Here is a 230,686-nt window from a genome sequence, read left to right on the forward strand (position 1 = left end):
ATAGCCATTGTATGTATAATAGATTAAAGATATAAGAGAAGCACTCGAGAAGATAATAAACACAATAATATATGACCTACACAGTTGTATCATTTTATCATCCAAAAAATTTAGTTTATCCCGAGATTATACCATGCAATATTGTAAAAATTACAGTATTACATCATAATTTGGAAATTGATAAAATAGTATCAATTTAATTGGATTATTTATGATATAATGTCGCAATTTCAGCATACATCGGTCTATGCCTGACTTCGTTTTTGTAGTCAATTTACAACTCAACTAAACTCAAATTATATAACCTAGATCGTAACTCAAGTTTACAACTTTTGATAGGTTCATAACAAAACAAGGTACTTATGTCATTTTCAAACTTAGGTTTATGCACAGAACTTCTTCGTGCAATTAAAGAAGAGGGTTATACAACGCCAACGCCAATTCAAGCAAAATCAATTCCAGTGATTTTATCAAATAAAGATGTTCTAGCAGCTGCTCAAACGGGTACTGGAAAAACGGCTGGATTTACACTTCCACTGTTACAAAGATTAAAAACTGCTTATAATAAAGATAAAAAATCTCATGTTAGAGCTTTGATTTTAACTCCAACAAGAGAACTAGCAGCGCAAGTTGCACAAAGTGTTGAGACTTATGGGAAATATCTTCCTTTTAAATCAGCTGTTGTTTTTGGTGGAGTTGGAATCAACCCTCAAAAAGCACTTTTAAAAAAAGGTGTTGATATTGTAATTGCAACTCCTGGAAGATTACTTGATTTAATTTCTCAAGATTGTTTAGATTTATCAAAAATCGAATTTTTTGTTCTAGATGAAGCAGATAGAATGCTTGATATGGGATTTATAAACGATATTAAAAAAGTTCTAGCAATTATTCCAAAACAAAGACAAAATCTTCTTTTCTCAGCAACTTTCTCAGATGATATTAAAAAACTAGCAGATAGTTTACTAAATTCTCCTGTGTTAATAGAAGCAGCAACTGCAAATAGCACTTCTCACAAAGTTGAACAAACTGTTCATTTAGTTGATAGAGAGAGAAAAAAAGAGCTTTTATTACATTTAGTAAATAAAAACAACTGGAAACAAGTTTTAGTATTTACTAGAACAAAACATGGTGCAAACAAACTTAGTGAAGCACTTGTAAAAGATGGTATTTCTTCATCTGCAATTCATGGAAATAAATCACAAGGTGCAAGAACAAAAGCCTTAGATGATTTTAAAGCTGGAAATGTAAGAGTTCTAGTTGCAACTGATATAGCTGCACGTGGGATTGACATCGACAATCTTCCACATGTAATAAACTTTGAATTACCAAATATTGCAGAAGATTATGTACATAGAATCGGAAGAACTGGACGAGCTGGAAACGAGGGTGAAGCTATATCTTTAGTTTGTGTAGATGAACATGATTATTTGTTTGGAATTGAAAAATTAATCAAACAAAAAATCAGAAAAATCGAAACAATCGGATTTAAAGTTGACCCAAATATCAAAGCTGAGCCAATAGGAAATAGAGGAAACAGAGGTAATAGTTCAAACCAAAATAGAACAGCAAAACCAAAAGAAACAAACTCTAGTTCTAAAAGAAGTTTTGGTAAAAAAAGAGTTGAAGAGAACACATCTTCAAGTGCAAAACCAAGAGGAAATAACAATAAATTTGCTTCTAAAAAAAGTGAAACATCAGCAACTTCAAAAAACAGAAGAACAAACTCAGGTTTTAAAAACAACTAATTAGTTCAAAAAATATTTAAGTAAGGTATTGTTTTATAAAATACCTTACTTGAAATTTAGGAACTACACAATGCACAAAAAAATCAAACTACTTATCACAATAATTTTTCTAACAAACTCTTTTTTGTTTGCTCAGGATTTGGAACTTGAAAATATATTCAAAAACAAACAAGTTGATGGAACTATTGTTATTGAATCTTTAAATACAAAAAAAATCTATATTTATAATGACAAAAGGGCTGAAATGCTTTTTAGTCCTGCTTCAACTTTTAAAATTCCAAATACTTTGATAGCTTTAAATGAAGGTGTTGTAACAAAAGATTCTTTGATTATTTGGGATAAAAAAATCAGAGAATATGAATCTTGGAATAAAGACCAGACTTTACAAAGTGCTTTTAAAAGCTCTTGTGTTTGGTGTTATCAAGAGTTTGCTTCAAAAATAGGGGTTGAAAAATATGAAAAATATTTAAAAGAACTAAACTATGGAAATAAAAATATAGGAAATGATGTAACAAGATTTTGGTTAGATGAGAGTTTGAAAATCACAACATATGAGCAAATCAAATTTCTAAAACGATTATATACAAATGATTTACCTTTTAAAATTGAAGATATGAATACTTTAAAAGAAATAATGATTGATGAAAAAAATGAAGATTTTGTAATCCGAGCAAAAACAGGTTGGGAAGGGAAATATGGCTGGTATGTTGGTTTTGTAGAAACAAAAAATGATGTTTGGTTTTTTGCCACAAACATAGATACAAAATCAAAAGATGATTTAATAAAAAGAAAAGAGATAACTTTAGAGGCTTTAAAAATCAAAGGGATTATCAAATGAAGAAAGAGATGAATTACGAAATAAAAAATGAACATATCAAAGCAAAAATCAAATCTTTTGGAGCTGAATTAAATAGTTTACAAAAATGTGCTGAAGAGTTGGAGTATATTTGGCAAGGTGATTCAAAATACTGGAATCGCCACTCTCCAATACTTTTTCCAATAGTTGGAAGACTAAAAAATGATAGTTATTTTTACCAAAATCAAAAATATAATATGACTCAACATGGATTTGCAAGAGACAAAGAGTTTGAAATTGTAAAAAATGAAGCTGATTTTATAGAGTTTAGATTAAAAAGTGATGAAAAAACTTTGGAAATATATCCTTTTTCTTTTGAGTTATATTTATTTTATAAACTCGAAAAAAATAGTTTGATAGTTTCATATAAAGTGATAAATAAATCAGATGATAAAATGCTTTTTTCTATTGGTGCTCATCCTGCTTTTAACTGGACTTTAAAAGAAGATGAAAAAAAAGAAGATTATTTTTTGGAGTTCGAAAATATAAAAGAGACAAAAAGATATTTTTTAAATGATTTAGGTTTAGTTTATGATAGTGTTGATTTAAAAATAACAGATAATAAAATAGCTTTAAATGAAGAATTATTTAAGAATGATGCTTTGGTTTTTGAAGATTTTAATATAAAAACACTTACTTTAAAAAACTCAAAAAATGAAAACTTTGTAAAACTAAATTTTGAAAACTTTCCATATTTAGGTATTTGGTCTAAACCAAGTGGCGCACCATTTATTTGTATTGAACCTTGGTTTGGAGTTGCTGATGATGAAAACTCAAATCAAAACTTTGAAGATAAAAAAGGAATGATTAATTTGGAAAGAGATGAAATTTTTTCTTGTTTTTATAGTATCGAAATTTAAAATTAGCAATTATTGGATTGTTATAAGTCTTTAATTACCTTATACTTTTATATTCTGTAAATATGGAGTATAAAATGAAAATAGCAAATGTTTTATATGTAAAAGTAGGAGTTGTTACTTCGACTAAACTAGAAAATAGTAAAAGAACTGAATTAATTTCAGGAATTAAAAAATATCCTGTTTCAAAAGCATATCTTACAAAAACAGGTTTTAAAGAAGATTTTCAAGCTGATTTACTTCATCATGGCGGAGTTAATAAAGCTTTATTTCTTTTTTCAAGTTTAACTTATGAAAAAATCAACGCTTTTTATAACAATAATTTCGATATGGAAAATATGGCATTTTTTGGAGAAAATCTGATTTTGTCACAAGTTTGTGAAAAAGATATTTGTATTGGTGATGTTTTAAAAATAGGGCAAACAAAAATCCAAATAACACAACCAAGGCAACCTTGTTGGAAATTAAGTGCAAATACAAATCAAAAAAATATGACAAAATTTATTTTTGATAGTGGTTTAACAGGGTGGTATGCAAAGGTTTTACAAGAGGGAAATATTAGCGTAGATGATGAAGTTATTTTGGAAAAAAGAACTTATCCAAATCTAAATATTGAAAAATTAAATCAGCTAATAATTAATCCAATGCTTGATGAAAAACTTACCTTAGAGGCTTTAAATTGTGCCCAATTAGGAAAAGCATTTATGGAGTCTTTATCTAAAAGATATAAATTAAAAGACAAAGATGAACAATTCTCATTTTATCATGAGTAAAAGGAAAAATATGAAATCAAATAGTTATTTATTGCCTTTATACAATAGATTGGATGTCTCTTTTGTAAAAGGAAAAAAATCAGTTTTATACGATGAAGAAGGAAAAGATTATATAGATTTTTCTTCAGGAGTTGGGGTTAATAGTTTAGGATATTGTAATAAAAAAGTTGTAAAAACAATAGAAAATCAAGCAAATAAAATCTTACATACTTCAAATATTTATCAAATAAAATCACAAGAAGAGTGCGCAAAAAAAATAGTTGAATTAAGCACTTATGATATGCAATGCTTTTTTTGTAATAGTGGAGCAGAAGCAAATGAAAGTGCTATAAAACTTGCAAGAAAATATGGAAATACAGCATTTTCTAAACCTAAATATAAAATCATAACAATAAAAAACTCTTTTCATGGAAGAACAATAGCAACACTAAAAGCAACTGCCCAAGAGGATAAACATAAATATTTTGGACCTTATCCTGATGGATTTGTTTATGCAAATGATATAAAAGAAGCTATCTCTTTGATTGATGATTCAACGGTTGCTGTTATGCTTGAGTTGATTCAAGGTGAGGGTGGAATTTTTATGCAAGACATAAAAGAAGTAAAAGAGTTAAGTGAAATCTTAAAAAGTAAAAAATTACTTCTAATAATAGATGAAGTTCAAACAGGAGTTTATAGAAGTGGAAAGTTTTTGATTTCTCACTACTTTAAAATCGAGCCAAATATCATAACTTTGGCAAAAGGATTAGCCACTGGAATTCCAATTGGTGTAATGATGACAAATTTAAAAGATGTTTTAAAAGCAGGTGATCATGGCTCAACTTTTGGTGGAAATCATTTTTCAACTACGGTTTGTAAAGAAGTTTTGAATGTTTTAGAAGAGTATAAAAATAGTGGAAATTTGAAAAAAAATATAAGATATTTTAACAACTGTTTAAACTATTTTGTTGATACTTACACAAATCTTTTTTCAAAAAAAACTGGTTTTGGTTTTATGCAAGGAATTGTATTAAAAGATGAAAAAAAATTAGAAGAAATCATAAAAATAGCACTTAAAAATAGAATTTTAGTACTTAAATCTGGAAAAAATATAATTAGATTTTTACCTCCTTTAAATATCTCAAAAAAAGAGATGAAACAAGGATTTAAAAGATTTGAGAATGCTTTAATTGAAATAAAAAAATAAGCAATTTTCAGCTTGTTTTATGTTGTGTATTCTTTTATACTAAGTTTACATTTACATCAAAAAAGGCGAAAATATGAGACATAGAACAAAAACACATTTATTAACACAAGAACAAATTGAAGAGTTGTTTTTACGAGCAGAAGTTGGAAGATTAGGAACTTTTTCACAAGATGGTTTTCCTTATGTTTTACCAATGCATTTTGTATATTTTGACAATAAAATATACTTACATGGATTAGCAAAAGGAAAAAAAATTGATAATATCAAGTTTAATTCAAATGTATGTTTTGAAATAGATGAGATGTTGTCTTTATTGTATGAAGGAGTTGAAAATCCTTGTGATGTTAATACAGAATTTAACAGTATTATTTTACAAGGTAAAGCTTTGTTAGTTGATGATTTTGATGAGAAAAAAATAGCATTATCTAAGATTGTAGAAAAATTTGCCCCACATTTATCAAATAAAGAATTACCTGCTAAGATGATAAAAGCAACAGCTGTAATTAGAATTGATATTTTAAACTATGTTGGAAGATATTATAAATAAGATTGAAAAAAGGATAAAGTTTTATAATAAGTAGTTATTCTTTTTATACATAAATTCCCAAGCTTATAGCTTGGGAATTATTATAATTATTTTATTTTGAATTTTCCATTTAAAACAAAATAAGAAATTAACCCTAACACAAGTCCCCAAAATGCTCCACCAATTCCAAATAAATTGATATTTGCAGCTGTTGCTAAAAATGTAATCATTGCAGCTTCACGAGTATTATTATCACTTATTGCATTAGCAAGACTTCCTGCAATTGTACTTAACAATGCAAGACCTGCTAGTGTACTAATAAATGTTGCTGGGAAAGCTGCAAATAAAGCAGCAAGTGTAACTCCAAAAATACCAACTAAAATATAAAATATTCCTGCTGCAACACCAGCAATCCATCGTTTTGATGGATCTTCATGGGATTCTTTTCCTGTACAAATAGCAGCTGTGATTGCTGCTAGATTAAAAGCATGTGAACCAAAAGGCGCCATCAATAATGAACCTAAACCAGTAATTGCTAGAATTGGTTTTGCATTTGTTTTAAATCCATCATTTTTTAATATCAATAAACCTGGCATATATTGCCCAGTTAATGTGATTAAAAATAAAGGTAACGCAACACTTAATAAGGCATTTATTGAAAAAGTAGGTTCAGTAAAAATTGGTGTTGCCAATTTAAGTTCTAAACCAGAAAAATTAATTTGCGATTGTAATAACAACAAGATAAATCCAAAACTTAAAACACATACAATAGCGTATCTTGCAGAAAATCGTTTTGCAATAATATAAATAAAAAACATAAAAATAGCCAAAATTGGGTCAATAGTCATATTTGAAAAAGCAGAAATACCAAATTGTAATAAAATACCTGCTAATAAACCAGAAGCAATACTAACTGGAATTAAACGAATTAATTTTCCAAAATAACCTGTAATTCCTAAAATAATAAATGCTAATGCAGAAATTAAATAAGCACCTATTGCTTCACTATATGGAACCGCTATAAGTGCAGTTATCAAAAATGCTGCTGCTGGTGTAGACCAAGCAGTAATAATTGGCTCTTTCGTGTACCAACTTAATAATATTCCTGTAATTCCAACACCTATAGAAATAGACCAAACCCATGAAGCAGTAAGTTCTGGACTTAATCCAGCCATTTGTGCAGCTTGAAAGATTAAAATAAAAGTACCACCATAATTAACAATAACTGATATTAAACCAGCTATTATTGGTGGCAAAATATTAAAATAAGATTTAACAGTTTTTACCTTTTTAGGATTGACTGTATCCATATCTAAAACTAACTTTTCAATTACTTGATTTTGCGTAATTGTCGATGTTTCTTTATGCATTTTATACTCCAAAGTTAAGATAATAAGAGTATAAAAGAATAAAAAAGTTTTTACAATCCGTTAGTTGCTAATATTTTATTTTGATGTTTTTATTGATAATTTAAATATAAAAAAGATACTTGATATATTATTCGTTTTGATTGTTGTCTTTTACTGATTCATAAGCAATAAGTATTTTTTTTCTTTCAATGCCCCATCTATAACCGCTCATTGCTCCACTTTTTGCGATAACTCTGTGACAAGGAATCAAATAACCAATATGATTTCTTCCAATAGCACTAGCAACTGCTCTAACGGCTTTGGGTTTATCTAAATAATTTGCAATGTCAGAATAAGTGGCAACGATGCCATTTGGTAAGTTTAATAGGGCTTTCCAAACATTTACTTGAAGATTTGTTCCCTTTACAAAAAGGGAATATTTTTTGTTTTTAACGAAGATATTTTCTAAATATTCATTGGCAGCTTTTTCATCGTGATGAAGATTGGCATTTTCCCAAAGTTCATTGAATCTACTAAAAATCTCATTTTTATTATCATCAATAAATCCTAGATAACAAACACCCTTATCTGTAAATCCAATTAAGGCTTCCCCAAAAGGAGTTTGTCCAAATCCATAAGTGATTTGTACATCTTTTCCTTTTTCTTTCCACTCTTTTGGAGTTACTCCAATTAGGTTTACAAAAAGTTCATGAAGACGACTACTGCTAGATAATCCAATATCCAAACTACTATCTAGAATGGATTTGGATTCTTTGATATGCTCTTTTGCATAATTTAAAGTAACGCTGTGTAAAAATTGTTTGGGAGTTACACCTACATATTCTTTAAATACTCTTATAAAATGGTATTTACTCATACCGATATTTTTTGCAACTTCATCAACTGATGGATGTTCTTTGAAATTCTCATCAATATATTTTATTGCTTTTTCAATTTGTTTATAGTTGTTATTTAAAGTAGACATGTTTCTTCTCCAAACGTTTAAAACTCTTTAAAAAGTCGATTTATTGTAAATCACAAAATTACTAGCAAGATTTTCTAATTCTTTATTAATTTTAGCATGAAGAGCTGTATCTTCAATATTATCTAAAACATCACAAATTTTGTTTGCAATTATTTCAAACTCTTTCTCTTTCATTCCTCGTGCTGTTAATGCAGGAGATCCAATTCTAATACCTGAAGTAACAAATGGACTTCTTGTCTCACCTGGAACTGTATTTTTATTTACTGTAATCCCTGCATTCCCTAAAGCTGCATCTGCATCTTTACCTGAAAATGGTTTATTTAAAAAACTTACTAATACTAAGTGATTATCTGTTCCACCTGAAACTAAATCATATCCTCTTTTTATTAATACATCTGCTAATACTTTTATATTTGCTTTTACTTGTTTTGCGTAATCTTTCCATTTTGGATCTAAGATTTCTTTAAATGCAACTGCTTTTGCAGCTATTACATGTACAAGTGGTCCACCTTGGATTCCTGGAAAAATAGCACTATTGATTTTTTTAGCTATCTCTTCATCATTTGTAAGAATCATCCCACCTCTTGGACCTCTTAAAGTCTTATGAGTAGTTGTTGTTACAACATGTGCGTATGGGAATGGACTCATATGTTCACCAGCTGCAACAAGACCTGCAATATGAGCAATATCAGCAAATAAAATTGCTCCAACAGCATCAGCTATTTCTCTGAATTTTTTGAAGTCAATTTCTCTAGCATATGCAGATGCACCACAAACTATAATTTTTGGTTGAGCTGTTTTTGCAATTTCCATAACTTTATCATAATTGATTCTTCCATCAAGTTCAACACCATAATAAAATGCAGAATAGTTTTTACCAGAAAAAGATGGTTTAGATCCATGAGTTAAATGTCCACCATGAGATAAATCCATACCAAGGATTCTATCACCTGCATTTATTAATGCAGCATAAACAGCACCATTAGCTTGCGAACCCGAATGAGGTTGAACATTTGCATAAGAGCAACCAAAGATTTTACAAGCTCTGTCAATTGCAAGTTGCTCAACAGCATCAGCAAATTCACAACCACCATAATATCTTTTATAAGGATACCCCTCAGCATATTTGTTAGTAAAAACAGAACCCATAGCTTCCATAACAGCAGGACTTGTAAAGTTCTCACTTGCAATCATCTCTAAGTGATTAGTTTGTCTTTTTAATTCATTCTCTATTATTTCGAATACTTCTTTATCTGCTTGTTCTAATTTTGCGTTTGTGATATAGTTCATTGTAAAGCCTCCATTTTTTATTTCCAAAACAATAACTTAATTAAAAATATTAAACAATCCAAAAATTGCTATTTTAAACAGATATTTCATTTTTGAGATTTTATTTTTATTTGTAGGTGATTTAAGAGTGATTTTTAGAAAAAGCAGAAGAAAAAATTAATCTTCTAACTCTTCATCTTCTTCGTTATTTTCTTGATTTTTTTCTTTAGGTTTTCTAAATTCTGCTCGAGCTACTAACTCTAAATAGAAACTTTCAAGATTTTTACTTGCAGCTATATCAATAGATTTTGTAATATCTACAAATCTAATTTCAGTAGCTTCTTCTTGTGTTTTACCAAATTTACAATCAAAATTCCAGTAATTACAATTTTCTGGTAATCTTTTTGTTCTTTCTCTTTTGATATATTTTCTTACATCATTTTTGATAGATTCAACTTGTCTATCTTTATTTTTGTTTGCAACTATTAGTTGGAATGTTTTTTTCATATAAATCCTTTGGTGCAATTATAGCAAAAAATCCTAATTTATTTAATGAATAAATTCTATACAATCAATCATAAAATAAACAAACATAATTTGATATAATATTTATACATATAAAAAGAAAGAAGGTCGATGGAAAACATTTTATTTACATTATTTTTGACTATTTCAATAGCAACTATTTTAAATATTATTCTCAAAAAATTTGGAGTTTCACATATTATTGGATATATAATCACTGGAACTTTAATTAGTTATATTTTCAATTTTAATGGGCTTGATATTGGTTCACTAGAACTCATTGCTGAGTTTGGAATAGTATTTTTGATGTTTACAATTGGTCTTGAAATGAGTTTTGATAAAATCAAAAAAATGAAAGAAATACTTTTATTAAATGGTTTTTTACAAGTAAGTATTAGTGCGGTTTTGATTTATTTAGTAGCTTTTTTTGTTTTTAACTTAAGCATAGAAGTTTCACTTATCGTTTCATTGGCTTTTTCTTTATCTTCAACAGCTATTGTTTTAACATATTTAAAACACTCAAAAGATATTCACACTCCTTATGGAGAAAAATCAACTGCTATTTTAATATTTCAAGATTTAGCTGTTATTCCTATTTTATTACTTATTACTTTTTTGACAAATGATACTTTATCTATTGGTGAAGTTTTAACTAAAACTTTTATTTCAGCGATTATTATTGTGTTTTTTATGTTTACAATTGGAAAAAAACTTATCTCTTGGCTTTTAAAATTCGCTTCAAATACTAGAATTGAAGAACTATTTTTAGGTTCTGTTTTATCAATTGTAATAGGAACTTCACTTTTAGCTCATGAAATGGGTTTTACATACTCTTTGGGGGCATTTATAGCAGGTATGATTATTTCTGATACAAATTTTAGTGTAAAAGTTGAATCTGATATTGCAAGTTATAAAGATTTACTTTTAGGAGCATTTTTCTTTTCAGTTGGAACAAAAATTGATGCTTTATATTTTTTAAATAATGTACATATTATCTTAGGTATATTTGTAGCAATCATGCTTATAAAAGCTTTGGTTATTTATGTAATTATTAGAAGAAAAGCCGATAAAAGTACAGCTGTAAAATCAGCACTTGCCCTTTGTCAAGTTGGGGAATTTTCATTTGCAATATTTGCACTTGCTTCAAGTAATAATCTAATTTCCCATGAAACAGCTAGTTTTTTAATATTAATTTCTGTTTTATCTATGATTTTAACACCATTTATAGTTAATAATATCTATAAATTAGCTTCATATTTTGTAGTTGAGTTTTATGAGTCGGATAAAATCACACCTATTGAAGTAAAAAACCATGTGGTTATTTGTGGTTTTTCAATTTTAGGAAGAGTAATTGCAAATGATTTAAAAGAGAGAAAAATTCCTTTTGTAATAATTTCAGATGATTTAAGACACGTTCTTTTAGGAAGAAAGTTAGGTTATATGGCATACTTTGGTCACTTAGATAAACTTCCTGTTTTAGAGTCACTAAAAGTAGATGAAGCTTCAAGTGTTATTATAACTGTTAGTGATACTCATATAAAAAGATTGATTTGTGAGGCGGTTTTAAAATTTCATAGTGAAGCAAATATTTTATTAAAAATTGAATCATTAGATGAAAAGTCTCAATTAAAAGATTTAAATATTAAAAAGTTTGTTCATGCTCATTTTGAAGTAGGGCGATTGTTAGTTCAAGAAGCTTTAGTAAATTTGGAAAACAAGTAGATTTTTAATCGGATATATTAGTTTTATTAAACTACTGATATAGTCTTATAAACTCCATATAATCAGGACTTCTAAGAAAAACAAGATTGTTGTTTTATGTATTTTGTGGTATTGTTTTATATTGTATTGTATATAACTTGTATGACACTTTATGAAATAGTGGAGGAACTAAATGTCTAGAAAAAATGAACTTGAACCAACTAAAAAAACTGGAATATACACAAGTATAAATTCAAAAGGACAAAGAGAGTTTTTTGGAAAAATTAGAGTAAATTATAAACTTAAACAAATTAATTTAACAAAAAAATATAATTGTAAGACTTTAACAGAAAGTGTAAATAAACTTGAAGTTTGGAGAGACCAATTAATAAATGGTTATAGTGAAAATTATAATAGTTTTAATAAAACACTTGACAACTATTTTATGAATAATTTTGAGAAAATTAATAAAAATACAAAACATTCAGAAAATATGTTATCTGTATATAAGAATTATATATCAGGAGAAATTGGACATATGAAAATTGATAAAATTCAAAATCAAGATGTTCAAAAAATTATTAATAAACTTGAAAGATTAGACAATTTATCAAATAGAAGTGTAAGAAGAGTTCAAGAAACTTTACGACCTTGTTTTAATCAAATGATAAAAGAAAGAATTATAAATCATAATCCTTCAACTTTTTTAGTTTATGGTGAAAAACTTAGTAATGAAAGAGAACTTCAATATATAATTAAATCTAACTTATTAGATACTTTAAAATATATACTTGAAGAAGTTGAAAAGATTGAAAATAAACAATATAAACTTATGTTTTATCTAAGTATTTATTGTGTTAGAAGATTAGGGGAAATTTTAAGTTTAGAATGGGATCAAGTTGATTTAAAAGAACAGTCAATTGTTGTTTTTAAAAATAAATCTAAAAATAAAACAAACACTAAATATTATATTGTTGATAAAATTGTAAAACTTATGGAACAAATAAGAGAAGAAAAACCAACAGATATTTATGTATTTCAAACTCCTCTTCAAAGAAAAGATAAAAAAGACCCTTTTTATTCAGATTCAATAATAAGAAATTTACATAAAAAAATAGTAAATAAACTTGAAAAAGAGAGAAAAATTATATTTTATGATGAACATAAATATTCAAATGAAGAAAAGAAAACTTTAAATTTAAGAACACATGATTATAGACATTTCTTTGGAAATATTTTCAGACCAATTAGTAGAGATTTGTTAATGATTAAATCAATTTTATCACATACTGATAAAGAAATTACAACAAGATATAGTCAATACACCTTTGATTTTATAAAAAAAGGTTTAATTGATTATTATAATCTTTTAAATGATATTAAAGTAGATAATAAATAATTATCTACTTTAATAAAGGTATTGACATAAAGTCAATTTATAAAAAATCTTCTTAACTTTTTAATTTTTGTTATCACACCTAAAATAAAACACACTATAAAATCTTTTTAAAATCCTTTCATTAGTTTCAGTTTTTTTCTCTCATTTCACTTTATTAAATTATTTACTGATACTAAAATAAAAATATTTTATTTTATATTTTATTCTAAGTCAAAATTAAATCATTACATTCCACTACAAAAACCCGAAGAAACTAACGAAAGGGGTAAAACCTTAAAAAGATTAAGAGGGTTGTTTTTATTTTCTAAAATTAAAAAAGAAGATAAAAAAATCCCCTCAAAAATCTTCAAAAAAGGTAAAACTATTTTAAGGAAGAGAAAATGACATATTCACAAATTGAGGAAGAGTTTAAAGGTATAGAGGGAGTAAATGAGTTAAAAAGAGTATATAAAAAACTTTGTAAAAAATTACACCCTGATGTTGGAGGAACAGATGAACTTTTTAAAATGTTGAATGAAATATATAACAATTTTTTAGAACACAAAATATATTTTTCAAATGAAAGTAAATTTGATTTAGAACTTGAAAAAATAATTTCAAAAATACTACATTTTGAAAATATTGTTATTGAAGTAATAGGGAGTTGGGTTTGGGTTAGTGGTGATACAAAATCTATAAAAGAGACTTTAAAATCATTAAACTTTAAATATGGGATAAAAAAGAAAATGTGGTATTATGGAGAAATAAAAGGGAGAAATCCTAATCAAAAAAGTATTGAAGAAATAAAAAATAAATATGGTTGTGAAACTGTAAAAACAAAACAAAAAAAGATATCTATGTAAAAATAGATATTTTTCTTTTATTATCTGTTTATATGTTATTTTTTAGTAATATAATATTATCTAAATTAGGAGTTAATTAGATGGGATTAAAACCAAGAAATAAAACTGTTTCAAATGTTTTTGAACAAATTGATTATGATATTGATTTTTATCAAAGAGAACCAAGTGAAATTGGTTTTTTAGGATTGTCATATAGTAAATATGTAAATAGAATTTTAGATAGAACAAATTTATGATAAAAAACGATAATGAATTAGATTTTTTTTCAACTATATGGAGTTATTTTGTATCTGAACCTGAATATTGGTTTAGTAATCTTTCTTCTATATCTTCAATCATAGGATTGGGTATAAGTGTATATTTATTAATTCAAGTTAGAAAAATTAGAAAATCTTTTATTAAAAAAATAAGGTTTCCTGAATTAGAAAGTGAATTAAATACTTATAGAACTAAATTATCAAATAATATTTCTGATTGGAATAGTAGTAAACAAAGTGTTATTGAAGTTTTAAGTGAGATAAAAGGATTATTGAAAAATATCAAAAGAAGAAATGATAACAAAGAAATAAAAGAATGTCTATTAAAAGTTTTAAATGAACTTGAAGGAAAAAAGAATAAGGTTTTCTCAACTAAAAAACTTACAAACCTAAGTCAAGATGAAGTATGGGATATATATAGTGATATAGTTGAATTACAAACAATTTTGAAACAAACAATAAAAGATATGAAATGGGAAGAAAATGAGTAAAGAAAAACAACTTATTAAATTTATAACGGAATTAATTAAAAACACAATAAGTGGAGATATAGTTTGGAGAGAAATTACTCCACCAACTTCACTTATAGAAGGAACAAGTAATAAAGTTCCTATATGTTTTATGACAACTTTTAAAGAGAAGACATTTATCCTATATAAAAAAAGGTATAAACATTTTACTGACTATAATGAATTTGAGTGGGGAGAAACAATAATGATATCAAATATTGATTATTTTACAACTAATACTCCAATTCTATGGGAAAATAAAGAAACAATACCAAATATTAGAGATTTATTTAATCATGTGGAAGAGAAAGTTTCAGGAATGGATAAATTCTTAGAAGATTTAATATAAACTGAAATAATTTGACAAACTAAAAAAGACCATATATCATTCCTTAATTAAATCTTAAATTAAGGAAAGAGTATGAACCTCACAGACATTCAAAAATCAACAATAAAAAGAGTTATAGAGTTTAATAGTAATAAAGAAACAAACTATTTATATTTAAAACATTCACTAATAGATTATATTTTTAAACTTGATATTACTTCAAGTTCAAAACTTTTTTTGATTTATTTAATTAAAAATATTTCATTAGATTTTAGACATTTATTTATTATTACACCCTATGAAAAAGTAGTTAAAGACTTGAAAATCTCAAAACCAACTATTGTAAAATCAATAAAAGAGTTAAATAGTAAAGAAATTATAAAACTACATAGTGGAACAAATAAAGAAGAAAACACAAAAATAAAAGAATTTATTTTTGAAAGAGAACAATTTAAACTTTATACACCCAACCAACACAACATAATTGATTTAACAATTTTTTTTAAAAACTTTTTAAATCAAAGTAAAGAAAATTAACAAAGTATATCTAGTTTTTTTAACCTTGAATGGTAAATATTTTTTACTATACATAGTTAAAAACATTGTCGTAATTTAATATATAACTAATCTATTATTTAAACAATTTAGTAAAGAACTAATATATTAAATATAAACTCATAAAAAGAGAAATTTTAGAAAAAATAAACTCATAAAAAGAGGAAATTAACTTGAAAATTATAGACTTTTTAGAAAAATATTTTAGAAAAGAAGAGACATTTTTTATCTTTTCATTAGATAGAAAAAATAAAAAAGGTTTCCAAAAATCATTTACTTTAAATGATAATGGACTTATTAAATACTTAAATAAAATGGAATGGTTTAATAAAAATGGAAGTGATATTTATTATTCTCTCAATACATTTAAACCTATTGAGGGAAAAGTTAGAAGAAGAGAAGAAAATATTGAAAACATAAAATCATTTTATTTTGACATAGACAAAGACACAGAAATTATTTATCCCAAAATTATTGAATATTTTGGAACACCAACTTTTGATATAAATACTTCACCAAATAAAAAACAATTGATATATCAATTTGAAAAACCTTTTAAAGGTGATACAAAATATTTTTCTCAACTTTTACAAGGTTGTTGTTATCACTTTGAAACTGATAAAACATTTGACACTCCAAGAATATTTAAACTATGTGGGGGAGATTTAATCAACAATAAAAATGGGTATAAAATTAATTTTGAATATAGTGAAAAATATTTCAAGTTTGAAGATTTTGAAAAGTTATCAAAACCTTTTTTATCTTTAACAATAAAAGAAGTTAAAACACCTTCTAAAAACTCTAAAATGGTATCAAATACTAAAAAAGATAAGAGAGTTGATACAAACTTCACAGAGTATGAAAAATATAAAGGAATGTATAAAATCAATAAAAAATATAATGAACTTTTAAAAAGGTTTGACAATGATTATTCAAAAACTGATATCTCATTTGTTAAATGGTTGAGAACTTCAAAACAAATCTCTAATGAAGAGATTTTAATTGAAAAACTTTTTTTAAGTAGAGGGTATGAAAATTTAATGGAAAAACATGGGTATCAAATTGAATATTATTTAGAAAATATTTTAGAAAAAACTTTATAGTTTAAACCCCTTAAATCCCTTTGGGGGTTTAGGTTTTAAAGAAATAGAATTAGAACTTTCACCTTTCTTTTTTTCAAATTGTGAAAATATTTCCAAAATATCTGTTGTATCCATTAAAAATTGTAAAAGTAAAAACATTTTAAAAGTCCAACCCTTGAGATAATTTATATTTATCCATAATATGAATAATATATTTTAGTGAAAATTCTAAAAGTTCTTTTTCTTCTTGGTCTAATAATTTACTTCTATTCAAACAGTTAATTACTAAATCTAATTTTGGTTTATGTTCTTCAAATTTTTCAATTTGTTTTTTTTGTCTATTTGATATTGTGTGAAAAGAGTCCATTTTTTACCTTATTAATCCTGATTTTGTATTAGTATAAGATTTATTTTCAAGTTCTATTTTTATCTTATCAAACATTGACAAGTCAGGTTTTATTTCTTGTTTTGAATAATCTTTTTGAAGTTCTTCTTTTATTTTTTGAAGATTCTTTAAAACTAAATCTCTATTTTTTTCAAATTTATCTTGGTCTTTTTCTAAAATTGAGGTATCCATTCTGTTTAAATAAATATCTACTCTTTTTTGAAGTTTTAAAATATTTTCATTTGTAATATCAAATAAAGATTTCATATTTTTTATTTGATAATTTAAATCCTCTTTTTTCTCTTCAACTTCTTTTAGTTTATTTGTATATAGAGAGTTTAATTTCTTGGTTTCTTTATGTGATTTTATTTCATACTCTAAATAATTTTGATTAAAATAATTTAACATTATGTAATTAAACGATTTTTTTATGAAATATGAGACCCTTCTTTTTCCTAAATCAACCCTCAAAAGTTTATTATTGTTATTGTAATCAATCATAACATTTGGAACTAATATATTCAAATGGTCGTTATTATTTTGAATGTGAACAGAAGAGAGTATATAATTGTTTATATATCTGTCTCTTTGTTCTTTTGAATAATTTAATTTATACTCATTACTTAAAAAAGTAATAAGTTTAATTAAAATTAGGTCTCTGATTCTTTTATAATTCTCTTGACTTAATTTTATTTCAGTAGGAAGAGACAAAAGAATACTTTTACCATAACTTGATTTTCTTCCACAAGATTTTTTACCTTGTAAAAAACTTTTTTCTAAATCTATTTTCATTTGTAGATTTACAAAGTTTTTAGATATTAAAGTATCTCTATCTTCAAAACCTATTACCTTGTGATTATCTTTCAAATTATGGTTAGGGTGTTGATTTTTAATATCATAAATGTAGTGATACAAGTTCAAAAAACCTTTTAGGTTGTCTTTTTTCCCTTGTATTGACTTCATTATGACAGTCCAGTTTTTCAATTTTCTCATATATAACCTTTGTAAATTTACAAAAATTATATAGAACCAAAAATACTTTTGGTTAAATGGAAAAAAGGACTTAAAACCCTCACCCTTTTTAAAATAGGAAATAAAAACTTAAAAGTTTTTTTCCTTATTTTATGAAGAGATTAAAATCCCTTTCAAAACCCTAATAAAGTATTTTTTTTGTAAAATATTTCTATGAATGAAATATCAAAATATAACTACATAAAAATTGAAGAACTAACATTAAATGAGGATATAAAATATATCACATTTAATACTAATTCAAAAGAAATCAAACCATATAAAAATAAACCTGATATAACAAATAATGAAGTAATTTTTATTATATTTGATAGAGAACAATTTTTACAAAATTCTAAAAGTAAAGGTTCAATATTATTATCAATTAAAAATAGTAGTTTTATTTGTAGTCAAAAGATTAAAACAGAACTTAAATCACATATAAGTAATTCATTTATGATAGACTTTTTGGAAAAAGATAAAATATTAAAAAATATAAATCTTTATATGAATAATGAAACTCAATCAAAAAAATTTTATAACAATATTTTAAAAAGATTAAAATATCAAAATTTAGAATTATTTGAAAAAACAAATGAAGAACGAGAAATAAATTTAAAAAATGGTATTAAACAAAGAGATAAAGATATTCTAAATAAGAAAATAAAGAATAAAGAAGATAAAGAAAAAGAAGGAATAGTTCCTAATATTAAAAAATCAAGTAAAATTGACCTTAATTTTTAATTTTTTAATTTATTTTAATATAATTCTTTACCCCATAGATAATTAACAATAAATTTACAAAATAGTAAATACTCCATAATCTTTTATATAAAAAATCATTATATCACTACAAAAAAACAGATAAAAACAGATAAAAATTAAATCAAAATAATTACCTCATAACTATTTAATAATTAACTTAAATCAAAATAATAACCCCATAACTAAAACTCTATAAAAAATCATTAACCCCATAACTATATCCATCAAATTGGACTTGTAGTCATTTTTAATTTTGATATGATTAGAACATGAAACATCAAGTTTCTAAAGTTTAGAAAATGAAAAGGATTAAAATGTATCTACATACAGACAACAAAATTAAATCTTCTTTTGTAATAAGAAGAGAGGAATTATCAAGATTAGGTTTTGAGAAATTATCAAATAATGTATATCAAAAAGACAATTTAACAATCATACTTAAAAGTATGGTTCATACTACTAATATTTATGAAATCAATAGTGTTAGTATCAAAGAAAACATATATCAGAAAATTAAAAATACAAATATTGTATTAGAAGTTTTTGAAAGAAACTGTTATAGAAGTAAAGATTTTCTTGAAATATATGAAATTCCAGTTTTTCAACTAATACCTACAAATACTTATAGAAATAAAAAAACAAAAACTATGAGATATAAAGTTCAAAATCTTTTAGAAGTAGGTTTAGTTCTTGAGTGTATGGTTAGTGTAAATAATATCATTTTAAATGAATTGGTATCTTAATCTAAACAAAAATAGAGACTTCTTTAAGTCTCTAAATTATAAATAAAGGAAAATAAAATGGAATATACATTAATTCAAAAAATTGAAATATTAAGAGATATTTATAATAATATTAAACAAAAAGTGAAAAGTATTAAAAAAACAGATAAGAAAACATATATAAAAGTTAGTAAGAATTTAGAAGATAAACTAGAAAAAAGAAATGAGAGTTTTATAGAAATAAGTGAAATAAACTATGATTATTATTCATTAAGTTATGACTTTTTATACAATTTGTTGGAACAAAATCAATTTGTAGTTAAAGACAGTAAGATTATTGATATTGAGTGTTTGAAAAAAGACAAAAATTTTATGTTATTTTTAAAAAATATTCTAGTATTTACTGATTATTTAGAAAAAAACTCTTTTTTTTATTCAAAAATAGAGTTGTTTGTATATGATACTTTTTTTAGGGATATAAGTAGTTTAGTTTTATCATACTTTATAATCAATGAAAAAAATATCACTTACACAAAAATTATGAATGTATTATCTTTTTTTCTAAAAGGTTCAAATATCATAACAAAACCTTTTTATATTTCAGAAAATATTGATAAAAAAATAAAACAAATTACAACTGGTATTAAATATGAAAAAGAAAAGAAAACAGTAAATAATGATGATTATGAGGGTACGATAGATTATGAGAAATCAAATAAATTTAATCTTTTACAGTATTTATCTACAAGAATTACGATTAAATATTTAACAAACAAAGAAAATATACATTTATTTCATAAAAGACCTATTGAACATATAAGAAGAGGACATTGGAGAAGACTAAAAGATGGTAGTTTTATTTGGATAGAAGACTCCATTATTAATGAAGGTTTAGTAAGTTGACTTTAACAAAAAATTTACCTTTGAAAGGATACAATAGTTGAAAAATTAGGTATAAAATATAGTGAAAAAAGAAATAAAATATATCGATTTATTCTCTGGAATTGGTGGTTTCAGATTAGGATTAGATAAATTAAATTTAAAATGTGTTATGTCATCAGATATAGATAAAAATTGTAGAAAAGTTTACAAAGAGAACTTTAATGATAAACCATATGGAGATATTCATGAAGTTTCTGAATTTATTGTTCCAGACCATAATATTTTAACTGGTGGTTTTCCTTGTCAACCTTTTTCTATATGTGGAAAACAAAAAGGTTTTAAAGATGATAGAGGAAATTTATTTTATGAAATCATTAGAATAGTTAATTTTAAAAGACCAAAAGTAGTTTTTTTGGAAAATGTAAAACATCTAAAAAATCATGATGGAGGTAATACTTTATCTGTTATTATTGATACATTAGAAGGACTTGGATATAAAACAAGTTGGAAAGTATTGAACGGTAAAGATTTTGGTGTTCCTCAAAACAGAGAAAGAATTATTATTGTTTCTTCAATGGAAAAATATTTTGATTTTTCCAAAGTAAAAAATTTAGATACTCTAAAAATAAAAGATATATTAGAAGAAAAAGGTGATTTTGAATATTTAAATAATGAAGAGTATACAATTTTAGATAATGAAATAGTAAAAACACAAAAATCTGGTTTAAGATTTATTGGTTATAGGAATAAAAAAATTAGAGATAAGGGGACAAGACCTAATACTGAACATCTATCAAGAGTTCATAAACAACCCAATAGAATTTATTGTTCTGAAGGAACACATCCCACAATCCCTTCTCAAGAAACTTCTGGTAGATTTTGGATATATCATCAAGAAAAAGTTAGAAAATTAACATTAAAAGAATGTTACAGATTAAATGGTTTTCCTAGTGATTTCAAAAATAGTTCTACAAAAGGAGAACAGTATAAACAAATTGGTAATTCTGTTGTAATTCCAATGATAACTGAAATAGGAAGAGAAATAGTAAATCAGTTTTTTAAAGAATAAAATTTTATGTATTATAAAGTTATAATTAACTAGACAAAGATTAATTAATTGTATATAATCTCTTATTATTTAAATTAGGGATGTGTTAATGAACCATAAAGAAAAATTGTTAGATATTTATAATAGTGTTGACATAACTTTTACACCAACTTTTGAGAAAAGTTTAATTGATGATATAGATATTGTTGGAGAACAGATAAAACATAATCAAAGTAAAGGTGTTTACACTGTTTTAATCACCTTAGTTACTCATAAAATACTATATCCTTCTCAAGATATAAGAAATCATCAGGATAATATGACAAATGGTTTTTCTGGAAGAACTATTGATACTAAATATATTACTCCAACATTAAAAGAATTAGAATTACCATCAATGTCAGAAAGTGGTTGGTTAACTAGGTCTCTTGAACAACCCTATCCTTATAATTCTAATTATGAAGGTAAAATTACTCCTAAATCAACAAAAACTAGTTTTTTAAATATTATTAATTTTATTGAGACAAATACTAGTTTTAATATTCAAGTTTTAAAATACTTATTAAGAAAAGGTATTGAATCCAAAGAACATAATAAGATTGAAGTTACACCTTTAAAAAATAAAGAGAAAATAACTATAAATAATTTGGTTAAAATCTTTAAAGAACATTTTGGTGAAAAATATCATATTAGTGGTGGTTCAAAGTTACCTGTTTTATCTTTTTATTCAATTTATCAAGTGTTAGTTAAAGAAATGGGGAGATTTAATGGTTGTTATGTAGATAAGTTAGGTAATCATACTACTTGTGATACCACTTCTAACTCATCAGGTGATATAGAAATATATAAAGGTGACGAACTATTAGAGACTTTGGAAATTAAATTAGATAAGGAAATTGATAAATTAATTCTTTTAGTTTGTAAAGAAAAGATTATTAAACACAATCCTAAAAGATATTATATATTATCTTGTGTGGGAACAAAAAGGGAAGATTTAGAAGACATTAATAATATTATTGATGATGTAAGAGAAAAACATGGTTGTCAAATTATTGTAAATGGTGTTAATGATAGTTTAAAGTATTATATGAGACTTTTGTCTTCTGTTGAAGATTTTTTTGAAATATATTGTCATTTAGTTTCTATTGATAAAGAACTTAAACCTATTCATAAAGAAAAGTTAAATGAATTAATTGAAAAATATATTAATAGTTAATTGAGATATATATAGAAGATTAAATTTACTTCATTATTAGATTATGTAATTATGATTTTACTTTTTAATTTAAATCCTCTATCATTTAAAATATTTATTATTTCTAGAGGTGAAGAACAAGTTTAATAATTTAAACTTATATCTTTACCTTTTTTTATTTTATCAATTATAGAGATTTTTTCTTCATTTGTTGTTTTTGGATTTTTTTTAATAATTTCTTCAACAATTTCTTTTTCTTCTATTGAAAAATCTTCTTCAATAATTTCACCAAGTTTAATTTTTTCTCTATAATTTTCCAACATATCAGGAACTATAAAAGAATTAAACCATAAATCCCAATCTCTTTTTTTTATTAAAATTTTTCCACCATTCTTTTTTTGTGAATATTTTTGAGAAAATTCATTACTTTTAATATCTTGATAGATTTTTTCTTTACTGATTTTATATATTTCCATAATTTCTTTAACTGTTAGGTATTCATTACTTGAAGAACTTAGAGAGGTTTTATTATTGATATCATTTTCTAAGTCATTTATTCTATCAATGACATTATCAATTTTATTGTTTAATGATTTGTTATCACTACCTATAATATCAATTTTATTGTTTATAATTTGTAATAATTCTAATATTTGACTTTCCAACAGATACCTTTTTTAAAAATATAAAATGATTATATCATTTTAAACTTTGTATTTTGTCGTATTGTTTCGTAGTTTATTGTATATAACTTTGTATGACACTTTATAAACTTAAAGTCTTGTATTGAAAATTATTTTTTACATTTTTATTTTATTTTGAGATAAATTTTAGTAGTTATTGAGAGGTATAAACTCTCAATATATAGGTTTATTTTGTTTAAAAGAATGATATCTATCATTTTATTACAAAACTATAAAAAATTATTTTTGAATAATTTGAGGATATTTATTTTAACTTAAAAAAAGATTTTTAATCTTCTTGTTCAATATTGTGTCCATGTTCATGTTCATCAAGATTTTGTTTGATATAATCATAAATTCTTTGATACTCTGAATCAGGAGTTTTATCCTCTTCAATAACTGCTAAAACATTTTGAAGTTCAACCAAAAATGATTCCATTTCATCTATTGCTTCTTTGTCATCTTGAGTTTGAGAATTTGTTTCTAAAAGTTTATATAAATCTTCTAAATAATCTTCAACTTCTGGAATCATTACAGTTTCAACTAAATCTTTTAGTTTTTCTTTTATATCTGGCATTTGTTTCCTTTTTATTGATGTTTTATTATATTACTTTCTTTGTTTAAATTACAAATGGAATTTCTAAAGATAATTTGTTACAATATAAAATGAAAACATTAATTACAATCCTCATTTTTTCTTTTTATTCTTATGCAATAGAAATAAAATCAATGCCAATAGAATTCACTCAAAATAGGATAGAACTAACTAAACAATATATAAAAAATTCCTATGGCTTAGAAGTTGAAAATATAAATATCATTCCAAAAATAATAGTAATTCACCACACCGCAGTTGATGATTTAAAAGAATCATTTAATAGATTAAATCCAGAAATTTTACTAACAGATAGAAAAGATATAACTAATGCTGGAAATTTAAATGTTTCAACTCAATTTTTAGTGGATTTAGATGGAACTATTTATTCATTAATGCCAGAAACTTATATGGCAAGACACGTAATTGGTTTAAATTTTTCAAGTATAGGCGTTGAAAATGTTGGTGGAAATAAAAAATCTTTAACTACTGAACAGTTAAAAGCAAATATAGAATTGGTTAAATATTTAAAAGAAAAATATAGAACAATTGAGTATTTAATTGGTCATTATGAATATCAAAGTTTTGAAAAACATCCTTTATTTTTAGAAAAAGACTCAAAATATAGAACTATTAAAAATGACCCAAGTAAAGATTTTATGGAAAATCTAAGAGTAAATTTTCCTGATTTAAAATCTAATTAATATGATCTTTTAGATTTATTATTATTTCAAAAGCAATAAGAATGATAATAATCCACTCTAAAAATGATGAATATTTATGTTTTTGTTCATCTCCCAAAACATGTAAAAGTTCTTGAATAATCTCTACTTTTTTATTTAAAACTTCTACTCTTGATTTTATATCTAAATATTTTACAGTTTTTTCATATTGATTTTCGTACTGAGGATATTCCCAAAAAAACTCAGGAGTATCAAGCAAATCATAGTGTAGATTTATTTTAGTTTTTACCAAAAACAGTTCACCAATTTTTTTTGAAATCTCTTTTTTTGTAAGTTTTATTTTTCCTGTTGTTGAAAGTTGTAAAGGAATATGTGAGTTGTTTTCAATAGTTGTTTGTACTTCTTCTTCAAATTGTTGTAATTTTACATTTTGAGCTAAGGCTTGAGAAATGGCTATTTTAGATGCAGTTGAAGAATCACTTAGATAAATAGTATCAAGGTTTATTTTAAACTCATCATCCAAAGTGTAGTTGAACTCTTCAATTATAGGTTTTTTAAAACTATTTATTTGTAAATCTTTTATGAAATCAAGGAAAAATTTTATATTTTCAAACTCAATATCCCAACAAATTAAAACACCATATTTAAATAAAATTATTTGTTGTTCTTCTTTTATATTTATAATTATTGCATCTTTTATGATATTGCATTTATATCGCTCTTCTATAATTTCAAATATATCGTTATTAAATTTTTCACAAGTAAGATAAGATATTAGTTTTTTTGTTTGCATGATTTATCCAGTAGTTTTAAATTAATGAATTATTCTAGCTAAAAATGATTACTTTTTGGTGATAGATTTTGATTGGTTATTTTGAGTAAAACCAAAAGCCTAAATTAAGGCTTTTGATTTTTGATAGAAGATAATTCTAAATATCTCATTATTATTGCAGATAAATAAGGAATACTTTGAATAAATATAGTTGCAGCGAATACATAAATTTCTACAATACCAGTAAAGTTTGTAAAAATTAAAGCAAAGAATGCAATTAATAATAATATTCCTAAAATAGTTTCATATTTTATAGGATTTTCACTTTTTTTAGCTTTTCCACCTTTTTGAGTTCTTTTAAATGGTAAACCATCTTTTACAAACCCATCATAAACAGCTTTGAAAATAATAAGCTGTAAACTCATAGATGCAATAGAACTTAAAATAGTATTTTTAAAACCTGTTCTTACTTTCATTCTATATAAAATGAAAGTATGTAAGATATTTACTAAAAATGCTGTAATAATTGGAATTGTTAAAGGAATTGTAGGAATTGTAACTCCTACAAAAATAATAACAGGAACCCAAATAATATTCATAACAGCCATAACTGGACCCATTGCATCACTTAACCAGAAGAACCATCCTGCGACAAATTTACTTTTTTGTCTAGGGCTTAAAGATTTAGCTGATGGTTTAAACTCTTTCCAGTGTTTTTTAAGAATTTGAATAGCTCCATAAGCCCATCTATGTCTTTGAGTTTTGAATGCTTCAAATGTATCAGGAAGTAATCCATATCCATATCTTCTATTTGTATAGTGAGCAATATATCCAGCTTCAAACAGTCTAAGACCTAATTCACTATCTTCAACAATAGTATCAGTTCCCCAACCACCAACTTCCATCATAGAACTTAATCTTACCATAACCATTGTTCCGTGAACAACGATAGCATTTTCTTCATTTCTATCAATCATACCAATATCAAAGAAACCTGCATATTCTGCATTCATTGCAGCTTTCATTATTGATTCATCACCATCTCTATGATCTTGTGGAGCTTGTACGATTGCTACTTTTGGATCATCAAATAATGGAACTAAATCAACTAACCAAGGTGATTCAACAACATAATCTGCATCAATTACAGCAATAATTTCTGCTTCTTTATTTGTTTTCTCTAGTGCTGCATTTAAAGCTCCTGCTTTAAATCCAGTACAAGTGATATTCATAAATACAAATTTATCTCCAAGCTCTTCACATAACTTTTCAATTGGTTTCCAATAAAATTCTTCAGGTGTATTATTAATAATAACAAGAACTTCATAATTTGGATACCTAAGTTTTGCTAATGCTCTTAATGTTTCTTCTAAAACATGTGGTTGCTCTTTATAAGCCGGAACATGAATAGAAACAAAAGGAATATTATCAGATTTTAAATCAAGTGGAACCAATCTTTCAGGAGGAATTCCAATAGAACATTTAAATAATTCATTTGCTTTTGCAAGGGTAATAACAATAAGTGGAATCATCAAAAATGTTCCCATTCCCCACATAACCCACATACCAAAATTCATATAGTTTATAAAAGGATATGTAATAGCCATTACTATACCAAAAGCCATACCTTGTGCTGCAATACCATAAGCTAAGGCATGATTTAAATTTAATCTTTGATTTTTTAAACCAAATAGGGTAATAATTGCTCCAATAATAATAGCAGCAATCATTTGATATAACCAATATTGATTTAGCTCAATATCTCCATTTAAATAGAATTTTAAAGCTCTATCTGTAGTAAATATTCCCCAATATTGCCCAACGTTACCTTCATCATAACCTTTCCATGGTTGATCAAAAGCTTCAACTATATTGTAAGACCAATTTTTTTCTTTTGCAAGATTTAAAAATCCTCTTATAGCAATAGCTTGATTTTTTAAACCAGGAACTGCACCATTGAAATTATAACCATGACTTGGCCAACCAGTCTCCCCAATAACTATCTTTTTATTTGGATACTGATTTTCAACTAAAGTGTATTTTTCAATTACAAATTCATTAAATCTATCAATTGGAATTTTTTCCCAATAAGGTAAAATATGAACCATAATAAAATCAACATGATTACCTATTTCAGGATATTTAACTAAACTATGCCAAACTTCCGCAGTTGTAATTGGTTTGTTAGTAAATTCTCTCATATAATCTAAGTAAGCACTTAATTCAACTTCATTTAAATCTGTTCTTAGTAAAGTTTCATTTCCAACAATAACATTATTAATATTATTAGGATATTTTTCTAAAAGTTTTGCTGCTCTTTGAATTTCTAAAAAATTCTCTTCATAATCACCACTTAACCAAAGACCTAAGTCAACCATCATATTAGTTTTAGAAGTTACTTCCAAAATTACTTTAGCATCTGCTGTAGAATAAGTTCTAACTCTATCTGTAAAATTTAACAAAATACCAACATCTACCGCTATTTGTTCAGGTGATAATACTTTTTTACCATATCCCTCATATGGAGAATATGAAAGCGATTCAATTCTTTCCGATGCATCTTGCTTTAGTGATACTCTATTGTCTTGTGTAATCCAAAAAAACACTTGAAATAGTCCAGCAAGTATAAGCCCTAAGATAATATATCTCAACACAGTTTCCTTTTTTTATAATTAGTGCGTAATATTACCATTTTTTGCTAATTTTGTTTATAAAATTTATGAAATTAAGGGAGTTATTTTTTACAAGTGTTATAAAATGTTTATTTTTGCTTTGAATTGGTTTGCTTTTGTAACAAAAAAGTATCTTTTTTATAAAAAATATTAATTTTATAAAACTATAATATAATCCAAAAAAATATAATGAGAGAGTAAATGAAAAGAATTACAAATGAAAGTATGTTTGAAATAATTTCATATTTAAAAAATGAATTTAAAAATCAAAATGAAATTTTTATTGAAGTATTAAATCCAGATGTTGATATTGATATTGATATTGATATTTATGCGGGAGAAAAACTAAATATAGAAAATCAAGAGTTTATTTATAGATCTTATAAATCTTGGTGTGATTTAGCTGAATTATTATTTTGTAAGATGATAATAAGTTCCATAAATCCAAATACAGTTGTAATCAAATTTCAAAAACTAAATCAAACAAACTCTTTTCACAAAGATTTAAATGATGAAAAAAAAGAAAAGTATGGTGAAAACTCAACTTTTTTCAGAATTAACAAAAATGAAGAACCAGCTTTTTTATATGCTTATAGTGAAGCTTTAAAAAATGTAAAAATAGAAGAAAAAACAAATGTTTTAAATTTAGGTATAAACAAAGCAGATGAATTTGAAATAATAAAAAAATTAGTAAATGAAGATTGTTTAAAACAGATGAATTTTGTAGGAATTGATTACTCTTTTAGCGCTATTGAATTTGCTAAAAAAAGATTTCCTTTAGAAAATTTTACTTTTTACAATCACGATATAAATAAATTAAATGAACTAAATCTAAAAAGATCTGATTTAATTATCTCTATTGGAACGCTACAAAGTTCAAGTTTAAATTTTAAACTTTTATTTATGGATTTAATTCAAAATTATTTAGAAGATAAAGGTTCTATAATTTTAGGTTTTCCAAATTGTAGATGGATAAATGGTGAGATGATTTATGGAGCGAAAGCGGCGAATTATTCATATAGTGAACAATCAGTTTTATATAAAGATGTTTATTTTTGTAAAAAATATCTTCAACAAAAAAAATATAGAGTTACATTAACTGGAAAAAATTATCTTTTTCTAACAGCAACTTCAATTAAATAAAAATATTTCGTTAAAACTACTATTTTTTTGTTACAATTAACTTATCAAAATAAAAGGAGTATATTATGCCATCAAAACATATTGAAGTAAAAACTTTTAAGTTAGCCCATTCAACAGATGATACTGTAAGAATAGAACATGTTGAAAAACCTTATGGTGAATATAGTAGTCCAGTTGTTAGTATTGCTATTTTTTCTCATGGAAAAACTAAAACTTCTGAGATAGAGATTCCTTATGAAAATATAGAAGAGTTTTTAAAAGCATTAAATGAATCAATTGCTTTATGTGATTCAATACCAAGAAATCCAATTCATGCTGAATTAAATTCAGAAGTTGGCGGAGGAGCTTAATTCTTATGTCTGTTGATTTATCTTCAAGGTCAAACTCTAGAAGTTTGACCTTTGTTTTTTTAGCTTTTTTAGTCTCAGTAATAGCAACTCTTGGAAGTCTTTTTTTCTCAGAAATCATGAATTTTATTCCATGTTCATTATGTTGGTATCAAAGAATATTTATGTATCCATTAGTTTTTATTTTTTTAATAAATCTATTGTTTCCTGATGATGAAGTATTTAAATATGCCTTTACTTTAGGATTCTTTGGCTGGTTGATTTCTGTTTATCATAATTTATTAATGTTTAAAATAATTCCTGAAGATTTATCTCCTTGTGTTCAAGGAGTTCCATGTTCTGTTGATTACCTTAATTGGTTGGGGTTTATTACAATCCCTTTGTTATCTTTTTTTGCTTATACTATCATCCTTATTTTATTAATAATTTTAAAAAAAGGAAAATAAAAAATGCAAAATAAAAAGTTAGTAGGAATATCTTTATTCATTTTAGTTGCCTTATTTGTAGGTTTAGCTTATTTTTATAAAAATAATGAGAATACTAAAGAAGCTTCATTAGTTTCTTCAAGTGCGGCTTCTTTAATACGAGATCATGCAATGTCATTTGGCGATAACAAAAAAAATATTTCGGTAGTTGAATTTTTAGACCCTGAATGTGAATCTTGTGCAATTTTTCATCCAATAATTAGAAAAGTTTATAAAGAACATTATTCTGATATAAAATTGGTTGTTAGATATTTAGCAAATCATAAAAATTCTAAATTTGCTATAAAAATTCTTGAAGCATCAAGAGAACAAAACAAATATGAAGAAGTTTTAAGTGTAATTTTTGAAAAACAGCCTATTTGGGCGGAACATAATAACGAAAAACCCGAATTATTATGGACATTTTTAGAGCAAATTGAAGGTTTAGATATCGATAAATTAAAAGAAGATATGAAAAATCCAAAAATTGATGAAATTATAGAAATAGATAAACAAGATGCAAATGCTTTAAATGTAAAAGGTACACCAACTATTTTTGTAAATGAAAAAAAATTAGAAAGATTATCTCAACAAGATTTGTTTGATTTAATTGAAGCTGAAATTTATAAATAAAAGGAAAAATAGATGGATATTTTTGGAAAAGTAACTGATTTTATAACTTTAGTGCAAAAATCAGATTACGATTTATCTTTGATTTATTCCCAAGATCCAAATACTATTTATGTTATTTTATTGATAGTTTTAGCTTTGTTGTTTGGAATAGTTTTTACTATGAATAATTGGTTTAAAACAACAGAACTTTTAAAGCTTATATCAGAAATAAAAGATACAAAAAATCTTGAAGAGTATGATAGTAAGCTTGATAAAGTAATTTTAGAGTTACCAAAAAGAGGTTCAAAAGCAGCTAATAGTTTAAATTTTGTGAAAGAAGATATTTTTAAAAATCATCTAAAATTACTAAAAGAAAAGAATATAAAAGAAAAAATTGAAAGTTTCAAAAAAATATCAATTTCTTATTCTTTGATTTGCGAAATTTTGAAAAAATATAACCTTGAAGAATTGAGCAAATTTTATAACTTTAAGTCAAAAACTATTTTAGAAAATGATTTATTTACTGAAATAGAATTTTTTTATAAAAATTCTTTTTTCAAAAAAGAAGATGCAATTTTTGTAGATGAAATAATTTCTTATGCAAATACAACAATAAATCCAAACGATATAACTAATCCTTTGTTTATTCAAATAAATAGGTTTAATTTTGGATTTAATCTTGATTTGTATAAATTTATAAAAGCTTTAGATAAAAATAAATCTGAAAAAATCTACTCAGAATGTAATAAAAAAATGAATAATTTATTACATGATGAAAATGCAAAAGTATCGGAAGTTATTTTATCTTATATGTTAGAAAACAATGAAAAAGAAAAGGTTTATAGTTATATTTCTAAGTTGAAAGATTCTTTGCATTTACAAAGTTTATATTATAATTTGTTTGCAAAAAAAGATGATATTAATTTGGATTTAGCTTTTGTGAAAAATGAAACAAAAATTAATGCTAAATATAAAGAGCATTTTGAAAACCAAATTACATTTAATTGGAAAGATTTATCTTACATAAATCATATAATTAAATCACCAAAAGTAATAGATATTCTAGGACATACTGATTGTAGAGTTGTTTTAGAAAGAGTGGAAAAACTAGAAAAAGAAGCTTTAGATAACCAAACAATTGCTCAAGTTTTAGAAGTTGCAAAAAGAGCTGAAGCAATCGCTAAAGAAGCTAAAGCAATAGCAAGAAGTAAATAAAATGGAATATTTATTTGCTCTTGTTTTAAGTGCTTTTTTTACGTTTATTTATATGTATCTTAAAAAAAGTAAAACAGCTTTTATAAAACCAGAAGCTGTAAAAAAAGATGAATTAATCCAAAGTTATAGAGTTGAGCTTTTAGAAATTTTGGAAAAATATGAAGATAATAAAGAGTTACAATTTCAAGAAAAATTAAAATTTCTTAAACGAGTAAATTACGAGTTATCAATGAATATTTTTTTTGAAAAAGAAGAAGCTAGAAATTTAATACAAGAATTATCGAATTTAGGGAAATAATGAAAAAGAGTTTAGTAAGTTTATTAGTTTTAGGTTTTTTGTTTATTGGTTGTGATTCAAAATCACCTATTGATGATAGTGTTATTGCAAAAAAATCGTTACAAGAGAATAAATATGAATTTGTTTCTCAAACATTTAATTTAATTACAACAGATGAAAAGTTTATAAGTTTTAAAAGTACAACTAATGGTTTGGATTTTGATGAATTTAAAGGAAAAAAAGCTGTTTTAATTGATGTTTTTGCAACTTGGTGTCCTCCTTGTATTGAAGAAATTCCAGTACTAAAAGAAGTAAGAGAAAAATATAAAGATAATTTTGAAATAGTTTCTGTTTTATTTGAACAGGATAAAACAAAAGAAGAAATAGTTGAGTTTATATCTAAACATGGAATTACTTATCCAATTACAATGGGTGAAGAGAATTTTAAATTAGCAAAAGAGTTAGGTGATGTTAAAAAAGTTCCTGAAATGTTTTTATTTTCAAAAGATGGAAAATTTGTGAAAAAATTTGTGGGGAAAATTCCTAAAGAAGAGTTGGAACAATATATTAAAATAGCAATTGAAAACTAAGATAATATAGTTTCCAATTCTTTTAAAGTATCTATAAAATAACTTGCTTTTGAAAAATCTTGTGTTATTGTAAATTCATTTTTAACAATAACACACTCAATTCCTGCTTTGTAAGCTGCTGTTAAACCTCTTGTAGAGTCTTCAATTACAATTGCTTCATCTTTGTTTGCACCAAAGATTTCTAAACCTTTTAGATATGGTTGTGGATGTGGTTTTGCAAATTCATAATCTTCTTCACAAAGAACAAAATCCATAAAATCAACTATTCCTAAATCTTTATGGATTATTTCAAAATCAACTCTTCTTGAAGTTGTAACTATTCCCATTTTATATTCTTTTGATAGTTCTTTAAGCACTTCTTTTACACCTTGGATTAAAATATTTTCAGTTTTTAAGAACTCTTGATAATATTCATTTCTTTTATTTCTGGCAATTTCAATTTCATTTTGAGTAAAACCCTTATCTAATGCTTTTTGCCAAACAGTTGTTCCTTCACTCATAATTTTCATATATTCTTCAAATTCTAAAGAGAGATTAAAATATTCTTGTAAGGCTTTAATATTAGCTTTAAAATATAAAGGTTCAGTATGAACTAAAACGCCATCATTATCAAATAAAATATATTTTTTCATTAAAAAATTCCTAAAATTAAATTTTGTAGATTGTATAAAAAAAGGGAAGCGTTATTAGCTTCCCTTATTATTTGTATATTATTAGGAGGAGAAATACAGTTAAATAAATCTTAACATCGCAATTAAGTTATAATCAATCTGTAAAGTAATTATAATCAATGAGCATTAACCCTTATTAAATAAAAAGTTAACAAAATGTAAATACGATAAAAAAACTCCTAAAATTTACCATTTATCTTTTGGGGCTTTATAAGTTGATATTTTTTCTAATATTTCATCAATATCATCCGAAACAATTAACATATCAATATAATCTTTTTTGATAAATCCCTCTTTTTCACAATTTCTTAAAAATTCTATTAATTTATCATAATAACCATTTACATTAAAAAAAGCACATGGTTTTTTATGATAACCAATTTGTGCAGAAGTTATAACATCAAAAATTTCTTCTAATGTTCCATAACCTCCAGGAATTGCTATAAAAGCATCAGCTAATTGGGCCATTTTCTCTTTTCGTTGATTCATTGTATCAACTTTATAGATTTTTGTTATGTTTTTATTTTCTATCTCTTTTGAAACTAAATCATGTGTGATTACACCTGTTACACTATTATTTAGGTTTAATGATTCATTTGAAATAATTCCCATTAATCCTTGTAATGAACCACCATAAACTATTTTAAAATCTTTTTTAGCTAATTTTACTGCTAAAAGTTTTGTTGCTTCTTCGTAGATTTTATTATTTCCAAAAGAAGAACCACAATATATTGCTACATTCATTTCGTAATTTCCTTTAATTTTTCATATGGTTTTAACATTAATAATAATTTTGGTAAAAGTAATAAATCAGCTGCTAATACATTTATCATAATAACACCTGTTAATAATCCAAAATAAATAGTTGGAACTAAATTTGATAACATCAAAATAGAAAAACCAATAACTATTATTATTGTTGTGTAATACATAGCATGACCAATTCCATTATGTGCTCTTCTCATAGCATTTATATAATTTCTATCAAATTTAAATTCATCTTCAAATCTATGAATGAAGTGAATGGTATCATCAACAGCAATACCTATAGCAATAGCTGCAATGGTAATAGTCATAATATCTAAAGGGATATTTAGCCAACCCATAATTCCAAAAAGAAGAAAGATAGGAACTATATTTGAAACTAATGCAATAAAAACAATCTTAGATGATTTAAATAATATAAAAAACATAATAGATAAAATCACAACAGATGTTCCCAATGTCGATATTTGAGAATTAAATAAAGATTGCAACATATTGTTATATAAAACCATAAGATTTGATAGTTGATAAGTTGTTTCTTTATTTTTTATAATTTCTCTTAAATCTGTATTTATTTTTGTTAATAAATCATTTCTTCTTAAATCTGGATTTGAATCTATAATTCTCATAGTAATTCTAGCTTCATTTTTTTCAATATTAATATAAGGAGATAAAATCATATCTTTATATTTAGGTGGTAATTGGTTGTATAATAGGGCTAAAGTTATACCATCTAATTTTTCATTTTTATTTAGAATCTCTCCCACTTTTAATAAAGTAGCTAATGATTGAACTTTACCTATTTCTGGAATAGTTTCTAAATAATCATGAATAGCCATAATTGTATCCATTTTATCTTGACTAAACCAATATTGTTTATCGTTATTTTTTTCATCAAATTCATTTTCAAAATCGTCATATTCATCTTGATTTTTACTTTTTAAAGGAACTGCTTTTTCATCATCTTTGAATTTAACAATAATATCAAGAGGACTCGTTCCTCCAAGATTTTCATCTATTACTTTCATTCCTTTATAGATTTCTGTTGATGGTTTAAAGTAGTTTATAAAACTATTTTCAACAAAAAGTCTTGAACTTCCAGTTATTGAAAATATAACACAAAGAATACTTACTACAATTATAGTTTTTCCATAGTTTTCAACTATATATGAACATCTTTCTACAAAAGAAACCTTTAGCTTTTTTTTCTCAAGTTCATCTTTTTTCCCCATTATCATTAATATAATTGGAAAAATAATAAATGATAAAATTAATGAAATACTAATACCAATACTCATCATAAGACCTAAGTTTATTACAGGTTCTATATTTGATAAAATTAAAGAAGCAAATCCCACAACGGTAGTAATAATAGCAAAAAAACAAGGTACTAATTTTGATAAAACAGTATTAACAACCAATTTATATTGACTTGCATTTTTATATCTAATATTTAATTCTCGGTATCTTTCTATTAAATGAATAACAATTGACATGGTAATTATAAGTTGTAAAGCAATAAAATTTGAAGATATAACTGTAACTTCCCAACCAAATAATCCTAAAATACCACCAGTTGAAATAATAGAAATAAAACAAATTACAAGAGGAATTAATATCCATCTAATATGTCTAAATATATACCATAAAATAAATATGAAAATTAAAACTAAACTAATACCATAAATAAGAAGATCATTTTTTACAAAGCTAATAGCATCACTTGCTATCATATTTACTCCACCTAGGAATATTTTCCCTTCTGGTTTATGATTTTTTATGATACTTCTTATATTTTCTATATTTTTAGCATCTTTTTCTCTTATTAAATCTCGATAATTCTTAAATTCAATAATTACTTTTTCTAATTCACTTTTTTCTTCTTTAGTGATAGTTTTTTCTTTTTCTTTTATTGATAAAGAGTTTCTTTTTTCTAAAAGTTCAAAATATTTTGTATCATTTTTAATATTTAAAATTAATGCAGTTGTTTTAAAATCATCACTTGCTAAAGCATTTTTGTACAAAGGTGATGTTAAAAACTCATTTTTAACAAGTTCTTTGTCAAATTCTTTAGTTTCCATAGAATCAACACCAGCAACTAAATCAGAAATAGGTCTTACAGGAGATTGAAGTAGGGGAACTGTTAAAATAGAATCTACACTTTCAATATTTTCAATAGTTAAAAATTCTTTTGAAAGATTTCTTATAGTATCAAGACTTTGATTTGAAAGTAAGTCTTCATGTGGTGCAAAAGTTACAATTAAAAAATTTAGATTATTGTATCTTTTATTAACTTCCCTAAAAAACTTTAAATCTTTATCATCATCTAAAAGTAAAGTTTCAGCAGAAGCATCAACTTCTACTTTTGTAGAGTAATATCCAAGTATTGAAACAAATATTGATAAAGTCAATAAAACTAGGATTGGATACTTTAAAATAAAAGTATCATATATTTTTTTAATCATTATTTTGTATTTGGGTTTTCAAGTAAAACTAACATTTCATCAAAAGTTTTCTCTTTTAATAAACCTGCAAATTGTTGTCTATATGTTTGAATAATACTTACTCCAACTAAATCAACATCATAAATTAGCCATTGTTCACTATCTTTTGATTTATTGTAAAAATTATAATTTATTTTATAAATACCTTCTTTTCCTAAAAGTTCAGTTTCAAGTTGCAATCTTGCATTTTTATAAGGATTCAAACCTATGATTTTTACTTTTTGGTCGTTATATAATTCTAATTTCTCAATATATGAATTTTTTAACTTTGTTTCAAATATTTTTGTAAACTCTTTTTGTTTTTGTTCACTTAATGTATCCCAAGTCTCTTTCCCAAGGGCAATTCTTGCCATTAATTCGTAATCAAAAACTTCATCAATAATTTTTATTATTTGTTCACCTTTTTTGTTTATAGGTAAATTTTTTTGTTCTAAAATACTTAAAACATTATCAATTTTTTTAGTCATTATAGTTTGAATTTCATCTTGTTTCATTGCATTTGCAGTTGTTACTGCAAATGTAATTAGAAATAAGATTTTAAATAAACTTTTTAATTTCATTAATTATTCCTCAATCTGTTTTTTTCTTGCTTGTGTGTAAATATCTCTTAAAAATGGATATAAATCTAAAGCATCTTTTCTTAATGATTCATATTGTCCTAATGTTAATGAAGTTGAATTTATTACATCAAATGTTTGAATTCCAACTTGTTCTAGCAATGTATTAGGTATTTTGTATTTTAAATCATTATCTCCTGTCACTGTTAAAGGATTTACATAAGAATCAGCTGCAAGTCCAGCAATATCTCTTAAATTTGATGGTCCTAAAAATGGTAAAACAACATGGAATCCTTCACCAACTCCATAAAAACCTAAAGTTTGACCAAAATCTTCTTTATGGGCTTTCATATTAAGCTCTTTTGTGGCTGGATCCATAAATCCTCCAAGTCCCCAAAGAGTATTAACTAAAAATCTTCCTAGTTCTTCACTTGAATTTTTAAATTTTAATTGTAATAAATTATTTGAAAATCTTACTGGAAACATTATATTTTGAAAAAAGTTGTTAATACCTATTCTAACTGTTTCAGGAGTAACATAAGCATAACTTTCTGCAATAGGATTTAAAACATTAATAAAAACTTTATCATTAAAAGTAGTCATTAATCTATTATATCCACTTAATGGGTCAAATATTTCTTCTTTTTTTGTTGAAAATTCTGAATTAAATTCTTCATCAAAATTATCATTATTATTTTCATTTGCTAAACTAAAATTTACTAATAAAAGTATAAGAATAAGATTTTTCAAATTAAGCCTTTTTTTTAATAGCGGATATTATATTAAAAATATATAGAAACATTGTTTAAGTGTTATTTTTTAAGTATTTATTATTTTAATAGTTTGAAAATAAATTTCTCATTAACTATTTATTACAAACCTGATATAATGGCGAAAATTTTGAAAAACAAATTGGAGTTATTATGGGTAGAGCCTTTGAATATAGAAAAGCTGCTAAGATGAAAAGATGGGGAAATATGTCAAGAGTTTTCCCAAAATTAGCAAAAGCAATTGAAATGGCAGCAAAATCAGGAGTTCCAGATCCTGAAATGAATTCAGCATTAAGAACTGCTATTTTAAATGCTAAAGCCGAAAATATGCCAAAAACAAATATTGATGCGGCAATTAAAAGAGCAAGTGGAAAAGATTCAGCAAGTTTTGCTGAAGTAAACTTTGAAGGAAAAGGTCCTCATGGAGTTTTAATTTTTGTAGAAACTGCAACTGATAATAATACAAGAACTGTTGCAAATGTAAAAATGTATTTTAATAAAACAAATGGACAAGTTGTTCCTACTGGTTCTTTGGAATTTTTCTTCGATAGAAAAGCGATTTTTGAGTTTACAAAACCTGCTAATATGGAACTTGAAGAGTTAGAATTAGAACTTATTGATGCTGGTCTTGAAGAGATTGATGAAGAAGAAGGTTTAGTTTTAGCTTATGCAAATTATACAGATTTTGGAAATATGAATCAAAAATTTGAAGAGTTGGGAATCGAACTTACAAAAGCTGAGTTAAAAAGAATTCCAAATAATCCTCAAGAATTTACAGAAGCTCAACAAGAAGATATTGGTAAATTAATAGAAAAACTTGAAGATGACGATGATGTTCAAGCTGTTTATACAAATATCGCTTAACATTTTTAAAATATAGGAAAATTCCTATATTTTATTTTCAAATTCTTTTATATCTAATTTATCTATAAAATCATAAATAAAATCAAATAATTCTTTTGTATCTTTTTGAGTAACAATTACATGATCTGCTGAATCAATAATTTTTAAACTTTTATTGTTTGATTTTATTTTATTAAATATTTCATAAGCAGAAGTTGGATTTACAACAGGATCATCTTTTGCTTGTATTATTAATATTGGTTTTTGAATTTTTGGTAAGCTTTTTCTTATTTTTTTCATCAATAAATTTAGCTGTTCAATAGATTCAATATAATGTTTATCATAGTTAATATCTGCATTTTGAGGGGCATTATCAATGTATTCTTTTTGATATTTTTCTTCATTAAAAGCTTTTACCAAATCATTCCAAAATGAAATTGCAGGCAATAAAGTTTTTATTCTTACATCATTTAAATGCAAAGCTGCATTTATACAAACCAAACCACAAAACTCTTTGTAAGATTTTTTTGTACTTAAAAGTGCTAACAATCCACCAGTTGAAAATCCAATAATAAAAACTTTTTCGTATTTTAAAGTAGCTATTGTGATTGACCTTGAAACACTATTGTACCAATCTTGCCAACTTTTATTTTTTAAATCCTCTGGAATTGTTCCGTGTCCATCAAGTCTTGGAGTAAATACATTTAAATTTTTAGAGTTTAAAAAAAGTGCTAATTTTTCCATCTCTTTTGGAGCTGCTGAAAATCCATGAATTGCTATTATGCAAGTATTTGAATCTGAAGCTTCAAAATATTTAGGAACACCAACATTTTTGGGTTTTATATTTGGATTATTTTCATATCTTTCATAATCTTTTTCAAATTCTTCATTTTCTTGATTTTGAAGTAATAAAAGCAACTCTTCATTGTTTTTTTCTTCTTTTTTTGAAATCAATTTTTTTACTATACTTACACTTTCTTGGCTTATTAAAATTTCATTTAAAATCACTCTTAAAATGTTTTTTAATCTGATTGTATGGTGGCTATATGTGTATAATAAAATTTCTTTGTTTATTAAATAACTATCTCCATCAGGAGTTATAATATGATTATTTATAGCAACACTTAAAGCATTATCAAATTTTTCAAATTTTTCATAAGAAATTAGTTGAATTAGATTTTTATTTATATCTTCATCCAAAGATAAATTTTTATTTTTTATTTCTTGAATACTTAGATAAATCAATCTTTTAAAATAGTTGATTTCTATACTTTTTTTAGGATATAAAAACAGAATCAAAATAAAAATATGATCAAAATTTATAGTCAAAGATTCATAAATCTTATCCATAAAATCATGGGTAATTTCATATCTTAGTTGGTTGATTATTTTTTCTTGGGGAAGATTTTTTTCATATAAATCTTTTAAAATTTCTTTTGTTGAAATTGGTTTTAGGATATTTATTGTTATTTTTGAATTTAAAATAATATTACTCTCAATTTTAAGTTCTTCTTTGAAATTTCCACCCATATCTTCTAAAAGTTTTTTTGCCATATCAACCAAAAAATTATCTTCATTTCTAAGTCGTGAATAGCTTATGTTTATAGGAACAATCATGGTTTCATTTTTATTTATATCTTTACAATCATTTACAAAATATTTTTTGCTAAACTCTTCATAATTTTCAAGTTTTTTATCAAAATATTTTTGTCTAAAAAATTGAGAAGATAGCGCAAATACGGAAGCTCCTGTATAAACTCTTTGACAAGTTCCATCTATTTTTACACAAAAATTTTTATCTATTTTCGAAATATCTTTTGCTTTTACCATAATACCTTCTGGAAAAATCATCCAATCTTTACATGAAGTTATTAAATCTCCAATTATGTGTTCATTTCTATTTATTTCACTTTTTTTCATAGCTCCTAAATTGCTTAAAAAAGTTCCAAAAAAACCTTTAAAAAGTGAATCATCAGCTATTACACCAACTTTTTTATTTGTGATATTGTATAAAGTATATGGAACAAGCATTGCTTCTATTCTTGTAAAATGATTTGCAACAAACATTTTTGGATTTGAAAAAGGGATATTTTCAATCCCTTTTACTTCTATATTTGCATCTAAAATTTTTTCTAAAAGACTTAAAACATAACCATTTATGTTTATTAACAAATCTTTGTGCATTATTTTTGAGCCTTATAAATAGTTGCTTCAAATGAATCTACACTTATTACTTCTTGTTTTAAAGCGTGAGCTTTTTTCATTTTTTCTATTTCATTTGATGATAAAATATTTTTTTCTAAAAGTTGAGTTAGCATATTTTCAAAACTATCTTTTTTAATTGTTTCATTTTTGATTGATTCTTTTAGTTTTTTGAAACTTGCTTCACACTCTTTATTTTGTTTTACAGCTTCTTGAATAACATTTAATCTATCATTTTCATTTGAGCTTATAAATAAAGATGAAGTTAGTTTTTGTAAATAATCTTGATTATTTAAGTTTTTAACTATTTTTGCATTTAATTTATCTTTTGCTTTTATTGAAAATGGATTGATTTTAACTAATGGAAGTAAAAATCCTAAATATCCAATATTTGAAATAATCTCTTCTCGTGCTATTTGAATTTCATTAAAACAATAGTTACAAACATAATCAACCAAAGCTCTATCTTCTTCATTTGGATTATTCTCAAATTCCCTTAAAGTTGCAGTTATCAAATAACAATTTGATAAAATATCTCCAAATCTAGCACTTATATTCTCTCTTTTTTTAAGACTTGGTCCTAAAATTCCTAAGGCTACATTTGTTAAAAAAGTAAATTCGCTACTAACCCAAAGAAGTTTTTGTTTATATCTTTTAAATTCACCTTTTTGGTAACTAAACTTAGCTCTTGTAAAATAGAAAGCCAATGATTTTGCAAATGAGTTAAAACCTAAAGCAATATGAGCAAAAAAAGCTTTATCAAATTTTTCAATATTATTGTTTTTTAATGCAGTTATTTCTGTATAAATATATGGATGAGATTTGATTAATCCTTGTCCAAATTGCATTAAATTTCTTGTTAAGATATTTGCACCCTCAACAGTAATTGAAATAGGAATTGCAAAATAAGCATGGGCTAAAAGGTTGTTTTCACCTCTTATAATCGCACTTCCACCTAAAACATCCATTGCGTCATTTATTACTGTTCTGAATTTTTCAGTTGTATGATATTTCATAATAGAGTTTATAACTCCTGGTTTTACCCCATCATCAATAGCATCTAACGTGTAGTTTCTAGCACTATTTAACATATATGAAAAGGCTGCAATTTTTGCAATTTTTTCTTCAACACCTTCAAAATAGTTGATACTTAATCCAAATTGCTCTCTTAGTTGGCAATATGAAGCTGTAACATTTAAAGCTAGTTTTGTTCCTCCAAGACTAACACTTGGCAACGAAATTCCTCGTCCAATTGATAAAGATTCAACAAGCATTTGCCAACCTTTTCCAATACCATCTTTTTCACCTATGATATTTTCCATATCAATAATTACATCTTTTCCATAAAGTGGAGAGTTTACAAAAGGAATTCCAAGAGGATCGTGTCTTTTTGAATTATCAAGTCCAGGAGTTTTTGCATCAATTACTGCAAAAGTGATTCCTAAGTCTTCATTTTCGCCAAGTAGATGTTCAGGGTCTTTTAAAACAAATGCAAGTCCAACTAAAGTTGCAATATTCCCTAAAGTGATATATCTTTTTTCAAAGTTTAATTTGATTTTTAATTTACCATTTTCATCTTTAAAAACCACACCATTTGAAGTAATAGAAGTTGCATCACTTCCAGCATTTGGCTCAGTTAAACCAAAACAAGGAACTTGAATACCATGTGCTAAATCACTTAAATATCTATCTTTTTGTTTTAAAGTTCCATGTTTTAAAATAAGTTCAGCAGGTCCAAGTGAGTTTGGAACCATTATTGTAATTGCTAAAACTTGTGACCTTGAAACAAGTTTTTCAATAACCCTTGAGTGAGCAGTTGCAGAAAATCCAAGACCTCCATACTCCTTTGGAATAATCATTCCAAAGAATTTTTTATCTTTGATAAATTGCCAAACTTGTGGGCTTAAATCTCTATTTTGGAAAATCTCCCAATCAGTAGTCATCTCACAAAGTTCATTTACTTCATTGTCTAAAAAATCTTGTTCTTCTTTTGTTAATAAGGTAACTTTTTGAGCATTTATCTCTTTGAAATTAACTTGAGCTTTAAAAAAGTCTGCTTCAACCCAGTTTGTTCCAGCTTGTAAAGCAGCTTCTTCTGTTGTTGAGATTTTTGGCAATAAGCCTTTTTTATTTATAAAGTTTACAAGTTTTTTTGTGATTAAATTCATTCTTAAACTTGGAACTAAAAAAACAGCTCCCAAAAGAGTAAATATTGACCAAAAAATAATTCCTGTATCACATAATACAAAAGAGTAAGCACCAACTAGTGCAAAATAACTATAAAGTGGAAATGAATAAAATCCAAATACTAAAATAATAAAGAGTAAAATCAACGCTTCCATAAAACTTCTCCTGTTTCAAAATCTTCATGTTCTTCAACTAATTTGATTAAAAGATTAGATGGTGCAAATCTGCTTCCATAATCTCTTTCAAATTTTCTTAAAGATTCTAAGATATTTTTTAAACCAACTTCATTTGCATAAGTTAATAATCCACCTTTATAAGCTGGAAAACCAGTTCCCGTAATCATCGCAAAATCTATGATAGCTGCGTCACTTACAATATTTTCTTCAAGGCATCTAGCAGCTTCATTTATCATGATATAAAGGCATCTTTGAATTATTTCACTATCATCAATAATCTTACCATTGTTTGATAGCATTGAAATAACATGTTCATTTACATAATCATCTTTTCCATCATATTGATAAAAACCACCCATTTCACCTTTTTTACCAAAATATTTTGCTTCATACATTTTTTCAATTAGTGGAGCAACTGGCATTCTGTATCCATACTCTTCATGTAAAATAGAAGCTACTTTATATCCCACATCAATTCCAACTGTATCAGCAAGATTAAATGGACCCATAGGCATTCCAAAACCTTTTATTAGGTGGTCAATATGCTCTATTTTTGAACCTTCACTTACAATAAAAGCTGCTTCATTTAAATATGGAAGTAAAATTCTATTTACAATAAATCCTGCACAATTGCCTACAACTATTGGAGTTTTACCACAAGAGATTAAAAGCTCAAGAACTCTATTTATAGTCTCTTTTGAAGTATGTTTTGATGGTATTACTTCAACCAATGGCATTAAATTTACAGGGTTAAAAAAGTGAACACCAATAAAATTTTCTTTGTTTTTTAAATCTTTTCCTAATTTATTAATTGAAATAGAAGATGTGTTTGTAGCAATTATTGCATTGTCATTTAACACAGTTTCTAGTTGTTTGTAGGTCTGTTTTTTTATCTCTTCATCTTCAACTATTGCTTCAATTACAAATTCCATATTTTTAAAACCACTAAGTTTATCTGTGTATGAAATGGTATTTAATTTAAAATCCATTTGATTTTTAGTCATTTTTCTTGATTTTACTAAATAGTCATAAATCTTTGAAACATCTTTGATTATTCCATGAGCTTGTGTAATATCTCTTAGTTTAATTCTTACATCTTTTAAATATTTTGAAAATAACCAGATGATTCCTTTTCCCATTACTCCATTTCCAAAAATTGCAACATTTGAAATAGGATTAGCAGTTTTTTCATAATTTTTATTTAATTTTTCAAAAAGGAAAAATAGTTTTATTAGATTTTTTGACTCTTTTGTAACAGCTAGTCGTGAGAACTCTTCAGCTTCTTTTTTTATAGCAACTTCTAATTCTTTATTCATATTTGCTTTGATTACTTCAAGTGCTTTAAAAGGAGCTTGAAAATCAGGATTTATTTTATCTTCAAGATTTTTTAGAGCTCTTTTAAAAATAATCTCATTAAATGGAGGATAATTTAAAAGATAAAAACTTTTTCTACTTCCAAGATTTCCAGTAATTGCATTTTGTACAAAATCACCTAACATAAACTCTTTTTGAGCATCATCAAAAATAGCATCGGCAAGATTTATCTTATAAGCTTTTTTTGCGTCAACTGTTTTTCCAGTTAATATTAAATCAAGGGCTTCTAAAAGTCCTATTAATTTTGGAGTTCTAATTGTTCCTGCAAAGCCTGGGAAAATTCCTAGTTTTATCTCTGGAAATGCTAGTTTTGTTTTTTCATTTGTACTTAAAACTCTATATTTACAAGCAAGGGCAAGTTCAAGTCCACCACCCATACAAGCACCATTTATATAAGCAATTGTTGGAATTGGTAAATTTTCAAGTTTATTAAATATTTTGTGAATATTCATCAAAGCTTCATAAACTTCTTCTGAATCTTTTAGTTGCTCAATCTCTTTTATATCAGCACCAGCAATAAAAATATCTTTTTTTGCACTATCAATTACAAGTGCTTTTATTGTGTGGTCTTCTTGTACCAAAGTTAGTTTTTCATCAAACTCTTTTAATACTTCAAAAGATAATTTATTTATTTTTTCATTTTCTAAATCAAACGTAATCGTTGCTATATTTTGGTTAATTTCAAATTTTATATTGCTCATATTTATATCTCCAATAAGAAAGCAGCACCTTGTCCGCCACCTATACATAATGTTGCTAATGCTCTGTTTTTATCTCTTCTTTTTAACTCTTTTAATGCTGTTAAAACAATTCTTGCTCCACTCATTCCAACTGGATGACCAAGGGCAATTGCTCCACCATTTACATTTAAAATAGATTCATCAATCTCTCCAAGGGCAGGAGAATTAAAAGTTTTTTGGCAAAATTCTTCTGAAGCAAAAGCTTTTAAATTTGCGATAACTTGAGCTGCAAAGGCTTCATTTATCTCTATTAAATCAATATCTTTTAAAGTAATTCCAGTTTTATCAAATAGTTTTTTTGTAGCATAAACAGGACCTAATCCCATTCTATGTGCATCAAGTCCAGCATAAGAATAATCACTTATAAATCCAATAGGTTCAAGATTTAATTCTTTAGCTTTTGATTCAGTACAAACAATCAAACTACAAGCACCATCTGAAACTTGTGATGAATTTCCAGCAGTTACAGTTCCACCATCTTTTATGAAAATTGGATTTAGTTTACTTAAACTCTCGATTGTTTGGTTAAATCTTACTCCATCATCGTCTATCATTGAAGCATTTTTTGTCATAATTGGATGAATTTCATCTTTAAAAACTCCAGTTTCTATCGCTTTTTGAGCTTTTTTGTGAGAATTTAAAGCATATTCATCTTGAGCTGCTCGGCTGATTTTAAACTCATTTGCTAAATTTTCAGCTGTTATTCCCATGATTTTCCCAGAAATCGGGTCAGTTAAACCAGAAATCAAACCAATAGTTGGTTTTAAAAAGTTTAATCGAAAAGTTGTTAGAAGTTTAAATCTTTCACTAATAGATTTTGAATAGGTAAATTTTGTAATAAGATTTCTAAAATTATCACTATAAAGTAATGGAATATTACTCATAGATTCCATTCCACCAACTAGGTATAAATCACCTTGATTTGAGTTTATTTTTTCAATTGCACTTGAAATTGACTGCATTCCAGATGCGCAGTTTCTATGAACCGTATAAGCTGGTGTTGATTGTGGAAATCCAGCTCTTATTGCCATAACTCTTGCGATATTTGCTGCATTTGCAGGTTGGGCAACATTTCCCATAATCACTTCATCAAATTGTTTATAATCTAAATCATTTCGTAAAACTAACTCTTTTGTAATAATTGCACCTAAAGTATCAGCACTTATATCATTTAGTTTTCCATTTGCTTTTGCTATTGGACTTCTTAGTCCGTCTATTATGGCTATTCTTTCTTTCAATTTAAACTCCTAATACATACTATTTATAATATTTGCGTATTTTTCTTCAATTTTACTTCTACTAATTTTCATAGATGGTGTTAATTCACCAGTTTCTATGGAAATATCATTTGTTAAGATTTTGAATTTTACTATTTTTTCCCATTTATTTAAACCAGAATTCACACTATTTATATGGTTTGAAATATTCTTTAGAATATCATCTTTATTATAATATTCTTCTATTGTTAAATTCTTATTTAGTTTTTTAGCATTTTCATATTTTTCTTTATCCACAAAAAGTAGGGCAGTTGTATATTTCCTATTTTGAGAGATTACAACTGCAAACTCAATATATCTATTTTTAGAGAGTTTTTGCTCAATTTCAACTGCATTTACATACTCTCCCGTTGAAGTTTTAAATATATCTTTTAGTCTACTTTTTATAAATAAATATCCATCTTCATCCAAAAAAGCAACATCTCCCGTATGAAGCCAACCTTCACTATCAATAGTATTTTTTGTAAGTTCTTCTTGATTTAAATATCCAAGCATTAAAGAATCACCACGAACGAGAAGTTCATTGTTTTGGGTAATTTTTATTTGCGCACTTGGAATCACTTTTCCACAAGAACCAACTTTATTTGCATTTGGATAATTCGTTGAAACAACTGGCGAAAACTCTGTCATTCCATATCCTTGATAAACGGGAACTCCAATATTTACAAAGAATATTGCTATATCTTTTGATAAAGGCGCTCCACCACTTACGAGTTTATCAACCCTTGAACCAAATATTTCTCTAAATTTTGAATAAACTAATTTGTCATAAATTTTAAATAAAATAGAACTTTTATCCAAATTTTCTTTTAAAGCATAAGAAAAAGCCAAAGAAGCAATGACTCTGCTAAAAAATGGTTTTTCTAAAATTTGAGCTTTTATTTTATTAAATATTTTTTCAAGAAGCCTTGGAACTACTGTCATAATCGTAGGTTTTACAACTTTCATAAGATTTGCAACATTTAAAACATCATCTACAAAATAGATACTAATTCCACGACTCAAATAATAACTCATAACAGTTCTCTCAAAAATATGAGCCAAAGGAAGAAGTGAAAGTGAAACTTCACCTTTTGGTAAATCAATAAGTTTATTTATATCGTGAAGTTGTGAAACTATGTTTTTATGGCTTAACATTACACCTTTGGGGGTTCCTGTGTTTCCACTTGTGTAAATAATAGAAAAAATATCATCGGGATTTGCCTCAAAAGAAGTAAATCCAGTAGAATCACAAATCTGTTTTCCAATAACTAGAATTTCATCAAAGTTATAAAAATTTGGCTCTTTTATACAAAAATTGTGAGTTATAAAAGTAAGATGCGAATTATCTTTTTCTATATCTTTGAGTCTTTCTTGTGAATCTATAAACATATATTTCATAGCTGAATCTTTTATTTCAAAGTTAAGATTAGTTGTTGAGATATTTGCAAAAATAGGAACACTAATAGCTCCAACTTGTAAAATAGCAAAATCAAAAATAAGCCAAAATGGTGAAGAATTAGCAAAAATCCCAACCGTATCACCCTTTTGAATCCCCATATCTTTTAGGGCAAGACTTAAGCAAATAACTTTGTTTTTAAAATCACTTGTTGAGATATTTGTATATTTTCCATTTGATAAATAGTTTAAAAAATATTCATTATCATAGTTGTTTGATATATGTAAAAAAAGTTCACTATAGGTTTTGAAGTTGTAAGTATTCATTTTAGCTCTCCTATCATAATTCAATTATAATAATTATAACTATAAATAATTTTTTATCAAGAGAAGGGCTGAAAAATAGATATTGTTTATATTATAAACAGTAGAAATTACACATATTATATATTTGGATAAAAAATTTACTCTTTATCCAATCTCATATCTTCAAGAACTTCTAAAATATCTAAAGCATCTTCTTCACTTAGATTATTGTTTGTTATATCAAGTTCAACTTCATCAAAATATGCTTTCATCTCTTCAAGATATTTTAGTTCATCTTTATCATCTTTTGAACAATCACCACTATCGATTATGTCCATAATCTCTTCTAAATTTTCATCAAGTTCTGGAATTAATTCCTCTTTTAGAATTTTTGCAAGTTTTTCTATATTTGACATTTGTTTTCCTAAATTTTTTTTAAATGATACCAAAAATTATTAGATTGTTTTGAAATAAACTTCTTCACTTATAATATCTTTTGTTGTTTTAACTCTATCAATAAAAGCAAGTCCAATTAAATGGTCATATTCATGTTGGAAAATTCTAGCTACAAAATCTTTGAAAATTATAGTTTTTTTCTCATCATTTATGGTTTTATATTTTACTTTTATTTTGTTATATCTTGGAACTTTTGCTCTGATTCCAGGAATGCTTAAACATCCTTCCCAATCTTTATTTTTTCCCTTTGAAGTTTTGATTATTTTGGGATTTATTAAAATTAAATCTTGCATATATGGAGCATTTGGGTATCTATCATTTGGTTTTGATGAAATTATCATAATCTGTTTTGAAATAGAAATCTGAGGAGCTGCTAATCCTACTCCATTTGATTTTTTTAAAGTTGCTAGCATATATGATACAATTTTTTGTGTTTCTTCACTTTTTATATTTTTTACTTTTTTAGCTTTTAGTCTTAAAACTTTTTCTCCAAGTTTTGCTATTTTTATATCATTTGCATTAAACATTTTAAACCTTTTAACATATACAGTTATTAATTGCAAAGATTGTACATGAATTTCTATTATGAAAGCATAATCCATTTATTCAGATACAATGTGCTTATATTCGTACAAATTATAAAGGAGCTAAAATGGCAAAAGGTAAAGACTCTCAAAAAGAAGTTAAGAAAAAATCAGAAAAATCTTTAAAAGAAAAAAGAAGTGAGAAAAAAGAAAAAAAATCTACTTTTTTAAGTAAATAGAAGTTTAATAGCTTCTATTTATTTATAATTTTATTACATAATATCCTAAAAAATCTACGCAAGTTTGACCATCTTCAATTATTTTAGATTCTATTTTTATAGAAGCACTTTTTTTAGTTTCTAGTTTTTGTTTTAATAGCTTAATCTCTTCAAATGATGGTTTTTTTGTATAACAAATTATATCTTTTGTTACAGGTTTTCTAAAGCTAGTTTCATTTTTTATGATTACAATATTATTTGAATCAAAGCCTAACTCTTTTGAAATAAGCCAACATAAACTCCATGCAGAAATAATTGTTATTGTAGATAAACTTCCACCAAAAGCTGTACCTTTATCATTTATATTTATTTTAAGAGGAGCTGTTATTATTAGTTCATTTTCATTATAATCTTGAATCTTTATTTTCATCATTTTTGTTAATGGAATCTCATTATAAAGTTTGTTTTGAAGTTCTTTTGTCATTATTTACTCTTAGTTTTTAAATAAAATTAGAAGAATTTTTTTCTTACTATACTTTAGTAATACTACTAAAAAAAAATTGAACAAATAATAAAATATATGTACAATAATTGTACATATATGAGCTAATAAGAAGTAATCTTTTACTTAGAATAAAATTAAATTTACTCTATTATCTACCTTAGTGTAACTTTTATTTACATAAATAAAAACTTGTACTATTCTTTGCAAAAATTGTACATACTAATTTTTTTCTTTGTGATATAATAAATCAAACTTTCTAAAATAAAGAGGAGATAATATATGAGTTTATTAGCAAATTATAAAGCACATTCGCAAGAAAGACTTAATGAAGGTGGTTTACCTGCATTACCTTTAACTGCTGAACAAACTGCTGAATTAGTAGAATTATTAAAAGCTAATCCAGTTGTTGAAGCTGAATACTGTTTAGATTTATTTACAAACAAAATTAACCCAGGTGTTGATGATGCTGCTTATGTAAAAGCTGCATTTTTAAATGATATTGTACAAGGAAAAGTAACTTGTTCTGTAATTTCTAAAGTTCAAGCTATTGAAATTTTAGGAACAATGATGGGTGGATTTAATGTTACTCCATTAGTTGAAGCATTAAAAATTGCTGAAGTTGCTGATGCTGCTGCAAAAGAATTAAAAAATACTATCCTAGTTTATAACTCATTTAATGAAGTTAAAGATTTAATGGATGCTGGAAATGCTAAAGCTAAAGAAGTTATCGAATCATGGGCAAATGCTGAGTGGTTTACAAATAAACCAGCTTTAGAAGAAGAAATGACTTTAACTGTATATAAAATTCCTGGTGAAACAAATACAGATGATTTATCTCCTGCAACTGTTGCATTTACAAGATCTGATATTCCATTACACGCAACTGCAATGTTACAATCAAGAATGGAAAAACCATTAGAAAAAATGGCTGAATTAAAACAAAAAGGTTATCCTTTAGCTTATGTTGGTGATGTTGTTGGAACTGGATCTTCAAGAAAATCAGGAATCAACTCAGTTCAATGGCACATGGGTAGAGATATTCCAGGTGTTCCAAATAAAAGAACTGGTGGGGTTGTATTAGGTTCTATTATTGCTCCAATTTTCTTTAATACTGCAGAAGATTCAGGATGTTTACCAATTGAAGCTAGCGTTGATGCTTTAGAAACTGGTGATGTTATTACAATTAAGCCATACGCTGGTGTAATTGAAAAAGATGGTGCTGTTGTTTCTAAATTTACTTTAGCTCCAAATACTTTAACAGACGAAATGAGAGCTGGTGGAAGAATTCCTTTAATTATTGGAAAAGGTTTAACTGCAAAAGCTAGAGCTGCATTAGGTTTAGGTGCTTCAACTGCATTTATTGCTGCTTCTCAACCAGCTGATAATGGAAAAGGGTTTACTCAAGCTCAAAAAATGGTTGGAAAAGCTTGTGGTGTTGCAGGTGTTAAACCAGGTATGTATGTTGAGCCAATCGCTACAACTGTAGGATCTCAAGATACAACTGGACCAATGACTAGAGATGAAATTAAAGAACTTGCTGCACTTTCTTTTGGTGCTGATATGGTTATGCAATCATTCTGTCACACTGCTGCTTACCCAAAACCAGCTGACATTAAATTAAGACATACTTTACCAGAATTTATTTCTTCAAGAGGTGGAGTTACATTAAGACCAGGTGATGGTGTTATTCACTCATGGTTAAATAGATTATGTTTACCAGATACTGTTGGTACTGGTGGAGATTCTCATACAAGATTCCCAATTGGTATTTCATTCCCAGCAGGATCAGGATTAATCGCATTCGCAGGTGTTACAGGTATGATGCCTTTAACTATGCCAGAATCTGTATTAGTAAGATTCAAAGGTGAAATGCAACCAGGAATTACTTTAAGAGATTTAGTTAATGCTATTCCTTACCAAGCTATTCAAGATGGTTTATTAACTGTTGAGAAAAAAGGTAAGAAAAATGTATTTGCTGGAACAATCGTTGAAATTCAAGGTTTACCAGACTTAAAAGTTGAGCAAGCATTTGAATTATCAGATTCAGCTGCAGAAAGATCAGCAGCTGCTTGTTCTGTTCAATTAAATAAAGAACCAATTATTGAATATCTATCTTCAAACATTGCTTTAATTGAAAAAATGATTGAAGAAGGTTATGAAGATGCTAAAACTCTTCAAAGAAGAGCGGATAAAATGAGAGAATGGATTAAAAACCCAGTATTATTAACTCCTGACGCTGATGCTGAATATAAAGCAATCATTGAAATTGATTTAAATACAATTACTGAGCCAATCTTAGCTTGTCCAAACGATCCAGATGATGTTGATACATTAACAAACATCAACAATGATCCAAAAAGAATTAAAAAAATCGACGAAGTATTCGTAGGTTCTTGTATGACTAATATTGGATTATTCAGAGCTTTAGGTGAAGTGCTTAAAGGTGAGGGTGAAGTTCCTGCTAAACTATGGGTTGCACCACCAACAAAAATGGATAAAGAACAATTAACTGAAGAGGGTTATTATTCAATCTTTGCAGCAGCTGGTGCAAGATTAGAAATTCCTGGATGTTCTTTATGTATGGGTAACCAAGCTCAAGTTTCTGAAGGTTCTGCTGTATTCTCTACGTCTACAAGAAACTTCGATAACAGACTTGGTAAAAACTCTCAAGTTTATTTAGGTTCTGCTGAAGTTGCCGCTGTTGCTGCACTTTTAGGAAGATTACCATCTGTTAAAGAGTATATGGAAATCGTACCTAAGAAAATTACAGAGAAAAACAAAGAGGGTGTTTATAAATACTTAAACTTCCACCAAGTTACTTCTGAGCAATTAACTAACTTAGTTCACTCTTAATAGTTATTTATGAGATTTAAAAACCGAGGTCTTGCACCTCGGTTTTTTTATATATGTACTTTTGGTAATAAAATAAATTTATAGTTAAAAGAAGAAATTATGTTCAAAAAAAATATATGTGTGATTGCCGTTTTAGCTCTATTTACAGGTTGTGTTCAAAAAGATTTTAGTATGAACAGTTATGATTTATCTAATCATTGGTTTAATGTTAAAAGTTTAAATGACAATAAAGTTGTTTTGAATAAAAATTTTACAGAACAATATAATGATGGTTCAAGAACAAGTACTTATACAGATTTTAATCTATATAAAAAAAGCAACATAGATTTGAATCAAGTAGAACAGTATACTTTTTTTGAGGATATAAATAAACAAAATTACAAAACAATGCTTTCTAATAAAAGTGTTGATTTAAAATATAATATTTTTCAAAATGAAATAAAAGAGAAGTTTTATGTAGATGAACAACAAATTTCTTCTTACAAAAGAAATATAAGAATTAAAGATAAAGTTATTGAAGAAAATGATATCGATGGGAATATGTTAATTTGTACATTTTCTAACTATTATGAAAATATGAGTATAAAAGACAAAATTAACGAATTCTTTAAATCAAAATATTCTGTAAAAAATAAAGATTATAAGAATGTTATTGAATTATCATGTCAAGATAGTTATGTAGATGGTGAATATCATATTTATATGGCAAAAGATATAGGAATCGTATTATTTATGAGAAAAGATAAAGATGATGGTAGTTTAGAAGAATCTTTTTCTATACTTGATACACAAACTATTTTAGATTAAAATCTATATGTATTATATATTCTCAAGTACTAACTTGAGAATATATTCAAAACTAAATAAATTCTTTTTAATAATGTTGACAATTATTCTTATTTGTTATACAATTCTTAATATTAGTTTAAAAAGGATTTATTATGATAATAGAAAATTCACAAGTTAGTCTTTACTCTAAAACTCAATTTAGTTTTGTACACTCGCAAAGTACATCTGTAGAATCTCATTATGAAGAAAATAATGTAAATGAAAATAATATTACAGCTATTAGCTTACAAGAATCTTATTCATTCATGACTCAAAATAGTCGTGCTGTTTATGATTATGAAGATAATCTAAGTTTTGAAGATCGTATAAAAAAATTATTGATTGAAATATTACTTGGGCGACTTAATGGAGAAAAAGCAGATACTTCCATATATCCAAATAAGAAGTATAATGTAATCAAAAATGATTTTTCAAACTCAACAAATCCTTATAAAATACAACAATCAAATGAAAAAGAACTTAAAGCAATAGTATTTAATACACAAGAACAATATTACCAAAAACAGGCTATAGAGTTTTCTTCTTCTGTAAAAATCCAAACACCAACTCAATCATTTGAGATGAATATTGACCTTTCTTTTTCTCAGGAATTTTATGAATCACAAAGCACTCAAATAATTGTTGGAGATAAAAGTTTTATTGATCCCTTGGTGATTAATTATGATGAAGATGTTAATCCTTTTGCAAATATAAGTAATTTACATTTCGCATTTGATTTAGATAATGATGGAATTACTGAAATGATTCCTCAACTCAAACTTGGTGCTGGTTTTTTAGCTTTAGATAAAAATGAGAATGAAAAAATTGATAATGGTAGTGAACTTTTTGGACCAACTACAAATAATGGTTTTGCTGAACTTGCTTTATATGATGAGGATAAAAATAATTGGATAGATGAAAAAGATGCTGTTTTTGATAAACTCAAAGTTTACAGTATAGATGAAAATGGAAATCATTCTTTAGTCTCACTTATTGATAGAAATGTAGGTGCAATTTATTTAGGAGATGTACAAAGTGGATTTAAATATCAAAGCGCTATGAACCAAACTGATGCGTTACAAAAAAGCAATGGAATCTTTGTGAAAGAAGATGGTTCAGGACTAGGAGTTGTAAACTCAATTGATGTAGTTGCTTAACTACATCAATATTATTACAATTAGTTTAATTTTTAACTTTTAATAGTTATAATGCAAATAAATTTAACATATTAAGAGGTATTTAATGAATTCCAAATATAAAATTGTTATTCTAATTAGTTTATTACTTATAACACTTTCTATATCAATAACTTTTATTAATTATTTTGTTTCATTAAATAGTACAGAAAAACATTTAAAAACACAGTCATTACCACTTTCTTTAGATAATATTTATACAGAAATTCAAAAACATATTATTGAACCTTATTTAGTATCTTCAATGATGGCAAATGATACTTTTGTACAAGATTGGATATTAAATGATGAAGTTAATAATCATAAAATAAAAGAATATTTAGATGCAGTAAAAAATAAATATGCTATGTTTGCAACATTTTTGGTATCTGAAAAATCAGGTAATTATTATACTCAAGATGGCTTACTTGAAAAAATTGAAAAAGAAAATCCTAATAATTCTTGGTATTTTAAATTTAAACATATTCAAGAAAGCCATGAAATAAATTTAGATTTTAATAAAAATTTATCAAATTCTTTAATTATGTTTATAAATTATAAAATATTTGATAAAAAATATTCTTATATTGGAGCAACAGGTGTTGCTTTAAAAATTTCATATATTAATGATATGTTAAAAACATTTAGACAGAAATATCATTTTAGAGTATATTTCTTGGATGAAAAAGGTGATATTGTTTTATCTGAAAGAGATATTATTCATGAAAAAAATATTGATGAATTACCTAATTTAAGAAAATATAAAAATGAGATTATTTCAAAAGAACCTCTAAATTTAGAGTATGAGAACAATAATAAAAAAATTCTTTTAAATACTAAATATATACCTGAACTAAATTTATATTTATTAGTTGAAGCTAATCTTGATGATTTTATTACTGATGTAAAAGATATATTTTATATCAATCTTTTTGTTTCCTTATTCTTTACATTTTTTGTTACGGTTATTATAATTTATGTGATTAGAAAATATAATAAAAAATTAGAGCACTTAGCTGATAATGATTTATTAACAAATGTAAATAATCGTAGAGTTTTTAATTCAAAATTAGAACACTCTATTTTAATTCATCAACGACATAATCAATCTATGAATTTACTTTTTCTTGATATAGATAATTTTAAAGATATTAATGATAAGTTTGGACATGCAACAGGAGATAAAGCTCTTATTAGAATTGCAAGCATATTGAAAAATAATATACGAAAAAGTGATTTGTTAGCAAGATGGGGAGGAGAAGAATTTGTTATTGCTTATGTAAATAGTTCATTTGAAGATTCTTTAATTGCTACAGAAAAATTGAAAAATTTAATAGAAAATGATTATATATTAAAAGAATTAAATCAATCAATTATAACAGCTAGTTTTGGATTAACAGCATTAAAAAATGACGATAATATGGATGATTTGATAAATAGAGCTGATATGGCGATGTATGAATCTAAAAATAATGGTAAAAATAAAATATCAATAATAAATTAAATTCATAACCAATTAATAATAAATGTATTATCATAAAAAAAATTTTTAAAGGATAAAAGATTTCTACTACTAAAGAAAATAAAAAAAATAATATTATACAAAATGCTTTAAAACTTTTTTCACAAAAAGGTTTCTATAATACTACAATTCCAGATATTGCAAAAGCTATGAGTATGAGTGTTGGAAATATGTACAACTATTTCTCTTCAAAAGAAGAACTTGCAAAATTTGCTATAAAATACTCAACAAATATTTTAGCTGATGAACTAAAACAGATTAATAACATGGATATAACTTCAAAAGAAAAAATATATTTATTTGTATTAAAATATTTAGAAAATGTTCAAAAATCACCAGAAGTTATTGAATATTTTTTAAGAGTTTATTTATCAAATAGAGAGGTTTTCAAACAAGGTTGTGAAGGATTCTTATGTGTGGGAGAGTTTGTAACTGAAGTTATGATTTTATTAGAAGAAGGTGCTAGTAAAAAAGAGTTTAGAGAACAAGAATTCTTTCCTGCTTTTAGTATGATTATGGGATGTTTAGGTGGTTTTGCCTTTTTAAGTGGAGAGAATGTCTTAGACAAAGAGTTACTTTCATATTCAGATGCAGTGGCAGAGAATATATATCGTGCTTTGAAGTATGACAACTAAAAAAAAACCAACTATTGTCTGGTTTTGCGCAATTACATGTAATGGAAATACCCATTCCTTATTAAGTGCCAACTCAAGTAGATTTGAACTTCTTTTAAATAGTTTTGATTTTATATATCATCCAAGTTTGACTATTGATAAATCGCTTGAAGATATATTAAATCAAGAAGAGAAAATAGACTTTTTATTAGTAGAAGGTTCTATTTCTTCAAATAAAGATTTTTTTACAATTAATGAAGATTCAACTTTTAATCACTTAAATAAATTAGCATCAAAAGCAAATTATATAATTTCTGTTGGTTCTTGCGCTTCTTTTGGTGGAGTTCATGCTAAATTTATTCAAAATGATGATATTTGTAGTATTAATAAAGCTATCAACAAAGATATTATCAAAAATCTAAAACACAATATTATAAATCTTACTGGTTGTCCAGTTCATCCAGAATGGATTTTACAAACTTTATTTACATTAAAAACTTATGGAAAAATAGCAATTGATGAAATTGGACGACCAAAAGAATTATATGGAACTTTAGCCCATCATGGATGTACAAGAAATGAATATTTTGAATGGAAAGTTGAAGGAAATTTTGGACAAAAAGAGGGATGTTTATTTTATAGTCAAGGTTGTCGTGGTCCTATGACTCATAGTTCATGTAATAAAATTTTATGGAATGAAGTAAGTTCAAAAACAAGAATTGGAATGCCTTGTATTGGATGTACCGAAGCTGATTTCCCAAGAAATGATATGTTAGAAACTAAAAAAAATATAGGAATTCCCCATGAAGTTCCTCTTGGAATCTCAAAAAGAGCATATTTAAGTATGAGTGGAGTAGCTAAAACTTTTAAAATAGATAGACTTCATAAAAAATTAATGGAGTAATAGTGAAAACAATAGATTTAGTGGAAAGAATCGAAGGTGAAGCAAAACTTCATTGTACTTGGGTAGATGAAAAAGTAAAAGATGCAAGAATTGATTTTTTAAATTTTAGAGGATTTGAATATATATTAGAAGGAAAAACACCTTTAGATGCTTTAATTTATACTCCAAGAATCTGTGGAATTTGCGGACAAGCTCACTTAAAAGCAACAGTTGAAGCTTTAGAAAATGTTTATGAAAATATAAATGAAAAATTACAAATCACACCAAAAGCAAAACTTTTAAGGGAAATAGGATTAAATATCGAGATAATTGATTCCCATTTAAAATGGTTTTATATGTTCATAATGCCTGATATTATAAAACTAGATACTAATGATTTGGGAATTTATGCACCTTTAAAAGGTTCAAGATGGTTAGAAGCTCAAAAAAGTGCTAGTGAAACTATAAAAGCTTTAGCCATAATTGGGGGACAATGGCCACATACTTCATATATGCTTCCTGGTGGAGTCATGAGTGATCCTACAAAACTTGATTTAGTTATGATGCAAAATTATCTTCAAAATACAATTAGTTTTTTTGAAAAATCTATAAGTGGAACAGCTTTAGAAAATTATTTAGCCTTTGATGGCATTGATAATTTAGAAAATTTAGGTGCAGATTTAAAATATTTTAAAGATTTATCATTTAAATATTCCCTTGAAAATTATGGAAAATCTTATAATAGATTTATCACATTAGGAGAATCAAGTTTATTTAAAAGTGGAAAAATAAAACAAAGATTAGTGTATAAATTAGACTTTTCAAAAATAGTTGAAGATACTAGTTACTCTTTTTCTATAAACAAAGAAGAAAATAATTCTTTAAAACATACTTGGTCAAAATCAGTAGCTTATGATGAAAACTTTTTTGAAACAGGTCCTTTATCAAGAGCTATTATTTCAAATAGAAAATTTATAAAAGAGATACACAAAACTTTTGAAGATTCGGTATTTACAAGAGTAATGGCAAGAATGGACGAATTAGCATTTTTACTTTTTGAAACTAATAATCTAATTTCACAAGTTGATATTTCACAGCTTTCTTACATAAAACCAAAAATTTCATTAAAAGATATTGATGAAGCTAAGGGAATAGCAGTTATTGAAGCTTGTAGAGGCTCATTGTTTCATAATATAAGTATAGAAAAAGGTTTGATTAAATCTTATGATGTAATAACTCCTACAGTTTGGAACTTAGGTCCAAAAAGTAAAACTCAAAAAGGAATAGCACAAAAAGCAATTATTGGTTCTCCAAGTATAGAAATTGCAAAAATTGTATTAAGAAGTTTTGATGTTTGTTCAGTTTGTACTACCCATTAATTTATAAAAAAAGTGTATATTTGTAACAATATAAAAAAATATTTAACTTCTTCTATTCTTATGTACTTTTAGAACTAAAATTATAATAAACACCATAAAATCAAACAATAACTCATCCTATTTAATACAAATAGTTATAAAGCTATATTAATGCTATTCTTTAGAATATTTAGTTAAGAAAAGAATAAGTTTTATGCAGATATTTTACAATTAAGTAAATGAATGTTCATTTTAATAAGGGAGTAATGTATGATTGATTCGCAAGATATGGTAAAAAAAGTTTTTACCCAAAAATCAGGAAGAGTTGAAACAAATAAGGGTGAAGAATATTATAACTCTTTATTTGAAAAGGTTAAAAATCGTTTATCAGTATTAAAAGCGCAACCTGCACTTAAAGATATTGATATGATGGATGTAATAGAAAGTGAAGGTGTAAATAGAAGAGATTTCATGAAGTGGGTTAGTGCTACAACTGCAACACTTATGTTACCTCCTATGTTTGCACCACTTGTTGCAGAAGCTACTGAACTTATGAATAGAGTTCCTGTTATTTGGATTGAATTACAAGACTGTGCTGGAAATTCAGAAGCGCTTTTAAGAAGTTCAGCTCCAACTGTTGATGATTTGTTATTTGATGTTTTAAGTTTAGAATATCATGAAACACTTCAAGCATGTGCTGGACATGATGCTGATAAACAACTTGAAGAAGCTGTTGAGCATTTCAAAGGTAAATATTTACTTTTTGTTGAAGGTGCAATTCCAATGGCTATGAATGGTCAATATGGAACTGTTGGTGCAAGTGGAGAGACTTTCCATGATCATCTTGTAAGAATGGCAAAAGATTCAGCAGCAGTTGTAGCTGTGGGAACTTGTGCAACATTCGGAGGAATTCCTGCTGCTGCTCCAAATCCAACAGGTGCTGTTGGAGTTATGGATATAGTAAAAGGTAAACCAATTATCAATATTCCAGCATGTCCTGCAAATCCTGCAAATATGGTTGGTGTTGTATTACATTATGTTTTAACTGGGCAAGTTCCTGAACTTGATTCTTTATTAAGACCAAAATTCGCATTTGGATATAGAATTCACGATAACTGTGAAAGAAGAGCTCACTTTGATGCTGGTGAATTTGTAGAAGAGTGGGGAGATGAAGGTGCTAAAAATAACTTCTGTTTATATAAAGTTGGATGTAAAGGTCCAATGACTTTTAATAACTGTTCAATAATTAGATATAACGAAGGTACAAACTGGCCTATTGGTGTTGGTCGAGGATGTATTGGATGTTCTGAGCCAGATTTCTGGGATAAATATGCTTATGAAAGACCAATGGCAGATGCAAAAATCAAAGCACCAACTGGTGGAGTTGAAAAAACTGTTGATGAGTTTGGTTTAGGATTATTAACAGCGACAGCTATTGGTATTGGAGTTCATGCAGTTGCAAGTGTAGTTGCTGGTAAAAAATCAAATGAAGGGGAAGAAAAATAATGGCAAAAAAACATTTAGTAATAGATCCAATTACAAGAATAGAAGGACATCTTAGAATTGAAGCAATTATAGATGAAAATAATGTTGTAGTAGACGCATACTCTTCTTCAACAATGTTCAGAGGAATTGAAGAAATTTTAAAAGGAAGAGACCCAAGAGATTGTGGTTTATTAGCAATGAGAATTTGTGGAGTTTGTACAGGAACTCATTACCAAAGAAGTATTGAAGCGGTTGAGCATGCATTTAAAATTACAATTCCAAAAAATGCAAGATTAGTAAGAAACCTAATTCAAGGTGCATTATATTTACATGATCATATTGTGCATTTTTATCATTTACATGCGCTTGACTGGGTTGATATTACAGAAGCTTTAAAAGCTGACCCTAAAAAAACAGTAGCTGAGGCTCAAAAATGGGCAAAAGTTTCAGGTCAAAGACCATGGAATGCTAGCGAAGATGTATATTCAGCTGTTCAAGAAAGAGTTACAAGATATGTAAAACAAGGAAGACTTGGAATCTTTGGAAACGCATATTGGGGTTCAAAAGGATTTAAACTAACTCCTGAGCAAAACTTAATCGGACTTTCTCATTATTTAGATGCTTTAGAATTACAAAGAGATTTAGCAAAAATGATGGCTATTTTTGGTGGTAAAAATCCACATCCACAATCTTTTGTTGTAGGTGGAGTAACTTGTGTTCAAGATATTAAGAACCCAGCAAGAATCGCAGAATTTAAACAAATTCTAAAAAGAGGTCAAAAGTTTACTAAAGAAGCATATTTACCAGATGTTTATATGGCAGGAACTATGTATGCTGGAGAAGCTTTAGAAGGAATTGGTGGTGGTTTAGGAAACTATATGTGTTATGGAGACTTTAGACTTGATGATACACCATTCTATGAAGCAGCAAAACTATTCCCATCAGGAATTGTAAAAAATAAAGATTTAACAAAAGTTTTTGAAATAGACCAAACAAAAATTACAGAAGATGTAACTCATGCTTGGTATGAAGGAACTACAAATCTTCATCCATTTGAAGGTGTTACAAAACCAAACTATACAGGATTTGGTAAAAAAGAAGATAATATCGCTTATCTTGACACAACTAAAAAATACTCTTGGATTAAATCTCCATTATACGATGATGAAAGAATGGAAGTTGGACCACTTGCAAGGATGATTATAGGTGTTGCTAAAGGTGATGCTAGAATTACAAAATATGTAACAACATTCTTAAAAAATGGAAATTTACCAACAACTGTATTATTTTCAACAGTTGGTAGAACTGCAGCTCGTGCAATTGAGACTGAACTTATGGCTGATGTTATGTTAGAATGGGTTGATGAATTAGCTTTAAATGTAGCTCATGGAGATTTATCAACATGGACTGAATTTAACTTTGATAATGTTTCAAAAGATGCTCAAGGTTATGGAATGGCTGAAGCTCCAAGAGGTGGTTTAGGTCATTGGATTAAAATCAAAGATGGAAAAGTTGCAAACTATCAAGCGGTAGTTCCATCAACTTGGAATGCAGCTCCAAGAGATTACAAAGGAAGAATGGGTGCTTATGAATCAGCATTAATTGGTACAAAAGTAGCAAATGTAGATCAACCACTAGAGATTTTAAGAACAATTCATAGTTTTGACCCTTGTATTGCTTGTGCTGTACATATTGTTGATACAAAAGGAAAAGAATTAGGTGTTTATAAAGTAGATCCAATTGGAGGAACAAGCCGTGCCTAACATTAAAGAGGTTAAAAGAATGACTGGAACTATGCGAATCATTCACTGGTTGAATGCAATTTGCATGGTGGTAGCAGTTATAACCGGTTTATATATAGGTCACCCTTATTATCAATCATTTATTGCAGATCCAGCAGTGGATAAGTATGTAATGGCTTGGAATAGATGGGGGCATTTTATTGTTGCAATTATCTTTGATGTAACTGCTGTATTAATAGGTTATTTATATTTCTTTTCAAGATTTGAAAAACCTTATAAAAAACTAATACCAACTGTAAAAAATATAGTTGAATTTTGTGAAGTATTTTTAAATCTAATTACTTTTAATAGAAGAAAGAAATTTGATTCATCACATAGTGATAGTTATAATATTGTATTTTTTACAATTTTTCATATACTATTAGTATTTATGTTATTTAGCGGACTTCAACTTTATGTTCATGGATTAGCATCAGGTGAGAGTTCAATTGGAGCTTGGTGGCCTTGGATGCTTCACTTTACAACTGATTGGACTTTAAGTGTATTTGGTGGAAATATGGGAGTTAGAATTGCTCATCATACATCAATGTATTTAATTTTAGTTTGGGTAATGTGTCATATTTATTACCAAATCTGGAGAACAATATTCTGGAAAGAGGGTGACATTGCAATTGTCATTGGCGGAAGTAAATTTGTAAGAGAAGAAGAAAAATAGGTAAAAGAAGGGGCGAAAGCCCCGTTTTAATTTAAGGGTGTAATTATGAAAAAGAAAAATATTGTAATTGGTGTTGGAAATATGCTTTTTAAGGATGAAGGTATTGGTATTTATGCTTCTGAGTATATTAAACAAAATTATGAATTTGATGATAAAGAGTTAGAAATTATTGATGGTGGGACATTAGGATTTAAACTAATGGCATATTTTCAAGAGTATGACAATGTTATTATTTTAGATACTGTGTCTATAGAAGATATAGTTGGAGGAATTTATAGACTTCCATCTGATGTTCTTTTGGGACTGGGAACATATAGAAAAACAGCACATGAGGTTGAAATTGTAGAGATGCTAGAAATAGTTTCAGTTTTAGATTCTCACGCAAATGTTACAATTATTGGAATAATTCCAAAAGATATTGAAAGTGTTCAAATTGGACTTACAATTGAGATGGAAGATAAATTTGAAGAGTTTATTTTAAATGGAATTAAAGAGATAGAAAGCCTTGGAATAAAAGCTACAAAAGTAAATGATGTAAAAGTAAGTGATGTTGTAAAAAGTATGATAGGAAGTTACAACGGCGAACATTTAACAAGAATTCCAAATGAAGAAGATTTTACACATGCAATTAATCTATAAAATAGAATTTAATACAACAAATTTATATTTCAAACATATAATAGAAAATTTAATACAAGAAGCTAAAATAAATGGTATTTGTAAACAATATAATGGTTTTATACTTATTCTTTTAGAAGCAAAAGGAAATGAAATTGAAGATTTTTTTGCTTTATTAGAAAAGAAATTACCACTTAGTATATTTATAGGAAAATCATATGTTGTCGAAACTTATGATGAAACTTTAAAAGAAATAGAAGATTTTGATATAAAACAAAATTTAACACTTCTTACAAATGATGCAATAAAAAAAATAATTGAAGAAAATAATATAGACTTTTTAAACGATATTGTAAAAATTACAAAAGGTGGAATTTCAAGATTTGAAACACACAATGGATTAAAAGACTATTTTTTACCAAATAAAAGAATTAGAGAAGATTTCGAAAACAAAGGTTTCGAAGTTAAACTTTTGATTACTGATATTACAAAAGTAGAGGATATTTTTGATATAAATATGAAAGATTATCAACTTTTATGTTCAATTGAAAGACCATTAGTAAAACTAAAATTTAAAATATTAAAAAATGCAAATAAAGAGTTTTCTTCTTCAAACTTTATATATGCAAAAATTCCCGATGATAAAGAAGTGATTTTATTTGCAAAAGCTTTAAAAGAAAATGGAATAAATCATGTTTTATATGTAAATGATGAAGTTTATCAAGATGGATTAAAAATCACATATTTTAAAGAACAAAGCCTAATTATTCATGGAGATAAAGGTCTTTTTCCAAAGTATGATTTTACTGCAAATAAAAAATTTAACTCTTCAAAAGATTATTTTGATGAAAATGGTGGAGTTTATAAAGCAATTCTTGCTCAAAATGCAAAAAGATTGGTACCAAGTATTGGAGTATATTTTTCTCAAAATAGTCACAAAAGCTCAATTTCAGTAAATGTTCCAACAAAAGGAATAAAAGATATTATATTTATTCCAAATATTCATAATAGTATAAAAAACTGTTTTGAAGAAATTTCAGATATTGATGAACATTGTGCAAGACTTATTATTAATTATTCAAAAAAATTTCCAAATGTTTTAGAGGGTGAAGTTCCATTAAATACAAATGGTTTTGAATCAATTATAAATATGTGTGCAAAAGTTTTAGGAATAAATAGTGCTAAAGATTTTGAAGATATAGCTTTAAACACAAATTTATCAAGTGGAATTCAAATAGATATGAAACTTGTAAGTTTAGATGGAATAAATTATTTAGACTATAGAAGAACAGTTCAATCAATTATGGCTTATAAAATGGCTGACGTTGATAATATTACTCTGATTTATTCTTTTTATGAGAGTTTAAGTGAATTTATCTGTAATTATGTAAATGAAATTGCAAAAGATGTAGAAACAAAAGATGTAGTTTTATGTGGAAATATGTTTTCAAACTCAATACTTCTTTCAAAAACAAATAAAACTCTTAGTAAAAGTTATAATATTATCTTGCCAAAAGAGTATCCACTAGATTATTAAATTTTATTCCCTAATAAATTTTATTAGGGAATTATTCTATTTTCAAACTATTTGTAGTAATATCTATCATAAGGTCAAATTATACAAAAGGAAACTCTTATGAATACTCCATTCGATAAAGAAAATCTAAAAAAAGCTTTAAAACAACAACAAAATGAGATAAATGACTATACGATTTACAAAGCTTTATCACTTTCTCAAACTGATGAAAATAACAAAAAAATCTTTGAAAAAATCTCAAAAGAAGAAAAATACCATTATGATTTTTGGGTAAAAATAACAAATACACAAATAGAACCACAAAAGTTGGTAGTTTGGTGGTTTGTTCTTCTTGTAAAAATTTTTGGAACTTCTTTTGCTTTAAAATCTTTAGAAAAAAGAGAAGCAGGAGCAGAAGAGTTTTATAAAGAACTTTTTGAAATATATCCAGAATCAAAAAAGATTTATGAACAAGAAACACAACATGAATTAGAACTTATTGATATGTTAAATGATAAAAAACTTTTATATGCAGGTGCAATTGTACTTGGTATGAATGATGCTTTAGTTGAATTAACAGGAACTTTAAGTGGTTTGGCTTTTGCCTTTGATAAGAGTTTGACAGTTGGTTTAACTGGTCTTATTATGGGAATAGCTGCTTCCTTATCAATGGCTGGTTCTGCATATTTTGAAGCAAAAGAAAATCCGAGTGAAGAGATAAATCCTTTGGTATATTCTTTATATACAGGAGTTTCATATATTTTAACAACTGCAATTTTAGTTGTTCCATTTTTTATATTTGATTTGATTATTGAATCATTAATTATGATGTTTATCTGTGCCTTTTTAGCCATCATCTCATATAACTTTTATATAAGTGTTGCAAAAGATTTGAGTTTCTCAAAAAGAGTTATTCAAATGTCTGCAATTACTTTTGGAGTTGCTCTTATTTCTTTTGCAATTGGTTATGTTGTGAAGTTTTATTTTGGAATAGAAATTTAAAATACAATTTTAATTCTTTTAAATCAAAAGATATGTAAAGTTTGTTACATATCTTTTGAAATATTTATTTAAATTATTTTTCTAACTTTATCTTAGTTTTTAAGCCTATAAAATTATTACTTTCATTATTTATAATAAAAAATGAATAATCATTCATTTAATCAAGAAATATTAACCTTAAAAACTATAGAATGGCACGAAATAAAAATATGAATAATCATTCATAAAAAAGGATAAATTTTGCAAAGCCAAAAACTCTATGAAAAGTTATCTAATAGATTAATAGATTTAGAAAAATTACCAAAATTAAAACAAAATAAATCAATCTCATCTCATTTAGAAGAAAAAGGTATTTCAAGAAGAGATTTTATGAAATGGGCAGGAACAATAACAGCAATGTTAGCATTACCTGCATCTTTTACTCCATTAGTTGCAAAAGCTGCAAAATTATCGGATAGATTACCAATTATCTGGCTTCATATGGCTGAATGTACAGGTTGTAGTGAAGCATTATTAAGAACAGATTCTCCAACTATTGATTCTTTGATTTTTGATTATATTTCACTTGAATACCATGAAACTTTAATGGCAGCTGCTGGTTGGCAAGCTGAACATAATCTGGAACATGCAATTCAAACTTACAAAGGTCAATATATTTTGATGGTTGAAGGTGGAATTCCAAAAGGTGAAAATGCTTCTTATTTAACTGTTGGTGGTCATGGAAAAACAGGTGAACAAATTGCCCTTGAAGCTTCAAATAATGCAATGGCAATTTTTGCTATTGGAACTTGTTCTTCTTATGGTGGAGTTCAAGCAGCAATTCCAAATCCAACAGGAGCAGTTGCTTTATCAAAAATCACAGATAAACCAGTTATTAATGTTCCTGGTTGTCCTCCAAGTGAAAAAAATATTGTTGGAACTTTACTTCATTATATTCTTTATGGAACATTGCCAGCACTTGATGCTTATAATAGACCAAAATGGGCTTATGGACAAAGAATTCATGATTTATGTGAAAGAAGAGGTCATTTTGATGCTGGCGAATTTGTAGAAGAATTCGGAGATGAAGGAGCTAAAAAAGGATATTGTTTATATAAAGTAGGGTGTAAAGGTCCATATACTTTTAATAACTGTTCTAAAAATAAATTTAATTCTCATACTTCATGGCCTATTCAAGCTGGGCATGGTTGTATTGGATGTAGTGAACCTGATTTTTGGGATACGATGGGACCATTTGAAGAACCAGTTGCCAATAGATTATATAACACTGTTTTTAAAGGTTTAGGTGCTGATGCAACAGCTGATAAAATAGGTGTTGGATTATTAACAGTAACAGGTATTGGGATTGCAGTTCATGCAGCTATTTCAAAATTCAAAAACCCAAAAGATACGCAGGAGTAGAAATGTCAAATCAAAGAGTAATAGTAGATCCAATAACAAGAATTGAAGGACATTTAAGAATTGAAGTTGAAATTGATGAAAATAATGTAATTCAAAAAGCATATTCAAGTTCAACTTTATGGAGAGGTTTAGAAACAATAGTAAAAAATAGAGACCCAAGAGATGCTGGTTTTTTAATGCAAAGAATTTGTGGAGTTTGTACTTTTTCACATTATAGAGCTGGAATTGAAGCGGTGGAAAATGCTTTGGGAATAGTTCCACCTTTAAATGCAAAATTAACAAGAAGTTTAATGAATATTTCTTTATTTATGCATGACCATGTTGTTCATTTTTATCATTTACATGGATTAGATTGGGTTGATGTAGTTTCTGCTTTAGATGCAGATGAAGCAAAAGCTTCAAAAGAAGCATTTAAATACTCAGAATTTCCAATAGCAACGGGAGAAAATGATTTAAAAAAAGTAAAAACAAGAGTTAAAGAGTTTGTTGATAGGGGACAACTTGGACCCTTTGCAAATGCTTATTGGGGACATAAAACATATAGATTAAGTCCTGAACAAAATTTGATACTTTTAAGTCATTATTTAAAAGCTTTAGAAGTTCAAAGGGATTTAGCAAAACTTATGGCTATGTTTGGTGGAAAACAGCCTCATCCTCAAAGTCTTACTGTTGGTGGAGTTACTTGTGTTATGGATTTAATGGATCCTTCAAGAATGGGAGAATATTTAACTTTATTTGAAAAAGGTGCAGAATTTATAGAACAAGCTTACCAAGCTGATGTTATTATGGTTGCAGCTACTTATAAAGATGAACCTTCTGTAATGGCACCAGCTGGAGTTATGAATTTTATGGCTCATCAAGAAATGCAATTAAATAGAAGTGAATTTTTATTTGATACAGGAATCATTATGAATCAAGATTTATCAAAAGTTTATGAGATAAATGAAGATTTAATAACAGAAGAAGCAACACACTCTTGGTATGAAAATAATGAACCTTTACATCCATACGAAGGAAAAACAAATCCTAAATATACAGGATTTAAAGATATGGAAACAATAGGTGCTAATAAAGAAAAAGTTCATTCAAAAGTAATAGATGAAAAAGGAAAATATTCTTGGATTAAATCTCCAAGATATGACGGTAAAGCTATGGAAGTTGGACCATTAGCTTGTATTTTAATCTCTTATGCAAAAGGAAATAAAAAAATAGTTCCTTTAGTAGATGATTTCTTAACAAAAACAAAATTAGACAAATCAGCTTTATTTACAACACTTGGAAGAACAGCTGCTAGAATGATTCAAGCAAGAGCAATTGCAAAACATGGATTAGAAGCTTTTTATGCGTTAATAGAGAATCTAAAAGTAGATCAAGATACTTATACTTCTTATAAAATTGATAAAAACAAAGAGTATAAAGGAAGATTCATAGGTGATGTTCCAAGGGGAATGTTATCTCATTGGATTAGAATTAAAAATGGAGTAGTTGAAAATTATCAAGCTGTTGTTCCATCAACTTGGAATGCAGGACCAATTGATGCAAAAGGTCAAGTTGGACCTTATGAAGCAAGTTTGATTGGTTTAAAAGTAGCAGATATTTCTCAACCTTTGGAAATTATTAGAGTAATTCACAGTTTTGATCCTTGTATTGCTTGTGCTGTACATGTTATGGATAAAAAAGGTAATGATTTAGGAACATACAAAGTTGATCCTATATATGGTTTATCTTGTCGTTAAAGGAAAAATTATGATAAAAAAACAATATGAATTTTCTTTATGGCTTAGACTCACCCATTGGGTTAGAGTTATTGCTATTATAATTTTAACTTTCACAGGATTTTATATTGCATTTCCTTTTATATCTCCTGCTTTAAATCAAGCAGAACCAAATAATTATTTATATGCTTTGATGAGAAGTTGGCATATTATTTTTGGATTTGTTTTAATTTGTGTAACGATTGGAAAATTTTATTTATTTATTTTTGATAAACAAAGTAAAGTTGAAAGGGATTCTTTTTGGGATTTTATAAGTGTAAAGATGTGGTTTAAACAAATAAAATATTATATGTTAATTGGTTCTCATGGTCATTTAAAAGGTGCTTATAATCCTTTACAATTTATGGCATATACGGGAGTTTATGGAGCTTTGATTTTTATTTGTATAACTGGATTGATTTTACATATTCATGTTTATCATGAAGGCTTAGGTGGAGTTTTATACGATATTTTAAGACCTTTAGAAATTATGATGGGTGGTTTAGCGTTTGTTCGAGAACTTCATCATATTTGTATGTGGATTTTTATTATATTTTTACCTATTCATATTTATTTGGCTATTTTTAATTCTGTATATGGAAAAAGCGGAGCTATGGATTCTATTATTTCAGGATATAAATGGGAAGACGATAAAAAATGAATATTTTAATTTTAGGAATAGGAAATATCCTATTCCAAGACGAAGGAATTGGTGCTCATTTTATCCATTATTTAGATGAAAAGTATGATTTTATATCACAAAAAAATAGTGTAAGTTTAGTAGATGGTGGAACTTTAGCTCAAAGATTGATACCTGAAATAGTAAAATATGATGAGGTTGTTGTCGTTGATTGTATAGATGCAAATAATTCAAAAGCTGGAGATGTTTATTTTTTTGATTATAAAAAAACTCCTTCACATATAAACTGGCAAGGAAGCGCCCACGAAGTTGAGATGCTTCAAACACTAAATATGATTGATATGAATAAAGATTTACCAAATACAAATGTTTTAGGAGTTATTCCAAAACGAATTGGTGATGATACGACTTTTGAATTAAGTAATGAAATAATAACAGCTGTAAAAACCATGGAAGAAGTTATTATTAAATATCTTTTAAATTTAGATATAAAAATGGAAATAAAAAATGAGGATGCAACAATAGAAAATATCTCTTTGATTTCATTTAAAAGGGATATTATAAATGGTCCTAAAATTTAGATTTACCTATAAATCAAACGACAAAACTTTAGCAAAGTTTTTAGATTATGCTTCAAAACAGTTTGAATGTAGTTATAAAATATTACAAGAAAATGATTTTGTAGATTTATATATAAACTCAAGTGAAGAGGTTTTAAATCAATTTTCACAAGCTTTATCTTTGTATATTCCAATGTCTATATATTATTATGATGTTCAAATTGAAGTAGTAAATGAACTCCCATTGGCTAACACTATTTCTTTAACTCAAGATAAACTAATATCTTTTTGTCCTTCTTGTTTGGCTAAAGTTGAAAACAAAGAAGATGAAGATTATTACAATGGTTTTAAATCTTGTGATATTTGTAATAATTGGGAAGAAGCTGTTTTTATTTTTGAAAATGAAGAATTAAAATCTAATGTAGAACTATTTGAAAAATTAGCTTTTTTGATAAATGATAATAAAAAAATAAAAATAAAAACTCTAAGTGGAACATTTGTTTTTTCAAAATTTGAGAATATAGAAAATAGTTTTAGATTATTAGTTACAAATTTAAAAAATATTTCTTCTTTAGTTGTAGAAAATAAAACAGAAATAGTTGCCCTTGCAAGTATAGAAAAACCTTCAATTGATTTTAAAATAAATGAAGTTTATAAACAAAAATATGGTCTAAAAAAAGAGAAAATAAACATCAGATTTGCAAATGACTTAACTCTTTTATTATTGAGTAATCAACTACAAAAATATGAAATTGATTTTTTAAATATTGAAGAAAATGTTCCTTTTGACTACTTTTTAGATGTAAAAAGTAAAAATGATATTTTTTTAGATATTCCTAAAATCAAATGTTTTGAAAATAAAAAGTTGATTTTAGAATCAACTTCATATCCTAAAAAATTAGATTCAATAATGACAAAATTCAAAGAATTAGATAAAGGTCAGTTTATGACTGTTTTATGGGAAAACAATCTTTTTAAAGAGTCAATTCTAAATTTTTATTTAAGTAGTAAAAATGATGATGGAATATCTTATTATTCTGAAAAAATCGATGGTTTAGTAAATCTAATAGAACCTTTACATATGCCTTTTTCAAGTAAAGAAGTATTTGATGAAATACAAAAGGACAATAAAGGAAAACAGCTTATTTTAAACTATAAAGGTAAGTTTGCACAAGACTATAAAAAAGCTTTAAATAGTCAAATTTTCTCTTTTGAAACAAAATCTTTTTGTAGTTATTGGGAGATTGTAAAAGTCATATTAAACTTTGAAAATAGTGTTTTAGAAAATGCGAATAACTGTTTTTTAGAAAAAGGTCCTAGAATTGACTATAAATTATTTGATTCAAAAAAGATTTTTCATCGAAAATTTGATTACATAGGTATGATTAAAACAGCAATAAGTTTCAAATTAGCAGGAGTTGATGAACAAACTATTTCTTTAGGATTAGTAGAAAGTCTAGCAAATTTTATAGGAAATGAGATAGATAATATAAATAGTTCTTATGAAGTAACGGGAGTTAGTTTATGTGGAGATTTATTTGCTAATGAAAGATTTAATTTATTAGTTGAGAAAAATATACTTAAGAATTTTAAAATATATTACAATAAAGAGTTTGTCATTCAAAAATAGGTATAGTTCTAAAACTGCACAAAAAGAAGAGAGATGATAAACAAAAAGATTAAAATTACAGGTATTGTTCAAGGGGTTGGATTTCGTCCTTTTGTTTATAATTTAGCTTTAAAATATGATATAAAAGGTTGGGTTAACAACGATGAAAAAGGAGTAAATATTCTTCTTTCTTCAAGTGAAGAAAATATCCAAAATTTTATAAATGAACTAAAATCAAATCCTCCAATCTTAGCAAGAATTGATTCTATAAATATAGAAGAAATAACTGAAATAAAAGAGTATAAAACCTTTGAAATAATACAAAGTGAAAGCTCAAAAAACAAATCTACTATTATCTCTCCTGATATTGCTATTTGTGATGATTGTATTGAAGATATAAATGATATGTCTAACTTTAGATACAATTATAGTTTAACAAATTGTACAAATTGTGGTCCAAGATATTCAATAATCAAAACAGTTCCTTATGATAGAATAAATACTTCAATGTTTTCTTTTGAATTATGTGAAAAATGCAAAAATGAATATGAAAATCCAATAAACAGAAGATACCATGCTCAACCAATTGCTTGTGAAAACTGTGGTCCAAATGTAGTTTTGTATAATAATAAAAATGAAGTTTTATCTTCAGACATTAATGCTATAAAAGAAATAGCTCAAAAGATTAATAAAGGTAGTATTGTAGCTATTAAAGGAATGGGAGGTTTTCATCTAATTTGTGATGCAAACAATGATAAAGTTGTGGAAAAATTAAGAATAAGAAAAAGCCGATTAAATAAACCTTTTGCTATAATGTTTAAAGATATAAATAGTATTAAAAATTATACAGATTTAACACAAAAAGAAGAAGAACTTTTAAACTCAAAAGAAAAACCAATAGTTCTAGTAAAAAAGAAAAAAAAGTTTAATTTATCACAACTATTAGCTCCAAATATTAATCATCTGGGATGCTTTATAGCTTATACAGCTTTGCATCATTTACTTTTTAGATATTTAGATAATCCAATTGTTGCTACAAGTGCAAATTTAAAAGGTGAACCAATTATCACTTCAAAAGATGAAATTATAGAAAAATTATCAAATGTGGTAGATTTTGTCCTTGATTTTAATAGGGATATTTTAAATGCAAGTGATGATTCAGTTATACAAATTGTAGATAATAATATAACAAAAATTAGAAATGCTAGAGGTTATGCTCCAACAGCATTTAGTTTTGAAAATAAAAGCAAAAAGAAAATACTTTCACTTGGGGCAAATCAAAAATCAACAATTAGTCTATATTTTGAAAATAACTTAATTTTATCACCATATATTGGTGATTTAAACTCTTTAAAATCAATGGAATATTTTGAAAGAACAATAAAGACTTTTAAAAGATTTTATGACTTTGAACCAGAAGTTATAGTTTGCGATAAACATCCAAATTATGAGTCTACAAAATTTGCTTTAAAACTAAAACAAACCAATCCAAATTTAGAGTTGGTTCAAATCCAACATCACTATGCTCACGTATTATCTGTGATGGCTGAATATAAATTAAATAAAGATGTATTAGCATTTATTTTTGATGGAACTGGATATGGTGATGATGGAAATATTTGGGGTGGAGAAGTTTTCGTGGCTTCAAAAACTGAATATAAAAGGGTGAATCATTTTAAATATTTTAAACTTTTAGGTGGTGAAAAAGCTGTTCTTGAGCCCAAAAGACTGGCTCTAAGTCTACTTTTTGATAGTTTTTCTTTGGAAGAAGTGTTAAATCTTGAAATACCATGTGTAAAAGTCTTTAAAGAATCAGAAATAAAAATGTTTCATACAATGTGGCAAAAAGGTTTAAATTCACCGCTTACAAGCTCTGTAGGGCGTTTATTTGATGCTGTTGCATCATTTGCCAATATTCTTCATATTCAAAGCTATGAGGGAGAAACGGGCTTGCAAATAGAACAATATTACGACAAAACAATCACACAAAGTTATGCTTACGAAATAATTGAAGATAAAATTGAACTATCTTTTATGATTAAACAAATGATTTTAGAAAAAGATAAAAAACAAATTTGCTCAAAATTTATAAATACAATAGGGCAGATTATCCTAGATATTTCAAATCTTCATAAAGATTTACCAATAGTTTTAGGTGGAGGAGTTTTTCAAAATAGAACGCTTTTAGAACTTTTGATAAATATGTTTAAAGATCAAAATAGAGAGTTTTATTACAATAAAAATATTCCATTAAATGATGGTGGAATAAGCGTAGGGCAAATTTACCATATAATCTAAGTTTCTAGAAATATTTATATTATATATTTTGTATCTATTAATATATAATTAAAATTATCCAAAATGTAATAAATATATTCTAAAAACCTTTTATATAGTATTATATAGAAAAAATAACTTTTTGAAAATATCCTATAAAAATATAGCTTTAAAAATAGGATATTTTGTTTATTAAATTATACATTATATAAATATTTAATAATATTTATATTTATACAAATAAAATTCAAATTAGCTGATTATAAATAATAGTATGATAGAATCAAATAAAAATTAGGAACTTTTTATGATAAGAACTACTGCTTTAATATCAGATGAAGATGGATATAAAAAATATAATCTATTTGAAATACATGAAAATTTAGAACCAATAATAGCAGATGATTATCTTGATTTTTCTTCTAAGAATTTCAAAAAAGCTGCTTATTGTGAATTGATGTACAAGAAAAACTTTTACGATAAATATGATGAAACAACATACAAAGAAGTTTATGAAAGATATATCAATAATGAGAAGTTTAAAGAAAAAGCAAAATTTATTTATAGTGTTATTGATTATGATAAATATGTAAAATTTGTAGAAGAAAATCAAATCATAGAAAATCCAAATGAACTTATAATTTCATATAGTGTTGTAGATAGTGAAGGTGTAAAAGTACAGATTTATAATATTGGTATTAGTGATATTTCTTTTGTATTTTAGAAAAATATAAAAGGAGATTTTTAATAAAAATCTCCTTTTAGTTTTTTTATTTTTGTAAAGAAAAAAATATCTTATTTTTTATTCTCAATTTTTCCACTTTCTTCTTTTCCAAAAGTTTTTTCTAAGCCAATTATTAATTCTTGAGTTTGTATTTCACTTAATTTAGCTTCTGGATGTGTTGGTAAATAAAACCATGGTGGCATATCACCATTTTTTAACTCTTTGGCTGATTCATCACCTTTATTTTTTTTCTGTACACCCCAAGTAGATACATTAAAATGTTCTCTTCCTTCTTCAACATCAAAAGCTACAAGCCATGAAATAGGAGCTATTTTACTATACCAAGGATAAATAGTTTGATTTGAATGACAATTTGCACAGGCATTGTTAAAAAGTTCTTTTGTTTGTGGTGAATCCCATGTTGGTTCACTTACAATTGGTGGATTAGAGTAAGTTTTCCCATAAGGAATAAACTGGATTACTACGGCTGTGATAATACCACCAATAATTAATTTTCCTACCATTTTTATCTCCTAAATTTTTTATATATACATTATATATGATATATGTCAAGATTGTATTGACAATTAAAATTTTAATAGTCTCATAAAATATATTTTGTTTAAATTCTCATCTATTATTAATAAAAAATCATAAAATAAATAGTTATAATTATTGAAAAAAGGACAAATATGGACAAATATTGTAACAACTCAGTAGCATTTGAATCAACATGTATTCCAAAAACTGTAAATGCATCAATTAGCGTTTTAACACCAAAAGAAGATAAAGATTTTATTGTAAGAAAAGTAACTTTAGCAAAAGATGGTTCTATGCCAAATCATATAAATGAAATTCAACACCAACAATATGTGTTAAAAGGTGAAGCAAAAGTTATGGTTGGAGATGAAGAGTATCATGCAAAAGCTGGAGATTTTATCTATATTCCTGCTGGTGTTGCCCACAAATATGAAGCATGTTATAACAGTGGTTATGAATTTTTATGTATGATAACTACTAAAGAAGACAAAATCACTATGCTTTAGAAAAATATAAATTAAAATAGTGGAGAAGTCTAATTATGCAGGAATCTAATATCAATTCTGTTTGTACTTATTGTGGTACTGGTTGTGATATTACAGCACAAGTTGAAAATAATAAGATTGTTAAAATTTATGCTCAAAATGATGGTTATGTATCTCAAGGTAAGCTTTGTATAAAAGGCGCTCAAGGATATGGATTTGTTGATTCAAATGAAAGAATACGAAATTCAAGGGTAAAAAAATCTTTTATAGAAAAAAATATAGAAGAACTTCCACAAGAGCTAAAAGCTAGAGCTAAAACTCTAAAAGAATTCAATGAACTTTATTTTGAAGCTCCTTATGAGTTTGCTACTTCATTAGCTGCTTGGAAACTAATGGACATAAAAGAAAAATATGGAAGACATGCGTTTTGTGGAATGGGCGGAGCTAGAACTTCATGTGAGAGTTCTTATATGTTCCAAAAATTTGTAAGAGAGGCTATGGATTCTCCACATGTTGATAACTGTGCTAGGGTTTGTCACTCTCCGTCATTAAAGGGAATGAGAACAACTATTGGTGAGGGGGCAGCTACAAATCCTTTTGATGATATTTTTAAAACTGAAAATATAGTTGTAATGGGTTCAAACACAACAGAAGCTCATCCAATAGTTGCAAATAGAATGATAAAAGCAGCACGAGATAAAACAGCAACTTTGTCTGTAATTGATGTAAGACAAACTCAACTTTCAAAATTTGGTGAGCAATTAATCATTCCTTATGAAGCAAATCTTTTGGTTTTAAATATGATGGCTTATGTAATTTTGAGTGAAAAACTTTATAATACAGAATTTATAGATTCAAGATGTACTGGATTTGAAGCATATAAAGAGTCTATTTTAAATGATCCTTATGCAAATCCTGAATTTATGGCACAAGTAAAAGGATATGAGTATTTAGTTGAACAAATTCCTCAGGTTGCAAGACTATATGCTACTAAAAAATCTATGTTTTTTTGGGGATTAGGAATTACTGAACATCTTGATGGAAGTTATGCTGTAATGGCAATTACACATTTAGCAATGATGACTGGAAATATTGGAAAAACTGGAACTGGACTTATGCCACTTCGAGGTCAAAATAATGTTCAAGGTGCATGTGACACTGGATGTTTACCATATTATGGACCTGATTATACAGTTCCTGAAGAAATAGGTTTAATGACTCCTCAATTAATAGATGAAATGATTGCTGGACGTATAAAAGCTATGTATGTAATGGGTGAAGATATTGCTCATATTCATCCAAATCAAAATAAAGTTCATAAAGGTTTAGCTAATTTAGAGTTAATTATTTCAAATGAATTATTTATGAATGAAATTACTAAAATGGCAGATATTATTTTTGGTGTTAAATCAGCTTATGAAAAAACAGGTGTTTATGTAAATGCCATGAGAAGATTACATCTTTCTCAACCTTTAGTAAAAACAGATTTACCTGATGACTGGGAAGTTTTAAGGGATATTGAAAATAAAATCAATGGAGAATTTGAATTCAAAAATAGTGAAGATGTATGGAATGAAGCAAAAGAAGCTGTTGGAAGTAGATTTTCTGGGGCAACTTATCACAAACTTTCAAATAATAGAAATAGAGGAATGCTTTGGCCTATAAAAAAAGAGGATACACCAATTCTTCATGTTGAAGATTTTAGAACAGAAGATGGAAAAGGTACTTTTGCTTATCATCAATATCAATTAAGAGAACAAGTGAAAAAACTTGTAAATAAAGAAGAGTTCGCAAAAAATGAATTTTATTTAACAACTGGAAGAACTATTGTTCAATACAATAATGCAGCTCAAACGCAAAGAAGTGAAGCTTTAAACTCAAAATATGACAAAGATGTAGTTTTAGCTTCAATTGAAGATAAAGACAGAATCGGAAGTGATAATATTATCATGAGAACACAATATGGAGAAACAGCAGTTTTACCTGTTAAGTTTGTAAAAACAATCAAACAAGGAACACTTTTTACAACATTCCATCACGCTGCTTCAAAAGTAAATTATATTTTTGGTGATGAAGCTGATGAGTTAATTATGACAGCAAAGTTTAAGTCTATAAGAGTTGAAGTTGAGTCAATTAAAGATTAAATTTTAAATCAAAATAAACTCGTTAATACGAGTTTATTTTCTTCTATAACTAAATAAATTCATTTACTAGATTTGATAATCTAAGTGGATCTAACGCTCCACTTACTCTTTTTACTTCAACACCATTTTTGAAAACAACCAAAGTCGGAATCGACATAATATGATATTTACTACCTAAAGTTTGTTCAAGCTCCGTATCAACTTTTGCAAAAACTGCTTTTAATGGATATTTCTTTGATGTTTCATTAAATATTGGAGCAAACATTTTACAAGGTCCACACCAAGGCGCCCAAAAATCTACAATTACTGGAATTTCACTATTTACAACAACTTCATCAAAGTTTGCATTTGTTAGATTTATAGGTTTGTTGTCTAAAAGTGACTCTTTACATTTTCCACAATTTGCTTTTAAATAAGAATCTTTTTTTGGAACATTGTTTATGCTTAAACAACTAGGACAAATTACTCTCATATAATTACTCCTTTAAATTTTTTCAATTATATCATTCTATTTTAAAGATTACAAAGTGCTGTAAGATATGCTTGTTCTTGATATTTTTTTAACTCTTTTGGAAATTCTATTTGATTTTTCTTTTCAAAAGTGCTGATACTTTGAGCTGAGATTAAATCAACACTACAAAAAGGATTTAGTTGAATTAATCCTTCAAGTTTAAATGTAACTGCTCCTCCAGAAAAAGTACCTTTTTTTGCTCGTTTTTTTATAAAGACTTTTTCGATTTCATTTTTTTGTAAAAAATCTAAAAATTCATTACAAAATTTTCTAATATCCTCTTGTTTTTCATCATCTTCAAGAACTATTTTTTTTATTTTAATATCTATATAGTCACTATTTTTTAATACAACTAAAATCACATTATTAGCTTTTAATTCAATTCCACAAATATTCATTTTATTCCTTATTTTTTGATAGATAAATGAATTATAGTAAAGAATTTTCTTTTGAATTAATTGTATTGCATTATGTAATAAAATGAAAAATTTAGTAAATTTTTTAGCTCTTTATAACTTTTGGTTAACCATTTTAGCTTAGAATCTAAGTAATAAAATAATTAAATTTCAAGAAATAATAATTATTAAATTTAAAAAAAGGGAGTACATAATGAGTAAAAATAAAATATTAGTTTTAAGTGACCTTAGAGAGTTTACGGAAATCGTAGCTCAAAAAGCTATATATTTAGCAAATAAATATGAAAAAGAGATTGATGTACTTCATGTTGAAGATGAGTCATTTTTAAAATTTTTTAAAGAAAAAACAGAGTGTTCTTTGGATAAAAGCAAAGCTATTTTAAAATCGATTTATAAAGATAAAGCAAACATCTTTTGTAAATGTGGAAATTTTATTGAAATAGTAAAAGAACATATAGAAAAAAATAATATATCAACTGTAATTGTAGGATTTAAAAGAGAAAGAACTTTTTTAGAGGATATTTTTAATGGTTCAAATTTAAGTAACATCATAAGAAAATTAGATATTCCTGTAATTGTAATTAAAACAGAAGATGAACCTAATTATAAAAATATTTTAGTTCCAACAGATTTATCAAAAGCTTCAAAAATAAATATAGAATATTTAGTATCAATATTTCCAGAAGCAAATTTTCATATTGAACATTATTATAAAGCATTTTTTGAAGATAGGGTAAAACTATATGGATTTGATGATGATGAAGCTCATGATTTTGTTGATTTTTATGCAGATGAAGCTCAAAAAGATTTGGATAATTTTATTAAGAGTTTAGAAATCCCAAGTGAAATAAAGATATTTAAAAAAGCTAAAAAATATGTAAATATAAAATCAATGGTTGATGAATCAATTGAATATAAAACAATAGATTTATTAGGTCTTTCAGTGGGCTCAAGTCTTAGTATTTTTTCTTTTGATTTACTTGAAGATTCTAAAAAAGATGTAATTATTTATAAAGTAAAAGGAGATTGATTTATGCCACCTACAACTATACAAATTATTGCAGCAGTAATATTTGCTTTATCAATTATTCATATTTTTTCAACAAAATATTTTGAAAGACTTGCCCACAAAAGCACAAAACATTCAGGACTTTTTCATTTATTAGGAGAAGTTGAAGTTGTATTTGGCGCTTGGGCATTAATTTTAGTTTTAATAATGTTTTCTTTATCTGGGAAAATAGAAACAATTAAATATATAAACGAAAGAAGTTACATTGAAACAATGTTTGTTTTCGTTATTATGGTTATTGCAGCTACTCGTCCAATTTTACAAACAGTTATGCTTTTAGTTAAAAAACTATCTGATATTATTCCTTTCAAAGGTGCAGTTGGATTTTATATAGTTGTTATGGCTTTTGTTCCTATTTTGGGTTCATTTATAACAGAACCAGCTGCTATGACTTTAGCTGCTTTGATTTTATCTGATAAATTATTTTCACAAGAAATATCTAAAAAATTAAAATATATGACATTGGGTGTTCTATTTGTAAATATTTCAATAGGTGGAACTTTAACAAGTTTTGCTGCACCTCCAATTTTGATGGTAGCTGCAACTTGGGATTGGGATAGTTATTTTATGTTTTCACAATTTGGATGGAAAGCAGTAATTGCAATTTTTATTAATACTAGTTTGATGATTACTTTTTTTTACAAAGAGTTAGCATCTTTAAAAATAAAAACTACCGTTTCAGATAGGGAAGAAATACCTTTTGGTATTGTATTTACCCATTTTACTTTTTTGATATTAGTAGTTGTATTTGCACATTATCCTGCAATATTTATGAGTATTTTTTTATTCTTTTTAGGAATAACACATGCTTATCAACAATATCAAGATAGATTAATGTTAAGAGAAGGACTATTAGTAGCTTTTTTCTTAGGTGGATTAGTTGTTTTAGGTGGACAACAACAATGGTGGCTTCAAGATTTAATTGTAAATATGAGTAGTGGTCAAGTCTTCTTTGGTGCGATTGGAGTAGGGGCTTTTACTGATAATGCTGCAATTACTTATTTGGTTTCTTTAGTTGAGGGCTTATCTGATGAATTTAAATATACCTTAGTTGCTGGTGCAGTTACGGGTGGAGGATTAACTATTATTGCCAATGCTCCAAATCCAGCAGGTGCAGCAATTTTAAAAAATCATTTTGAAGATAGTTCGATAGATCCAATATATTTATTTTTAGGAGCAATTCTACCAACAATTATTGCAGGTAGTTGTTTTCTCTTATTATAAAAAAGTTAAAAGGAAAAGTTATAGATGGCATCATATTTATCTAAGTATGCACGAACAAGAAAAAGTTTTATTATTTTTTCAAATTGTATTAATCATTTGGATGCATTTAATCATTTTTACAAAAATAAAATTGAAACTAAAGAGTTTGGTTATATAAGAGTAATAAATGAAAATGATGAGATTAAATTGGATTTGATTCCTGAGGGTGCATATTGTGATTTGGAACAAAAAAAAGATAGAGAAATAGAATATTTTCCATTAGAATCTTCTTTCCAAAATGTTAGATATATTTTGACATCTTCAAGGTTTATTATATTCTCAAATAAAATTAGTTATAAAAAAGTTGCAAATAGATTATTTATGGGATTTATTATCCAAGGGGCAGGGGAAGTTAGTTTTAAAAGTGAAAATGGAAAAGCAACACTTATTTGTTTTGGAGAAGCTAAAGATTTAAATATTAAATCTCGTCCTCAAGATGCAGCTATTTTAAAAGAAGCTCTTGAGATAGAATTTTAGTTCATTTTTTTAATTAAAATATTTATTTTTGAATGTTCAACTAAATAAAAAGCAAAAAAACTAAAAAAACCAGTAGTATGAACTGCTATTAAATCAGGTTCAATATTTTTTGAATCTTTAATAAGATTTTCAACACTTAATTCTGATTCTTTTAGAATAAATTTACTTTTATTTTTAATCTCTAAAGAGTTGTAAAAATCATGTGCTGTTTTTAATAAAGTTTGTTTTGCTTCGTTTTGTGATTCATTTATCTTTTCTTCAAAACTATAAAAATTTAATTTTTTTTCATAAGGTATAGAATAAGCGTAATAAATCTTTATTTTTGCATCAGGAAATAACTTTGATACTTCATTTATGTAATTCTTAGATTCTAAAGATAAATCAGTTGGAATTAAAATATTATCAAAACTAATAGATTTTTTTGACTTGATTATTAAACTAGGAGTATTTAAATTTCTTACAATATCTTTTGTATTAGAACTTTCAAAAAATCTACTAATAAAATCATCCTTTTTACTATATCCAAGTATAACAAGTGAAACCATCAATTTATCAGTATGATATGCAATTTGATCTTCTATATTTCCATTTATACAAAAAAAGTTTTCTTCTATTAAAGTTGGAAAATATTTTTTTAATATTTTAAAACCTTTCTTTTTTGTAAGTTCTTTATCGAGTTTTTCTTCAAGTAATTGATTTTTTATTACATGAATTATATAAAGTTCATTCTCTTTATTTTGAATATATTTCAAAATATTTTCAATAATTTTAAAACTTTTTTGTGAAAAATCCGTTGCAAATAATATTTTATTTTTTCTCATATTATCTCCCTTATTTAAATATAATTTATTTTAGCATAAGATTTTATATATTGATACTGTTTCTTATTATTAAAGCAGTTTAAGATTTTTTCGATATAATCGCCATAATTTACGAAACTTATTAAAAAAGGAAGCCAATGGAATCTATTGAATTATATTTATTAATAGCTGGATTTTTAATATTGCTTAGTGTAATAACAAGCAAATTATCAAGTAGATTTGGCATACCTTCGTTATTTATTTTTTTGGCACTTGGAATGCTAGCTGGTTCTGATGGGATTTTAGGAATACATTTTGACAATGTTGAAATCGCACAAAATATTGGAACTTTAGCTCTTATTTTTATTTTATTTGGAGGAGGTTTAGACACTGCTTGGAAAGCTGTAAGACCTGTATTAAAAGATGGTTTAATACTTGCTACTTTAGGAGTTTTATTAACAGCTTTTATTGTTGCTTTATGTGTATATTATATATTAGATTTTACTTTTTTAGAATCTTTATTATTAAGTGCAATTATATCTTCAACAGATGCAGCAGCAGTTTTTGCAATATTAAGATCAAAAGGTATTTTACTTAAGAAAAAACTTACTCCTTTATTAGAATTAGAATCAGGAAGTAATGATCCAATGGCGATTTTCCTAACAATTGCTATTTTACAAATTTTATTGTTGCCTGAAAGTCCTTCTATGGTAGAGTGGATTTTTAAATTTTTCTTACAATTTCTTATAGGTGGAGCCTTAGGTTTTACTTTTGGATTTTTATTACCAATAATACTAAATAGATTGCATTTAAATTATTATGGACTTTATCCAGTATTTACAATTGGCTGGATTTTATTTCTTTTTGCAGCTTCATCAATGCTTGGAGGAAATGGATTTTTAGCTGTTTATTTAGCAGGAATTGTTGCAAATACAAAAGAATTTGTTCATAAAAAGAATTTAATTGGTTTTCATGATGGTTTATCATGGATTATGCAAATTGCAGTTTTCTTAGCTTTAGGACTTCTTGTTTTCCCTTCACAACTTCCAGATGTTGCTATAAAAGGATTAATTATTTCTTTATGGCTGATGTTTGTAGCAAGACCAATTGGAGTTTTTTTATGTACGATGTTTGGTTCCCATACAATAAAAGATAGATTATTTATCTCTTGGGTTGGATTAAGAGGTGCTGTACCAATTATATTAGCTACTTATCCATATTCATCAAATTTTGAACATTCAAATTTAATTTTTAATATAGTATTTTTTATTGTTTTATTTTCGATATTAATTCAAGGAACAACTTTGCCTTTAATGGCAAAATGGTTAAAGGTTGAACTAAAAACAAGAGAATCAAAAGATGATAATGAAGATGTTGTTGCTTCTCCATTGTTTTATCATACTTTGAAACAATTTTATATTGAAGCTAACTCTCCTGTTATTGGAAAAAGTATAGTAGAATTAAATCTTCCCCAAACTTTTTTAATTCTTTTAATAAAAAGAGATAAAGATTATCTAAAACCAACAGGTTCAACAATTCTTTTGGAAAATGATATGTTATTAATTCAATGTACCAGTGAAAGTAGATATAAAAAGGTTTTAAAAAGATTTAATTCTTTTTAAAACTCCTCTTCTTCATCCTCAACATCACAACAGTAAATACATTTTTCATCAAAAAATGAGTATTCATCATAACAATAAAATTTATGACAACTTTCGCATTTAAAACAATCATGCTCTTTTGATAGAATTTGTTCTAATTTTTCTTCAGTAATATTGTGAGTTTTAGCATACTCTTCAAAAAGTGCGATTACATGTTCATTCTCGTCGTTTTTTAACTCTTTTGATAAATCTTCTAAAGTTTCAATATCCATGTTTTTTCCTTTTTTATAAATTCAAATTTTGTACTATTTTTTTTCTCATATTTGTTATATCAATAATTAATCTATCTTTTACTTCAATAGAAAATGAGTTGTTTTCTTTGAACACTTGAATTAAAACTTTTTCAAATTCTGTTTCATTTAGTTCTTTTGTCTCTTCAATTAATTTAAAAAATAGTAGTTTTATTTTTTCGTATTGATTCTCTTGCATAAATTAAGCCTTTGGTAAAAATGAGTGCGTATTATGTCAAAAAAAAATATAGAAAAAACTAAAAAAAAGGCTGTTATGTTATAATATATAATAATTAAACAAATAAGGCTTTTAAATAATGATTAATCAAGAGATCAAAACACAAAAATTTATAATTAAATATTTCACAGAAATAATGATAAAAGGCTCAACTGCAAAAAGACAGATGATTTCACAAGTGTATAATAATCTAGTAAATCTTTTATCAAAAATTTCAAAAGATATAACTATAAAAAAGTTTTTTGATAAGATAGAAGTAGTATGTCCAATTGAAGTAGTTGATATTGTAAGAATGAAACTTCTTGATACACCAGGAATCCAACAAATACTTGAAGCAATGCAATTTGATAATATGAATACTTTAGATGACATCAAAGTAAAAGTAAATGAAATGATGGCACATGAAATACAAGGTAAATCTTTTGTAGTTAGATGTAAAAGAACAGGAACTCAAGAGTTCAAATCAACTCAAGTTGAACAAACTGTTGGTGGATATATGTTAGCAATGAATGACACAAAAGGTGTTGCTTTAAAAAATGCAGAAGTTACAATAAATATTGAACTTGTATTTGCACAATTAAATATAATTACTTATAAACACATGGGAATGGGTGGATTTCCAATAGGAAGTCAAGGAAGTATTTTATCTCTTATGTCTGGTGGATTTGACTCAACAGTGGCCTCATATTTAACTATGAAAAGAGGAATAAAAACTCACTTTATTTTCTTTAATCTTGGCGGAATTGCACATGAAATTGGTGTAAAACAAGTAGCTTATTATCTATGGAATAAATTTGGAAGTTCTCATCGAGTTCAGTTTATTTCTGTTCCTTTTGATGATGTTGTAACTGAAATATTCAAAAGTGTAAGTGAACCATATATGGGAGTTATGTTAAAAAGACTTATGTTAATAGCTTCTGAAAAAATAGCTGATACTATGAAAATTGATGCTCTTGTAACAGGTGAAAGTGTTGCCCAAGTTTCAAGTCAAACTTTAAGAAACCTAGCTTTAATTGACCAAGCTACAAATAAACTTGTATTAAGACCACTTGCAATGATGAGTAAACCTGATATTATCGAAATTGCAAATAATATTGGAACAAGTAGATTTGCAGAATCAATGCCTGAGTATTGTGGAGTTATTTCAAAAAATCCAGTAACCCATGGAAATTATGACAGAATTGCTAGTGAAGCTAGAAGATTTGATTATACGGTTTTAGATGAAGCTGTAAGAACATCTGTTTTTGTAAATGTAGATGAAATTGCTGAAGATATTGGTGAAATAGGGCAAATGGATGTAGTTAGTGATTTAAATGGTGCAGATTATACAGTTATTGATATTAGACAAAGTGCTGATTGTATAGAAACTTCTGTTGAAACACTAAAAATTCCATTTTACAAATTAAAAAGTGAGTTTAAAAAACTTCCACAAGATAAAACTTATCTGTTTTATTGTGACAAAGGAATTTTAAGTCAACTTCATGCTCAATTTTTAAGAGATAGTGAAAATTATACAAATATTAAAGTTTATAGACCATTATAACAATAATGATAATAACTATTAATTTATAATAAAGAAACTATGTTTTATAATCCTTTTTTAAAAAAGGAGCAGTATGCGTAACACAATAAAACTTATTAGATTGTCTCTAGGAATTATCTTTATATGGTATGGAATGTTAAAGTTCTTTCCTAGTTTAAGTCCAGCAGAAGATTTAGCAATAAAAACTATTGATATTATGTTTTTTGGTTTAATCAGCCCAACATTATCAATAAAACTTTTAGCACTTTTAGAAGTAGGAATTGGAATAGGGTTTCTTTTTGGTTTTTATACAAGAATAGTGACTTTAATTTTTTTAGGACATATGTTGTGTACTTTTGCACCACTATTTTTATTACCTGAGTTGTCATTTACTCATGCACCTTATGCTTTTACCTTGGTTGGTCAATATATAGTTAAAAATATAGTTTTTATTTTAGCTGGAGTATTGATTTATCAAAATGAAGTAGGATCTAAATTTAGATAAATTAAAAGTTCACTATTAAGTTACTTTAATCTTCAAATAATATAATAGAAGCAAGAATTAGAAATATTTATATTTTTAATCATTCAAAATAATTAGGGAAATAAATGAATAAATTTTTATTTATGCTATTTACTTGCTTCTGTTTAAGCACTACTATTATCTATGCAAATCCTTTAATAGATAAAGCCTATCATAGTAAACAAAGCGATGTTCAAGTACAAGGATCAGCAAAAGTTATAAAACTTTTAAGTGATGACAATAATGGAAGTCGTCATCAAAGATTTGTTCTTAAATTATCTTCAAATCTAACAATATTGGTTGCCCATAACATTGATTTATCAAATCGTATAGAAAATCTTAAAGTTGGTGATACTGTTGAATTTTATGGTGAATATGAATGGAATAAAAAAGGTGGAGTTCTTCATTGGACACATCATGATCCAAAAAAGAAGCATAAAGATGGTTGGTTAAAACATAATGGTATAGTATATAATTAAATATAAAAATCTAGAAAATAGGAAAAAAAATGAAGAAAAAAATTCTGATTATTGTTGTATTATTGGCAATTATTGCTGTGGTGCTTTTTGCTTATCAAAGTAAGATAAACAATGAAATTAATAGTAAGATTGATGAGTTAAACAACAATGGATTTATTGTAAAACATCAACAATCAACAAATTATATAAATACAAGTGCAAAAGGTGAAATTGAAGTAGCTTATCCAGATAAAGTGGCTTTTTGGATTTTTAATGGTGTAAAAGATGAAGAATTAAAAAAAGCTATTGAAGAGCAATACAATTCTCTTGCACCAAATGATAAAGAACTATTATTCTCAGGTATAAAGTTTGATTATGATTTTGTATTAGAAAATCTTACAAGTAAAGTTAATACAAATATATATTTAACGCAATTATCAAAAATAGCTATGAATAATCTTGCACAAGAAACAGATAATCAAAGTAGTAAATGGCTTTTAGATTTCTTAAAAGATAAAAAATTACAAGTAAGTGTAAATGAGAAAAAAGAGTATAAAGTAGCTGATATTGATACAATTATTCCAGATGAAAATATAATTATTACAATTAGAGGTTTTCAAGGAAATGAAAAAAATTTAACAATTAATTCATTTAAAATTTCTGATATGAATATGGATAACAGAGGTTTACTTTTAATAAATGAAATTGCAATTAATTATGAAAAAGAAGCAAATAAAGAGAGCTCAAAAACATTAATTAAAAATATTGAATTCCAAGAAAAGAATAATATTTTTAATATTAAAAATTTAGTAATTAATTCAAATTATGAAAAAGATGAAATAAATATAAATACAAAAAGTGAGTTAGGTTTTGAAGAATTAACGACAAAAAGCTTTGATCAAGAAGCTGTAAATCTTAAAAATACATCATTGTCTTTTAATATTAATAATTTACCAATTAAAAAATTAGATGAAATTACTTTATATTTAAAAGATCAAAAATATGAAGAGTATCTTAAATCTTTGGCTCAAAGTGGAATGGTAATAGAATCAAGCGGAAATGCTTCAAATTACGTAATTAATCAACAAAAGATTTTAGATACTTTGAAATTTAATTTAAGTTTTAAATTAAATAAAAATATGGTAGAGAATGAACCAAAAGATCTTACAGATATATTTGAAGATGCAAAATTAACAGTTGATTTAGATGCTTTAACTGCACAAAATGCAAAAGCTTTATTAGATTTAAAACAAAACTCAAATATTAGTTTTTTAGATGTTGATAATAATCTAAAAAGATTTGAAGCAGTTCTGAAAAATGATGGTTTATATATAAATAATCAAAGAATTTTAGAAAAAAATGAGTTGGCAATCCCCTCAAAAGATAATACTTTTCAAGAAGAAGTAATTACTGAAAATACAACTGATGATTTAACAACAAAAAAAATATCACAAAAGAGTTTAACTTACAATTACAAGTTATTAAATGACAATCTTTTGGAGCTTAATATAAAATATACTCCTGATATGAAAGTTGTTTCAAGTGGTGGAATTTCTGTTTCATTCCCTCAATTTACAGATGCAAAAAGAATTATTAAAAACACAACAACAAGCTTTGAAATAATAAATTTTTATGATGCTGGAAGTCAAATTTGGAATGGTGGTTTAGAACAAAATATTGTTTCTTCATATTTATTAGCCGAAGGTTGGGATAATAATTGGATGGATGGAAAAGATAAAGAACTTACTTTAATAATTGATGTAAAAGATTTAGAAACTTTAGAGATATATTTAAGAGCAGGTGCTTTAAATGAAAAAGATGCCTTAGAAAAACCATCTGAAATAGTTCCTCAAACAGGAGAATTTGATCAACAGAATTATCCAGTAGAAATTTTAGAAATACCTATATTTAGAGTGAGATAATGAAAGAAAAAATATATCTAATTCCAGGGCTTATGACTGATAATAGGCTTTGGAGTAGATTCATTCCTTTATTACAAGATGCGTATGAGCTTGTTCATGTTCCAATTCCCCATAGTGAAGATTTTGATGAAATAATTGATATTTTATTCAACTTTTTTACTGAAGAAAAAATAAACCTTCTAGGATTCTCTCTAGGAGGTTATATCGCCTCATATTTTGCAATCACTTACCCAAACAGAGTTAATAGACTTTTTACTGTCGCAGCAACTCCTGGAAACTCAACAGAAGCAGAAATTGAAAGAAGAAAAGAAAAATTTGTTGTTATTGAAAAAGAGGGTTTTGCTGGATTAACTTATGAAAAAGCAAAATCACTGCTTGAAGAAAAAAATCAAAACGACGATGAATTAATCAAAATAATTCAAGATATGTTTATGGATTTGGGAAAAGAAACTTTTATTTCTCAACTTACAAGCACTTTTTATAGAAAAGATTTATTTGAAGATTTAATAAATTTAGATATTCCAATTTGGTTTTTTTATAGTATTAATGACAGACTTTTAAACAAAGAAGCAATCAAAAAACTGCTTTTAGATACTCATAATATGAATGTTATCTCAAGAGTTGGAACAAGTCATAATATTCCTTTAGAAGAGCCACAACTTTTGAGTATTCATATTAGAGATTGGATGAAAGCCTAAAATAAAAATTTAAAGGGAGTATATATAAAATGAAACTAAAAATATATCAAATTGATGCTTTTACAGACACAGTATTCAAAGGAAATTACGCAGCAGTTATAATTCTTAAAGAGTGGTTATCCACTGAGTTAATGCAACAAATAGCAACAGAAAATAATCTATCAGAAACAGCTTTTGTATTTAAAAATACTCAAAATATTTATGAAATAAGATGGTTTTCTCCAATAACTGAAATTGATTTTTGTGGACATGCAACACTTGCCGCTGCTTTTGTAATATTTAAAGAAAATGTAGTTTTAGAAAAAATAATTTTTACAGCAAAAGCTGTTGGAGATTTGAGTGTTGAAAAATTAGATTCTGATTATATTCAAATGAGTTTTCCAAACAGAAAACCAAAAGTTGTAGATTCTATTCCACAAGAGTTATTAAATGGTTTATCAATAACTCCCAAAGAAGTTTTACTTAACCAACAAGCATATTTTGCTATTTTTTCTAAAGAAGAAGATGTTTATTCTGTAAAAACAAATTTAAATGAGTTGAAAAAACTTGCACCTTATGATGTAGTTGTTACTTCAAAATCAACTGAATATGATTTTATTTCTCGATATTTTTGGCCAGCAAATGGAGGTGAAGAAGATCCAGTTACTGGTTCTATTCATACCGGACTTGCACCATATTGGGCGGAGAAATTAAATAAAAATGAATTAATAGCTCACCAAGCCTCAAAAAGAGGTGGTTTATTAAAATGTAAAGTTTTAGAGGATAAAGTAATTATTTTAGGTCAAGCAGTTTTATATCTTGAAGGATATATTACTATTTAAAACACAAATAAAAATAGATAAATAAAAATTCCCATAATTGAACTAATAGTTAAAGCTATAAAAATAGCTTTTCCTATTTTTTTATGTTTTTTTGCATCAAGTAGATTGTTTTTATAATTTTTATATGAAGAAATAAACAAAAATAACCAACCACCAACAGCTGCAATTGCTATTAAAATATGAATAGTTAAGAAAATAAGCATAAAATCAAAAGAGATATTACTATATTTTGAATACTCTAAAAAACCACCTGAAATTCTAATTCCAATTTCAAAAATAACTACGATTGTAAGCGTTGTTCCTAAAATAATAGCTTGAGAAATAAAGTGTTTTTTGTACTCTTTTTTAACTGCAAAATAGATACTAAAAGCTAATAAAAAAGGCAAAATTGCAAAATAAACAGTTGCTAAGTCTAAATAAAAAGGTGCAGATGTTCCTAAAAAACCTGTTGAAAATATCATTTAGTTTAGCTTTTTAGGAGGATTTTTCATAATGATTTTTTCAATCAAAATAAATCCAAAAGGGATTAATGAATAAACAAAAAGTTGAAAAGTTAAATATTTCCATTTATATTTATTTGAAACCATAATCAACGCAATAAAAAATAGTATAAATAAAATTCCATGAATCATTCCAGCAAATTTTACAGCTATAGCAAAACCAGCAAGATATTTAAGTGGCATCGCAATAAATACTAATATTAGATATGAAACTCCTTCAATAAATGAGATAAGTCTAAATCTTGTAAAAGTGTCATTTAACATAAATCTTCCTTTAAAATAAAGGTTTTAGTATATAGAAGTTTTGTTTATGAAAAGTTAATATAAAACTATCTTTATGTCAAAGCACATATTTTGAACTATTTAAACTTAATAGTATGATTCTTTAATAACATTCCCGTACAAACCGTTCCTTCAATTACTTTGCCATTTTTTTTAGCAGTAAATCCTGTACTTAGACTATCGTCTTTTGAACATTCAAAAAAATTATAACCAGTCATCGTTATATCAGTATAACCTTCTTTTTTTAAAAATTTTTCGGCATTTTCTTTATCTGTACAAGCAGAAAATAAGATTATTGATAATGCAATCAACACTAATTTAGTTTTCATTTTTACACCTTTATATAATTTAAAATAACCAAGAAAAACACCTATATACTCAATAGTATATCATAACCGTATTGTATGCTTAAATTTAAAAAAATACAAGACAAAAAGATGATAATTGGTCAATAATTTAATTAAATAATTTTTTTTAAGCCATTTTATAAGAATTTCGGAGTCAAAATAGATGAATTATAAAAATATATAAGGTTATTTAAGAAAATATATTTAATAAAGATTTTTGTGTTACAATCCGCGAATGAAAAACATAATATTAACTACACTAAACGCTAGATATTCTCACACTTCATTGGGTTTGAGATATTTAATAGCAAATTTAAAAGAATTAAAAGAACAAACAGAAATTTTGGAGTTTGTAATAAACTCTTCAATCCAAACAATAGCAGAACAAATACTTGAAAAAAAACCAAAAATCATAGGAATTGCTACATATATTTGGAATGCTTTTGATGTTGGAGAACTTGTAAAAACAATCAAAAAAGTATCACCTGAAACTATCGTTGTTTTAGGTGGTCCTGAGGTTAGTTATACACCTTTAAGAGTAAATTTTGATATGGCAGATTATATCATTTGTGGAGAAGGGGAAGTTAGTTTTTATAACCTTTGTAAAGAATTACTTGATGGAACTTGCACACAGCCACGAACTATAACTTCACCAAAAGTTGATTTAGAAAATATCGTTTTACCATACGATGATTACACAGATTTTGATATAAAAAATAGACATATTTATGTGGAAAATGCTCGTGGTTGTCCCTTTGAATGTGAGTTTTGTCTTTCATCAATTGAGACAAAAATGAGATATTTAGATATTGATGTTTTTTTAGCTGAAATTGAGAAATTGTGGGTTAGAGGTGCTAGAAGTTTTAAATTTATAGATAGAACTTTTAATATCAAAATCTCTTATGCAAAAGCTATTTTGAATTACTTTTTAGCAAAAGAAGAAGAATATTTTTTACACTTTGAAGTTATTCCTGATAATTTCCCTGAAGAGTTAAGGGATTTAATAAAACAGTTTAAAAAAGGTTGTTTACAACTTGAAGTTGGTATTCAAACTTTAAATTTAGATGTGGCAAAAGAGATTCATAGAAATCTAAAAATAGATAAAATCAAAGATAATCTAAGCTTTTTATCTCAAGAAACGCACGCTCATATGCATATAGATTTAATTATTGGGCTTCCAAGTGAAACAATAGAGAGTTTTGGAAAAAATCTAAACCAACTTTATACTCTTTCAACTGGTGAAATTCAAGTTGGAATTTTGAAAAAACTATCAGGAACAACACTTGCTCGACATGACAAAATTTATGGAATGGTTTACAATGATTCACCACCTTATGATATTTTGAAAAATGATTTGATTAGTTTTTCACTTATGCAAGAGATGAAAAGATTTGCTAGATTTTGGGATATTGTTTACAATAGTGGAAATTTTCAAAAAACTACAACTTTACTTTTTGAAGATGGAAAAGTTTTTGAAAACTTCTTTGATTTAAGTAAGTGGTTATATAAAAGAAGTGAATCAACTTATAAGATTTCTCTTGATAGAATGGCGGAATTTTTATTTGAATATATGAGCACAAAATATGAAAAAGAGTTATTAGCAAATACTATTTTAGAAGATGTTATGAAAGTAGGAGGGCGAAAAATACCACCATTCTTGAAAAAAATAATTCCTTCAAATTATGATTTTGCTCAAAAAGAAGTATCAAAAGCAAATAAAAGACAATTAGTAAGACAGGATTAAAATGAATAAAATAATTGTAAGTAAAATTTTTTCTATATTAACAATTTTTTCAACGGCATCATTTGCTTTAGATGTTGATAAACATTTAGAGTTATCTTATGTACAAACAAGTGGAAATACAAATACAACTACTTTTTCTTCAAAACTTGAAGGTACAGCAGGACTTAGTGATACACAAAGTGTAAGAGCAAAGGGAAGTATTTTATATAATGAAAATGATAATAGTACTTCTGCAAATAAATATAATTTAGAATTAGACTACAATCATATGATAAATAAAAAATTATATGCCAATATGGGTATAAATTATTTAAAAGATGAATTGTCAGATTATGATTATAGGTTAAATATAGGTCCTGGACTTGGATATAAAATACTTGAAGATGAAATTCAAACTATTGATATTCAAGGCGGTTTGGATTACGCTTATGATAAATATAATGATGGTTTAAAAGATAACTATTTAGCTGGTAGAGGTGAGTTAAATTATAAATATAGATTTTCTGAAAATGTTGAATTTAAACAAATGATAAGTTATTTATCTTCTTTTGAAGATGGTAAAAAATATTTTGCAGTAAGTGATTCTGCAATTGGAGTAAAAATGACACATAATCTTTCTTTAGGTGTTAGTTATAATATGGATTATACCAATAAGACTGAAAAAGAGAAACTTGATACAAAGTTTTTAACTTCTTTGATTGTGGATTTTTAAATCTTTTTAGCTAAGATAATCCTATGAATTTTAATAAGATTATCTTTTCCTTACTTATGCTTTATATTCTAGCTGATATGATTAAGACTTACTTTTTTAAATAGTTTTGAAAAAATGGGAACTATTTTAACTGTTATAAATCCTACAAGTATTCCAATAATTATTTCACTTAAAAATCCGCCCATTGGAACAGTTTTTATTGTTTCATCAAAAGATTTTAACATGTGAGTTTCATGTACTATTATTCCACCACCAACAGCTAACATAGCGATAGTCCCCACTAAACCAATGGTTTTTATAATATAAGGCATTGATTTTACAAATCCATTTCCAATTGTTTGTAAAACTAAACTTCTTTTTTCTTGTAAATAAAAACCTATATCATCAAGTTTGATGATTAAAGCCACAATTCCATACACAAAAACTGTTGTTAAAATTCCAACTAAAACTAAAACAGAAATTTTTGTTATAAAATCTGTATTTGCAATTAAACTAAGAGTTATTACAATAATTTCAAAAGATAAAATGAAATCTGTTTTAATTGCGCCTTTAACTTTTTCATTTTCTAATTTTTCGGTTGAAAGCTCTTTTATAGTCTCTTTTTCATCAGCAATTTCGTGGTGAGCTCCAAGTTTTTCTAAAACACTTTCCACACCTTCATAAGCTAAATAAATTCCTCCTAAAATTAATACTGGAGAAATTAACCAAGGAACTAAATAACTCATTAATAAAACAACTGGAATAATAATAAATTTATTTTTGAAACTTCCCTTTGCAATTTTATAAACTATTGGAAGTTCTCTTAATGCAGCATTTCTTTTTGCTTCTAAAATGGCTGTTTGTCTAATTCTTTCTAATTCATCTAAAATCTCTTTTTGAGATTTTTCATCTAATAATTCAACATTTTGTTTAAATTCATCAACAGTTTTTGCTTTATTTAATTCATTTTTTAAAATATCAGATGTTGTTTCATTTGTAAAATTTGCAATTGCAGCTAAATCATCAACAACAAGACCCGAAGATTTAACACTAGCAAGTTTTGTATAAGTTGCAATATCATCAAAAAGTAATCCAACGTCATCAAGTGAAGTAGCCATTGTTTTTGTGGCAGCAGCCATAGTTTTCCCAGCTAATGAACTAACATCATCTGCTAAAACTGATAAATATCCTAAAATTCCTGCCATTAATTATTCCTAAATAAATTTTTTTTGTTATTTTATCATAAATAAAACTTTGGGCTTATTTACTTAAGTTTATAATCTGATAATCTAACAAATCTAAAACCTTTTTGTTTTAGCTCTTTTATTGCTGTTATTGTTCCATCAGCCGTTTGTGATTCAGGGTGATTCATGTGAATGATTACAATTTCGCCGTTTTTAGCCTTTAGAAAAGCACTTTCTACTTTTTCTTTACTAAAAGTAGCTCCCGCATCTCCTAAAATAGAAAATCCAATTACTTGATGATTTAGTTTATTTGCAATTTTTACTGCAACTTCATCATAATATGCTGTTCCTGATCTAAAATAAACGGGTCTTTTATGTGTGATTTGTTCAATTTTTCTAGCATTTAATTCTATTTCATCCACAAACTCTTCTATATTTTTTGAACCATCTAAACCATAAATAGATTTTCCATTAACTGATGCTGGTTTATGTTCAAGTCCATGATTTGCTATTTCAAACAAAGGATTTGAAGCTAAAGTTTTAAATGTATTTAGATTTTTATCTATCCATCTAGCATTTATAAATAGAGTTGCTGGAACTTTTTCTTGTTTTAAAAAATTGATTAACTCTTCATCATAACCCATTCCTAGAGGACTTCCACAAGCATCCATAGTAAGAGCAATTACCTTTTCATTTGTATCAAGTTTTGTTTTTACGCCAGTTACGTTTTCTCCCCATTGTTTTGGGGTTTGATTTTCAAAAGCCTTTGCTATATTTTTTCTAAATGATTCATACTCTTTTTTGGAACTACTTTGTTGTTCACCAAAATAGTTATCACTTGCAGTTTTTGCACAAGCTGTAAAAGTAAGAGTAAAAAGTAAAGACAAGATAATTGATTGCTTCATGGATTTTCCTAATAACAAAATAGATATAATAAATAATACTATATAGAAATTTTTAAAAGAAGTTGTTTAATGGAAGAAAAAAATAGAGTTTTTGATGTAATTGTAATTGGTGGTGGAGCTGCTGGAATAATGGCAAGTATTAGTGCAGCAAAAGAGAATAAAAGTGTTTTATTACTAGAAAAATTACCAAAAATTGCAGCAAAACTAAAAGCCACAGGTGGAGGAAAATGTAATCTAACAAATACTTTATCAAGTGATGAATTTATGGCAAAATTTGGTAAAAATGGCAGATTTCTAAGTTATGCAATAGAGGCTTTTAATGCCAAAGATTTAAGAGATTTTTTTGCTAACATTGGAGTTGAAACAATTGCCCGAGATGGTTTTAGAGTATTTCCCCTTGAGCATAGTTCAAGCATTATTTTAAAAGCTTTAGATGATGAGTTGGAAAAACAAGGTGTAATCGTAGAGTGTAATGTAAATATAAATGAGATTAAAAAAGATGAAATATTCACAATTTCTAGTGAAGAAAAAACTTATCAAGCAAAAAATATCATCATAGCAACGGGAGGTTTAGGTTATCCAACACTTGGTGCAACTGGAGATGGATATGATTTTGCTAAAAGTTTTGGACATGAAATAACTTCTTTACATCCAGCGATGATGCCATTATTTACAAAAGAAAAAAACTTCGCTTCTTGTAAAGCTGATACTATTGCAAAAGCTATTTTAAAAGTTGATATTCCAAAATACAAAAATCTGAAATTAATAGGAGATTTAATTTTCACAAAAGAGGGGATTAGAGGACCAGTTGTTTTAGATTTTGCTCGAGAATTAACTCCAATTTTAGCAAAATACAATGAAGTTCCTTTGTTGATTAGTTTCCTAAAAGGAAAAAATGAAGAACAAATTTATACTCACATAAAAAATGAAATAACAAAAAATCCAACAAATACAGTTTTACAAAATTTAGAAACTTTATTAGCTTCAAGTGTAGCTCAAGAGATTTGCAATATTTGCCAAATAAATCCCGAAGAAAAGTTCAAAAATATAGATGGAATAAAAAGAGAAAAACTAATAAAAACTTTAGCATGGACACCACTAACTGTTATTGGACATGAAGGATTTAAAAATGCCATGATAACAAGAGGTGGAGTTGAACTCAAAGAGATTGATTCAAAAACTATGCAAAGTAAATTAATAGATGGTTTATATTTTTGTGGAGAAGTTGTAAATATAGATGGACCTTGTGGTGGATATAATCTTCAATGGTCTTTTTCTAGTGGATATTTGGCTGGAAAAACAGCTAGTTTATAAAATATTTTAGAAATTATGAATACTTATTCATACAATGGTTATAATTATAAAAAGCTATCAAAAGAGAGGTTTTATTTTGAATGATATTAAAATTAAAAATTATCAAATCTTTTTGTTTATTTTTCTCTTCTTTTCGAGTTCAAATCTTTTTGCTTTAGATAAATTAGAGTCTATTCCTTTTGTTTTAACTCAAGATGAAAAAAAATGGATTGAAAGCCATCCTATAATAAAAGTAGGTGTTGATAAAGATTATGCTCCTTATGAATGGCTTGAAAATGATGAATATAAGGGTGTAGCTATTGATTATATGAAACGAATTGAAAAAATTGTTGGGATAGAATTTCAGATAGTTAAAAATAAATCTTGGAATGAAATCATAGAAATGGCGAAGAATGGCGAAATTGATATGATTACAAGTATTGTACAAACTTCTGAGAGATCAAAATATCTTGATTTTACCGAATTCTATAGAAAGAGTCCAGTAATTATAATTGATAGGGGAAATAATGGTTTTATTGGTGGATTAAAATATCTAAATAATAAAAAAGTTTCTGTTGAAAGAAATTATTTTATGGAAGAGATTTTAAGACAAAATTATCCAAATATAAAATTACAAATAGTTGATAGTACAAAAAAAGCTTTAGAATTAGCAAACTCAGGGCAAGTTGATGCTTATGTTGGAGATTTAGGACTTTCTGATTATGCAATCAAAAAAAACAATTTTTCTAATTTACGTTTTTCAGGTCAAACTGAATATTTTAGTAATCAAGGTTTTGCAGTTACAAAAAACAATCAAGAACTTCTAAGTATTTTAAATAAAGCTGTAAAATCTTTACCAGCAGATGAAATAGAAAATATGTTTAATTATTGGCTAAATGTGGAAAGAGGAGTAAATATAAAAACAATAGTAATTTATGCTATTGGAGTAATATTTATTTTATTGATTATAATTTATTGGGTTTATAGACTAAGAAGTGAAATTACACAACGCAAAATTATAGAAAATAAACTAAAAGAGAGTGAATCACATTATCGACAATTAACTGAAGATGTAAATGATGTAATTTGGAAAGTAGATACTAATTTTATAATTACTTATATAAGTCCATCAGATGAACGATTTAGAGGATACAAAGCAAGTGAAGTAATAGGAAATAGTGTTTTTGAATTATTTACAGATGAAAGTGTTCTTCTTCTTAAAGAAAAAATAAAAGAAAGATTAGAATTGTCGTCAAAAGGCAATAAATTGCCTCTTTTGACAATAGAACTTCAACATAAATGTAAAGATGGAACTATAATTTGGGGAGAGATATTGTCAAAACAAGAACTTGATGCCAAAGGAAATATTATTGGTTATCACGGAATTACAAGGGAAATCACAAAACGTAGGGAACTGCAAGAAAAAATAGAGCAATTAGCATATTGTGATACCCTTACAAAATTGCCAAATCGTCGTTCTTTAGATGATAAAATGAGTTATATCATGTCCCAAAGTGATCGAAGTAAAAAATATTGTGCATTAGTTTTTCTTGATTTGGATAATTTTAAACCATTAAATGATACTTATGGACATAATGTTGGTGATTTATTACTGATTGAAGTTGCCAATAGACTGAAAAATAGTATTAGAAAACTTGATGCAGTTGCAAGAATTGGTGGCGATGAGTTTGTAATAATTCTTGATGAATTTGATGAGGATAAAGAATTATCAAAAGAAAATATTTTTAAAGTAGTTGAAAAAATAAGGATTTATTTAGCCCAACCATATAAGTTCAATATTATAAATGAACAGAAAGAAAATATAGATATTGAGCATTATTGTACCGCTAGTATTGGTATTTGTATGTTAAAGGAGAACAAGAGAGTTCTATAAATATTTTTAAATGTGCAGATTCAGCTATGTATGAAGCTAAAGAGTTAGGAAGAAATAGAATTAAATTTTATGAATAATATGGTAAATATTATAGGCAAGTTTTAAAAACTTGCCCATTCGTCATCATCTTTACTATTTGAAGAGATTACTTTAGTATCACTTTTTGTATTTGAAATTGGGTTTTTAGCAGAAGTTTGAGTTTTACCTAAAGCTTTAGTTGGAGCTGATTTATTTTCTAAAATTTTTGCTGTAACTTCATTTTTTCCTATAAACTCTTTTGCATTTGCATTTGAAACAACTAATTTTGCAATAGTATCTGTTTGAACTGCAACTTCATAAGTTTGTGAAGCGATTATTGCATTTTGTTGAGTTTGTTGATCAAGTGCGCTAATTGCGTCATTTATTTGCTCAATTCCAGCTAATTGTTCTTTACTTGAACCTTCAATATTTTTTATAAGTTCAATAGTTTGTGAAATATTTTCATTTAACATTTTGTAACCACTAATCATATCTTCTGATATTTTTTTACCTTGGTCAGCTTTTTTTGTAGCAGTTTCAACTAGCATTTTTATCTCTTTAGCTGCTTCTGCACTTCGTGATGCTAGATTTCTTACTTCTGCTGCAACAACGGCAAAACCACGACCAGCTTCACCAGCAGTTGCTGCTTCTACTGCTGCGTTTAAAGAAAGAATATTTGTTTGGAATGCTATTTGATCAATTACTGTAATTGCATCATTTATTGCATTTACTTCTTTATCTATTTCATTCATTGCATCTGTTGTTTGATTTGCTAATTTTTCACCTTTTGATGCTGAATCAGTTACACTTGAAGCTAACTGAGACATTTTAACGATGTTATTTGTATTGTTTGAAATATTACTTGAAATCTCTTCAACAGCTGCTGCTGTTTCTTCTAATGCTGCTGCTGCTTCATTTGAATTTCTATTTAAAGTATCAACATTTTTAAGTAAAATTGCACTACTTGCATCAAGAGTTAATCCATTTGATTTATTTTCTACAAGCATTTCATTGATAATATCTGCTAGATTATTTAATCCTACTGTTACACCGCTGTTACAGCCTTTTACTCTATGTGTAAAATCAAGACTTGCAAATCTTTCAAGGGCAAAACTTATATCATTAATGTTTGTACAAACTCTTAATTGAAGACTTAATAACATATCATTGATATGATGTCTTAACTCTTCTAAACTCTGAGTTTCAGTTTTATTATCCAGTCTTTTACTTAAATATCCCTCTTTAACTGTTAAAACAATTCCATTTATTTCTTCTAAAAATCTATTATCAGAATCTATTGAACTTTTTGTTTTAATGATATTTTGATTTACTACTTTTGCCATACTACCAAATTCATCTTGATTAGCATCATCTAACATTTCTACTGTTGTTGATTCTTTGTTTATATAACCAAAGAAGCTCAATAAACCTTTTTGGAAATGATTTATTGCTGTTGTTAATTGATTTGATAAAATAAATGAGAAAGCAACAAAAAAGATAATTGCAAGAATTGCTATAGTAATTAAAACTGTGTTCATAGTACTTGTAGCATTTTCTCTCATTGTAATAGTATTTTCATTTATATGAGTTAATTGTTTTTCAAGTTCTAATCCAATTGCAGTCATTTGTTTTATTAAAGCTAATATTTCAGGAGTCTCTTTTTCTATTCCACTTTTATAATCATTTATTCTTTTTGATGAAAATTCATCAAAACTTTTTATATAGTTTTTTGATTGTTTTACGATTTCATCGGATAAACTAATATTTTCTTGAGAGGTAAATTTAGATTTTAATTCCAAAACATACTTATTAAGGTTATCAAAATCATCCCTAACAGTTTTTGCTTTTGCCTCATCGGGGCTTCTTAAAAATTGATAAACAGAAATTCTTCCTTTTAAAACTTGTTGAATGAATAAATCAGTCTGCACAGCAGCACTTGTTTGCTCTTTTGCAACATTATTGAAGTAAGTAAATATCAATGCGGATACTATTATAATACAGATAAAAGCTAAAGGTAAAAGTAAGAGTTTTATTTTAGTAGAGGTATTTTTGAGCAAATTTAATCCTTTTTTAAGAAATGATAATGAATATTACTAACTATAAACAAAACTTTAGCTTAAATTAAATAACTTTATACTTGAGTTCTAAGTTTGTAAATAACATTTTCTGTTCTAAAAATATATAAGAAATATGATAATTTATATAGTCATAATTGCTTAATCATTATAATCAATAAAAATTTTAGGAGAAAAAATGAAAAAAATTATGTTTTTGCTTTTTGCTACGCTTTATGCTAATGCCCATTTTCTGACATTTATGTCAAATACAGACAATGTATCAAATCCAAAACAAACAAAAGTTGATTTAGATATATCTTTTATTCATCCTTTCGAACAAACTGGAATGATTATGGAAAAACCAGAAGTTTTTGTAAATTCTAAAAATAACAAATTAAATCTAACCCAAACTACAAAATTAGACCACAAAGCTTGGAGTAGTTCTTATGATATAAAAGCTCCTGGGGTTTATAAGTTTTTTGTACAGCCTCAACCATATTTTGAACCAGCAGAAGAAAAATTTATCTCTCATGTTCCAAAATTGATTGTTAGCTCTTTTGGGCTTGAAGATGGTTGGGATGAACCTTTAGGTTTAAAATATGAGATTATTCCTATGACTAAACCTTTTGCTTTATATTCTGGAAATCTATTTCAAGGAAAAGTTTTGCACGATGGAAAACCAGCAGCTAATACAGAAGTTGAAGTAGAACTTTATAATGAATTTGGGCTAAAAGCTCCAAGTGATGCTCATATAACTCAAGTTGTAAAAACAGATGAAAATGGTGTTTTTTCATTTGTTATGAACCACAAAGGTTGGTGGGGATTTGCAGCTTTAATCGAAGAGGGTGAATTAAAACATAGTGATGGAAAAATGTATCCAATTGAAAATGGTGCTTTAATTTGGGTAAAGGCTTACTAATATGCATATAGCTGATGGTGTTTTAACTCCTGAAATTACAGCTGTTATAACAGCTGTTTCAGCTATTGCTTTTTATAAAGCAATTAAAACAATAAAAGAGGATGAAATACCATTAACTGCCGTTGCTAGTGCTATGTTTTTTATAGCTTCATTTATTCATGTTCCTTTTGGAGTTACTCAAATACATCTTATACTTTTGGGTGTAATTGGGATATTTCTAGGTTTTAGCAGTTTCATAGCTATTTTAATTGCTTTGATTTTACAAGCTTTACTTTTAGGATATGGTGGTGTTGTTTCTATTGGGGTTAATCTTTTTATTATGGCAGCACCAGCTGTGATTGTTTATTATATAAATAAAACAGAAATATTTCTAAAAATAAATGAGAAAATCAGATTTTTTTTAATAGGATTTTTAGGAGCATTTTTTGCAACTTTGTTTTTAGTAGCTATTTTATATTTCTCAAAAGCGCAGTATGAATGGGCGGCTTATAGTATATTTGGAGTTAATATATTTACTATGGTAATTGAAGGCTTTGTAAGTATGTTTTTACTTATGTTTATCAAAAAGACCTATCCTAAGATTTTAAAAGGGTTGATTTGAAAAAGGTATTTTTATTTTTACTAATAGCTACTTCTTTATTTGCTCACAAAATAAATTTATTTGTAACAAATGAAGAAAATGGCGTAAATATTTACTCATATTTTGCAAGTGGAAATCCATGTATAAACTGTAAATTGATTATTAAAAATGGTGAAAATGTAGTTTTAGAAGATAAGCTAGACGTTAATGGAAAATATCTTTATAGTTCAAAATATAAGGATATTCAAGTTACAATAGACGCATCAGGTGGACATATTGCAAAACAAGATATTGTAGTTGAAAATATAAAAAATGAATCACTACAAACTCACCTAAAAGAAGAAAAAGAAAATGAACATATAAAAATCTTAATTTCATTGGTTTTAATAGGATTGATTTTTTATGTGTTAAAAATAGTAAAAAGGAAAAAACAATAATATATGAATAACGAAGCTATAAAACTTATTGTTTCTTTACTTTTCTCTCTTTTTATAGCTTTTAGTTCTTTGGAGTATTTTTATATATTGCCTATATTATTGGTTTTATTTTATGAGCAAAAAAACTTAATAAAGATATTTAAAAAACTATTTTTATTAAATTTTTTTATTTTAACTTTGGTTTTATTTGTAGCTTTTCAAGACCACAAAATGGCAATTGAGCTGTTTTTTAGGACAAATCTAATCTTACTTTTTAATATCACCATTTTTTACAAATCAAAGGGGTATGATATTGTAAGGGGATTTAATACTTTAAAAGTTTCGCCTAAATTTATCTCTATTTTTTATTTTACGATTTGTTTGATTGAGTATTTACTAAAAGAGTTTAAAAATATTAAAACAAGTTTAAAATCACGAGGTTTCAAAGCCCAAACTTCTATGTTTGTTTATCAAACCTTTGGTAATATTTTTGCTATGATGTTTATAAAAGCCATAAAAAAATCAGAAGATATGAGGCTTAGTATGATTGCAAGAGGTTTTAATTCACAAATATTTTTACTTGAAACAAACAAGGTTTCCATAAAAGATATTTTAGTTCTATTTTGTGTGGGAATTATTATTTTAATAAAGGTTTATATATGAGTTGTTCACTAAATCTAAGAGCCATTTCATACAAAAATGAAGATAAAGATATTTTCAACGACATATCTTTGAATTTAGGACATGAAGAAAAAATAGCAATCGTAGGTTCAAATGGAAGCGGTAAAAGCACACTTCTAAAAATCATCGCAGGATTAATAAATCCAAGTTCTGGTTATATAGAAGTTTTTCACGAAAAAATGAATAACTTAAAAGATTTTTCAAAATATAGAAGTGATATAGGATATTTACCCCAAGATGTAACAAATCACTTTTTATGCCCAACAGTTATAGAAGATGTGATTTTTTCACTAAGAGCAAAAGGAGTTTCAAAAAATGAAGCTTTAATACAAGGTGAAGAGATTTTAAAAGAACTCAAAATAACTCACCTAAAAGATAGAGTGATTTTTGATTTAAGTGGAGGTGAACAAAAAATTGTAGCTCTCGCAGGACTTCTAATCCTAAAACCAAAAATTCTACTTTTAGATGAACCCACAAATGCCCTAGATGAAGAGAGTGAAAAACGAATAGTAGAAATCCTAAACTCAATCAAAAAATCAATGATTATAGTATCTCACCATAAAAGTTTTATAAATAATTTAACAAATAAAATTTATAAATTGGATTCAAAAGGTTTAGAATTATCAATTTAATTTTTTTTATTGTGATAAAATCAATAAAAAATAAAATTAGGAAAAAAATGAAAATAATAGAAATTAAACATTATATTTTTATGGTTTTAGGTTCATTATCTTTATCTTTTGGAACAGTTACCTTTCTTTCTCCAAATCAAATAATAACTGGTGGAGGAGTTGGTATTTCTTTATTGTTACATAGTTTATTTCCTTCTATTACTTTAGGTATTTTTATGGCAATAGTTAGCGTACCTTTTTTGATTTTATCTTATATCTATTTTGGAAAATATTATCTATTCAAAACTTTTTTAGTAGTTATTCTTTTATCAACTTTTACAGATCTTTTTAAAGAAATTTTGCATTTAAAAGCTATTACAAACGATATTTTATTAGCTGCAATTTTTGGTGGAATTTTTATAGGTTTAGGTGTTGGATTGATAATCAAAGGAAGAGCTTCGACTGGAAGTACTTCAGTCGTAGGCGAAATAGTTGCTAAAAAAACAAAATTCAAAGCAGCAGAAGTTTTATTAGCTATTGATGCTGTTATTATGTTTATGTCTGTTTTTGTTTATAATGATATTAATAAATCACTTTATAGTATGCTTAGTGTATATGTTGGAATAAGGGTTATAGATATAATATTAACAGGAAGACCATCTAAAAAAATTGTAAATATTGTTTCAAATAATGTAGAAGTTTTAAAACAACAAATTAGAGAAAGAATAGAAGAACATGGAACAATTTTAACTGGTGTTGGACTTCATCAAAATCAAAATAAAACTATAATTTATGTTACAGTTGATGCAAGTAAGATTGAACTTTTAAAAGATTTAATAAGAAAATATGATCCAGATGCATTTATGATTATAACTGAAGCTTCTGAATTTTTAGGAAGAGGGAATTAAAAAATATTTATATTTTTTTAATCCATAGTAATTTAATTAACAAAAAGTTGTATAATAACCCAACTAATTATATTGGCTATATATTAGTTAAAAAATGGAGTTATCAAAATGAAAAATATTTTTCTAGTTTTGTTATTTATGTTTGGTAGTTTATTTGCAACTACTGAAAATAAAGTTCCCACAGTTGTTCCTGTTTCTTGGATAAAAGAAAATCTTAACAATCCAAATTTAGTTATTGTTGATTTAAGAGAAAAAAGCGAATATGACAAAGGTCATATAAAAGGTGCTGTAAATATGCCAGGATTAGAAAGTCTTTTTGAAAAAGATACTTGGATGATACCAAAGCTTGATTTTTTAAAAGAGCTATTTAGTAATGCTGGAATTAATCAAGATAGTTTAGTTGTAGCTTATGATAATGGGGATTTTTTCTGGGCTGCTCGATTGTATTGGATACTTGAAGTTTTTGGACATAATAATGTAGGTTTATCTAAATATGCCTATGGAAAATATATTCAAGATAATCTTCCTACAACAACAGAACAAACAAAAGTAACAAAAAAAGAGTTTATTCCAAGGGTTGATAATAATCAAATAGAGACAAAACTAAGCACTTTATTGGCAATTGGTAAAAAAAATATAATAGACGGAAGAGAAAAATCTCATTATGAAGGAAAAGACTCAATAGCAAAAAGATTTGGTCATATTCCAACTGCTCAAAATTATGCCTGTACAAATAATTTTCAAGTTTCAAAAGATGGAAACTATATGAAAGAGTTTGATGAACTTGAAAAAGTATATAAAGATTTAGATAAAAATAAAGAAATAGTTCTTTATTGCCAAGGTGGAGCAGAATCTGCATTAAACTATATAGTATTAAAAAAGTTAGGGTTTAAAGCTTCTGTTTATGATGGCTCTTGGAAAGAATGGGGAAATGACAACAATGTACCTGTGGAAAATCCATCAAAAACTCATTAATTGGAGTTTTCTTGAAGTATAAAGGTTCCATAAAAAGAAGATTAATAATCATCATAATGTCTGTAACTTTAATTACAAGTTTTACAGGATATGCAACATTTTTATATTGGTATATGAATAATCAGCAAAATAAAACTGTTGAATTAGCCCAAACTGTAGGGCTAGTTTTGGGTCAAGATATTGTAAAATTAGTTTTATTAAATGATGTTTCCTTTGCTTCTGATATTACTTCAAAACTCAAATCATTTTCTACTTTAGAATCAATGGTTTTATATAAACTTGATGAAAAACCAGTTTTTCAATACAGTAAAGATAATAAGAGTTTTATTGTAGAAAAACTTCCTTCAAATAAAGAGATTAAATATATTTTAAATTCAAATCTTTTGAAACTATATATAAATGCAAATTATCAAGATACACATTTGGGTTTTATTGAATTAAACTTCAAAATAGATACCATAATAAATGTAATAAAAAAAGATATTAAAGCCTTAATTATAATCTTGTTTTTTATGTTTATTGTTTCATATATTTTGGCTCATCTTTGTGCAAAAGATTTTACAAATCCTATTTTGAATTTGGTGAAATTTTTGGAAAAAATCGATTTAGTTGATTTTATAGATAAAAGAGTTATATCAAATCAAAAAAATGAATTTGGAAAGTTATATGATGAAGTTAATTTGATGCTTGATAGGATGGAGAGTTCTTATGAAGCCCAAAAAATAGCAGCAGTTGCCTTTGAAACTCAAAGTGGAATGACGATTACTGATAAAAACCAAAGAATTCTAAAAGTTAATAAAGCTTTTGAAAAAATTACAGGATATACACAAGAAGAAGTTATTGGTAAAACACCAGCTTTATTAAAATCTGGATTACATGATAGGGAGTTTTATTTTAATCTATATAAAACTTTGCAAAAAGATGGTATTTGGATAGGAGAAATCAAAAATAAACATAAAAATGGCAATATTTATAACGAACATTTGATAATTCAATCTGTACTTGATTCTAATAATGAACCAATATATTATGTAGCTTCCTTTTTAGATATAACAAAACAAAAGCTCACAGAAGAAAAATTGACTCAAAGGGAAAAACTTCTTATTCAACAGTCAAAAATGGCTCAAATGGGAGAAATGCTTGAAAATATTGCCCATCAATGGAGACAGCCACTTTCTGTGATTACCACATCTGCAACAGGACTTAAAGTACAACAAGAATTTAGTGTTTTAACAAATGAAGAATTAATAGAGTCTTTAGATTCTATTGTGAAAGCAGCTGTTCATCTATCCGTTACAATCGATGATTTTAGGAATTTTTATAAAAATGATAAAGAAAAAAAATCTTTTAATCTAAGAGTTGCAGTTGAAAAATCACTTACACTTCTTAGTTCTAAATTCAAAAATCAAGAAATAGAAATAAAAATTGAAGTAGAAGATATTGAAATATATGGTTTTGAAAATGAACTTATTCAAGTTTTTATAAATATTTTAAATAATGCAAAAGATGAATTAGTAAAACAAGATAATCAAAATAGATTGATATATATCTTTGCTAAAAAAGAAAAAGAAAATATTAGTATTTCATTTCAAGATAATGCAGGTGGTATAAAAAAAGAGTTGTTAGCGCATATTTTTGAAAATCATTTTACAACAAAAGAGCAAGAAGATGGCACAGGAATTGGATTATATATGTCAAAATTAATTATTGATAAAATAAATGGAGAAATAAAAGCTTCAAACGAAATGATAATTTACAATAATAAAACTTATGAAGGAGCAAAGTTTAATATAACTATTCCTTTGGATTAAGTCATAAAATAGAGATTTTTTAAAATCTTTGTTTGTTCATCTTTTGAGTAATTAAATCTAAATTCCGATTCTTTTAAGTAGTAAAAAAAGTTATCTTCTTCAACACCTTTGTATTTTTTGAGATTATCTTCTAAAAACTTCCAAAATTTATTTAAATTTGTTTGATGAGAGTTTAAAGAGTGGATTTTATTCCAATTTAGATATTGAATAAAACCATCTTCAATATCAAAAGCTCGTTTTCCGATTTTTGGCATCAAAAGTGTATATACTTTTTCATTTGAATAAAATCCCATGATATTTATAGCTTCACTTAGAGATTTTTTCTTTTTCTTTTTTTCTCGCTCTTTTATGTAATAAAACTCTTCATACTCGTTGTAATCATGAATTGAATTATTGTATTCATTTTCTAAAAAAAGAGCTATTTTTTTTCTAAATACATCAAATCTATCTTTTATTGTTTTATAGTTTACTTCCAATTCTTTTGAAACTTCAAGGGCATTTTTATTTTCGCAAAATTGAATGATGATTAAATCATCTTTTTGAAGTTTTTTTAAAGAATATTTTTTTGCACAAGTTTTACATTTGATGTAATCATTAGCTAAAGTATAAAAAGTAGTGTTGTTGCAGTTTTGACAAATCATGGGGTATTTTATCATCTTATAAGTTAAAGGAGTAATAATTGCATATAAAGATGATTAAGAGAGTATACTCTACAATAAACTAATAAAAGGCATATAATGAAAATTGCAATTCCAGTAAAAGACGAAAATTTAACATTCTTTAGTAATGCAGGACATACTCCAAAATTCGCAATTTATGATTTAACAGGTTCAGGAATGTTCAGATCATTTAAATTAGATTCAGTAATAACAAATCCAAGAACTGATATAGACCACGACCATGCAGAAGAAGACCATGCTTGTGAGCACGGACACGATGATGAAGAACATATTGCAGAACACAATAAAATGGGTATGGCTTTAAGTGAATGCAGTTATATCGTTGTTAAAAAAGCTTGTAAAAATACAGCAAACTCATTTACTTCACAAGGTATAAAACTTGTTAAATACAATGGTGAAGCACTAGATGTAAATACAATTTTAAAAGAGACTTCTGCTTCGTTTAAATAAATTTTGTTCCAAAAATATATAACTGCAAATTAAAATTATAGGACATTTAGACTTTTTGAGTTAAACTATTTAAAATGAATAATTATTCACAAAAATAGTTTAAAACAAAAAGGAAATAATATGTGTAAAGATTGCGGTTGTGTAATAGCAGGACAAGAAAATCACCATCATCACCACGATGAACATGAGCATGGAATTGTTCATGAACATGACCATCCACATGATAATACAACTTGGAGTACAACACACCAAGCAGCTCACGAAACACTTCATCATAACCCACAATTAAACGATGCAAAAACAATTTCTGTAATCAAAAAAATACTTGATAAAAATGACCATGAAGCATCTCACAATAGAGCTCATTTTGACCAACACAAAGTTTTAGGAATAAATCTTATGTCAAGCCCAGGAAGTGGGAAAACTACACTTTTAGAAAATCTAGTTGATATGGTAGATTTTAAATTTGCAGTTGTAGAAGGTGATTTAGAAACTTCAAGGGATGCCGATAGATTAAAAGCCAAAGGAATAAATGCAGTTCAAATACAAACAGGAAGTGCATGTCACTTAGATGCATTTATGGTTCACAAAGGTTTACATGATATTAAGTTAGCTGATATTGATGTTTGTTTTATTGAAAATGTAGGAAATCTAGTATGTCCAGCTTCTTATGATGTGGGAACTCACTTAAATATTGTTCTTGTTTCAGTTCCTGAAGGGGAAGATAAGATTGCAAAATATCCAGTTATGTTTAGATGTGCTGATTTAATCCTTATTACTAAAACAGATTTACTTCCATACTTTGAATATGATATTGAAAAAGAGAAGATGGAAGCTAGAAAACTAAAACCAAATGTGGATATTTTAGAAGTAAATATCAAAGATAAACAATCACTTCAAAATGTAATTGATTGGATTAATTTCAAAAGAAAGATGAGATAGAAAATATGTGTTTATCAATACCTTCAAAAATAAAAAGCATAGACACTGAAATGAATACTTGTGTTGTTGACACAATGGGAGTTGAAAGAAGTGCTAGTTTAGATTTAATAGACCAAGATGTAGTGATTGGAGATTATGTTTTAATTCATATTGGTTTTGCTATGAATAAGATTGACGAAGTTGATGCTTTGGAGTCTCTAAAAGTCTATGCTGAGATAATAGAAAAGATGGAAGAACAAGATAGATTAGAAGCAATTGAGCAATCTGATAATTGCCCAAATAGATAACACATGGAAAAAGAATTACAACTAAAAGATTTATATGATGGTTTTAGAGATGCAAAAACTATAAAAGCATTTAAACAAATCATTGATGAAGACCTAAAAGATTATGATGGAATCATAAATATTATGGAAGTGTGTGGAGGACATACACACACTATTATGAAGTATGGAATACCACAATTAATAAATAAAAAAATAAACTTCATACATGGACCAGGTTGTCCTGTTTGTGTAATGCCAAAAGAGAGAATTGATAGTGCTTATGCTTTAAGCTTACAAGAGAATGTAATACTTGTAACTCTAGGAGATATGATAAAAGTTCCAGGAAGTAATGGAAGTTTACAAAATGCAAGAAGCCAAGGTGCAGATGTAAGATTTGTTTATTCTCCAATGGAGTGTATAAAAATAGCAAATGAAAATCCAAATAAAACAGTAGTCTTTTTTGCAATAGGATTTGAAACTACAACTCCAATGACTTGTGCATTACTTGAACAAGTAATAAAACACAATATTACAAATATACTTTTTCATATAAACCACATTACAGTTCCAGAAGTTATGCAAGTATTAGTGCAAAGTAGTGATTGTAAAATAGATGCTTTTTTAGGCCCATCACATGTTAGTATCATAAGTGGAAGTAAAATTTACGAAGAATTCCCAAGAGATTATAACAAACCAGTAGTTGTGGCAGGTTTTGAACCAGTTGATGTGATGCAATCAATCTCTATGATAGTAAAACAGTTCAAAGAAAAAAGAAGTGACCTAGAAGTAGAGTACAAACGACTTGTTTCATATGAGGGAAATTTAAAAGCCCAAGACTTAATAAATAAATACTTCAAAAAAGTTCCTTTTAAATTTAGAGGAATTGGAACAGTTGAAAATAGTGGATATGAACTAAAAGACGAGTATGACAAATACAATGCAAAAATAGTATATAAAGAAATCTTACCTACAAAAGAAGTAAAAGATAACAAAGCTTGTAGATGTCCAGATATTCTAAAAGGAATAGCAAAACCACACGACTGTAAAATCTTTGGAACTGTATGTACTCCAACAAATCCTATTGGTTCTTGTATGGTGAGCTCAGAGGGTGCATGTAGTGCTTATTATAAATATGGTAATCTTTTATAAAACGTAAGGCTTAAATTATGAAAAAGATTGCATTTATTGGCGTTGGAGTTATGGGTAAATCAATGGTTTTAAATCTAATGAAAAAAGGGTTTGAAGTAAGTGTTTATGCAAGGAATAAACAAAAGATTGAGGATATATTAAAATCTGGTGCAATTTTTTGTGACACTATAGAATCTTGTGTACAAAACAAAGATGCAGTTATTACAATAGTTGCTTATCCAAAAGATGTTGAAGAAGTATACTTATCTCAAAAAGGTATTTTAAATAGTGCTAATAAAAATACTTATTTAATAGATATGACAACAACAAGTCCAAACTTAATAATTGATATATATAACAAAGCAAAAGAAAAAGGATTAAAGTTTTTAGATGCTCCCGTTTCAGGTGGAGATATTGGAGCAAAAAATGCAATTTTATCTATAATGGTTGGTGGTAAAGAAGAAGATTTTAATGCTTGTAAAGATATTTTTGAAGCCTTAGGTACAACAGTTATCTATGAGGGAAAATCAGGAAGCGGACAACACACAAAAATGGCAAACCAAATAGCAATCGCTGGAATCATGGCAGGAATTAGTGAAGCTATTACTTATGGAAAAGAAGTTGGATTAGACATTGAAACTATGTTGAAAAGTATTAGTAATGGTTCTGCATCAAGTTTTCATATGACAAATACAGCTCCAAAAATGAATCAAAGAGATTTTGAAGCAGGTTTTTATATAAAACACATGGTAAAAGATTTAAAAATAGCAAATGAAGAAGTCCCAACTCTAAAAGTTTTAAAAGATGTATTAGAAATGTATGAAACCTTAGAAAAAAATAGCGATGGAGACTTGGGAACACAAGCTATTTGTAAATATTACGAGTAAAAAATAAAAGAAAGAATAAGTGTAATCTATAATGTCAAATATAATATATGAATATGAAGAGATAAGTGAAAAAGAATATGAAAAATTAAGAAAACATATTATAGATAATTCATCTCTTCATAAATATTTTAAACTTGATTGGAAAACATTAAAAGCTAGACAATATTGTGGAATCTTAAATTTTGATAATCAAGATTTTTATATCTTGCCAAAAATTGCAAATCATAATGATAAACAAAATCTAAATATATTTATCTATATGTTAATGTATGCTTATAATATAAATTTATCAAATGAACAAATAGCCTCTTGCCAAAATCAAGAGCACTCTATATTAGAAGTTTTTGTTCAAATGTTTGCATCAAATCTTTTAAATGAATTAAAAAAAGGTATATACAAAGAGTATATTACTATGCAAGATAATCTTCCAGTTTTAAAAGGAAAATATCTAATAAATGAAAATTTAAAATACAACTTCACAAAAAATAAAATCTATTGTGAATATGATGAATTTAGTCCAAATAATAGTCTAAATCAATTTTTTCTATATGCAATAAAATATCTTCAAAAATTTGTAAAAGATAAAAAGCTTTTAAAACAGTGCGAACTAATATTTGATGAGGTTGAATATAAGTCAGTAGATATAAATAAATTAGATAGGATTCATTTTAGTAGATTAAATCAAAGATTCAAAACTAGCTTTGAAATAGCTATTTTACTTTTGAAACAATCAATTCCACTGTTTAGTCAAGATAAAAAATCATTCGCTTTTTTGTTTGATATGAATATATTGTTTGAGAAGTTTATAGCTAGACTTGTAAAAGAGTTAGATGATAATGCAAAAATACAAAATCAAGATAATTTCAATGATTTGACATTAAAGCCAGATATAATACTAAAAAAACAAATAATAGATACAAAATATAAAAAAATCAAATCAATAGAAGATATAAAACAAAGTGATAAACTCCAAGCTTTTGCTTATGGTGTAAATTATGGAGTTGATAATGTAATGCTTTTGTATCCTAGACATTTGGATGATATAAAATATGATTTAGTTTTAGGAAGATATGATAAAAAAGTTGAGTTAAAAATAAGAAGTATTGATTTGAATTTTATGGGAAATGATTATAAAGAGTATATTGATGAAATTAGAAAAAGAGTGGAGATTTTAAATGGATAGAAAAGAATTATTTAGAGAATGGTTAAAAAATAATGGAATGTCAGCAAGTGTTCAAAGTAATTATCCTTTATATATTGATGAATATATTCCAGCTATTTTAAAAGGCATAAATTTAGAGGTTAATAGTTTATTTGAAATAACAGATTTGAAAAAATTAGAAGATATTTTAAATAAAATACAGATAGATTTAAAAGAAATTAATCTAGAAAAAAGTAGTTTTCCATCAGCTTCATTAAAAAAATATATAGAATATATTAAATCATCATATAAAATTAGTAAAGACGAAAAATACAATATGAAAACAAAAAATATAATGCTTTATGGTGCACCTGGGGTTGGGAAAACTCATAATTATAAAAGATTAATTACTATGATAGAAGATGGTAATGATGAAAAAACTATTTTTGATACTATCTCTAAAAATGAGATTACAAATGATTTTGATAATTCTATTTTTGAAGATATAAAAAAAGAAAAAAGAATAGAGTTTGTAACTTTTCATCAAAGTTATTCTTATGAAGATTTTATTGAAGGTTTTAGACCAAATGAAGAGGGAAAATTAGAATTAGAAGATGGTATTTTAAAAAAAACATCTCAAGATGCAGAAGTAAATTTAAAAAAAAGTGAAATTGATATAGAAAAAGAGAATATAAATCTAGATGAATTAATATTAAAGTTTACTAATTATGTTCAAGATAGTTTAGATAATGATAAAGAGTTTTCATTAGAAAAAAAAGTTACTGTTGAAGGTATAAATAACAAAAATGCTTTTTTACTAGGTGGTTCAATTAAATCAGCTCAAAGATTGACACCCGATATTATAAAAAGAGATTATGAAGATTTTAAAGATGGATATATAGCAAAATATGAAGATGTAAAACCAACAAGAGAATCAAAAAGTACATATCATGGAAATGCAAGATACTATTTTATGTTATATAAAAAGATTTATGAATTTGAGAAAAGTTTGAATATTAATGAAATAAAACAAGAAAAAGAAAATTTAAAAAACTTCTATATAGTAATAGACGAAATAAACAGAGGAAATATCTCTAAAATCTTTGGGGAACTTATCACGCTTATAGAAGAAGATAAAAGAGGAAAAAAAGAGTATGAGGTAACATTACCATATTCTAAAAAGCCTTTTTTAATTCCTGAAAATCTTTATATCATTGCTACTATGAACTCAACTGATAAATCTATTGCAACTATTGATATAGCTTTGAGAAGAAGATTTACATTTTTAAAAATGAAGCCAAATTTAGATTTAGTTCCAGAAATTGCAAAAGTATTATTTGAAAAGATAAATGAACATATTTCAAAAACTATAAATGAAGATTATAAACTAGGGCATAGTTACTTTATGAATATAGTAGATGATAAAGATTTAGAGTTTGTGAAAAAATACAAAATCCAACCATTACTTGAAGAGTATTTTTATGGTGATGAAGAAAACTATAAAAAAGCAATAGCAATCTTAAATATAAAAGAAGATAACCAATGAATATAGAACAAATAGAACAACGAATCCAAAAATTCTCAGACGATAGAAACTGGGAAAGTTTTCATAATCCAAAAAATCTAGTTATGGCATTAACAGGTGAAGTAGGAGAACTAAATGAAATATTTCAATGGCTAAATTTTGAAGAGTCTTTAAATCTACCTGATGATGTATTAGAGCATACAAAAGAAGAAGTTGCAGACGTGGCTATTTATCTTCTTAGACTTTGTATGAAACTTGACATTAACCTTGAAGATGCCATTATGAATAAAATGACTAAGAACGAAAAGAAATATCCAGTTGAAACATCTCAAGGTGGAAGTAAAAAATATTCTAAGAGTAGGGAAGATAAATAAATGACAAAAACAATAACACTAGCCCATGGAAATGGTGGAGCTGAAAACAATGAGCTTATAAACAAAGTATTTTATAATGCTTTTAAAAATGAGATATTAGAGAAAAGTGAAGATGCAGCTGTTATTCAAAATGGAACATTAGCTTTTAGTACGGATTCATTTACAGTTAGTCCTTTGTTTTTTAGTGGAGCAGATATTGGAAAATTAGCCATTTGTGGAACTTGCAATGACTTAGCCATGATGGGAGCGAAACCAAAATATCTTACTTGCTCAGTTATCATTGAAGAGGGATTTGAAGTAGAACAACTTGAAAGAATTGTAGCTTCTATGAAAAAAGAGCTTGAAGTAAATGGAGCTATTGTTGTAAGTGGAGATACAAAGGTAGTTCCCAAAGGTGCTGTTGATAAAATCTTCATAAACACTACAGGAATTGGAGAAATCTTATACAAAGACATTAGCTCAAACAATATAACTACAGAAGATGTAATTCTAGTAAATAGAGACATTGGAGCTCACGGAGCTACTATTTTTGCTGCACGTGAGGGAATGGATATGAATTCAGAGCTTAAAAGTGATTGTAACTCTTTATATCCACAAGTGAAAGCTTTGATTGATGCAGGTATTAAAATAACAGCTTTAAGAGATGCCACAAGAGGTGGAGTTAGTGCTGTTTTAAATGAATGGGCAAAACAATCAAATGTTTGTATAGAAGTAGAAGAAGAAAAAATTCCAGTATGTGATGAGGTAAAAGGAATTTGTGAAATGTTAGGTTTTGAAGCAACAAATCTTGCAAATGAGGGAACTTTTGTTCTTGCAATTCCACAAGAATTTGCAGCTAAAGCTATTGAAGTTTTACAAACATTTCCAGAAGCTTCAAAGGCTTGTATTATTGGAAAGGTAACTAAACAATATTCTCAAAAAGTAATACTAAATAGTTCTTGGGGAACAAAAAGATTTTTAGATACACCAACTGGTGAACTTCTTCCAAGGATTTGTTAATGCACGAATATTCAATAGTTCAATCTTTATTAGAAAGTTGTGAAGAACACGCTCGAACAAATGACGCAAAAAAAGTTACAAAAGTAGTAGTGAAAATTGGAGTTTTAAGTGGAGTTGAACCCGATTTACTTCAAACTGCTTTTGATACTTTTAAAGAACAAACAGTCTGTCATGATGCAGTTTTTTTGATAAATCATCAAAAAGTGGTCATTGAGTGTTTTGATTGTAATACAACTTCAACTTTGGAAAAACATGAGTTCTCATGTCCAAAATGCCAAAGTGTAAATATCAAAGTAATTGATGGCGAAGATATGTATCTTATGAGTTTAGAGTTAGAATAAAATCTATATAAAAAGTTATTTTTTAAAAATTAAACAACAAAGTATTTATTTTTCCTTAAAGTTATGATATTATTTTTCTTATAGAAGCTAATTTAAAGGCTTTAGAATGAAAAAAATAACTTTGGAAAGATTACTTTATAAAAATTATTTGAAAACTTCTCTTGTATCAATATTTTTGATTGAGCTGTTTTTAGTATTTTTTTATTTTATAATTCATAAAAACATGATTAATAAAAGTTCTGAATTTTTATTAAATGATGTTGAAAATTCAATCTCTTTAATTATAGAAAATCACTCACAAACTGTGGATGAAGAGTCTATAAAAACTCAATCTTTAGAACATTTACTTAATCATTTTATTAAAATCAAGTTACCATATAAAGGTAAAATTCTTATCATTAATAATTTTGGAGAAATATTATTTATAGATGAAAATATAAAAGAATTATTAGATATTCATACAAATAAATCAAATATATTAAATCATCAAAATTTAAAAATTGTGAATTATTTTAAAGAAATAATGAAAGAGAAAAATCTTAATAAAATACTATTAAATGAAAAAAAATATATTTTATTCTCAAAAAGAATTCAAATGAACTCCTTATATGTTGTAGCTTTTATAGATGAAAATAATATTTTAAATAAAATTAATGATTTAGAAGAATATTATGAAAAATTAGCTTATATCGTCATATTTTCTGTATTGATTTTTTATATAATGTTTTTCTTTTATCTTTCTTTTAAAGCAAAAGATTTTGTAGATAGAATAAATGAACCTTTGTTAAATATAATTGAATTTACTAAAAATTTAGGAATAAAAAAAGATATAAAAAATCTTGAATCTTGTGGAATTTTTGAAATAGATAGATTAAGTTCTAATTTTAATAATATGATTATTGAATTAGATATGCGTACAAACAGACTTATTTTAGAAGAAACAAAAAGAATATATCAAGAAAAATTAGCAAATACAGATCCTTTGACAGGTGCGTATAATAGAAGATATTTAAATGAATTTTCTTATGAATATCTAAAAATTGTAAAAAGAGAAAATAAAGATTTATCTTTGTTATTACTTGATTTAGATGATTTTAAAAATATTAATGATACTTTTGGACATGAAATAGGGGATATTGTAATAAAACAATTGGTTGAGATATCAAAAAGTAGTATAAGAGAGAGTGATTTGATTATTAGATTTGGTGGAGATGAATTTATAATTTTATTACCTAATACAAATATCCAAAGTGCAAGATTTGTTGCAAATAAAATCATTAATAAAATAACTGAATATAACAAAAATAAAGAGTTCAATTTTTCAATAAGTGTTGGAATTTCACATTATCAAATAGGAGATAATTCAATAGATAATATAATTTTAAGAGCAGATAAATCTTTGTATAAAGCCAAAAAAATAGGAAAGAATTGCGTTGTTTGAGGAAATAATAATATTTATTCATTTATTGATTGTTAACCAATCTTTATTAGAATAATAACATATACAAATAGGAAATATAAGATGTTATTAATGAAATTACAAGCAAAAGAGAAGTTTTCTTTTTTACAATTAGCTCACTATTTAGCAAGAGTTGATAATAAATATGGACAAAAAGAGGAAGAAATCATTTTAGAATATTGTTCAGAAATGGGAATTGAAAATGTGGATTCTTTTGATTTTGAAAATTTTAGTTTAGAAAATATATTAAAAGATTTTAAATCTGAATCTAGCAAAAGAATTGTAATTTTAGAATTAATGATTTTAATTCACATTGACCACTCTTTTAATTTAAATGAGAAAAAATTAATACAAAGAATTTCAGAAAGCTTTGGAATAGATATAGATGATGTAAATGATTATTCTCAATGGGGAAAATCAGTTGCGATGTTATATGAAGTTGCCAAAATATTTGTAAATGAGAGAAAAATATAGTAATAAGCATAATTTAAATTCTAATACTAGGAATTTTTAGATAAAATGGTTACATGGAAATAATAGAAACATTAAATAGTAAAATTGATAAATTAATTCACGATTATGATAAGTTAAGATTGGAAAATTTAGCACTGCAACAAGAGTTAGATGCCTTAAAAAACGAAAACGATGAATTAGTAAGAAATAATCAAGATATGTTTCTCCGAATTGATAGCACATTAACATTAATAAAGGTACGAAATAGTGAATAAAGAAGTAACGTTTCATATAAATAATATGGCTTATACTATAAATGTTGATGAAAATATATATAAAGAACTTTCTAAATATTTAAATTTAGAAAAAAATAATGACACTAGAGATTTACTAGCAGCTTACATAAGGTTGTCTCAAGAATACAATGTTTTTAAAAAAGATATTGAAGATATTACAAATAAACTTTCAAGGTTTTGAAAATTAAAAGTTTTTCTTTAATAGAAATTATAGTTGTTATTCTTCTAATAGCTATTATTACATCTTTTGCTATTCCAAAATTTACAAATATGAACTATAATGCAAATATCTCAACTTTAAAATCTCAAATATCTTTAATTCAAAATGGAATAGTGAAAAATAAAAATAAAAATATTTTACTTTCAAATAATCAAGAAATAACTACTTTAGATGATGCAACTTTGAATAGTAGTGGAGAAAAGCTTTTTTCAAAAATAATAGATTTTTCAATAATCTCAACAAATAATTCAAAAAAAGAATCTGGAATGTGGGCAAAAATATCAAATAATTCTTATGATTTTTATCTTTCAAGTGACAAAAATATTTCATTTTCCTTTGATGATGGAAAATTTTTATGTAAAAGTAGTGTTGAATTATGCAAAGAGATTGAATAATGTTTTATTATGAACTAGCCCTTTTAAAATCACCTTTAAATAATCTTACTTTTCAAAGTGAAGAAAAAATAGAAATAGGTTTTAAAGTAAAAGTAAAACTCCAACAAAGAAAAAATTTAGATGAAGCAGTTGTAATAAAAGAAGTAGAAAAACCGACTTTTAAATGTACAAATATTTCTGAAATTACAAATGAATATTTTGATGAAAAAATGCTTTTAGTAGCTACTTTTGTATCTTTATATTATGTTTGTTCTTTAGGGGAAGCCTTAAGCGTTTATAATCCTTTTGATAAAAATATAACTCTTATTTTAGATGAAAAAAGATTTGATACCAAAATAGCTTTATCACCACAACAAGAAAAAGCAAAAAGATTTTTAGATGAAAAAAAACAGGCTTTACTTTTTGCAAATACAGGTGCTGGAAAAACAGAAGTTTATATAAAAATTATAGAAGAACAGTTAAATCAAAATAAACAAGCAATTTTGCTTATGCCTGAGATCTCACTAACACCACAAATGGAAAAAAGACTTGAAAAGGTTTTTGATAAAAGCGTAGCTATTTGGCACTCAAAAATCACAAAAAAGAAAAAAGATGAGATTCTAAAAGGTTTACAAGAAGGAAATATCAAACTAATTGCAGGAGCAAGGTCAGCTTTATTTTTACCATACTCAAATTTAGGTGTGATTGTAGTTGATGAAGAGCATGATGATTCTTACAAAAGTGATTCAAAACCTAGATTAAATACAAAAGATTTATCTATTTATATGGCTAAAAAGTTTGATATTCAACTTGTTTTAGGAAGTGCAACGGTTTCAACAAGTTCTTTTTATAAAATTCCATTTTTTAGGCTTGATGAAACTTATCATCAAACTAAAAAAACTTATAGTTTTGAAGATAGTGATGCAAATTTATCAATAAAAGTTGTAGATAAAATAGCAAAAACTATAAATGAAGGAAATCAAGTAATTGTATTTTTACCTACACGAGCAAATTTTAAATATCAGATTTGTACAACTTGTGGAAAATCAGTTGAATGTCCTTATTGTTCAGTTTCTATGAGTTTACATAAAAATGATTTAGCTTTAAAATGTCATTATTGTGGATATGCTCAGAAAATTCCAGAAACTTGTCCTTCTTGTCATAGTGGAATAATTCACAATTTACGAGTTGGAACTGCTCAAATTGAAGAGGAATTAAAAGCCTTATTTTCTCAAAAAGTAATCAAAAGATTTGACCGTGACCAAATAAAAACAAATACCCAATTAAAAACAGTTTTAAATGAGTTTAATAAAGGTGAAATTGATATTTTAGTTGGAACTCAAATGCTTTCAAAAGGGCATGATTATCACAATGTAAAACTTGCTGTTGTTTTAGGAATAGATTCAGTTTTAAATATGAATTCATATAAATCAAGGGAAAAAGCACTTTCTTTACTTATTCAAATATCAGGAAGAAGTGGAAGAAGTGGCGAGGGTGAAGTAATAATTCAAACTAAAAATGAAGAATTTTTTAATCACTATTTGAATGAATCAAATTATAAAGAGTTTTTAGAAAGTGAATTAGAGTTTAGAAAAGAGCTTTATCCTCCATTTTTAAAGATGGCAAAAGTAACTTTTTCCCATACAAATGGATTCAAAATAAAAGAAGAGATGGATTTTTATGTACAACTTTTAAAAGCAAATAAAGATATTGAAGTTGTAGGTTTTGGACAAAGTCCTATTTTTAAAATGGCAAATAAATATCGATATGAAATAATTCTTCGTTCACTAAATGTAAAAGCTTTATTAAATGCTTTACACTCAATTCAAACTCCAAATGCTTCAATAGATATGGATACTATTTACTAAAATTAAACTTATATTAGTTTTGATTATTGTACAATACCTCAAAAATAATAGGAGAACTAATGGCTTATACAAAAGAAGAATTCAAACAATTAGTAGATGATATTCAATCACAATCTTGGTATAAAAATCCAATTGGATTTGGTATTGCAAAAGTTGATAGAGGACAAATTAACAAAGATAAAATATTACAAGCAACTTTCCCTTTAATAAATTGGAATGAGAATTTTGGAAGTGCAGCTATTTTATTAAATGCTTTAAAAGTAGCTGGAGAGAATGTAGATACTTCAAAATCAGAGTTAGTATGTAAAATAAGTGATGAGTTTTTAACTTCTTGTATCGAAGCTTTTAGACCATTTATTCCAGAAGCAAAAGGTGATGCACATAAAAATGTTCAAGTTATTTCTATATTAGCTTCACTTCCAATAGATTCTGGATTAAGTGCTGATGATTATAGAGTTGTATTTATTTTTGATGATGTTGCACCTGAAAGTACAGAAGCTGTATATTTAAAACTTTATGCACTTTCAACAGGAAAAGCAGCTTTAAGAAGCTTAAATTTAACAGGTGCATTTGGAAAATTACACAATTGCGCTTGGGTTGGAAATCAACCAATTGAACTTGACTGGTTAAGAGCAAATGAAATCGTATTAAAACTTTCTGGAAAATATCCAACTATTGATATGGTTGATAAATTCCCAAGATTTTTACAACATATTATCCCTGCAGATAATACAAGAATCCTAGAGACTTCAAAAGTTAGAATGGGAGCTCAATTAGCAGCTGGAACTACAGTAATGCCAGGAGCTGCTTATGTTAACTTCAATGCAGGAACTTTAGGTTCTGTTATGGTTGAGGGAAGAATTTCATCTTCAGCAGTTGTTGGAGCTGGATCTGATGTTGGTGGAGGAGCTTCAATTCTTGGAGTTCTTTCAGGAACAGATGGAGTTCCAGTTTCAATTGGAGAAAATACATTATTAGGTGCAAATTCTTGTACTGGAACTGCAATTGGTGATGGTTGTATTTTAGATGCTGGTGTTACAATTCTTCCTGGAACTAAAATCGCTTTATCTGATAAAGCTGTTGAAGCATTAAAAGAGATAAATCCAGGTAAAACTATTTCAAATGTAATGAAAGGAAGTGATTTCTTAGGAGTAAACGGAGTTCACTTTAGAGTTAACTCTTCAAATGGTCAAACAATAGCTATGAGAAGTACAAGAGAAGTTAAATTAAACGCTGATTTACACTAATCTTAGTTTTAAATAGTTTTTATAAGGGCAAGAAGTTTTCTTCTTGCCTTTTTTTATTTTAGCTCTAATCAACATATAACCACATATATCGTATACTTCCAACTTCAAAAAAATATAAAACACACAATAAAAGAGAAACATGATAGAACTTTCAAATGTATCAAAAAGCTACGGACCAAATGAGCTTTTTAGTGAACTAAATTTAAGACTAAATTCTGGTAATAAAATAGGATTAGTAGGGCGAAATGGTAGTGGAAAATCTACGCTTTTTAAGCTAATTTTAGGTGAAGAACAAGCTGATAGTGGAGAAGTAATGATTCCACGAAATTATAAAATCGGAGCTTTAAAACAATATTTTGATTTTAGTGAAAAAACTTTGGTTGATGAAACTGCACTGGCACTTGCAGAAGATGATAAATTTAGTATTTATAAAGTTGAAAAGATTTTATTTGGTTTAGGTTTTTCTCAAGAAGATTTAGAAAAAGAACCAAAATCATTTTCAGGTGGTTTTCAAATTAGAATAAATCTTGCAAAACTTCTATTAACTGAACCAAATATGTTACTTTTAGATGAGCCAACAAACTACTTAGATATTTTATCTATTAGATGGTTAAAAGCATTTCTTAAAAATTTTGATGGTGAAGTAATACTTATCACACATGATAGGGATTTTATGGATAGTGTTTGTACACATACTATGGGAATTATTAGAAGAAATGCTTATATGATTGCTGGTGGAACAGAAAAGTTTTATGAGCAATTAGCAAGTAATGAAGAACACCATGAAAAACAAAAAATAGCTCAAGATAAAAAAATCAAAGAGCTTGAAGAATTTATTGCAAAAAATAAAGCACGTGCTTCAACTGCTGCACTTGCCCAATCAAAAGTAAAAATACTTGAAAAAATGGATGTTTTAGAAGATATTGGTTATGACTCAACTCTAAAATTTGATTTTAATTACAAAGATACACCAGCAAAATTTTTACTTGAAGTAAAAGATGTAAGTTTTGGATATACAAAAGATAATATTTTATTTAAAGATATTTCATTTGCCCTTGAAAAAGGTCAGACTTTAGGAATTATTGGAAAAAATGGTAAAGGAAAATCTACTTTATTAAATGTAATTGCAAACGAATTAAAAGCTTTAAGTGGAACAATTGATTATCATGGAAGTACTGTTTTTGGACACTTTGGACAAACAAATATTTCACACTTAAATTTAAATAGTACAATTATGGATGAAATACATTCAACAAATACAAAATTACCAGAATCAGTGGTTAGAAGTATTTGTGGTTTGATGATGTTTTCTGGAGACAATGCTAAAAAGAAAATCTCTTTATTATCAGGGGGAGAAAAAAGTAGGGTAATGCTTGGAAAAATCATTGCAAAAGATGTAAATTTACTTTTCCTAGATGAGCCTACAAATCACCTTGATATGGATTCAATTGCTGCACTTACAAAAGCTATTAAAGCTTTTGAGGGATCAAGTATTATTGTAACTCACAGTGAAGAGTTATTAAGAGAAGTTTGTGATAGATTAATCGTATTTGCAAATGATGAAGCTGTTTGTTTTAATGGGACATATGACGAATTTTTAGAAAAAATTGGTTGGGATGATGATGTTGTAGAAGTAAAAAAAGAAAAAAATGTTAAAGTAAATAAAAAAGAGAGCAAAAAACTCAGAGCTGCTATTGTTTCTGAGAAATCAAAAGCTACAACTCCAATTAAAAAGCAGATGCAAGAAATAGAAGAAGAGATTGAAAAATTAGAAGATTCTCTTGAAGATGCAAGAGTAAAACTTTCAAGAGATATTCCAAAAATTGAGAAAAATATAGAAGATAAATTTGCTCAATTAGAAGCTTTACAAATCAAACTTGATGTTATGAATAAAGAGTTTGAAATAAGAATGAATGAGGTTTAAGCTAATAATAGCTTAAAGCTCTTAGGTGTAAATAATCTAAGAGTCTCACTCTTTTGTGATTTCAATTCATTTGAAAAACCATTTTTACTAAATATCACAAAAATATCTACATTTAAATCTGCTATTTTACAATCTTCTTTTAGTTTATTTAACTCATTTTTCTTTAGTTTTGAGTTTATATATTTACAATTTCCAGCAATGATTTTTCCTGAAGTTGTTTTAGCAACTAAATCGATTTCAACTTTTTCATCCCAATATTTACCAAATTGTTTAACTGGATCTTCTACAAAAGAGTCTCTAAGACACTCCATCGCTAACTCTTCAAAAATGAAATTTCCAAATTCAGCTTGTTTATTTTCATAAAGTTCATAAAACTCTTTGTATTCTTTTTCTTTGATTCCTTTATAAATTGGAGAAACAAAAGCAAACCAAAATCTTAAAAAAGGAGTTGTAAAAAGAAGTTTTTTAGAAATTTTATCATCACCTCTTTTTTTTGCTAGGTGATGTTGTGAAGATTCAATTTCTATTAATCCTCTATCAACAAGCTTCTCAACACATTTCATTCCCTCTTCAAAGCTAACAAAGGCTCTTTTGAAAGAGGAGTTTGTTCTTCTATCACCTTGGGCAATTCCTGTTAAAATTGCATGGTCAACTTTATAACCACCACTTATTGTGTTTATTTCATATCTAAGATTTGTATATTCATTTAAAATATGTTTTTCAATTAGCTCAAGTAGAGGTTTTGTTGTATCGATTTTTATATTTAATCCACCAAATACTATAAAGTATTGAACAGCTGTTTCCATATCTGTGATTTTGTTTTCAGTACAAAAAATTCTAAATTGATTTTTTGTTGATTGATCTATTAAAATAATGGTAAATCCTTAATTTTTATTATATTTTTGCAAAAAATTATTAAAAGAGTTTGCAAATTGTTGAGCATCTTTTTGACTAAAAGGGGCAGGTCCTTTTGTGATTTCTCCACTATCACGTATTTCTTGCATAAGATTTCTCATTGCTAGATATTGTTTTATATTATCTTGTGTGTACATTGCACCTCTGTGATCAATTGCATGGGCATCTTTTGCAATAGTTCTATCTGCAAGTGGAATATCAGCTGTAATTACCAAGTCATTTGCTTCTAACATTTCAACTATTTTATCATCAGCTTCATCAGCACCTTGATTTACTATTATATATTTTATATAATTAGAAGTGCCTATATTTATTTTTTTATTTGCAATTACAATTGTATCTATTTTTTGTTTTTCAATGGCTCTTAAAACTATTACTTTTAAGAGATTTGGGAAAGCATCGCCATCTATAAAAAGTCTCATATTTTAAATAAATCTTTTGGGTCTATATGAGATGAATCTTTTGTTGCTTGGAACATTAAACTATCATCAACTCTTCCTACAACATAACCTTGTTTTATCCATTTTCCAACAACTAAAGTAGGTGAAATTTCATCTAAATGAGAATAAATTGTATGAAGTCCACCTTCATGTTGGATAATAACTACATTAGCTAACATTCCAGCATTTTTTTTGGCATAAACAACTTTTCCATTTAAAACAGAAACAACTTTTGCTTTTGGTTCATCACTTTTTAAAACTATTGATTCATTAAATAGTTTAATTTTATAAACTGGGTCATAGTATGTTCCAAAGTTTTTTACTACTTTAAAAGATTTTAATGGAGCAATTGTTTTTTCCCCTTTATATTTGATTATTTGAACACCATCTGTTGATGAACCTATCTTTTTAACATCAAGATTTAGATTCTTTGCATATCTTTGATTTCTAACATCTGCTGTTTGAACAACATCATCATTTGAAGAATCTTGAGATGAAGAATATTCTTCTTGAATTTTTTGAGTAGAAGATTTTTTTTGTGCTAAAAGTTCTTGTAGTTTATTTCTTTTTTCTTCAGCTTCAGCTTCTTCTCTAGCTTGAGCTTTTTTTGTTTCGGCTTCTTTTAAAATATTTAATTCAGAAAGAAGATTTTTTAATGATTCTTGCTCTTTTGCAACTTTATTTAATTCTTCTTGATAAGATTTGTGCTGTTCTTCTAAACTAATAAGTGAACTTGAGTGTTTCTCTTTTAAAATAGTTAATTTGTTTTTTGTTTTTTGTCTATCTTCAATATAAGATGCAATTTTATCTATATCTTTTTGATTGTTTTTTGTATTTGTTGATAAAGCACTATAATTTGTGTTTAATTTTGAAACTTTTTCTTTTGAATATTGTGATAATAAAGTATAAATTTCATTATCAATTAATTCTTGTAAACTATCTTCAGATGCTAGTTTTAAGGCAATTGAAATAGAAAATTCTTCAATTATCGTATCTACAATTTGTTCTTCATGACTAGTCTTTTCTCTAATTAATTCTGTAGATTTAGAGTTTAATTCAGTTAATTTATATTTTGCATCTTCTAAAAGCTTTTGATGTTCTTCAATATCTGAATTTATTTGGTTTATATCTTTTTCAAGAGTTGTTATATTTGAATTTTGACTTTCGATTTTTTCTGCTAATTCTTTTATTTTTAAACTTGTAGTCTCTTTTTTATCATCACTTGAATTAAGTTTTTCTGTATTTGTTTGTATCTTTTTATCAATATTAGATGCAGCAAAAACAGTACTTAAAGATACTATTAATAGAAAAAATAGTTTAGTCATTACTTATCTTATATTTTAGTAATACACCAAATATTGTAAATATAGAGATGCAAAATGATAATAAAAATATTTTCATTAATTCAAGAAATATATTTATATCTATATCTACTATTTCATGTAATTCTAAAGGAAATAAAACAGTCATATTATTAGAAACATAATATAAAAATCCAGCAGAAATTAAAAATGATAATAAAGAACTTATCAACGCATAATTTAATATTGAGGAAGCACTATATAAAATAGAAGCTCCATGAAGCCTTAAAATAGATATTTTTACACTATGTTCATGAAACCAAAGTTTTATCTGTTTTGCAATAATAATTATTGCAAAAATAGTAATAATAAAAAATAGAATAAACGATACACTATTTAATAAAAGTAATAATAAATAAATTTGATTATGATTTTTATAAAAAACTTCAACTTTTTTTACATTTTTATTTTGTAATAAAGTCTGTTTTATATCTTCAAGTTCACTACTTGTAGGAAATATTTCTAAATAAATTTGATAAAAATTTGGTAATTTTTGTTTTAATAAGTCAATTGAAGTATCTGATAAATTAGATTGTATACTCGAAATAATTTTATCATTTGGTAAATTTTGTATCTTCTCTACTTTAATACCAGCTAATTCTTTAATGGCATCTTTTTCTAAAGGAGTAATAGTAACTATAATAATAGAATAATCCCTTGATATTTTTGATTTGTAATTATCAACTACATTATTTATTAACAAAAACATTGAAAAAGTAATTAACATAGAAAGTAAAGGAATTAAAAAAGCAAATACATTCTTAAGAAACTTCATAAATAATTCCATCCTCAATAGATAATTGTCTAAATTTAATTCCTAGATTTTTTGGAACTCTATGGGTTACAACAACAATAGTAATTCCTAATTGTTCATTCGCACCTTTTAATAAATTCCAAACAACTTCTGCTGAAAAATCATCAAGATTCCCTGTTGGCTCATCAGCTATTATTATTTTTGGATTATGTGCAAGTGCCCGTGCAACTGCAACTCTTTGTTGCTCTCCACCACTTAATTCATTTGGATAATAACCAGCTCTATGAGAAAGTCTTACGTGAGCTAAGAGTTTATTTGCTTGGTCTTTTGATATTTCATCAGAATAACCATTTATTTTAAGTGGAATCATGATGTTTTCTTCAATAGTATATTCATTTATTAGTTTATAATCTTGAAAAATAATACCAATATCTTTTCTTAAAATTCTTAGTTTTTTACCTTTTATACCAAAAACTTCTTGATTTTCTATTTTTAAACTACCATGTTTTAAAGGAATATCTCCATAAAATGATTTTAGAAGTGTTGATTTACCACTTCCTGAATTTCCACCTATAAAAATAAATTCTTTAGGTTTTATAGAAAAATTTCCTTTTTTTATAACATATTTATTGTCATCGTATGAAAGATAAATATTCTTAGCTTCTATCATTTACTTAAAATCTCTTTTAATTTTTCATGTGCATTTATATTTGAACTAGTTGGAAGTGGATTTCCTTGATAATAAGAAATAGTTCCTTCATTAACATAAAGATATTTTGTAACAGGTCTATCAAAATTTCCCATTGTTATTTTTATTAATCCTGAATTTTGACTATTTTCAATAGTATAAAGCTCTTCAACATGAATAAAATAGTTTTTTTCAATTATTGATTTTGTTGGAATTGTTTTTAAAGTATTATCAAAATTTATTTTAAAATCAAAAGAGAAATCAAAATTTAAATTAATATTTTCATCAATATCAAAAGCCTCTAAAACAACATCATAAATATTTTTACCTTGTTTTTTCCATCTATCTTCATATTTACTTGATACAGCTAAATCTTTATTTATATCAATTGTAATTCTTCCTTTTGGCAGATTCGTTAAAACTTCTGTACAAAAATCAAAATATTTTCTACTATCAGTTCGTAACTCTAAAGTTCCGCTAACTTTTAAAACTCTTAAAGCTTCATTTACAAACTCATTTGAATAAATTCTTCTATGTGGTTTTTTGTCCCAAGGAACAGGAAAATGTACAAATATTTTTCCAACTTTATTTGATTCAATAAACTCCATAAAAAGTCTTGCATCATAATTTACAACTAATACATTTGTGATGTTTTGAAGTTCCAATTGTTTTAGAAGTTGTTCAATTGATGGATAGTGAATTTCAAGTCCAATAAATTGAATATTAGGATTTGTTTTTGCTTGGTGTAAAAGATGTCTTCCACTTCCAAAACCAATCTCTATTTGAATCTCTTTATCTGTTTTAAATTCATCAACAAAATAGTTAATATCTTTTAGATATTCATTTGTTGATTCTTCTTTTAATTTTAGATTATTCGTATTTGAAAATAATACTTTTGCATTATTTAAATTTACATAAGCATTTAAAGCATTTTTTACTAAAGTAACAGGAGATAATCTTGTTACTTTATCAGCTTTAATCATAAAATCATCATTTTTTGGTTTTAGTGATAATAAAAACTCTTTATTTTCATTTTCTAATGCGATTTTATACTCAATTCTTCTTTCTTTTTGCGTAAAATTGTAAGATTTTGCAATAAACTTAAAATTTACTCCATCTTTTTGTGAGGGAAGTGTAATTAATTCTTTTTTTTCAAATACTATATGTGGCATCTATCTTCTTAGTTATAATAATTTTTGTTTAGTTCAATTTTTGCTAAATTTGAAGTTGGATTAGAAAGTGAATTAAAACTCATACCTTGTACAGAGTTAGAAGAATTTTCTAGACCATCTTTATCTATAGCAATAATTTTATAATAATATGTTTTTCCAGTATTCTCTGTAGTATCTTCATATTGTAAAGTACTTGCATTAACTTCTTTTATTTTTGTGTAACCAAAAGCACTAAATGTACTTCTATATATTGCATATTTTACAACATCACTTGTCGTAGATGCTTCCCAAGATACTGTAATTTTTTTAGGTTGATTATTTGTTGCTTGAACATTATTAACAGTTGCTGGAAGAGGTTTTGTTTTAGCTATAACCGTTTTACTAGGAGCTGCTTCAACATCATCAAAACTAAATGCTTTAATTCTATATTTATAACTTGTATTGTCATCTAATCCTGTATCTAAATATTCAACTTGAAGTCTTTCTTTTACAGTTTTTAGTATTATCCATTCATTTAAAAGAGTATTATATTTTTCAATTCTATAATAACCAACTCTTTTATCTGTGTGAGGTCTCCAAACTAGTTTTACACTTTTTGGTAAATTTGATATTGCTTGTACAAATTCAACAGGAACAATTCTAGGAAGAGTTTGAACAATATATGCATCAGTTGTTTTTGATTCTGTTCCATCAGCTGTTCTTGAAGATATTTGGTAAGCATATCTTGTTTTTGGTTCCAATTCTTTGTCAACATAGTGAGTTGCATATTTATTATCAATAGATTTTACAAGTTTTAATTCGGTTGAACCTTTATCTATTTCAGTTCTATAAAAATTATAACCAACAACTCTTGGATCATTTACTTTTTCCCATTCAAAACCAATATTTGCCATATCTGGAATAGATTTAATAGAGTTATAATTTACTATTTCAATAGAATTATCAACTTTTGGTTTTATAGGACCATTTAAATCATCAATTATATTAGTGCAACCACTAAATAAAAGTATTAAAGCTGCTAACGATGTTGTTTTCATTAAGTTTGTCATTTATATTCTCCTTTTGAAAATTAGTATTTAGGAATTCATCCATATCATTTGGTAAATTTGCTTTAAAACTCATTTGCTTATTTGTGATAGGATGAGTTAAATAAAGATAATAAGCATGCAAATAAAATCTATTTATTTTATTTAATTCGCCCTTAAAACCATATAAATTATCACCTAATATATGCCTATTTATCGAACTTAAGTGAACTCTTATCTGATGAGTTCTACCTGTATATAATTTTGCAGCTATTAGCTCAAAATTTTCTTTATCACTTAATGCAATTTTATGAAATGCCGATTTTGCAAATCTTCCATTTTCTTCAATTGACATTTTTAATCTATTATTTGAATTTCTACCTATGGGCTTAGTAATTATAATATTATCTTTTAAAGGCATGTCAGTTATTGCTAAATAATACCTTCCCATAGTTTTTTCTTCAAGCTGTTTTGATAATCCTACATGAGCCTGATTTGTTTTTGCAACAACCATTACCCCACTTGTTCCTTTATCAAGTCTATGAACAATTCCATGTCTTTCTTCTCCACTTAGTGTAGATAATGAAATATTATTTAACTTAAGCCAATCAACTAAAGTTGCATCTTTTACACTTGGAGCATCATGAACAGTTAGGTTATAAGGCTTATTTATAACTAAAATATCATCATCTTCATAAATGATTTCTATATTTTTATCTTCTAATGATTTTCTTATAAATAATTCATCTTTTATGGTGTTAAATTCAGCCTCAGGGAAGTGAACATTAACTATTTGATTCTCTTTTAATTTTAAACCAGTTTTGCTAACTATTTTGCCATCTACTTTTACATACTCTTTTTTTATTAGTTGTTCTATTTGATTTCTTGAAGCATCAATTTGTAATGCTAGAAATTTATCTAACCTATTTGTTTCAGAAACAATAAAATTTTTATCCATATTTAGATACTCTTTCATTATGCGTTTATTTGATAAAAGAATTATTTCCCATTTTGATTATTTGTTAATAATATTTGTTTTACCTTTGATATTCATATCATACCATTTAATTGGTGAAACAAACGAAAGGTTAGCTAATAAACAACTAGTATATTATGTAATTTCTATTTTTGCGTTTCTTTTAGTTTTTATTTTACCTATTAGAAAAAAAATTAGAACTATACCAACTTTATATTGGTTAGGTATTATATTATTAGTAGCTGTTGAATTTGTAGGTATTACAAAATTAGGAGCTGCAAGATGGTTGCCTATACCTTTTTTAAACACAACTATTCAGCCTTCTGAATTAATAAAACCAGTGTTTATTTTGATGCTTGGATATTTAATTCATCATAAACCACCACCAAAGGGTGGTTATAATTTTTTAGATTTTTGTTATTTTTCTTTTTATATATTATTACCATTTTTATTAATTGCAAAGGAACCTGATTTAGGAACTGCAATGGTTTTACTTTTGGTAGGTTATGGTGTTTTATTTATTATTGGGGTAAATTGGAAAATTTGGACAACTATTTTTATTATAGTAGGTTTAACTTCACCATTTATTTATACATATTTAATTAAAGATTATCAGAAAAAAAGAATTACTGATTTTGTTTCAGAAGAACCAAGTTATCATGTTCAACAATCAATTATTGCTATTGGTTCAGGCGGACTTACTGGAAAACAAAGTGAAGAAGCAACTCAAACTCAATTAAAATTTTTACCAATTGCAACAAGTGACTTTATTTTTGCATATTTTGTTGAAAGATATGGATTTTTGGGCGCAATAGGATTGATATTTTTATATGCATTAATTATTATGCATTTACTTAGTATGAATTATTATTTTAAAGATGATTATATAGTCAGGGTTTTTGCCTCTGGATTGGGTCTTTTGATATTTTTTAATATGAGTGTAAATGTTTTGATGGTTATAGGATTTGCTCCTGTTGTTGGAATTCCACTACCCTTATTTTCTTATGGTGGGAGTTCTTTTATAAACTTTATTGTAACTTTTGCTATTTTAGAAAATTTATTGGCATTTAGGTATATGAATTTATATAATTATGAAAGAAAATTGTAAAATAAAATCACAAAACAGAAAAAGGGATTTAAATCATCCCTTGTTTTTCTAAAACATCATTTAAAATTTCTAAATCATCAATCGAGTTTCCACAAACTTTTTTATCAGTTTTTATATCCACAATTTCTTCTTTATTTTCACCTATATATTGATAATTTAGGACATAATCTTTTTTTAATAAATCAAGGCTACTTTTATCTTCACATAAAGAATCTTGAATTTGTTTTTTAAATTTATTTTTTAAATTTTTATCTTCTAAATAAACTTCATGAAGTTGATATTTATAATAAATATTTTTATCTTTTTTATAGATATCAATTAAAGTACTATTCATATCTATTTGAATTGGTAAATTATCTTTAAAACTTTCTATCTCTTTTTCCAAAGCATAATCTTCAAAAAAATAAAATTTACTAACTTCAATAAAAAAATTTACAGAAAAAAGTAAATTTATTGTTACTAATAATTTTGAAGAAAATGACCAAAATTTTGAACCTTTATAATTATTTGCTGTTTTGAAAATAATCAAAAATATAGCAATAGCGTAAATCAAAAGTATAAGATATAAAAAAAACTCTATATAATTTTCTTTATTTTGAGCATATTTAGTTTGCATAAAAATTGTTTCAAAAAAAACTTCAATTAAAAATGATATGAATATAAACCAGAACCAAAAAACAATAAGTAAAGAAGTTTTCCCACTCATTAGTTTATAAAAATAGTTTTTATCTGCTGACATTATTTTCCTTAATATAATCTATATTGTACATTGAATCTTAACTTTGTTGATGTTTGTGGTTTTGGATAATCTTTATATGCAATTTCTATTAATTCTAATGAATAATCGTCTAAAATTGCATATCCAGATGAATCTATGACTTTTAATCCAGTAATACTTCCATCTGGATGAAACATAAATTCTATAACATTTACTCCACCAATTCTTAGTTTTGCCGCAAGTGGAGGATAACCTAATCTATTTAAAACTCTTTGAGTAATAGTTTGAAAATTATTTAAATTCTTTTCTAAATATGCTTTTTGAACTTTAGTAAATTTTTCATATTCTTCACCATATAATTTTTGAAGTTCGTTTAAAATTTCTTTATTAATTGGTTCTTTTTGAGATAAAAAGTTTTCTAATGTTTTGTCTTGAATTGACTCTTTATTATTTATAATTTGTTCATTTATTATTCTTTTTTGCAATTCTTTTGATTTTTCAAAATTTATTTTTTTGTTATTTTCAACTTTTTTTTCAATCTCTTTTTTAAGAGTTTCTTTTTTTGTAACTTCTTTTTGAATTTTTGCAGATTCAACTTTTCTTTCTATAATTGGTTCAACTTTTTCATCTATTGACTTATTTACAATAGGTTCTTCTTTTTTTAATTTTACAAACTTGACATCAGATTTTTTTACAACTTCTTCTTTAATTTGATTATTTTTTGCAAATTCATCATTTTTATATTTCTTAAATAGAAAAAAATGTAAAGATATTGAAATAATAAAGGCTAGGATAATAATTCTCATAGCGCGATTATAGTACAATTACCCTGATAAATGATTAATAGGAATATGAATGTTTAATAAATCAATAAAAGCTTATGAAGAAGCTTGTGAAGTAATTCCAGGAGGAGTTGATTCACCGGTTCGTGCTTTTAAAAGTGTAGGAGGAACTCCACCTTTTATAGAAAAAGGAGAGGGTGCTTATTTATTTGATATAGATGGTAATAAGTATTTAGATTTTGTTCAAAGTTGGGGACCACTTATTTTTGGTCATTGTGATAAAGATATCGAAAATGCAGTAATTGAAACTGCAAAAAAAGGTTTATCTTTTGGTGCACCAACAGTTCTTGAAACACAATTGGCAAATGAAATTGTTGAAATGTATGACAATATTGATAAAGTTAGATTTGTAAGTTCAGGAACAGAAGCCGTAATGTCTGCAATAAGATTAGCTCGAGGTGTTACAGGGAAAAACGATATTGTAAAATTTGAGGGTTGTTATCATGGACACTCTGATTCATTATTAGTTCAAGCAGGTTCAGGAATGGCAACATTCGGAAGTCCAAGTAGCCCTGGAGTTCCAGCTGATTTAACAAAACATACACTTTTATGTGAATACAATAATATTGAAAACTTAAAAAAATGTTTTGCTGATTCATCTGATATTGCTTGCATTATTATTGAACCAATTGCTGGAAATATGGGATTAGTTCCAGCTGAAGAAGAGTTTTTAAAAGCTTGTAGAGAATTGTGCGATAAAAATGGTGCATTACTTATCTTCGATGAAGTGATGTCTGGTTTTAGAGCTTCGTTAAAAGGTGCAAGTGGTATTTTAAAAACTCAAGCTGATATTATAACTTTTGGTAAAGTAATAGGTGCTGGAATGCCTGTTGGTGCATTTGCAGCAAATAAAAGAATTATGAATTATTTAAGTCCAGATGGAACTGTTTATCAAGCTGGAACTTTAAGTGGAAATCCAGTTGCAATGGCTGCTGGACTTGTAAGTTTAAAAAAATTAAAAGCAAATCCTTCTGTGTATGCCGATTTAAGTGAAAAAGCTTTAAGATTAGTAAACGGCTTAAAAGAAGTAGCTACAAAAAATGGCATTTCTTTACAAGTGAATACAAGAGGAAGTATGTTTGGGTTTTTCTTTTGTGAAAAAGAGCCTAAAAACTTCAAAGAAGTAGGGCTTTGTGACTTTAAGAGATTTGCAACGTTTCATCATGAAATGTTAAAAAAAGGTTTTTATTTTGCTTGTTCACAATATGAAACGGGTTTTATTTGTACAAAAATTACAAATGAAGATATTGATGCTTGTATAAATGCAGCATCTGAAGTTATGAAAAATTTGTAAGAACAACTAGTTGTTCTCTTTAGAGTTTGTTTCTTTAACTTTGGCTTTGCCAAAGTGTTAAAAGAAACTTAATATTAAAAAAAAGGAAAAAAAATGACAATTAAAAATGTAGAATTAACAAAAAAAGCAAATATATATTTTGATGGAAATGTTACAAGTAGAAGTTTTGTAGAAGAAAATGGAGTTAAAAAAACTTTAGGTATTATGATGCCAGGAGAATATACTTTTGGTACAAATGATGCTGAACATATGGAAATTATTGCAGGTCGTGTTGAAGTTTTAATATCTTATGGAGATAGTAACTGGGAAACAATTGAAGCTGGTGGTTTTTTTGAAGTTCCTGCAAATTGTAGTTTTGATATTAAAGTGTTAGAAATAACAGATTATTGTTGTACTTTTATAAACTAATTTTGGTTTATTAAATGGATAATCAAAATAATAAACCAAAACATCAAGATAAAGTTATTGCTTTAGATAACTTATCTTTGGGAATTTCAATAGTTGCTGCAATTATAATAGGTTTTGGTATTGGATATGGTTTAAAACAATTAACTGGTTATACTTGGACTTTATGGCTTGGTATTGCTTGGGGAATTGCAGCTGCAGTTATGAATGTATATAGAGCATATAAAAGAGCACAAAAAGAGTATGAAGGTATGGAAAATGACCCAAGATATTCTTATAGAGCAAAACATGGAGATAAATCTTTTGACAAAGATGATGATGAAGATTAATCCTGAAATTCTAAAATTTGCAAAGGTCTTTATTCTTCTAGACCTTTGTCTTATTTTTTATTCTTTATTTTTTCAAAATAAATTTTGGTTATTAAATGCACAAGTTGCATTTGTATCTTCTTTATTTATTATTATTGCTTCTTTTTTATCTTATAGAAGAAATATTCAAAGTAGGTTATCAAATCTTGATTTGACTCAAATAAATCAAGGTGAAGATAGGGATAAAATTGATGAAATAGATGATCCTTATGATTTATATACTGAATACAATGAAATACCAGAAGAGGAATTAACTTCTGAAAAAATCAAAGAAATAATCAATGATGAGAAATCAAAAGTAAAAAGAAATTCTTTCAAAAATACAATTTTTTCTGCAAGTGGGTTTTTGTCAATTTATAGAATTTTAGGTTATGGAATTTTGATATTTGGTTTTTTTGCTTTAAACAACAATAAGATTTTTTTACCTATAGCTTTTATTATAGGATTAGGAATAGTTCCAATTGGAATTTTATTTTCAAAGCTTCTTGAAAAAAAGCTTTGAAAATTTAAAGAATTAACGGTAAATCAATAGTCACTTTTGTATCATCAGAAGTTAAAATAAAAGAGTTTGTCTCTTTTATATTTAATGATGAGAAATCACTTTTTTCATTTGCAGCAATCTCAACACTTATTAAAGAGTATTTTTTGCTATCTATTTTAATATATTCTCCAATTTTTAATAAAATAGAACAAGTTACATTTTCTTTATCTTTAAAGGCTTCAAAAACATTATTTAATGTTTTTATAAATGAACTTGCATCTAATTTAAATTCAGGAATAGAAGGGTCATAGTTTTTTGTAAAATTAATATCATTTTTTATTTTACTTGTTGAAATTGCTAAATCTACTAAAGTAAAAATATTTGTTGTATTGATATTTTTAATGTTAAGTTTTGATTCTTTTTTTACCATAGCACTTTTATAAAGTTTCATATGAATTTCATCTTCATTTTCATACATTACTGTTATGGCATAAAAAGTATAGTTTTTAATTGTTAAATCAATATAAGATGTTGATGCTCCAAAAGTTTTTGGAGCATATGTTAAAGCTAAATCGAAAAGCTCTTTTTGTTTTATTCTATTTAACAAAAACTGAGCTTCAGAGTTAGAATAAATTATTTTTGCGCTAGATGAAAAAGATAAAATTGGATTTAAATCTAATTCCACCCACTCTTCAAAAAAACTCATAATATTAACTTTCTACGTAATTTTTAAGGTTTTTACCTACTTTTGGATGCTTAAGTTTTTTAATAGCGCTTGATTCAATTTGTCTAACTCTCTCTCTTGTAACTGAAAGTTCTTTTCCAATTTCTTCTAGTGTTCTATCACTTGCATCTTCCATAAGACCAAATCTCATTCTAATAACAGCTTGTTCTCTTTCATTTAATTGACCTAAAATCTGATCAATTTGACCTTGTAAGTCTTCTTTCATAATATTATCAACAGGTGTTGGAGCTTTTTCATCAGGAACAAAATCTCCAAATTTCCCATCATCATCACTACCAATAGGAGCTTCTAAAGATACAGGTTCTTTTGTGATTTTAATTACTTGTTTAACTTTATCAACAGGTAATCCAACTTCTTTTGCAATTTCATCAACATCAGGCTCTTTCCCATTTTCTTGAATACCTTTTCTGATGATTTTATTAATTCTATTAATAGTTTCAATCATGTGAATAGGAATTCTAATAGTTCTTGCTTGGTCTGCTATTGCTCTAGAAATTGCTTGTCTAATCCACCATGTTGCATAAGTAGAAAATTTATAACCTTTTTTATACTCAAACTTATCAACAGCCTTCATAAGACCAATATTTCCTTCTTGAATTAAGTCCAAGAATGGTAAACCTCTATTTGTATATCTTTTTGCAATAGATACAACAAGTCTAAGATTTGATTTTGCCATTCTTGTTTTAGAAGTATCAGTAATTTGTTTACCTCTTTTAATTTGTTCAAGAACATCTTTTAACTCTTCAGGTGCTAAGTCAAATCCACCTTTTGAAGCTTCTTTAGTTTGGAAAAGTTTTTTAATTTCCATATAACTAGAAACCATTGTAGCTTCTGGAACCATAGCTGTAATTTGTGCTTTTGATAAATTTACAATATTATCTAAAATCTTTTTATGGTTTTTTAATAAAGTTTCATTAAATAGAGGTAATTTATACTCTAATCTTTTTAATTCACCATCAAAACCTGTATCAGATTTTAAAGCTGTTTCCATAGCTTTTACAATTTCAGTAATTAATTTAGAAGTAGGTCCTAAGTCTAAAAGAGCTTCTTTTAAAATTCTTTTTTTGAATGCAACTGCAAGATTAAAAGTCATTTGATCAACTTCATCATCTGATTTTGCAGTCTCTTTTGCTGCAAATTTAAGCCAATCTTTTTTTGCTTTTTCTAATATTTTAAATGCTTCAATAATAGTTTGTGCTCTTTTATCAAGTTTTTTTAATTTTTTAGCACTATTTTTTTCACTATTTTCATCATCATCTATAACTTCAGCATCTTCTTCGTCTAGAATTTCATCTTCAATGTCATCCTCTTCTTCATTTTCCGAATCATCATCATCAAAATTTCTAAATAATTCTTTTACTTTTCTTTCTCTATTTACTAAAGGTTCTTTGTATTCTAAAATGAAATCTATTAAGTATGGAACATAACAAATAGCATCAAGAATAATATCTTCACCCATTTCAATTCTTTTAGAGATTTCAATCTCTTCTTCTTTAGTAAGTAATGGAATTTGTCCCATTTCTCTTAAATACATTCTAACAGGAGAATCTGATCTTGACCACTCAAGTAACTCTTTATTTTTTAATAAATCGTAAACATCATCTTCGTTCTCTATTAACTTTTCTCTTAATTCTTTTCTTTTTTTAGCTTCTTCAGCATTCATTCTTTTTGCTTGTTCTTGAGAACTAATTACAGTTACATTATATAACTGTATTAAAGCTAGAAGTTTTTTGATGTTTGGACCTGAAGGTGCTTTTGGAAAGATTTTAATAATTTTTTCGTAAGTAAGTACTGATTCTTTGTACTCTTTTACTAATTGTTCAATAGTTTTATTTATATCTTTTACACTCATGGTATTTGGGAATCCTCTTTCTAAGATGGTCGCATATTATACCCAAATTAGTTAAACATTTAATTAAAAAAAAAGAATTTAAACAAATATTACTAAAAAATTAGATAAAATCCATTCTTTTTGAAAATATATATTTAATAGCTTTTTAAAGTTTATTAAACTCAAGGACATAAAATATGAATAAAATTACTGGAAAAGTATGGAATTTTGGTGCTAATATCGATACAGATATTATTATTGCAGCAAGATATTTAAATAGTTCAGATCCTGAACATTTAGCAAAATATGTTATGGAAGATGCAGATCCTGAGTTTCCTAAAAAGTTGCAAAGAGGTGATGTTATAGTTGCTGGTGAGAATTTTGGTTGTGGTTCAAGTAGAGAACACGCTCCAATCGCACTAAAAGCTGCTGGAGTTGCTGCTGTTGTTGCACCATCATTTGCAAGAATTTTTTATAGAAATGCCTTTAATATGGGATTACCAATTTTTGAATTACCTGAATCTTTAGAGATAAAAGAGGGTGAAGAGATTTCAATCGATTTAGATAACGGAAAAATCACTAACAACACTACAAATAAAACTTATGATTTTATTGCTATTCCTCCATTTATGCAAGAATTAATTGCAGCTGGTGGATTAATTAATTATGCAAAAGCTGAAATGGGAAGAGGAAATCACTAATGAAGAACTATAAAATATCAATAATCAAAGGTGATGGAATAGGTCCAGAAATCGTTGATGAAGCAATAAAAGTATTAAATGCTGTTTCTAAAAAATGTGGTTTTGAATTATCTTATAAAGAGTATTTAATGGGTGGTATTGCTATTGATACTACTGGTGTTCCACTTCCACAAGAAACAGTTGACGGTGTTTTAGATTCTGATGCTTGTCTATTTGGTTCTATTGGTGGAGAAAAATGGGATACATTACCAAGAGAATTAAGACCTGAAACTGGACTTTTAAAGTTTAGAGAAGAGATGGGTGTTTATGCAAATTTAAGACCTGCTATTGTTTATGATGAATTAGTAAATGCATCAACTTTAAAACCTGAAGTAATTCAAGGCTGTGATATTATGGTTGTTCGAGAGTTAATTGGTGGAATTTATTTTGGTCAACCAAGAGCAAACGATGGATTTAAAGCTTATAACACAATGGTTTATACAAAACCAGAAATTATAAGAATAGGTAAACAAGCATTTGAACTTGCAATGAAAAGAGATAAAAGAGTTTGTTCTGTTGATAAAGCAAATGTATTAGAAGTTTCTCAACTTTGGAGAGATACAATGAATGAATTATCAAAAGATTATCCAGAAGTTACACTTTCTCATATGTATGTGGATAATGCAGCTATGCAACTTGTAAGAAATCCAAAACAGTTTGATGTTATTGTAACTGGAAATATTTTTGGAGATATTCTTTCTGATACAGCTTCTATGGTTGTGGGTTCAATTGGATTATTGCCATCAGCTTCAACAGGAGATAAAACAGCAATTTATGAGCCAATTCATGGATCAGCTCCTGATATTGCAGGAATGGGAATAGCAAATCCAATAGCAACAATCTTAAGTGCATCAATGATGTTAAGATACTCTTTAAATGAATCAAAAGCAGCTGATATGATAGAAGAATCAATAAAAGCCGCATTAAAAGATGGATATAGAACAAAAGATTTAGCTTCATTTGATGCTAAGGAAGTTTTAAATACTACTGCTATGGGCGATTTAATCGTTAAATATATAAATAAATAATAAAGGAAGCTTTGCTTCCTTTAGCTTTTTCTAAAATAATAATCATTTTAATCACAATTAATATTTTTCTATGTTAATATAATTTCAAAAATTTGGATACTAAAATTATGAATAAAAAATATAGATTAATTACTAGAAGTGATATGGATGGTTTGGTATGTGGAACTTTACTTACATATTTAAATATTATTGATGAAATTATATTTGTTCATCCCAAAGATATGCAAGATGGAAAAATTGATGTTACTTCAAATGATATTACTACAAATCTACCTTATGTTGAAGGAGTTTATTTAGCATTTGATCATCATTTTTCTGAAACATTAAGAAATGAAAAAAAAGACAACCATATTATAGATTCGGATGCTCCAAGTGCTGCGCAAGTTGTTTATGACTATTATGATGGTGATAATGTTTTTCCAGGATATTTTACTGGTATGATGAATGGAGCGAATAAAGCAGATAGTGCTGATTTTATTGAAGATGATATTTTAAATCCACGAGCATGGGCATTACTTAGTTTTATTATGGATTCAAGAACAGGATTGGGAAGATTCAAAGATTTTAAAATTTCAAATTATCAACTTATGATGGATTTGATTAAATATTGTGCAAAACATAATATTGACCAAATAATAGAACTTCCTGATGTAAAAGAAAGAATAGATTTATATTTTAAATATGAAAATGAATTTAAAGAACAATTAAATAAAGTTACAACTATAAAAAATAATTTGTTAATAATTGACTACAGATATGAAGAAATTATTTATCCTGGAAATAGATTTATGACTTATGCAATGAATTCCAAACAAAATATTTCAGTTCACATTATGTGGGCAAAAGATAAAGAAAAAGTAGCTTTTAGCGTAGGAAAATCAATAATAAATAAAACTTCAAAAACAAATGTTGGTGAATTGATGCTTAAATATGGTGGTGGTGGTCATGAGGCTGCCGGTGGATGTCAAATTGATGTAAATGATTCTAGTAAAGTTTTAGAAGAGTTAATAAAACAAATCAATAAAGATGGTTAAATTAAAAAGAAGCTAATTATAACTTCTTTTTTAAATTTTCATAAAACTCTTCAAAAGAGGGTAGGCTTAAATTTGCATCTCTTTGTTTTTTCCCCCACATGGGTTCAGGAAAATAAGAATCTTCTTCAAATCTCGCCATAATGTGAAAATGTACATGAGGAACATAATTTCCAAATGATGCGATATTTATTTTTTTTGGTTTAAAATAATCTAACATTTCTTTTTCAATAATGTCAAGATATTTAAATATTTCTTGTTTAGTTTGTGTATTACATTCTGAAAATTCTTTTATATTTTCTATAGTAAATATTTTAAGCCATGGTATTTCTGAGTTTTCTATTTCTATTTTAATTAATTCATTTTTGTAAATTAAAGACAAAATCAATCCTTTTTATATGCATAATTTTTGAATATTACAATAATTTCTGTTAAATGTTATATTAAAAAACATATTCAACTAGCTTTAAGCAAAAAATAATTATAATCCAACTCCATTTTTTCAACCATCGAGGAAGTTTTTGTAAAATATTTTCTATTTTATAAAGGGTTGGTAAAAGCTGAAAAATAAAATATATTTATTTTTTAAGGCTTTTTCCTGTTGAAAGTGGAACAACACAAAAAAAGAGGAGACAGACTTATGAAAGTAAGAGCTTCAGTAAAGAAAATGTGTGATAAATGTAAGGTTATCAAAAGAAGAGGTGTCGTAAGAGTAATCTGCGAAAACAAAAAACATAAACAGAGACAAGGATAAGGCACATGGCAAGAATCGCAGGTGTTGATTTACCAAATAAAAAGAGAATGGAATATGCGTTAACGTATATTTTCGGAATCGGATTACATAACTCTAGATTAATTTTAGATGCTGTTGGAATTGATTACAACAAAAGAGCATATGAATTAACAGAAGACGAAGCGGCAATTATTAGAAAAGAAATCCAAGATAACTATATGGTTGAGGGTGATTTAAGAAAAAAAGTTGCTATGGATATTAAAGCTTTAATGGATTTAGGTTCATATAGAGGGTTAAGACATAGAAAAGGTTTACCTTGTAGAGGGCAAAAGACTAAAACTAATGCTAGAACAAGAAAAGGTAAAAAGAAAACTGTTGGTGCAGCAACTAAATAAGGGATTGTAGATGGCAAAAAGAAAAGTTACTAGAAAAAAAATTGTAAGAAAAAATATTGCTGACGGTATCGTACATATTGCTGCAAGTTTTAACAATACAATGGTTACAGTTACAGATAATGCAGGAAACGCAATCGCATGGTCAAGTGCTGGAAACTTAGGATTTAAAGGTTCTAAAAAATCAACTCCATTTGCAGCACAAGCAGCTGTTGAAGATGCAATGGCGAAAGCAATGGAACACGGAATCAAAAACGTTGGGATTAAAATTCAAGGACCAGGTTCAGGTAGAGATACAGCTGTTAAAGCAGTTGGTTCTATGGATGGAGTTAGAGTTACTTGGTTAAAAGATGTTACACCATTACCACATAATGGTTGTAGACCTCCTAAAAGAAGAAGAGTGTAAGGAGTAAATAATGGCAAGATATAGAGGACCAGTAGAAAAAATCGAAAGAAGACTTGATGCGGATCTTGGACTTAAAGGTGAGAGAAGATTATCAGGTAAAAGTGCTTTAGAAAAAAGACCATTTGCTCCAGGACAACACGGACAAAGAAGAGCTAAAATTTCTGAGTATGGTTTACAATTAAGAGAAAAACAAAAAGCTAAGTTTATGTATGGTGTTTCTGAAAAACAATTTAGAAAATACTTCCATGAAGCAGCTAGAAGAGAAGGTAATACAGGGGCTAACCTAATTACTTTAATTGAACAAAGATTAGATAATGTTGTATTTAGAATGGGATTTGCTACAACAAGAGCAAATGCTAGACAATTTACGACTCATGGACATGTTTTAGTTGATGGAAAAAAAGTTGATATTCCTTCATTCTTAGTAAAAGCTGGACAAAAAATCGAAATCAAAGAAAAATCAAAAACTAATCCTCAAGTTGTAAGAGCATTAGAATTAACAAATCAAACTGGAATGGTTGATTGGGTTAATGTTGATAAAGAAAAAGTATTTGGAATTTTCACAAGAATCCCAGCTAGAGAAGAAGTTGTTATTCCTGTTGAAGAGAGATTAATCGTAGAGTTATATTCTAAATAATAAGTAAAAGGTAGTTAATGAAAAAATTTGCAGAAACACCGTTTTTACCAACTGAAGTTGAAATAGAGGCTATCAGTGATAATGAAGCTAAAATATCAGCATATCCATTTGAAGATGGTTTTGCAATTACTTTAGCACACCCTTTAAGAAGACTTCTATTAAGTTCTTCAATTGGTTACGCACCAATTGCAGTAAAAATAGAAGGTGCTTCACATGAGTTTGACTCTTTAAGAGGTATGTTAGAAGATATAGCTATTTTTGTTATAAATTTAAAGAATATTAAGTTTAAAATAAATGGTGATAAAGAACAAGTTGTAGTTGAGTATTCTTTCAACGGACCAAGAGAAATTAAAGGTGAAGACCTTATTAACTCTGATGTTGAGATTGTATCAAAAGACGCTCACTTAGCAACAATTAATAGTGATTGTAATTTAACATTTTCTGTAATTATTCAAAAAGGTATAGGTTATATGCCTTCAGAAGATATTAGAGATATTGTTGGAAATGATTATATTCCAATTGATGCGTTCTTTACACCTGTTAAAAAAGTGGTTTATGATATTGAAAAAATGTTAGTTGAAGATAATCCTAACTTTGAAAAAGCTGTATTTACTATACAAACAAATGGACAAATTTCTCCAATTACTGCTTTTAAAGAAGCTGTAACTGTTATGTATTCTCAAATGTCAGTGTTTAACAAGGTTTTCGATTTATCAGAAGTAACAGTGAGTGAAAGTGGTGAAGAGCCATTAGAACTTAAAGAATTAGTTATTAAAATTGATGATTTGAATTTAAGTGCTAGAAGTTTCAACTCTTTAGATAGAGCTGGACTAAAATTCTTAGGTGAATTAGTACTTATGAGTGAAGTTGAAGTAAAAAATATTAAAAATCTTGGGAAAAAATCTTATGATGAAATCGCAGAGAAATTAGAATCTCTAGGTTACCCAGTTGAAAATACACTTCCAGAAAATGTTGCTTCTGCATTAAGAAGAAAATTAGAGCAACTAAAAGCATAATTAAGGGTTTAATATGAGACATAAGCATGGATATAGAAAGTTAAGTAGAACTTCTTCTCATAGAAAAGCATTGTTAAAAAATATGGCAATTGCTATTATCGAAAGAGAAAAAATCGAAACAACTGTACCTAAAGCAAAAGAATTAAAAAGATATATTGAAAAATTAGTAACTGTTGCAAGAGACGCTGATTTAAATACACATAGATATGTATTTGCAGCTTTACAAAGCAAAGAAGCTACTAAAAAATTAATTAATGAAATTGCACCAAAATACCAAGGTAGAAATGGTGGATATACTTCAATAATTAAAACAAGAATTAGAAGAGGTGATGCTACACCTATGGCATTCATTTCTTTCGTATAATCGAAATATATAGTCATTTTATTAAGGGATAGAAGTTTTACTTCTATCCCTTTTTTTATTATAAATATGAAAAAATAACTTCCTTAAATCCTCTTTTTATAACCTAAAATTAATCATTTATTAGATAAAATCCAGCGTAATACTACAACTGTAGAATCATTAGGAGAACCGATTGATAACACTAAAAGAAGCACTAACTTTAGCTAGTGATGATATAAAAAAATTAAGAGATGAGTTAAATTCAAAAATAAAAGAAAGTAATATAGGTGCTTATGTTGAGCAACTAACTTCAACAGATATTTCAACATCTGGAATAGGTATTCCAATAGCCATAAAAGATAATATTAATGTTAAAAATTGGGAAATTACTTGTTCTAGTAATATTTTAAAGGGTTATATCTCACCATATAATGCAACTGTAATTAATAATTTAGAAAAAGCTGGTTTATCTCCATTTGGTAGAACAAACATGGATGAATTTGCAATGGGAAGTTCAACTGAATCTTCTTGTTATGGAAAAACTTTAAATCCAGTTGATAATGAAAAAGTTCCAGGAGGAAGTAGTGGAGGTTCAGCTGCTGCTGTTGCTTCTGGAATCGCTATTGCTGCACTTGGAACTGATACAGGTGGAAGTATTAGACAACCTGCTGCTTATTGTGGTTGTGTTGGAATGAAACCGACTTATGGAAGAGTTTCAAGATATGGAATTACTGCTTATTCTTCATCATTAGATCAATGTGGACCAATAACACAAAATGTTGAAGATGCTGCTATTTTATATGACATTATAAGTGGACATGATCCATTGGATTCAACTTCTGCAAATGTAGATTACGAAGCGGTTACTCCAAAACTTAACCCAAATAAAAAATTAACAATTGCTGTTATTGATAACTTTGTATCACAAGCAAGTCCAGCTATTCAAAAAGGTTTTGAAAAAGCAGTTAAGGCTTTAGAAGAGGCTGGTCACAAAATAATTCATAAAAATATGTTAGATACACAAAAAATAGTTTCAACTTATTATATCGTTGCAACGGCAGAAGCATCTGCAAATCTTGCTAGATTTGATGGTGTAAGATTTGGGAATAGAAAAGATGAAGCTGGTCTTAAAGATATGTATGTTCAAACTAAATCACAAGGTTTTGGGCATGAAGTACAAAAAAGAATTATGTTAGGTTCTTTTGTATTAAGTTCAGGATATTATGATGCATATTATATTAAAGCTCAAAAAGTTAGACATTTAATTAAAGATGAATATGCAGCAATTTTTGCTGAAGCTGACTTGATTTTATCTCCAGTGGCTCCAACAACTGCACCAAAATTTGGTTCATTTAAAACTTCATTAGAGATGTATTTAAGTGATATTTACACGATTTCTATAAATCTTGCTGGACTTCCTGCTCTTTCATTGCCTGTTGATAAAGATGAAGATGGAATGCCAGTTGGTCTTCAATTTATTGCAAAAGCGTATGATGAACAAACATTATTTGACGGTGCTTTATCTTTAGAAAAAGCTATTAACTATATTAAATAAATATTAACTAGGATTAAAAAATGAGAATAAGAAAAAGAGCATTAACTTTCGAGGATGTGTTATTAGTACCTGCAAAATCAGAGATTTTACCAAAAGAAGTTTGTACTAAAACTAAACTTACTAAAAAAATAGATTTAAATATTCCTTTTGTAAGTGCAGCAATGGATACAGTGACTGAATATGAAGCAGCAATTGCAATGGCAAGACTTGGTGGAATTGGAATTATTCACAAAAATATGGATATTGAAGCTCAAGTTTTACAGTGTAAAAAAGTTAAAAAATCTGAATCAGGAATGATTATAGACCCAATTACTATTAAACCAGAACAAACTTTACAAGATGCAGAAGATATTATGGCTTCTTATAAAATTTCTGGAGTTCCTGTTGTTGATGATTACAATATTTTAGTTGGAATTTTAACAAATAGAGATATGAGATTTACAAAAGATTTCACTCAAAAAGCAAAAGATAAAATGACTACTATGCCATTAATTACAGCTCGTGAAGGAACAACTTTAGAAGAAGCTGCTGATATTATGCATGCAAATAAAATTGAAAAACTACCAATTGTAAATGATGAAAATAGACTTATTGGATTAATTACAATAAAAGATATAAACAAAAAAAGAGAATATCCAAATGCAAATAAAGATGAATTTGGAAGATTAAGAGTTGGGGCTGCTATTGGTGTTGGTCAACTTGACCGTGCAAGAGCTTTAGTTGCAATTGGTGTTGATGTTTTAGTTTTAGATTCAGCTCATGGTCACTCAAGAGGTATTTTGGATACTGTAAAAGCTATCAAAGCTGAAATGGATGTTCAAATAATTGCTGGAAACGTTGCTACTGCTGAAGCTACTGCTGATTTAATTGCTTGTGGTGCTGATGCTGTAAAAGTTGGGATTGGACCTGGAAGTATTTGTACAACAAGAATTGTTGCAGGTGTTGGTGTTCCTCAAATTTCTGCTATTGACGAGTGTGCAGCTGAGGGTGCAAAAACTGGAACTCCAATTATTGCTGATGGTGGAATTAAATACTCTGGTGATGTTGCAAAAGCATTAGCAGTAGGTGCAAGTTGCGTTATGATGGGAAGTGCATTAGCTGGAACTGAAGAGAGTCCAGGTGAAGTTGTATTATCACATGGAAGAAAGTTTAAAACTTACAGAGGAATGGGTTCAATTGGAGCTATGACTAAAGGAAGTACAGATAGATATTTCCAAGAAGGAACGGCTGCTGATAAACTTGTACCTGAAGGAATTGAAGGAATGGTTCCATATAGAGGAACAATTTCAGATATTATTCACCAAATGGTTGGAGGATTACGAAGTTCTATGGGATATTTAGGAAGTAAAGATATTCCAACTTTCCAAGAAAGAGCAGAGTTTGTTGAAATTACAAGTGCAGGATTAAGAGAATCTCATGTTCACGATGTAACAATCACAAACGAAGCACCAAACTATCATATTTAAAAAAAGAGGTTATTAAACCTCTTTTTGTTAAATAATTACTTCACCTTTTGCTGTTGCTCTTACTTCATCTATTTTAAAACAATCATTTGCAATATTTCTTGAACTTGTATCTTTGTATTCTGTAACAATCTTATTTATTGTTTTTAATTCATCTTTTGAGAATATTGATTCATCAAACTCTTCTTCCATTTTTATAAAATTTAGTTCTATGAATTTTTCTTTTTCAACAACTTCAATATCTAAATAATCCAATAATTCTTGCATTAAAAAGATTCTTTCATCATCTTCTTCTAAATCTTCTTCATTTGCAACAATATCAAAAAGTTCACTAACAATCACAGGTTCAGGATGTCTTGAACCTTTTATATAAGTTTCATTAAATATCTTTTGAGCACAAAATTTTTGATGATTAAAATCCATTAAAAAAAGCATTATTGCTACTTTTTTATCGTTTAAGTGTTTTACTTGTTTATGTAACATATATAAAATTACATTTGCTACTTTTGTCATATCTATATTCAAAGACTTTCCTTTATTTTAATGCTCGAAGTATACAATATCTATTTTAAATGAATTTAAAAATTGCACCTTCCTTGCCATTTTTTATTATCATATTTTTACCATTTTTTGATGCAATCTCTTTTGACATTTTTATTCCTAGTCCTTTAAAATCATTTTTGTTTATTTGTTCTAGTATTTCATTTTCTATATTTCCACAATTATCTTCAAATACTATTTGAGAATTTTCTATGTTTATAAATAATTTTGGATTTTGGATTTCTCTTTTTGATACTATGTTAATAGTATTTATTATAAGATTTATCCAAACTTGCATCCATTCATTTCTAATACCTTCAATTTTTACACTAAAGTCTCCATGAAAGATTATTTCTAAATTACTATATTTTATTTTTGTATCAATAATAGTTAATGCACTTTTTATAGAATCATATACTTCAAAATTAGATATATTTGAAGATGGTTTATAATAATCTAAAAAATTTTGCATAGTTTCTGACATAAAATCTAAACTTTTTTCTATTTGATCAGTGCTTTCATCTAAAAATTTATTTGAAATCTCTTTTTTTTGTAATATTCTAGCTCTTATATTTAGATTAATATATCCAATTTTTGTAAGTGAATCTCTCCATTGATGGGATATATTTCCTATTAGGTTTCCTAATTCTGCTTTTTTATTTTGTTTAAACATTAATTCTTGATGTAATAAATTTTTTTTAATTTCTTCAGCAATTCTTTTTCTTAGTTGGTAATTCCATAATAAAATTATGGCAATTATTAGTAAGATAAGTATTAAAATGTAGATAAATATCATTAGATTTTCATTATTATCTGGGATTTTTATTGAAACATGACGGTTTATTATTTGATCTATTTCTTCGTTTGTAATCTTTTTTATTGCTTTATTTAAAATATCTTTTAAAATAGGTTCTTCTTTTATTATTCCCATTCTGAGCATATTTTTGTATTTTATTGGTTGAGCTATTATTTTAAGATTAAATAAATTCTCTTTTTTTATACTATATGCTGCAATTATTAAAGATCGAACAGTCATATCAACTTTATTATTTTCTACCAAAGAAAAAGCTTCTTGTTCTGTTTGTACTTGTACAATAGTCAGATTAGGAAAATCTTTTTCAAAAAATTCATACATGGCCGTATTTGAAGGAATAGCAATAGTTTTATTTTCTAATGATGATAAATCTTTGATTTGTGGAAATTCATTTCTTGCTATAATCACATTAGGATCTTGAAAGATAGGCTTAGTAAAAGTAAGCCAAGATTCCCTCTGCGGAGTTTGATTTAAAAAACTTAATATATCACACTTCTTTGCTTTGGAAAATTCAATACTCTCTTCCCATGTTTTTGTTGGAATAATCTTTATTTCTATCCCTAATTTTGAAGTAATTAATTTTATAATATCTGCTGCAATTCCCACATGTTTACCATCTTTATCTAATATTTCAAATGGCTCCCAGTCTGGGTCTACACACATGGTTATTACTTTTTTTGTTGATAAATAATCCTCCTCTTCCACACTAAAAGGTATTGTACTTTTTGCTCCTATATTATTTGTATTTATCCATTTTCTTTTTAATTCAAACTCTTCTTCTACTGTTATCTCTTTTTTTGCTTTATCTAAAATCTCTTGTAATAATTTATTCTCTTTATTTGTTGCTAATCCCATTGATAAATTAAATCTTTGGTCTTTTATCTCAAATGCTGGTTTTAAATTTATTATAAAATTGTTTTCTATAAAATAATTCGCAACTGCAAAACTATCTACAAACCCATCTACTTCTTTAAATGCTAACTTTTTAAGTCCTTCTAATGAATCTTTTACTAATAATAATCTTATCTCTGGATAATACTTTTTAAAAAGTTCTTCTTCATAAAAACCTTCTATTACAGCTATAGTTTTTCCTTTAAAATCATCTAAACTTTTTAAATTATTTACTTCTTTTCTTACAAATACACTATCCACTGCTTTTAAATAAGGTGTTGTAAAATTTAAATACTTCTCCCTATCTTCTGTCTTTGCAATATTTAACATAACATCAAGTTTATTATCTTTCATCAGTTCTAAAAAATCATTCCAATTTGGTCCTGAGATATATTCAACATTTAATCCAACTTTTAAAGCTAATAGATTCATATAATCTATTGAATAACCTGTTGCTTTTCCATTTATATTATAATTAAAAGGTGGCCAGTTTAATTCATTATGTACTTTTATAATAGAGTTTTTAATATAGTTCTTTTCTTCATTTGTTAATATAGTTTGTATTTTATTGTTTATATCAAAATAGTAGTTGTTTAATATAGTAGTAATGTCATAATCTTTATCAACTAAATCTAAATTTGTATACATATCTGCATTTAGTTTAATTAACTCAGGAGCAATTGCTCCTATTTTAAATACATTTGTTTTAAATATCTTTTCTGTTTGATTAGCTTCAAATAATAAAGACTCTTTTGTTTTTCTTTTTGAATACTTATTATAAATTAACTCAACTATCTCTTCTTTATTTTTAAAAGCATATTCCCAACCTTTATTTGTAGCTTCAACAAAGTTTTTAACCTTTTGCATATCAGAATTTATTACATCTTCACTTGTAAAAAGCTCAACATCATAAGAATAAATTCCAAAATTAGCTGGATTTAAAATATTGTACTTTACTCCTAATTTATCAAGCTCATAAGGTTGTGAAGTTATAAATACACTCATAGCATCAACTTCTCCATTTACAAACTTGTCAACCTTAAAATCATGGTTTACTAAAGTATAATCATTTGAAGTAATTCCAGCATCTTTTAATATTACCCCTAAACTTGTATGTCCCATTTCCCAATCAACAGCCATAATCTTTTTATTCTTTAAATCAGCAGGAGTTTTAATATTTGGTTTAGTAACAAGGGCAAGAGCATTTTGCTTAAAATATGAAGCAATTAAAACAACAGGTTTTTTATTGAGTTTTTCTAAAATCAAAGCAGAAGAAGATATTCCAAAAGTAGCATTTCCACTTAAGACTTCTTGAGTAATGTTAACACCTTCTTGAAACTCTCTTATTTCAAGCTCAAGACCAACATCTTTGTAATAACCTTTTTCAATAGCAGCATAAAACCCAGCAAACTCAAACTGATGCTTCCACTCAAGCCGTAAAGTTACTTTTTTTAATTCATCTGTTTGGTTTGCAAATAAAAAATTATTTATTATTAGGAATATTAAAATACTTCCCTTTATTATTCTTCTCAATTTCTCTTCTTTTTATTTAGATTATCATTTTATAACCAATATCAGGAATAGTATATAAAAAATTCTTACCAAATCTTTTTCTTATTCTTAATATAAAGTTATTTAAGGCACTATCACTCATAGGTTCATATTCATAAACAAATTTTATAAACATATCTTTAGTAATTATTCTTTTTTTATTTTCACATAACATTTCAAAAAAAAGAATCTCTTTTTTATTTAGTTCATAAATTTCATTAGTTTTTATAATTCTTTTTAGCTCTTTATCATATTTGAAACCATCTTTTAATTCTACTATTGCTTGATTATTAAATTTTATTTTATTTTCACATTTTTCAAAAGCTTCCATTAAAGCTTTAAAATTTATAGGTTTAAGTAAATAGGCACTTAAATTTAGTGACATAGCCTTAAATAATAAATCTTCATCTTTATAACCTGAAAGTATAAGTATTGGTATTTCATTGTTTGTTTTTCTAATTTCTTCTATAAAATCTAATCCAGATTCTTTTTTTAGATGAATATCTGAGATTATTAAATCAATGTTTTCATTTTCCAAAATCTTGAATGCTTCTTTTATATTTTTTGCTACAAAAGTTGTTTTTACAAACATATTAAATAAAGATATAGCATTTTCTATAAATTCATCGCTATCTTCTAAAAGTAAAAGATTTTTATCTCCTAAAAACTTCATTTTTCACCTTGTTGTTATTTTACTTAAATTTTGAGAAATAATATTATATACAAATCTCATTCGTATCTCATAATTTAACTTAAGTTTATAAGAATTAAGATTTTATTGAGAATAATAAATGTTATTATCTTTTAAACAAGAAAAAATAAGGGCTAAATATGTTGAAAAAAGTTTCTAGAAGTATAGTTATTTCTGTTGTTGCTTCTTTTGTAATAACAGGTTGTGCAGTAACTCCTGAACCTATGTTAAAAGAAGATGTTAAAAAACAAGTTGAAAAAGATTTATCTGTTTTAAGTGAAGTGGTTCAACCCGTAACAAAAGCTATTTCATTAGATGAAGCAATACAAAGAGGACTTGACCATAATTTAACAAAAAAAGTAAAAGTACTTGAAAGTGCATTATCTCAACAACAATTAGATTTGGTATATTATGATATGTTACCAAGTCTTACAACTGCTGCTGGATATTCTGAAAGAAATAATTATGCTGCAAGTGCAAGTACATCATTCATAAATGGAGAACCACAACCTTTAGGTTCAAATCCTTCATATTCAGTTTCTCAAGAAAAAGAAAGAGTTACAGGTGATATAACATTTGGATGGAATATTTTAGATTTTGGATTATCTTATGTTAGAGCTCAACAACAAGCTGATAAATTTTTAATTGCAAAAGAAAAAGAGAAAAAAGTAGAACATAATCTTACTCAAGAAATAAGAAGAGCATATTATCAAGCGGTTTCTTCACAAGATTTATTAAAAAGAATTCAACCTATGATGGCTGAAGTTACAAAAGCTTTAGATGATTCTAAACAAGTACAAAACCAAAGAGTTGGAAAAACTCCAATGGAATCATTATCTTATCAAAGAGAATTACTTGATATTTTAAGATCACTACATACTTTAGAGAGTAGTTTAATTTCTGCAAAAGTAGAATTAGCAGAATTAATGGGATTAAAACCAGGAATAGAGTTTGAATTAGCAGATAAAGTTGAAAAAGATTATCAAATTCCAGAACTTAATATGAGTCTTGAAACAATGGAAGTTTTAGCTTTAGAAAATAGACCAGAATTAGCTGAAAGTAGATACCAAGAAAGAATCTCTGAAAAAGAATTAACAGCTGCAAAATTAAAAATGTTACCAGGAATTAATTTAAGCACTTCATTATCTTACGAAAATAGTGACTATTTATTAAATAATGATTGGTATTCTTATGGTGCTAATGTTTCTTGGAATTTATTAAATGTTTTTAAAGCAAGTACAAATAATAAAGTTGCAAAAACACAAATTGAAGTTGCAAAAGAACAAAAATTAGCTTTATCAATGGCTGTATTATCACAAGTACATTTATCTATAGTTAAATTTAATCAAGCTAAAAAAGAGTATTTATTATCTAAAGATTATTTGACTGTTGCCGATGATATTTATACTTTAACACAAGTTGAAAATGATTTAAATGTTAATGGAAGATTGATTTTAATTAAAGAAAAATTGAACAATATTTTAGCAACTCTTAGATATTCATCTTCATATGCTAATGTTCAAAATAGTTATGGAAGAATTTTTGCTTCATTAGGTATTGATGATAAAAATAGTTCTAAAGTATTAGTAAAAGAAGAAGTTCAAAAAGTAGAACAAAACCAAAATTCTGCACCAGTTTTAGAAGTTAATGAAGCAGAAGAACAAAATGTAGTTCAAGATACTATAACCGAAACTTCTATTTTACCAGTTGTAAAAGCTGAACAAACTCCTAAAAAAACTCAAACAAAAATTGATGATAGTTTTTATAATAGGAATTTTTATGATTCAAAAATTAAAATACATACAGGTGAAACACTTTTAATTAATGGAAATAAATATGTTGTAAAAAAATCTGATGACATATCAAAAATTGCAAAAGACAATAAAGTATCAGTAAAAGCTATAGTTATAGAAAATTATTGGTTAGTTGAAAATAACAGAGTTAAGTTTAAATAAAAGGTTATTTAATGAAAAAATTTCTAAGTTTTGTTTTGATGGTTTCTTATTTATATGCAAATGATGATTTCTCAGCAAGAGCTGTAATTCTTTCACTTGATAGGACTGTTTTATCTAGTGAAATAGCTGGTGAAATAATCGAACTTTCAAAAAGTGAAGGTGATTCTTTTAAAAAAGGAGACACTTTAATAAAAATTGATTGTTCTGTTTATAAAGCTCAAAAAAGAAAAATTGAAGTTGAAAAAGAGATTTCAAAACTTCAACTTGAGAAAAATAAAAAATTAGATACTTATGGTTCAATTGGTACTTTTGAAATACAAATTTCTCAAGAAAACTACAATAAACAACAAGCTGAAAATGATATTGCAGCGATAAATGTATCAAGATGTAGTATTCAAGCACCTTTTGATGGAAGAGTTGCTTCTAAAAAAGTATCAAAACACCAAAGTATTAAACCACAAGATGAACTTTTAGAAATTGTAAGTATAGATAATCTTGAAGCTAGAGTTGTTGTACCATCTTCTTGGCTTGTTTGGCTAAAAAGAGGTATGGAATTTGATTTAATGATTGATGAAACGAAAACAAAAATTAAAGCTCAAGTTGTACAGCTAGATTCAGTTGTTGATCCAACAAGTCAATCTTTATCTATTAGAGCAAAATTAATAAAACCATTTGAAAATATAATTCCAGGTATGAGTGCAACCGCAATTTTCTACCAACAAAAAAACTAATATCAAGGACTAAGTCATGAAAAAAGTAAATAAGAAAAAACCTATAATTAGTGCTTTAGAGCAAAGAATACTTTTTGATGGAGCTGCTGTTGCAACGGCTGTTGATGTACTTGATAATAGTAGTTTTAGCTCAAGTTCAAATGATGCCACAACTAACAATGATGTTACGAGTAATAATGCTGAAAATAGTGTTCATGGTGTACAAGCTACTCAAAGTTTTGAAAGAGATAGAAGAGAAGTTGCCTTTGTAGATTCTTCTGTTGAAGATTTTCAAACTTTAGTTGATGGAATAAAAGATGGTGTTGAAATTTTTGTTTTTGATGGAAGTAAAGGTGGAGTTGATCAAATAGCTTCTATTTTAGAAAAAGAAACAAATATTGATGCTATACACATTTTATCACATGGAAGCACAGGTGAAATTACCCTTGGAACTGATAAATTAAATGGTGATACTTTAGATGATTATAATGAACAATTACAAATAATAAAAGATTCATTATCTGAAAATGGAGATATTTTACTTTATGGTTGTAATGTGGCAAAAGATGGAAGTGGACAAGAATTTATTGAAGCACTTGCAAATTTAACACAAGCAGATATTTCAGCATCTGATGATATTACAGGTGATTCTGCTTTAGGTGGAGATTGGAATTTAGAAGTTAGTAATGGTAATATTGAGACTAATGTAATCAATGTTAATACTTTTTCAGGAGAATTAGGTACCCCTTCTATTACAAATTTAAATAATATGACTTATATTGAACAATCGTCAGCCACTGTAATTGATAGTAATATTTCAATTACTAATGGTGGAAGTTATGATGGAAAATATATAGAATTTTCTATTTCTAGTGCAAAATCTACAGAATCTTTAACGTTAACTAATGCTGCTAATGTAAATGCTTCTGGAGCTATTTCTTTTGTTGGTTCTTCTGTATATTTGGGTAATGGTACTAGTAGAGATATTATCGGAAGTATTGATTCTACATATAATGGATTAAATGGTCAGAATTTAAGAATTAATTTTGTAAGTGCTTTTACTAATCCAAGTTTTGAAACAGGAAATATTACTGGTTGGACATCAATGAATCAAATGATAAATTTAGGTGTTACATCAATTGCTGGATTTGTTTCTCAAGATACTAGTACTTATTCAGATAATGCAAATTCTGGTGGAAATGATGATGATGTACCTTCTGCAACATATAATACGACAGTTTCTAATACTACAACTAGTAGTGGTTCATATTCTTTACAATTAACTAGTAGCATGACAACATTGAATGGTTATGATGTTGTTCATGGACCAGCTGTGTATAGTGATGTATTTGAAGCATCAGCAGGAGATGTTATTTATTTTGACTGGAGAGCTTATGCTGGTGGTGATGATTTTGATGCTTTTGGATATATAGTTAATACAACTACTGGTGCTCAAATAGAAGTATTAGATGCAACGGGAGGTTCAAATACTGATTGGACAACAAAAGCAACAACAATTTCAACAGCTGGAACTTATAGATTTGTTTTTGTTAATGGTACTTATGATGCCTCAGGAGGACAAGCTGCTGGAGGAACATTGTATATTGACAATGTAAGAGTATTTGGAAGTAAAGTTAATGATAGTGTAGTAAGTACTATTTCTAGTCAAATTGCATATTCAAATACGTCTGATAATCCTGATGCAACAAGAACATATACTATTACAGCAGTTGATTCAAATGGTTTATCATCTTCAGCCTCAAGTACAATTAATATCACAGCCGTAAATGATCCTCTTACCGTAACAGTTAGTAATACTTCAAATGGATTTACAGAAACAACAAATATGAATCATCAATCTTTAAGTCAATCAGGTACTATAAGCTTTAACGATGTTGATAACAATGTTACTATATCTCATGCTTCAAATAGTATTACTTGGAGTGGAGGAACATTGGATACAACTCTTGCTAATACTTTAATTAATGGATTTACAACTTCAATAACAGATGGTACTCATTCAGGAAATGGAACTTGGGCTTATAATGTAGCAGATGTTGATTTGAATTTTTTATCAGAAGGTGAAACAATCACATTTAGTTATACAGTAACTGCAATTGCTGGAAGTGAAACAATAACTAGAACTATAAATTTTACAATAACAGGAACTAATGATGCTCCTGTATTTGGAACAATAGTTCCAACAAATCCTGTAATAGAAGCTCCAACTGTTGGAAATACAAGTCCTAGTGCAGGAATAGAAGTATTTAATAATGGTTCATTAAGATTTGGTAATGGTTCAATAGATTCAGTAAATGCAAGTACAGGTATGTTAGAACAACCTTTTTATTACAAAGATGGAGCTTGGTACCAATTAACATTTAGTACATATCAATTAAATATGGCTATTGCTGCTGATTATAATAATGGAAGTGCTAAAACAGATGTGGATTGGAATCTTGAGGGTACAGTAAATCTGACACCAACTTTTACAAATACAAACGTTGATAATTCAGGTTTTAATACAGCCACAGGTACAGGAACAATTGTTTGGACAGGTGAAATAACAGTTGGAACAGCTCATTTAAAAGTTACAAATGTATATACATTAACTGCTGATTCACAATTTATTAAAGCAAATACATATATAAAAAATATTGGAAGTACTTCTACTGAGAATCTTAGATTTTGGGTTGGAACAAGAGATGATTATGTAGCTGGAAGTGATAGTCCTGCAAAACAAAAAGGAAATATTGTAGATGGTGAATTTACAATGACTTCAAATGCAAATGAACAAGCAAAAGCTATAAAAGTTTACACAGGAGATGGTGCAAATGCAACTGCCGTATTATTTTATTCTACAAATGAAAACGTAAATACAGTTATTGCACCAGGATATGGTTGGAGTACATCAAATCAATATGCGCCAGGAATAGATCCTTTAAATTCAGTATATAATCAATCTTATGATGATGGTGGATATGCAATGTTTACTAATCTAAATAATGTTGCAGCTGGTGATACTGTTATGTATGACTGGTATTATGCAGCTGGTAAAGTTAGTGAACTTTCTAATATCACATCAAGTTTAGAAAGTGCAACATCTGATAATCTTAAAGAAAGTGGTAATTCATTAGTATTGACAGATGATTATACAATTACAGATTTAGATTTAACAGATGTTGTAAATGTAGCTGTAAGTTCTGTAGTAGTTACTCCACCAAATGGTTTAACAATTCCTGCTAATTATACTAATGAAATAATAAAAGGAATGCTAAATATTAATTCAAATCCAGTTATAGATGGTGATAGTACAACGGGTACTGTTTCTTGGAATTTTAATTCAGGAGATGATTATAGTTTTAATTTCTTGGGTGCAGGACAAACCCTTACTTTAGTATATACTTTGACTGCAACTGATGGTGAAAATGCAACTGCTACAACAACAGTGACTATTTCTATAGATGGAAGAAATGATGCTCCTGTTATAACAGTAGATGCCGGGGATTCTGATTTAAAAAATATAAATGAAACGAATTCTACTCTCACAACAAATGGTACATTAAGCATAACTGATGTTGATATTATTGATAATGCTTTTACAGTTACAAAAACAAATGTAGTAGCATCAGGAATGACAACGGGATTAGTATCAAATAATAATGCTTTATTAAACATGATTACTGTTAATACACAAGGTAAAGATATTAGTTGGTCATTTAATTCTGGAAATGAATATTTTAAATATTTACCAGCTGGTGAAACATTAACACTTACATATACTATAAAAGTAACAGATGCAAATAATGGAACATCTAACAAAACAATAACAATAGAAATTGTAGGAATAAATGATCCTGTTACGCTTAATTCACCCGCAACAATCTATTACATGGATACAGATGGTGCAGATAATTTTGCCACAACTTCGGGAAGATTAACAGCAAGTGATATAGATAGTGGAACGAGTTTTATTTATGGAATAGATGGAGCAACTTCAAATGGTGATGGAACTTTTACAAAAGTAGGAACTTACGGAACTTTAGTAATAAATAGTTTAACTGGTAATTATGTATATACTCCAAACTCAGCAGTTATAAATTCTTTATCTGTAAGTGCAGCTGAAACATTTGATATGACAGTTAGTGATGGAAGTGGTTCAACAAATACAAAAACTTTAACTATTGATATTGAATCTGTAAATGATGCTCCACTTTTAGGAGGTGTTGCTTCAACTCCAACATTTACTGAAAATGGTTCGGCTATTCAAATTGATTCAACTATTACTGTTACAGATTTAGAAGGTACAAGTTATGATAGTGGTTATGTAACTTTCTCAATAACAGAACATAAAGAATCAGAAGATAAATTATCAATTTTAAATGTTGGTGGTATTAGTGTAAATGGTACTAATGTAACTTATGGTGGATTAATAATTGGAACAATAGATTCAGTTTACAATGGGGAACACGGAAAAGATTTAAGAATAAATCTAAATTCAAATGCTTATTCACCACAAGTACAAGCTTTAGCAAGAGCAATAGCTTTTTCTAATCCAACAGATGATTTAAGTGGGTTATCAAGAGGGCTTGAAATAAAAGTAAATGATGGTGGAAATGGCGATAGAACGACTGCTAGATATAGTACAAAAGAAGTAAATGTAAATATTCAAACAATTAATGATTTACCAACAATAAATTTAGGAACAAATAACTTTATTGTAGAAAAATCTATTTCTACTAATCCAAATGGAGAGTTATCTTTAGGTTCATTATTAAGTGTTGGTGATTTAGATGGGGATAGAATAACTGTAAAAATTGAAACAACTAATTATGGATTAATTACGATAAATGATTCAATTACTAATGGTGTTGATAGTTCTCAAATTAGTGGTAATGGTACTAGAGTTGTGACAATAACTGGAACAATAGATGAAATAAATAGAACTTTAGCTGCAGCAAATGGAATAACTTATGTTGCTGGGTTAGGGAAAGATTATATTACTCCAGGAGCTGATTATTTAAAAATAACTGCTACAGATGATTTATCAGGAGTAACAACTTCTCAAAAGTTAGTAATGGTATTACCTGCTGTTCCAAATATATATAGTGATAACATTGTAGGTGCAGAAGATGGCACAGTAATGATAAATATTAACGATTTAGTAACAGATATAAATGATAATGGGGGAACTTATGTTTTTGGAACGGGAACTCCTGATATAACTGATGCAAATGGAAATATAACAACACATGGAACAATTATACCTTTTGATAGTAGTACAAATATTTATGATTCAAATTCAAAAGTTATTGGGTATCAATTAGAAAATGGTAAAATTATTTTAAATGATGGTAAAAATAGAACAGATAATGCAGATTTTGCTAAATTTACATTTATTCCAAATGAAAATTGGTCAGGTTCTCAAACATTTTTCTATCAATTTACTTCAAATGATGGTGAAGTAAGTAATATAGCTCAAGTTGCTTTATTTGTAACAGCTGTAAATGATGCTCCTGTTGTTACAGTTACTAATAATATTACAATAAATGAAGATAATTCAATAGTATTTGAAAATGCAAATGCAATAACTTTATCGGATATTGATGTGGTTGATCCAACACAAAAATTAGATTTAACATTACGTGTAGAGAATGGAAAATTAGAGTTATCTCAAATGACAGGATTAACTATTTTAGAAGGAGTAAATAACTCTTCTTCAATTAAAATCCAAGGTAATTTAACAGATTTACAAAATGCAATTTCAGCTTTAAAATATACACCAAATCAAGATTATAACGGTTCAGATAGTTTAACTATAAAATTAAATGACAGGGCAAATGTTGGTTCAGGTAATGCTTTAGAAACAACACAAGTTGTAAATATTTCAATAACTGCTGTAAATGATGCTCCTGAGTTTTCAAACCAATATGATGAAGTAAGTGAAGGGGATCAAATTAGAGGTGTTTTACCTGCTAGTGATATAGATAGTAATTCTATTACATTTAGTATAAATGGAACAGCTCCTGTTGGTTTTGTATTAAATAGTGATGGTTCATATATTTTTGATTCTTCAAGTTATGATTATATAACTCAAGGAGAAATTGAAACAATTGTAATATCTGTTACAGTAACAGACACAGAAGGTTTAACAACAACTAAAGATTTCTCAATTGCAATCACTGGAACAAATGATGCTCCAACAGTTTCTTTAGTAAATATTGATGCAGAAACTTCATTTGGTAAAGAATTCTCAAAAGAGATAAAATATTTATTTAGTGATAAAGATTTAAATGATACTTTTACATTTAAAGCAGATAATCTTCCTAACGGTTTAACAATTGATCCAATTACAGGAATAATTTCAGGTAGAGCTTCTGAATCAGGGAAATTTATAATTACTATTATTGGAAGTGATTCAGGAAGTCCTTCTTTAAGTGTTTCAAGAACATTTAATATGTTAGTTGTTGCTCCACCACAAGTTGAAACTAAACCAACAATTGATGCTTCACCTCTTCCAAAAGGTAATAATGATACTAATGGCTCACCTACAACTTTAAATAATTATGGTGGAAATGATAGTAATTTAGGAACATTAAATTATAGTGCTAGTGAAGGTTTTGTTGAAAGTGTAGGGCAAGGTTTTTTAAATACAGGTACAGTTGATGGAAACTCTTCAAATGATGGAGCAAATGATAATAAAAATACTAATCCAACAAATAGTGCTAATGATGGAAAAGGTGTAATTCAAGCTAATGTAGATTTAAATGTACTAACAAATGGGCAAATAGTTTTTAATGACACAAATAAAGACTCTTTTTCAATTGTAGGAATTACAATTGAAGATATTAAAGTTGAAAACAATAATATTGAAATAAAAGTTGTTGATGTTAATCTTGCACAAAACTTTATTGTTACACAAATTGATGGAACTCCTTTACCTGCTGGATTATTTTTTGATCCAAAAACAGGTAGTATTTCAGGAGATATACCTGAAGGTTTAGAAAAATTAAATATAAGTATTAAAGCTATTAGTTCAGATGGAACAACTAGAGTTTTAAATTTAAAACTTGATTTAAAAGAGTTACAAAATAAAAATCAAGCTAGTTCAGAAACACAAGGTTTTATTGGATTAAAAGAACAAATAGCTTTTGAAAATCAAAAGTTAGATGGTTATGGAAGTTATGTTACGGGGTTATTTGCCTAAATAAAGGAAACAGTTAATATTGGAAAACATATCAAAACTTCTACAGTTAGAACATAACTGTAGAAATTGTGAAAGTATAAAAGAGCTTTATTATCAAATAGTTAATGAAACAAGAACCCTTGTGAATTATTCACAAGGAGTTTTATTAACTATTGATTTTAGTGGAAAATATAAAGTTGTAGGAATATCTGATATTTCTGTTGTTGATTCTACTTCTCCTTATGTTCAATGGATAGAAAATGTAATAATAGATTTAAATAATAATGAAAAATCAAAAGATATTTTTGTAGTTGATACAAAAACTGATTTAAAACAAATAGATTTTAAATCGATGCATGAATTTTCACCTTCAAATATTTTATTTATTCCTTTAAAAAGTATAAAAGAAAATAGAGAAATAAACTATATTTTACTTTTATTCAAAGAAGAAGGATGGTTGGAAAAAGATATATTGATTTTAAAACATCTTTCATCATCTTTAGCATATTTTTTATTTGCAATGAGAAGTACAGGAATTTCTCAAATTTTTAAAAAAATCTCTTTAAAAAATAAGTATTTAAAAATATCAATATTTTTATTGATATTTTTAATGTTTTTACCAGTTCGACTCTCTGTTTTAGCACCATTAGAAGTTGAGGCTAAAAATCCTTATGTGGTAACTTCTCCTTTAAATGCTGTTATTGAAGAAGTAAAAGTTTTTCCAAATGATAAAATAGAAAAAGAACAATTACTTGTTAAGTTTGATGATGTGGATTTTAATAATAACTATTTAGTTGCAAAAAGAACTTTAGATGTTGCAAATGCACAACTTCATACAGTAAAACAAAGCAGTTTTTTTGATGCTACTCAAAAAAGTCAAATTTCACAATTAGAAAGTCAAGTAAAACTAAAAGAAGCAGAATTAAATTTTGCACAAGAGCAGTTGGGCAAAACAAAAATTTATGCAAAAGAAGATGGAATAGCAATTATTAATAATCCAAATGATTGGAAAGGGAAACCTGTAACAACAGGAGAAAGAGTTTTTTTAATAGCAAAACCCCAAAGTATTGAATTAAAAATAATGTTACCTGTTAGTGAAGCTATTTTTTTAGAAGAAAATGCTTTGATTAAAGCTTTTTTTGATAATGACCCAACAAATTCTTGGAGTGGAAAAGTTAAATATATTTCATATAAACCTGAATTAACGGAACAAAATGTTTTATCTTATAAAATTACAGCAGATTTTGATGATATAAAAGAAAATGGTTATATTCCTTCTATTGGATTACGAGGAACTGCAAAAATTTATTCAAAAAAAGTTACGCTGTTTTTTTATCTATTTAGAAAACCAATAACTGCCGTTAGACAATGGATAGGTTGGTAATGCCTGAACAAGAGATTTTATTACCAAAAATTAGGGATGATTTAAAACTAATAGAGACTTCTGTAAGTGAAGATGGTTCTAAAAGATGGCTTTTATTTGATCCTATTCAAAATAAATATTTTAATATTGGAATTGATACTTTTGAATTAATTTCAAATTGGCAAAGTGATATTGAAATAGATGAATTTCTTAGAATATTAGAAGATAAAAATTATGATATTGAAAAAGAATCTTTACAAACTTTTGTTGATTTTTTAATAAATAATAATTTGATTTTATGTGAAAAACCCAAAGACACACAAAGAATGGTAAATATTCTTAGAAAGTCAAAACAAAATATATTTAAATGGTTAATTCATAATTATTTATTTATAAGAATTCCTCTATTAAAACCTGATAAATGGCTAGAAGATAATAAAAATAAAATCAATTTTTTATATTCAAAACTTTGGCAAAATATAGTTTTGGTTTTAGGATTTATTGGAATTGTTTTTGTATTAAGAGATTGGGAAAATTTTATTTCAACTTTTATGTATCTTTTTTCTAAAGAGGGATTTTTTTACTATTTTTTATCTTTAGTTTTTGTAAAAAGTATGCATGAATTAGGTCATGCTTTTACAGCAAAAAGATTAGGCTGTAAAGTGCCTACCATGGGAGTTGCATTTTTAGTTTTATTTCCTGTTTTATACACAGATACAACAAATGCTTGGAAATTAAAATCAAAATATCAAAGATTACAAATAGTCCTTGGTGGAATAAAAGTTGAGTTATATTTAGCTTTAATAGCTACTTTTTTATGGTCATTTGCTCCTATTGGAATATTTAAAAGTATATTATTTATTATTGCAACCACAAGTTGGATTAGTTCTTTACTTATAAATATTAGTCCATTTTTACGGTTTGATGGATATTATATTTTATCAGATATTACAGATAGCAAAAACTTACAACCTCGTTCATTTGCAATGGCTAAATGGTTCATTAGAAAAAATATTTTAGGTTTAGAAGAAGAAAAACCAGAAATATTAGTAAAAGAAAAAGAGAATTTTTTTATTATTTATGCCATATTAACTTGGATTTATAGATTATTTTTATTTTTAGGAATAGCTTTATTAGTATATTATTTTGCTTTTAAAGTTTTAGGAATAATTTTATTTTTAGTTGAAATAGTTTGGTTTATTTTATTGCCAGTATATAATGAATTAAAAATATGGTGGAGCAAAAAAGATATGGTTAAATTTAATACAAAAAATAAAATCTCTTTATTTTTAGTTGTTTTTTTACTATTTTTAATATTTATTCCTTGGAATAGCAGTATTAAAATGCCCGCAATAATAGAATCAAAGAATTATTTTGAGTACTATTCAGCCGAAGATGGTTATATTGAAGAAATATATTTTTCAAATGGTCAAAATGTAAAAAAAGACCAACTTTTATTAAAAATAAAATCTCCAGAAATAGAGTATAAAATAGCTCAAATTCAAGAAGAAATAGAGTCATTAAACTTTGAGATAAATAAACAAGCAGGTTTCAAAGAAAACCTAGACAAAAGATTTATTTTAGAAGAGAATTTATTGAAAAAAATAAATGAATTAGAAGGTTTAGAAAAAATTAATAAAAAATTTGAAGTAAAAGCGGATTTTGATGGAAAAATATATTTTTATGATGTATTCAAAATAAATCAATGGATTAGCAAAAAAGCCCCAATTTTTGTTTTATATGATAATTTAAATTATAGAATAGTTGGTTTTTGTAATGAAAATGATTTTAAACTTTTAAAAGAAAATTCAAATAGCAAATTTATTTTCACTTCAGGAGATTTAAAAGATATTCATCAAAAAGTTACGAATATTTCAAAATTTTCAATTCCATATTTAGAATTTCCTGAGTTATCTTCTGATTTTGGTGGAGAAATTGCAACTAGAAAAGATTTAGATAAAAGATTAAAAACAGAACAAGCTTATTATAAAATCACTGTTGATTTAGAAGAAAATAATTTGGATTTAAAAAATAGAAAAACAGGTGTTTTAGTAACTCAAGGAGAATCAATGAGTTTGATTTCAAGAATTGCTAAAAAAACAATTTCTGTTTTAATAAGAGAGAGTGAATTCTAAATTCACTCAACTGTTTTCATCAAAACATCTCTATAATGATTTAATTCTTTCATTTTTACATCATCACCGTTGTTTATATCAGGATGATATTTTCTTGCTAATTCTTTATATCTTTTTTTTATTTCTTCTTTTGTCGGAGTTTGTGAAAATCCAAAAAAATCTTTTGCTTTTTGAATTTCATCAACCCTTGGAGCGTTTGCAAAACCTCGAAAATCAGATTGATTAAAGTTTCTAAAATCATTAAAATTGAAATTTTGTCCATTTTGAAATTCTGAACTATCAAACCTAAATCTAAAACTATTAGCTCTCATTTTCTTTTTAAAGTTATAAATCAAAAATGTGATTATTACGAGAAAAACTCCTATAATCATCAAAAAAGTTCCGAAATTTGTAAATATAAGATATAAAATAAAAAATAAAATTGATAATCTTATTAATCTATTGAAAATATATACAATTGTATTATTTGGCATAAAAAAATATCCTTTTAAAATAGTTGCGTATTATATACTTAGTTTTACTATAAATAAGTTAATCAAGAAAAAATTAACTTTAACTAAAAATAAGTGTTTTCAGTCATATTTTTTATTTGATTTAACATAACTTCATAATCATCATATTTTATATTTATAGGATATAACTCTTTTTTGTATTTTAAAATCAATGAAGGAAAAGTTTTTACATATAAAGAGCGTCTAAAATTTAGCTCATTTTGTAAATCTTCTTCTATTTTTTGTGATTTTAAATCCTCTTCAAATTTCTTTTCATCCATTCCAATTTGTTTAGCTAAACTTATGAGTGTTATTGCATCACTTGGATTCATTGCTTTTTGATAATATGCTTCTTGAATAGCTTCTATCATTTCATTTTCTTTGTTTTCATATCGAGCTAAAATAGTTGCTTCACAAGCAAGATAAGTTGAACGTCTTGGAGCACATTTTTTCCAAAAATCATGGTTAAATTTTGTTCCTGTAACTTCTTCTATTTCATACCAAATACTTTCTATTTTTTCTTGCATCTCTTTTGGCATAATTTCGTCACTATATGGGGCTAAACCACCAACTACATTAACTATTTTTATATTAGAATCAAGATGTTTTCTAAGCTTTTCTAGTGTTGGTTTAAAGGCATAACACCATGAACACATTGGATCATGGACATAATATAAAGTATAAATCATCTTTTTCCTTTTTTATTGGTATTGTATTTAAATAATATTAATTTGGTTTAAAACTTTTTGTGTACAATACAAAACTGTTTAAAAGGATTTTTATGGAATATGAAGAGTTTGAAAAAGCTGTTGATATGTTTGGAATATTAACAAGAGTTTCAAAAAAAGATTTAAAAAAGAAATATTTAAAACTATCAAAAATTTATCATCCTGATATGCAAACGGGAAGTGAAGAGAAGTTTTTGGAGTTAAAGAAGTCTTATGATTTACTTTGTGCTTATATGGATTCATATTATTATTCATTTGACAAAGATGAATTTAAACACCAATTTCCAGCTTTTACAAACTATAAAAATTGGATGAAATAAAAAGGAGAACTCATGCGAACAAAAATAATAAGTTTTTTTTCAGATAAATTATATATAGAATTATCAATAGCAGGAGTATTATTTTTAATAGCACTTGTTCTGGATATGCTTATGGATTTTATTATTTATATGCTTTATTTTATTATTTTTTTAGAAATAGTAAGAGCTGTTGTAAATTACATAAGAGAACAGCGGGTAACTTTAAGTTTATTAGTTGATGCTTTTATTATTTTGGCATTAAGAGAGTTTATAGTAAATGTTGTAAAAGTAAACAAAGAAGAGTTAACAAGTTTAGAAGCTATATATTCAAATGGTATAAATTATAATCTTTTGATTTTATCAGGAGTTATTTTATTTTTATTGGTTATTAGATATTTATCTGTTATATCTTCTCAAAGATATTTATTTAAAGATGAAGAGAAAGTTGATTAAAGGATAATTATGCAGAAAAAAGTTTTTATTTTAATAGCGTTAGTTTTTTCATTTAATTTTAATCTTTTTGCAAATGGGTCTTACTCAAAGCAAGAGATAGAAAAAATGATTTCTAAAATGGTTATTTTAGGATTTAGTGGAGAAAATATAAATCCAAATGATGAAATATATAAAAATATAAAATCAGGACTGGGTGGAGTTATTTTATTTGATAAAGATCCAAATGATAAAAATAAAAGAAAAAATGTAAGAAACAAAGAACAGTTAAAAAAATTAACATCTCAATTACAAGCCATTTCAAAAGAAAAACTTTTGATTTCTATTGATCAAGAGGGTGGAATAGTTCAAAGATTAAAAAAAGAAGATGGGTTTGTCGATACTTTAAAAGCTAGTGAAGTATCTCTTAATGGTGAATCTTTTGCTAAACAAACATATGGATTATTAGCTAAAGATTTAAAAGAATCAGGAATAAATACAGATTTTGCACCAGTTGTTGATTTGGCGATTAATAAAGAAAATAAAGTAATTGTAACTCGTGGTCGTTCTTTTGGTGAATCATCAAAAGAGGTTATAAAATACTCTTCAATTTTTGTAGATGAATTAAAAAAACAAAATGTGATTTCTGTTTTAAAACATTTCCCAGGACATGGTTCTTCTTTGGGTGATTCTCATTTAGGTTTTGTTGATATTACAAATACTTGGAATGAAAAAGAGTTAGAACCTTATAAATATTTTATTAAAAATAATAAAGTTGATATGATAATGTCAGCTCATGTTTATAATAAAAATTTAGACGCAATAAATCCAGCAACTTTATCTTATAACATAAATACAAAGTTATTAAGAAATAAATTAGGATTTCAAGGGGTTTTAGTAAGTGATGACTTACAAATGTATGCTATTTCAAAACACTATAATTTAAAACAAACTTTAACACTTGCAATAAATTCAGGTGTAAATATGCTTTTATTTGCAAATCAATTATCAAAACCAATAACTTTAAAAGAGATAGTTGATACGGTTTATGATCAGGTTTTAAATAAAGAGATTTCTTTGGAGCAAATAATTAAATCTAATGAAAGAATAAATAAAATGATGGTTAAATATTAAGTTTATAAAAAAGAGAGATTTTATTAAAGCTCTCTTTTTTAGTATTGAAAAATTAAATTAGCTGTTTTTTTACAAACTCCAAATAGTGTCCTTCTTTTTCTTCCAATTCTTTGTGATTTCCACTTTGTACAAGTTTTCCATCATCTATTACATAAATCATATCAGCGTTTTTTACTGTACTTAATCTATGAGCTATTGTAATTACGGTTTTTTCTTTTAAAAATTCTTCTAATTCACTAAAAAGTTTTACTTCTGTATGAACATCTAAAGCAGAAGTTGATTCATCAAATATCACAACAGCAGGATTTGCAATAATCATTCGGGCTATTGATAATCTTTGTCTTTGCCCTCCACTTAATCTAATTCCATGTTTTCCAACAAGTGTTTCAAGACCATTTGGCATATTTTCTACTGTTTCGTAAAGTTGTGCTATTTTTAAAGCCTTAAAAATTTCAATATCACTTATATTTTCATTTCCCATTGTGATATTAAATTTTAGAGTATTATTAAACAAAATAGGCATTTGTAAAACTAAAAAGATATTTTCCCTTAAATTTTGTCTATTTAAATCATCAAGACTAATATTATTAAAAAAAATATCTCCAGAATTTTTAGAATAAAATCCTGAAATTATATTTGCAATTGTAGTTTTCCCACTTCCACTTGCCCCGATAATCGCCACTTTTTCACCTGATTTTATATCAAAAGAGATATTTTTTAAGATTTCTTTATCTTCATTATAAGAAAAACATAAATCTTTTATTGAAATATCTACTTTTTTAGAGTTTGAATCAAGAATTAATGTTCCATTTTTTTCTATTCTTAAATCTAAGATTTTATTTATTCTATTCATTGCAGTTTTCGCACTAGCATAGGCATATTGAATAGTTAAAATATCTTGAACAGGAGTCATAATAAACCAAATATATCCAAACATAGCAAACATTAAACCAATAGATAAATCACTGTAAGCCACAAGCAAAAGTCCAACAGCTCTAAAAACTTCAAAGGCAATTAGAAAAATTGTAAATGAAAATCTTTCATAAGCAACACTTTTATAGTTAAATTCATTTGAGGTTTTTTGAATGTTTTGGGCTTTTGAAATTGAATCTTGAAAGAAAAACTTTTCTTTATTACTAGCTTTTATTTGCCCAAATAAGTCTAAAGTTTCATTTATATTATTTTGAAATTCTTCAATTGCTTTATTTTCTTCTTTTTTCAAAAGTCCAGTTTTATTGGCTATTTTTTTTGAAATTATCATAATAATTGGTTGAATAAATAAAATCATAAGCCCTAAAATTGGATCAATCGTAATAATTACAATAGCAACTGCAACTAAAGTTAAAATAGAAGCTATAAATTTACTAGCAATTGAAACTATAAAATTATCTAAAGTATTAACATCAGTTACTAAATTTGCTCCAATAGAACCAGAACCTAAACTCTCATATTCATTCATGTTTACAAGTTCAAGATGATTTAGTAGTTTTTCTCTTATTTTAAAAGTTACATATTTTGATATTTTTGTGAATATTTTTGTGATTAATACACTAAAAAGAAAATAAATCACACGAAGAAATAAAACAATAAAAGTTACAATTGCAATGTAATAAAAAGCAGTTGTACTTCCAAAAAGTTCATTTATGTTATTTACAAAAAAATCAGGTTTATTTAGTAGTACTTCATCAACTAAAAGTGGTAAAAGCAAAGGAATAGGAACACTTATTAGTATAGCTATAATTGTAAGTATTTGCCCAATAATAAGAGATTTTTTATTATCAAGAAGTAGTTTAAATATATATTTTAAAGATATTTTATTATTCATCATTGGGCTTGAATATCTATTCTATATCCAATACCAGATACATTTTTAATAAGTTCTTTATAGGCTTTTTTTCTTAATTCTTTAACTAAAGATCTTAATGAATCTTGTGTCATTAGTCCATTCCAAATATTCTGATTTATTTCTTCATAACTTAAAGAACAATTATGATTTTTTACTAAAAAATCTAAAAATAAAATCTCTTTTTTTGTTAATAAAACAATAGTATTATTTTTAAATAAAGATTTATTGTAGTTATCATAAATAAAATTATTGCTTAAATTTATTATATTAGATTTATTTGAATCAAGATTTTTTACACAATCTTTTAAGGCATCTATAAACATATTTATACAATCTAAATTTTGTACAAATTTTACATATTTGAGTTCTAAACCTTCCAATAAGTGCGTATGATTTAATTCATCTAAAATAGCAATAATTTGTATTTGATTATTTAAAACTCTAATTTTTTTTAAAAGCTCAAAATTGTATTTAGTAATTACAAAATGAATTTCCTTTGTATTTATTAGTTCTATTAATTCATCGTGATGTTCATATTCTAATAAATTATCTGTAAATGAAGAGATGTAATTATTGAATTCATCATTAAGATTTTTTTTGTAACAAATATTTAAAGATTTTAACTCTTTCATATAAATTCCTAGAAACTAAATTTATTATTTGATAATAACATTTTTTAATTATCAAATACACTTTTTTCATTAGATTTTAATAAAAAATTATTTATTGAAGCTTAAAACCGTTCTATCTACAATTATTATACATTTAATATGCTACAATCAAAATAAAAATTAGAGTTTAAAAAATGAAAAAAATCGCCTTTATATTTCTTTTATTGTTCACTTTTATTTTTGCAAAACAGGAAGATTATTCAGAAATGAGTACCCAAGAACTAATAGCAATTATTGGTTATGTAAAAGAGGAAAATAAAGCCCAATTTATTAAAGAGTTGAATTCACGAATTCCAACTATGACACAAGATGAAAAAGCTCAATTTGAACAAAATATAGAAGAGTTGAAACAAAATGAAAAGTAAAATATTATTATTGGAAGATGACTTAAATTTAAGTGACACAGTTTGTGATTATCTTGAAGAAAAAGGCTTTGAAGTAATTTGTGTTTATGATGGTGAAGAAGCTCTTTCTTCAATTTATGAAAATTGTTTCGATTTATTATTACTTGATGTAAATGTACCAAATAAAAACGGTTTTGAAGTTTTAAAAGAAGTAAGAAAAGAAAATAAAAATACACCTGCTATTTTTATTACTTCATTAAACTCTATGGATTCATTGGAACAGGGATATTCTAGTGGTTGTGATGATTATATTAGAAAACCATTTGAATTAAAAGAACTTTTAATTCGTATTCAAACGATATTAAAAAGAGAGTTTTCTAATAAAAGTGAAAGTATAAGTATAACAGATACTATAACTTTTAATTCAATATCTGGTGAGCTAAAAAGTGGAGATGAATTAATAAAACTTAATTTAAAAGAATTAAAACTCTTAAAATTCTTTTTACAACATCCAAATGAACTTTTGATTCATGATAGAATTTATGATTATGTTTGGGATTATGATGAAGAGTATAGTGATAACTCTTTAAGAACTTATATAAAAAATCTTAGAAAGATATTAGGGAAAGATAAAATTGTCAGTCTTAAAAAACTCGGGTATAGATTTAACCAAAAGTGAAACTAGAACACTTTTAGGTTTTAGTTTTTTATACTCTTTTCTTGTTTTAGTAATTTTAGGTGTCGTTTCATTTTTATATTATCAATTCCAAAAAGATTTGATGCTTCAAGAAAAAAGACAATTATTACAAAATTATTCAAATGATTTAGTTGTTAGACTAAAAGATTTACATGTTAATATAGATAAAAATAATATTTATCCTAGAGATGAAAGATTTAATTCTGCTATTTTTGATAGTGATAAAAAAAAGATTTTTTCTACATTAGAATCAGATGATGTAAGTTTAGATGATATTATTTATTTAAGTGATAATCAAATACATTTTATAAAAGAGCCAGAATCTTACTATTTAGGAAGCAAATATATAATAGTTGAAGTTGCAGATGATGGAATTTGGTTTGAAGAAATTAGATATAAAATTGGAATATATTTTTTATTAGCATTTATATTTATGATGATTTTGGGTTATTTTATATTAAAACAAGTTTTAAAACCAATGCGAGATGCTTTACATTTACTGGATAGATTTATTAAAGACACAACTCATGAATTAAATACGCCAGTTACAGCAATTATTACAAATATAGAAATGATTGACAAAACCAGTTTAGATGATAAATTATTAAAAAAAATAAATAGAATAGAAATTGGTGCAAAAACAATTTCAAATATTTATGAAGATTTAACCTTTGTTACACTTAATAATCAAATTATTTCAAATAACGAAGAGATAAATCTTTCGAATGTATTAAAACAAAGAATAGAATATTTTAATAGTATCGCAACAATGAAAAAAATAAATTTTGATTTAAATATTGAAGATGATGTTTTTATTGTTTGTGACATAAAAAAAATAACTAAATTAATTGATAATATTTTGTCAAATGCAATAAAATATAATAAAATTGCAGGATTTATAAAAGTAAATTTAGATGATAATATTTTAAGTATTGAAGATAGTGGAAAAGGAATTGAAAAAGAAAATCTAAAAAATCTTTTTGAAAGATATTCAAGATTTGATAAAAGTGTAGGTGGATTTGGTATTGGTTTAAATATAGTATCTTTAATTGCAAAAGAGTATGGTTTAAAAATTGATATAAAGTCTCAAATGAATATGGGAACAATGGTGGAAATAACATGGTAAAAGTTTTTTTAGTTTTATTTTTAATAATTTCATCTTTAAATGCTGCAAAAGATGAAGATGGTATTTATGAAACAAATTGTGTAAAATGTCATTCAAAATTACCTGTTACAATTGATAAATATTTTTATAGATATTTATTAAAATATAGTAGTGAACGAGCTGTAAAAGAAGCAATGTTTGACTATATGAAAAATCCATCTGTAGAAAAAACTATTATGGCAGAGTCCTTTATCACAAGGTTTGGTATAAAAAAGAAAACAAATTTGAGTGATGATAAACTCATGGAAGCATTAGATACTTATTGGGATGAATATAAGATTTCTAACAAATTAAAATAACTTAAATATATTCACAATACATTCACAATCAGGATTTATACTTTCATCATAAATATAACAGGAGTTATAAAATGAAAAAAATATTAGCAATACTTTTTATCTCAAGTTCTTTAGTTTTTGCAGATAATAATTCAATAGGTCTTGATACACTTGTTGGAGCTACAATTGGTGTTGCGATTGGTAATCAAATTGGAAAAGGTAATGGAAAAGATGTTGCAAGAGTTGCTGGTGGGTTAATTGGTGCAGGTATTGCAAATAATTCTAGAACACCATCTTATTCTAATACATATTATGATAATAACTCTTATAGAAATAACTATTATGATAACAACTACGAAAGATCAACAACTTATGTAAGAACTGATAGATATTACGATGATTACTATTATGATAGAAGACCACAGGTTACTATTGTATATCAAAATTACGATAGATTTCCACCACCTCCAAGATACTATTATGAAAGACATCACGGACATCATGGTGGATATAGAAGATAAAGAATATAGGCTCAATTATTTGAGCCTATAAAATTTTTAGTTAAGAAAGAAGTCTCAATACATTTTGTTGATTTACATTATTCGACTGAACTTGTCCATAAGCTCCAATTTGAGCTAAAATATTTTGTTTAGAAAAATTTGATGACTCTTTTGCATAATCAGTATCAAACAATGAAGCTGCATTTAAAGTACTTGTTTGTTGAGTGAGTAGGTTTCTACTTGAACTTTCAAGTTGATTTTGAACTGTCCCAAATTCGCTTTTTACATCATTTAGTCCATTTATTGCTTTATCTACACTTTCTAAAAAACTTCTTGCATCACTTGAACTAAAAGTTGCTGAATCTTGATTTGCTAAAGCTGTTAATCCTAAACCTTTTGTATTTGATTGAACACTTGAAGTTTCAATTATGTCTTCGCCTACTAATCCAGATTGATATTGTTGTTCATCTGATGCTGAATTATCAGTAGAACTTTTTTGAAGTAGAGTTTGACCATTGTAGTTTGTACTACTTGCAATTTTATCAAATTGATCAAGTTGAGATTTTATTTCTTTTAAAATAGATTCTCTTCCTTCTTTACTTGTTGTATCAGTTGAAGCTTGTAAAAGTTTTTCTTTTACATTATCTAAAATTTTAGATTGTTCATTTGTCGCACTTGACGCAATTTGTGTTGCTGCTATTGCTGAATTTGTATTTTCAATAGCTTGAGAATAACCATTTGATTGACTTAATAAACTAGTCGCAATAGATAAACTAGAAGCATTATCACTCGATTGGTTTAATTCAATTCCTGTTGCAATTCTAGCTAATGATTGATTTGCACTTGAATAAACATTTTGGTTTATTGTAGAGTTTGAATTTATTTGCATAATTTACTCCTTTTATCATTTAATAAATTTTATTCCTTTAAAGATTAAATTATTATTAAGTTTTGATATAATAAGAACAAAGTTAGAAAAATTATTTTTATTAAAATAATTAAAAAAAGAGAAAAAAATAGTGATAATAATAGATTTTGAAACGAATACAAGTAATATTGGCGATGTAATAGAAGTGGCAGCTGTGCGAATTGATAAAAATTTTAATATTTTAGATAAATTTCATAGATATTATTTATCTAGGTATCCAGTAAATTATTTTTCTTTTGCAGTTCATAGATTAACACCTGAGTTGATACTTGATTATAGAAAAGATAAATCTTATTGTTCATATTTCACAGAAGATGAAGATTTTTTAGAGTTTTGTTCAAGTAGTGAAACTTTAATTGCCCATAATATTACTTTTGAATTAAGACATATTGATAATAAAGTAAAATTCAAAAAACATATTTGTACAATGGCTGGAAATAAAGAAATTGTAAAAGCTTATGGAAAAAGTGGAAGATTAAAAAATCCAAAACTCGATGAAACTTGTTTATATTATGGAATAGAGTTTGATGGGGATAAATACCATAGTGCAACTTATGATGTAACAAAAACCTATGAAATTCTAAAAAGAATGAACATAAAGTTATAAACAGAAGATATTTACCTACAAGAAGACCTTTTTTTAGTATAAAATAAAACAAAAAAGGATTTATAATGAAACTAGGAGTATCAGCTTGTCTAATAGGCACTCAATGTAGATATGATGGTATTGGAGCAAATGATAAGTTTGTTATTGATGTTTTACAAAAATATTTCCAAACAGTTCCTTATTGTCCTGAAACTATAATTTGGGGAAGTCCAAGAGAGGCAATTCGACAAACTTTAAGTGAAGCTGGTGAACTTAAAATTGTAACTTCTACAAAAAATCCAAAAGATGTAACTTTTGAGCTTGAAAATATCTCAAAAGAGTGTGCAAATAAAATCCAAAATGATGATTTATGTGGTTTTATTTTAAAATCATCGTCTCCCACTTGTGGGCTTGAAAGGGTAAAAGTATATAAACCTTTTAACGCGCCAAGTGTAAAAAATGGTGTTGGAGTTTTTGCAAAACAGATAAAAGAAAAATATCCTTATTTGCCAGTTGAAGAAGAGGGAAGATTAATTGACCCATGGCTTAGGGAAAACTTTTTGATGCAAATTTTTGCATATCAAGATTTACATAATTTTATAAAATCAAATCCTAGTTTTAATGACCTAGTGATTTTTCACACTTCTTACAAATATCTGATTTATTCAAAAGCTCAAAAATCATATACAACACTTGGCAGAATCGTTGCAAACAAAGAGAAAAAACAGTTAGATGAAATTTTACTTGAATATAAAGAAGAGTTTTTAAAAGCAATAAGCCTAAAAGGAAATGTAAATAAAACTTACAATGTTTTACTTCATATGTTTGGATATTTTAAAAAACTAATCACAAAAGAGGAAAAAGAAGATATTTTACAAGCACTTCAAGAGTTTAAAGACAAAATTATTCCTTTAATTGCCGTTATGAAAATCATAAATTTATATGTAAAAAGATTTGATGTTCAGTATTTAAAAGTGCAAAAGTTTTTAAATCCATATCCAAAAGAGTTATCTTTAAGAAGCGACATTAAGGCCTACAAATAATGAAACAAATTTTGTGGTTTAGACGAGATTTAAGAATTGCAGATAGTGCCATTCTTAGTTTTGCAAAAGATGAAGTATTGCCTATTTTTATCTTTGATAAAAATATTTTAGACAAACTTGAAAGAGATGATAAAAGAGTAACATTTATTTATAACTCTGTTTTAAAACTAAAACAAGATTTGAAAGAAATAGGGCTACATTTAGCCATATTTTATTCAACTCCAAAAGAGGTTTTTGAAAGTCTAAAAAATCAAGGTTTTGATAGTATTTTATGTTCAGTTGATTTTGATAATTATGCTAAAAAAAGAGATGAAGAAATAGCTAAAATCATCCCAATGCAAACCTTTACGGATTCATTTATAACTCATCCAAATGATTGCCTAAAAGCTGATAAAACACCTTATAAAGTTTTTACTCCATATTATAAAAACTTAAGTGTTATTTGGAATTCATATAGACTTGAAGAGTTTGAAACAAATAAAAATCTAAAATTAATCTCTTATGATTTTGATTTTATTCCAACACTTGAAAACATGGGTTTTATAAAACAAACTTTGCCACAGTTTTTACAAAAAAGCACAGATGAATTACTAGAAGATTTTGAACAAAAAATAGATAATTATAAAATTGATAGGGATTTTTTTGATAAAAATGCAACTTCAAATTTAGCTATTCATTTACGATTTGGACTAATTTCTCCACGACAAGTTTTTAATAAAATAAAAGAGTTAAAAGCCCGAACTGAAAATAAGGAGTTTTTTATAAGAGAGCTTTTTTGGAGAGAGTTTTACAACTATATTTTATTTCATTTTCCAAAAAGTGAAACATCAAATCTAAATGAAATAAAAGTAAACTGGAATGAAGATGAAACAGTTTTTCAAAAATGGTGTGAAGGAAACACAGGTGTTCCAATAATCGATGCAGCCATGAGATATTTTAATTTAACTGGAACAATGCACAATCGATTAAGAATGATAGTTTCTTCATATCTAACAAAAAATTTATTAGTTGATTGGAAAAAAGGGGAACGATATTTTGCTTCTAAACTTCTTGATTATGAAGCAAGTTCAAATGTAGGTTCTTGGCAATGGGCAGCAAGTACAGGAGCTGATTCTGTGCCATATTTTAGAATATTTAATCCATATTTACAATCGGCAAAATTTGACAAAGATGCTGTTTTTATAAAATCAGTAATTCCTGAACTAAAAGATGTAAATACAAAACTCATTCATAGTGAAAATGGTGTTCAATCAAATCTATTTTTAGACTATCCAAAACAAATAGTTTCAATAGAGTTTTCAAGAAAAAGAGCAATCGAAGAGTTCAAAAGAGCAAACAATGAAAAATGTTGATATAGTTGTTATTGGAAGTGGAATAGGGGGAAGTCTGATTTCTGCTTTAAATAAAAACAAAGATTTAATCCTTTTTGAAAAGGATAAAAACTTAGGAGGTTGTGCTTCAACTTTTAAAAGAAATGCCGCTTATTTCAACGCAGGAGCCACAACTTTTGTAGGTTATGAAAATAATCATCCAATTAAAAATATCTTTGACGAAGTAGGGATTATTCCAAATATTATTCAAAGTAAAATAGCAATTAGAACTATTCAGAATAGAAAAATCGTAGATAGAATACAAAATTTTGAAGAGTTTTTAACCCAATTAAACAGCGTTTATTATCACAAAAACAATAGAATTTTTTGGAAAACAATCAAAGAAATAGATGAAAAATTTTGGAATTTAAAAAAAGTATATTTTGCAAAATATGGTTTTCAAGAATATTTTAAAACAGCTTTGTTTGTAGCTGAACTTTTAAAAGAGTTTGGTTTTATGCTTTTTAAAACAGCAGATGGATATATAAATGAAATTTTGCCAAATATTTCAAAAGAGTACAAAGCTTTTATAAATGCGCAACTTTTAATAACTCTTCAAACAGACTCAAAAGATTTGTCACTTTTAGCCATGAGTTTGGGGTTATCATATCCATTTCATAAGGTTTTTTATCCAATTGGTGGAATGGGACAAATAATAGAAGATTTATTAAAAGATGTAAATGTTCAAAATAAAGAACAAATAATTTCAATAAAAAAAGAGCAAAACAAATATAGATTAATCTCCACAAAAGATGAATATTTGGCTTCACAAGTGATATTAAATTCGGCAATTTTTGAAAGTTCAAAACTATTTTTAGATGAAAATATAAAAAAATATTACGATAAATTTTCATTTTCAGACCAAAGTGCTTTTGTGGTTTATTTGAAGTTAGATTCAAAAGAGAAACTTTTACATCACTATCAAATTATTTTAAAAAAAAATATTCCAAATTGTATTTCAAACTCATTTTTTGTTTCAATTTCAGATATAAATGATGAGAAATTATCAAAAGATGGATATTCAATCACAATTTCAACCCATTCAAAAGCCATATTTTGGGAAGGTTTAACAAAAGATGAATATGAAGCTAAAAAAGAGTTCACACAAAATTTTATAATAAAAGAGTTTTTGAATAATTTTGATAATATAAAACAAGAAAACATAAAAACACTATTTTCAGCCACTTCAAAAACTTTTTATAGATATATAAATCGAAGTAATTGTGGCGGAAAACCAATAACAGCAAAAACAATTTTTCAACTTCCAAGTTGCAACACGCCATTTGATGGTTTGTACAATGTAGGTGATACGGTTTTTGCAGGGCAAGGCTGGCCAGGAGTTGCTATTGGAGTTGGGGTTTTAAATAAGGAATTAAACAAAATATAATAGATTTATATTAATTAGCTAGAATAATATAAATAATAAAAGTTAGAAGGAAAAATAAGTTAATGCTTTTATTTAAATATGTAAGCAATCTTGATTATATACTAAAAGATGGATATATTAGAGCTACTCAATTAAGTACATTAAATGACCCCTTTGAAGCAAACTATGATGAAAATGGTTTAAAACAATTAGTAAGAGAACTTGATGATTTTTATGATTTTGATGTAGTAGATTATATTGAAAAAGAAAAACATAAAATTGGTGTTATAAGTTTTAGTGAATCAAAAGATAATCTTTTGATGTGGAGTCATTATGCAAATGAGCATAAAGGTGGTTTAATCGCATTTTATTTTTATGAAAGTTCAATAATTAGTGATTTAGTTTTACTTGATGGTACTTGGGGTAAATCTGTTTTTGATGGCAACTGTATACCAGTAAAATATAGAAAACAACCTATTTATAAAATTGATAAATTTGATAGGGATTATTCAAATATTTATGCATTGGGTATAGATAGGCTTTTATATGAAATTTTTCAACAAAAAAGTGACGAATGGATTTATGAAAAAGAACATAGAATTATTTTAAAACTTGAACAAGCAGATAGGATTGTAATTGATAAAGAAGATATAAAAAAGTATGAATATAAAAAAGAAATCTTATTTAAAAAATTAATAGAAAATAATATACCTATTGAGAATGATTTTATAGAGTTTACAAAGGATAAGCTTTATATTTATTTGGACAGAATAGAAGATAAAAGTTATAGGAGTATTTTTGCAAGTTTTTTTGCATCATTGGCAAAAGGTAATCCTAATATAGTTTTTCTATTTAAAATTTCAACTTCACGTATTTTTTCAATTGCTTATGGACATAGAAATGAAAATATTAAAGAGTACAAAATAGAAGATAAATATATGTATTTTGAGATGTTAAAAACTAATATTGATAAATTTAATTATACTTTAGGATTTGAAAAAATAAAAGATGTAAGGAAGTAAATGCAAACAGTTGAACTAAAAATCGCACCAAAAGATTGGCTTTACATCATCATAATTGGGTCATTTTTTGGGTTTTTTATATCTTTATGTTTTTATTTTATAAGTTATGATTTACAAAATATTTCAACGATTGTTTTTAGTACAAGTACTGCTGTTTTTATCTCTTTATTTGCATTTTTTTTGATTACAGTTTCAAATAAGTTTATTCTTCCAAAGGTAGAAAAAAAGTTTTGGTATTTGATTAGTTTTATATTCTCTTTTTTATCTGGATTTTTGGGTTTTAGCTTTTCTTTTATTCTTTTTTCTTTTGGTGATTTTAAAATTTTGCATATTATTTCGCCATTTTGGATTTACATTTCTATTACAATTGGATTTTTGACTTTTTTGGTTGGTTTGATTTTGCATCAATTTATCTCTATGAAATACAAAAATGAAGAGATAAAAACGCAAATTTTAGAGACAAAACTAAAAGCTTTAGAAAATGAGCTAAATCCTCACTTTTTATTTAATGCTTTAAATTCTGTTTCTGAGTTGATTTATGTTGACCAAAAAAAAGCTGAAAATGCAGTGATTGAAATATCAAAATTTTTGCGAAATGCTATAAATAAAGAGAGTCTAATTTCCCTTGAAACAGAACTTTCTATGGTAAAAACTTATGTGAATATTGAAAATGTAAGATTCGATGAAAAAATAGTTTTAAATATAAAAGATTTTAGTGAATTTAAAAACATCAGAATACCAAAGTTTTCAATTCAACTTTTAGTAGAAAATGCCATAAAACATGGATATTTGGGAAAAACTTTGAATATTGATATAACTTTCTCAAAAGACAGAATAAGAGTACAAAATGATGGTAAAATAGCTAATATAGTGAAATTTGGAACGGGTTTATCAAATCTTCAAAAAAGATTGGAACTTCAAAAAGTGGGCAATTTATCGTTTGAAAAGTTAGATGATAAGATGTTATTTGTAATAGAATTAAAGGATAAAAATTGAAAATAATGATTGTTGATGATGAGAGTTTAGCTTTAAGCAGATTAAAAAGGTTGTTAAATGAAAATGGAATAGAAGATATAACAGCTTTTGATAATCCAATTGATGCACTAAAAGAGATAACAAAAACAAAATTTGATGCGGTTTTTTTGGATATTTCTATGCCAAATATTACAGGACTTGAATTAGCTGATTCTATTATTCAACTTGAGCCAAAAACTTTTATTATTTTCCAAACAGCTTATTCAGAGTTTGCTCTTGAAGCTTATAAAAGTGGTGGAATGGGATATTTAGTAAAACCAATTGAGTCAAATGATATAAAAAATATTTTAGAAAAAATCAGAAATTTTAAAAGTTCATCGCATGAACAATCAAAAAAAATCTTAGGAAAAAGAGGCGATAAACTTTATTTAATAGATATAAGTGATATTTATTACATCAAAGCAGATTTAGATGAAGTAATTGTCCGAATCAAAGATGCAGATGCTTATGTAAGAAGAAAAATAGGGGATTTAGAGACACTTTTAAGTGGCAAAAATTTCTTTAGAGTTCATAGATCTTACATCGTAAATGTTGATAAAATCAAATCAATGAAAAGTGTAGAACAATCAAAACTTCAAATCTCTTTTGAGGGAATTGATGAAATTGTAACTAGCTCAAAAGAGGGTGCAAAAGATTTCAGAGAGTATATTGAAAGAAGAAGTTTATAAACTGACAAAAATCACCTATTAAAACTATCTTTATTTTTGTAAATTATCCTTGTATAAAATATTTATACAAGGAGACAAAATGCAAACATTTATTAAAAGCTCATATATAAACTGTGATATAAAATCTCTTTTTGATTTTCATTTAGACACAAATAATCTAACATTTATTACTCCTCCTGATACTCGTGTTGAATTATTAACAAAAGATTTTAAACCACAAATTGGACAAATACTTAAAATCAAAAGTACTAAATATTTTATACCAATGAATTGGGAAGTTAAAATAGAAAAAATTGATGAGCCAAATTTACTGGTAGACTTAGCCTTAAAATCGCCTTTTGCTTTTTGGGAACATAAACATATATTTATAAAACATGGAAATATGAGTGAATTAAAAGATGTAATTACTTTTAAAATGCCCTTTGGATTTTTGGGAAAATTACTTGAAGGATTTGTAAAAAAAGATTTACAAAAGATGTTTGATTTTAGACACAAAATCACAAAAGAAATTTTAGAAAAGGGTAAAAATTGAAAAGAGCAGTTGTTTTGATGAACATGGGTGGACCAAATAATATAAATGAAGTAAAAGTATTTCTTAGAAATATGTTTAATGATAAATATATTATAGGTGCTCCTCAGCCAATACGAGCAATGATTGGACAAATAATAATTTTTAAAAGATTAAAAGAATCACAAAAAAACTATGAAAAACTTGGTGGAATGTCTCCAATTGTTGGACACACTAAAAGATTAGTGAGAAGATTAAATAAAGAACTTGATGCTGATGTTTTTTATGAAATGCGATACACTCCACCCTTTGCAAGTGATATTATGCCAAAACTAAAAAACTACGATGAAATATACGCAATTCCAATGTATCCACACTATTCAAGTACAACTACAAAATCATCAATTGAAGAGTTCGTAAAAGTTGCAAAAAAATATAATCTTGATAAAAAAATCAAAACAATAGATAGTTATTATGACAATAAATTTTATAATAAAGCAATAGTTGAAAGAATAAAAGAGGCTTTAAAAGGCGAAGATTCACAAGATTTTGAGCTTATTTTTTCAGCCCATGGTTTAACTAAAAAAATCATAGATAAAGGTGATTTATACCAAAAACATATTTTAGCAAATGTTGAATGTGCAAAAAAAGAGCTTGAATCTCAAAATATTTCTTTTAAAAAAATCCACGTTGCCTATCAATCAAGACTAGGACCAATGGAGTGGTTGCGACCTTATATGGAAGATAAGTTAAAAGAGATAAAATCAAAGGTAATAATTTATCCAATATCATTTACAGTTGATAACTCAGAGACAGAATATGAATTAGATATGGAATATGCAGAAGTTGCTCATAAGTTAGGAATAAAAGATTATAGAGTAGCAAAGACTCCAAATCATCATAGATATTTTATGGAAACAATAAAAGAGATTTACGAGAGCCTAAAGTAAAAAAAGAGAAGTTTTAACTTCTCTTATTTTTTCCCAAAACTTCTATTATCATCTCTTTTAGTGATTTTTTTCTTTTTGGCAGGTTTTTTTTCAGGGGCATTTGTTTTTGCAAAACCTGTTTTTTTAGCTACTTTTCCAGCTTCAGCTTTTTTTACACTTAGTTTTTTTGGTCTTGCTTTAAATAGTCTTGGTTTTTTTTCTGTTGCTTCAAAACCTTCAACTTCTGTTCTTGGAATATTGATAATTAACTCTTTTTCAATATCAATCATCATTTTATAATCTTTAACACTTAAAAGCGTTAAAGCAATTCCAGGATTTCCAGCTCGTCCAGTTCTTCCGATTCTATGTGTATAATCAGTTACAGTTTCAGGTAGAGCATAATTTACAACTATAGGCAAAAGTTCTATATCAATTCCACGTGCTGCAATATCAGTTGCTACTAAAACTCTAATTTCTCCTGATTTGAATTTTCTCATAACTTTTGCACGAGCTGTTTGTCTAACATCTCCATGAATACAACCAGCTGGTAATCCATCAAGTTCTAAATGTTCAACTAAAGTATCAGCTTCAATTTTCATATTTACAAAAACCAAAACTTGAGAATAGTTTTTTGAACCAATGATATATGATAATGCTGCTGCTTTATTTGCTTCATCAACTAAAACAATTTGTTGGTCAATGATTTTTACAGCTGATCTTTGTTGAGCAACTTCAATTACAACTGGATCTGTTAAAAATTCTTTTGCAAGTTTTTTAACATTTTGATTCATAGTTGCAGAGAACATCATGATTTGTCTTTTTGGTCCAACACTTGGAAGAATTTTTTCAATATCTTCTAAAAATCCCATATCAAGCATCGTATCAACTTCGTCAATTACAACTGTTGTAACACTTGATAAATCAACAGTTCCATTTTTTAAGTGTTCCATCAATCTTCCTGATGTTGCCACTAAAATATCAAGACCTTTTACTATTTTTTTCTCTTGGTCTTTTGTTGAAACTCCACCAACCATTGCTATTGATTCTACTTCCATATATTTTGAAAAATCATCAACTGCTTTTGATATTTGAGTTGCTAATTCTCTTGTTGGAACTAAAATTAAAGCTCTAAGAATTGGTTTGTTTGGCTGTTTATTTGCTAATAGTTCTGTTAATATTGGTAATAAAAAAGCAGCAGTTTTACCTGTCCCACTTTGGGCAGCTGCTAGAATATCTCTTTTTTTTAAAGCAATTGGAATAGCTTTTTTTTGTATTTCCGTTGCTTCTTTGTAATCTAAATCTTTTAAAGCATTTATGATTTTTTCATCTAAGTTCATTGATGTAAAAGTTTTAATAATGTTTCCTTCTAATCTTATTTTTTATTGATTATATCCTAAAGTATATTAGAATGTTGTTTTATTTTCTTTTTAAGTCATAAAATAGGGCTTTTTCAATCTATTTTTAGCTTTTTTTGGTTAATATAAAAACCTTATTAAATAAATATTTGGATAGATAAAATGACTGTTAAAATAACTTTACCCCATGATAACTCTTATGAAATTTTTATAGATGAATTGAACGAACTATATTTTGATAGAAAAGTTGTGATTATTACAAATCCAACAGTAAGTGGATTTCATTTGGAGTATTTAAAAACAAAATTAAAGGCACGTGAGCTCAGTGTTTGTACAATTCCAGATGGTGAAGAGTACAAACATATGCAAACAATTGAAGATATGTTAGCTCATTGTTTTACACATAGACTTGATAGAAAATCTTTGCTTATCGCTTTTGGTGGTGGTGTTATTGGAGATATGACTGGATTTGCAGCTTCTATTTATCAGCGAGGTATTGATTTTGTTCAAATTCCTACAACTTTGCTTTCTCAAGTTGATGCAAGTGTTGGTGGGAAAACTGGGATTAATAATAAATTTGGAAAAAATCTTGTTGGTGCATTTCACCAACCAATTGCTGTTTATATTGACCCAAATTTTCTAAAAACTTTACCAAAAAGAGAGTTTGGAGCAGGAGTTGCTGAGATTGTAAAAATGGCAGTAACTTTTAACAAAGACTTTTTTGAGTGGTTAGAAGAAAATGATTTGAATGATGATAAAAATATCAGAATTGCAATTGCTAAATCTGTTCAAACAAAAGCGGATGTAGTTTCTTTAGATGAAAAAGAGTTAGGAATAAGAGCAGCACTTAATTATGGTCACACTTTTGGTCATGTTATTGAAAATGAAACAAACTATGATACATTTTTACATGGTGAAGCTGTGGGAATTGGGATGTGTATGGCTAATGCATTGGCAGTTAAAATTGGACTTATGAGCAAAGATGAAGAATTAAGAGTGAAAAATCTATTAGAAAAATATAAAATTCCAACAACTTATAAAATCAAAGATGTGGAAGATTTTTATGAACACTTTTTCTTAGATAAAAAGTCTTTGGATAATAAAATTAAATTTATTCTTCCAGTTGGTCTTGGTGATTGTAAAATCACTAATGAAGTTACAAAAAATGATGTTATTGAAATATTAAAAGGTTTTTAAATTGATTAAAAAATTAGCAATTTTACTATTTATTAGTTGTTTCTTATGGGCTGCTGAAAATGATGATATAACAACGCTTGATAAAAAAGACAAAGCTGAAGTTAAAAAAATAGAGCAAAAAATCATAAATGAAAAATATGAAGAAGCTCAAAAAGAGTTAGAGATTAAAAAAAATCAAGAACTTGAAGATTTAAAAAGTAAAGAACAAGATTTAGAAAATATAGCTCAGGTTAATACTTTACTTGAAACTATTTCAAAAATTGAAACTGAATTAAAAGATAATATTTTATTAAAAAGATATTCTAATTATCTTTCATATAGTAAAATTTCCACAGAACTTGCTATTTTACGTGATACTTTAAAAAGAAAAACAAATATTACAGATGAGCAAGCTTATCAATTACACAATAAAATAAGAGTAAAAGAAAATGAATTAGAGTTAATAGATGAGTATAAAGGTTCTCCTATTGGTGGACTTATTAATCCACCTGAAATTGAAAAATATGAAAATATTACAAATCCTTTTGGAATTATTAATGCTTTATCTCAAATAAAAAAGTTAGAAAACAATAAAAAGATATTCAAAACTTTAGAATCGGATATTGATTATTTGACAATAAAACTAGATGAAGAGTTACTTTTATATTTAGAATTGTTTAATTTAGACCAAAAACCTGAATACAAAGAAAAAATTACTTTTTTAGACAAACAGAAAAAAGATTTTGTTATGGTTTTAGAAATTGTATCTACAACAGAAGAAGTTTATACTAGAAAAATAGAACAAGTTATTTTAGAAATCAAAAATCAAATATCTCAACAAGTTCAAAAAATGGTTGTTATTTTTATAATAATCATGATTTTATCAGTAATCGCATTTTTAGTAAAACTAGCTTTGAAAAGATATTTTTCTCAAAATGAAAATTATTATATGATAAATAAAATCATTAATTTTACTTTAGTATTTTTAATCGTAATGCTTATTTTATTTTCATATATAGATAATGTTTCATATCTTGTAACAATCCTCGGATTCGCATCAGCTGGTATTGCTATTGCCCTAAAAGATTGGTTTATGTCTATTTTTGGTTGGATGGTTATTGTTACATCTGGATCTATTCAAGTTGGAGATAGAATAAAAGTAAATAAAGGTAATGTTGAAACTGTTGGAGATGTTTTGGATATTTCTTTATTTAAAATTACAATTAGAGAAGATATTACTTTGACTTCTTATATGGTAAATAGAAGAAGTGGAAGAATATTTTTTATTCCAAATAACTATATTTTTTCTGAGCTTATTTCAAACTATACACACTCAGGTTTAAGAACAGTTTGGGATGGAATTGATATTACAATTACTTTTGATTCAAACCATAAAAAAGCTCAAAAAATAGCTAGAGATATTTTGAAACATTATTCAAAAGGTTATACTGATATTACAAGAAAACAGTTATCAAAAATGAGAAATAAATATCAGTTAAGAGCAACTGGTGTGGAACCAAGAGTTTTCACTTTTGTTGAACCTCAAGGTATTGTAATATCTTCTTGGTATTTAACAAACTCTTATGCTGCATTGGTTTTAAGAAGTACAATAAGTCCTGAAATATTAGATGCATTTATGAAAGAAGATGATATTCATATCGCTTATCCTACTCAACAAATTAATATTAATAGAACAGATAATGCTTATGGACCTGCTATGAAAAGAAAAAATGTTCCAAAAGATTTGGAAGATGAAATTATACAAAGATAAATTAGGAAATATATATTAATGAATTTTTCACAAAACAAACCAAAAGTATATTTTAAAACTTTTGGTTGTAGAACAAATGTTTTTGATACTCAAGTTATGATGAGTAATTTAAAAGATTTTGAAGTAACACAAGAAGAAACAGAAGCGGATGTTGTAATTATCAACTCATGTACAGTAACAAATAGTGCAGATAGCACAGCTCGTGGCTATATAAGTGGTTTAAAAAAACTTCCAAAAGATCCAAGGGTAATATTTACTGGTTGTGGAGTTTGGACAAAAGGTGAAGCTCTTTTTAAAGAAGATAAAGTTGATTCACTTTTTGGACACTCTGAAAAAGAGAAAATAAATGAGCTTTTATTAAATGAGAGTAGATTTTTTCAAGCTGGTGATTTAACTCATATTGATGAAACAATAGTTGAAGAGTTTATTGGAAAAAGTAGGGCATTTATTAAAATCCAAGAGGGTTGTGATTTTAGATGTTCATATTGTATTATTCCTTATGTAAGAGGTGATGCTAGAAGTTATTCTGAAGATAAAATTCTAGAGCAAGTTACAACTTTGGCTTCAAATGGTTTTGGAGAGTTTATTTTAACTGGAACAAATGTTGGCTCTTACGGTAAAAAACGGCATACAAGTCTGGCAAAACTTCTAAAAAAAATGTCTTTAATCAAAGGTGTAAGAAGAATAAGAATGGGAAGTATTGAACCTATTCAAATTGATGATGAGTTTAAAGAGCTAATAAATGAGCCATTTATGGCAAAACATCTTCATATTGCACTTCAACATACTTCAAAAGAGATGTTACAAATAATGAATAGAAGAAATAAGGTTTTATCTGATTTAGAACTTTTTGAATTTTTAAGTTCAAATGGATACGCTTTAGGAACAGATTTTATTGTTGGACATCCTGGTGAAACAGAAGAATTATGGCGTGAAGCGATGCAAAATTTACATAGATTTCCTCTTACTCACGTTCATGCATTTACTTATTCAAAAAGAGATGGAACACCAAGTGCTACAATGAAACCTCAAATTAAAGGTGATATTGCTAAAGTTAGATACAATGAACTTATTAAAATAATTGATGAGAAAAATTATAATTTTAGAAAAAATAATACTCAAAAATTAGAAATTTTAATTGAACAAGAAAAAAATGGTAAATATATAGGATTTGATCAGTTTTTTAATCAAATAGAGATTGATTCACCTGTAGATTTAGTTGGAGATTGGGTTTTTATAGATGATTATGAAGTAAGGCTGGAAAAAAATGTCGCAAGATTCAAATAAAAAAAATTTAGATAAAAATTTTAAATTAATGGCAATATCAGCACTTGTATTGCTAATATTATTTATTTATACTATTTATAAAAGTAGTTCTCATATACAAGGAAGTTCTTATTATATAGGAATTATTTTTTTGTTTATTTTACTCTTTTTAGCTTTATTATTGAGGGTTAAACAAGATAAAGTTAGAGCTTTTTTTAATAAAAATAAAAAACAAACAGCTTTTGATGATGAGATTATAAAAAGTAGAGCAAAAATCTCAAATGAAGATTTAAATTCAAATATTCAAGCTGTAACTTCAAATGTTACATTTAAAGATGTAGCTGGAATAAATGAGATAAAAGAAGAACTAGAAGAAGTTGTTGATTTTTTAAATAATCCAAAAAAATATCTTGAATATGGAGTTAAACTTCCAAAAGGTGTTTTACTTGTAGGTCCTCCAGGAGTTGGAAAAACACTTATTGCAAGAGCAGTTGCAGGTGAAGCTGATGTTCCATTTTTTTATCAAAGTGGCGCTAGTTTTGTACAAATTTATGTTGGAATGGGTGCAAAAAAAGTGCGAGAACTTTTTGCAAAAGCAAAACAAAGTGCACCAGCAATTATTTTTATAGATGAAATTGACGCTGTTGGAAAAGCTAGAAGTGGAAAATCAAATGATGAAAGAGAATCAACTTTAAACGAACTTCTTACTCAAATGGATGGATTTGATGGAGATAGTGGAGTTATAGTAATTGCAGCAACAAATAAAATAGAAGTTTTAGACGATGCACTTTTAAGAGCTGGAAGATTTGATAGACGAGTTCATGTGGGACTTCCAAATATAAATGATAGAAAAAAGATTTTAGAGTTATATTTAACAGGTAAAAATCATGAAATAAATATAAATAAATTAGTAAATGAAACAGCTGGATTTAGTTCAGCAGCACTTGCAACACTAATAAATGAAGCTTTATTAAATATGATTAAAAATAATAAAAGAATATTAAATAGTTCAGATATTCAAGTGGCAAAAAACAAACTTGAATTTGGTAAAAAACAAATTAAGATTTTAGATGATAAACAAAAGGAAATTTTAGCTATTTATCAAGCTTCAAAGGCTTTTATTTCAAAAACAAAAGTAGCTTTATTTGATGAAAGTGTTGAAAAATTAAATTCAACTTATCCTTCTTTTCAAGAATTATGTGAAAATATAAGAAGAGATTTAGCTGGATTTATTGGTGTTGAAGTTATAAAAAAAGAGAAATACGCAATAAATCATGAAGATTTAGAAAAAGCTTTTAAAACAGCTAATGATGTTGTAAATAAATATAAAATGCTAAATTCTGTAGATGAACTACTTTTAGATATAAAAAATGATTTAAGAAGTGAATTATCACAAAACGTAGAAGAGATAAATAGATTAAAAGAAATTATGCTTAAAAATGAGGTAATTACTTTTGATGACATCTAAAAACTATTTTTCTGGTTTTTGTTTTTTTCAAGAATCAGAACTATTTGAAAAGTATTTAATAAAAAATGATTTTACTTTTTGTGGTTTTTCTTATGGTGCTATAAAAGCCTTTGAAGAGGCTTTGAATTCAACAAAAAGAGTTGATAAACTTCAACTCTTTTCTCCTGCTTTTTTCCAAAATTATGATGATAAATTTAAAAGAACTCAACTTATGTATTTCAAAAAAGATGCAAATGCTTATTGTCAATCTTTTTTGGAAAATGTTATTTTTCCTACAAATTTTGATACTTCAAAGTATTTTAAATTAGGAACAATAAAAGAGTTAGAAGAACTTCTTTATTATGAGTGGAAAGAAGAAAAACTTCAAAAACTTTTGGATGAAGGGACAATTATAGAAGTTTATTTAGGTGGAGTTGATAAGATTATTGATGCTTCAAAAGCCAAAGAATTTTTTAAGAACTTTGCAACAGTATATTATATAAAAGAAAAAGGGCACTTATTATGAATGAAAAAATAGCAAAAATTGGAATTGTTACAGCTTCAGATAGAGCAAGTCGTGGAGAATATGAAGATTTATCAGGACAAGCGATTATTGATACAATAAATAGTTATTTAAATTCACCTTGGGAACCTATTTATAGATGTATTGAAGATGATCAAAAAACTATAGAAGACACTTTAAAAGATTTAGTTGATGATGAAAACTGTTGTTTAGTAGTTACTACTGGTGGAACAGGACCAGCACTTAGAGATGTAACTCCTGAAGCTACCGAAGCTGTATGTGATAGAATGATGCCAGGTTTTGGAGAATTAATGCGTTCAGTTTCATTAAAATTTGTACCAACTGCAATTTTATCACGTCAAACAGCAGGTCTAAGAGGAAGTTCTTTAATAGTAAATCTTCCAGGTAAACCAAAATCAATAAAAGAGTGTTTAGATGCTGTATTTCCAGCAATTCCTTATTGTATTGATTTAATGGAAGGACCATTTTTAGTTTGTAATGAAGAAGTTATAAAAGCTTTTAGACCTAAAAAATAAAATTCAATAAAAAAATAATTCTGATAAAAGATATATTTTTAGTCTTTATTTTCTATTGATTATTCTTAATATTAATTATGATAACATTTCTCAAAATCAATAAGAGGATTATTTATTTGATGTTAGAGTGTTATCATGAATTAATATATTATGTCCAGCGAATGGTTGGAGATAAAGAAAAAGCTAAAGATATAATTCAAGAAGCTTATAGTAGGATGTTTGAGGTTTCTAAAACTACTCCTATTGATAATAAAAGAGCCTATTTATATAAATTAGCAAGAAATATCGTGATTGACCAATCTCGAAAAGAAAAAAATGCAGTTCAGATTGAATATGAGGAAGAAGAACATAGCATTCCACAAGAACAACAACCCGATGAACAAATTTCTAAAGCAAATCAGCAAGAACTTCTACTAAAAATTTTATATAGCTTACCTGAAAAAAATCAACAAGCTTTCATATTACATGTATTTGAGGGTTATTCACGGAAAGAAATAGCATTAAAAATGGGAATTAGTACAGCTGCTGTTGAAAAACATATTATTCGCGCAAGTGAAAAAATAAAAGAGAAGCTAAATAGTATTGAGGGATATAATTAATGAAAAATATAGATGAACAAGCAATATCTTGGCTTATCAAAGAAAAAGAGGGCTTAAATACCATTGAAGAAAAAGAGTTAAAAGATTGGTTAGAAAAAGATAATTCTAATCAAGAAGCATATAACTCAAATAAACAAATTAGAGAATCATTTTTGATTTTTTCAGATAGTTTAAAAGAGCAATTGGTTCAAGGGGCAAATCAAGGGGCAAAAAAAACAAGATTTAAAGAATATGGTAAAAAAATTGCAATTGCAGCTATGTTTTTACTCTGTGTTGGTTTTGGTTCATATAACTATTATGAATTAACAACACCAATTTATTCTAAAAGTTTTATTTCAACAAACCAAGTCCAAAATACTCTTATTCTTCCTGATAATTCAAAAATAGTAATGGATGTGCATTCAAATATGAATATTAATTTTTATAAAAATAGTAGAGATGTAGATTTTATTGAGGGAAGAGCTGTTTTTTATGTGACAAAAGATAAAGAAAAACCTTTTATCATAAAAACAAAAAGTGCAAAAATTGAAGTAGTAGGAACAGCTTTTGAAGTCTCAAATATAAAAGAAAAATTAAGTGTAAAAGTAAAAGAGGGAATTGTAAAAGTATCACAAAATAAAAAAATCATTCTTTTAAAACAAGGTGAACAAATATTTTCAAATAATAGTGAAATCATAAATTTGGGAAAAACAGAAACAGAAACAATAGCTAGTTGGGAAAAGGGATTTTTAACTTTTAATAAAACTTCTTTAAAAGAGAGTTTAGATGAATTTTCAAGATATAAGGATATAAATGTTCAATATCAAAATGAAGAAGTGCTAAATACAGCAATTACAGGGAAATTTTCAATCAATGACTTTGATAAGTTTTTAGTAGCACTTCCAAAGATTTATTCTATAAAAGTTGAAAAGAATCAAAGTAATTTGAAATTTTTTAAAGAATGAAGTTAAAGCATTTAACTTCATTCAAAATCTTAAAATCTAAAAATTTCTTCAAAAAAAGTGTCTGATTTTTAAAAGTCAAACGTCTTATTGTTGGAAAGAATGATTTTGATAATCGTTCTTAAATATATAAGGATAAAAAATGACTAAATTTAAATCATCACTTATTGCTCCTGCTTTGGCTTTATTATTAAGTACAAGTTTAAATGCAGAGCAATTTACAGTTTCAAATCTATCTTTAAAAGAGGCGATTGAAGTAATCTCTCAAAAATCAAATATGCCATATATGGTTGATGGCAAACTACTTGAGGGCAAAAAAGCACCAAATATAAAAAATATTGAGGGTGTTCAAAATGCTCTAAATGAAATCTTAAAAGGTACAAATCTAAAAGCTATAGTTGAAGATGGAACTATTTTAATAAAAGAAGTAAAAACAATTTCTGGGAAAGGTACAGTTTTAGAAGAAATTTCTGTAACTGATGGAGTATATAAAAGTGGAAGTGCTCAAGATGGATATTTAGTAGAAAATATAACTGGAATTGGACTTTGGGGAGAAAGAAGTTTACAAGACACTCCTTATTCAATGAGTGTAATCTCTAATGATTTAATAGAAAATTCACTTGCTAAAGATATGAATCAAATTTTTAAAATGAATCCAACTACTCAAGAAGTGAAAGGAAATTCTACGAATACAGGAGATATTGAATCTACATATATTCGAGGTTTTAATGTAAGAAATCCAATAGTAAATGGTATTCCATATTCGAATGGTATTTCGAGTGCACCGATGATGCAAGATATAGAAAGAGTTGAAATTATCAATGGTGCAACTGGATTTTTATATGGAGGAGGAAGAGTTGGAGGTGCAGTAAATTATATTACTAAAAAGCCTACAGTGAAAGATTTAAGAACGGTTACAATTGGTAGTTATGGTAATGAATCATATTTTTCTCATATAGATTTAGGTGGACAATTTGATAATAATCATGAATTTGGATATAGAACAAATATACTTTATCAAAATGGAGAATTGGCAGATACTTCAAAAAAAGAGCAAAAAAATATTAGTTTAGTTTTTGATTGGAAGCCAACAGATGATTTTTATACAGATATAAAATATTCTTATAAGGATAGTTTAGGGAAAGGAGTAAATTCTTATTTTGCTTCATGGATGCCTGATTTTAATAGAACCAGTATAAAAAAGAACAAAAGTTATAGTCCAGATTGGGTAGAAAATGAAATACAATCAAATAAGATTGAAAATAATATTAATTGGAATTTAAATGATATTTTTACTATCAGAACAAATACTTTTTATGAAAAAGTAAAACATAGATCAGGTGATTCAACTATTTTTTTGGATAATAGTGGAATCGTAAGTTATTCAGACTTTTCAAATGGTGCTTGGCAAGAGACCGAGAATTATGGTGCAAATATCTATTTAGATGCTGGTTTTGATACAAAAAATATAAGTCATATTTTAACGACAGGATATTCTTTAAATTATAGTAAAAATTTTACCCATTCAGATAATTGGGCTTTTTATTATCCAAGTAATAATATGAGTTTGGATGAATTTAAAAATTTGGTTAAACCTGATAATTCTCTTTGGAGTAATAATTTAGGTACACAAGCACTAAAATCAAGGTCAAAAATAGAATATAATAATATTCTAATTGGTGATGATATAACTTTTAATGATCAATGGAGTGCTTTAGTTGGTGTAAATTATGCTAGTGTAATAGATACAAATTATAGAGTAAATACAAAATATGATAAATCTGAATTAACGCCAACTTTATCTATTATTTATAAACCTATTGAAGATTTAACAACTTATACAACTTATATAGAAAGTTTAGAAGCAGGAACTATAGTTGGAAATACATATGAAAATGAAGGTGAAATATTAGCTCCATACAAAAGTAAACAATATGAAATTGGTACAAAATATACAGTTAATGAAAGTATTTTATTGACGAGTGCATTATTTAGAATTGAAAAAGCAAACAGTTATGAAAATAATTCAACACTAAAACCCAAATTGACGCAAGATGGTGAAGCTATACATCAAGGATTTGAACTTACAATGACTGGAAAAGTAACTGATGATTTAACACTATTTGGTGGAGGAACTTTGATGGATTTAAGTGTAGAAAAAGCAAGTGATAAAAGTTTAGAAGGTAAAAAGCCAACAAATGCAGCAACAAAAATGGCAAAACTTTATGCAGAATATGATATTCCACAAATTAGTGGCTTAACACTAACAGGTGGAGCATACTATACAGGTAGAAAATATGCAGATGAAGCAAATACTGATATTTTGCCAAGTTATACATTATATGATACAGGTTTAAGATATAAAACAAAAATTGATGAATATCCTACAACATTTAATTTAAATCTACAAAATTTAACAGATGAAGTTTATTGGGCTAGTAATTTCGAATTAGGTAATCCAAGAACTCTTGCTCTTTCTATGAAAATGGAGTTTTAAAATATTATAAAGAGAGTTTAAAAACTCTTTTTATAAACTTAACCTAACAGATTCTATAGTCTTATTATCTTGTGTTTCGTTTCCTTGTCACATAAAATAGTAATTATGATTAGTCTCTTATTCTATAGCGTCTGTGGTTTTAAATATATTAGAACATTAAAAATATATATAAAATAAACTTCATAAAAATATTATAGCCTTTTAGCTATAATCCAAGCCATGCAAAATATACTAAAAAAACTAGACTTAATTGATTATATCGAGAGTTTCTCGAAACTTATGGCTCGTGAGAAATCTATAATTTTAGAAGGTGATATAAACCTTCATTACAAACTTATAAATGAGTTGTCAAAATTTGACATAAAAGCACCAAACAAAATTGAAAACCTTGATACACCTTTGATGCATATTCAAAAACAAGGTATTTTAAGAATTGATGATATTTTTGAATTTATTAAAATGATAAATTATTTTAGATACCTAAAAAGATTCTCTTTTGATGGAAAACTTGCCGAATGGCTTGATAAGATTGTTATTCCAAGTGATATTATAAAAATCTCAGACTATTTTGATGATAAAGCAAACCTAAAAGATGGAATAAATGAAGATTTTGACAACATAAAATATGCAATTTCAAAAAACAAAGAAGCAATTAAACAAAGCCTTTACAAGATAATTAATTCTACAAAAGTAAGAACTTATTTAGTTGATTCTCAAGTTCATTATATAAATGGCGAAGAGTCTTTATTGGTTCGAGGTGGATTTAATCACGTATTAAACGGTTCTGTAATTGACCGTTCTAATTCTGGATTTTTTTATGTAGTTCCTCATAGTATTTCTGAGCTTAAACAAAAACAAAGTGATTTAAAAAATAAACAAGAAGAGATTTTATTTAAAATCTGTAAAGAAATTTCATCTTTATTTGAAAAAAATCTTCTATTTTTAAAGTTTTTAAACAAAGAATTTGACAGATTTGACCACTATCAAGCAAGACTATTTTTTGCCAAAATAGGGGATAAAAACTTTATTCTTCCTTCAAAAAATGATGTTAATAAACTTGTGGATTTTTGCCATCCAGCCTTACACAATGCAAAACCAATATCAATTGATTTTACAAAATCAGTCGTAATGATTACAGGAGTAAATGCAGGGGGGAAAACAATGATGTTAAAATCTATTTTATCAGCTGTTTTTCTTTCTAAATATTTACTTCCATATAAAGCCCACCATGATACGGTTGTTAGTAATTTCAAATCAATAAATGCTGTTTTAGATGACCCCCAAAGTGTAAAAAATGATATTTCTACATTTGCAGGTCGTATGGTTGAGTTTTCAAAACTTTTTGGAAGTAAAAACGCAATTGTTGGAGTTGATGAGATAGAACTTGGAACTGATTCAGATGAAGCTGCTAGTTTATTTAAAGTAATAATCGAAGATTTAATCCAAAGGGATATAAAAGTAATTATCACAACTCACCATAAAAGATTAGCAGCACTTATGGCTGCAAATGAGAATGTTGAATTAATTGCAGCCCTTTATGATGAAGAAAACCAAAGACCAACTTATGAGTTCTTACAAGGAACAATAGGGCGTTCTTATGCCTTTGAAACAGCAACAAGATATGGAATTCCTCTAAGTGTTGTAAAAAGAGCTAGAGAGGTTTATGGTGATGATAAAGATAAGTTAAATGAGTTAATTGAAAGAAGTAGTTCTTTAGAGAGAGAATATAAACAAAAAATTGCAAAACTTGATGAAGAAATAGCAGATATGAAAAGAATCTCTGGAAATCTAAAAGACCAAAAAGAAAAACTTGATGAACATATTTATTCTGAGAAATCAAAACTTCACAAAGAGTATAGTGAAGCAAGAGATGAAGCAAAAAAAGCTATAAAAGCAAAACTTGTGCAAGAATCACATCAACATCTAAATATTGCTCATAAAATGGCTGTCGAAATCAAAACTGAAAAAGTTCAAGAACCAGTTGAGTTAAAAGAGGGTGATAGAGTAAAATATAGAAATACAAAAGGAACAATTGTTTCAATTAAAGGTGCAAAAGCCTTTATTGAAAATGACATGGGAATGAAAGTTCAAGTTATGTTAGCTGATTTAAGTAGAAGTGGAAATCCACCTCCTAAAATCCCAACAAAAAAAGCAACAATAACTATTGAAAAACCAGAAACTGGAAATATAAAATTAGATTTACATGGACAAAGAGCCGATGAAGCTCTTGAAAACCTTGATAAATTTTTATCAGATGCTTTACTTGCAGGTTTTGAGGAAGTTTTAGTTTACCATGGAATTGGAACTGGAAAACTTGCCTTTGCAGTAAAAGAGTACTTAAAAAAACATCCAAAAGTTAGAGGTTTTGAAGATGCACATCCAAGTAGTGGTGGCTTTGGAGCTAAAGTTATAAAACTTTAGCTTTTAGTATTTTTTAATACATAGAAATAAATGAATTTATAACACAATCCATTCTTTCGTCTAAATCACTTATATTCGTATCCATGTAATCAGTTTGTATTTTATAAATTAATTTATTATTGTATTTAAACTCAAACATTAAATAACCAGCATAATTTTTTGCTTCTTTGTTTTTTTTATCCATATCTTGTTTATCATTTTCATAAATATAATAATTTATTGAAACTTTTTTATCATTTTTATTTAAATTTATATTGTGTATATATTTTTTGATAATATTTTTCAGTTTATCTTCACTTTGCTCTTTTGTTAAAATATTTATTAAATTACTTTTCATATATTTTGAATATTCAATTGAAGAATTTATTTCATAATTATCTAATTTAAAAGTTTCTATAGCTTCTTTTATAGGCTCATCTGTAAATATTCTTTCAAAAGTAGTTGTTGTTTCTTGACAATCTAATCTTTTACTTTTAACACTTTTTGTAGCTTGTTTATAAGTTTCATAATAAATTACACATAAAAAAACTATCAATATAGTTGGTAAAATTTTATTCAATTTTTTTCCTTAACTTACGATTTTTAGGATATTATCAGTTATAGAATAATAAGTCAATATTATTCTATATTTATAACTATAAATAATAATTATTTAGGTTTTGTTACATTGAGATTTATTGAAGAATTATTATTTCCTATCTTATTTGTTATTAGAATAACTTGTTTAGGATTAATTCCTTTTTCTTTAATAAGATAGTTGTTTATATTTATTATTCTATTTTGTGCAATTTTTTCTAAATTAGGTATTTTTATTTTTTCTTTTAAAATCAAAGCTTCAATTTCTTCTTTTTTAAGATTTCTATCATCATCTTTTCTTGCTAAATAGTTTTGTTTTTGTTGAGCATAACCATCTTTAGTTTCATCATATGAAGGTGATAATTCAATAGCAATTTCACTTCTTGCTTTTAAGATTTGTACTATTTTATCTAAAGTCTCTTTTTGAATAGGTCCAACTTCATCTTCAAGTGGGTCAAATCTTACACTTTTTATTTCATCTTCACTAAAGTTAAACATTGATCCAAGAAGTGAAAATGGTGCTGTTACTGCTTTTGTCATTAGATTTACAAAAGCTTTCCAAATAATTGAACCAATTGCAAATTGTGGATCATCAACATTTCCTGAAACAGGAAGATTAATATCTATAATACCATTTGAATCCCTTAACAAAGCAATTGCAATATCTAAAGGTAAAGATACAGCATCAGGGCTTTCAATTTTTTCTCCAAGTTCTAATTTTGAAATAACTATATTATTTTTAGCTTCAAGATTTGATTTTTCTATATTATATTTTAAATCTAAATCCAATTTCCCACTTTTTATCTCTCTTCCTACAAATTTACCAGAATATGGAGTAAAGTTTTGTATAGCGATATTGCTAAAAATCATATTAATATCTGTTAATAATTTTATATTATTTGGATGAACAACACCTGTAATCTTAGCAACTCCATATTCATCTACAACACCTTTTACCTCAAGATTAGTAGTGCTTGATTTTTTATTTTTAAATTCTGAAATTTTCCCATTTAATTTTGTAACTGTTGTTTTAAAAGGAATTGGTAAATTTTTATCTTCAAAACTAAAAATCCCATTTTTAATATTAACAGGACCAATATCTAGTTTAGTTTTTGAAGATTTATTGTCTTCTTTTTTAACAGTTTCAACTTCTTTTGAATCAAGTTTTATGTTATCTTCATTTTCTATTTGATTCTCTTTTTTAGCCAAAATTATAGAAACATCAGGTTTATTTAGATTTGTTTTATCTATTTTAAATCCATTTTTACCATTTGAAAGTTTTTTTATTTCTAAATCAAGATTTTTAGCCACAATTTTTGTTTTATCACTTGTATTTAAAAAATCAAGTTTTGGTTCAAATAGTTTTATAGAGTTTATTGATAAATCATCTTTTTTATTTACAATATTATTAATATGAAGTTGAATATCTTTTGCACTTAGTTCTATATTATTTGTTTTATCTTTCATATTAATAGATGGTTTTATAAGTTTTATATCTTTAATAGAAATATCTTCTTTATCAAGTAAAAAAGAGTTTACATTAAGATTTATATTTGAGCTTTCTAATTTTATTTTTGATTTTATATCATCAAAATTTAGATTTGGAGTTTTCAAAGTTATATCTTCAATAGAAGTTTTTGTATCAACTATTTTTAAATTTTTAACTAAAACATCAATTTTTTTTGTATTTAGATTAAAATTTGATTTTTTATCATTGAAGTTCAGATTATCTTTTGAAATATCTATTTTATTTATATCTAAAATATTGTTTTTCAAGCTCAATTTATCAAGATTTATATTGGTGTTTTTTGATGAAATAAATAAGTCATTTTTATTATCATTAAAGTTGAAATTTGGATTATTTACTACCAAAGTATCTAAATCAATATCAGAATTTACAATTTTTAAGTTGTTAAAATTTATATTAAAATTTTTACTTTGAGTTGAGTTATTATTTATTTTGTCAGTAAAAATAAAATCATTATTATTCAATCTTACATTTGATAAATTAACATTCCAAGGTTTTGATTCTATCTCTTCTTTTGTTGTTAAATTTTCTGTTTTAGGCTCTTCTTTTGTATTTGTTTGCTTAATTAATTTTGCAAAATTAATTCCTTCTTTATTTAAAATCATATTTGCTTTTAAATTGTTAAAATCAATATTATCAAAATTTATATCTTGATTTTGTAAATCAAAAGCAAAAGTTTTTATATCAAGTTTTTCAAGGTTTAATAATGCAGTTTTATTTTGAGTTAAATTTAGATTGTTTATTTCAAATTTATTAGTATTTAATTTTAAATCAAAATTAGTTGTAGTGTCAAGATTATAGTTCAATTCTAAATTCAAGTTGGCTTTTTCATCTAAATCAAAATTTAACAAATCCTTTTTATATGTAAGTAACTCTTTTATTCTTAAATCTTCAACTAAAACTTTTCCGTAAGCTTTAAGTGGCTGTAACTTAAATGCTCCACCAATTGAAATATTTGTGTATTCATTTAATTTAAGTTTTAAATCATTTGAAGATAAACTATTTTTATAAGTTCCTAAATCATATAAAGTATAATTTATATTTTTTAAATCTAAAGAATAAGGAATCTCTCCCTCTTTTGAATATTGTATATTTGCATTATCTAATGTAATTTTTGAAACTAAAAACTCAATATTTGAAGAACTCTTTTCTTCTTCTTGAGTTTCTTCATTTAATGAAGGGTTTAGAAGATTTGATAGATTTAGATTTCCATCTTTATCTTGAATTACATTTACAAAAGCATCTTTTAGTGTAATATCTTTAAATCTAATATTTTGTTGTTTAATAGATCTTAAAAGTGAAAAATCAACTGAAAATTCTTTAAATGAAATAGTTGTTAGGTCATTTGAATCAAATATCTTAAAATCATGAATTATTATTTTTAAAGTTAGTGGGTTAAATTCTATTTTACCGATATCTGTCTTTTGTGTGAGATTTTCATCTAAGTTTTTTATCAATTGGTCTTTTAAAACAATCGGTACAACTTTAAATCCAAAAGCAATATAAACAATGATTAAAAAACAAAGCACATAAAATAGTTTTCCAAGTTTAGTCATTCAAAATCCCCAATATAATTAAATAATAAAAAAAAATTCTTTTTAGTAGAATCAATTATATAACAAAATAAAGTTAAGTTAGCTAAAATTCCCCATAATTAAAAGGATATATAAATGACTATTATAGAATTATTTCAAAAATTATTAAGATTCAAATCAATAACTCCAAACGATGATGGAGCATTTGATTTTATAGAAGAGTATTTAGGAAATACGTGGACTTGTATAAAAGTTGATATGGAAAATACAAAAAATAGATTTTACTACAAAAAATTCAACGAAAACCCACAACATCTTTGTTTTGCAGGTCATATAGATGTAGTTCCAACTGGTGAAGGATGGGCAGTTGAACCATTTGCTGCTGATGTGATTGATGGAGTAATAACAGCACGAGGTGCACAAGATATGAAAAGTGGTGATGCTGCTTTTTTATATGCTTGTAAAAATGCCAAAAATTTTGATGGTACTTTATCAATTCTTCTTACATCAGACGAAGAAGGTGAGGGAACTTACGGAACTATCAAAATGCTTGAACACTTAAAAGAGATAGATATGATTCCAAACTACGCAGTTGTGGCAGAACCAACTTGTGAAGAGGTATTTGGTGATGCCATAAAAGTAGGGCGAAGAGGAAGCATAAATGGATATTTAACAATCCAAGGAAAACAAGGGCACGCAGCATATCCAGAAAAAGGAATAAATCCAGTTCATCAAATTGCACCTCTTTTAGAAAAAATAGCAGGTTACGACCTAGACAATGGAGATGAATATTTCGCTCCAAGTAAACTTGTAATCACAGATATAAGAGCTGGAATGCAAGTAACAAATGTAACACCAAATAAACTTGATTTGATGTTTAATGTAAGAAATTCAACAAACACAAAAAAAGAAGATGTAGAAGCCTACATAGAAAAAATCTTCGGACATCTAAACTATACTTTACGAACAACTCAAGGCTCGTATCCATTTGTAACAAACAAAGAATCAAAGGTTGTTAAAGCCATGGAAACTTCAATTAAAGAAGTTTTAGGAGTAACAACAAAACACAGCACAGCAGGTGGAACAAGTGACGCTAGATATTTTGGAGCATTTGGAATAGAAGCTATCGAGTTTGGAGTTATAAATGATACTATTCATAGTATTGGAGAGAGAACAACTGTAAAAGAGGTTGAGGGATTAGGAAAAGTGTTTGAGGATTTGATAGAGAAGTTTTAGAAATAAACTTTTTAAAAAAATTATTAAAATAATATCGAATTAATTTTTTTGATATTATTTTATCAGCTAAAGATAAAATTTAAACAATAACACTTTATAATCACACTAAACATTCTGGATAATTCTCTTTTATATATTCAATAGGTATTTTAGTTAATTTATCTTGAATATATTTTATATTAATGTGAACACTATTCTCATCATTTATCTTTTTTATACTGGTATATGTTTTATTATAAAATATTTCATATTTTTCATTGTTGTAACAAACATAATCTCCTATTTTTAATAATTGACCATTTTTATCTTTGAACATTATAATTTGTCCTTCTATAGGTAAAATTTATTTGGAATTAACATTATACTTTAAGTATGTAAATTTAAGAAATATTTTGAATATAAAAATATAGTTAAATTAATAAATATCTCATTATTTATGATAAATTTACTTTACATTTATAAATAAAAATCATATAATGATAAGTAAATTTATCATTTAGAGCAAAATATGAAAGATATAAAAGTAAATATAAACAATCAAGAAGTTGGGAATCTTTTTTTTGAAAAAGAAAAAAATCAGTATGGATTTAACTATACAAGTGATTATAAACCCATTTCATTAATTATGCCTTATAAATCATCTACATATATTTGGCACTACAAACTTCATCCAATTTTTGATATGAATATGCCTGAGGGATATTTATTTGAGATATTTAAAAAATATTTGACCAAAGAGTATGGTTATATTGATGATTTTTTGGTTTTTTCTCATATTTGTTCAAATATCCAAAGTAGATTATCATACAAAAGTTTTGTAAATCAAAAAGAGTTTTTATCTTTGGACATAGATGAAGTTTTACAAAATGATTCACAAGATACCTTTACTAAAATAGTTACTGCTTTTTTAGATAAAAATGCAATTTCAGGTGTTCAGCCAAAATCATTGGCTCTGTTAAAAGATAAAGAGAGTTTATCTACAAAAGAGTACATTATAAAAACTTGGGGAGAAGAATATCCACAACTTGCACTTAATGAATATTTTTGTTTAAAAGCTATAGAGAAAACAGGTGTAAAAATTCCAAATATACAACTTTCAAAAAACAATAAGTTTTTGTTAGTTGAGCGATTTAATTATGATAAAGAAAATGATACATTTTTAGGTTTTGAAGAGATTTTAACTTTACTTGGAAAAAATAAAGATGAAAAATATAGTGGAAGTTATGAACAAGTTGCAAAGGTGATTTATAGTGTTACAACAAATAAATTAGAAGATATAAAAAGCTTTTATAAAGTAGTAATTATGAATTATTTACTTAAAAATGGTGATGCGCACCTTAAAAACTTTGGAATACTTTATAATGATGATTTTTCAAAAATATGGTTTTCACCAGCTTACGATGTGGTAAATACAGTAGTTTATTTTCATAAAGATAAACCAGCTCTTACAATGCAAGGTAAAAAATTATGGTTAGGTAAAAAAGAGCTTGTAAAATTTGGAATACAAAATTGTTATTTAAATGAAAATGATGCAAATAATATTTATGAAAATTGTATAGAAGTTTTAAAAAATAGTATAGAAGAATTAGAAAAATATATAACTACAAATGAAGAGTTTGAAGAAATAGGGCAAAAAATGATTGATTCTTGGAAGTTATCATTAAGTCAAAAATCACAAAAGGAGATTTCAGTTGAAACTATACGAAATTGGACAGCAAATTAAAACTTTACGAGAAGCAAAAAAAATAACTCAAGAACAACTAGCTTCTAAATGTGGAATTAGTAGAGTTACTCTTGGAAAAGTAGAACGTGGAGAGTTGGGAAATACTTCTGTTAAAACTTTGGATATTATACTTTTTAGTTTGGGTTTGGAAATAGAGTTTAAAACAATAAATAATTTTGGATTATCTAGCTTAGATGAGTTAATATAAAAATAAATATTTTAAATAACTTTACTTTCAAGAATATCACCATTTAAATTAATAGAAATATTAAGTTTTTTATCTTTTAAATTATTTTCACTATTTTTAAAAATAACAATCCACTTTGAATCTAAATTATCTTTTTCAACTGAAATAATAGAAGCATTAATCCAACTATTTTCTATTTCATGTTGTGCGATTTTTTTTAAAATTTCTTGTGAAGCTATTTGTTTTACTTGTAGTTGTTCTATCTTTATGTCATTGTTTTTATTATGAATTTCTTCTTTTCCAAAACTTGATAAAGAAGAGTATAACAATACAAATGATATTAGAGGGATAAGTTTAAATAATTTATTTTTCATATTGAACTTTTGTAGATAAATTTTAACATAGATGAAATTGTATCCTATTTTTTTCTTTTTTCAATAATAACCATATCAAAAGATGTTTTTTGTACAACTAAAGCCTTTGTATCTGGAACAACAGATAGATTATTGATACTTTTAATTTTTGTTTTATAAATATGAATATCATTTTCTAAAATCTCAATTTTTTGATTTAGCTGTAAAATAATATCAACACCAGCTAAATTAACCCCTAAATCTCTTGTAAGTGTTAAAACATATTTTATATGGTCAATATCTTTTTGAGAATAAAGCCTAATCTTTCCGTTTGTTCTCGAGGGCTTTATTAAGCCTTCTCTTTCATATTGTCTTAATGTTTGTGGATGAATACTCAAAATCTCAGCAACAGCTGAAATTAGATAAACAGGTTCTATATAGCTATTTGTTTCCATAATTCGAACCTTTTAATTTGAAGGAAGTTTTTCTTCTAGAATTTTTACAAATTCTTCATCTAAATCTTCGATTTTAGGTAAAACAATATTTGCTTTTAAATACAAATCTCCTCTAACTCCTGCTTTTCTATTTAAAACTCCAAGTTCTTTTACTCTAAATCTTTGATTTTGTTTTGTATTTTGTGGAACTTTTAGTGTAATATCTTTATGTATAGTTTTTATTTCTACTTTACCACCAAATAAAGCTGTTTTTAATGGTAAATCAAAAGATTTGATTAAAGTATCACCATTTCTTTCATAATCAGGATTTGAGGCTACATTTATTTTTAGGATTAAATCACCTTTTTGTCCTTGATATGATTTTCCTTTTCCTTTTGCTCTTATTTTTTGTCCATCTTCAATTCCTTCAGGAATTTTTACATCAAAAGAGTCACTATTTAAATTGATAAATTGTTTTCCACCAAGAACAGCAACATCAAAAGGAATAGTAATTTGTGCATTTGTATCTAAGTCAGGTTCACTAAACCCTCCAAATCCACCTTGTGAAAAGCCAGATCTACCAAATCCACCGCCTCCACCAAACATTTGTCGTAAAATTTCATCTAAATCTACGTTTGAGCCTTGACCACGTGCAAAATCATGAAAATTTTGTCCACCGAACATTGAATCACCATGTTGATCATATTGTTGTTTTTTTTCTGGATTACTTAAAACTTCGTATGCTGCGTTGATTTCTTTGAATTTTTCTTCAGCTTGAGGGTCTTTATTAACATCAGGATGATATTTTCTTGCTAATTTTCTATAAGCTTTTTTTATCTCATCTGCTGATGCTTTTTCATTAATTTCTAGTGTTTCATATAAACTTTTTGCCATTTTCGATCCTATTATTTGAATAATATATTTTAATATTTAAAAACATATTGTATCACAAAGGTTGAGTGAATGTCAATCAAGTATTGTTTTTTAAAGTTATTCTAAAAAGAGCACCTTGATACTCTTGATCTTCAAAAATAAATTTATCATTACAAACAAATATTTTACCTTTCATGCTTGTTTGAATTATTTTATGAGTCATATATAATCCCAATCCAGTCCCTTGATATTTATGTTTTGTTGTAAAATATGGTTCAAAGATTTTATTTATAATTTCTTTATCTATTCCACCTGCATTATCAATTATTTCAATAATTACTTCATCATTTATCTGTTTAGTTGTAATTTTTATAATTCTTAAATCGCTTTCTTTTAGTTTTGAATCAATAGCATCACTTGCGTTGTGTAATATATTTATCAAAGCTTGACTAAACTCATTTGCAAAATTATAAATATAAATATCGTTATCTAAATTTAAGTCCAATCGTATATGATTTTCATTTAAAATAGTTTCTATTAATGAGATATTATTATTGATATTTTGAGTTAAGTTAAATAAATATTTTTCTTTATCTTCTTTTAAAAAGTCTTTAAAAACATCAATTGTATTTGATAAATGCTCAGTGGTTTCTGATATTAACTTCAAAGCATCAATTAACATTTTATCAGTTAATAAACCTATTTCTTTTTTCAATTTTGTACTTGATGATGTAATCGAAATTATATTTAAAGGTTGTCTCCATTGATGGGCAATATTTCCCAACATTTCACCCATAGCAGCAAGTTTTGTTTGTTCTGATAAAAGGTTCTCTTTTCTTTTTATATCTGTAATATCAATGATTGTAAGTATTCTTAAACTTTGAGATTTAATAGTTGCATTTTTTATGTTTACAAGGGCTTTAAATGAACTTTTATCTTCTCTTACTATAGTTGTTTCAATTGGTTTTGTATGATTTTTTTCTAAAATATCTAAATTTAAATCATGAATATCTTTTTTTAAAAGAGATTCTTTTGATGTAAAATTCAATAAATCTAATGCTATTTGATTACAATCTTTGATTTTATTATCTTTAAAAACAATAATTGCTTCCATAGTTGTATCAAATAAAAGTTTTAATTCTTCATTTTTTTCTTCTACTTCTTCTTTTATTTCTTTTAGTTTATAGTTTATTTCAGACAAAATAGTTGTGTCATAAATATACACAATAGCTAACTCATTTTCAATATCATAAGGTGTAATTGTAATGCTTTGTTGCATTTCATTAAAAACTTTATCAGCAACTTTTGATAGTTCGATATTTAACAAAAATTTACTAATTTGAGGTGTGTAAAAAGTAGAAGAATTTAATTTTAAAGCTGTAGTTATTTTTCTAGTCAATTTTTTATCATCGATTTGTGGAAAAAAATCTTTTAAATTTTTATTAATTATATTTTTTGAGTTAATACCTGTTCTGATTTCAAGCCAACGATTCCAGAATTTTACTTCTAAATTTTTATTGATAAGAATTATTCCATTATCAACAGTGTTACAAATTACATCAAATTTATTTGTTTTCACGATTAAAACTCATCTAATATTTTTTTTAGTTTTTCTTTTATATATAAAATAGAATTATCTGTTGTAAAAATAAATAATTCGGCATTTATATCTAAATCTTCAAATTTTAACTGAGTTGATATAATAATAACTTTTTTATATTTAGAAATAAATATATTTTTTAATTGATCTATTGAAGTTAAAGTTTTAATTGTTGGTGCTGAAAAAGATACATTAGTATCTATATCTTCAGCTAATTTACTTATAGTTGATGATGATAAAATATTTGTTATTTCTAAAACAACATCTGCAATTTCTTCATCATTTACTTCATCTTCTTCAAGACCAAATTTGTAAGCTATATTTTTTGCAGATTGTTTGTCAATAACAAACATATTTTCACCACAAAGAGTTCCATTAATTTGTTGTAAAGATACTAAATGTTCAACTTCCAAATTTAATTCATTTGATAAATAAGTTTTTAATTCACTTGCATTTATAATTTGAATTTTTGGAATAGATAGTTTTGCAAAAGCATCAAGAATTTCAGTAATTGCAGCAGTTGCACTTCCGTAAGCAACATTCATAAGTTCTTGTAAACAATCTTTTTCATCTTCACTTAAAGTTATATCAGATTTCATTATTTATCCAATTCTGCGATTTTATTAAGTATTTGTTCCATTTTAGCTAGATCAATAGGCTTTTTTATAAAATTAAATGCTCCTAATTGTGATGCTTTTTCCATAGATAATTTTTGAATATCTGCTGAAATAATTACAACTTTTGCATTTTCATCAAATTCTTTTATATTTTGAAGGGCTTCAAACCCATCCATAATAGGCATTGTCAAGTCCATAAAAACTAATTTTGGTAATAATTGTTTATATAAATCCAAGGCTTCTTGCCCATTTTCAGCTTCGTGTATTTCAACTTCTTCTTTAATAACATCTTTTAAAGTTTTTATAACCATCTTTCTTGCCATTTTAGAATCATCTGTAACTAAAATCTTCATAAATTATCCCCATTATTCAATTAACAATAATTTTATCCAAAATCTTATAAGAATTACTTTTTTTTAATAGGGAATATACTAATATTAGCATTTAATGAAAAGGAAATTATTATTATGTTTTCTAAAGATGAATGGACTCAGCAAGAGTTTCTAAAAAATAAGAAAGAGTTGGAAAAAGAAGGTATCAAAGTTGTTTTAATTGATACAATTTTAAAACCTATTGAAAACATGCAAACTATGATTTATAATCCTCCTTTGATGGAGCAATTCCCCTTGAATTCAGTTTTTGTTTTTTATTGTGATACAGGAAAAACTACTAAAGAAAGACTTGAATATTATAAAAAGAAATTTCCAAAACATAAATGTATTAGTTTAAAAGGTGGACGTGGATATTTTAGACCAAATCTTCAACTTTTTGAAAAATCGGATAAAAATGAATAAACAAGAATTTGATTATGTAATTGTTGGAGCTGGAATTGCTGGTTGTTCATTGGCTCATTTTTTATCAAAATATTCTCAATCAGTTTTATTAATAGATAAAAATGAAGATGTAGCTTTTGGTGCAAGTGGAGCAGCAGGAGCATTTTTGTCTCCACTTTTAGGAAAACCAAATAAGTTTAAAGATTTAATAACTAAATCATTAAACTTTTCAATAAATTATTATAAAGAGTATTTTTCTACAGATTTGATAAACTGTGGAACATGTCGAATTCCAAAAAATAATGAAGATGAAGAAAAATTTCAAAGTTATATTCCCCATATGGATTTTGAATTTGAGAAGTATGAAGAGGGCTATTTATTTAAAATAGGAAGTTTAGTAAAACCTTATGAACTCTGTAAAAAGCTTTCGAATAATACACAAAAACTTTTTGATTATGAAGTAAAAACCATAAAAAAAGAAGAGAATATTTGGAATATAAATAATGAAATAAAAGCTAAAAATCTTTTTTTAGCAACAGGTGCGGATATTTCATTAATAGAGGAAAAGTATTTAGATATTAGAGCAGTTTGGGGACAAAAGATAGATATAAATACTACAACTCGTATAGATATTAATTATCATAAAGAGTGTTCATTATCACTTTCAAATAATGAACAAGTAGTTTCAATAGGAGCTACTCATAATAGATTTGATGATAATAAAATAGATAGTAGTTACAATTTAAAGTTAAAAAATATCAATAAAATCAAACATAATGATTATACAAATAATATTATACAAAATGATATAGCTGAACTTTTGAAAAAAGCTAATGATATAAAAGTCTTAAATGATATAAAAGTCTTAGATGTAAAGATTGGTGCAAGGGCTTCAAGTGTGGACTATTTTCCTATGGTTGGAAAGTTGGTTGATGCAGAAAAAAGTTTTGAAAAGTATCCCCACTTAAAAAATGGATTTCAAATAAAAAATGAAAATTTAGAGATGATTGAGAATCTTTATATTTTAAATGGAGTTGGTGGAAGAGGTTTTGTTTTATCTCCATATTTAGCTTATATTTTAGTGGAAAATATTTTTAATAATAAAGAACTAGAAGAAGAAATAACAAATTTTAGATTATTTAAAAGATGGGCTAAAAAACAAAAATAAGATATAAAAATAATAAAATTTAGGAATAAAATGATAAAAAGTAGTTTTAAAATAGTCATCTTAGCAATTATAGGATTTGCACTTTTGATATATTTAACAGCACCAGAAAATCCAAATAAAAATCAATTAAATCAAAATAATAAAAATGTTTTAAACATAGATTTTATTCCAAGATATTTTGAAATTGTTGGAAGTAATCCACATTCAAAATTTGAAACTATTTTTCAAAAAGGAGTTGAAAAATATTTGATAGTATTAAATCATGATAGTTTGGCTTTATTTAAAGATTTATACAAGTATACAGATAAAAATATAGTTTTAATAGCAAATATTTCAAATACTCCTTGGCTTATAAAACAACTTGCAGTAAATGGGAAATTAGAAGAGATGTATAAAGATTCAAAGATTCCTTTAATAAATGATTCAAATGGTTTATTTATCAATAATTTGGCTTTAAATGACAGCACACAAAATAAGTATTTTATTTATAAACTAAATATTGATGGAACAATTGTAAAAATAAATGAAGGTTTAGTTGAATTAAATATTCTAGAAAAAGGAATTTTGGAAGAAAATTCTAAAAATAGTTTAGAACAAATAGTTAAATCATTTTAATTTATAGATGAAAAGAGTCATTTTTTTTGTATTATTTTTTCAATTAGCACTTAATTGTGCAAATATAAAAACATATACAATTGCTGTTTGTACAACTTTGGATTTTGATGGAGCAATGAATTGCAAACGAAAAATTGTAAAAGATAATAAGTTAGAAGTTTTTATTGTAAAAGATAAAGATAAAAAATTTAAAACTTATTATGGTTCATTCAAAAATATTGATGAAGCTAATAATGCAATTAAAACTATTTCTGATTTTATGAAAATACAAAAATCTTTTATAAAAGAACTTTCTTACGATTTAGAACAAAATAATGATAAAAATCCTCTTTTTTTAGATTTAAATTCAATGGATGAAAAATCAAATATTTCAAATGAAAGTATTTTAGGAATGAAATATTTTGATGAAATAAAAAAATATAAATTTGAAAAAAACAATGAACCAAAACATAAAGCAGTAAATAATAGTATTCTAAAAAGTGATCCAACTCTTAATATAACTTTATATGAACAATTAGTAATTGAAGTTGATTCTTCAAAAAATCTAATGGTTTTAAAAGGGAAACTTAACAATAAAACTAGAAATATTCAGACTTATCTGGTTTCAACAGCTAAAGATGAAATAAAAAAACCAACAGGTGAGGGTAATGTTACTTCAATCACTTTAAAACCTTTTTGGTATCCAACCCAAGATACTATTGATACTTTTAAAAAAAGAGGAATAGATTTACCTAAAATTGTTCCACCTGGACATAGATTTAATTATATGGGTTCTGCAAAAATTAATCTTACACATATTGTAGATGGTAAAAATACTTTTAGAATACATGGCACTTTAGATGAAACAACCATTGGAACAAATGAATCAAGTGGTTGTATTAGAATGAAAAATAACGAAGTAATTCAATTAGCTTCATTGTTGAATAAATTTGCTGATACAAGAGATATTGATAATATTAAAGTATTTTTAAAATAATTGCTCTTTTCTAACAAAAAAATCTTTTTATTTATTTAAATTTCGTTTTTATTTATAAGTAGTTATAATCATAATACACGTTTATTGTAATTTCTGAAAAATCAAAATTTACAAGAAAACTATTTAAAATCTGGGAGCGTATATGCCTATTACTTTAACTGACGACATTTATCAAACTAATCTTATAGTTATTGCTATTTTGATAGCAGTAGTTCTTTTTACTTTTAAAAGAGCAAAACATACAGATTTATTTCCTGTTTCTGTTACTCAAGAGCTAAAAGGGTTAGGAATTTTAACAGTTGTTTTTGCACATTTTGCTTACATGTTAGTAACAAATGCTGATTTTCTTTTTCCTCTTTCAATTATTGCAGGAGTAGGGGTTGATTTATTTCTTTTCATGTCAGGATATGGTTTAACTGTTGGAATGTTGAAAAAACCACTTCCGATTTTAGAATTTTATAAAAGAAGAGTAATAAAAATATTTATTCCATTTTGGGTAGCAATTATTCTTATATTTGCTGCAAATGCAATATTTTTAGATATTCATTATTCTGTTCCTTATATGATTCAATCTTTACTTGGATGGTTTCCTACAGCAGAAGGATTTGCTGATGTTAATTCACCATTTTGGTACATAACTTGGATGATGATGTTTTATGTACTTTTTCCTTTAGTTTTTAGTACAAAAAGACCATGGTTAAGTGCAATAATTTTAGCTGTAATTACCACATTGATTGGAGTTTATAATCCTTTAGATATGGGTGATAATTGGCTTCATAGATTACATACAGTTGCTTTTTCTTTAGGTATTGTATTTGCTTGGCTTTTATTTGAAACAAAAGATAAAGAAAATAAATTGGTTGTATATTTAAAAGAATTTAGAAATAAAGCTAAATTTACCCCTTATATTGTTATTGCTTTAATGCTTGGTGTTGTAGTTTATATGTCTTTACATACAACTGCTAATCATTGGCCTACATTAACAGCAATTTTAGGAAAAGGATATTTTGTTGACCAACTTACTTCTATTGTTATAATGTTCGCATTTATTGTTATCTTTTCTCTTAAGAAATTTGATAATAAATTTTTATCAATATATGGACTTTATTCATTTGAAGTATATTTAATTCACTGGCCATTAATTGGTCGTTATGATATATTCTTTGATATATTTCCTGCATGGGCAGCTGTAATTGCTTGGTTAATTACATTTATTGTAGTTAGTTGGTTATTACAAAAAATCACTACACCACTTGGTGCATGGATAGATAGTCGTTTAGCTAAGCATTAAATAAACTAAATTTAAGTGTGAGAATTATGTTTTCACACTTAAAGAGGTTTTTATATAAATATATCACTCTTCTCTTTACTACTAAATATTTCAATACCACAAAAAATACCGTAATAAATTTGTTCATAACTAACAATAGTAAAAAATATATATAAAGAAAAAAGCGAAGAAAATCTTGATTTTATATGGTCTTGAGAGTAAAATAAATCTATTAGTGGTGCCCGTGGTCGGACTCGAACCGACAAGCCGTTAAGCGGTTGATTTTGAATCAACTGAGTTTACCAATTTCTCCACACGGGCTTGAAGCTATAAAAGGCTAGAAAGCCTTTTATAAAAAATTATTTAGCTGCTACAGCTTCTTTTAAAGCTTTTCCAACTTTAAATTTAGCAACAGTTGTAGCTGCAACATTAACAGTTTTATCAGTTCCTGGAACTTTAGCTGTTCTTGCTGCTCTATCAGCAGTTGCGAATGTTCCAAATCCAATAAAGCTTACAGACTCTTTTTTTACTAATGTTTCTGTAATAGTATCTAATACAGCGTCAACTGCACCTTTTGCATCTTTTTTTGATAAACCAGCTTTTGCAGCAACTGCGTCGATAAATTCTGCTTTGTTCATGGATGAACTCCTTGTATAAAATTAAATTGTGAAAACTTTATAGTATTTAAGCTTTAAAATAGCTAAAATTAGGGCATTTCGTAAATATTTATAGTTAAAAATAACCAAAAAGGGAGTTTTCCTATTCAAAAGAGCTTTTAATACTTAAAAGTCGACAAGAATTTTCTAAAATAGCAATCTTTTTTACAAGCTCATGAACATCTCGATCATAGACATAAGTACCAATTCCTTTTATTATCATTATGTTATTTTGAGACTCTTTTAAGTATTTTGTAATTTCTAAAGCATTTCTTTTATACCAAGTCTCAAAATCACCTGGATTGTAAATTGAAATTTCTCCAAACGTAGTTTTTCCAAAGAAATCTTCAAAAATGATTTTGTCATGTTCAAAAGTATAAGCGGTTGTATAAATAGGCATTCCAAAAGCTATATATTTTGCTTCATGTATATTTGCGTAGATTGTAGCGTGAATATGAGATTCTATACTTGCTATATTCCATCTATAATCTTGTTTATTTATGTTTAGAGTACAAAGTGATTTTTCATCCATTTTGTCAAAAATAGCATCACTTGTATTTATTGTAAAATTGTATTGATCTAATTTTGCAGAAATTGCACCATGATAAATACCAAAAAAGTTTTTACTAAACATTGTTAATGACAAATCTGAAAGTAACTTTACTGTATCTTTATCAATCATTTTAAAAGCCTTAAATATATTTTGGATATTATATACTAATTTAAATAAGGACCGTTTTAATGAATATTCCCCATATCCCTGTTTTATATAAAGAGACATTAGGAGCTTTTGATAATATAGATGATGGATATATAATAGATTGTACAACAGGATTTGCAGGTCATAGTAGTGGATTATTAGCTTCAAATAAGAATATTAAACTAATTTGTAATGATCAAGATGATGAAGCTTTAGAGTTCAGTAAAAATAGGTTAGAACCATATAAACAAAGAGTAATTTTTAATAAAGGTAATTTTGAACATGTTATTGATAGTTTTAAAGATTATGAGATAAGAGGTGTTTTAGCAGATATTGGGGTTTCTTCTTTACAACTTGATAAACTTGAACGTGGTTTTGGTTTTGAAAGTGATACTTTAGATATGAGAATGAATCAAAATCAAAGTTTAGATGCAGCAACGGTTGTAAATACTTATTCTCAAGCAGAATTAGAAAGAGTTTTCAAAGATTGTGGAGAAGTCAGAGAATATAAAAAAGTTGCATCATTAATTGTAAATAATAGACCTTTTGCTAGTGCCAAACAAATTTCAGAACTTTTATCAAAAAAGATGTCAAAGGGTAAAATTCATCCAGCAACTCTTCCTTTTCAAGGAATTAGAATAGAAGTAAATGACGAATTAGGTGTATTAGAAAGACTTTTTGATTCTTTAGAAAAAGCAAAATTAAAAAATTGTATAGTGGCAATTATTTCTTTTCACTCTTTAGAAGATAGGATTGTAAAGAATTATTTTAAAAAATGGACAAAATCTTGTATTTGCCCTGAGGGTATTTTTAGATGCGAATGTGGAAATAATCACGCTTTAGGAAAAATTATAACAAAAAAACCTATAATTCCAACGGCACTTGAAATAAAACAAAATCCAAGAAGCAGAAGTTCAAAATTAAGGATTTTTAAATTTGACTAAGTTAAATGCTAGTAATTCATTATTTATGGTTTTCGTATTGTTGATTATTGCGCTATTTTTGTATTTTCCTAAAATATATTTAAGAAGTAATATTTATTATACAAGTAAAGATATAAATAGATTATATGCCCACTATATTTCATTACAAGAAGAGAATATCTTTTTATCTCAACAGCTTGAGGATATGAAGTTTAAAAATCAAATTATTGATTCTTTGTTATTTAATCCATTGGAACAAAATAAGAGATAAAATTTATTTTATAAGCTTTAAAAAAAGCTTATAAAATAACGATTCCTTGAATTCTATTTAATATATTTGTATCTTCATCAAAATCTTTTATATCTTTTCCTGGCTCTAATGTAGTTATTGTAGCTTTTCCAATAATATGTCTATATTTTTTTCCATCATTATCTTTTAATCTTACACTCCAAATATTGTGAAAAACTAGAGGTTCATTTTCTTTAACTCCAATATAAAGCATTATATGACCCTTTAAATATACTAAAGTTGAAAAAGGAACACCATTTTTTTTCATGAATTCTTTTTTTTCATCGTTCGATAAGTTCGACATATCAAGATATTTTCCATTTGAAAGTTGAGCTTTCGAGTTTCTATGTAAGAATTTTCCAAAAGTTGCAAAATAATCTTGCGTAAAACTAGAACAATCTCTATTATTTAATAATCCACCCCAACCATAAGGTTCATCTATTAATTGTTTGGCTATTTTGATTCTATTTTCAGAATTAAATACAAGGGGCATAGCTTCAACTTCATCATTATTTAGAGTAATATATGAAATAAGAGCATTTTGATTATCATCTTTTTTTGCAATTATAAATTTATTGTTTTTTTTAGGAAAAATTGTAGCTACTTTTATGTATTCTCTAAAAATTGGGTCATAAATTGGAAATTTTTCTTTTACTGAAATAAAATAGTTTGAAGTTTTAAATTCTTGAATAAAATTATCATCTACAAAAGCAATAGTTCCTATTTCAATCCAACCTCCAACAGTACTTGATTCTATGTAAGCCCAAGCTCTATCTTTTGATAAATGAGAAACTATTATTGGAGTATTGATTTTGATTGAAGAGTTTTGATTGTAATCAAATGGAAAACCTTCTCCTGGTTGTGTTGGGTCATAAAACATAGGTGAATTTGTTGGAATAACTCTGATATTTACATTTTTTAAAGTAATTGCTTTTTTTGCCAAAGTATTATAATTATCAAAATTTGAATTTTCTATTTGTTTATCAAACCAAGAAGTAGTAGCTAATTGATGATTTTCCAGATAAACTTTTTTATTTTTATAAGATTGTCCCCACATAGCTTCTATTTTAGGAAAAGATACTTTTGTTGAGTTCCAAGGTTTGAAATATTTATCAAAAAAATCTTTTGTAATTAATAAAGAATTAAAAGAGTCATCATTTGCTGTTTTTGCTAAAATTTCTATATCACTATTTTTTGTTTGAACAATTGGCTCTTTTATAGAACATGCTGTAAATAGTAAAGTTGAAATACAAAGAAATAAAAATTGTTTGTAATTTATAATCATTTTTATCCTATAAAATAAATTTTTTATGATTGTATCATTTTATGGGTAAAGAATTTATTCTTAAAATTTTAGAATGTTTTTTTTAGCAATTAATAGTTATAGTAAATAAATTATTTTGAGGAAAATCATGTATAAGTTCTCTATTAGTAAAGATTTATTTGATGATATTTTATTGAAAAAAATTAAAATTTTAGAAAAAGAAAATACAAATTATTGGAAAAAAGAGTTACTTGAACCTATAATTATTGATAATAAATTAACATATAAAATCAAACAATTTGAAAGAATAATTTTGACAAATGGCTTAGGAGAAGATAAACCTCAAATGACTCTTGAATGTTTAAAGGTTGATTATTCTATTAAAAATGCTTGCTTTGAATTTTATTTAGGAAAGATATTAGAACAAAAAAATACAACTATCAATGAAAATCAAAAAGATATTTTAATTGAACAATTATTAAAAGAGAAAGAAGAATTGGAAAATATATTAGTTGAAATTAGAAATAGCAAGATTTTTCAATAACTAGATTTTATTCTAGTTATCGAAGTTTTAAATTATTTTATGATTAAGTCCGCAATTTCATTCATAGTAGCTTCGTTCATATCTTTAACTTGACCTACCATTAATCCTTTTTGAGCTCCACCATAAGTTCCATTTTGATAACCTTTAAGTGCAGCAACAAAGTCAGCTTTAGACATATCTTTGATAACTTTTGATTTTCCTAATGCAGCTTTTTCACCATTTGCACCATGACAAACAACACATTTATCATAAGACCCAGCAAAAGCAACACATGCAGTTAATAACGAAGCAATAACAATTTTTTTCATAGACAATCCTTTTTATTTTGTTATTTTAATTATAATGAAAAATTAATTAGAATCTATTGACTTCAATCAATATATCTAATATTTTAAAGAAAATAACCTTTTGGTTACTCTCTTTTGATTTATTTTACTTAGAAGTAAGCTCTTTTTTTAACTCTTCTTTATTTATTTTATTTTTATCAGAAGGAATTAAAGGCAAAGATTTTTTATAAATAATTTTTGAAGGGATCATATATGAAGCTAAATGATTTTTTAATTCAAATAAAATTTCACTAGCGCTTAACTCTGATTTTGCACTATAAACTAAAACTATCTCTTCTTCAATTTCTTCATTTTGAATTGAAAAAACAGCACATTTTTCAATATCTTTTATTTCTCTTTCCACAACTGATTCGATTTCATAAGGATTTACCCTAAATCCTCTTGTTTTAATCATATCATCGTGTCTTGAAACAAAATAAAAATATCCTTCTTCATCTTTATAAACATAATCACCTGTTTTTACAACAATTTCATCGCTTAATTGACCTTCAAGGTTAATCACATTTTCTAAGATTTTGATTGATTTAAACCTTTGTTCAGTTACTTGAGGAGCATTCCAAAAACCTTTATAAATATATCCACCTCTATGGATTAATTCTCCTACAACTCGAGGAGGACATTCACTTCCATTTTCATCAATTACATAAAGTTCAACATCAGGAATTGCTTTTCCAATAGATTCAGGTCTTATTTTAAGCTGAGCTGGGTCAAGATAAGTTGATCTAAACGCTTCTGTTAATCCATGCATTGAGAAAAATTTTGCATTAGTAAAATATTTTTCAATATCAGCTATCATTTTTGCAGTTACATTTCCACCAGAAGAAGTGATAATTCTCACATTTTTTAACAACTCTGCACTTGGAAGTCTATCTTCATCAAACATTTCTGTTATGTTTATTGGCATTATTGGCAGAACCGTAATTTTGTCGTTTATAATATGATTAAAAAAATCATTTGGTAATACAAATCTGTGAAGTGCTATTGTTGCTCTTTTATAAAGTGAACAAAAGATTTGATTTAATCCATAATCAAGATTAAATACTAAAAGTCCTGAAATAACATCATCTTGTTCTAATTTTAAGTATTGAGAAACAACACGTGCTGAATCTATTAAATTTCTATGAGAAATTACAATACCATTTGGTTTTCCACTTAAACCAAAAGAATAAGTAATAACAGCATTATCATGTCCATTTACATCACAAAAATATGGTTTGTTATAGTATTTATAAATTTCCTCAAAAGATGGTAAATCTTTATGGCTCGTTTCATAAGAGATAATATGACCGTTGAATTTAATTTCTTCGATTGATTCAAGTTTAATTTTATCAGTAATGATACATTTTATATCACAATCACTTATTATATATTCAACCTGTTCTGGTTTTAATAGTTTTGTTAGTGGAACTAAAACATAATTTGTTGAAAGAATTGCCAAAATTGCTATAACTTGGTCTATTCCTTTATTTGAATAAACACCAATTCTGCTACCTTTTGGTAAATCAAGTTCACTTAAATAATAAGCGATTTGATTTACTTTAGCAAAAAGTTCACTGTAAGTTAGTTTTTCATTTCCAAAAACTAATGCTAATTTTTGTGGGTTTGAGATATTTGCATCTTCTATTAATGTTCTAATACAATTTATTGACATTGTTTTCCCCTTATTGTTGTGTAATACCTAGTGTCCAAATATCGTAATTTGAATCCATGATAATTGATGGATGAATATCTGAATTTAAAATTTTTTTATAAAAAAATGAAATAATATCAACAGACTCATCAAAACTAAGCACTTTTGTAATTCCACCTGTTAATACAATAGATTTTAGTAGATTTAACTTTAATTTTATATATAAAGGATGAGCTTCACTAACTTTGTATAAAACTAAAAAAATTGCTAATTGCATTAAAATTCTTAATGATTTTGGTGAATCTTCATTAAAAATATTTTCTGTAACTTTTAAGTGAGCTAATAATTCATAAACAAATTCATTGTTTTTAGCTGCAAATATTAAAGACTCTTTTGATTTAAAAACACCAAGTTTTTTGAAAACTAATCTATCATATTCATTTTCAGTTACCATATTATCATCAGATAAATCTTTAGAGTAGTGAATATCAGTTGTCGCTCCACCAATATCTATTAAAATAAATGGATTTACAACTGCAAATTTACTATCTATAAAAGGTAAAGTTTTATTTACGATATATGGAGTTGAGAATATTTGATTTGAAGTTAAATCATATAGATGTTTAATATCTTCTTTTCCTTCAATATCAGCTTGATAAAGGTTTGTCAAATAGTTTTTTAAAGGCTCTTCAACAACATGAAGTTTGTTGTTTATGATATTTTCAACAACTACTAAATTTTGAATATTATCTTTTAAAAATTCAGCATCTTGACAAGATCCAGCAAATACGATATTTGAAAATCTTAAATTTCCTAAATAGTTAAATAATTTTTCATCAAATACATTATTTACACTATTAATTCCACCAACAACAATTACCACATCAATTAAATCACTTGGAATTGATGTAGTTTCAATATCTTGATATAAAACTGTATTAATAATATTTATTCCAGAATTATATGCAATATTTGTAGCAAATTTTAGTGAAAAAGAGTTAGTAATTCCAATAATTAAAGTTGTTAATCCACCATTTGCAGATGAACAAATAAATACTTCATCTTTTTTAAATTTTGAGATAGTATCAGAACATTTTGATAATAAATCATCATAAATATCTTTATTAAAATCCCTAAAATGTTGCTCAACTTGGTTGTTAGCACAAACTTTAAAATATGTACTTCCAACATCTATTAATAATTTATTTTGGCTCATTGCATAATTCCTATATCATGGATAATATCATTTACTATTGATGAAGCATCTTTGTTTAAGTCACATTGAGCTTTTTCATATTCAAAACATCTATCACTAATTGGAAGATTTCCTTTTTTGATGATTCTAATGTTTTTATTTTTATCTCTTACAGTTACAACTTCATTATGGTTAATAATATGTGGAGAGTATGGAACATCGATAATTCCTGATTTAATAGAGTTAAATACTTTTCTCCATAAAGTGTCAGCTTTGTCATTAAATACAGCTTCCATAATTGACATTACTTCACTAGTTACTATCTCTTCTTCTTGTTCATCTGAAATATTTGGAATACCTTGTAACATTCTTAATGTATATTGTGTATTTGCAACAGTTTTTGCATTTGATTCACGTGTAGGAATACCAAAAGCTTCATCTCTTGTTTTTGTGATGATTTTATCTGCTCGCACCATTGAAGCAATTACAGTTGAAGTGTTGATTAGTGATTCTGAAAAATCTTTATTTGATGGAAATGCTCCCATCCATTGATGATATACAAGATTTATCATTGCATCACCACAACCAATTTGTTCTGCATAGTGTTTTGCCATTTTTCTTAAAACATTTGCAGTTACAATATCTTGAATCATAGAACCTGTTTGTGAAAATGAAACAGAGAATGATTTAACTCCCTCTTCAAGTGATAAAAGCATTTCACAAATTTGAATAACAATAGTAATACAAGGTGGCACTAATGTTGCTGTTAATGGACCAAAAGATTCTCTATTTATTGGTTCATTTAATTTTGAGTAGTTTGCACAAATTCTTTCTACATATTTCCAATACATAAACGCTTTATCTAATGGAAAGTTTTTAGAGTAGGGTAAAAGGTAAGTAATTGGACCACCTTCAATTTCAAAAATTCCAGAAGCCAATGCTGTCTCAATTAAAAGCCTAGCATCTGGAGTTCCATGTCTCAATGAAATTGGTTTATCAAAGTGAGTCATCATTTTTCTAGATGTTCTATATCCATGATTTACAAGTGGGTAACCATTTAACATATCAACTTCATTTTCTTCTGAAAGTTTTAGCATTTTTGCACTTGTTGCGTAGTCATTTAATCTTGTATTTGAATCAATTGTACAAGGCAATACATCTACATTTGCATCAACAAAAAACTCATAAAGTGAAAACATTTTTTTATAAGTAGGAAATCCACCACGTGGCTGAACTAACATCTTTTTTTTGTTTTTAAAATGGTGTGAAATAAATAGGTTTTTAGAAGCGCCTTTTATAAACTCTTCAATCTCTGCAAAATCAAAATTATCTGCGTATTTATTTTGAACAATGATATTTCTTTCTTCTTGAAGTAAACTCATTTTTTCTCCTTCAAGTATTTTTCTAATTCATCAAGTCCTGTATTTAAATCAACTTGGTGGAAAACTAAATCAAATCCGTAGTTTTTGAACTTTGGTACAATAACGCTAGCATCACCTTCACCAACAGCTAAGTTTCCACCTAACATAAATACAACATCTTTTAAATTTTTGTATTTTGATTTTAATATTGGTAAATCTCTACACCATCCTTCAGCTTCACCATTTAGTGAAGAAATAAGTAAAACGTCAGCATTTGTTTCAATAACTGCATCAATAAACTCTTCTAGGTATGTATTAACACCTAAATTAAATACTTCAAATCCTCTTGCTTGTAGTGATATATCAATAAGTCTATTTGCAACCACATGTATATCGTTACCAACTACGCCTGTAACTACTTTCATATTTTCAACCTAAATTTTTATTAGTTTTTTGTCCGTAAAGGGCGCAATTCTATCTAAAATTTAGTAAAAAATAAATTAGTAATATTATTTATTAGCTATTCATTTTTCCAATAGCACAAGAAACAAAACTTTTTGCTGTTGTTGTTGCTTTTTGTAAACCACTTAATTCATCAGTTGAAAGGGGATAACCTAAACTTCTTAGTTTTAGTTTTAATGCTTCTTTTTGCTCATCTTTTACGTCAAGTGTAATTTGTCTAGGCATTACATCAAGATTTACTTCAACTTCTCCAAACTCTTCTTTTAGTGATTTTGTAAGTGTACTTGCACAACCACCACATTTTACATTTAGAACTTCAAATATTTGTTTCATGATTTTTCCTTTTTTATAATTTAATATATTTTTATTAGAGATTATAACAGTTTAGCTCTTAGCTTTTATTTTTAATTGGGGAAAGTTTTATATTTGAGAGGAAAGTTAAGAAAAAGAGAAGAAAAAATCTTCCCTTTTTAAGTAGATAAAATTATCCGATAATTGCATTTAATGTAGCAGATGGTCTCATAGCAGCAGATGTTTTAACATCGTCTGGTAAGTAGTATCCACCCATATCAACAGCTTTACCTTGAGCATCAGCTAATTCTTTTACGATTTTTGCTTCGTTTTCAGTCATAGCTTTAGCAATTGGAGTAAATTCAGCTTTTAATTCAGCATCTACATCTTGAGCAGCTAATTCTTGCGCCCAGTACATAGCTAAGAAGAAGTGTGAACCTCTATTATCAATATCACCAATTTTTCTAGCTGGAGATTTATCATTGATTAAGAATGTTCCAGTTGCTCTATCTAAAGTATCAGCTAAAACTTTTGCTTTTTTGTTACCTTGAGTATTTGCTAAATGGTCAAATGAAGCAGCTAATGCCATAAATTCACCTAATGAATCCCATCTTAAATAAGCTTCTTCAGCAAATTGTTGAACGTGTTTAGGAGCAGATCCACCAGCACCAGTTTCAAATAATCCTCCACCTTGCATTAATGGAACGATTGATAACATTTTTGCAGATGTTCCTAATTCTAAAATTGGGAATAAGTCAGTGTTATAATCTCTTAAAATATTTCCAGTTACAGAAATAGTGTCAAGTCCTGCTCTCATTCTTTCTAAAGATTTTAAAGTTGCATCAACAGGAGACATAATTGTAATATCTAAACCAGTTGTATCGTGATTTGGTAAATATTTATTTACTTTTGCAATCATTTGAGCATCGTGAGCTCTATTTTTATCTAACCAGAAAATTGCAGGAGTATTAGATAATCTTGATCTTGAAACTGCTAATTTAATCCAGTCTTGAATTGGAGCATCTTTTGTTTGACACATTCTGAAAATATCACCAGCTTCAACATCAAAAGTAAATACTGCATTTCCATCTTTATCAATAACTTTGATTTGTCCATTTTCTTTTGCTTGGAAAGTTTTGTCATGTGAACCGTACTCTTCAGCTTTTTGAGCCATTAATCCAACATTTGGAACAGTTCCAATAGTTGTAACATCTAATGCTCCATTTTTTTTACAATCATCAATAACAGCTTTGAAACTTCCAGCATATGCTCTATCTGGAATCATTGCAATTGTATCTTCTTCTTTATCTTCAGCATTCCACATTTTCCCACCACCTTTAATCATAGCAGGCATAGAAGCATCAATAATAACATCAGATGGTACATGTAAGTTAGTAATTCCTTTTGCAGAGTTTACCATTGCAAGTCTTGGTTGTTTTGCATAAACTGCAGCAATATCAGCTTCGATTTCAGCTTTTTTAGCTGCATCTAAAGTTTCTAATTTTGCGTATAAATCACCTAAACCATTGTTGAAATTAACACCCATTTCAACAAATAATGCAGCGTGTTTAGCAATTAAATCTTTGAAATATACTTTTACTGCAAATCCAAACATAATTGGATCAGAGTTTTTCATCATTGTAGCTTTTAAGTGTAGAGATAATAATACATCTTCTTTTTTAGCTCTTTCAATTGCTTTTGCATAGAATTCTTGTAATGCTTTTGCACTTAATGTAGTTGCATCAATAATCTCACCAGCAAGAACTTTTGTAGATGCTTTTAATACAGTTTCTGTACCTTTTGCATCAAAGAAAGATATTTTTAAATCATTTGCTTCATCAAAAGTTTTAGATACTTCAGAACCATAAAAATCTCCTGAATCCATGCAAGCAACATCAGTTTTAGAATCTTTTGACCATTTTCCCATTCTATGAGGGTTAGCTTTTGCATAGTTTTTAACAGCACTTGGAGCACGTCTGTCAGAGTTTCCTTCTCTTAATACTGGATTTACAGCTGAACCAGTGATTTTAGAATATCTAGCTGTGATTTCTTCACTAGCATCAAAATTTGGTATATTGTAACCTTTTGCTTGTAATTCTGCAATTGCAGCTTTTAATTGAGGAACAGATGCCGAAACATTTGGTAATTTAATTATATTAGCTGCTGGATCTTGAGTTAATGCTCCAAGTTCAGCTAAATCATCACTGATTTTTTGGTCTTCTTTTAAGTTTTCAGGGAAGTTAGCTAAAATTCTTCCAGCTAGTGAAATATCTTTTGTAACCATTTCAATACCAGAACTTTTTGTGAAAGCTTTAATGATTGGTAAGAAAGAGTATGTTGCTAAAGCTGGCGCTTCATCAACTTTTGTGTAAATGATTTTTGACATATTGTTTCCTAAATTTGAATTTTAATGTTAGCAGTATGATAGCTAGATTTGAATTTTAGGAAATTGAAAGTTCCATATATTTGGAATGTGAAAATTTGATTGTTTCAAATTTTCACAAGTTTTAGTTTATATTATTAAATAAGTCTTTAATAGATACGGGTTTTTGTTTTGTAATATCAGTTTTCATAATATTTTCAGCTTCAGCATCAATTTGTGTTTCATCCACTTTTTCTTTTGTATAAGTTTTTTCAACACCAATATTTGCTCTTATATTTGCTTGATGTGTTTCAAAAGTTACTGCAAATTTATGAAGTCCAGTTTTATTTTCTCTTACAAAATACAAATAATCACTTTTTACAGGAAAAATTGCTGCTTTAATAGCTTCTAAACTTACTGCACAAACTGGATCTTTTGGAAGACCAACTATTTTGTAAGTGTTGTAAGTAGTATTATCATCTCTAATTCTTTCTGCTGTAACTACTTCATTTGAATATATACCATAGTTTAAAGTTCCATCCATTTGAAGTTTCATACCTTTTTTAAGTCTATTATGTACAACACTTGAAACAATAGGCATTTCATTTGTTGTTGCTGCTTCTTTTTGTATAACAGAAGCCAAACTTAAATAATTGAACCATTTTCTTTTATCATAATATCCAAATATTTTTTTAGAGAATTCTTCATATTTTTTATTTGTTTGAGAAAATAGATAAAAAATCATATAATCTTCTCTCATTCCAAGTGGTAAAGAATAAGTCTCTGCCAATATATTTCCATCAGCTTTATAAGCATATTGATTATATAACTCAGTTAATTTTTCTTCTGATAAATTAAATTCTAATGCCAACCTTTTTAGGAAAACATAATAAGTTTCTCCAGGAATTAAAGTAATATTTTTAAGTGCAGCCTTTGACGTAATTAATTTATAAATAAAATCCATTCTGGTTAATCTATTTTGATTAATATCTATCCAACCACTTTGAACATAACCTAATGATTTTATTACTAATTCGTCAACAATGCCCATCTCAAAGCCATTTTTATTTAAGTATGATATAATATGACTAGTACTGCCTTTAGGAATGAATAATATTTTCGTTGAATTAATCGGCATCGTTACATAAAATAATACAGCAATCAAACAAACAAGGACAAAATCAATAATGTTGAAGATGATTAAACCTATTTTTCTCTTTTTCTTTTTAATAATAATTTCACTTTTTTCATTTTTGTATTCAGGCATAAAAATAGACTCTTTTTCTTTTTCAAATATTTTTGTTTCGCAATTCTATATTAAAATTGATAAAAAACTTATTTTAGATATTGATTATATCGAATATAAATCAGAAAAAGCAAAGACAAGCAACTCTTTTGAAGAGTTAAAAAACAGTATTGAATTGCTTCCGAAAGTTTTAAATTTTTTCCAAAAAATAAAAATAAATAAATTAAAAATAGATGATAATGAGTTTGAAATAATTTTAAATGATGAGATTTTATATTTAGATAATAAATATATAAACATTGCTTCAAAAATTGACAAAATATCGAATCAAGTGGTATTCGAACTCTATTCTTTGTATCTAAAAGACCTAGATTTTTTATTTGATGGAAAAGTTAAAATTGATTATTTTAATGAAAAATTAAATTATTATGGAAATTTTTATTATGAAAATTTACAAAGTAATATCAATGTAGAAATGAATAAAAAAATAGCTAAATTTTATTTGGTAAGTCAGCCTTTTAAAAGTTTGAAATTTCTTAAAAATTTTTTACATTTAGATCCTATTGCTGAATCATGGATGTATGATAATGTACAAGGTGATATAAAAATTGAAGGATTATATGCAGAATATGATTTAGAAAATAATCATATAATTGAAGATTCAATTAGTGGTAGAGCACAAATAAAAGATGCAAAAATTAGATTTCATAATAATGTTGATGTTGTAAATACAAAAAGTTTAGATATATCTTTTTATAAAGATAGATTACATTTTGATTTAATAGAACCAATGTTTAAAGAAAAAAGTTTAGATGGAAGTTTTGTAACAATTCATAATTTAACTAGCGAAAAAAATGGACAAGTTGATGTTTTTTTAAAAACTAATAGCAAATTAGATAAAGATATTTTAGACATATTAAAAGCTTATGATATAACTCTTCCAATTACCCAAAAAAGTGGGAATACCCAAGCTTCATTACTTATGAAATTTCCTTACGAAGAGTCAAAAAAGATGTCAACATATGGTGAATTTTTCTTAAATGATGCTCAAATGCGTATAAATGATTTTGAATTTGAGAGCAAAAATGCAGAAGTTATTTTAGATGATTCCCTTATAAAAATAAAAAATAGTGATTTTAAATATAAAGATATGATTAATGCAACACTAAATCTTGTTCTTGATACAAAAACTTTAAAATCTCAAGGTGATGCTACAATAAAATCTTTTTTAATAAAAGATGAAAATGAAAGTTTTGTTGAAATAAAAGATAAAAAAACAGCAATTGATTTGGATTTTAATAATGAAGTTAATATTTCATTAAAAGATTTAGGAACACATATAAAGGTTTCTGATTTAATATATGTTAATATCAATGATT

General features: G+C 26.4%; 228 protein-coding genes and 1 tRNA gene (1 of these 229 only partly in view). 150 read left to right on the forward strand and 79 right to left on the reverse strand.

Annotation, left to right across the window (positions count from 1 at the left end):
• Nucleotides 1–362 precede the first annotated feature (362 nt).
• From ASUIS_RS05360 to ASUIS_RS05385, 6 genes are all read left to right on the forward strand, one after another.
• Nucleotides 363–1,745, forward strand: coding sequence for a DEAD/DEAH box helicase (locus ASUIS_RS05360; RefSeq protein ID WP_118886043.1), 1,383 nt, complete (start codon nucleotides 363–365; stop codon nucleotides 1,743–1,745).
• Nucleotides 1,746–1,815: 70 nt separating this feature from the next.
• Nucleotides 1,816–2,583: a class D beta-lactamase gene (blaOXA, locus tag ASUIS_RS05365; RefSeq protein ID WP_118886044.1), complete on the forward strand. Its 768-nt coding sequence runs from the start codon at nucleotides 1,816–1,818 to the stop codon at nucleotides 2,581–2,583.
• A complete protein-coding gene (locus ASUIS_RS05370) occupies nucleotides 2,580–3,461 on the forward strand; it encodes an aldose 1-epimerase family protein (protein WP_226799994.1) in 882 nt (293 codons plus the stop codon). Before blaOXA ends, ASUIS_RS05370 begins: the two co-directional genes overlap by 4 nt.
• A 74-nt stretch (nucleotides 3,462–3,535) precedes the next feature.
• Nucleotides 3,536–4,231: an MOSC domain-containing protein gene (locus ASUIS_RS05375; RefSeq protein ID WP_118886045.1), complete on the forward strand. Its 696-nt coding sequence runs from the start codon at nucleotides 3,536–3,538 to the stop codon at nucleotides 4,229–4,231.
• Nucleotides 4,232–4,241: 10 nt separating this feature from the next.
• The gene (locus ASUIS_RS05380; protein WP_118886046.1) at nucleotides 4,242–5,417 is read left to right on the forward strand and encodes an acetylornithine transaminase; all 1,176 of its coding nucleotides are present in this window, start codon (nucleotides 4,242–4,244) and stop codon (nucleotides 5,415–5,417) included.
• 73 nt (nucleotides 5,418–5,490) lie between these two features.
• Nucleotides 5,491–5,964, forward strand: a complete 474-nt coding sequence (locus ASUIS_RS05385; protein WP_118886047.1) for a pyridoxamine 5'-phosphate oxidase family protein — start codon at nucleotides 5,491–5,493, stop codon at nucleotides 5,962–5,964.
• Between the two features lie 86 nt (nucleotides 5,965–6,050).
• Here the strand turns inward: ASUIS_RS05385 and ASUIS_RS05390 are convergent, their stop codons facing one another.
• The 4 genes from ASUIS_RS05390 to ASUIS_RS05405 form a co-directional block, all read right to left on the reverse strand.
• On the reverse strand, nucleotides 6,051–7,313 hold the full coding sequence (locus ASUIS_RS05390) for a benzoate/H(+) symporter BenE family transporter (RefSeq protein WP_118886048.1): 1,263 nt from the start codon (nucleotides 7,311–7,313) through the stop codon (nucleotides 6,051–6,053).
• Nucleotides 7,314–7,440: 127 nt separating this feature from the next.
• Complete coding sequence (locus ASUIS_RS05395) at nucleotides 7,441–8,277, reverse strand: bifunctional helix-turn-helix domain-containing protein/methylated-DNA--[protein]-cysteine S-methyltransferase (RefSeq protein ID WP_118886049.1); 837 nt, start codon at nucleotides 8,275–8,277, stop codon at nucleotides 7,441–7,443.
• A gap of 27 nt (nucleotides 8,278–8,304) precedes the next feature.
• Nucleotides 8,305–9,567, reverse strand: coding sequence for a serine hydroxymethyltransferase (locus tag ASUIS_RS05400; RefSeq protein WP_118886050.1), 1,263 nt, complete (start codon nucleotides 9,565–9,567; stop codon nucleotides 8,305–8,307).
• Between the two features lie 156 nt (nucleotides 9,568–9,723).
• Nucleotides 9,724–10,053, reverse strand: coding sequence for a DUF6172 family protein (locus ASUIS_RS05405; RefSeq protein ID WP_118886051.1), 330 nt, complete (start codon nucleotides 10,051–10,053; stop codon nucleotides 9,724–9,726).
• Nucleotides 10,054–10,182: 129 nt separating this feature from the next.
• Between ASUIS_RS05405 and ASUIS_RS05410 the strand changes: the two genes are divergently transcribed.
• From ASUIS_RS05410 to ASUIS_RS05440, 8 genes are all read left to right on the forward strand, one after another.
• A complete protein-coding gene (locus ASUIS_RS05410; RefSeq protein WP_118886052.1) occupies nucleotides 10,183–11,793 on the forward strand; it encodes a cation:proton antiporter domain-containing protein in 1,611 nt (536 codons plus the stop codon).
• 172 nt (nucleotides 11,794–11,965) lie between these two features.
• A complete protein-coding gene (locus ASUIS_RS05415) occupies nucleotides 11,966–13,171 on the forward strand; it encodes a tyrosine-type recombinase/integrase (RefSeq protein ID WP_118886053.1) in 1,206 nt (401 codons plus the stop codon).
• A gap of 380 nt (nucleotides 13,172–13,551) precedes the next feature.
• Complete coding sequence (locus tag ASUIS_RS05420; protein WP_118886054.1) at nucleotides 13,552–14,013, forward strand: J domain-containing protein; 462 nt, start codon at nucleotides 13,552–13,554, stop codon at nucleotides 14,011–14,013.
• A gap of 80 nt (nucleotides 14,014–14,093) precedes the next feature.
• On the forward strand, nucleotides 14,094–14,249 hold the full coding sequence (locus ASUIS_RS13685) for a hypothetical protein (RefSeq protein WP_153801671.1): 156 nt from the start codon (nucleotides 14,094–14,096) through the stop codon (nucleotides 14,247–14,249).
• The gene (locus ASUIS_RS05425) at nucleotides 14,246–14,761 is read left to right on the forward strand and encodes a hypothetical protein (protein ID WP_118886055.1); all 516 of its coding nucleotides are present in this window, start codon (nucleotides 14,246–14,248) and stop codon (nucleotides 14,759–14,761) included. The genes ASUIS_RS13685 and ASUIS_RS05425 overlap by 4 nt, the downstream gene beginning before the upstream one ends.
• Entirely contained in the window at nucleotides 14,754–15,128 is a 375-nt protein-coding gene (locus ASUIS_RS05430; RefSeq protein ID WP_118886056.1) for a hypothetical protein, read from the forward strand. The genes ASUIS_RS05425 and ASUIS_RS05430 overlap by 8 nt, the downstream gene beginning before the upstream one ends.
• A gap of 72 nt (nucleotides 15,129–15,200) precedes the next feature.
• A complete protein-coding gene (locus tag ASUIS_RS05435) occupies nucleotides 15,201–15,644 on the forward strand; it encodes a hypothetical protein (protein WP_118886057.1) in 444 nt (147 codons plus the stop codon).
• A 191-nt stretch (nucleotides 15,645–15,835) separates the two neighbouring features.
• Nucleotides 15,836–16,765, forward strand: coding sequence for a hypothetical protein (locus ASUIS_RS05440; RefSeq protein ID WP_118886058.1), 930 nt, complete (start codon nucleotides 15,836–15,838; stop codon nucleotides 16,763–16,765).
• Between the two features lie 139 nt (nucleotides 16,766–16,904).
• On the opposite strand, the gene ASUIS_RS05445 is transcribed toward ASUIS_RS05440, so the two are convergent.
• Together ASUIS_RS05445 and ASUIS_RS05450 are read right to left on the reverse strand one after the other, a co-directional pair.
• A complete protein-coding gene (locus ASUIS_RS05445) occupies nucleotides 16,905–17,111 on the reverse strand; it encodes a hypothetical protein (RefSeq protein WP_118886059.1) in 207 nt (68 codons plus the stop codon).
• A 3-nt stretch (nucleotides 17,112–17,114) separates the two neighbouring features.
• Nucleotides 17,115–18,092 (reverse strand): hypothetical protein, encoded by a 978-nt coding sequence (locus tag ASUIS_RS05450; RefSeq protein WP_128326715.1) that lies wholly within the window; start codon nucleotides 18,090–18,092, stop codon nucleotides 17,115–17,117.
• Between the two features lie 222 nt (nucleotides 18,093–18,314).
• Here ASUIS_RS05450 and ASUIS_RS05455 point away from each other — a divergent pair, with 222 nt between their 5' ends.
• From ASUIS_RS05455 to ASUIS_RS13810, 5 genes are all read left to right on the forward strand, one after another.
• Complete coding sequence (locus tag ASUIS_RS05455; RefSeq protein WP_118886061.1) at nucleotides 18,315–18,884, forward strand: hypothetical protein; 570 nt, start codon at nucleotides 18,315–18,317, stop codon at nucleotides 18,882–18,884.
• 335 nt (nucleotides 18,885–19,219) lie between these two features.
• Nucleotides 19,220–19,648: a hypothetical protein gene (locus ASUIS_RS05460; RefSeq protein ID WP_118886062.1), complete on the forward strand. Its 429-nt coding sequence runs from the start codon at nucleotides 19,220–19,222 to the stop codon at nucleotides 19,646–19,648.
• Between the two features lie 57 nt (nucleotides 19,649–19,705).
• Nucleotides 19,706–20,530, forward strand: coding sequence for a hypothetical protein (locus ASUIS_RS05465; protein WP_118886063.1), 825 nt, complete (start codon nucleotides 19,706–19,708; stop codon nucleotides 20,528–20,530).
• Between the two features lie 61 nt (nucleotides 20,531–20,591).
• A complete protein-coding gene (locus tag ASUIS_RS13805; RefSeq protein WP_204513373.1) occupies nucleotides 20,592–21,578 on the forward strand; it encodes a DNA cytosine methyltransferase in 987 nt (328 codons plus the stop codon).
• Between the two features lie 88 nt (nucleotides 21,579–21,666).
• A complete protein-coding gene (locus tag ASUIS_RS13810; RefSeq protein ID WP_204513375.1) occupies nucleotides 21,667–22,773 on the forward strand; it encodes a DNA methyltransferase in 1,107 nt (368 codons plus the stop codon).
• A gap of 122 nt (nucleotides 22,774–22,895) precedes the next feature.
• Here ASUIS_RS13810 and ASUIS_RS05475 read toward each other — a convergent pair whose 3' ends face one another.
• Nucleotides 22,896–23,417, reverse strand: coding sequence for a helix-turn-helix domain-containing protein (locus ASUIS_RS05475; protein WP_118886064.1), 522 nt, complete (start codon nucleotides 23,415–23,417; stop codon nucleotides 22,896–22,898).
• 307 nt (nucleotides 23,418–23,724) lie between these two features.
• Nucleotides 23,725–24,012: a hypothetical protein gene (locus ASUIS_RS05480; protein ID WP_118886065.1), complete on the reverse strand. Its 288-nt coding sequence runs from the start codon at nucleotides 24,010–24,012 to the stop codon at nucleotides 23,725–23,727.
• Nucleotides 24,013–24,101: 89 nt separating this feature from the next.
• On the opposite strand from ASUIS_RS05480, the gene ASUIS_RS05485 reads away from it, so the two are divergent.
• Nucleotides 24,102–24,734, forward strand: a complete 633-nt coding sequence (locus ASUIS_RS05485; RefSeq protein WP_118886066.1) for a peptidoglycan recognition protein family protein — start codon at nucleotides 24,102–24,104, stop codon at nucleotides 24,732–24,734.
• Here the strand turns inward: ASUIS_RS05485 and ASUIS_RS05490 are convergent.
• Nucleotides 24,727–25,506: an RMD1 family protein gene (locus ASUIS_RS05490; protein WP_118886067.1), complete on the reverse strand. Its 780-nt coding sequence runs from the start codon at nucleotides 25,504–25,506 to the stop codon at nucleotides 24,727–24,729. The two genes, ASUIS_RS05485 and ASUIS_RS05490, sit on opposite strands and share 8 nt — an antisense overlap.
• Before the next feature lie 104 nt (nucleotides 25,507–25,610).
• Nucleotides 25,611–28,136: a glycosyltransferase family 2 protein gene (locus ASUIS_RS05495; protein ID WP_118886068.1), complete on the reverse strand. Its 2,526-nt coding sequence runs from the start codon at nucleotides 28,134–28,136 to the stop codon at nucleotides 25,611–25,613.
• A gap of 222 nt (nucleotides 28,137–28,358) precedes the next feature.
• Here ASUIS_RS05495 and ASUIS_RS05500 point away from each other — a divergent pair, with 222 nt between their 5' ends.
• From ASUIS_RS05500 to ASUIS_RS05530, 7 genes are all read left to right on the forward strand, one after another.
• Nucleotides 28,359–29,300 carry a methyltransferase domain-containing protein gene (locus tag ASUIS_RS05500; protein ID WP_118886069.1) on the forward strand — a complete coding sequence of 314 codons (942 nt, stop codon included), beginning with the start codon at nucleotides 28,359–28,361 and terminating at the stop codon, nucleotides 29,298–29,300.
• A gap of 65 nt (nucleotides 29,301–29,365) precedes the next feature.
• Nucleotides 29,366–29,650 carry a hypothetical protein gene (locus ASUIS_RS05505; RefSeq protein ID WP_118886070.1) on the forward strand — a complete coding sequence of 95 codons (285 nt, stop codon included), beginning with the start codon at nucleotides 29,366–29,368 and terminating at the stop codon, nucleotides 29,648–29,650.
• A gap of 5 nt (nucleotides 29,651–29,655) precedes the next feature.
• Nucleotides 29,656–30,093, forward strand: a complete 438-nt coding sequence (locus tag ASUIS_RS05510; RefSeq protein WP_192894435.1) for a disulfide oxidoreductase — start codon at nucleotides 29,656–29,658, stop codon at nucleotides 30,091–30,093.
• A 3-nt stretch (nucleotides 30,094–30,096) separates the two neighbouring features.
• On the forward strand, nucleotides 30,097–30,744 hold the full coding sequence (locus ASUIS_RS05515; RefSeq protein ID WP_118886071.1) for a DsbA family protein: 648 nt from the start codon (nucleotides 30,097–30,099) through the stop codon (nucleotides 30,742–30,744).
• Nucleotides 30,745–30,756: 12 nt separating this feature from the next.
• On the forward strand, nucleotides 30,757–31,938 hold the full coding sequence (locus tag ASUIS_RS05520) for a hypothetical protein (RefSeq protein WP_118886072.1): 1,182 nt from the start codon (nucleotides 30,757–30,759) through the stop codon (nucleotides 31,936–31,938).
• A gap of 1 nt (nucleotide 31,939) precedes the next feature.
• A complete protein-coding gene (locus tag ASUIS_RS05525) occupies nucleotides 31,940–32,236 on the forward strand; it encodes a hypothetical protein (RefSeq protein WP_118886073.1) in 297 nt (98 codons plus the stop codon).
• Nucleotides 32,236–32,805, forward strand: a complete 570-nt coding sequence (locus ASUIS_RS05530; protein WP_118886074.1) for a TlpA family protein disulfide reductase — start codon at nucleotides 32,236–32,238, stop codon at nucleotides 32,803–32,805. Before ASUIS_RS05525 ends, ASUIS_RS05530 begins: the two co-directional genes overlap by 1 nt.
• On the opposite strand, the gene ASUIS_RS05535 is transcribed toward ASUIS_RS05530, so the two are convergent.
• From ASUIS_RS05535 to ASUIS_RS05555, 5 genes are all read right to left on the reverse strand, one after another.
• The gene (locus ASUIS_RS05535) at nucleotides 32,802–33,437 is read right to left on the reverse strand and encodes an HAD family hydrolase (RefSeq protein WP_118886075.1); all 636 of its coding nucleotides are present in this window, start codon (nucleotides 33,435–33,437) and stop codon (nucleotides 32,802–32,804) included. The genes ASUIS_RS05530 and ASUIS_RS05535 overlap by 4 nt on opposite strands.
• Before the next feature lie 225 nt (nucleotides 33,438–33,662).
• Nucleotides 33,663–34,220 carry an LOG family protein gene (locus tag ASUIS_RS05540; RefSeq protein WP_118886076.1) on the reverse strand — a complete coding sequence of 186 codons (558 nt, stop codon included), beginning with the start codon at nucleotides 34,218–34,220 and terminating at the stop codon, nucleotides 33,663–33,665.
• Nucleotides 34,217–36,706 (reverse strand): efflux RND transporter permease subunit, encoded by a 2,490-nt coding sequence (locus ASUIS_RS05545; RefSeq protein WP_118886077.1) that lies wholly within the window; start codon nucleotides 36,704–36,706, stop codon nucleotides 34,217–34,219. Before ASUIS_RS05545 ends, ASUIS_RS05540 begins: the two co-directional genes overlap by 4 nt.
• A complete protein-coding gene (locus tag ASUIS_RS05550) occupies nucleotides 36,706–37,305 on the reverse strand; it encodes a Tgt2/MlaC family protein (RefSeq protein ID WP_118886078.1) in 600 nt (199 codons plus the stop codon). Before ASUIS_RS05550 ends, ASUIS_RS05545 begins: the two co-directional genes overlap by 1 nt.
• 3 nt (nucleotides 37,306–37,308) lie before the next feature.
• Entirely contained in the window at nucleotides 37,309–38,052 is a 744-nt protein-coding gene (locus tag ASUIS_RS05555) for an MlaA family lipoprotein (RefSeq protein WP_118886079.1), read from the reverse strand.
• Between the two features lie 173 nt (nucleotides 38,053–38,225).
• Here ASUIS_RS05555 and ASUIS_RS05560 point away from each other — a divergent pair, with 173 nt between their 5' ends.
• On the forward strand, nucleotides 38,226–38,936 hold the full coding sequence (locus tag ASUIS_RS05560; protein ID WP_118886080.1) for a YebC/PmpR family DNA-binding transcriptional regulator: 711 nt from the start codon (nucleotides 38,226–38,228) through the stop codon (nucleotides 38,934–38,936).
• Between the two features lie 24 nt (nucleotides 38,937–38,960).
• Here ASUIS_RS05560 and ASUIS_RS05565 read toward each other — a convergent pair whose 3' ends face one another.
• The 8 genes from ASUIS_RS05565 to ASUIS_RS05600 form a co-directional block, all read right to left on the reverse strand.
• The gene (locus tag ASUIS_RS05565; protein WP_118886081.1) at nucleotides 38,961–41,099 is read right to left on the reverse strand and encodes an alpha/beta fold hydrolase; all 2,139 of its coding nucleotides are present in this window, start codon (nucleotides 41,097–41,099) and stop codon (nucleotides 38,961–38,963) included.
• Complete coding sequence (locus ASUIS_RS05570) at nucleotides 41,099–43,459, reverse strand: acyl-CoA dehydrogenase (protein WP_118886082.1); 2,361 nt, start codon at nucleotides 43,457–43,459, stop codon at nucleotides 41,099–41,101. Before ASUIS_RS05570 ends, ASUIS_RS05565 begins: the two co-directional genes overlap by 1 nt.
• Nucleotides 43,447–45,555: a 3-hydroxyacyl-CoA dehydrogenase NAD-binding domain-containing protein gene (locus ASUIS_RS05575; RefSeq protein ID WP_118886083.1), complete on the reverse strand. Its 2,109-nt coding sequence runs from the start codon at nucleotides 45,553–45,555 to the stop codon at nucleotides 43,447–43,449. Before ASUIS_RS05575 ends, ASUIS_RS05570 begins: the two co-directional genes overlap by 13 nt.
• A 2-nt stretch (nucleotides 45,556–45,557) precedes the next feature.
• Nucleotides 45,558–46,832, reverse strand: coding sequence for a thiolase family protein (locus ASUIS_RS05580; protein ID WP_118886084.1), 1,275 nt, complete (start codon nucleotides 46,830–46,832; stop codon nucleotides 45,558–45,560).
• A gap of 9 nt (nucleotides 46,833–46,841) precedes the next feature.
• Nucleotides 46,842–48,575 carry an AMP-dependent synthetase/ligase gene (locus ASUIS_RS05585; protein WP_118886085.1) on the reverse strand — a complete coding sequence of 578 codons (1,734 nt, stop codon included), beginning with the start codon at nucleotides 48,573–48,575 and terminating at the stop codon, nucleotides 46,842–46,844.
• A 137-nt stretch (nucleotides 48,576–48,712) separates the two neighbouring features.
• On the reverse strand, nucleotides 48,713–48,970 hold the full coding sequence (locus ASUIS_RS05590; protein ID WP_118886086.1) for a hypothetical protein: 258 nt from the start codon (nucleotides 48,968–48,970) through the stop codon (nucleotides 48,713–48,715).
• 39 nt (nucleotides 48,971–49,009) lie between these two features.
• The gene (gene def, locus ASUIS_RS05595; protein WP_118886087.1) at nucleotides 49,010–49,537 is read right to left on the reverse strand and encodes a peptide deformylase; all 528 of its coding nucleotides are present in this window, start codon (nucleotides 49,535–49,537) and stop codon (nucleotides 49,010–49,012) included.
• A 258-nt stretch (nucleotides 49,538–49,795) separates the two neighbouring features.
• Nucleotides 49,796–50,236: a YiiD C-terminal domain-containing protein gene (locus ASUIS_RS05600; RefSeq protein WP_118886088.1), complete on the reverse strand. Its 441-nt coding sequence runs from the start codon at nucleotides 50,234–50,236 to the stop codon at nucleotides 49,796–49,798.
• A 300-nt stretch (nucleotides 50,237–50,536) separates the two neighbouring features.
• Here ASUIS_RS05600 and ASUIS_RS05605 point away from each other — a divergent pair, with 300 nt between their 5' ends.
• The 20 genes from ASUIS_RS05605 (at nucleotide 50,537) to ASUIS_RS05700 (ending at nucleotide 75,533) form a co-directional block, all read left to right on the forward strand.
• Nucleotides 50,537–53,110 (forward strand): bifunctional aconitate hydratase 2/2-methylisocitrate dehydratase, encoded by a 2,574-nt coding sequence (locus ASUIS_RS05605; RefSeq protein WP_118886089.1) that lies wholly within the window; start codon nucleotides 50,537–50,539, stop codon nucleotides 53,108–53,110.
• Nucleotides 53,111–53,209: 99 nt separating this feature from the next.
• Nucleotides 53,210–53,917, forward strand: coding sequence for a hypothetical protein (locus ASUIS_RS05610; RefSeq protein WP_118886090.1), 708 nt, complete (start codon nucleotides 53,210–53,212; stop codon nucleotides 53,915–53,917).
• 134 nt (nucleotides 53,918–54,051) lie between these two features.
• Nucleotides 54,052–55,095, forward strand: coding sequence for a hypothetical protein (locus ASUIS_RS05615; protein ID WP_118886091.1), 1,044 nt, complete (start codon nucleotides 54,052–54,054; stop codon nucleotides 55,093–55,095).
• Nucleotides 55,096–55,180: 85 nt separating this feature from the next.
• Nucleotides 55,181–56,617, forward strand: coding sequence for a sensor domain-containing diguanylate cyclase (locus tag ASUIS_RS05620; protein ID WP_118886092.1), 1,437 nt, complete (start codon nucleotides 55,181–55,183; stop codon nucleotides 56,615–56,617).
• A 95-nt stretch (nucleotides 56,618–56,712) separates the two neighbouring features.
• The gene (locus ASUIS_RS05625; protein ID WP_226800044.1) at nucleotides 56,713–57,270 is read left to right on the forward strand and encodes a TetR/AcrR family transcriptional regulator; all 558 of its coding nucleotides are present in this window, start codon (nucleotides 56,713–56,715) and stop codon (nucleotides 57,268–57,270) included.
• Entirely contained in the window at nucleotides 57,260–58,153 is an 894-nt protein-coding gene (locus ASUIS_RS05630) for an NADH-quinone oxidoreductase subunit B family protein (RefSeq protein ID WP_118886094.1), read from the forward strand. The genes ASUIS_RS05625 and ASUIS_RS05630 overlap by 11 nt, the downstream gene beginning before the upstream one ends.
• A gap of 2 nt (nucleotides 58,154–58,155) precedes the next feature.
• Complete coding sequence (locus ASUIS_RS05635) at nucleotides 58,156–59,511, forward strand: nickel-dependent hydrogenase large subunit (protein WP_118886095.1); 1,356 nt, start codon at nucleotides 58,156–58,158, stop codon at nucleotides 59,509–59,511.
• A 249-nt stretch (nucleotides 59,512–59,760) separates the two neighbouring features.
• Complete coding sequence (locus tag ASUIS_RS05640) at nucleotides 59,761–60,996, forward strand: hydrogenase small subunit (RefSeq protein ID WP_118886096.1); 1,236 nt, start codon at nucleotides 59,761–59,763, stop codon at nucleotides 60,994–60,996.
• Complete coding sequence (locus tag ASUIS_RS05645) at nucleotides 60,996–62,738, forward strand: nickel-dependent hydrogenase large subunit (RefSeq protein WP_118886097.1); 1,743 nt, start codon at nucleotides 60,996–60,998, stop codon at nucleotides 62,736–62,738. The genes ASUIS_RS05640 and ASUIS_RS05645 overlap by 1 nt, the downstream gene beginning before the upstream one ends.
• 19 nt (nucleotides 62,739–62,757) lie before the next feature.
• Nucleotides 62,758–63,432, forward strand: coding sequence for a cytochrome b/b6 domain-containing protein (locus tag ASUIS_RS05650; protein ID WP_118886098.1), 675 nt, complete (start codon nucleotides 62,758–62,760; stop codon nucleotides 63,430–63,432).
• A 45-nt stretch (nucleotides 63,433–63,477) separates the two neighbouring features.
• Nucleotides 63,478–64,071 (forward strand): HyaD/HybD family hydrogenase maturation endopeptidase, encoded by a 594-nt coding sequence (locus ASUIS_RS05655; RefSeq protein WP_118886099.1) that lies wholly within the window; start codon nucleotides 63,478–63,480, stop codon nucleotides 64,069–64,071.
• Nucleotides 64,037–65,587: a Kae1-like domain-containing protein gene (locus tag ASUIS_RS05660; RefSeq protein ID WP_226799996.1), complete on the forward strand. Its 1,551-nt coding sequence runs from the start codon at nucleotides 64,037–64,039 to the stop codon at nucleotides 65,585–65,587. The genes ASUIS_RS05655 and ASUIS_RS05660 overlap by 35 nt, the downstream gene beginning before the upstream one ends.
• Before the next feature lie 99 nt (nucleotides 65,588–65,686).
• Nucleotides 65,687–66,568, forward strand: coding sequence for a VIT1/CCC1 transporter family protein (locus tag ASUIS_RS05665; protein ID WP_118886101.1), 882 nt, complete (start codon nucleotides 65,687–65,689; stop codon nucleotides 66,566–66,568).
• 240 nt (nucleotides 66,569–66,808) lie between these two features.
• Complete coding sequence (locus ASUIS_RS05670) at nucleotides 66,809–67,969, forward strand: hydrogenase small subunit (protein ID WP_118886102.1); 1,161 nt, start codon at nucleotides 66,809–66,811, stop codon at nucleotides 67,967–67,969.
• Between the two features lie 2 nt (nucleotides 67,970–67,971).
• A complete protein-coding gene (locus tag ASUIS_RS05675) occupies nucleotides 67,972–69,705 on the forward strand; it encodes a nickel-dependent hydrogenase large subunit (protein ID WP_118886103.1) in 1,734 nt (577 codons plus the stop codon).
• 10 nt (nucleotides 69,706–69,715) lie between these two features.
• The gene (cybH, locus tag ASUIS_RS05680; RefSeq protein ID WP_118886104.1) at nucleotides 69,716–70,384 is read left to right on the forward strand and encodes a Ni/Fe-hydrogenase, b-type cytochrome subunit; all 669 of its coding nucleotides are present in this window, start codon (nucleotides 69,716–69,718) and stop codon (nucleotides 70,382–70,384) included.
• Nucleotides 70,381–70,944 (forward strand): HyaD/HybD family hydrogenase maturation endopeptidase, encoded by a 564-nt coding sequence (locus ASUIS_RS05685; protein WP_118886105.1) that lies wholly within the window; start codon nucleotides 70,381–70,383, stop codon nucleotides 70,942–70,944. The genes cybH and ASUIS_RS05685 overlap by 4 nt, the downstream gene beginning before the upstream one ends.
• Complete coding sequence (locus tag ASUIS_RS05690; RefSeq protein ID WP_118886106.1) at nucleotides 70,928–72,553, forward strand: hypothetical protein; 1,626 nt, start codon at nucleotides 70,928–70,930, stop codon at nucleotides 72,551–72,553. Before ASUIS_RS05685 ends, ASUIS_RS05690 begins: the two co-directional genes overlap by 17 nt.
• Nucleotides 72,554–72,586: 33 nt before the next feature.
• Complete coding sequence (hypF, locus tag ASUIS_RS05695; protein ID WP_118886107.1) at nucleotides 72,587–74,830, forward strand: carbamoyltransferase HypF; 2,244 nt, start codon at nucleotides 72,587–72,589, stop codon at nucleotides 74,828–74,830.
• 286 nt (nucleotides 74,831–75,116) lie between these two features.
• Nucleotides 75,117–75,533 carry a hypothetical protein gene (locus ASUIS_RS05700; RefSeq protein WP_118886108.1) on the forward strand — a complete coding sequence of 139 codons (417 nt, stop codon included), beginning with the start codon at nucleotides 75,117–75,119 and terminating at the stop codon, nucleotides 75,531–75,533.
• Between the two features lie 71 nt (nucleotides 75,534–75,604).
• On the opposite strand, the gene ASUIS_RS05705 is transcribed toward ASUIS_RS05700, so the two are convergent.
• The gene (locus tag ASUIS_RS05705) at nucleotides 75,605–76,057 is read right to left on the reverse strand and encodes a heme-binding domain-containing protein (RefSeq protein WP_118886109.1); all 453 of its coding nucleotides are present in this window, start codon (nucleotides 76,055–76,057) and stop codon (nucleotides 75,605–75,607) included.
• A gap of 168 nt (nucleotides 76,058–76,225) precedes the next feature.
• On the opposite strand from ASUIS_RS05705, the gene ASUIS_RS05710 reads away from it, so the two are divergent.
• Entirely contained in the window at nucleotides 76,226–76,579 is a 354-nt protein-coding gene (locus tag ASUIS_RS05710; protein WP_118886110.1) for a cupin domain-containing protein, read from the forward strand.
• A gap of 35 nt (nucleotides 76,580–76,614) precedes the next feature.
• Nucleotides 76,615–78,702: a molybdopterin oxidoreductase family protein gene (locus tag ASUIS_RS05715; RefSeq protein ID WP_118886111.1), complete on the forward strand. Its 2,088-nt coding sequence runs from the start codon at nucleotides 76,615–76,617 to the stop codon at nucleotides 78,700–78,702.
• 49 nt (nucleotides 78,703–78,751) lie between these two features.
• Here the strand turns inward: ASUIS_RS05715 and trxC are convergent, their stop codons facing one another.
• Together trxC and ASUIS_RS05725 are read right to left on the reverse strand one after the other, a co-directional pair.
• Entirely contained in the window at nucleotides 78,752–79,174 is a 423-nt protein-coding gene (gene trxC, locus ASUIS_RS05720; protein WP_118886112.1) for a thioredoxin TrxC, read from the reverse strand.
• Nucleotides 79,175–79,215: 41 nt separating this feature from the next.
• Nucleotides 79,216–79,611: a DUF3010 family protein gene (locus tag ASUIS_RS05725; protein ID WP_118886113.1), complete on the reverse strand. Its 396-nt coding sequence runs from the start codon at nucleotides 79,609–79,611 to the stop codon at nucleotides 79,216–79,218.
• Between the two features lie 211 nt (nucleotides 79,612–79,822).
• Between ASUIS_RS05725 and ASUIS_RS05730 the strand changes: the two genes are divergently transcribed.
• From ASUIS_RS05730 to ASUIS_RS05740, 3 genes are read left to right on the forward strand one after another with little or no spacing between them, the layout of a single operon-like run.
• On the forward strand, nucleotides 79,823–80,659 hold the full coding sequence (locus tag ASUIS_RS05730) for a universal stress protein (RefSeq protein ID WP_118886114.1): 837 nt from the start codon (nucleotides 79,823–79,825) through the stop codon (nucleotides 80,657–80,659).
• Nucleotides 80,660–80,662: 3 nt separating this feature from the next.
• On the forward strand, nucleotides 80,663–81,922 hold the full coding sequence (locus tag ASUIS_RS05735) for a putative Na+/H+ antiporter (RefSeq protein WP_118886115.1): 1,260 nt from the start codon (nucleotides 80,663–80,665) through the stop codon (nucleotides 81,920–81,922).
• Nucleotides 81,923–81,946: 24 nt separating this feature from the next.
• Nucleotides 81,947–82,438, forward strand: a complete 492-nt coding sequence (locus ASUIS_RS05740; protein WP_118886116.1) for a hypothetical protein — start codon at nucleotides 81,947–81,949, stop codon at nucleotides 82,436–82,438.
• Here the strand turns inward: ASUIS_RS05740 and ASUIS_RS05745 are convergent.
• Nucleotides 82,435–83,259 carry a universal stress protein gene (locus ASUIS_RS05745; RefSeq protein ID WP_118886117.1) on the reverse strand — a complete coding sequence of 275 codons (825 nt, stop codon included), beginning with the start codon at nucleotides 83,257–83,259 and terminating at the stop codon, nucleotides 82,435–82,437. The genes ASUIS_RS05740 and ASUIS_RS05745 overlap by 4 nt on opposite strands.
• A 137-nt stretch (nucleotides 83,260–83,396) precedes the next feature.
• Here ASUIS_RS05745 and ASUIS_RS05750 point away from each other — a divergent pair, with 137 nt between their 5' ends.
• A complete protein-coding gene (locus tag ASUIS_RS05750; protein ID WP_118886118.1) occupies nucleotides 83,397–84,860 on the forward strand; it encodes a potassium/proton antiporter in 1,464 nt (487 codons plus the stop codon).
• Here ASUIS_RS05750 and ASUIS_RS05755 read toward each other — a convergent pair.
• Together ASUIS_RS05755 and ASUIS_RS05760 are read right to left on the reverse strand one after the other, a co-directional pair.
• Entirely contained in the window at nucleotides 84,857–85,111 is a 255-nt protein-coding gene (locus ASUIS_RS05755) for a hypothetical protein (RefSeq protein WP_118886119.1), read from the reverse strand. The two genes, ASUIS_RS05750 and ASUIS_RS05755, sit on opposite strands and share 4 nt — an antisense overlap.
• Before the next feature lie 13 nt (nucleotides 85,112–85,124).
• Nucleotides 85,125–85,328 (reverse strand): hypothetical protein, encoded by a 204-nt coding sequence (locus ASUIS_RS05760; RefSeq protein WP_118886120.1) that lies wholly within the window; start codon nucleotides 85,326–85,328, stop codon nucleotides 85,125–85,127.
• Nucleotides 85,329–85,446: 118 nt separating this feature from the next.
• On the opposite strand from ASUIS_RS05760, the gene thiI reads away from it, so the two are divergent.
• From thiI to ASUIS_RS05790, 6 genes are all read left to right on the forward strand, one after another.
• Nucleotides 85,447–86,910, forward strand: a complete 1,464-nt coding sequence (gene thiI, locus ASUIS_RS05765; protein ID WP_118886121.1) for a tRNA uracil 4-sulfurtransferase ThiI — start codon at nucleotides 85,447–85,449, stop codon at nucleotides 86,908–86,910.
• A gap of 73 nt (nucleotides 86,911–86,983) precedes the next feature.
• Complete coding sequence (locus ASUIS_RS05770; protein WP_118886122.1) at nucleotides 86,984–87,394, forward strand: DoxX family protein; 411 nt, start codon at nucleotides 86,984–86,986, stop codon at nucleotides 87,392–87,394.
• Nucleotides 87,395–87,498: 104 nt separating this feature from the next.
• Complete coding sequence (locus ASUIS_RS05775; RefSeq protein ID WP_118886123.1) at nucleotides 87,499–87,891, forward strand: DUF3465 domain-containing protein; 393 nt, start codon at nucleotides 87,499–87,501, stop codon at nucleotides 87,889–87,891.
• 29 nt (nucleotides 87,892–87,920) lie between these two features.
• A complete protein-coding gene (locus ASUIS_RS05780) occupies nucleotides 87,921–89,792 on the forward strand; it encodes a YdgA family protein (protein WP_118886124.1) in 1,872 nt (623 codons plus the stop codon).
• Nucleotides 89,792–90,490: an alpha/beta fold hydrolase gene (locus tag ASUIS_RS05785; RefSeq protein WP_118886125.1), complete on the forward strand. Its 699-nt coding sequence runs from the start codon at nucleotides 89,792–89,794 to the stop codon at nucleotides 90,488–90,490. Before ASUIS_RS05780 ends, ASUIS_RS05785 begins: the two co-directional genes overlap by 1 nt.
• Nucleotides 90,491–90,519: 29 nt before the next feature.
• Complete coding sequence (locus ASUIS_RS05790; RefSeq protein WP_118886126.1) at nucleotides 90,520–91,311, forward strand: PhzF family phenazine biosynthesis protein; 792 nt, start codon at nucleotides 90,520–90,522, stop codon at nucleotides 91,309–91,311.
• Here the strand turns inward: ASUIS_RS05790 and ASUIS_RS05795 are convergent.
• From ASUIS_RS05795 to ASUIS_RS05805, 3 genes are all read right to left on the reverse strand, one after another.
• The gene (locus ASUIS_RS05795; protein WP_118886127.1) at nucleotides 91,308–91,772 is read right to left on the reverse strand and encodes a DUF420 domain-containing protein; all 465 of its coding nucleotides are present in this window, start codon (nucleotides 91,770–91,772) and stop codon (nucleotides 91,308–91,310) included. The genes ASUIS_RS05790 and ASUIS_RS05795 overlap by 4 nt on opposite strands.
• The gene (locus tag ASUIS_RS05800; RefSeq protein WP_118886128.1) at nucleotides 91,773–92,075 is read right to left on the reverse strand and encodes a DUF3817 domain-containing protein; all 303 of its coding nucleotides are present in this window, start codon (nucleotides 92,073–92,075) and stop codon (nucleotides 91,773–91,775) included.
• 95 nt (nucleotides 92,076–92,170) lie between these two features.
• The gene (locus ASUIS_RS05805) at nucleotides 92,171–92,422 is read right to left on the reverse strand and encodes a hypothetical protein (protein ID WP_118886129.1); all 252 of its coding nucleotides are present in this window, start codon (nucleotides 92,420–92,422) and stop codon (nucleotides 92,171–92,173) included.
• Nucleotides 92,423–92,675: 253 nt separating this feature from the next.
• Between ASUIS_RS05805 and ASUIS_RS05810 the strand changes: the two genes are divergently transcribed.
• A complete protein-coding gene (locus ASUIS_RS05810; RefSeq protein ID WP_118886130.1) occupies nucleotides 92,676–94,184 on the forward strand; it encodes a B12-binding domain-containing radical SAM protein in 1,509 nt (502 codons plus the stop codon).
• 1 nt (nucleotide 94,185) lies between these two features.
• Entirely contained in the window at nucleotides 94,186–94,896 is a 711-nt protein-coding gene (locus ASUIS_RS05815) for a DUF481 domain-containing protein (RefSeq protein ID WP_118886131.1), read from the forward strand.
• A gap of 68 nt (nucleotides 94,897–94,964) precedes the next feature.
• Here the strand turns inward: ASUIS_RS05815 and ASUIS_RS05820 are convergent, their stop codons facing one another.
• Nucleotides 94,965–96,080: a DUF808 family protein gene (locus ASUIS_RS05820; protein WP_118886132.1), complete on the reverse strand. Its 1,116-nt coding sequence runs from the start codon at nucleotides 96,078–96,080 to the stop codon at nucleotides 94,965–94,967.
• Nucleotides 96,081–96,139: 59 nt separating this feature from the next.
• A complete protein-coding gene (locus tag ASUIS_RS05825) occupies nucleotides 96,140–96,964 on the reverse strand; it encodes a polysaccharide deacetylase family protein (protein WP_118886133.1) in 825 nt (274 codons plus the stop codon).
• 69 nt (nucleotides 96,965–97,033) lie between these two features.
• Here ASUIS_RS05825 and ASUIS_RS05830 point away from each other — a divergent pair, with 69 nt between their 5' ends.
• On the forward strand, nucleotides 97,034–98,278 hold the full coding sequence (locus ASUIS_RS05830) for a BaiN/RdsA family NAD(P)/FAD-dependent oxidoreductase (RefSeq protein WP_118886134.1): 1,245 nt from the start codon (nucleotides 97,034–97,036) through the stop codon (nucleotides 98,276–98,278).
• 76 nt (nucleotides 98,279–98,354) lie between these two features.
• A complete protein-coding gene (locus ASUIS_RS05835; protein ID WP_192894436.1) occupies nucleotides 98,355–100,151 on the forward strand; it encodes a diguanylate cyclase domain-containing protein in 1,797 nt (598 codons plus the stop codon).
• Nucleotides 100,152–100,252: 101 nt separating this feature from the next.
• On the opposite strand, the gene ASUIS_RS05845 is transcribed toward ASUIS_RS05835, so the two are convergent.
• Entirely contained in the window at nucleotides 100,253–102,226 is a 1,974-nt protein-coding gene (locus ASUIS_RS05845) for a methyl-accepting chemotaxis protein (protein WP_118886137.1), read from the reverse strand.
• Between the two features lie 196 nt (nucleotides 102,227–102,422).
• On the opposite strand from ASUIS_RS05845, the gene ASUIS_RS05850 reads away from it, so the two are divergent.
• From ASUIS_RS05850 to ASUIS_RS05885, 8 genes are all read left to right on the forward strand, one after another.
• A complete protein-coding gene (locus ASUIS_RS05850; protein ID WP_118886138.1) occupies nucleotides 102,423–103,145 on the forward strand; it encodes a DUF4198 domain-containing protein in 723 nt (240 codons plus the stop codon).
• A 1-nt stretch (nucleotide 103,146) separates the two neighbouring features.
• On the forward strand, nucleotides 103,147–103,746 hold the full coding sequence (gene cbiM / locus ASUIS_RS05855) for a cobalt transporter CbiM (RefSeq protein ID WP_118886139.1): 600 nt from the start codon (nucleotides 103,147–103,149) through the stop codon (nucleotides 103,744–103,746).
• Nucleotides 103,743–104,162 carry a hypothetical protein gene (locus tag ASUIS_RS05860; protein WP_118886140.1) on the forward strand — a complete coding sequence of 140 codons (420 nt, stop codon included), beginning with the start codon at nucleotides 103,743–103,745 and terminating at the stop codon, nucleotides 104,160–104,162. Before cbiM ends, ASUIS_RS05860 begins: the two co-directional genes overlap by 4 nt.
• A gap of 3 nt (nucleotides 104,163–104,165) precedes the next feature.
• Nucleotides 104,166–104,804 (forward strand): energy-coupling factor transporter transmembrane component T family protein, encoded by a 639-nt coding sequence (locus ASUIS_RS05865; protein ID WP_118886141.1) that lies wholly within the window; start codon nucleotides 104,166–104,168, stop codon nucleotides 104,802–104,804.
• Nucleotides 104,801–105,454, forward strand: a complete 654-nt coding sequence (locus ASUIS_RS05870) for an energy-coupling factor ABC transporter ATP-binding protein (RefSeq protein ID WP_118886142.1) — start codon at nucleotides 104,801–104,803, stop codon at nucleotides 105,452–105,454. The genes ASUIS_RS05865 and ASUIS_RS05870 overlap by 4 nt, the downstream gene beginning before the upstream one ends.
• Before the next feature lie 47 nt (nucleotides 105,455–105,501).
• A complete protein-coding gene (locus ASUIS_RS05875) occupies nucleotides 105,502–106,341 on the forward strand; it encodes a YitT family protein (protein ID WP_118886143.1) in 840 nt (279 codons plus the stop codon).
• 108 nt (nucleotides 106,342–106,449) lie between these two features.
• Nucleotides 106,450–107,316: a sulfurtransferase gene (locus ASUIS_RS05880; protein WP_118886144.1), complete on the forward strand. Its 867-nt coding sequence runs from the start codon at nucleotides 106,450–106,452 to the stop codon at nucleotides 107,314–107,316.
• An 11-nt stretch (nucleotides 107,317–107,327) separates the two neighbouring features.
• Entirely contained in the window at nucleotides 107,328–109,127 is a 1,800-nt protein-coding gene (locus ASUIS_RS05885) for a sensor histidine kinase (protein WP_128326717.1), read from the forward strand.
• Here the strand turns inward: ASUIS_RS05885 and ASUIS_RS05890 are convergent.
• Nucleotides 109,124–109,768, reverse strand: a complete 645-nt coding sequence (locus ASUIS_RS05890) for a hypothetical protein (RefSeq protein WP_118886146.1) — start codon at nucleotides 109,766–109,768, stop codon at nucleotides 109,124–109,126. The genes ASUIS_RS05885 and ASUIS_RS05890 overlap by 4 nt on opposite strands.
• A 96-nt stretch (nucleotides 109,769–109,864) precedes the next feature.
• Here ASUIS_RS05890 and ASUIS_RS05895 point away from each other — a divergent pair, with 96 nt between their 5' ends.
• The 18 genes from ASUIS_RS05895 (at nucleotide 109,865) to ASUIS_RS05980 (ending at nucleotide 125,701) form a co-directional block, all read left to right on the forward strand.
• Nucleotides 109,865–110,257, forward strand: a complete 393-nt coding sequence (locus ASUIS_RS05895) for a hypothetical protein (RefSeq protein WP_118886147.1) — start codon at nucleotides 109,865–109,867, stop codon at nucleotides 110,255–110,257.
• A gap of 120 nt (nucleotides 110,258–110,377) precedes the next feature.
• Complete coding sequence (gene hypB, locus ASUIS_RS05900) at nucleotides 110,378–111,199, forward strand: hydrogenase nickel incorporation protein HypB (protein ID WP_118886148.1); 822 nt, start codon at nucleotides 110,378–110,380, stop codon at nucleotides 111,197–111,199.
• A gap of 5 nt (nucleotides 111,200–111,204) precedes the next feature.
• A complete protein-coding gene (locus ASUIS_RS05905; RefSeq protein ID WP_118886149.1) occupies nucleotides 111,205–111,486 on the forward strand; it encodes a HypC/HybG/HupF family hydrogenase formation chaperone in 282 nt (93 codons plus the stop codon).
• A gap of 3 nt (nucleotides 111,487–111,489) precedes the next feature.
• On the forward strand, nucleotides 111,490–112,614 hold the full coding sequence (hypD, locus tag ASUIS_RS05910; RefSeq protein ID WP_118886150.1) for a hydrogenase formation protein HypD: 1,125 nt from the start codon (nucleotides 111,490–111,492) through the stop codon (nucleotides 112,612–112,614).
• A gap of 17 nt (nucleotides 112,615–112,631) precedes the next feature.
• Nucleotides 112,632–113,480, forward strand: coding sequence for an NAD(P)-dependent oxidoreductase (locus tag ASUIS_RS05915; RefSeq protein WP_118886151.1), 849 nt, complete (start codon nucleotides 112,632–112,634; stop codon nucleotides 113,478–113,480).
• 31 nt (nucleotides 113,481–113,511) lie between these two features.
• The gene (locus ASUIS_RS05920) at nucleotides 113,512–114,663 is read left to right on the forward strand and encodes an McrC family protein (protein ID WP_118886152.1); all 1,152 of its coding nucleotides are present in this window, start codon (nucleotides 113,512–113,514) and stop codon (nucleotides 114,661–114,663) included.
• Nucleotides 114,656–116,167 carry an McrB family protein gene (locus ASUIS_RS05925; protein ID WP_118886153.1) on the forward strand — a complete coding sequence of 504 codons (1,512 nt, stop codon included), beginning with the start codon at nucleotides 114,656–114,658 and terminating at the stop codon, nucleotides 116,165–116,167. Before ASUIS_RS05920 ends, ASUIS_RS05925 begins: the two co-directional genes overlap by 8 nt.
• Nucleotides 116,164–116,520 carry a nucleotide pyrophosphohydrolase gene (locus ASUIS_RS05930; protein ID WP_118886154.1) on the forward strand — a complete coding sequence of 119 codons (357 nt, stop codon included), beginning with the start codon at nucleotides 116,164–116,166 and terminating at the stop codon, nucleotides 116,518–116,520. The genes ASUIS_RS05925 and ASUIS_RS05930 overlap by 4 nt, the downstream gene beginning before the upstream one ends.
• A complete protein-coding gene (gene hypE, locus ASUIS_RS05935; RefSeq protein WP_118886155.1) occupies nucleotides 116,521–117,519 on the forward strand; it encodes a hydrogenase expression/formation protein HypE in 999 nt (332 codons plus the stop codon).
• A complete protein-coding gene (hypA, locus tag ASUIS_RS05940) occupies nucleotides 117,519–117,860 on the forward strand; it encodes a hydrogenase/urease nickel incorporation protein HypA (RefSeq protein ID WP_118886156.1) in 342 nt (113 codons plus the stop codon). Before hypE ends, hypA begins: the two co-directional genes overlap by 1 nt.
• A 106-nt stretch (nucleotides 117,861–117,966) precedes the next feature.
• Complete coding sequence (locus ASUIS_RS05945; RefSeq protein ID WP_118886157.1) at nucleotides 117,967–119,301, forward strand: GGDEF domain-containing protein; 1,335 nt, start codon at nucleotides 117,967–117,969, stop codon at nucleotides 119,299–119,301.
• An 81-nt stretch (nucleotides 119,302–119,382) separates the two neighbouring features.
• Complete coding sequence (locus ASUIS_RS05950) at nucleotides 119,383–119,793, forward strand: TerB family tellurite resistance protein (protein WP_118886158.1); 411 nt, start codon at nucleotides 119,383–119,385, stop codon at nucleotides 119,791–119,793.
• Between the two features lie 53 nt (nucleotides 119,794–119,846).
• The gene (locus ASUIS_RS05955; protein WP_118886159.1) at nucleotides 119,847–120,047 is read left to right on the forward strand and encodes a cell division protein ZapB; all 201 of its coding nucleotides are present in this window, start codon (nucleotides 119,847–119,849) and stop codon (nucleotides 120,045–120,047) included.
• Entirely contained in the window at nucleotides 120,040–120,249 is a 210-nt protein-coding gene (locus ASUIS_RS05960; protein ID WP_226800000.1) for a hypothetical protein, read from the forward strand. The genes ASUIS_RS05955 and ASUIS_RS05960 overlap by 8 nt, the downstream gene beginning before the upstream one ends.
• Nucleotides 120,246–120,683 carry a hypothetical protein gene (locus ASUIS_RS05965; RefSeq protein WP_226800002.1) on the forward strand — a complete coding sequence of 146 codons (438 nt, stop codon included), beginning with the start codon at nucleotides 120,246–120,248 and terminating at the stop codon, nucleotides 120,681–120,683. Before ASUIS_RS05960 ends, ASUIS_RS05965 begins: the two co-directional genes overlap by 4 nt.
• Complete coding sequence (locus ASUIS_RS05970) at nucleotides 120,683–122,530, forward strand: primosomal protein N' (protein ID WP_118886161.1); 1,848 nt, start codon at nucleotides 120,683–120,685, stop codon at nucleotides 122,528–122,530. The genes ASUIS_RS05965 and ASUIS_RS05970 overlap by 1 nt, the downstream gene beginning before the upstream one ends.
• A 59-nt stretch (nucleotides 122,531–122,589) precedes the next feature.
• Nucleotides 122,590–123,777 carry a tetrahydrodipicolinate N-succinyltransferase N-terminal domain-containing protein gene (locus tag ASUIS_RS05975; RefSeq protein WP_118886162.1) on the forward strand — a complete coding sequence of 396 codons (1,188 nt, stop codon included), beginning with the start codon at nucleotides 122,590–122,592 and terminating at the stop codon, nucleotides 123,775–123,777.
• 139 nt (nucleotides 123,778–123,916) lie between these two features.
• A complete protein-coding gene (locus ASUIS_RS05980) occupies nucleotides 123,917–125,701 on the forward strand; it encodes an ABC-F family ATP-binding cassette domain-containing protein (RefSeq protein ID WP_118886163.1) in 1,785 nt (594 codons plus the stop codon).
• On the opposite strand, the gene ASUIS_RS05985 is transcribed toward ASUIS_RS05980, so the two are convergent.
• The 8 genes from ASUIS_RS05985 to ASUIS_RS06020 form a co-directional block, all read right to left on the reverse strand.
• A complete protein-coding gene (locus tag ASUIS_RS05985) occupies nucleotides 125,698–126,507 on the reverse strand; it encodes a DUF234 domain-containing protein (protein ID WP_226800004.1) in 810 nt (269 codons plus the stop codon). The two genes, ASUIS_RS05980 and ASUIS_RS05985, sit on opposite strands and share 4 nt — an antisense overlap.
• A gap of 78 nt (nucleotides 126,508–126,585) precedes the next feature.
• Nucleotides 126,586–127,038, reverse strand: a complete 453-nt coding sequence (locus ASUIS_RS05990; RefSeq protein ID WP_118886165.1) for a YaiI/YqxD family protein — start codon at nucleotides 127,036–127,038, stop codon at nucleotides 126,586–126,588.
• Nucleotides 127,035–128,381: a murein hydrolase activator EnvC family protein gene (locus ASUIS_RS05995; RefSeq protein WP_118886166.1), complete on the reverse strand. Its 1,347-nt coding sequence runs from the start codon at nucleotides 128,379–128,381 to the stop codon at nucleotides 127,035–127,037. Before ASUIS_RS05995 ends, ASUIS_RS05990 begins: the two co-directional genes overlap by 4 nt.
• Complete coding sequence (locus tag ASUIS_RS06000) at nucleotides 128,374–129,192, reverse strand: cell division protein FtsX (RefSeq protein WP_118887647.1); 819 nt, start codon at nucleotides 129,190–129,192, stop codon at nucleotides 128,374–128,376. The genes ASUIS_RS05995 and ASUIS_RS06000 overlap by 8 nt, the downstream gene beginning before the upstream one ends.
• A complete protein-coding gene (locus tag ASUIS_RS06005) occupies nucleotides 129,179–129,841 on the reverse strand; it encodes a cell division ATP-binding protein FtsE (protein ID WP_118886167.1) in 663 nt (220 codons plus the stop codon). Before ASUIS_RS06005 ends, ASUIS_RS06000 begins: the two co-directional genes overlap by 14 nt.
• A complete protein-coding gene (trmB, locus tag ASUIS_RS06010; protein ID WP_118886168.1) occupies nucleotides 129,838–131,031 on the reverse strand; it encodes a tRNA (guanosine(46)-N7)-methyltransferase TrmB in 1,194 nt (397 codons plus the stop codon). Before trmB ends, ASUIS_RS06005 begins: the two co-directional genes overlap by 4 nt.
• 8 nt (nucleotides 131,032–131,039) lie before the next feature.
• A complete protein-coding gene (locus ASUIS_RS06015) occupies nucleotides 131,040–132,080 on the reverse strand; it encodes a fibronectin type III domain-containing protein (RefSeq protein WP_118886169.1) in 1,041 nt (346 codons plus the stop codon).
• Nucleotides 132,028–133,014: an RluA family pseudouridine synthase gene (locus ASUIS_RS06020; protein WP_118886170.1), complete on the reverse strand. Its 987-nt coding sequence runs from the start codon at nucleotides 133,012–133,014 to the stop codon at nucleotides 132,028–132,030. The genes ASUIS_RS06015 and ASUIS_RS06020 overlap by 53 nt, the downstream gene beginning before the upstream one ends.
• 19 nt (nucleotides 133,015–133,033) lie before the next feature.
• Here ASUIS_RS06020 and ASUIS_RS06025 point away from each other — a divergent pair, with 19 nt between their 5' ends.
• The gene (locus tag ASUIS_RS06025) at nucleotides 133,034–134,140 is read left to right on the forward strand and encodes an FtsW/RodA/SpoVE family cell cycle protein (RefSeq protein ID WP_118886171.1); all 1,107 of its coding nucleotides are present in this window, start codon (nucleotides 133,034–133,036) and stop codon (nucleotides 134,138–134,140) included.
• Nucleotides 134,141–134,168: 28 nt separating this feature from the next.
• Here the strand turns inward: ASUIS_RS06025 and ASUIS_RS06030 are convergent, their stop codons facing one another.
• Together ASUIS_RS06030 and ASUIS_RS06035 are read right to left on the reverse strand one after the other, a co-directional pair.
• Nucleotides 134,169–134,879, reverse strand: coding sequence for a hypothetical protein (locus ASUIS_RS06030; protein WP_118886172.1), 711 nt, complete (start codon nucleotides 134,877–134,879; stop codon nucleotides 134,169–134,171).
• 8 nt (nucleotides 134,880–134,887) lie between these two features.
• Entirely contained in the window at nucleotides 134,888–135,682 is a 795-nt protein-coding gene (locus ASUIS_RS06035) for an energy transducer TonB (protein WP_118886173.1), read from the reverse strand.
• A gap of 31 nt (nucleotides 135,683–135,713) precedes the next feature.
• Here ASUIS_RS06035 and hemL point away from each other — a divergent pair, with 31 nt between their 5' ends.
• From hemL to ASUIS_RS06055, 4 genes are all read left to right on the forward strand, one after another.
• Nucleotides 135,714–136,994: a glutamate-1-semialdehyde 2,1-aminomutase gene (hemL, locus tag ASUIS_RS06040; protein ID WP_118886174.1), complete on the forward strand. Its 1,281-nt coding sequence runs from the start codon at nucleotides 135,714–135,716 to the stop codon at nucleotides 136,992–136,994.
• 93 nt (nucleotides 136,995–137,087) lie between these two features.
• Complete coding sequence (gene ppnP / locus ASUIS_RS06045; protein ID WP_118886175.1) at nucleotides 137,088–137,402, forward strand: pyrimidine/purine nucleoside phosphorylase; 315 nt, start codon at nucleotides 137,088–137,090, stop codon at nucleotides 137,400–137,402.
• A 14-nt stretch (nucleotides 137,403–137,416) separates the two neighbouring features.
• On the forward strand, nucleotides 137,417–137,728 hold the full coding sequence (locus ASUIS_RS06050; RefSeq protein ID WP_118886176.1) for an AtpZ/AtpI family protein: 312 nt from the start codon (nucleotides 137,417–137,419) through the stop codon (nucleotides 137,726–137,728).
• Entirely contained in the window at nucleotides 137,658–138,269 is a 612-nt protein-coding gene (locus tag ASUIS_RS06055; protein WP_226800006.1) for a hypothetical protein, read from the forward strand. Before ASUIS_RS06050 ends, ASUIS_RS06055 begins: the two co-directional genes overlap by 71 nt.
• A 4-nt stretch (nucleotides 138,270–138,273) precedes the next feature.
• On the opposite strand, the gene ASUIS_RS06060 is transcribed toward ASUIS_RS06055, so the two are convergent.
• Together ASUIS_RS06060 and rpoD are read right to left on the reverse strand one after the other, a co-directional pair.
• Complete coding sequence (locus tag ASUIS_RS06060) at nucleotides 138,274–138,954, reverse strand: hypothetical protein (protein WP_118886178.1); 681 nt, start codon at nucleotides 138,952–138,954, stop codon at nucleotides 138,274–138,276.
• 4 nt (nucleotides 138,955–138,958) lie between these two features.
• A complete protein-coding gene (gene rpoD / locus ASUIS_RS06065) occupies nucleotides 138,959–140,845 on the reverse strand; it encodes an RNA polymerase sigma factor RpoD (protein WP_118886179.1) in 1,887 nt (628 codons plus the stop codon).
• A 176-nt stretch (nucleotides 140,846–141,021) separates the two neighbouring features.
• On the opposite strand from rpoD, the gene ASUIS_RS06070 reads away from it, so the two are divergent.
• From ASUIS_RS06070 to ASUIS_RS06080, 3 genes are all read left to right on the forward strand, one after another.
• The gene (locus ASUIS_RS06070; RefSeq protein WP_118886180.1) at nucleotides 141,022–141,525 is read left to right on the forward strand and encodes a 3-isopropylmalate dehydratase small subunit; all 504 of its coding nucleotides are present in this window, start codon (nucleotides 141,022–141,024) and stop codon (nucleotides 141,523–141,525) included.
• Entirely contained in the window at nucleotides 141,525–142,592 is a 1,068-nt protein-coding gene (gene leuB, locus ASUIS_RS06075; RefSeq protein WP_118886181.1) for a 3-isopropylmalate dehydrogenase, read from the forward strand. The genes ASUIS_RS06070 and leuB overlap by 1 nt, the downstream gene beginning before the upstream one ends.
• Before the next feature lie 104 nt (nucleotides 142,593–142,696).
• Nucleotides 142,697–143,626 (forward strand): exopolyphosphatase, encoded by a 930-nt coding sequence (locus tag ASUIS_RS06080; protein ID WP_118887648.1) that lies wholly within the window; start codon nucleotides 142,697–142,699, stop codon nucleotides 143,624–143,626.
• 16 nt (nucleotides 143,627–143,642) lie between these two features.
• Here the strand turns inward: ASUIS_RS06080 and ASUIS_RS06085 are convergent, their stop codons facing one another.
• Complete coding sequence (locus ASUIS_RS06085) at nucleotides 143,643–144,005, reverse strand: HIT family protein (RefSeq protein ID WP_118886182.1); 363 nt, start codon at nucleotides 144,003–144,005, stop codon at nucleotides 143,643–143,645.
• A 258-nt stretch (nucleotides 144,006–144,263) separates the two neighbouring features.
• Here ASUIS_RS06085 and rpmJ point away from each other — a divergent pair, with 258 nt between their 5' ends.
• From rpmJ to guaB, 8 genes are all read left to right on the forward strand, one after another.
• Nucleotides 144,264–144,377, forward strand: coding sequence for a 50S ribosomal protein L36 (gene rpmJ, locus ASUIS_RS06090; RefSeq protein WP_014474483.1), 114 nt, complete (start codon nucleotides 144,264–144,266; stop codon nucleotides 144,375–144,377).
• 5 nt (nucleotides 144,378–144,382) lie between these two features.
• Nucleotides 144,383–144,751, forward strand: coding sequence for a 30S ribosomal protein S13 (gene rpsM / locus ASUIS_RS06095; RefSeq protein ID WP_118886183.1), 369 nt, complete (start codon nucleotides 144,383–144,385; stop codon nucleotides 144,749–144,751).
• Nucleotides 144,752–144,761: 10 nt separating this feature from the next.
• A complete protein-coding gene (gene rpsK / locus ASUIS_RS06100; protein ID WP_118886184.1) occupies nucleotides 144,762–145,154 on the forward strand; it encodes a 30S ribosomal protein S11 in 393 nt (130 codons plus the stop codon).
• A 10-nt stretch (nucleotides 145,155–145,164) separates the two neighbouring features.
• A complete protein-coding gene (gene rpsD / locus ASUIS_RS06105) occupies nucleotides 145,165–145,791 on the forward strand; it encodes a 30S ribosomal protein S4 (protein WP_118886185.1) in 627 nt (208 codons plus the stop codon).
• Nucleotides 145,792–145,808: 17 nt separating this feature from the next.
• On the forward strand, nucleotides 145,809–146,807 hold the full coding sequence (locus ASUIS_RS06110; RefSeq protein WP_118886186.1) for a DNA-directed RNA polymerase subunit alpha: 999 nt from the start codon (nucleotides 145,809–145,811) through the stop codon (nucleotides 146,805–146,807).
• Between the two features lie 13 nt (nucleotides 146,808–146,820).
• Nucleotides 146,821–147,171 (forward strand): 50S ribosomal protein L17, encoded by a 351-nt coding sequence (gene rplQ / locus ASUIS_RS06115; protein WP_118886187.1) that lies wholly within the window; start codon nucleotides 146,821–146,823, stop codon nucleotides 147,169–147,171.
• Between the two features lie 172 nt (nucleotides 147,172–147,343).
• The gene (gene gatA / locus ASUIS_RS06120) at nucleotides 147,344–148,705 is read left to right on the forward strand and encodes an Asp-tRNA(Asn)/Glu-tRNA(Gln) amidotransferase subunit GatA (protein WP_192894438.1); all 1,362 of its coding nucleotides are present in this window, start codon (nucleotides 147,344–147,346) and stop codon (nucleotides 148,703–148,705) included.
• Nucleotides 148,706–148,725: 20 nt separating this feature from the next.
• Nucleotides 148,726–150,171 carry an IMP dehydrogenase gene (guaB, locus tag ASUIS_RS06125; RefSeq protein WP_118886188.1) on the forward strand — a complete coding sequence of 482 codons (1,446 nt, stop codon included), beginning with the start codon at nucleotides 148,726–148,728 and terminating at the stop codon, nucleotides 150,169–150,171.
• Between the two features lie 27 nt (nucleotides 150,172–150,198).
• Here guaB and ASUIS_RS06130 read toward each other — a convergent pair whose 3' ends face one another.
• Genes ASUIS_RS06130 through ASUIS_RS06140 form a run of 3 tightly spaced genes read right to left on the reverse strand, consistent with a single transcriptional unit; the run spans nucleotide 150,199 to nucleotide 154,637 of the window.
• Entirely contained in the window at nucleotides 150,199–150,693 is a 495-nt protein-coding gene (locus tag ASUIS_RS06130; RefSeq protein ID WP_118886189.1) for a type II toxin-antitoxin system antitoxin SocA domain-containing protein, read from the reverse strand.
• Nucleotides 150,694–150,736: 43 nt separating this feature from the next.
• Nucleotides 150,737–153,946 carry an ABC transporter substrate-binding protein gene (locus tag ASUIS_RS06135; protein WP_118886190.1) on the reverse strand — a complete coding sequence of 1,070 codons (3,210 nt, stop codon included), beginning with the start codon at nucleotides 153,944–153,946 and terminating at the stop codon, nucleotides 150,737–150,739.
• Between the two features lie 16 nt (nucleotides 153,947–153,962).
• Nucleotides 153,963–154,637 (reverse strand): response regulator transcription factor, encoded by a 675-nt coding sequence (locus ASUIS_RS06140; protein ID WP_118886191.1) that lies wholly within the window; start codon nucleotides 154,635–154,637, stop codon nucleotides 153,963–153,965.
• Between the two features lie 158 nt (nucleotides 154,638–154,795).
• Between ASUIS_RS06140 and ASUIS_RS06145 the strand changes: the two genes are divergently transcribed.
• The 5 genes from ASUIS_RS06145 to ASUIS_RS06165 are packed head-to-tail and all read left to right on the forward strand — an operon-like array spanning nucleotide 154,796 to nucleotide 168,004.
• On the forward strand, nucleotides 154,796–156,610 hold the full coding sequence (locus ASUIS_RS06145; protein ID WP_118886192.1) for a TolC family protein: 1,815 nt from the start codon (nucleotides 154,796–154,798) through the stop codon (nucleotides 156,608–156,610).
• 11 nt (nucleotides 156,611–156,621) lie between these two features.
• Nucleotides 156,622–157,341 carry an efflux RND transporter periplasmic adaptor subunit gene (locus tag ASUIS_RS06150; RefSeq protein WP_118886193.1) on the forward strand — a complete coding sequence of 240 codons (720 nt, stop codon included), beginning with the start codon at nucleotides 156,622–156,624 and terminating at the stop codon, nucleotides 157,339–157,341.
• A 16-nt stretch (nucleotides 157,342–157,357) separates the two neighbouring features.
• Nucleotides 157,358–164,527 carry a DUF4347 domain-containing protein gene (locus ASUIS_RS06155; RefSeq protein ID WP_118886194.1) on the forward strand — a complete coding sequence of 2,390 codons (7,170 nt, stop codon included), beginning with the start codon at nucleotides 157,358–157,360 and terminating at the stop codon, nucleotides 164,525–164,527.
• Between the two features lie 19 nt (nucleotides 164,528–164,546).
• Entirely contained in the window at nucleotides 164,547–165,890 is a 1,344-nt protein-coding gene (locus tag ASUIS_RS06160) for an efflux RND transporter periplasmic adaptor subunit (protein WP_192894464.1), read from the forward strand.
• On the forward strand, nucleotides 165,890–168,004 hold the full coding sequence (locus tag ASUIS_RS06165) for a site-2 protease family protein (protein WP_118886196.1): 2,115 nt from the start codon (nucleotides 165,890–165,892) through the stop codon (nucleotides 168,002–168,004). The genes ASUIS_RS06160 and ASUIS_RS06165 overlap by 1 nt, the downstream gene beginning before the upstream one ends.
• A 2-nt stretch (nucleotides 168,005–168,006) precedes the next feature.
• On the opposite strand, the gene ASUIS_RS06170 is transcribed toward ASUIS_RS06165, so the two are convergent.
• Both ASUIS_RS06170 and ASUIS_RS06175 read right to left on the reverse strand, forming a co-directional pair.
• On the reverse strand, nucleotides 168,007–168,477 hold the full coding sequence (locus tag ASUIS_RS06170) for a J domain-containing protein (RefSeq protein ID WP_118886197.1): 471 nt from the start codon (nucleotides 168,475–168,477) through the stop codon (nucleotides 168,007–168,009).
• A gap of 83 nt (nucleotides 168,478–168,560) precedes the next feature.
• Nucleotides 168,561–169,184 carry a DsbA family protein gene (locus ASUIS_RS06175; RefSeq protein ID WP_118886198.1) on the reverse strand — a complete coding sequence of 208 codons (624 nt, stop codon included), beginning with the start codon at nucleotides 169,182–169,184 and terminating at the stop codon, nucleotides 168,561–168,563.
• Nucleotides 169,185–169,276: 92 nt separating this feature from the next.
• Here ASUIS_RS06175 and ASUIS_RS06180 point away from each other — a divergent pair, with 92 nt between their 5' ends.
• The 3 genes from ASUIS_RS06180 to ASUIS_RS06190 are packed head-to-tail and all read left to right on the forward strand — an operon-like array spanning nucleotide 169,277 to nucleotide 171,085.
• On the forward strand, nucleotides 169,277–169,543 hold the full coding sequence (locus tag ASUIS_RS06180) for a DnaJ domain-containing protein (protein ID WP_118886199.1): 267 nt from the start codon (nucleotides 169,277–169,279) through the stop codon (nucleotides 169,541–169,543).
• Nucleotides 169,544–169,555: 12 nt separating this feature from the next.
• A complete protein-coding gene (locus ASUIS_RS06185; RefSeq protein WP_118886200.1) occupies nucleotides 169,556–169,975 on the forward strand; it encodes a phosphate-starvation-inducible PsiE family protein in 420 nt (139 codons plus the stop codon).
• 9 nt (nucleotides 169,976–169,984) lie between these two features.
• Nucleotides 169,985–171,085: a glycoside hydrolase family 3 N-terminal domain-containing protein gene (locus ASUIS_RS06190; RefSeq protein WP_118886201.1), complete on the forward strand. Its 1,101-nt coding sequence runs from the start codon at nucleotides 169,985–169,987 to the stop codon at nucleotides 171,083–171,085.
• A 52-nt stretch (nucleotides 171,086–171,137) separates the two neighbouring features.
• Here ASUIS_RS06190 and ASUIS_RS06195 read toward each other — a convergent pair whose 3' ends face one another.
• Together ASUIS_RS06195 and ASUIS_RS06200 are read right to left on the reverse strand one after the other, a co-directional pair.
• Nucleotides 171,138–172,910, reverse strand: coding sequence for an ABC transporter ATP-binding protein (locus tag ASUIS_RS06195; protein WP_118886202.1), 1,773 nt, complete (start codon nucleotides 172,908–172,910; stop codon nucleotides 171,138–171,140).
• Nucleotides 172,910–173,563 (reverse strand): winged helix-turn-helix domain-containing protein, encoded by a 654-nt coding sequence (locus ASUIS_RS06200; RefSeq protein WP_118886203.1) that lies wholly within the window; start codon nucleotides 173,561–173,563, stop codon nucleotides 172,910–172,912. Before ASUIS_RS06200 ends, ASUIS_RS06195 begins: the two co-directional genes overlap by 1 nt.
• Before the next feature lie 245 nt (nucleotides 173,564–173,808).
• Here ASUIS_RS06200 and ASUIS_RS06205 point away from each other — a divergent pair, with 245 nt between their 5' ends.
• From ASUIS_RS06205 to ASUIS_RS06225, 5 genes are all read left to right on the forward strand, one after another.
• Entirely contained in the window at nucleotides 173,809–173,967 is a 159-nt protein-coding gene (locus ASUIS_RS06205) for a DUF1104 domain-containing protein (RefSeq protein ID WP_192894466.1), read from the forward strand.
• Complete coding sequence (locus ASUIS_RS06210) at nucleotides 173,957–174,625, forward strand: response regulator transcription factor (RefSeq protein ID WP_118886205.1); 669 nt, start codon at nucleotides 173,957–173,959, stop codon at nucleotides 174,623–174,625. The genes ASUIS_RS06205 and ASUIS_RS06210 overlap by 11 nt, the downstream gene beginning before the upstream one ends.
• Nucleotides 174,582–175,769 (forward strand): sensor histidine kinase, encoded by a 1,188-nt coding sequence (locus ASUIS_RS06215; protein WP_118886206.1) that lies wholly within the window; start codon nucleotides 174,582–174,584, stop codon nucleotides 175,767–175,769. The genes ASUIS_RS06210 and ASUIS_RS06215 overlap by 44 nt, the downstream gene beginning before the upstream one ends.
• Entirely contained in the window at nucleotides 175,763–176,107 is a 345-nt protein-coding gene (locus tag ASUIS_RS06220; protein ID WP_118886207.1) for a hypothetical protein, read from the forward strand. Before ASUIS_RS06215 ends, ASUIS_RS06220 begins: the two co-directional genes overlap by 7 nt.
• Nucleotides 176,108–176,178: 71 nt before the next feature.
• Nucleotides 176,179–176,607 (forward strand): glycine zipper 2TM domain-containing protein, encoded by a 429-nt coding sequence (locus tag ASUIS_RS06225; protein ID WP_118886208.1) that lies wholly within the window; start codon nucleotides 176,179–176,181, stop codon nucleotides 176,605–176,607.
• Nucleotides 176,608–176,647: 40 nt separating this feature from the next.
• On the opposite strand, the gene ASUIS_RS06230 is transcribed toward ASUIS_RS06225, so the two are convergent.
• The gene (locus ASUIS_RS06230; protein ID WP_118886209.1) at nucleotides 176,648–177,475 is read right to left on the reverse strand and encodes a flagellin; all 828 of its coding nucleotides are present in this window, start codon (nucleotides 177,473–177,475) and stop codon (nucleotides 176,648–176,650) included.
• A gap of 130 nt (nucleotides 177,476–177,605) precedes the next feature.
• Here ASUIS_RS06230 and ASUIS_RS06235 point away from each other — a divergent pair, with 130 nt between their 5' ends.
• The 9 genes from ASUIS_RS06235 to hemH all read left to right on the forward strand — a co-directional run bounded on the left by ASUIS_RS06235 (nucleotide 177,606) and on the right by hemH (nucleotide 186,062).
• On the forward strand, nucleotides 177,606–178,121 hold the full coding sequence (locus ASUIS_RS06235) for a 3'-5' exonuclease (protein WP_118886210.1): 516 nt from the start codon (nucleotides 177,606–177,608) through the stop codon (nucleotides 178,119–178,121).
• Nucleotides 178,122–178,186: 65 nt separating this feature from the next.
• A complete protein-coding gene (locus ASUIS_RS06240; protein ID WP_118886211.1) occupies nucleotides 178,187–179,143 on the forward strand; it encodes a DUF523 and DUF1722 domain-containing protein in 957 nt (318 codons plus the stop codon).
• Entirely contained in the window at nucleotides 179,143–180,495 is a 1,353-nt protein-coding gene (locus tag ASUIS_RS06245; RefSeq protein ID WP_118886212.1) for a cryptochrome/photolyase family protein, read from the forward strand. The genes ASUIS_RS06240 and ASUIS_RS06245 overlap by 1 nt, the downstream gene beginning before the upstream one ends.
• A complete protein-coding gene (locus ASUIS_RS06250; RefSeq protein WP_118886213.1) occupies nucleotides 180,482–181,900 on the forward strand; it encodes a phytoene desaturase family protein in 1,419 nt (472 codons plus the stop codon). Before ASUIS_RS06245 ends, ASUIS_RS06250 begins: the two co-directional genes overlap by 14 nt.
• 62 nt (nucleotides 181,901–181,962) lie before the next feature.
• The gene (locus ASUIS_RS06255) at nucleotides 181,963–182,901 is read left to right on the forward strand and encodes a DUF2971 domain-containing protein (protein ID WP_118886214.1); all 939 of its coding nucleotides are present in this window, start codon (nucleotides 181,963–181,965) and stop codon (nucleotides 182,899–182,901) included.
• Nucleotides 182,902–183,897 (forward strand): sensor histidine kinase, encoded by a 996-nt coding sequence (locus ASUIS_RS06260; RefSeq protein ID WP_118886215.1) that lies wholly within the window; start codon nucleotides 182,902–182,904, stop codon nucleotides 183,895–183,897. It begins immediately after the preceding gene.
• Between the two features lie 5 nt (nucleotides 183,898–183,902).
• Entirely contained in the window at nucleotides 183,903–184,604 is a 702-nt protein-coding gene (locus ASUIS_RS06265; RefSeq protein WP_226800048.1) for a LytR/AlgR family response regulator transcription factor, read from the forward strand.
• Between the two features lie 79 nt (nucleotides 184,605–184,683).
• Nucleotides 184,684–185,136 (forward strand): SRPBCC family protein, encoded by a 453-nt coding sequence (locus ASUIS_RS06270; protein WP_118886217.1) that lies wholly within the window; start codon nucleotides 184,684–184,686, stop codon nucleotides 185,134–185,136.
• Nucleotides 185,133–186,062: a ferrochelatase gene (gene hemH, locus ASUIS_RS06275; protein WP_118886218.1), complete on the forward strand. Its 930-nt coding sequence runs from the start codon at nucleotides 185,133–185,135 to the stop codon at nucleotides 186,060–186,062. The genes ASUIS_RS06270 and hemH overlap by 4 nt, the downstream gene beginning before the upstream one ends.
• A 23-nt stretch (nucleotides 186,063–186,085) precedes the next feature.
• Here hemH and ASUIS_RS06280 read toward each other — a convergent pair whose 3' ends face one another.
• A complete protein-coding gene (locus tag ASUIS_RS06280) occupies nucleotides 186,086–187,378 on the reverse strand; it encodes a DEAD/DEAH box helicase (RefSeq protein ID WP_118886219.1) in 1,293 nt (430 codons plus the stop codon).
• A 180-nt stretch (nucleotides 187,379–187,558) separates the two neighbouring features.
• Between ASUIS_RS06280 and aroB the strand changes: the two genes are divergently transcribed.
• The 10 genes from aroB (at nucleotide 187,559) to ASUIS_RS06330 (ending at nucleotide 200,573) form a co-directional block, all read left to right on the forward strand.
• Nucleotides 187,559–188,593, forward strand: coding sequence for a 3-dehydroquinate synthase (gene aroB / locus ASUIS_RS06285; RefSeq protein WP_118886220.1), 1,035 nt, complete (start codon nucleotides 187,559–187,561; stop codon nucleotides 188,591–188,593).
• A 1-nt stretch (nucleotide 188,594) separates the two neighbouring features.
• Nucleotides 188,595–190,343 carry a mechanosensitive ion channel domain-containing protein gene (locus tag ASUIS_RS06290; protein WP_118886221.1) on the forward strand — a complete coding sequence of 583 codons (1,749 nt, stop codon included), beginning with the start codon at nucleotides 188,595–188,597 and terminating at the stop codon, nucleotides 190,341–190,343.
• Between the two features lie 18 nt (nucleotides 190,344–190,361).
• Nucleotides 190,362–191,630 (forward strand): tRNA (N(6)-L-threonylcarbamoyladenosine(37)-C(2))-methylthiotransferase MtaB, encoded by a 1,269-nt coding sequence (gene mtaB / locus ASUIS_RS06295; protein WP_118886222.1) that lies wholly within the window; start codon nucleotides 190,362–190,364, stop codon nucleotides 191,628–191,630.
• Nucleotides 191,611–193,077 carry an AAA family ATPase gene (locus ASUIS_RS06300; protein ID WP_118886223.1) on the forward strand — a complete coding sequence of 489 codons (1,467 nt, stop codon included), beginning with the start codon at nucleotides 191,611–191,613 and terminating at the stop codon, nucleotides 193,075–193,077. Before mtaB ends, ASUIS_RS06300 begins: the two co-directional genes overlap by 20 nt.
• On the forward strand, nucleotides 193,067–193,582 hold the full coding sequence (gene bioV, locus ASUIS_RS06305) for a pimelyl-ACP methyl ester esterase BioV (RefSeq protein ID WP_192894467.1): 516 nt from the start codon (nucleotides 193,067–193,069) through the stop codon (nucleotides 193,580–193,582). Before ASUIS_RS06300 ends, bioV begins: the two co-directional genes overlap by 11 nt.
• Nucleotides 193,579–194,115 carry a molybdopterin adenylyltransferase gene (gene mog / locus ASUIS_RS06310; protein ID WP_118886225.1) on the forward strand — a complete coding sequence of 179 codons (537 nt, stop codon included), beginning with the start codon at nucleotides 193,579–193,581 and terminating at the stop codon, nucleotides 194,113–194,115. The genes bioV and mog overlap by 4 nt, the downstream gene beginning before the upstream one ends.
• Before the next feature lie 119 nt (nucleotides 194,116–194,234).
• Entirely contained in the window at nucleotides 194,235–194,714 is a 480-nt protein-coding gene (locus ASUIS_RS06315) for an RNA polymerase sigma factor (RefSeq protein ID WP_118886226.1), read from the forward strand.
• On the forward strand, nucleotides 194,714–195,658 hold the full coding sequence (locus tag ASUIS_RS06320; protein WP_118886227.1) for a FecR family protein: 945 nt from the start codon (nucleotides 194,714–194,716) through the stop codon (nucleotides 195,656–195,658). Before ASUIS_RS06315 ends, ASUIS_RS06320 begins: the two co-directional genes overlap by 1 nt.
• Before the next feature lie 139 nt (nucleotides 195,659–195,797).
• A complete protein-coding gene (locus tag ASUIS_RS06325; RefSeq protein ID WP_118886228.1) occupies nucleotides 195,798–198,152 on the forward strand; it encodes a TonB-dependent siderophore receptor in 2,355 nt (784 codons plus the stop codon).
• 219 nt (nucleotides 198,153–198,371) lie between these two features.
• Nucleotides 198,372–200,573 (forward strand): endonuclease MutS2, encoded by a 2,202-nt coding sequence (locus tag ASUIS_RS06330; protein ID WP_118886229.1) that lies wholly within the window; start codon nucleotides 198,372–198,374, stop codon nucleotides 200,571–200,573.
• 13 nt (nucleotides 200,574–200,586) lie between these two features.
• Here ASUIS_RS06330 and ASUIS_RS06335 read toward each other — a convergent pair whose 3' ends face one another.
• Nucleotides 200,587–201,132, reverse strand: a complete 546-nt coding sequence (locus ASUIS_RS06335) for a hypothetical protein (RefSeq protein ID WP_118886230.1) — start codon at nucleotides 201,130–201,132, stop codon at nucleotides 200,587–200,589.
• A gap of 89 nt (nucleotides 201,133–201,221) precedes the next feature.
• The gene (locus tag ASUIS_RS06340; protein ID WP_118886231.1) at nucleotides 201,222–204,233 is read right to left on the reverse strand and encodes a DUF748 domain-containing protein; all 3,012 of its coding nucleotides are present in this window, start codon (nucleotides 204,231–204,233) and stop codon (nucleotides 201,222–201,224) included.
• A gap of 114 nt (nucleotides 204,234–204,347) precedes the next feature.
• Here ASUIS_RS06340 and dapE point away from each other — a divergent pair, with 114 nt between their 5' ends.
• A complete protein-coding gene (gene dapE / locus ASUIS_RS06345; RefSeq protein ID WP_118886232.1) occupies nucleotides 204,348–205,448 on the forward strand; it encodes a succinyl-diaminopimelate desuccinylase in 1,101 nt (366 codons plus the stop codon).
• Nucleotides 205,449–205,548: 100 nt separating this feature from the next.
• On the opposite strand, the gene ASUIS_RS06350 is transcribed toward dapE, so the two are convergent.
• On the reverse strand, nucleotides 205,549–205,764 hold the full coding sequence (locus ASUIS_RS06350; RefSeq protein ID WP_118886233.1) for a hypothetical protein: 216 nt from the start codon (nucleotides 205,762–205,764) through the stop codon (nucleotides 205,549–205,551).
• A 192-nt stretch (nucleotides 205,765–205,956) separates the two neighbouring features.
• Here ASUIS_RS06350 and ASUIS_RS06355 point away from each other — a divergent pair, with 192 nt between their 5' ends.
• The gene (locus tag ASUIS_RS06355) at nucleotides 205,957–207,171 is read left to right on the forward strand and encodes a type II toxin-antitoxin system HipA family toxin (protein ID WP_118886234.1); all 1,215 of its coding nucleotides are present in this window, start codon (nucleotides 205,957–205,959) and stop codon (nucleotides 207,169–207,171) included.
• On the forward strand, nucleotides 207,140–207,379 hold the full coding sequence (locus tag ASUIS_RS06360) for a helix-turn-helix domain-containing protein (RefSeq protein ID WP_118886235.1): 240 nt from the start codon (nucleotides 207,140–207,142) through the stop codon (nucleotides 207,377–207,379). Before ASUIS_RS06355 ends, ASUIS_RS06360 begins: the two co-directional genes overlap by 32 nt.
• Before the next feature lie 11 nt (nucleotides 207,380–207,390).
• Here the strand turns inward: ASUIS_RS06360 and ASUIS_RS06365 are convergent, their stop codons facing one another.
• From ASUIS_RS06365 to ASUIS_RS06390, 6 genes are all read right to left on the reverse strand, one after another.
• Nucleotides 207,391–207,732: a DUF6488 family protein gene (locus ASUIS_RS06365; protein WP_118886236.1), complete on the reverse strand. Its 342-nt coding sequence runs from the start codon at nucleotides 207,730–207,732 to the stop codon at nucleotides 207,391–207,393.
• Between the two features lie 44 nt (nucleotides 207,733–207,776).
• Nucleotides 207,777–208,166, reverse strand: coding sequence for a heat shock protein transcriptional repressor HspR (locus ASUIS_RS06370; protein ID WP_118886237.1), 390 nt, complete (start codon nucleotides 208,164–208,166; stop codon nucleotides 207,777–207,779).
• Nucleotides 208,167–208,178: 12 nt separating this feature from the next.
• Complete coding sequence (locus tag ASUIS_RS06375) at nucleotides 208,179–209,039, reverse strand: DnaJ C-terminal domain-containing protein (protein WP_118886238.1); 861 nt, start codon at nucleotides 209,037–209,039, stop codon at nucleotides 208,179–208,181.
• Between the two features lie 76 nt (nucleotides 209,040–209,115).
• Nucleotides 209,116–210,597, reverse strand: a complete 1,482-nt coding sequence (locus ASUIS_RS06380) for a sensor histidine kinase (protein WP_192894468.1) — start codon at nucleotides 210,595–210,597, stop codon at nucleotides 209,116–209,118.
• 2 nt (nucleotides 210,598–210,599) lie between these two features.
• Nucleotides 210,600–211,217: a chemotaxis protein CheX gene (locus ASUIS_RS06385; protein WP_118886240.1), complete on the reverse strand. Its 618-nt coding sequence runs from the start codon at nucleotides 211,215–211,217 to the stop codon at nucleotides 210,600–210,602.
• A complete protein-coding gene (locus ASUIS_RS06390; RefSeq protein WP_118886241.1) occupies nucleotides 211,217–211,588 on the reverse strand; it encodes a response regulator in 372 nt (123 codons plus the stop codon). Before ASUIS_RS06390 ends, ASUIS_RS06385 begins: the two co-directional genes overlap by 1 nt.
• A gap of 114 nt (nucleotides 211,589–211,702) precedes the next feature.
• On the opposite strand from ASUIS_RS06390, the gene ASUIS_RS06395 reads away from it, so the two are divergent.
• The 5 genes from ASUIS_RS06395 to ASUIS_RS06415 all read left to right on the forward strand — a co-directional run bounded on the left by ASUIS_RS06395 (nucleotide 211,703) and on the right by ASUIS_RS06415 (nucleotide 216,058).
• Complete coding sequence (locus tag ASUIS_RS06395) at nucleotides 211,703–212,029, forward strand: hypothetical protein (protein ID WP_118886242.1); 327 nt, start codon at nucleotides 211,703–211,705, stop codon at nucleotides 212,027–212,029.
• Nucleotides 212,022–213,176 (forward strand): FAD-dependent oxidoreductase, encoded by a 1,155-nt coding sequence (locus ASUIS_RS06400; protein WP_118886243.1) that lies wholly within the window; start codon nucleotides 212,022–212,024, stop codon nucleotides 213,174–213,176. The genes ASUIS_RS06395 and ASUIS_RS06400 overlap by 8 nt, the downstream gene beginning before the upstream one ends.
• Nucleotides 213,177–213,206: 30 nt before the next feature.
• Nucleotides 213,207–213,791: a hypothetical protein gene (locus ASUIS_RS06405; RefSeq protein WP_192894469.1), complete on the forward strand. Its 585-nt coding sequence runs from the start codon at nucleotides 213,207–213,209 to the stop codon at nucleotides 213,789–213,791.
• A gap of 7 nt (nucleotides 213,792–213,798) precedes the next feature.
• Entirely contained in the window at nucleotides 213,799–214,767 is a 969-nt protein-coding gene (locus ASUIS_RS06410; RefSeq protein ID WP_192894470.1) for a L,D-transpeptidase, read from the forward strand.
• Nucleotides 214,768–214,909: 142 nt separating this feature from the next.
• A complete protein-coding gene (locus tag ASUIS_RS06415; protein WP_118886244.1) occupies nucleotides 214,910–216,058 on the forward strand; it encodes an acyltransferase family protein in 1,149 nt (382 codons plus the stop codon).
• Nucleotides 216,059–216,273: 215 nt separating this feature from the next.
• On the opposite strand, the gene ASUIS_RS06420 is transcribed toward ASUIS_RS06415, so the two are convergent.
• From ASUIS_RS06420 to ASUIS_RS06430, 3 genes are all read right to left on the reverse strand, one after another.
• Nucleotides 216,274–216,358 (reverse strand) — tRNA-Leu (locus ASUIS_RS06420).
• Nucleotides 216,359–216,396: 38 nt separating this feature from the next.
• Complete coding sequence (locus ASUIS_RS06425) at nucleotides 216,397–216,675, reverse strand: HU family DNA-binding protein (protein WP_118886245.1); 279 nt, start codon at nucleotides 216,673–216,675, stop codon at nucleotides 216,397–216,399.
• Nucleotides 216,676–216,796: 121 nt separating this feature from the next.
• Entirely contained in the window at nucleotides 216,797–217,375 is a 579-nt protein-coding gene (locus tag ASUIS_RS06430) for a class II aldolase and adducin N-terminal domain-containing protein (RefSeq protein ID WP_118886246.1), read from the reverse strand.
• A 59-nt stretch (nucleotides 217,376–217,434) separates the two neighbouring features.
• Here ASUIS_RS06430 and rsmH point away from each other — a divergent pair, with 59 nt between their 5' ends.
• The gene (gene rsmH, locus ASUIS_RS06435) at nucleotides 217,435–218,337 is read left to right on the forward strand and encodes a 16S rRNA (cytosine(1402)-N(4))-methyltransferase RsmH (RefSeq protein WP_118886247.1); all 903 of its coding nucleotides are present in this window, start codon (nucleotides 217,435–217,437) and stop codon (nucleotides 218,335–218,337) included.
• Complete coding sequence (locus ASUIS_RS06440) at nucleotides 218,330–218,587, forward strand: hypothetical protein (RefSeq protein WP_118886248.1); 258 nt, start codon at nucleotides 218,330–218,332, stop codon at nucleotides 218,585–218,587. Before rsmH ends, ASUIS_RS06440 begins: the two co-directional genes overlap by 8 nt.
• Before the next feature lie 28 nt (nucleotides 218,588–218,615).
• On the opposite strand, the gene ASUIS_RS06445 is transcribed toward ASUIS_RS06440, so the two are convergent.
• Complete coding sequence (locus ASUIS_RS06445) at nucleotides 218,616–219,890, reverse strand: C40 family peptidase (RefSeq protein WP_192894471.1); 1,275 nt, start codon at nucleotides 219,888–219,890, stop codon at nucleotides 218,616–218,618.
• A 127-nt stretch (nucleotides 219,891–220,017) separates the two neighbouring features.
• Between ASUIS_RS06445 and ASUIS_RS06450 the strand changes: the two genes are divergently transcribed.
• Entirely contained in the window at nucleotides 220,018–220,413 is a 396-nt protein-coding gene (locus ASUIS_RS06450) for a hypothetical protein (protein ID WP_118886249.1), read from the forward strand.
• Nucleotides 220,414–220,445: 32 nt separating this feature from the next.
• Here the strand turns inward: ASUIS_RS06450 and ASUIS_RS06455 are convergent, their stop codons facing one another.
• The 8 genes from ASUIS_RS06455 to mltG all read right to left on the reverse strand — a co-directional run bounded on the left by ASUIS_RS06455 (nucleotide 220,446) and on the right by mltG (nucleotide 229,328).
• Nucleotides 220,446–220,721: a c-type cytochrome gene (locus ASUIS_RS06455; RefSeq protein WP_118886250.1), complete on the reverse strand. Its 276-nt coding sequence runs from the start codon at nucleotides 220,719–220,721 to the stop codon at nucleotides 220,446–220,448.
• 124 nt (nucleotides 220,722–220,845) lie between these two features.
• Nucleotides 220,846–222,411 carry an AMP-binding protein gene (locus tag ASUIS_RS06460; protein WP_118886251.1) on the reverse strand — a complete coding sequence of 522 codons (1,566 nt, stop codon included), beginning with the start codon at nucleotides 222,409–222,411 and terminating at the stop codon, nucleotides 220,846–220,848.
• Between the two features lie 10 nt (nucleotides 222,412–222,421).
• Nucleotides 222,422–223,606 (reverse strand): glutamate mutase L, encoded by a 1,185-nt coding sequence (locus tag ASUIS_RS06465; protein WP_118886252.1) that lies wholly within the window; start codon nucleotides 223,604–223,606, stop codon nucleotides 222,422–222,424.
• Nucleotides 223,603–224,967, reverse strand: a complete 1,365-nt coding sequence (locus ASUIS_RS06470; RefSeq protein WP_118886253.1) for a methylaspartate mutase — start codon at nucleotides 224,965–224,967, stop codon at nucleotides 223,603–223,605. Before ASUIS_RS06470 ends, ASUIS_RS06465 begins: the two co-directional genes overlap by 4 nt.
• On the reverse strand, nucleotides 224,964–225,371 hold the full coding sequence (glmS, locus tag ASUIS_RS06475; protein WP_118886254.1) for a methylaspartate mutase subunit S: 408 nt from the start codon (nucleotides 225,369–225,371) through the stop codon (nucleotides 224,964–224,966). Before glmS ends, ASUIS_RS06470 begins: the two co-directional genes overlap by 4 nt.
• 91 nt (nucleotides 225,372–225,462) lie before the next feature.
• Nucleotides 225,463–225,741: a heavy-metal-associated domain-containing protein gene (locus ASUIS_RS06480; protein ID WP_118886255.1), complete on the reverse strand. Its 279-nt coding sequence runs from the start codon at nucleotides 225,739–225,741 to the stop codon at nucleotides 225,463–225,465.
• 151 nt (nucleotides 225,742–225,892) lie between these two features.
• Nucleotides 225,893–228,085, reverse strand: coding sequence for an NADP-dependent isocitrate dehydrogenase (locus tag ASUIS_RS06485; protein ID WP_118886256.1), 2,193 nt, complete (start codon nucleotides 228,083–228,085; stop codon nucleotides 225,893–225,895).
• 121 nt (nucleotides 228,086–228,206) lie between these two features.
• Nucleotides 228,207–229,328, reverse strand: a complete 1,122-nt coding sequence (gene mltG, locus ASUIS_RS06490) for an endolytic transglycosylase MltG (RefSeq protein ID WP_118886257.1) — start codon at nucleotides 229,326–229,328, stop codon at nucleotides 228,207–228,209.
• Here mltG and ASUIS_RS06495 point away from each other — a divergent pair.
• On the forward strand, nucleotides 229,249–230,686 hold the 5' end (the start) of the coding sequence (locus tag ASUIS_RS06495; protein ID WP_118886258.1) for a YhdP family protein. The gene runs 1,511 nt beyond the window's last position; the window shows 1,438 of its 2,949 coding nt (coding positions 1–1,438); the start codon lies at nucleotides 229,249–229,251; its stop codon lies beyond the right edge, outside the window. The two genes, mltG and ASUIS_RS06495, sit on opposite strands and share 80 nt — an antisense overlap.

This window comes from Arcobacter suis CECT 7833 (assembly GCF_003544815.1).
GTDB classification, from domain to species: Bacteria; Campylobacterota; Campylobacteria; order Campylobacterales; family Arcobacteraceae; genus Aliarcobacter; species Aliarcobacter suis.

Excerpts from the sequence above, each read along its gene's own strand:
- ASUIS_RS05360 (WP_118886043.1), top strand. The coding sequence starts at position 363 with ATGTCATTTTCAAACTTAGGTTTATGCACAGAACTTCTTCGTGCAATT.
- blaOXA (WP_118886044.1), top strand. The coding sequence starts at position 1,816 with ATGCACAAAAAAATCAAACTACTTATCACAATAATTTTTCTAACAAAC.
- ASUIS_RS05370 (WP_226799994.1), top strand. The coding sequence starts at position 2,580 with ATGAAGAAAGAGATGAATTACGAAATAAAAAATGAACATATCAAAGCA.
- ASUIS_RS05375 (WP_118886045.1), top strand. The coding sequence starts at position 3,536 with ATGAAAATAGCAAATGTTTTATATGTAAAAGTAGGAGTTGTTACTTCG.
- ASUIS_RS05380 (WP_118886046.1), top strand. The coding sequence starts at position 4,242 with ATGAAATCAAATAGTTATTTATTGCCTTTATACAATAGATTGGATGTC.
- ASUIS_RS05385 (WP_118886047.1), top strand. The coding sequence starts at position 5,491 with ATGAGACATAGAACAAAAACACATTTATTAACACAAGAACAAATTGAA.
- ASUIS_RS05390 (WP_118886048.1), bottom strand. The coding sequence starts at position 7,313 with ATGCATAAAGAAACATCGACAATTACGCAAAATCAAGTAATTGAAAAG.
- ASUIS_RS05395 (WP_118886049.1), bottom strand. The coding sequence starts at position 8,277 with ATGTCTACTTTAAATAACAACTATAAACAAATTGAAAAAGCAATAAAA.
- ASUIS_RS05400 (WP_118886050.1), bottom strand. The coding sequence starts at position 9,567 with ATGAACTATATCACAAACGCAAAATTAGAACAAGCAGATAAAGAAGTA.
- ASUIS_RS05405 (WP_118886051.1), bottom strand. The coding sequence starts at position 10,053 with ATGAAAAAAACATTCCAACTAATAGTTGCAAACAAAAATAAAGATAGA.
- ASUIS_RS05410 (WP_118886052.1), top strand. The coding sequence starts at position 10,183 with ATGGAAAACATTTTATTTACATTATTTTTGACTATTTCAATAGCAACT.
- ASUIS_RS05415 (WP_118886053.1), top strand. The coding sequence starts at position 11,966 with ATGTCTAGAAAAAATGAACTTGAACCAACTAAAAAAACTGGAATATAC.
- ASUIS_RS05420 (WP_118886054.1), top strand. The coding sequence starts at position 13,552 with ATGACATATTCACAAATTGAGGAAGAGTTTAAAGGTATAGAGGGAGTA.
- ASUIS_RS13685 (WP_153801671.1), top strand. The coding sequence starts at position 14,094 with ATGGGATTAAAACCAAGAAATAAAACTGTTTCAAATGTTTTTGAACAA.
- ASUIS_RS05425 (WP_118886055.1), top strand. The coding sequence starts at position 14,246 with ATGATAAAAAACGATAATGAATTAGATTTTTTTTCAACTATATGGAGT.
- ASUIS_RS05430 (WP_118886056.1), top strand. The coding sequence starts at position 14,754 with ATGAGTAAAGAAAAACAACTTATTAAATTTATAACGGAATTAATTAAA.
- ASUIS_RS05435 (WP_118886057.1), top strand. The coding sequence starts at position 15,201 with ATGAACCTCACAGACATTCAAAAATCAACAATAAAAAGAGTTATAGAG.
- ASUIS_RS05445 (WP_118886059.1), bottom strand. The coding sequence starts at position 17,111 with ATGGACTCTTTTCACACAATATCAAATAGACAAAAAAAACAAATTGAA.
- ASUIS_RS05450 (WP_128326715.1), bottom strand. The coding sequence starts at position 18,092 with ATGAAGTCAATACAAGGGAAAAAAGACAACCTAAAAGGTTTTTTGAAC.
- ASUIS_RS05455 (WP_118886061.1), top strand. The coding sequence starts at position 18,315 with ATGAATGAAATATCAAAATATAACTACATAAAAATTGAAGAACTAACA.
- ASUIS_RS05460 (WP_118886062.1), top strand. The coding sequence starts at position 19,220 with ATGTATCTACATACAGACAACAAAATTAAATCTTCTTTTGTAATAAGA.
- ASUIS_RS05465 (WP_118886063.1), top strand. The coding sequence starts at position 19,706 with ATGGAATATACATTAATTCAAAAAATTGAAATATTAAGAGATATTTAT.
- ASUIS_RS13810 (WP_204513375.1), top strand. The coding sequence starts at position 21,667 with ATGAACCATAAAGAAAAATTGTTAGATATTTATAATAGTGTTGACATA.
- ASUIS_RS05480 (WP_118886065.1), bottom strand. The coding sequence starts at position 24,012 with ATGCCAGATATAAAAGAAAAACTAAAAGATTTAGTTGAAACTGTAATG.
- ASUIS_RS05485 (WP_118886066.1), top strand. The coding sequence starts at position 24,102 with ATGAAAACATTAATTACAATCCTCATTTTTTCTTTTTATTCTTATGCA.
- ASUIS_RS05490 (WP_118886067.1), bottom strand. The coding sequence starts at position 25,506 with ATGCAAACAAAAAAACTAATATCTTATCTTACTTGTGAAAAATTTAAT.
- ASUIS_RS05500 (WP_118886069.1), top strand. The coding sequence starts at position 28,359 with ATGAAAAGAATTACAAATGAAAGTATGTTTGAAATAATTTCATATTTA.
- ASUIS_RS05505 (WP_118886070.1), top strand. The coding sequence starts at position 29,366 with ATGCCATCAAAACATATTGAAGTAAAAACTTTTAAGTTAGCCCATTCA.
- ASUIS_RS05510 (WP_192894435.1), top strand. The coding sequence starts at position 29,656 with ATGTCTGTTGATTTATCTTCAAGGTCAAACTCTAGAAGTTTGACCTTT.
- ASUIS_RS05515 (WP_118886071.1), top strand. The coding sequence starts at position 30,097 with ATGCAAAATAAAAAGTTAGTAGGAATATCTTTATTCATTTTAGTTGCC.
- ASUIS_RS05520 (WP_118886072.1), top strand. The coding sequence starts at position 30,757 with ATGGATATTTTTGGAAAAGTAACTGATTTTATAACTTTAGTGCAAAAA.
- ASUIS_RS05525 (WP_118886073.1), top strand. The coding sequence starts at position 31,940 with ATGGAATATTTATTTGCTCTTGTTTTAAGTGCTTTTTTTACGTTTATT.
- ASUIS_RS05530 (WP_118886074.1), top strand. The coding sequence starts at position 32,236 with ATGAAAAAGAGTTTAGTAAGTTTATTAGTTTTAGGTTTTTTGTTTATT.
- ASUIS_RS05535 (WP_118886075.1), bottom strand. The coding sequence starts at position 33,437 with ATGAAAAAATATATTTTATTTGATAATGATGGCGTTTTAGTTCATACT.
- ASUIS_RS05540 (WP_118886076.1), bottom strand. The coding sequence starts at position 34,220 with ATGAATGTAGCAATATATTGTGGTTCTTCTTTTGGAAATAATAAAATC.
- ASUIS_RS05545 (WP_118886077.1), bottom strand. The coding sequence starts at position 36,706 with ATGATTAAAAAAATATATGATACTTTTATTTTAAAGTATCCAATCCTA.
- ASUIS_RS05550 (WP_118886078.1), bottom strand. The coding sequence starts at position 37,305 with ATGAAATTAAAAAGTTTATTTAAAATCTTATTTCTAATTACATTTGCA.
- ASUIS_RS05560 (WP_118886080.1), top strand. The coding sequence starts at position 38,226 with ATGGGTAGAGCCTTTGAATATAGAAAAGCTGCTAAGATGAAAAGATGG.
- ASUIS_RS05565 (WP_118886081.1), bottom strand. The coding sequence starts at position 41,099 with ATGCACAAAGATTTGTTAATAAACATAAATGGTTATGTTTTAAGTCTT.
- ASUIS_RS05570 (WP_118886082.1), bottom strand. The coding sequence starts at position 43,459 with ATGGAAGCGTTGATTTTACTCTTTATTATTTTAGTATTTGGATTTTAT.
- ASUIS_RS05575 (WP_118886083.1), bottom strand. The coding sequence starts at position 45,555 with ATGAGCAATATAAAATTTGAAATTAACCAAAATATAGCAACGATTACG.
- ASUIS_RS05585 (WP_118886085.1), bottom strand. The coding sequence starts at position 48,575 with ATGAATACTTACAACTTCAAAACCTATAGTGAACTTTTTTTACATATA.
- ASUIS_RS05590 (WP_118886086.1), bottom strand. The coding sequence starts at position 48,970 with ATGTCAAATATAGAAAAACTTGCAAAAATTCTAAAAGAGGAATTAATT.
- def (WP_118886087.1), bottom strand. The coding sequence starts at position 49,537 with ATGTTTAATGCAAATGATATAAAAATAGCAAAACTTGGAGAAAAAGTT.
- ASUIS_RS05600 (WP_118886088.1), bottom strand. The coding sequence starts at position 50,236 with ATGACAAAAGAACTTCAAAACAAACTTTATAATGAGATTCCATTAACA.
- ASUIS_RS05605 (WP_118886089.1), top strand. The coding sequence starts at position 50,537 with ATGAGTTTATTAGCAAATTATAAAGCACATTCGCAAGAAAGACTTAAT.
- ASUIS_RS05610 (WP_118886090.1), top strand. The coding sequence starts at position 53,210 with ATGTTCAAAAAAAATATATGTGTGATTGCCGTTTTAGCTCTATTTACA.
- ASUIS_RS05615 (WP_118886091.1), top strand. The coding sequence starts at position 54,052 with ATGATAATAGAAAATTCACAAGTTAGTCTTTACTCTAAAACTCAATTT.
- ASUIS_RS05620 (WP_118886092.1), top strand. The coding sequence starts at position 55,181 with ATGAATTCCAAATATAAAATTGTTATTCTAATTAGTTTATTACTTATA.
- ASUIS_RS05630 (WP_118886094.1), top strand. The coding sequence starts at position 57,260 with ATGACAACTAAAAAAAAACCAACTATTGTCTGGTTTTGCGCAATTACA.
- ASUIS_RS05640 (WP_118886096.1), top strand. The coding sequence starts at position 59,761 with ATGATTGATTCGCAAGATATGGTAAAAAAAGTTTTTACCCAAAAATCA.
- ASUIS_RS05645 (WP_118886097.1), top strand. The coding sequence starts at position 60,996 with ATGGCAAAAAAACATTTAGTAATAGATCCAATTACAAGAATAGAAGGA.
- ASUIS_RS05650 (WP_118886098.1), top strand. The coding sequence starts at position 62,758 with ATGACTGGAACTATGCGAATCATTCACTGGTTGAATGCAATTTGCATG.
- ASUIS_RS05655 (WP_118886099.1), top strand. The coding sequence starts at position 63,478 with ATGAAAAAGAAAAATATTGTAATTGGTGTTGGAAATATGCTTTTTAAG.
- ASUIS_RS05660 (WP_226799996.1), top strand. The coding sequence starts at position 64,037 with ATGAAGAAGATTTTACACATGCAATTAATCTATAAAATAGAATTTAAT.
- ASUIS_RS05665 (WP_118886101.1), top strand. The coding sequence starts at position 65,687 with ATGAATACTCCATTCGATAAAGAAAATCTAAAAAAAGCTTTAAAACAA.
- ASUIS_RS05675 (WP_118886103.1), top strand. The coding sequence starts at position 67,972 with ATGTCAAATCAAAGAGTAATAGTAGATCCAATAACAAGAATTGAAGGA.
- cybH (WP_118886104.1), top strand. The coding sequence starts at position 69,716 with ATGATAAAAAAACAATATGAATTTTCTTTATGGCTTAGACTCACCCAT.
- ASUIS_RS05685 (WP_118886105.1), top strand. The coding sequence starts at position 70,381 with ATGAATATTTTAATTTTAGGAATAGGAAATATCCTATTCCAAGACGAA.
- ASUIS_RS05690 (WP_118886106.1), top strand. The coding sequence starts at position 70,928 with ATGGTCCTAAAATTTAGATTTACCTATAAATCAAACGACAAAACTTTA.
- hypF (WP_118886107.1), top strand. The coding sequence starts at position 72,587 with ATGATAAACAAAAAGATTAAAATTACAGGTATTGTTCAAGGGGTTGGA.
- ASUIS_RS05700 (WP_118886108.1), top strand. The coding sequence starts at position 75,117 with ATGATAAGAACTACTGCTTTAATATCAGATGAAGATGGATATAAAAAA.
- ASUIS_RS05705 (WP_118886109.1), bottom strand. The coding sequence starts at position 76,057 with ATGGTAGGAAAATTAATTATTGGTGGTATTATCACAGCCGTAGTAATC.
- ASUIS_RS05710 (WP_118886110.1), top strand. The coding sequence starts at position 76,226 with ATGGACAAATATTGTAACAACTCAGTAGCATTTGAATCAACATGTATT.
- ASUIS_RS05715 (WP_118886111.1), top strand. The coding sequence starts at position 76,615 with ATGCAGGAATCTAATATCAATTCTGTTTGTACTTATTGTGGTACTGGT.
- trxC (WP_118886112.1), bottom strand. The coding sequence starts at position 79,174 with ATGAGAGTAATTTGTCCTAGTTGTTTAAGCATAAACAATGTTCCAAAA.
- ASUIS_RS05725 (WP_118886113.1), bottom strand. The coding sequence starts at position 79,611 with ATGAATATTTGTGGAATTGAATTAAAAGCTAATAATGTGATTTTAGTT.
- ASUIS_RS05730 (WP_118886114.1), top strand. The coding sequence starts at position 79,823 with ATGAGTAAAAATAAAATATTAGTTTTAAGTGACCTTAGAGAGTTTACG.
- ASUIS_RS05735 (WP_118886115.1), top strand. The coding sequence starts at position 80,663 with ATGCCACCTACAACTATACAAATTATTGCAGCAGTAATATTTGCTTTA.
- ASUIS_RS05740 (WP_118886116.1), top strand. The coding sequence starts at position 81,947 with ATGGCATCATATTTATCTAAGTATGCACGAACAAGAAAAAGTTTTATT.
- ASUIS_RS05745 (WP_118886117.1), bottom strand. The coding sequence starts at position 83,259 with ATGAGAAAAAATAAAATATTATTTGCAACGGATTTTTCACAAAAAAGT.
- ASUIS_RS05750 (WP_118886118.1), top strand. The coding sequence starts at position 83,397 with ATGGAATCTATTGAATTATATTTATTAATAGCTGGATTTTTAATATTG.
- ASUIS_RS05755 (WP_118886119.1), bottom strand. The coding sequence starts at position 85,111 with ATGGATATTGAAACTTTAGAAGATTTATCAAAAGAGTTAAAAAACGAC.
- ASUIS_RS05760 (WP_118886120.1), bottom strand. The coding sequence starts at position 85,328 with ATGCAAGAGAATCAATACGAAAAAATAAAACTACTATTTTTTAAATTA.
- thiI (WP_118886121.1), top strand. The coding sequence starts at position 85,447 with ATGATTAATCAAGAGATCAAAACACAAAAATTTATAATTAAATATTTC.
- ASUIS_RS05770 (WP_118886122.1), top strand. The coding sequence starts at position 86,984 with ATGCGTAACACAATAAAACTTATTAGATTGTCTCTAGGAATTATCTTT.
- ASUIS_RS05775 (WP_118886123.1), top strand. The coding sequence starts at position 87,499 with ATGAATAAATTTTTATTTATGCTATTTACTTGCTTCTGTTTAAGCACT.
- ASUIS_RS05780 (WP_118886124.1), top strand. The coding sequence starts at position 87,921 with ATGAAGAAAAAAATTCTGATTATTGTTGTATTATTGGCAATTATTGCT.
- ASUIS_RS05785 (WP_118886125.1), top strand. The coding sequence starts at position 89,792 with ATGAAAGAAAAAATATATCTAATTCCAGGGCTTATGACTGATAATAGG.
- ASUIS_RS05790 (WP_118886126.1), top strand. The coding sequence starts at position 90,520 with ATGAAACTAAAAATATATCAAATTGATGCTTTTACAGACACAGTATTC.
- ASUIS_RS05795 (WP_118886127.1), bottom strand. The coding sequence starts at position 91,772 with ATGATATTTTCAACAGGTTTTTTAGGAACATCTGCACCTTTTTATTTA.
- ASUIS_RS05800 (WP_118886128.1), bottom strand. The coding sequence starts at position 92,075 with ATGTTAAATGACACTTTTACAAGATTTAGACTTATCTCATTTATTGAA.
- ASUIS_RS05805 (WP_118886129.1), bottom strand. The coding sequence starts at position 92,422 with ATGAAAACTAAATTAGTGTTGATTGCATTATCAATAATCTTATTTTCT.
- ASUIS_RS05810 (WP_118886130.1), top strand. The coding sequence starts at position 92,676 with ATGAAAAACATAATATTAACTACACTAAACGCTAGATATTCTCACACT.
- ASUIS_RS05815 (WP_118886131.1), top strand. The coding sequence starts at position 94,186 with ATGAATAAAATAATTGTAAGTAAAATTTTTTCTATATTAACAATTTTT.
- ASUIS_RS05820 (WP_118886132.1), bottom strand. The coding sequence starts at position 96,080 with ATGGCAGGAATTTTAGGATATTTATCAGTTTTAGCAGATGATGTTAGT.
- ASUIS_RS05825 (WP_118886133.1), bottom strand. The coding sequence starts at position 96,964 with ATGAAGCAATCAATTATCTTGTCTTTACTTTTTACTCTTACTTTTACA.
- ASUIS_RS05830 (WP_118886134.1), top strand. The coding sequence starts at position 97,034 with ATGGAAGAAAAAAATAGAGTTTTTGATGTAATTGTAATTGGTGGTGGA.
- ASUIS_RS05850 (WP_118886138.1), top strand. The coding sequence starts at position 102,423 with ATGAAAAAAATTATGTTTTTGCTTTTTGCTACGCTTTATGCTAATGCC.
- cbiM (WP_118886139.1), top strand. The coding sequence starts at position 103,147 with ATGCATATAGCTGATGGTGTTTTAACTCCTGAAATTACAGCTGTTATA.
- ASUIS_RS05865 (WP_118886141.1), top strand. The coding sequence starts at position 104,166 with ATGAATAACGAAGCTATAAAACTTATTGTTTCTTTACTTTTCTCTCTT.
- ASUIS_RS05870 (WP_118886142.1), top strand. The coding sequence starts at position 104,801 with ATGAGTTGTTCACTAAATCTAAGAGCCATTTCATACAAAAATGAAGAT.
- ASUIS_RS05875 (WP_118886143.1), top strand. The coding sequence starts at position 105,502 with ATGAAAATAATAGAAATTAAACATTATATTTTTATGGTTTTAGGTTCA.
- ASUIS_RS05880 (WP_118886144.1), top strand. The coding sequence starts at position 106,450 with ATGAAAAATATTTTTCTAGTTTTGTTATTTATGTTTGGTAGTTTATTT.
- ASUIS_RS05890 (WP_118886146.1), bottom strand. The coding sequence starts at position 109,768 with ATGATTTGTCAAAACTGCAACAACACTACTTTTTATACTTTAGCTAAT.
- ASUIS_RS05895 (WP_118886147.1), top strand. The coding sequence starts at position 109,865 with ATGAAAATTGCAATTCCAGTAAAAGACGAAAATTTAACATTCTTTAGT.
- hypB (WP_118886148.1), top strand. The coding sequence starts at position 110,378 with ATGTGTAAAGATTGCGGTTGTGTAATAGCAGGACAAGAAAATCACCAT.
- ASUIS_RS05905 (WP_118886149.1), top strand. The coding sequence starts at position 111,205 with ATGTGTTTATCAATACCTTCAAAAATAAAAAGCATAGACACTGAAATG.
- hypD (WP_118886150.1), top strand. The coding sequence starts at position 111,490 with ATGGAAAAAGAATTACAACTAAAAGATTTATATGATGGTTTTAGAGAT.
- ASUIS_RS05915 (WP_118886151.1), top strand. The coding sequence starts at position 112,632 with ATGAAAAAGATTGCATTTATTGGCGTTGGAGTTATGGGTAAATCAATG.
- ASUIS_RS05920 (WP_118886152.1), top strand. The coding sequence starts at position 113,512 with ATGTCAAATATAATATATGAATATGAAGAGATAAGTGAAAAAGAATAT.
- ASUIS_RS05925 (WP_118886153.1), top strand. The coding sequence starts at position 114,656 with ATGGATAGAAAAGAATTATTTAGAGAATGGTTAAAAAATAATGGAATG.
- ASUIS_RS05930 (WP_118886154.1), top strand. The coding sequence starts at position 116,164 with ATGAATATAGAACAAATAGAACAACGAATCCAAAAATTCTCAGACGAT.
- hypE (WP_118886155.1), top strand. The coding sequence starts at position 116,521 with ATGACAAAAACAATAACACTAGCCCATGGAAATGGTGGAGCTGAAAAC.
- hypA (WP_118886156.1), top strand. The coding sequence starts at position 117,519 with ATGCACGAATATTCAATAGTTCAATCTTTATTAGAAAGTTGTGAAGAA.
- ASUIS_RS05945 (WP_118886157.1), top strand. The coding sequence starts at position 117,967 with ATGAAAAAAATAACTTTGGAAAGATTACTTTATAAAAATTATTTGAAA.
- ASUIS_RS05950 (WP_118886158.1), top strand. The coding sequence starts at position 119,383 with ATGTTATTAATGAAATTACAAGCAAAAGAGAAGTTTTCTTTTTTACAA.
- ASUIS_RS05955 (WP_118886159.1), top strand. The coding sequence starts at position 119,847 with ATGGAAATAATAGAAACATTAAATAGTAAAATTGATAAATTAATTCAC.
- ASUIS_RS05970 (WP_118886161.1), top strand. The coding sequence starts at position 120,683 with ATGTTTTATTATGAACTAGCCCTTTTAAAATCACCTTTAAATAATCTT.
- ASUIS_RS05975 (WP_118886162.1), top strand. The coding sequence starts at position 122,590 with ATGGCTTATACAAAAGAAGAATTCAAACAATTAGTAGATGATATTCAA.
- ASUIS_RS05980 (WP_118886163.1), top strand. The coding sequence starts at position 123,917 with ATGATAGAACTTTCAAATGTATCAAAAAGCTACGGACCAAATGAGCTT.
- ASUIS_RS05985 (WP_226800004.1), bottom strand. The coding sequence starts at position 126,507 with ATGGAAACAGCTGTTCAATACTTTATAGTATTTGGTGGATTAAATATA.
- ASUIS_RS05990 (WP_118886165.1), bottom strand. The coding sequence starts at position 127,038 with ATGAGACTTTTTATAGATGGCGATGCTTTCCCAAATCTCTTAAAAGTA.
- ASUIS_RS05995 (WP_118886166.1), bottom strand. The coding sequence starts at position 128,381 with ATGACTAAACTATTTTTTCTATTAATAGTATCTTTAAGTACTGTTTTT.
- ASUIS_RS06000 (WP_118887647.1), bottom strand. The coding sequence starts at position 129,192 with ATGAAGTTTCTTAAGAATGTATTTGCTTTTTTAATTCCTTTACTTTCT.
- ASUIS_RS06005 (WP_118886167.1), bottom strand. The coding sequence starts at position 129,841 with ATGATAGAAGCTAAGAATATTTATCTTTCATACGATGACAATAAATAT.
- trmB (WP_118886168.1), bottom strand. The coding sequence starts at position 131,031 with ATGCCACATATAGTATTTGAAAAAAAAGAATTAATTACACTTCCCTCA.
- ASUIS_RS06015 (WP_118886169.1), bottom strand. The coding sequence starts at position 132,080 with ATGACAAACTTAATGAAAACAACATCGTTAGCAGCTTTAATACTTTTA.
- ASUIS_RS06020 (WP_118886170.1), bottom strand. The coding sequence starts at position 133,014 with ATGGATAAAAATTTTATTGTTTCTGAAACAAATAGGTTAGATAAATTT.
- ASUIS_RS06025 (WP_118886171.1), top strand. The coding sequence starts at position 133,034 with ATGCGTTTATTTGATAAAAGAATTATTTCCCATTTTGATTATTTGTTA.
- ASUIS_RS06030 (WP_118886172.1), bottom strand. The coding sequence starts at position 134,879 with ATGTCAGCAGATAAAAACTATTTTTATAAACTAATGAGTGGGAAAACT.
- hemL (WP_118886174.1), top strand. The coding sequence starts at position 135,714 with ATGTTTAATAAATCAATAAAAGCTTATGAAGAAGCTTGTGAAGTAATT.
- ppnP (WP_118886175.1), top strand. The coding sequence starts at position 137,088 with ATGACAATTAAAAATGTAGAATTAACAAAAAAAGCAAATATATATTTT.
- ASUIS_RS06050 (WP_118886176.1), top strand. The coding sequence starts at position 137,417 with ATGGATAATCAAAATAATAAACCAAAACATCAAGATAAAGTTATTGCT.
- ASUIS_RS06055 (WP_226800006.1), top strand. The coding sequence starts at position 137,658 with ATGACCCAAGATATTCTTATAGAGCAAAACATGGAGATAAATCTTTTG.
- ASUIS_RS06060 (WP_118886178.1), bottom strand. The coding sequence starts at position 138,954 with ATGAGTTTTTTTGAAGAGTGGGTGGAATTAGATTTAAATCCAATTTTA.
- rpoD (WP_118886179.1), bottom strand. The coding sequence starts at position 140,845 with ATGAGTGTAAAAGATATAAATAAAACTATTGAACAATTAGTAAAAGAG.
- ASUIS_RS06070 (WP_118886180.1), top strand. The coding sequence starts at position 141,022 with ATGAATAAAATTACTGGAAAAGTATGGAATTTTGGTGCTAATATCGAT.
- leuB (WP_118886181.1), top strand. The coding sequence starts at position 141,525 with ATGAAGAACTATAAAATATCAATAATCAAAGGTGATGGAATAGGTCCA.
- rpmJ (WP_014474483.1), top strand. The coding sequence starts at position 144,264 with ATGAAAGTAAGAGCTTCAGTAAAGAAAATGTGTGATAAATGTAAGGTT.
- rpsM (WP_118886183.1), top strand. The coding sequence starts at position 144,383 with ATGGCAAGAATCGCAGGTGTTGATTTACCAAATAAAAAGAGAATGGAA.
- rpsK (WP_118886184.1), top strand. The coding sequence starts at position 144,762 with ATGGCAAAAAGAAAAGTTACTAGAAAAAAAATTGTAAGAAAAAATATT.
- rpsD (WP_118886185.1), top strand. The coding sequence starts at position 145,165 with ATGGCAAGATATAGAGGACCAGTAGAAAAAATCGAAAGAAGACTTGAT.
- ASUIS_RS06110 (WP_118886186.1), top strand. The coding sequence starts at position 145,809 with ATGAAAAAATTTGCAGAAACACCGTTTTTACCAACTGAAGTTGAAATA.
- rplQ (WP_118886187.1), top strand. The coding sequence starts at position 146,821 with ATGAGACATAAGCATGGATATAGAAAGTTAAGTAGAACTTCTTCTCAT.
- guaB (WP_118886188.1), top strand. The coding sequence starts at position 148,726 with ATGAGAATAAGAAAAAGAGCATTAACTTTCGAGGATGTGTTATTAGTA.
- ASUIS_RS06140 (WP_118886191.1), bottom strand. The coding sequence starts at position 154,637 with ATGAAGTTTTTAGGAGATAAAAATCTTTTACTTTTAGAAGATAGCGAT.
- ASUIS_RS06145 (WP_118886192.1), top strand. The coding sequence starts at position 154,796 with ATGTTGAAAAAAGTTTCTAGAAGTATAGTTATTTCTGTTGTTGCTTCT.
- ASUIS_RS06150 (WP_118886193.1), top strand. The coding sequence starts at position 156,622 with ATGAAAAAATTTCTAAGTTTTGTTTTGATGGTTTCTTATTTATATGCA.
- ASUIS_RS06155 (WP_118886194.1), top strand. The coding sequence starts at position 157,358 with ATGAAAAAAGTAAATAAGAAAAAACCTATAATTAGTGCTTTAGAGCAA.
- ASUIS_RS06165 (WP_118886196.1), top strand. The coding sequence starts at position 165,890 with ATGCCTGAACAAGAGATTTTATTACCAAAAATTAGGGATGATTTAAAA.
- ASUIS_RS06170 (WP_118886197.1), bottom strand. The coding sequence starts at position 168,477 with ATGCCAAATAATACAATTGTATATATTTTCAATAGATTAATAAGATTA.
- ASUIS_RS06175 (WP_118886198.1), bottom strand. The coding sequence starts at position 169,184 with ATGATTTATACTTTATATTATGTCCATGATCCAATGTGTTCATGGTGT.
- ASUIS_RS06180 (WP_118886199.1), top strand. The coding sequence starts at position 169,277 with ATGGAATATGAAGAGTTTGAAAAAGCTGTTGATATGTTTGGAATATTA.
- ASUIS_RS06185 (WP_118886200.1), top strand. The coding sequence starts at position 169,556 with ATGCGAACAAAAATAATAAGTTTTTTTTCAGATAAATTATATATAGAA.
- ASUIS_RS06190 (WP_118886201.1), top strand. The coding sequence starts at position 169,985 with ATGCAGAAAAAAGTTTTTATTTTAATAGCGTTAGTTTTTTCATTTAAT.
- ASUIS_RS06195 (WP_118886202.1), bottom strand. The coding sequence starts at position 172,910 with ATGAATAATAAAATATCTTTAAAATATATATTTAAACTACTTCTTGAT.
- ASUIS_RS06200 (WP_118886203.1), bottom strand. The coding sequence starts at position 173,563 with ATGAAAGAGTTAAAATCTTTAAATATTTGTTACAAAAAAAATCTTAAT.
- ASUIS_RS06205 (WP_192894466.1), top strand. The coding sequence starts at position 173,809 with ATGAGTACCCAAGAACTAATAGCAATTATTGGTTATGTAAAAGAGGAA.
- ASUIS_RS06210 (WP_118886205.1), top strand. The coding sequence starts at position 173,957 with ATGAAAAGTAAAATATTATTATTGGAAGATGACTTAAATTTAAGTGAC.
- ASUIS_RS06220 (WP_118886207.1), top strand. The coding sequence starts at position 175,763 with ATGGTAAAAGTTTTTTTAGTTTTATTTTTAATAATTTCATCTTTAAAT.
- ASUIS_RS06225 (WP_118886208.1), top strand. The coding sequence starts at position 176,179 with ATGAAAAAAATATTAGCAATACTTTTTATCTCAAGTTCTTTAGTTTTT.
- ASUIS_RS06230 (WP_118886209.1), bottom strand. The coding sequence starts at position 177,475 with ATGCAAATAAATTCAAACTCTACAATAAACCAAAATGTTTATTCAAGT.
- ASUIS_RS06240 (WP_118886211.1), top strand. The coding sequence starts at position 178,187 with ATGAAACTAGGAGTATCAGCTTGTCTAATAGGCACTCAATGTAGATAT.
- ASUIS_RS06245 (WP_118886212.1), top strand. The coding sequence starts at position 179,143 with ATGAAACAAATTTTGTGGTTTAGACGAGATTTAAGAATTGCAGATAGT.
- ASUIS_RS06250 (WP_118886213.1), top strand. The coding sequence starts at position 180,482 with ATGAAAAATGTTGATATAGTTGTTATTGGAAGTGGAATAGGGGGAAGT.
- ASUIS_RS06255 (WP_118886214.1), top strand. The coding sequence starts at position 181,963 with ATGCTTTTATTTAAATATGTAAGCAATCTTGATTATATACTAAAAGAT.
- ASUIS_RS06260 (WP_118886215.1), top strand. The coding sequence starts at position 182,902 with ATGCAAACAGTTGAACTAAAAATCGCACCAAAAGATTGGCTTTACATC.
- ASUIS_RS06265 (WP_226800048.1), top strand. The coding sequence starts at position 183,903 with ATGATTGTTGATGATGAGAGTTTAGCTTTAAGCAGATTAAAAAGGTTG.
- ASUIS_RS06270 (WP_118886217.1), top strand. The coding sequence starts at position 184,684 with ATGCAAACATTTATTAAAAGCTCATATATAAACTGTGATATAAAATCT.
- ASUIS_RS06280 (WP_118886219.1), bottom strand. The coding sequence starts at position 187,378 with ATGAACTTAGATGAAAAAATCATAAATGCTTTAAAAGATTTAGATTAC.
- aroB (WP_118886220.1), top strand. The coding sequence starts at position 187,559 with ATGACTGTTAAAATAACTTTACCCCATGATAACTCTTATGAAATTTTT.
- mtaB (WP_118886222.1), top strand. The coding sequence starts at position 190,362 with ATGAATTTTTCACAAAACAAACCAAAAGTATATTTTAAAACTTTTGGT.
- ASUIS_RS06300 (WP_118886223.1), top strand. The coding sequence starts at position 191,611 with ATGTCGCAAGATTCAAATAAAAAAAATTTAGATAAAAATTTTAAATTA.
- bioV (WP_192894467.1), top strand. The coding sequence starts at position 193,067 with ATGACATCTAAAAACTATTTTTCTGGTTTTTGTTTTTTTCAAGAATCA.
- mog (WP_118886225.1), top strand. The coding sequence starts at position 193,579 with ATGAATGAAAAAATAGCAAAAATTGGAATTGTTACAGCTTCAGATAGA.
- ASUIS_RS06315 (WP_118886226.1), top strand. The coding sequence starts at position 194,235 with ATGTTAGAGTGTTATCATGAATTAATATATTATGTCCAGCGAATGGTT.
- ASUIS_RS06320 (WP_118886227.1), top strand. The coding sequence starts at position 194,714 with ATGAAAAATATAGATGAACAAGCAATATCTTGGCTTATCAAAGAAAAA.
- ASUIS_RS06325 (WP_118886228.1), top strand. The coding sequence starts at position 195,798 with ATGACTAAATTTAAATCATCACTTATTGCTCCTGCTTTGGCTTTATTA.
- ASUIS_RS06330 (WP_118886229.1), top strand. The coding sequence starts at position 198,372 with ATGCAAAATATACTAAAAAAACTAGACTTAATTGATTATATCGAGAGT.
- ASUIS_RS06340 (WP_118886231.1), bottom strand. The coding sequence starts at position 204,233 with ATGACTAAACTTGGAAAACTATTTTATGTGCTTTGTTTTTTAATCATT.
- dapE (WP_118886232.1), top strand. The coding sequence starts at position 204,348 with ATGACTATTATAGAATTATTTCAAAAATTATTAAGATTCAAATCAATA.
- ASUIS_RS06350 (WP_118886233.1), bottom strand. The coding sequence starts at position 205,764 with ATGTTCAAAGATAAAAATGGTCAATTATTAAAAATAGGAGATTATGTT.
- ASUIS_RS06355 (WP_118886234.1), top strand. The coding sequence starts at position 205,957 with ATGAAAGATATAAAAGTAAATATAAACAATCAAGAAGTTGGGAATCTT.
- ASUIS_RS06365 (WP_118886236.1), bottom strand. The coding sequence starts at position 207,732 with ATGAAAAATAAATTATTTAAACTTATCCCTCTAATATCATTTGTATTG.
- ASUIS_RS06370 (WP_118886237.1), bottom strand. The coding sequence starts at position 208,166 with ATGGAAACAAATAGCTATATAGAACCTGTTTATCTAATTTCAGCTGTT.
- ASUIS_RS06375 (WP_118886238.1), bottom strand. The coding sequence starts at position 209,039 with ATGGCAAAAAGTTTATATGAAACACTAGAAATTAATGAAAAAGCATCA.
- ASUIS_RS06385 (WP_118886240.1), bottom strand. The coding sequence starts at position 211,217 with ATGAAATCTGATATAACTTTAAGTGAAGATGAAAAAGATTGTTTACAA.
- ASUIS_RS06390 (WP_118886241.1), bottom strand. The coding sequence starts at position 211,588 with ATGAAGATTTTAGTTACAGATGATTCTAAAATGGCAAGAAAGATGGTT.
- ASUIS_RS06395 (WP_118886242.1), top strand. The coding sequence starts at position 211,703 with ATGTTTTCTAAAGATGAATGGACTCAGCAAGAGTTTCTAAAAAATAAG.
- ASUIS_RS06400 (WP_118886243.1), top strand. The coding sequence starts at position 212,022 with ATGAATAAACAAGAATTTGATTATGTAATTGTTGGAGCTGGAATTGCT.
- ASUIS_RS06405 (WP_192894469.1), top strand. The coding sequence starts at position 213,207 with ATGATAAAAAGTAGTTTTAAAATAGTCATCTTAGCAATTATAGGATTT.
- ASUIS_RS06410 (WP_192894470.1), top strand. The coding sequence starts at position 213,799 with ATGAAAAGAGTCATTTTTTTTGTATTATTTTTTCAATTAGCACTTAAT.
- ASUIS_RS06415 (WP_118886244.1), top strand. The coding sequence starts at position 214,910 with ATGCCTATTACTTTAACTGACGACATTTATCAAACTAATCTTATAGTT.
- ASUIS_RS06425 (WP_118886245.1), bottom strand. The coding sequence starts at position 216,675 with ATGAACAAAGCAGAATTTATCGACGCAGTTGCTGCAAAAGCTGGTTTA.
- ASUIS_RS06430 (WP_118886246.1), bottom strand. The coding sequence starts at position 217,375 with ATGATTGATAAAGATACAGTAAAGTTACTTTCAGATTTGTCATTAACA.
- rsmH (WP_118886247.1), top strand. The coding sequence starts at position 217,435 with ATGAATATTCCCCATATCCCTGTTTTATATAAAGAGACATTAGGAGCT.
- ASUIS_RS06445 (WP_192894471.1), bottom strand. The coding sequence starts at position 219,890 with ATGATTATAAATTACAAACAATTTTTATTTCTTTGTATTTCAACTTTA.
- ASUIS_RS06450 (WP_118886249.1), top strand. The coding sequence starts at position 220,018 with ATGTATAAGTTCTCTATTAGTAAAGATTTATTTGATGATATTTTATTG.
- ASUIS_RS06455 (WP_118886250.1), bottom strand. The coding sequence starts at position 220,721 with ATGAAAAAAATTGTTATTGCTTCGTTATTAACTGCATGTGTTGCTTTT.
- ASUIS_RS06460 (WP_118886251.1), bottom strand. The coding sequence starts at position 222,411 with ATGTCAATAAATTGTATTAGAACATTAATAGAAGATGCAAATATCTCA.
- ASUIS_RS06465 (WP_118886252.1), bottom strand. The coding sequence starts at position 223,606 with ATGAGCCAAAATAAATTATTAATAGATGTTGGAAGTACATATTTTAAA.
- ASUIS_RS06470 (WP_118886253.1), bottom strand. The coding sequence starts at position 224,967 with ATGAGTTTACTTCAAGAAGAAAGAAATATCATTGTTCAAAATAAATAC.
- glmS (WP_118886254.1), bottom strand. The coding sequence starts at position 225,371 with ATGAAAGTAGTTACAGGCGTAGTTGGTAACGATATACATGTGGTTGCA.
- ASUIS_RS06480 (WP_118886255.1), bottom strand. The coding sequence starts at position 225,741 with ATGAAACAAATATTTGAAGTTCTAAATGTAAAATGTGGTGGTTGTGCA.
- ASUIS_RS06485 (WP_118886256.1), bottom strand. The coding sequence starts at position 228,085 with ATGTCAAAAATCATTTACACAAAAGTTGATGAAGCGCCAGCTTTAGCA.
- mltG (WP_118886257.1), bottom strand. The coding sequence starts at position 229,328 with ATGCCTGAATACAAAAATGAAAAAAGTGAAATTATTATTAAAAAGAAA.